We start from the raw sequence: 199,712 nt of genomic DNA, 5'->3' as shown, positions 1-199,712 counted from the left end.
TGAATAGCCCCGTGTTTTTTAGACGCCTTTGTTGTTCAGTTTCTGCTGCCGTTCGAATTCGATTGGCGACAGCATGCCGTTATGCGCGTGCTTGCGTTTCGGGTTGTAGAACATTTCGATGTAGTCGAACACGTCCTGCCTTGCTTCTGCACGCGTTCGGTATGTTCTCCGTCTGATCCGTTCGCGCTTAAGCAGGTTGAAGAAGCTCTCGGCAACGGCGTTATCGTGGCAGTTACCTCTTCGGCTCATCGAATGCTCCAGTTTGTGGGCGCGTAAAAACACAGCCCATTCCATGCTGGTGAATTGGCTGCCCTGATCCGAATGAATCAGGACCTTGTCGCGGGGCTTTCGACGCCAAATCGCCATCAGGAGTGCCTGCAGAACCACATCTGTGGTCTGCCTGCTTTGCATCGACCAGCCAACGACCCTTCTGGAATAAAGGTCGATGACGACAGCCAGATACGCAAAGCCTTCATGGGTCCGGATATAGGTGATGTCTGTCACCCACACATTGTCTGCTGCGGCAACGTCAAACTGCCTGTCCAGTGTGTTGTCCACGATGATTGATGGCTTGCCACCGTACTTGCCGGGACGGCGCTTGTAGCCAATTTGCGCTTTGATTCCGGCCAGTCGGGTCAGACGGGCTACACGGTTCAGGCAGATGCTTTCACCTTGCTCAAGAAGGTCGTCATGCAGTTTCCGGTGTCCGTAAACCTTGCCGCTTTCCACCCACGCTTCTTGCAGCATCACAGTCTGGCGCTGATCCTCCATAGCCCTGCGGCTCAGCGGGGCCTTCAGCCACGCATAGAAACCACTCGGCTGGACCCGTAGACAGCGGCACATCGCCCGAACCGAAAACAATCCGCGGTGCTCTGCAACGAACGCGTATCTCACTTTGCATCCCTGGCGAAATACGCGGTCACCTTTTTTAGGATATCCCGCTCCTCCGTCACACGTAGCAGCTCGCGCTTCAACCGGCGGATCTCAGCGTCCTTCTCGCTGTCGTCTGACGCCGACTTCGCAAACTTGCGCTTCCAAGCATAGAGCGAATGCTTGCTCACACCCAACCGCTCCGAAACCTCCTTCACCGGATAGCCTCGTTCGGTGATCTGCGCGACAGCGTCACGCTTGAAATCGTCTGTGAAATTCCCTGTGCCCATCATGGCCTCCTTGCCTCAAAATTAGCGAAGAAAGCGTCCACAATACACGGGGCTATTCAAAGCCTGGCCTGACATGTTCTCCGCTCGTTTGCGAACCGTGAAACATGCCACTTACCGTGAATTCATGCTTCCTGAGCTCTACGGCTTTGCCGCATTCAGGGTCAGAGCATTTGCGAGTGCACTCATCTTTGTTTTGGCAGATTGCCGCTCGGTCAAATCCCCGAATAAATTGTTAAGGACGCCTTCAATATGCGCAAAGGCATCCTCTCGGTTCAATCCGCCGATCTGCAAGCCGCATCTCATCCAAATGCCGTCAATCAAAAGGCTCACGACATTCGCGCCGCGCTCTGCTTCGGCTGGGGTCATCCCAGTTTCTTTTAAAGCCGTGACCAAATTACTATGGAGCCGGCGATAGATCACGGTCTGCAGCCTCTGAAACTGCGGATTGTGAGGGACTTCGGCACACATGGAAATCCAGCCGTGAGCCACTTCGGGACGAAATGTCGTCGGCGAAAAATTGGCTTCGAGAATGCCATAAAACTTTTCCCATGGGGTCGAGGCGAGGTTCATGAGGGCGACCGCCTCTTTTCTAAGCGTGGCATTCGCTTGCCGCAGTGCGGTTTCAATCAGGATTTGTTTGTTGGAAAAATAATGTAGCACGCTGGCCTTCGAAGCCCCCGTGTGATCGGCAACGCGTTGTAAAGTCGTGCCTTTCATCCCGTGAATGGATAGAACTTCGAAGGCCGCAGTTGCAAATTCAACGCGCCTGATATCCGCAATGCTCTTTCGGCCCATGAACGTACCTCCCGAAGCAGAGGTAGAATTTATTGACTCGCGGGTCAATGTATCCGTAGGGTCCACATATTGACCACGCGGTCAGTCTATTGGTTTAAGAGGGAAGCAGATGATGAAATCGACAATCCTTGGTGGAACCGCAACCGCCGTGCTTGTGCTTTGTGCCCAACAGGCCGCGGCAAGTTGTGAAACTGTTCGAATGGCAGAACCAGGATGGTCTGATTTGGCGCTGACGACAGGCGTTGCCAGCACCGTGCTTGAAGGGTTGGGTTACACCGCGGAGACCAGTGTCTTGGGCATTCCGGTGATCTATGAATCCATGCTGCGCAGCGACTTGGATGTTTTCCTAGGGTATTGGGATCCGGCAATGGAGACCTATTATCAGGCATACCGCGACACTGGCGAGATCGAGACAATCCACCGAAATCTAGAGGGCGCAAAGTTCACCTTTGCTGTGCCGAAATACGTATATGAGGCGGGCGTGACAGAATTTTCGGATCTCGCAGAACACGCCGAGGAATTTGACAGCCGTTTGTACGGGATCGAGCCCGGATCCAATGACATCATGCTGGATGTCGTGGCTACAGACGCCTTTGGTCTTGGTGATTGGAAGGTTGTCGAAAGCTCTGAACAGGGAATGTTGGCGCAGGTGAAACGGAGCGCGCGAAAGGAAGACTGGATCGTTTTTCTGGCGTGGGCTCCACACCCGATGAATACGGAGTTAGAGATCGAATACCTGAGTGGTGGGGATGATTTTTACGGTCCGAACTATGGCGGCGCGACAGTGCATACACAGGTGCGCAAAGGTTATCTGGATGAATGTCCCAATGTCGGAAAGCTGCTGACCCAGATGACGTTCGATGTGGCCATGGAAAGTGAGGGCATGGGCTATATCCTAGAGGACGGCGAGGATCCAAATGATGCCGCTGCAAAGCTTCTGAAGGCGCACCCCGAGTATCTGGAGAACTGGCTTCAGGGTGTCACCACCAAGGATGACCGAGACGGTCTGTCTGCCGTACGGGCCCATCTTGGGCTCTGACATTCGGATCGACACGGTGCTTTTGCAAAGAACTATTGATGGCCCGTGCCCGATTTATGTCGAAGTGCGCGGGCGCGAAACGGCGCCCGCTATTGTCTTGCTGTTGGGCCTCGGAATGCAGCTGGACGAATGGCCAAGGCCGTTTCTGGACAAACTCGCGCGTCACTTTCGCGTCGTTTGTATCGAGAACCGAGATATGGGGCGCTCGGGCCGATGTGGCCCAGACAAGAATGCGCAGGATGCTGCTCTGGGCGGGCGTGCATCGCAGGTCGCGTATAGTCTGTTCGACATGCGTGACGACGTGATGAGCGTGACGCGCGAATTGAACCTTCCGCGCTTTGCTGTGGTGGGCTTTTCGATGGGCGGCATGATCGCGCAGCTTGTCGCCGCCGAGGCAGGGGATAGGCTAACCGCGTTTGCGCAGATCTGTAGCTCTGCGGGAGAGGCTGAAGCCCCCATTCCCGCCGCCACCATGAAACGGTTTGAACGCGTGGCGAAGGGCTTTGAGAGTGACGCCGAGCTAATAGCGCATCTTGCCGATGACCTTATCTGGTGCGCTGCGCCGTCGCCCGTAAGCCCTTCGGAAGCTGTGGACTTGGCAACGGCGATGCAAAAATCAGGGTTCACAACCGGCGGCTATGGTAGACAATTGTTTGCCATAACGTCTTCCGGTGACCGGACCGAGTATCTGCAAAAGATCACAGCCCCCTCGTTGGTGATCGGCGCGGAGCAGGATCGCTGTATTCTTCCAGAGAGCTCGCATCGTGCTCATGCGTTGATTGAGAGAGCAGAGCTGAAGATGTTCAGCCACACTGGCCACAGTCTTGAGGCGCACATCCTTGATGACCTCGAAATGTGGTTGTTGGGGGCCCTTGGCCGCTCGTCATGAGGTGAGCATAACGCGCGCCAACTCGCCAGCATCGCGTCAGCCAGCGCAACAGTATCTTCGTAGATATGGTAGTCCACCAGTTTGCCCAGCGCAAAACGTGTAATCAGGGCCCAGTCGCTCACAAAGGGTTTGCCGGTCGCTGGGACTTTGAGGCGAAACGTGTCCTCGAGACAGGCCTGAGCCTCGGTTTCGAACGTGTCGCTGATCTTAAATTCGCCTTGCTCGATCACAGCGCCAAAGACATTGAAAAATGCCTGTGCCCCCCAGGTCCGATATGTGTGCCAAAAATCGGGCTTTTTGGCGGAGGGTTCAGGCCTACTTACGACAAAGCGGGCATCATCGCCCACCATTGCCAAGGCTAGGTCCATCTCGCCCGCAAAGACGTGCCCAAGGAATTTTTCCGTAAATGTAACAGCGTTCGTTCTGTTCTCCTGTCAACGCCGATTGCTGTGCCTCTGAATATTGATGGTTAGAAAACGATCCGTAATATGTTGGAATCGAACACTATCCGTTAAGAAATCTCCCGATGAGCCCGTGCAATGAATTGGGGTGATCTGAAACCGTTTCTGGCGCTGTTCCGAGAGTGCAGCCTGTCAGGTGCCGCGTGGTCGTTGCGCGTCGAGCATGCCACGATCGCCCGCCGGATCGATCGGATAGAGGCCGCGCTCGGACTCAAGCTCTTTGATCGTTTGGCACGCGGGTGGCGTCCAACCTACGAAGCGTTGGCCCCTGTCGAGAAAGCTGAAGTCGCAGATGGGACCGTTCCTTGCGAGCCATCCCGAAATCCAACTCGAGGTTGATGCAAATTCAAATCGCGCGGATCTGCAGCGGGCAGAGGCAGATCAGGCTGTCCGCATTGGGCCGGTCGAGGGGCAGGGGATCGCGCTGTTTCCGGACTTTTACGCCCGAGGATTGCCGCCTGTCGGGAATGCAGTCCTGTCGCGACTTTTGTATTTGGCCTTGCACGAAGACAAAACGCGCGTCTCGCGCGTGCGGCCGAATTCGTTGCGGAAGTGTTGACCAAGACGTTTCGATCAGAGCGAAGAGCCTTCCTTCTGAGCGGACAAAGAAATGGCGGTTCCAAATGCCGTTTGACCAAGTGGCGTCAAACCTCTCAGGCCATAGGGATTACGTGGCCATCATTGAACACCTGAACCATCGCGTCGCGCAGGCGTGCAACGTCTTCATCGACCGAAGCTCCCATGTCGCAATGGAACGAAGGCAAAACCACCAGTCTGACACAGCCACTTTTTGGCATAAATTGCCCCCGAGGCAGCAATCTGTCGGACCCCAAGATAACAATCGGCCGAATGCTGCGTCCCGTGGCGCGCGCCGCCAAGACCGCACCTGCTTTAAATTCACCCAGTGAGGCAGTTTGGGTCCGTGTGCCTTCTGGAAACAGGACCACCGATCGCCGCGAAGTCATCTGTTGAACCGCTTCTCGGAGTGTCTCCATGGCGCGTTTCCCGCTCTTTCGGTCGATCTCTACCAAACCCGCACCGATAAAGCCGGTTCGGAGCAACGGGGCGTCAAACAGCTCTTTCTTCGCGGCAAAGGTAAACCACTTCTGATCTGGCGTCGTGTCCATCAGGGTAAACCCGTCTAGATGGCTGCGATGATTAATCACAATAATGCTGTTGGTATCGGTACTCAGGGTGCGCCGATCCGCCTCTGACATCCTTGCGCGGATACTCAGAAGCCACAAAAGCCGCGAGCATGCCCGCTTTACAAGGCGCCAATACCATCCAGTGAAGCCTTTGCGTTTCGCGCAAAACAGCGGCGCGAAAGCGATGATAACAAAGTAAATCGGCCCCAACAGGATCAGGACCGTTCTTTTGGCGAACCTGATAGCAAAGGGGTCCACCGCCGCCTGCGCCGCGTCGCGAGTCTGCATAGTCTCTTCTCCCATTGCCGTCCATTCATGGATTGTCCGCCCCGAATGCCACGTGTTGCCACCACCGAGCCGACGAAGTTGTGAATGTTTTGTAAGGAAAGTTGCACCGCGAAACGAGTCCGTCTGTGAGAGTTAAATCGACGACGGGTTCATTTACCAACACTGCGGCCCCTGAAATCTACAGACGTTGAGATGACTGAACCGCAAAGCTTTGGTCAGAAGCCATTCTTTGATTTGTGGCTTTCGGGCTAAGGTGACACAACTTGCGAAGACATTCGGAGATACCCCATGCTGCCTTTTTTAACATTAATACTCCTCTGTCAGCTTGCGGGTGAGCTCGTCGTTGGCGCATTGGCCCTGCCTGTTCCCGGGCCTGTGCTGGGGATGGTGTTTCTTTTTCTCATCCTATTGATCCGCGGTCAGGTGCCAGCGCAACTGGAGCAGACGTCAAACGGGTTGCTGCGGTCGATGTCCCTACTATTCGTGCCAGCAGGAACCGGTGTGATCTTGCACCTCCAACTGCTTGGCGAGGCGTTGTTGCCGCTCGGGCTCGCATTGGTGATCAGCACTTTGGCGACCATCATCGTCACGGGCTTGCTCATGCACTGGCTTGGTCGGAAAGCATCTGATGGATAATTTACAAGAGACTTGGGTCTATCTCAGCGCGACACCTTTGTTTCACCTGACGTTGACTCTCATCGCGTTTCAGGCCGCCAATTGGGTCTTCGAGAAAGCAGGACGCAATCCACTGCTCAATCCGGTTCTTGGTGCCGTCCTTTTGGTCGTTGCTGTCTTGATCATGACGGGCACCGATTATGGGACCTATTTCGAAGGTGCACAGTTTGTGCATTTCCTTCTTGGTCCAGCGACCGTGGCGTTGGCCGTGCCGCTCTATCGTCAATGGCACCACGTGCGCCGCTCCGCCTTGGCGATCACCGTCAGCTTGATCGCTGGGTCGCTCACGGCCGTTCTGACCGCGATTGCGGTGACTTGGGTGCTGGGGGGCTCTGGCGAAGTGCTGGCCTCTGTTGCGCCCAAATCGGTCACGGCCCCGGTCGCAATGGCCATCGCCAAAGAGCTTGGCGGCTTGCCCTCTTTGACAGCGGTTCTAGTGATCGTGACAGGCATCTTCGGAGCGATGTTCGGCTCGGCCGTCCTCAATCTGGTGGGGGTGAAGGACTGGCAAGCCCGCGGTTTGGCCATCGGCACTGCAAGCCACGGCATAGGCACTGCGCGCGCCCTGCAGGTCAATGAAACTGCTGGAGCTTTCGCGGGTCTTGCGATGGGTCTGAACGCGTTGGCGACGGCGCTGCTGCTTCCCATCATTTGGACCGTTCTGTCGAGGCTCTTTGGGATTTAACTTCTACGCCGTGCCTCTTTGGGATTCCGCGCTCCGTCGGAATACCCGGTTTAAGGGCGCGTCACATCAGGTCGCGCCCATCGCGCCAATTATCGATGCGGGCAGGGCTAGTCGGGGCGACTGTGCTGCCAATCCGTCCTTGATACTGCGGCTTTTCCGCGGCTAGATTTGAGGTACCGACTGAGTGGCAACTAGGGTTCCGGGCGATCAGCCGCAGGACCGAGCGTTGCAGAGACCGGGGTGTTCCTGGCTGCACCCAAGGGATAAAAGCCCAGGGGAGGAGACGTCGAGATCAACCGCGCACTTGCCGCGCATAAGGAGGTCTCAATGACGCTTGGCTCAGTCTTTCTTGTTGTTCTTGCATCTCTCATCCATGCCAGTTGGAACTTGCTGGCCAAACGGGCCGCATCGGTTGGGGCGGTTTTCGTGTTTGCCTAAAATCTGGTGGCCTGAGTTGCTTATGCGCCGTGGGTGATCTGGCTGCTCGCGCAGGGAAACATTACTTGGACACAGACAGGTATCGGCTTCATTGTTCTGAGCGGGCTGCTCCATCTGACCTATAGCCTGTGTTTGCAGCGAGGCTATCAGGTGGCCGACCTGTCCGTGGTCTATCCCGTGGCGCGCGGGACTGGGCCGATGTTGTCGAGCATCGGCGCTTTCGTCATCTTGGGCGAAACGCCCACCGGAATGGGTCTGATCGGCCTTTTGCTGGTTGTGACAGGTATCGTGCTCATCGCCACAGAGGGCAGGCTGTCCGCATTCTCGCGCCCCAGCGGCCTTGTCGGGGTGCGGTGGGGGACGACGATCGGAGGCCTGATCGCCAGCTACACGGTGGTTGACGCCTACGCGGTCAAGACGCTTGGCATTGCGCCAGTGGTGCTGGAGTGGTTCTCGAACCTTTTGCGGTTCTTCCTGCTGTTGCCGCTGGTACTGGCCAATCCACGCCACGCCATCGAGTCGATGCGTGGCTACTGGTGGACCGCGCGCGGCGTGGGCTTGTTGTCGCCGCTATCTTATATCCTCGTGCTTGCGGCGCTGACGGGCGGGGCGCCACTAAGTATCGTGGCCACAATGCGAGAGATGTCGATGATGGTGGGCGCCCTCATGGGGATGCTCATCCTGCGCGAGGCGGTTGGCCCGTGGCGCTTGGTTGGATGCGGTGTGCTTATCGCGGGCTTGGTCTTGCTCTCAGCGTCATAGCGCGGTGACCGGCGACACGGGTCCGCTTCCTAGCGTCCACCGACAGCAAGCACAGCCCCGCTACGTAGCATGCTACTGCTGCGGGCGCTCTGCCCATCCGGCAAAAATGCGTTCCAACAAGACCACGAAGTAATAAAGGATGATCCCGAGCACAGCGAGTGCGATCAGCACGGCGAACATAAGCGGATAGTTCGAGTTCGTCTGACCCGAAAGAAACAACGCCCCCAATCCACGCCCATGAGGCGAGATAATCTCGACCAGATTGGTGCCGATGAACGCGAGTGTGACAGAGACTTTGAGCGCGCCGAAGAACTCGGGCAACGTCTTGGGCAAGGCGATCTTGCGAAAGATCGTAAACCGGCTCGCGCCGAGAGAGCGCAGGATATCGCGGTACTCAGGTTCCAGCGTCGACAGCCCGATGCCAACCGACACGGCGATTGGAAAGAAGGAAATCAGAAACGCCATCAACACTGTATTGAAGTTGTGCTGACCTATGAACAACAGCGCGAGGACGGGCACCAGTGTTGCTTTGGGGATCGCGTTAAACCCCACCAAAATGGGATAGAGCGCGTCGCGGGCAATTCGAGAAAACCCCATGATCATCCCCAGAAGCGTGCCAAACAGGACTGCCAAGGCGAGGCCTGCCACCGTCCGCCAAAGCGTTTGCCAGCTGCCGATCAGGAACAGTTCCCAGAATTTGCTATAGGCGGCAGGCAGGTCAGATGGCGAGGCCATCACATAGTCGGGCCAATTGTTTGCCCACACCAGAAATTCCCACAGAGCCACAAACAGTATGACGGCGGCAAAGGGAACTGCAATCTTTTGAAAGGTCTGCATCAGTGGCCTGCTACGTCGGCGTTGCGCCCTTGGGCGATCTTGATTTGCTCGCGCAATGTCGCGAGCATGTCGGAACACTCGGACGTGTACAGCCCGTCGAGTTTCCGCTGTCCATCCTGACCCGGGTACTGAACATCCAAAACAAATTGGGTTGTCGCGGGACGGCCGGACAGAACAAAAACCTGATCCCCGAGATACACGCTTTCGCGCAGATCGTGGGTGATCAGCACGGCAGTAAAGGGTTCTTTTGCACGCAATTCGTGCATCGTCTGCCACAGGTCTTCGCGCGTGAAAGCGTCCAAGGCTCCGAACGGTTCGTCCATGATCAGAACCTCGGGCTTGTGCACAATGGACCGGCACAGCGATGCGCGTTGCCGCATCCCGCCTGACAACTCTGATGGACGTTTCGCCTCAAAACCTGACAGACCGACCAGCGCGAGGAGTTCTTCGGCTCTTGCGATTTTCTGGGCGCGTGGCATCGACGGCGCGACGATTTCGAGCGGCAGGATCACGTTGTCCAAAATGGAGCGCCATTCCAGCAGAACAGGGTTCTGGAACGCCATCCCTACAGTTTTGCGCGGGGACTTCACGAGATTGCCGTGAAGCCAGACCTCGCCCTGATCCGGCTTCATCAGTCCGGCCACAAGCCGTGTCAGGGTCGATTTTCCGCATCCCGAAGGACCTACAACGGCGGCGAATTCCCCTTCTGGCACTGACAAATTCAGATTGCTCAGGACAGGTAGCAAGCCTTTGGGCGTTTTGTAGGCGTGGGTCACGCCCTTGATGTCGATCAGATTGGTCATGCATATGCTTGACTGCCGGCAGGGGGCCGCCGGCAGTCGATACCTTTACTGGAGCATCCGCAGGTCTGCGGCGGGCAGGTAGCTGCCATCAAAGTACGTAGAGATTGCGGGCTCTGTGCTGAACTCGTAGACCGATTTGGTCTGTTCAATAGCCGTGGTCATCCGCTCTTCATCAATGCCGCCAATGCCGTTTTCCTGCACGTAATCGGTCAGAACATTGGCGTCGATCGCCATTTGCAGGCGCTCTGTTTCCAGATCGGCGTCTGCTGCCGGATTCCGTTCGATCAGGGCTTCGATGGCTGTGGCGGGGTCCGCGATGGCACCTTTCCAACCCGCTGCGATTGCGGTCAGGAAACCAGTGACGACTTCGGGGTTTTCACTAGCGTAGTCGGTGTTGACGATGATCGCGTTGCCATAAAGCGCCACGCCATAGTCGGCCATCAACAGTACGCTCTGATCCTCCATCGGCACGCCAAGGCGTTTGAGGTTCAAAGTCGACGAGAACGAGAAGCCCGTGACCGAAGCAACCTTGCCTTCGGCGAGCATGGGTTCGCGGGTCGGGAAGCCCACAGGCTCTACCGTGATCGCGTCCATGTCGAGATCGTTCTCGGCGGCAAAAATCGGGAACTGTGCCCAAGCGCCATCCGGCGGCGGTGCGCCTAGAACTTTGCCTTCCAGATCTTTGGGCGTTTCGACACCCAGTGACTTGCGCCCAACAACAGCGAAGGGCGGTTTGTCATAGATCATCATGACGGCCTTGACCGGTGCCTCCGGGTTTTGGTCAAGGAAGCGCGTCAGGCTGTTGATATCGGCAAACCCAAACGGGAATGCGCCGGTCGCAACTTTCGGGATCGCATCCAAGGAACCCTGACCTTCCGTAATCGTCACGTTCAGGTCCGCATCCGCGAAAATGCCTGCGTCGATTGCGTGGAAGTAAGGCGCGGAGGGACCTTCGAACTTCCAGTCAAGCGCGAACGGCACATCCGTTTCGGCTAGGGCAACGCTGGAAGTCGCTGCGACGGCGACTGAGGCAGCGAAAGCTGCAGAGATGAAGCGATTGAACAAGATTTCCTCCTGAGAATTACACAACAGGACTGTTCATCACGTATTGCTGAGTGGGAATTCTTAGCGAGGCTTTGGCACTGAAAGAACCGGTTTACGTGGCGCTGTGCTATGGAATTGATCATATGGTCTAAAAAATGTGCGGTGTGGCGCCGAGTGCATGAGGAGGCTCGGCAGAACGATCATTCTTCCACGGTCGCACAGAAAGGAAACGCCTCGTTTTTCGGCACGGCCCACGCGCAATGCGCCAATCGTTCTCGCAGAGTTAGACACTTGGCGGCAATGCTGCATTCTGGACGCGAGTCGACGCGTTGATGGCGTTTTATAGGAATGTATTTGGCGTCGTCTTAGGCAGCATTTAGCAAACGGGTAGCGACATGATTTCAGTCCTTGGAAGCGTTTGGGCACTTCTTCTCGGCACGCTTCTCATCATGCTCGGCAACGGGATGCAATTTACACTGATCGGCCTGCGTGGGGATATTGAAGGGTTCTCTGCGGGGACACTCGCGATCATCACGTCTGGATATTATATCGGGTTTCTTTCAGGCGCGCGGGTCACACCCATTCTTATTCGTAGGGTGGGCCATGTTCGCGTTTTTGCCGCGCTCGGGAGCTTCATGTCCGCAGGTTTGATTGCCCTTCCATTGGCCGCAGAGCCTTGGGCCTGGACACCACTGCGCCTGGTTATCGGTTTTTGCATGGCTGGGGTCTATGTGTCCGCCGAAAGCTGGCTGAATCACGCGGCAACCAACGAGTCCCGAGGAAAGATCCTCTCAGCCTATATGATTGCTCAGACGATAGGGATCATTGGCGCGCAGTGGCTGCTCACTTTGGGCGATGCGGCCACGTCGGTGCTGTTCATTGTCGCCTCAATCCTTGTTTCGATCTCTTTTGCCCCGATCCTGTTATCCGTCACGCCGACGCCTGCCGTCACTGTGACGCAACCGATGTCTTTGAAGCGCCTGTTCAAGGCTGCGCCATTGGGCACTGCTGGGACCTTCTTTCTGGGTAGCATTTACGCGACGCAATCGGGGATGGCTGCGGTGTTTGGGACTCAAATCGGCATGTCCGCACCGCAAATCGCGCTCTTTGTCGCGATGCTGTTCGCAGGGGCGCTGTTCTTGCAGTTTCCGATCGGCTGGCTGTCCGACATCATGGATCGCCGAAAACTTATTTTTGGGTCAGCCTTGCTTGGGGCCTTTGGCTGCGTACTGGGCTTGGTTTCGGAGATGCGTTCAGAGTTGCTGCTGGTTGCTGCATTTGTCGCGGGCGGTGTAACGACGCCCCTATATTCGCTGTTCCTTGCGTACACGAATGACGACCTATCCCCGGATGAAATGCCCGCCGCATCAGGTGGTTTGGTGTTCATCTTTGGTGTCGGAGCAATCGGGGGCCCGCTGCTGTCTGGTTGGGCTATGCAGCTCATCGGTCCCAATGGCTTTTGGCTCGTGCTCACCGCGACCTTTGCCATGATCGCTGCCTACGCTCTATACCGTATGACACAGCGTGCCTCGACGCCGGTGGAAGAGACCGAGGCCTACTTGAACATCATTCCCACTGCGTCTCCGGTTGCCATCGAAGCTGCCACAGCTTGGTCTGTCGAAAATGTCGAGGAGAAGCAGGCTGACGCTTGACGCGATGTCTTCGTGGCGGCGTCATTGGGTGGTCTGCGTTTTTACGCGGCTGAGGGGTGGGGCAGCCATTCATTGATCTCAGGGGCGGCACGGCCTTGATGCCTGGGCATGCGGCTGCAGGCGGACAGAGATCGTGTGCGATTTTTGTCGGTGGCGAGAAGGGCACCGCGTTGCCATCAGTTGCCGAAGGTGAATGTGCGCCGAAGGCTGTCCCGCACGAAGCCGCCTAATTGCTGAAAGCCAACTTTAACCAAGTCGCGAGCCAATTGCCCTCGGTTCTCTCGGCAAACCCAGCAGCGTGGATGAACAAAGCCTTCCGGCTGCCCGAGCGGTCTCAGAGCAAAATCGACCAATATCGAGAGCGCGCCGAGATGTAAGGCGCGCTCTTCATGGATCGTTTTGGCGGGATCAGACGTTCCCCTTGGCCATTTCGGACGCGATGTGGTCCGCCTGACGGATCGCCAGTGCGACGATGGTCAGGGTCGGGTTCTCTGCCGCGCCCGTCGTGAATTGCGAGCCGTCCGAGATGAACAGGTTCGAAATGTCGTGGGTCTGGCCCCAACGGTTTACAACGCCATCCCGTGCATTCGCCGACATCCGGTTTGTGCCCAGGTTATGGGTCGACGGATAGGGCGGCGTCGGGAAGACGCGGGTTGCCCCGACGGCCTCGTACATTGCCATCCCCTGCTTGTAGGCGTGGGCCCGCATGGCCTTGTCGTTGGCGTGGTCGCTGAAGTGGACGTTCGCCACGGGCAAGCCGTGCTGGTCCGTCACGTCGTGGTTCAGGGTCACGCGGTTGGTCTCTTGGGGCATGTCTTCGCCGACGATCCACATGCCAGCCATGTTTTCATAGCCATCCAGAGCGGTCGTGAACTCGCGCCCCCATGCGCCCGGATCCAAGAATGCCGCCATGAACGGGATGCCAAGGCTCAGCGTCTCCAGCTCGTACCCGCCAACAAACCCGCGCGAGGGGTCGTGGCGCGCTTCGTCCTGAACGATGCCGGCCATGGTCGTGCCGCGCCACATGCGCACGGGCTTGTCAAAGACCGCATAGACCGAACCGGTCATGTGCCGCATATAGTTGCGCCCCACTTGGCCCGAGCTGTTCGCCAGACCATCTGGGAACATCGACGAGGCCGAGTTCAGCAGCAAACGCGGGGATTCAAACGAGTTACCGGCAAGGCAGACAATCCGCGCCTTCTGCATCTGCAGATTGCCGTCAGCGTCAAAGTACTCGACGCCAGTGACCTTGCCCGCTTCGTTGTGGAGGATGCGGGCAACGTGGGCACGTTCGCGCACCTCAAGGTTGCCGGTCGCTTCGCCTGCAGGGACCTCGGTGTAAGCGGTGGACCACTTGGCGCCCCACTTACAGCCTTGGAAGCAGAAGCCGGTCTGCTGGCAGGGAATGCGGTCGCCATCGTCGCGGGTCTGGATCGCCATGCGGCCGGTGTGGACCTTTTCGTAGCCCAAGGCTTTGGCGCCCGCTTCGAAGACTTTGTAGTTGTTGTTGCCGGGCAAGCCGGGGCGGTTGCCTGTGCGGGTCACGCCCATCTTTTCTTCGGCTTTGGCGTACCACGGGTCCATCTCGGCCGCGTCAATCGGCCAGTCCAAGAGGTTCGCGCCCTGCACCGCGCCATAGTTGGTCGCAGCCTTCCACTCGTGCTCTTGGAACCGCAGCGACGCGCCAGCCCAGTGGGTGGTGGTGCCGCCAACCGCTTTGACGATCCACGCGGGCAGACCGCTGAAATCCTTCGCCACACGCCAGTCGCCCGACGTGGTGCGCGGGTCCGTCCAAGCCAGTTGGCCAAAGCTTTCCCATTCATCGTTGATGTAATCGTCAGGCAGATAGCGTCCGCCTGCCTCGAGTGCGACGACCTTGATGCCCTTCTGGGCCAGTTCGTTCGCCAATGTGCCGCCACCGGCGCCAGTGCCGATGATGACGACCACGCTGTCGTCATTCAGATCAAAAGGTGCAGCCATAGTTATTCTCCTCCCCTATGGCCTTAAAGCCAGTTGATGTCGTCAAAGCCGCGGTCGATGTAACCACCCTGAGAGAAGCTCTCTCCTTCGTAGCCAAAGATCGGCCACACGGCTTTCTGGTTATAAAGACCGGTCACAAGCCCGCCGCGGATCTGTTGGAAGAACGCGCTTTCCTCCATCCCGCGCAGGATATCCACGCGGTCGCGTTCCCAACCGGCGTCGAGGTAAGAGCCAAAGCCCTTGCCCTGAGCGGCGGCATCCAATGCAGCCAAACCTGCGGTGATTGCAGGGGCGATATCGGCGTTGTCGTAGCCTTTGACTGCGGCGACGTAATTCTCATCGGGGATGCGGTCGTGGGGATAGATATCCCGCGCCATCTGCACCAGCGTCGCGAAAGCCCGCGCGTCCAGATGGGTGGTCTCGTAGGCCCATGCCGCGTTCGGGGCCGCGACAAAGCCGGAGCCCACCACGAATGCCGTCCCCGCCGCGGTCGCCCGCGACAAGAGTTGGCGACGAGTCAGCCCCTGCGGGCGCTCTGTACGTTCCATTCTAATCTCCTCCCTTAGAATGCGTGATGTCAGATGTGCGTCACTGGAAGCGGCCCGATCGTTCGAGCACTTCGATCTGGTAACCGTCCGGATCAGCGACAAAGAAAAACCGCCCCACCAGTTCACCGGCAGGCGCAAATTCAACGAGTTTGCGGGGATTGAGGCCCTCGGCCTCGAAACGGGCGTGTTCGGCAGTCAGATCAGCGACCGACACAGCAAGGTGACCGTAGCCGTCCCCCAGATCGTAGGGTTCGGTGCGGCCCTTGTTGATGGTGAGTTCGACCTCGAACCCGGTTTCGTCATTGCTCATGTAGACAAGCGTGAAATCGGGGAAGTCCAAGCGGTCGGCGACAGATAGACCGAATGCCTTGGAGTAGAACGCGACGGATCGGTCCTCGTCGAGGACGCGGATCATGCTGTGGATGGCTTTGGCCAAGGACACATCTCCTGAATTGGTATCTTTATTTGACCAATTCAGAATGCGCGAATCTGAAACTGCGTGGGTAGTAGCAGTGTACTACACGCCAGATTGGGCGAAATTCAGCCTCTAAACCTTATTCCGCGGCAACGGCCAGGGTTTGCTCTTGATGAGCTGTTGCGCTGCTTTGACCCATAAAAATGAGGCAAGCTGTGCGAAGTAACGAGGTGAAGTTCACGGGCTCTCCGCGTGCCTCCAGCACCTCGGAGTGCAGGCGCGAGATAAACGCGGGCGTCGAAACGCCGTCCGCCTTGGCGATTTGGTCCAGAATGTCCCAAAAGGCGTTCTCGAGCCGGATGCTCGTGCTCTGGCCATTCAAGCGCAAGCGGCGTGTGGTTGATGTGTAGCGAGCTGGGTCTTGTCCTGCAAAAACCTGGCACATGATGCAATCTCCTTCTATCGCAGATATCCACGGTACTCCATTCCGCGCCGATCCGTCTACAAGAGGGCGTTTGCGCCAAGGCGTCGCTGGATGCTTGGAGAATAACGGGCGCAGCCCCGCCCAATTTAGGGCAGGAGCAATATTGCGCGAAGGCTGGTCCTGATTTCGCGCGCCTCAGATCGGCGTTGGGCGCCCGGTGATGTAGACTTGGGTTGCGCCGCCTGTGGCTGGGCCTCTTTGCGCCTTAGGGCACATCAATGTAGTCGGCAGAGACGTATCCGGTGATACGGGGTGCATCGGCCAGCGAGACGCGGCACCAGAGTTGGCCGATCTCAGTCACGCAGTCACGGCTGTTCAGCACTGTGCCGTCTGGCAGGCCAAGCACCACGCGAAAGCCCAAGCCAGGTCCTGCGCGCAGCTTGAGAAGTTCGTCAGGACCCGCGCCCCGGACAACGGTGCGATCATAGGTAACGCCCCCACAACTGGCGAGAAGCGTCAGGGCGAGAAGAACGGTAAATTTGCGTGAAACCATGCTCGGACCTCTTTTGTTTTCTTTCTGACTACCCGATCTGCCGTGACTTCGCTACCGCAGCAAACGGGTAGGGCACAGGTCCAAGGGGTTTTACATCCAGCGATCCAGCAGTCTGTACCAGATGGTCGCTCCGACGATCCCAGCACGGTGTGTGAATTTTGGCGGCAGGTCTGGGGCGGGCCCGACAGGCACCGGCAGCGTGCTGGTCAAACGGTCGGCCGCAATCGCTTCTCCCATCAATAGGCCAAAGGCTGTGCCCATCGCGACACCGCGCCCCGAGTAGCCGTGCGCTGTCCAAAGGCCAGGTTCCGGCTGGTCAATGCGTGGCATGAAGTCCCGCGTTAGCCCGATCCGGCCGCCCCACCTATGGGTGATCTTTGCACCTTTGAGCGCTGGATAGAGCGCGACCATCGCCTTTTCGACATGGGCGAAGTCGCCGTCTGTCTTGGGCCCGTCCACCTTGCCACGGGTGCCAAAGACGATCCGGTTGTCTGGAGTTTTGTTCCAGTAGAGCAGGATCCTGCGACTGTCCGATGCACAAGGGCCCTCGGGCAACAGGCTGTCTGCGATGGACGGCGGCAATGAAGCGGTTGCAACGATCTGTGAATGGGTGCTGACCATGCGGTCGGACATGCGCGGCTCTAGTTTGTCCGTCCACGCATCGGTGGCGATCACGACAGTTCTGGCTTTGATTTTGCCCGCAGGGGTCTGCAGGTACCAGTGCCCGCCACTGTAGGTTTTGTGCGTCACGCGGGTCTGGCCATACACCCGCACCCCAAGGGATTGCGCCGCCCGCGCCAAGCCTCGGGCATAGGAGAAGGGCTGCAGAACCCCGCACTCTCGGTCGATCAGCCCGCCGATATAGGCGTCAGAGCCCACAGCTTTAGCGGTCTCTTCTCGGTCCAAGAGTTCGACGCCGGTGACGCCATCTTTGACCCATGAGGCATGACGATCCTGTACACTGCGCAGGCCCGCCGCGTTATGGGCTGGCAAAACCCAGCCCGTCTTGCGCAGTTGGCAGTCGATTCCGAAACGTTCGATCAAGCCATAGAGCATCTCTGCATTGCGGGTGCCGAACTCGAACATCGCATCGCCTGTTTCGCCAAAATGTTCGGAGAGGGCCGTGCGGCCCATTTTGAACCCGCGAATGACAGCCCCCGAATTGCGCCCTGATCCGCCCCAACCAGGTCCTCCGCCATCGATCAAGACCACGTCACGCCCCGCATCCGCCAAAGATATGGCGCAGCACAGGCCAGTGAACCCTTCGCCGACGATCGCGATCTCGGCAGAGGTGTCTTCGTCCAAAGGAACCGAAACATCCGGTTCGGACGCGGTCTCCATCCAGAGCGACGGGAAACGGTGAATGCAGTCCTTGTCGATATCCATATCAAAGGCCTTTGGGGAAAATGTCAGGAAAGGCCGGGCCCTGTAGACTGGTCATGCAGGCGCACGGTCGTGTCGTAGTGGTAGTCAAGTTCGGCCTTTGCCGTGTTCGCATCGCCCCGTTTCAGGGCGTGTAGAATCCGCAGGTGGTCCTCATAGGCCGCAGAGGGGCCGTTGTCCTTGCCGATCTCGTCCGACCGGATCAGGCGCACGCGGTCCAGCAGCTTGCCCAGTTCCTGCACCAGAGTGGGGTTGCGGCCCATGCGTGCCAGCGCAAGGTGGAATTCGGCGTCACTGGCCGAGAAAAGCGCGCGATCTTCAGCCTCTACCAGTTCTTTTTGATGCTCCAAGAGACGGGCCAGCGCTTCGAAATCCTCTGGCTCTCCATGTGCGATCGCCAGATCGACGGATAAATGTTCCAGCGCTGCGCGCATGCGGTAGGTCACCTGCACGGCCTTGTAATCATAAAGACGCACGCGATAGCGCCGCCCATGACGTTCTAACAGGCCTTCATGCTCTAGTTGGCGCATCGCATCTCGGGCGGGCAAGCGGCTGGCCCCGAACCAAGAGGCGACCTCTTCTTCGCGCAAAATATCGCCCATGCGAAAGCGGTGGGACAGCAGGCGGTCTTTTAGTTGCGCATGGATATCCGCCGCACGAGTCGGGGTTTGGGTCGGTGCAGGCTGAGTGAGCGAATGATCGATCATATCTTGATTCGGTATACTGAGTTTGAGGTTTGGGCAAATTTAAATGCGAGTGGCGCCGCGAAGGGGCGAATTATCCCATTTCAGTATACCCAATGGGGTGATGTTTTGTGCATTGCCGCGTGGGTGTTGCTGAATGCATATGCAACAGCCAGATTAGATGATCCTCATATTCGCCATTATTTTGAATAGCCTGACGCATGCTCAAAGCTGGCGTGCAGAGGGCATGTTCAAGCGTAACGCTGATCCCGCCGCCCTTTGATGAATGGGGTCGGCCATCCAGCAGGGTATACTGAAATAACATTCACCAAGATTGCACTCACCGCAGCCGCTCTGGCGTTCGGCGCCCTACCGGCCATGGCCGAAACGCTCAAGGTGGGGTCTACCCCGACCGGCGTGCCTTTTACTTTTCTGGACGTGTCCAGCGGCGAGATCACAGGCATGATGGTCGATGTGGTCAAGGCGATCGGCGATAAGGCGGGGTTCGAGGCCGACGTGCAGTCCACCGACTGGGTGTCCTTGCTGCCTGCGCTGCAATCGGGCCGGATCGATATCATCTCGGCTGCGATGTCGATCACCGAAAAGCGTAAAGAGGTCGTCGATTTCTCGGACCCGATCTTCCCATATGGCGAGGGGCTGGTGGTTCGTGCCGATGATGACACCATGTACACTGCCGGTCTGACAGAGACGGCGGGCAAGACCATTGGTGTCCAGCAGGGCACCAAATATTTGACCGATCTTGAAACGCTCGAAGGGATTGGGGACATCAAGGTCTATGAGAACATCGCCGACATTATGAAAGAGGTCGAACTGGGCCGCATTGATGTGGGCTTTGCCGACCAGCCGATCATGGCCTACCAGATCGGGCAGGGGAAATTCCCTGAGCTCAAGATGGCCGAAGGCTACGAGCAGCAGTTCGTCGCGCCCTTGGGTCTGGCCATCGCCAAAGAGCAGCCTGAACTCCTAGAGCGGATCAACACTGGCTTGGCCGAACTCAAGGAGAGCGGAGAGCTGGATGCCTTGATCGCCAAGTGGAATCTGGATTGATCGCTGGACACCCCAGACCATGATGAATTTTTTGACGGATGCGCAGGCTTACCTGCCCATCCTCCTCCGCGGGGCGGCGACAACGGTTGGCATCGCGTTCTGCGCGTTGGTGATCGCGACGCTCTTTGGCCTCGTGCTGGCGCTGATGCGGTATTCGGGCAATCCGATCCTGTCGTGGACCTCGCGCAGCTTTGTGAACGTGGTGCGCGGCATCCCGATCCTTGTCCAGTTGTTCTACATCTACTTTGTCTTGCCCGACTGGGGCATCGACCTGACCGCATTTCAGGCTGGGGCCATCGGCCTCGGTCTCGCCTACTCCTGCTATATGGCGGAAAACTTCCGCGCGGGCCTAGAGGCCGTAGAGGATGGCCAGATCGAGGCGGCACAGTCGATTGGCATGGGCTGGGGAATGACCATGCGTCGCGTGATCCTACCCCAAGCCTTCCGCACGGTGCTGCCGCCCTATGGCAATACAATGATCATGTTGCTCAAGGATACCTCGCAGGCCTCTGTCATCACCGTGGCCGAGATGACGTTTCAGGCGAAAATGCTGGCAGCGTCCACGTTTGAAAACCTGACCGTCTACACGCTGGTGGCAGGGCTCTATCTGACATTGTCGGTGCCGCTGTTCATTCTGGCATCCTGGCTTGAACGGAGGTTCGGCAAGAAATGATCGACATCCAAGGATTACACAAAAGCTATGGTGATCTTGAGGTCCTGAAGGGCATCGACCTGACCGTAAAAAAGGGCGAGGTCGTCTGCCTGATCGGCGCGTCGGGATCCGGAAAATCAACGCTGCTGCGCTGTGTCAACGGGCTGGAAGTTTACCAAGGCGGGGCGATCCGCGTGGATGACAGATTGGTCGAGGCAGAGCGCAAGTCCATCCGCGACATCCGCACGCGCGTGACCATGGTGTTCCAACGGTTCAACCTGTTTCCGCACCGCACAGCGCTCGAAAATGTCACAGAAGGTCCGATCTACGTCAAAGGCGAACCTCGTGCCGAGGCCGAAGCTTATGGCCGAGAGCTTTTGGCGCGTATCGGATTGGCGGACAAGGCTGATGCCTATCCTGACCGTCTGTCCGGCGGACAACAACAGCGCGTCGCCATTGCGCGCGCGCTGGCCATGCGACCCGAGGCGATCCTGTTTGACGAGCCCACTTCGGCTCTTGATCCGGAATTGGTAGGCGAGGTGTTGGCCGCCATGCGCCAACTTGCCGAAGAGGGGATGACCATGCTGGTCGTAACCCATGAGATGGGCTTTGCCCGAGAGGTGGCAGATCGGGTGCTGTTCATGCACGGCGGCCTGATCTTGGAAGAAGGCCCCGCAGCCGAGGTTCTCGGCAGTCCGCAACATGAACGCACGCGTGACTTTTTAGGGCGCATTTTGGAACACGGCTAACCTGTTCACGCATCGCGATATTATTGGGCCGCATCGCCGCAAAGGCTTGCGGCCCTTTGCGGCGATGCGGGCTGCAGGGTTGGCCTAATCTAATGATGCACTAGAACGGGAATTAGATAGACCAGCTTTCGATAAGCAGGCTGTCATGGTAGTCCGAACCTCCTGAAAGTGTGTATTTTGCGGGTCACTGTGGCGCGGCGGCTGCATTCGGTTTCATCAGTGCTCTGTTCCCCATTCCGGCGCAGTGCCGGGTCAATGACTTGTCACGATGGAAGAGCGCATGAACTTCGGCAAACTCAAAGCACGTCTGATACAGGGCTTGGCCCTGATCGCAGCGGCGCTTGCGATGGGCGAGTTGCTGGTGATGATGCCGCACAGCGCGCTCGATATTTTGGTGTGTTTTGTCACTATTGCTCTCTTGGTCGCTCAGGCTTTCTGGAAGCCGCAAGAGCATGTGACCAAGAGGCTTGCCGTGCTGCACGCCGCTGCCGCGCTGAACCTTTTGGCCGCGATCTTAATGCTGCTCAGCAAGGACATCGCAGATCTCGAAGACTTCCGCGCCCATTCCATTGTTTTCCCGCTCACGGCGTATTTGCTTTGGTTCTCGCGCCACATGACCACCAAATTCACACGAGTGAGCTTTGCCTTCGGGCTTGGGGTTGCATCCTTGGTGTCTGTGAGCGCCTTTGCCTTGATCAGCATCGTCTTTCATTTCATCGCGCCGCCATCAGGGGTCTTGCAGGTAAGAACCGACGCGATGCCGCTCTTTTCGGCGCTCTTGGTGCTGATCGTCGCGGGAAATGGGTATCTGGATCGGCTGCGCTACCCAGAGGACACCACCCGCAGGACCCTTTTGATCTTGCTGGCTGTGGCCTTGATCACCAGCGCGGGGGCACTGACCGCGCGGCGCGTGTTTATGGACACGATGCTAGACGTAGAAGCCTCTCGCGCCCGCACACTGGCCGAGATTTCCGCGCATCGGATCGAAAACGAACTGGCCAATCTGGCCGAAGCCTTGGACCGGATGGCCGATCGCATCGCTGTGGGCGCCTATCCAGACATTGCAGCATGGCAGAGTGATGCGGACAACTATGTTACTGGCTTCGATAGCCTTTCTGGCATTGGCTGGATGGACGAAAATTTCCGATTTATGCAAGCCTCTCCGGCGGCCCTGCTGCCGATGGTCAAAGAGGTCGGACTGGATTTCAGTCCAGTGCGCAAAGAAACCTTGTTGCAAGCTGCCGAGACCCAAGAGGTCACTGTGTCCGCCCCCTTTGAATTTGGTCTGACGAAGGCGCAAGTCGCTATGGTCGCGCCCATCGTCAGGGATGGGCAGACTATCGGACTTCTGGGGAATGCCCTGAATCTAGAAGCCCTGTTTTCTGAGATTTCCAGAGAGGTGGGAGACACGTTTGCCTATTCCGTCACAGAGGGCGAGCAGTTGGTTTTCGCCAAGGGCAACGCGCAAGACTTCCACGTTCAAAGCACCATTCGTGCAATCAGCCGCGATTGGACACTGTCAGTGCCGATTTCGGGTGAGGCGTTGATTGAAGCCTACGTCTGGGGGCAGCGATTTGCCTTTACGCGTATTCTAGCATTCATCGTGATCGTTTTCGCGGTGGAGCGGGCACGACTGGCACAAAGCAAAAACCAGAAACTACAGGCGCGGAATTCGGATTTGGTCGCGGCGCAGACAATCATGGAATCCCAAGAAGCCGAGATTTCGCTGATGCGCTCGTCCTTGGCCCATGATCTGAAGTCGCCGATCCGAAATGTGCGAACTGTCACCAAGATGTGGGACCAGTTGAAAGAGGCCAAGGGTCTGACCGATCAGGATCTGAAGGACCGCATTCTGGACAACCTGACTCGCCTCGAGAAGCTGAGCCTGTCGTTCACGGACTTCCTCTCGGCCCGTGTGGCCTTGGTCCAGAAAGAGCCGATGGCCCTGACCGATTTCCTGCATGACGTGGAACGGCGGTTTGCGGATCGATGCCGGATTAACGTGCAGACAGATGGTCCGATGGTGATCGAAACCGACCGTCTGCTTTTGGCCCGTGTGTTCGACAATCTGGTCGAGAACGCGATCAATGCGTCCGAAGATGGCAATGTGCAGATCACAGTCTCGGTAACAGAAGCTGCCGGTCTTTACAGCATCCACTTCCGCGACAATGGGCGGGGCATCCCCGCAGCGCTTCGAGAGCGGATATTCAAACCTTTTGACACAGGCGATGGCAAGCGGCGTCCGGACTCTTCGGGGTTGGGTCTGACCATTGTGCGCCGCTTGATCGGTAATCTGGATGGGACAGTTACGTGCGTCGATCCGGGCGGACAGGGCGGTGCGGTCTTTGTTATCGAATTGCCCAAGGCCTGAGGCGCGTCACGCTCTGTGCAGCAGGCGGTCCGCTATTACCGCCGCAGAGGTCCGGTTGTCCACGCCCATCTTGTAGAAAATCTGCTCTAGATGCTTGTTCACCGTGCGGGCGCTCAGGCTAAGTATTTCTGCGATGTCCTTGTTCGTTTTGCCCTGACTGAGCCAAAGCAGCACTTCGGCCTCGCGTTCCGTCAGACCATGCGCTTGCATCAATGGCGCGACGGGCGAGGAGCCCTGAGCTTCGTGCACCTCGATCAGCGTTTGGTCATTGGCGGTGCCTACGTACTTCAGGACCAAGGGGCCCAGGTGCAGGGGAGCCGAGTGAGAGAGCGCCGTATGGCCCAATGAGAGAAGCCATTTCCTGAACACATCTGGCGGGGTGTCGGCCAGCAGGTGTCGGGCCTCTTCGTTTGTGTCGGCCAGCCCCAGTGACTTTGGCGTGCCCCAACTGAACCGCCCCGATTTGTCAAAGGCCAGCAGCGATTGCCCTGTCTGATCCAGCGCGCGCCGTGCCGACGAAATAGCCCGAGCATTCAGCACATGCGTGATGATGCGGGCGATCAACTCATCCAGAACCACAGGCTTGGTGATGTAGTCGACCCCGCCCGATTGTAGCCCCTTGAGGATGTATTCCGGATCGGTCAGCCCCGTCATGAAGATCACAGGCGCATCCGTCGATCCCGGACTGGATTTCAGGGCGCGGCAGGTTTCGAACCCGTCCATCTCTGGCATTTGGGCATCCAGCAGGATCACGTCGGGCTGCACACGGTGGGTCAGCGCGATCCCTTCGGCGCCACTGCGCGCCACCAAAACCGTCATGCCGTTCGCCTCGAGCGCTTCGGAAATCACCCCTAGGGTTTCGGGGGCGTCGTCGATCACCAAGGCGATGGCGCGGGTTCCAAAAGCGTTGGCCTGAGCGGTTTTAAGCGTCATGAGACAGCGCCTCCTCTGCGCATTGAGCGATCCCCGCCATGTCAAATTCGGACATCATCTGACGGAGCTTGCGAGCGGTACGGTCCGTTCCGCCATCCAGATCGTCGATGATGCGTCGCAAGGGGGCGGCGTGCCCCAAATGGGCCAGATCGCGAATGCGTTCGTAGGTTTCCGTTGGAATTGCGGCAGGGGGCGGGTCAGCCGTGACGGGTGCGGTATCGTTGAGCAAGGGCACGCGCAGCAGCTCTGCAATGCGCAGCAGCAAGTCCTCGAGCGAGTAGGGTTTAACGATGAACGCGTCAAATAGACCCTCGCGCTGTACCTGACGTCGCGCCTCTAGGGCATGGGCGCTGACCATCAGGATCGGGGTCGACCGGAATTTCGGATCGTCCCGCAGCTTTTGGGCGAGGCTCCAGCCATCCATTTCTGGCATGTCGATATCTAGAATAAACAGATCGGGCACCACGTCCTCTAGGCTGGCCAGCGCGGTTACGGGACTGGGCTGGCATTGGATCAAGAAGCCCATCGGTTTGAGCAGTGTTTCCAACAGGGCAAGGTGATCCAGATCGTCATCCACCGCCAGAATGGCTTTGCGGGGACCGACGTAGCCGGTTGCGTGAACGCGTGGTGTGTCTGGGACATCAGGAAGATGAGAGATGACCGAGGGCTGGACCGATGGCAGCATCAAGCGCAGTGTGAAACGGCTGCCAACGCCGACTTCGCTCTCGACTTTGATCTCGCCGCCCAGAATTTCGACCAAGAGGCGCGTGATCGTCAGCCCCAGACCGGAGCCGCCCGCGCCCGCGCGCGATAGCCTCTCAAAGGGTTTCCAGATGCGGTGGATTTGGTCTTCGGGGATGCCGATGCCCGTGTCAGAAACGGTAATCGTGGCGACCTCGTTGCGGTAGGCGACTTCTAGGTCCACACGGCCCTGATCGGTGTAACGAAAGGCGTTCGAGAGTAGGTTTATGATGATCTGACGCAGACGCTTTTCATCGCAGTCGACCCATGTGGGGATGTTGCCACGGGTTGTGATGCGGAAATCCAGCGCCTTGGCCTTGGCTTGCCCTTCGAAGATCGAGGTCACCTGCGCCATGAAAGACCGCAAGTTGATCCGGTCGCGAGAGATTTCCAGACGGCCTGCCTCGATCTTGGAGATATCCAGCAGGTTTTCAATCAGCCCCGCCAGATGTTCAGAGCTGCGGCGGATGGATTTGGCCGCATCGCGGCGACGGACTGGGAGGGAGCTGTCGCCCTCTAGAATTTGCGCATAGCCATAGATGGCGTTTAGCGGCGTGCGCAACTCATGGCTGATCCCGGCCATGTAGCGAGTCTTGGCCAGATTGGCGGCCTCTGCCTTTTCCATCGCGCGCTGGAGTTCGGCGTCCGTGCGCTCGTGGGCGCGAATTTCACGCAGCAGGCGTTGGGTTTGCAAGTCTGCCTCGTCCCGCGCTTTGTGCTGGCTTTCGCGTGCTAGAATGAGCGTCCACGTGATAATTCCGATACAAACCAGCACTGAACAAAAGATCAGCGTCATGATCGCATCTAGATCGGGACTGGCCGCATGAGAGCGTATGATCAGCAGCAGCCCGCCAAAGACCGCAGCCGGGACCGATGCGGCAAATAGGAACAATGACAGCCGGGAGGTCAGGGCGCGAAATAGGTGGTCCGGCAAGATTGATTGCATGGTGCCGCTGACCATGGTGTCCAGCCGCCCGTGGGGTTTGCACGTATCACGGCACGAACTGTCCAACGTGCAGCAGAGCGAACAGATCGGTCCCGCGTAGAACGGGCAGTCAGTCATATCTTCGGGGTCAAAGCTGTATTCACAGACGCAGCAGGTTTGTTCGTGGGCCGAGTGTGCCTCTGGTACGGGGCGCGCGATGTAGTACTTGCCGCGGGTGAGGGCGGCCAGCACGGGCGAGCTGATAAGTGCCGTGACCAAGGCGATGCCGGCAGAATAAGCCTCTGCCATCAGGCCTATCATGCCGCTATGGGCGAGGATCGATAGCACCACCGCTGTCAGCATGGCCCCGACGCCCACGGGGTTGATGTCGTAGAGATGCGCGCGGCGGAACTCGATCCCTTTGGGGCTGAGGCCGAGGGGCTTGTTGATCACAAGATCGGCGGTGATCGCCCCGATCCAAGCGACGGCCACGTGGGAATAGAGGCCTAGAATATGCCCGATGGCGGCAAAGACCCCGAGCTCCATCAGCATGACTGCAATGGCGACGTTGAACACCAGCCAGATCACCCGACCCGGGTGTGAATGGCTGAGACGAGAAAAGAAATTCGACCACGCGATCGAGCCCGCATACGCATTGGTCACGTTGATTTTTAGCTGGCTGAGAATAACGAACAGGCCGGTCGCGCCCACGGCCAACCATTCCCAGCGGAAGGCCAGATCGAACAGAACAAAGTACATGTGGGTGGGGTCGGTGGCGGCCTCGACGGTTTCGCCCTGGAGGATTGCGTAGGTGGTCAGGAACGAGCCCGCCAGCATCTTGGCCACGCCTATGATGGACCAACCGGGGCCTGCGGTCAGTAGGGTGGCCCACCATTGGATGCGGCTCTTGCGGTCCTTGGGTTCTGGCAGGAACCGAAGGAAATCCACCTGTTCACCGATTTGCGCCGACAGAGAGAACACAATCGCCGAGGCAAAGCCGACAGACAGCCAGTTCAGCCCAGAAGCGTCGGGATCGATGCCAAAGCTGGTCCAGTAGGACCAATCTACCCCTTGGGACAGCAGGATCACAAAAGGCAGGATGTGCAGTCCGATCCACAGCGGTTGGGTCCATGTCTGAAATGCCGAAATCTTGGAAAAGCCGTTCAGCACCAGCGGAATGACGATCAACGCTGACACCAAATAGCCCAAGGAGACTGGAAGTCCGAAGCAAAATTCCAGCGCAAAGGCGAGGATCGAAGCTTCGAGGGCAAAAAAGATAAAGGTGAAGCTAGCGTAGATCAGGGATGTGATTGTTGACCCAATGTAACCAAAGCCCGCGCCGCGGGTGAGCAGGTCAATGTCCACCCCGTAGCGGGCTGCGTAGTAGCAGATGGGCAGGCCTGTCAGAAACAGCAGAAGCCCCACCAAGAAGATCGCTGCAAGTGCAGCATCGAACCCATAGGTGAGTGTTATGGTGCCCCCGATTGCCTCGAGCGCGAGGAACGAAATCGAGCCGATCGCTGTGTTCGCGATCCGGTCAGAGCCCCAACGCCGCGCCCGCCGTGCGGTGTAGCGCAGGGCGAAATCTTCCATGGTCTCATTGGCGACCCACCGGTTGTAGCTTCTGCGGCCTCCGGTGGCGCTGTATGGCAAGTGCATGAAAATGCGCCTCTTTCACTCTGTACTCAACAGTGGCGCAGGACACATCCTCGATGCTCTGCATTCAAACGAATTGCCCCAGTGTTACTGGGTGCAAAAAGATGAATTACAAACTTGCGTTTTTGTCCCACGCTCCCTTGGGAGATCAGCATAGGGGGAAAAACGCGCACTCATATACGTTATTTGACGTATACTGCGGCGCAGAAAACTTTGTCAGCCTTGTGGGCAAGAGCGGATCGAAACCCTGCTCAAGAATTAAGCCAACAAGGAGGGCACTGTGACCAAATCCACCAAAAACTCCCCGAATATGAACGTCAGCCGCCGCGCAATCTTAGCCGGTGGCGCCGCTTTGTCGGCCTCATTGTTTCTGCCCAAGAACTTAAAAGCGCAGGATTATCCGACCGATGCGGTCAATACGACCGGACTGGCCGTCACCGATGACACCGTGACTGTGGGCATCCTGCACTCGGTCACCGGCACCATGGCGATCTCGGAAACCGGTTCGGTGCAGGCGGAAAAGCTGGCGATCGACCAGATCAACGCGCAAGGCGGCGTTCTGGGTCGCAAGATCGAATACATTCAAGAAGATGGCGCATCCGATTGGCCGACCTTTGCGGAAAAGGCCAAGAAGCTCTTGGTGAACGACAACGTCGCTTCGGTCATGGGCTGCTGGACCTCGGCCAGCCGTAAGGCAGTTCTGCCCGTGTTCGAACAGTACAACGGCATGCTCTACTACCCCACCTTCTACGAAGGCCTAGAGCAGTCGCCCAACGTGATTTACACCGGTCAGGAAGCCACCCAGCAGATCATCGCAGGCATCGATTGGGTGACCAAAGAGAAGGGCGCAAAGAGCTTCTACCTGCTCGGCTCGGACTACATCTGGCCGCGCACCTCGAACAAGATCGCCCGCAAGCACATTGAAAAGCTGGGCCTTAAGGTCGTCGGCGAAGAGTATTATCCGCTGGGCCACACCCAGTTCAACTCGGTCATCAACAAGATCAAACTGAAGAAGCCCGACGTGATCTACGCGATCGTTGTGGGTGGTTCGAACGTGGCCTTTTACAAACAGCTCAAGGCTGCGGGCATCGATATGACCAAGGAAAGCCCCGTTCTGCTGACCATTTCGGTCACCGAGGACGAAATCCGCGGCATCGGCGGCGAGAACATCGAAGGCGCCTATGCCTGCATGAAGTACTTCCAGTCGCTGGAGAACGAGAACAACCAAGAATTCGTGGCCGCATTCAAAGAGATGTGGGGTGACGACATGGTAATCGGTGACGTGACGCAGGCGGCCTACCTTGGCCCGTGGCTGTGGAAAGCAGCGGTCGAAAAAGCGGGCAGCTTTGATGTGGACAAGGTCCGCGAAGCGTCGCCCGGCATTGAGCTGACATCGGCGCCCGAAGGCTACGTCAAAGTCCACCCAAACCATCACCTCTGGTCCAAGACCCGCGTCGGCAAGGCGATGGCGAATGGCCAGTACGAAGTGGTGTTCGAGACCGATGATCTGGTCGAGCCCGATCCCTTCCCCGAGGGCTACCAGTAAGGGCCTCGCTCCCTGGGGCTCCCGATCCTGAAACGGGGTTGCTGGTTGCACGAACCCCGAACTGCCCGTGCCTTTGGCACCCCGCCAGCAATGGCACGGGCTCTTTTCCCTTGGGTCTCGACTGGAAGGAACCTTGATGTTTGCTGACTACACAATGGGGGAGCTAACCGCGATCTTTGCCATGCAGGGGTTTGCGGGTCTGATCCTCTTTTCCGTTTTCGTCCTAATGGCGCTGGGGCTGGCGATTATTTTCGGCCAGATGGGCGTGATCAATATGGCCCATGGCGAGTTTATGATCCTTGGGGCCTATGTGACCTATTTGGTCTCGAACCTGTTCTCCACCTACATCCCCTTTGCCTTTTCCATTTATTTCTTTGTTGCCATGGCACTGGCCTTTGTGGTCACGGGCGCGCTGGGGATGTTCATTGAATGGGCGATGATCCGGCACCTGTACAAGCGCCCGCTGGATACGCTGCTGGCCACCTGGGGTCTAAGCCTGATCCTGCAGCAGATTTATCGCAGCGTCTTTGGCGCGCGCGAAGTCGGCGTCACGATCCCCGACTGGATGATGGGATCGCTGCCTCTGACAGACATGATCGAAGTGCCTATCAACGGGATGTTCGTCATGGTGCTGGCCGTCAGTATTTCCATCGCGATCTACGTCCTGATGTTCCGGTCCACATGGGGCAAGCAAGTCCGTGCGATCAACCAGAACCGCATCATGGCGGGCGCGGTTGGTATCAACACCGAATGGACCGACCGTCTGACCTTTGGCATCGGTTGCGGTGTGGCGGGCGTCGCGGGCTCTGCCTTTACCATGATCGGGTCCACCGGTCCGACTGCGGGTCAGCTTTACATCGTCGACACCTTTCTTGTGGTCGTCTTTGGCGGCGCGGGCAGTCTGCTGGGCACCATCGCCAGTGCGTTTAGCATCTCTCAGGCGCAATCCATCCTTGAATTCTTCCTCTCGGGCTCAATGGCCAAGGTTCTCACGCTGCTGACCGTGGTCGGCATCCTGATGCTGCGTCCGCAGGGTCTCTTTGCCCTGAAGCTGCGGAAATAAGGAGAGCCCCATGTCATCCAACAGCAAAACAGCTTTCATCACACCCAAAGAAGCCATCGCCTTTGCGATCCTCGCGGCCCTGATCTTTGTGGTCCTACCCATGGCGCTGGACACCTTCCGCCTGAACCTGTTCGGCAAGTATCTGACCTATGCCTTTGTTGCGGTCGGTCTGGTCCTGTGCTGGGGCGCGGGCGGCATTCTAAGCTTGGGGCAGGGCGTGTTCTTTGGCCTTGGCGGGTACTGCATGGCCATGTTCCTCAAGCTCGAGGCGTCGACCCCAGAAAACACCGCGATCCAGTCCACACCCGGCATCCCCGATTTTATGGACTGGAACCAGATCACGGCCCTGCCGTGGTGGTGGGAGCCGTTCCACTCGTTCGGCCTGACCCTGATCGCCATCATCGCTGTGCCTGTCGTTTTCGCCTTTATCATCGCCTTTGCCATGTTCCGGCGTCGTGTGGGCGGGGTCTATTTCGCGATCATCACCCAAGCGATTGCGGCAATCCTGACCATCCTGATCATCGGGCAGCAGGGCTTTACCGGTGGCGTGAATGGCATCACCGACCTGCGTACCCTGAACGGCTGGGACATCCGCACGGACGAAGCCAAAAACATCCTCTACTTCGTCAACGGCATCCTTCTGTTCGCCTGTCTCTTCGCCGCCCACTACGTCCGCAAATCCAAACTGGGCCGTCTGCTGATCGCGATGCGCGACCAAGAGGACCGCGTGCGCTTCTCGGGCTACGACGTGGCCAGCTTCAAGATTTCTGTCTTCTGTCTTGGCGCGGCCTTTGCGGCCATCGGCGGGGCCATGTTCACCCTGCAGGTCGGCTTCATGTCGCCCACGCTGGTCGGGATCGTTCCCTCGATCGAGATGGTGATCTTCTGTGCGGTCGGCGGGCGTCTGTCGATCATCGGGGCGGTCTACGGCACCCTTCTGGTGAACTTTGCCAAAACCACCTTCTCGGAAAGCTTCCCCGAAGTCTGGCTCTTGGGCCTTGGGGCGCTGTTCATCGCGGTCGTCATGGCCTTCCCCCGCGGTTTGGCAGGCATCTGGGCCGATTGGGTCGCGCCCCGTATCGACGGGCTGTTCAGCCGCCAGAGCAGCAGCTCTGCCGCCCCGAAAACCCCTGCGGAATGAGGTGACATCATGGTCCAGAACAACCCCAACTTTGTCCTGATGGTCGAGGATCTGACGGTCTCTTTCGATGGCTTCAAGGCGGTCAATGAACTCAGCTTCTACGTCGAGCCCAACGAATGCCGCGTGATTATCGGCCCTAACGGGGCGGGCAAGACTACCGTGCTCGACCTGATCTGCGGGCGGACCAAAGCCACCGGCGGGTCGGTCAACTTCAAGGGGCACGAGCTCTTGAACATGCGCGAGGATCAGATCGTCCACGCCGGTGTTGGCCGCAAATTCCAGACCCCGTCGGTGTACGAAGACTTGACCGTCTTCGAGAACCTCGAACTCAGCTATCCCAAGGGGTACAACGTCTTTGGCGCGCTGTTTTTCCGCCGCGACGACGCGGTGAAGGCCCGCATTCAAGAGATCGCGGAGATGATTTTCTTGCAGGACCTCTTGGAAGAGAAGGCAGCGTTCCTGAGCCACGGGCAAAAACAATGGCTCGAGATCGGGATGCTGCTGATCCAGGACCCTGAGCTCTTGATGCTGGACGAACCCGTAGCGGGCATGTCCGTGGCAGAGCGCAAGAAAACGGCAGAGCTACTCAATCGCATCATCGCCGACCGATCGGTCATCGTGATCGAGCACGACATGGGTTTCGTCGCCGATATCGCCACCCGCGTCACGGTTCTGCATCAGGGCAAAGTCTTGTCCGAAGGCTCCATGGAGCGGGTGCAGAACGATCCCAAAGTCATCGAAGTCTACCTCGGCCACTAAAGGAGCACCTCTATGCTGAACCTGACAAACCTGCGTGCGGCCTATGGGGAATCCGAGGTGCTGCACGGTCTGAACCTGAACGTCAAACCCGGCGAGATTGTCGCCATCATGGGCCGGAACGGGATGGGCAAGACCACCCTGATGAAAACGATGATGGGGATCGTGCCGACCTCGAACGGGTCGGTCACTGTGGGCGGCACGGATGTGACCGCGATGAAGTCCCACAAGCGCGTCGCCAACGGCATCGCCTATGTCCCGCAAGGGCGCATGATCTTTTCGGCGATGACCGTGCAGGAGAACGTGGAAACAGGCCTGACCGTCACTGGCAAAAAGTCTGTGCCAACGGACATTTACGAGCTGTTCCCCGTGCTCTTGGAAATGAAGGGCCGGCGCGGGGGGAACCTGTCCGGCGGGCAGCAACAGCAGCTCGCGATTGCTCGCGCGCTGGCCTCTGACCCCAAGGTGCTGCTGCTGGACGAGCCGACCGAAGGCATCCAGCCCTCCATCATCCGCGAAATGGCCCGCACCCTGCGCCGCATCCGCGACGAGAGGAACTTGTCGATCATCGTCTCTGAACAGGTGCTGAGCTTCGCCCTCGACGTGGCGGACCGCGTGATGGTGATCGAAAACGGCCAATTCGTCCACGACAGCCCCCGCGACGGCATCGACGCGGACCGAGTGTCGAAATTCCTGTCCGTCTAAAAAATTTCAAGCAAGGAGGTAATACCCATGGCTGACACGCTCATTTCCGTTGATCTTAGCGAAAGCCCGCACACCAACGAGAACGTGCACAACCGTTGGCATCCGGACATTCCGATCAACGTCTGGGTCGAGCCCGGCGATGATTTCAAGATCGAGACCTATGACTGGACCGGCGGCCAAATCAAGAACAACGACGACGCTGCCGACGTCCGTGATGTGGAGCTAGAGCAGGTCCACTATCTGTCCGGCCCCATCGGGGTCAAAGGCGCAGAACCGGGCGACCTGCTGGTGGTCGAAATTCTGGATATCGGCGCCAAAGAGGAGATGAACTGGGGCTTTAACGGCTTCTTTTCCAAACAGAACGGCGGCGGCTTTCTGACCGAGCATTTCCCCGAAGCGCAAAAATCGATCTGGGATTTCCATGGCATGTTCACGTCTTCGCGCCACGTGCCTGGTGTGAACTATGCCGGTCTGATCCACCCCGGCCTGATCGGCTGTCTTCCTGACCGCAAAATGCTGGACATGTGGAACAGCCGCGAAAAGGCCCTGTTTGACACCAATCCAGAGCGTACGCCGCCTTTGGCTGCTCTGCCAAACACCCAGTCCGCCCATATGGGCGCAATGAAGGGCGAGGAACGTGACAAGGCTGCAGCCGAGGGCGCTCGCACCGTGCCGCCGCGGGAACATGGTGGTAACTGCGATATCAAGGACCTGAGCCGCGGCTGTAAGATCTATTTCCCCGTCTATGTCGATGGCGCGGGTCTTTCGATGGGCGATCTGCACTTCAGCCAAGGCGACGGCGAGATCACCTTTTGTGGTGCAATCGAGATGGCGGGCTGGCTGCATCTGAAGGTGTCACTGATCAAAGAGGGCGTCAGCAAATACGGCGTGAAAAACCCGATCTTCAAACCATCGCCCATCGCGCCGAAATACGATGATTATCTGATTTTCGAAGGCATCTCTGTCGATGAGGCGGGCACCCAGCATTATCTGGACGTCCACGTCGCCTACCGTCAGGCCTGTCTAAACGCGATCGAGTACCTAAAGAAGTTCGGATACACAGGCGCGCAGGCCTATGCGATCCTCGGGACCGCGCCCGTCCAAGGACATATTTCGGGCGTGGTGGATATTCCGAACGCCTGTGCAACTCTATGGCTCCCGACGGACATCTTTGATTTCGATGTCAAACTGGGGCCCGACGGGCCGACCAAGTATCTCGACGGATCGATCGACATTCCGTTGGCGCCGGATCTCTGACCACCACTCCAAAGCCAAGGTTGCTGCGCCTCGCGCGCAGCAGCCACCAACCGTCCCGAAAGGAATTCAGATGCCCTATTATGATTACCTCTGCGAAGATTGCGGTCCCTTTACCAGCCATGCGCCGATGTCTGCGTTCGATCAGCCCTGCAGCTGCCCCACATGCGCGGCAGACGCGCCGCGCGTTCTTTTCACAGCGCCCAAGATTGCTGGCATGGACAAAGGCCGCCGTACCGCATTCGAAACCAACGAACGCGCGCAGCACGAACCCAAGCGCAGCGGTCATGGGGCTGGATGCTCGTGTTGTTCTGGATCATCCAAAAAGTCGTCCGGTACGCTCTACCGGCCTGATGGGTCCAAGAGTTTTCCGGCCAAGCGGCCTTGGATGATCTCGCACTGACGCGGTGGGCCACTTCACGATCCCGAGATGACGGGGGCGAGCAGCGCGTTTCGGGCTTAGAAAACAGGCCCCTGCCAAGGACGCGATATAAAATGTGAAAAAGTGCTGGAACTATCCGCTCTGCGACACGTTCGACCGTAACATACTGTGCAGACAAGGTTTTTGTCCTCACCGTTTGATTTGGTTTGAACTCTGTTCAAAGGCACTTTTCATGTCGATTACACAAAATTCCTACCGCTTCGGGGCCGTGCTGACGGTCGCCGGCGGACTGGCTGGGGCTGCGATCGCGCTCTATGCCTATCTCACCCCTTTGACTGGTATTAATGGCTCGGCTGGCGCGCTGCTGGTTATTGTCTCGTCGTTGCTCGTGGCCGGAGCGGGGCTGATCATTGCTCTCATCGCCTCGCGATTTGGCCGGAATGTTCTGCGTGTTCTGACCGGTTTGGGTATTCTTGGTACCGCGCTAGCGGCGGGCTTCTTGCACCAGCCGATGTTGATCCTTGCTATGGTCGTCGCGGCCATCGGTCTGATCTTGGACTGCATGCGTCCCGCGCGCCGCGCAAGCCTGATGGAAGGAGCTTTGCTGTGATCCGTTTCACCTTGCTCCTGACAAGCGCGCTGGTTGCGGGCGTTGCTGCACAAGCGCAAACCGAGCGCACTGCCCCGCTGGTGCCCGAAACCGCCACATGGGACGGCTTCCATGGACAGCTGAATGCGCAGAAATATTCGCCTCTGTCGCAGATTACGGCGGACAATGTGGATCAGTTGGAAAAGGTTTGGGAGGTGCACACCGGCGACCTCTCCGACGGCACCGGCGATCTGGCTGCGACCGTTTGGTCTGCGACGCCGGTTTTCGCCAATGATACTCTGTATATCGGTACGCCCTTTTACCGCATTCTGGCGCTTGATCCTGCAACGGGCGAGGAAAAGTGGAGCTTTGACACCAAATCCACGCTAGAGCCGCTGACCCAGCCTGCCATCAAGAACCGCGGTGTGGCCTATTGGGAGGCCGATGAACCCGCCGAAGGCGAGGCCTGCCAGAAGATCGTATACCTTGGCACGATGGACGCGCGCCTCTTTGCTGTTGATGCAGACACGGGCGAGCCCTGCGCCGATTTCGGCGAGGATGGCGTGTTCGACACCAACCAGTACAACACCGTCAACGCGCGCTTCCCGACCTCACTGTTGCAGCCCCCGACCGTGGTGGGCAACCACGTGGTGCTCGGCTGGGCCGGATCGGACTGGGATTGGGCCGAAGCTCCTCCGGGGGCGGTCTTTTCGCTGGACCCTCAGACCGGTGAGTTGCAGTGGACTTTTGAAACACTGCCCGAGGATATTCGCCAGCAGACCGGCACAGCGAACGTCTGGACGGCCATGTCTGCAGACGAAGGGGCAGGGCTGGTCTATCTGCCGGTCGCATCGCCCTCGCCAAATTATTGGGGCGGCAATCGGACCGAAGAGATCCCCTATGCCACATCGACCACCGCGCTTGATTTAGAGACCGGAGAGGTTGTCTGGTCGCGCCAGTGGGTGCACCACGATATCTGGGACTATGACATCAACTCTGCCCCGACATTGATGGACATTACCGTTGATGGCGAAGACATCCCCGCATTGATCCAAGCGACCAAGCAGGGCTTTCTCTTTGTCGTGAACCGCCTCACTGGCGAAGATGTCTGGCCCATCGAAGAGCGCCCCGTGCCCGGTGGGGACGGCACGATTGAGGGCGAGGTTTACGCCGAAACCCAGCCCTTCCCGACCAAGCCTGCGCCCCTTCTGGACCAGTCGCACAAACCGGACGTCTGGTGGATCGCGGACGCGGTTAGCCTAGGGGGCTGTTCCAAGCTGTGGGACGATCTGTGGTACGAGGGCATGTATACCCCGCCGACGCTCAACGGCAGCGGTGTGTTCACCTATCCCGACAGCTCGGGCGGCGTGCAGTGGGGCGGTGTGGCGTTTGACCCCGAAAGCCAGACGGCCATCGTGAACTTCTCGCACATTGTTCAATACATCCAGCTTTACACCCGCGAGGATTACGAGCAGCAGACCGAAGGGGCCACCAACGGCGAAGGCGGCTTTCACCCACAGACCGGCGCGCCCTATGGGATGTCTTTGAAAACAGCGTTGAACTGGGCCGGAATGCCCTGCTGGGAACCGCCTTATGGCGAGATTGCCGCCATCGACATGGGCACCGGCGACATCAAATGGCGTAGGCCCATCGGGTCCTCGCAGCGCTATGGGTTCTACATGCCCGAAAGCATGGGCTCGCCCACCATCGGCGGTCCGGCTGTGACGGCGGGCGGCGTGATCTTTATCGGGGCAACCATGGACGCCAAAGTCCGCGCCTATGACGAGGCCACTGGCGAAGAGCTGTGGGAAGACATCGTCGAGGCCCCCGCCGTATCGATCCCCGCAGTGTATGAGTACGAAGGGCGCCAGTACGTTGCCTTTGTCGCGGGCGGAAACACGATTCTAAAGGATCAGGTCGGCGACCAGATCGCGGTGTATGCCCTGCCTGAGTAACGCGCGTCTGATGCAGGCGACAGGCCCTTGCCCGCGACGTAGGGCAGGGGCTTCTTCGTTTGATCAGGCTTTGAAGTAGAATTTCGGCGTTCCGAACATGCTTTTCAGGCTGCGCGTGACCGGGGTTTTCTTTTCTTGACGCTTCAAGAAGAATTCGATGTCCGGAGGTTTCGGCAGCCCGACCTGCGGCAGTTTGGCGTCCAATTCCTCGGAGCTTTGGGCGTTGACCACATAGGACTCCAGATCAGCGGCTGAGATGGGTGTGTCGCCCTGCCGGATCAGGCCCACCAACAATACGCGTTCTGCGTCGGAATAGGCGGCATAGTCCGCGTGTTGATTGCGTAGGATCAGGTCAGCCATCATCGCACGGTTGGCTGTGTCCACCAACATGCTGCGCAGGCTGAGCCCCGTGAAATTGGACCAGGCGGTCTTGAGAACAAACCCCATGGCTCCCTTGGAGGACAGCTTGTCGATCTCGACTTTCCCCAGCTTCTTCAAGCGTGTGTCCAGCTGAGCAACCATTGCGTCAAATCCTGCCCCTGCCATCTGCGGCCATTCATGTAGGTGGATCTCGGGGGTCAGGTCGCTGTCCGGCCCCGGATCAATGATGCGGACAGATTCAGTCGCGCTGCTATCCGACATGCTCAAGACGGCATTTTCTGGGTTCAGAACAAAGTGGCGTTTCAGAAACCATTGGCAGTTGCGCTGACCCAGAACGAAGTCGTGCTTGCGGAAACTTTCGTCCAAAAAGCCGCCGAATCCACCGAGCAATCCGCAAGAAATCGCGCCTGCACCAATGCCGTCGGTCCTGCCGTCCGAGCCGCGCCGCGGCGTGATCATGAACCGCGAATGGACCTCGGGGTCTTGGGCTTGCACAAGTTCAGCAGGTTTGAAGCGCGCTTGACCGACCAGCGTCTTTTGTAGTCGTTTTCCAACGGCGGCGATCCCCAGCATCTTGAGCAGGCGCGGGGGGTCCAACACGCTAAAGGTATCGCCCTCGGGGAAGGGATCGACCATCAGAACCGCGCGGTGCGCCTCTTTGGCCGTGCGGGGGTTCGGGTCCAGTTGTAGCGCGCCGCTCGCGTCAGGCCCGCCCTTGCGGATCGCGTAACGGGCATAGGCAAAGGGTTCGTTGTCCACAGCGCCGCCATCCAGCGCAACATAGGGTGCACGCGTCTCGACCGCATTTAGGCCGAAATAGGGGCGGGCCGTGTATCGCGCGTCCAGATCGTAGGGCAGGGCGCCGCCTTGGCTGGTGCGATCAGGGCCGCCAAGCCCACCCATTTCCCAAGGGGTTGTGTCGATGACGCGCGGCGCGAGCGCCATTGGAAACGCCCCTGTGGCAAGGCTCGACACCGTGAGCTTTGTCCAACCGCCGCCATTCGCGCTGTCCAGTGGCAAGGGCGACGTGGCATTGCGCGGGTTCAGTCTGATCCCTGTATCGCGCCAAGACACGAGCCACGGCGAGGGCAGCTGCGGGCCTGACCCCAAGCCTTCGACGCAGAAGTGCCGGACAATGCCGTGCTGCGACATCTTGAAGGGCGCGTTGCCGCCAAAGGTCACCTCGTAGACAGTGGGATTGATCGCTGTCGTGGTCAGAAAGAGTTCGAGTTCTGAAGATAGAAAATCATAGCCGGCATCAGATGTGGTCCACGCCGGAATCCCGCCCACTGCGGCCTTGGCTACATCATCCAGATGGTGACCGTTCAGAGCAGAAATCGCTCCAGCGGCGTCTAGGCCTGCCGCCTCTTGGTCCAGCGTTTTGCGATCGGTCTCGTCCAGATCCTCCATGGCAAGTAGGCCGGTTTTCGACCCTTCGTCCCACATTTTGATGTCTTGAACCCATGCTTTGTAGATGCGGTCCAGAACCAGTTTTGTTTCGCCGCCAGGATACGGTAGGGGTTGTGGCGTGTCCCAGTCCGGCGCGCCATTGCGGCCGACAGCCAACAGGTTTGTCGCAATCAGTCCTGCGCAAATGCCGCCAGCAGAGGCGCCCGAGATCGCTTTGACCATCACTTTGTGTTTGGGGCCGCCGGGCGTACCGACTCGTTTGTTGTGGGCATGCATCGCGCGCATCAGGTAGTCTACGACGCCTGCCGTATAGGCACCGGCAGAGATTGCACCCGCCATGGTAAGCCCGATGACAAAAACAGGCGTGCCCTCCGCGTCGCGGTCAAAATCGCTTTCCATCAGAAAAGTCCTTAAAAATATGGCGGATCAATAGTCGGATGGTGCGGAATTAATCGCCTGTTGGGAAGGATTATTCTGGAATTTGATTGTTGCGCTTTCATGCGGCAGCGCTGCACTTCCTCCACAGAAGAGGCGAGATTGATCGACCAAATAGGCTGGCCTGCGACTCAGCTTTGAGGCGAAACCCACCAGCAAAGGCCCTGTGCTACACTGCATCCTGTAAGTTTTTTCATTTCGCTGCGTTGTCGCTATACCCCTGATCTTGCGTCGCTTTGTGCATGCGGCCATGCGGCGTTATCGCTATCTTGTGCACGAAAAATCTATACATGTTAAATTTTGTATACAAATTTGGTTGTGCTGCGTTACCTTCTTCGGTGTCGGCGGGGCGAGTGGAGGAGACTGGCCCCTTTGGCAAGCAAAGGGAGGAAATCATATGACCAAAGTTACGACACGGCGCGCCGCGCTGCGCACATTGGCGGGCGCAGGGGCTGCGACGCTGGCTGCACCCCATATCGCAGGCGCGCAGGCCAAAGGCACCAACTGGAAGATCCAGACCAGCTGGCCGGGCGGCGCGGGCCTTCAGATTTTCAAGGACTGGTGCGCCACCATCGAGGAAAAGACAGGTGGGGAGCTGTCCTTTACCCCCTTCGGCGCGAATGACGTTGTCGGCGACTTCCAACTCTATGACGCGGTAAAGAATGGCGTGCTCGAGGCGGTGAACCCCTTTACCATCTACGCGCAGGGCATCATTCCGGCGGCGACCTTCTTGACCTCGATCCCACTGGGATTGCGCAATCCCCACGAATTTGACGTTTTCTACTACGGCCTTGGCGGCATCGACATCGCGCGCGAACTCTATGCTGCGCAGGGACTTCACTTTGTCGGCCCCGTCCACCATGGCCCGAACATCATCCACTCCAAAGTGCCGATCCGTTCGATCGATGACTTCGCGGGCCGCAAGATGCGTCTGCCCGGGGGCATGGTCGCGGAAATCTTTACCGCGATTGGGGCCGAGACCACGGTTCTGCCCGGCTCTGAAATCTTCCCCGCACTGGAAAAGGGCACCATCGACGTGGCCGACTACGTGGGCCCCGCGGTAAACTACGCGCTCGGGTTCAGCCAAGTCACCGACTACATCGTCATGGGCCCTCCGGGCTTTATGTCGCTGTACCAGCCCGTGGACATCATGGATATCACCGTGGGCAAGGCCGCGTGGGATGCGCTGTCGCCCCAGATGCAGCAGTTCGTCGAAATGGAAACCCACGTCTACTCCGACATGCACCACGCCGCGATCCAGAAGGCGGACCAAGAGGCTTGGGGCAAGTTCGAGGCCGATGGAACCGAAGTCACCCGCCTCAGCCAGGACGACGTGGAACTGATGACCGAGGTCGCCGTGCCGATCTGGTACGACTACGCCAACCGCGACCCGATGGCGGCCAAGGTGTTCAAAATCCAGCTGGACTACATGATGTCCGGTTCGCTGGGCTACGTAGACCCGGCGTTGACGCAGGGGCTCGAACTGAAGCTCTGATCGCGGAACAGCGCCCGACTTGCCGCCCGGAGATCATCCGGGCGGCCTTTTGTCTGTCTCAATAAACGAGGAACGCCATGCCGGGGCTCAGCTTTACGCTGCCGCATTGGTTGTACTGGATCGGCCTGATCGGCTTTCCGATCATCGCGATGATTTTGTCGCGCCGTCCCCAGCCAACACAGAAACGTTTTACCTTGCCGCTTGGTTACATGATCGCTGTTACGGGCGGTATTCTTGGCTTGCATCGGTTCTATCTCAAAAGCCTGTGGGGACTGGTGTACCTGCCAGTCTTTCTCTTCATTCTCTACGCAAATGCTCAGACCCACGACGCGCGGACCATTCTCTCGGGTTTCGAAAACGAGTTGCGCGTTGCGCAGCGGGTTCTGGACCGCGAAGAAGGTCGCGTTACCGAAGCCAGAGAGGGGCTGGCAGAATTGCAGGCTGCCGTTGCGGCCGCTGAAGAAGGCTCTTTCGCCAAAAAGTCGGCAGAGCGCCGTTTGACCCGCGCAGAAGACACAATTTACAAGGGCGAAGAGCGCCTCGAAGAAGCACGCGCGACACTGGAAACTATGACACCCGAGCGTGATGCCGCAGCGGCCACGCGGCAATCATGGGACAACTCTGCGGGCTACGCGTTCTATTTGCTGCTCGCTCTTTTGGCGGTGGATTTGGTGCTGTTGCCGGGACTGGTGCGCCGCGCCAATGCGCAACTGCCCCCCGAAGAGGAAATCTCGGAAGCAGAGCGCGCCTTGGCCGCTGCCGAGGCCGAGGATGCCCCCAAGCAGGACAAGGACTACGCCGAAAACTGGATCGACCGCCTTTCGCTTTTTTGCGGAGAGTTCGTCGCCTATTGGGCTGTGATCGCGGTCTTTGTGTACTACTACGAAGTGATCGCACGCTACGTCTTTGGCTCGCCCACAAACTGGGCTCACGAGGCGATGTACCTGATGTTTGGTATGCAATACCTGATCGCAGGCTCCTACGCGATGCTGACCGAAAGCCACGTGCGCGTGGACATCTTCTACGCACCGATGTCCAAGCCAAAGAAGGCGTGGGTCGATCTGCTGACCTCGATCTTTTTCTTCATCTTTGCAGGCACGTTGCTGGTCACCAGCTGGATTTTCGCGATGGACGCGATTGCCGTGCCTTCGGGCAACGCGGTGGTGTCGGATTGGGCACGCGGCCAAGTCGGCTTTGGCGAGATGGTGTCAGGCTTTGGCCTGAACCAGTGGACCGATCCGAACATCCGCTGGGGCGAAATCAGCTTCAACGAATGGGAAGTCCCGCTCTGGCCGATGAAGTGGGTCATGGTGATGGGCGGCCTGCTGTTGGTGCTGCAAGGCGTGTCGAAACTGTCGAAAGACATCCGTGAAGTCGCGCGGGGGAACTGAGCTATGGGTATCGAAATCGAGATTGCGTGGCTCACGCTGATCATGTTCGGCAGCCTGTTGGCGCTGCTGATGGCGGGTCTGCCGCTGGCCTTTGTCACGGGCGGTCTGGCTTGTGTGTTTCTGTTCATCCTCGGGGATGCGCGGGCGCTGAATATCGTGCCCTCGCGGATTTTTCCGTTGATGACGAACTATCAGCTCTCGGCCATTCCGCTGTTTATCTTCATGGCGGCCATGCTCGAAAGGGCAGGGATCATCAACGACATGTTCGATGTGATCTACAAGGTCATGGGCGGGCTCAAGGGTGGCCTTGCGGCGGCGACGATCATCGCATCGACCATTCTGGCCGCGATGGTCGGCGTGATCGGCGCGGCGGTTGTGACCATGGGCATCATCGCCCTGCCAGCCATGCTGAAGCGCCACTATGACCCCAAAATCGCTATGGGCTCTATCATGGCGGGGGGCACCTTGGGCATCCTGATCCCGCCGTCGATCCTTGCCATCATTTACGCAGTGGTGGCCGAGCAATCGGTGGGCGAGCTGTTCATCGGCGCCGTCATTCCCGGCCTACTGCTGTCGGGGATGTACATGATGTACGTGGTCGTCCGCAGCTACATTAACCCTGCTCTTGGTCCGGCCATTCCGGTAGACGAGCGCGTGAGCAATGCCGAGAAACTGCGTCTGGTTGGCAAGATGGCCGCACCCATCACGTTGGTGGTGGTCGTGCTGGGGATCATCTTTTCTGGCGTGGCAACTCCGGTCGAGGCTGCGGGGATCGGCACTTTTGGCGCATTCATTGTGGCGGCGATCCATCGCAAGCTGGACTGGCCCACCGTACGCGAAGCTTGTGTGACCACGCTCAAGGCATCTGCCATGGTCATCTGGATCATGTTTGGCGCGACCATCTTTGTGGGACTGTATGTGCTCGAAGGGGGACAGCAGTTCGTGCAAGAGTCATTGGCGGCCACAGGTTTGGGGCCGTGGGGCATTCTGATCCTGATGCAGATCCTGCTGGTGATCTTGGGTATGTTCCTTGATTGGGTGGGCATTCTACTGCTCTGTGTTCCGATCTTTGTGCCTATCATCAAGGCGCTCGGCGCGCAGGCCTTTGGTCTGGAAACGCCCGAGGATCTGGTGCTGTGGTTCGGGGTGCTTTACCTCGTGAACATGCAGATGTCGTTCCTGTCGCCGCCCTTTGGCTACGCATTGTTCTATCTGCGGGGCGTTGCACCGCCCGAGATTCCAATGAGTGATATCTTCAAGTCGGCACTTCCGTTCCTGTTCTTGCAGATCGTGGGCTTGGTGCTCTGTATGGTCTTTCCGCAGATTGTCACGTGGCTGCCACGGTTGGTCTACGGCTAACTGACAGACCCAACAGTATTAGCGAGCGGGGTGCCGAAAGGTGCCCCGCTTTTATATTTCTGCCTCTGCGCCCAACTCGGCGCGAAGCCACTCTAGATAGCCGCTGATCGCGGTCTCATCCCGCTTGCAATAAGACCACTTCATGTGGCGCTGCACGGTGATGAAACCGGCTTGCTTCAGGATGTCGAGATGACGGCTGGCCGTGGGTTGCGAGACGCCCAATGCTTCGGCGATCAAGGTCATGCATACGCCGAACTCCGCAGGGTCCGCCGACCACTGGTCGCCGAAATGGTCTGCCGGACGGGCCAGCAGGTGCAAAATCTTGAGCCGCTGTTCGCTCGCCATTGCTTTGATTTGTGTTGATCGCTCCATGACGGCTATCATATAGTTAATTAGCTAAATGACAATGCGAGTCGTACGATGCTTGATCTGCCCAACACATCCATTATCGAAGGCAACGCTATTCGGTGGGGTCAAATAGGGGCGGGCCCGCCCTTGGTCGCGATCCACGGCACGCCGTTCTCGTCGCAGGTCTGGCGGCGGATTGTGCCGCATCTTTGTGATCGGCGGACGGTCTATTATTTCGACCTCGCGGGTTATGGGCAGTCAGAAATGCGGGCGGATCAGGATGTCTCGTTAGGAGTGCAGAACAGGATTCTGGCAGGTCTGCTGCAGGAGTGGGGGCTAGAGCGGCCCGACATCCTTGCCCATGATTTTGGCGGCGCGACTGCCTTGCGTGGCTATTATTTGGACGGTTTGCGCTATGCGTCCCTGACCATTTTCGACGCAGTGGCCTTGGCGCCGTGGGGCTCGCCCTTTGTCCAGCATGTGCGCCACCACGAGGCCGCGTTTGCGGGGATGCCAGCCTACATGCACGACGCAATGCTGCGGGCGTATCTGCAAACGGCCGCGCACAAGCTTCTGTCCGAAGAGGCATTGCAGATCTACGCCGCCCCTTGGACGGGACCTGTGGGGCAGCCCGCGTTTTACCGCCAGATTGCCCAGATGGATCAACGCTTTACTGACGAAGTCGAAGGTCTTTATGACCGCATGGACTGCCCTGTGACCGTTCTGTGGGGGGCCGAGGATGGGTGGATCCCGATGGCCAAGGGCCAAGAGCTGGCCAGCCGTCTCACCGCCCGCCCGATGACCCCGATCCCAAACGCAGGGCATTTGGTCCAAGAGGACGCCCCAGAGGCCATTGTCGCTGCGGTTTTGCGTACGATTGCCTAGTTGGCGGGCGGGCGAGTTAATTTCTTTGTGATTTGACCAATCGCGGGTCGATGCCGGACGCTTTCACCATGCATCGACATTTCGCCTTTCTATCCGCCGCGTGGCTGGCGCTGCCTGCACAGGCACAAACCATAGAGGTCGACCTAGAGCTGGTTCTCATGGTCGATGTGTCCCGCTCGATGACCCAGAACGAGTTGGAAATCCAGCGGCAGGGATATGCGGCTGCGCTTCGGTCTGCTGGCGTGTATGCGGCGGTGCGCTCGGGTCTTTTGCAGAAGGTGGCGATCAGCTACGTCGAATGGGCTGGATCGCAAAACGTGATCATCGACTGGACGGTGATTGAGAGCCAAGAGGATCTGAACGGTTTTGCCGACACGCTGCTAAATTCCTTTACGATTGGGCAGCGCCGGACCTCGATCTCGGAGGCGTTGTCGTTCGGTGCAGAGTTCATCCAGTCCAATTCATACGAGGGCATGCGCAAAGTCATCGATATCTCTGGCGATGGGCCAAACAATCAAGGCCGTCCGGTCGCCCCAACTCGTGATGCCGTGGTTGCCGAAGGGATCGTAATCAATGGCCTACCGCTCATGACCAAAGAGGGCATGGGCACCCAATGGCATCTCGACAATCTGGATTATTACTACGAAACCTGCGTGATCGGCGGGCCTGGTTCCTTTGTGATCCCCGTCCTGAATTGGGAGGATTTCGCCGAAGCGGTGCGCCGCAAACTGGTGCTGGAAATCGCGTCCTTGCCCATGACCGAGAATGTGCAACCAATCCAGTACGCCTTGCGTGATCCGTCCGATTGCCTTGTCGGCGAAAAGATCTGGGAGCAGCGTAGAATGGATTGGGCACAGCCCTGATCACACCCAGCCAGTCGCGAGCCTTGTCTCCCACCAGCCATGGTCGTTGTCATGCGCCATCGCAATCATGCGGGCCGGATCGTAGGGCACCGAGCGAAAGGTCACGTCCCAACCTTGGCTTGTCTGTTCCGCAATGGCGTAAGAGGCGTTCGGCGAGCCTGTCTGCATTTCGTGATAATACGGCGCGTCGTCCTTATAGGCCGGACAGCCGACGCTGCCGGGGTTCAGTATTGTGCGCCCGTCCGGCAGACGAACGCAGCGCGGTATGTGAGTGTGCGCGCACAGGAACAGGCTTACCTTGATCCCTGCGGCATGAGGTTCGATCTCCGGCAAAGTGGCAGGCCTAACAGACCCGTCAGGGGACACATGCTCGAGCCAATAGGTCAAATCGTCTTTGGGGGTCGCATGGCACAAGAAGATATCCCCAAGCGTCCGTGTCGCGGGCAAGCCACGCAGCCAGTCGACGTGGTGATCCAAGAGTTGGGCAGAGGAAATGCGTTCTAGCGTGTCCATCTCTTCTGCCGGCGTTTCGATCAGCCAGCGGTCGTGGTTCCCGCGGATCGACGGGAAATCACGGGCCAGCAGCAGTTCAGCGGTCCCAGCGGCATCCATCGGTCCGCTGAAGTGGTCGCCAAGGTTGACCGCCTGCGTGATCTCTTGCCGATCCATGTCGCTCAAAACCGCCCTCAACGCGTCTGAATTTCCGTGGATATCGGCGATGACAGCAAGTTTCACATGGGCCTCCTGTGCGCTTGGGACTGCCGGACATGCTAACAGCCCCGCACCAACGGGCCGCGATTATTTGTATCGGCCGCCGCGCTGTAGCACCTCAATCTCGTAACCGTCGGGGTCTTGCACAAAGAAGAAGCGCGCGATCACTTCGCCACCGGGTGCGAAATCGACCAGCTTGCGGGGGGACAGGCCTTCGGCTTCGAAACGGGCGTGCTCTGCGGCAGCATCTTCGACTGACACAGCAAAGTGGCCGTAGCCGTTGCCCAGATCGTAGGGCTCGCTCTGGCTTTTGTTGACGGTCAGTTCCAGTTCGAAGTCGGACTCGGGATTGCTCAGGTAGACCAGCGTGAAGTCGGCGAAGTCCAGACGGTCAGCCACGGTCAGGCCAAACGCTTTTTCATAGAAGGCAACCGAGCGTTCTTCGTTCAGTACGCGGATCATCGAATGGATGGCTTTGGCCATGGGGCGGGTCCTTTGTTTTGGGTCGTGTTGCGCGCACCCTACGCAGACACGCGCCCAAGGGCCACCCGTGCCTCTACGCTCGGGCTATTTCTTTTCTTCGCGATTTCAATAGGCTGCCCTGTGCAGGACGCAATATGATCAAATTGCATGACAAGCGGCGGGCGTCTGTTAGGGTTGCAGCTTGCAAGGGGGGGCTCATGCCATGACCGCACTCACTGAAAAGTCCGTCGATACCACCGCCGCGGGGATCGCCCTGATGACGATCGGCGTGGCCAGTCTGTGTGTCAGTGATGCCATGGCCAAGACGTTGACCCAGTACTATGCACCGATCCAGATCATGTTCTTGCGCAATCTGATTGCGCTGCCCTTTGCCATCCTTATCGCGTGGCGCATGGGCGGTGCAGGAGCCTTGTGGTCGCGCACGCCCATGGCGCATCTTTTACGCGGCATCCTATGGATCGGAGCGACGGTCCTGTTCTTTACCAGCATCCGGTATCTGGGGCTGGCCGAGGCGACGGCGCTCATCTTTGTCGCCCCACTTTTCATCACAGCGATCTCGGCTGTGTTCCTCAAGGAGCAAGTGGGCTGGCGGCGATGGTCTGCCGTGCTGGTCGGTTTTGCGGGCGTTCTGGTGATTGTACGGCCGGGCACGGCGGCGTTCGAACTGGTCATGCTGTTGCCCGTTGCCACCGCCTTTGTCTACGCCCTGCTGATGTTGAGCGCCCGTTTCGTCGACAGCGCCGAGAGTGTGTGGACCCTGCTGCTGTATCTCACTGGTGCTGGGGTGGTGTTGAGTGCGGGGATCGTGCCGTTCTTTTGGCAAGCCGTGCGGGCCGAGGATCTGTGGCTCTTTGCAGGCATCGCGCTGTTCGGCACAGCTGGAATGACCCTGATGACACAGGCGTTCCGGCTGGCCCCAGCGGCAGTGGTGGCACCGCTCGATTATACAGCACTGGTCTGGGCCACGGGCCTGGGCTGGCTGTTCTGGAACGAGGTGCCGGACAGCGTAACCTTTGTCGGGGCGGGGATCATTATCCTGAGCGGTGTCTTTACCATCTTGCGGGAACGGAAGTCGGACAGCGACTAAACGCTTGGCGCGCAAGCCTGCTATTTCATGACTTGCGCTAAGCGGGCCCTGTGCGTGTAGGATGGCCTGAAGCCCCCGCCCGAGGTCTGGCATGCTGTATGTTCTACGCAATCGCACCTATTTGCATCTGTTCCTTTCGCAGGTAGTCACCCTGCTTGGCACGGGTCTGGCGACGGTCGCCTTGGGGCTCTTGGCCTATGATTTGGCGGGGGGCGGGGCCGCAATGGTTCTGGGCACCGTTTTCACAATCAAGATGATCGCCTATGTCGGAATAGCCCCTGTCGCTGGGGCCTTTGTCGGGACGTGGGATCGCAAAAAACTGTTGGTGGGTCTGAGCCTGATCAGAGCGTTGACCGCCGCGTGCCTGCCTTTTGTCACCGAGGTGTGGCAGATTTACGGCCTGATCTTTGTCATGCAATCGGCCTCGGCTGCTTATACGCCGACGTTCCAAGCCACGATCCCCGATGTTCTGCCGGACGAGGCGCAGTACACGCGCGCACTGTCGTTGTCGCGACTGGCCCATGATCTTGAGAATATTGCGAGCCCGACCATCGCCGCGCTGCTGTTGATGGTGGTTTCGTCGAACGGGCTGTTCTGGGGGACGGCGGCTGGTTTTCTGGGCGCGGCGGTGCTGGTGCTGACGACCGCTTTGCCCGACGCTACGGCGACGCCACAGCGCAGCGTTTACGAGCGCACCACGCGCGGTATCAGGATGTATTTGCAGACCCCTCGGTTACGGGGGCTGTTGGCCTTGAATTTAACGGCTGCTGCGGCAGGCGCGATGGTTCTGATCAATTCGGTGGTTTTGGTGCGCGGCGTGCTAGGTTTAGATGAACAGGCGCTGGCGTGGACGATGTTCGCTTATGGGGCAGGGTCCATGCTCGCAGCTTTGGCGTTGCCACGTGTGCTGGACCGCATGGCAGACCGTCCAGTGATGCTGCTGGGGGCTGGGCTAATGATCGCTGCGCTCTTGGCACTTGCTGCGGTTATCGTGATATCGGAGCTGAGCTGGGCCGCGCTTCTTGGCGGCTGGCTGCTAAGCGGTTTGGGCTGGGCCTGCCTTCAGACGCCATCGGGCCGATTGCTGCGCCGGTCGGCGGGATCGGCGGATCGGCCCGCGCTATTTGCGGCGCAGTTTGCGTTGTCCCATGCCTGCTGGTTGATCTGCTACCCCTTGGCGGGCTGGTTGATGTCGGGGTTTGGGGCGGTGACGGCCTTGGTCGGGCTCGCGAGCGTTGCAATCATCGGCGTCGCTTTGGCGCTACGTTTATGGCCTGCCGTGCCGAAGTCTGCGGTGGAGGATAGGCTTTAGGGCGCGTCTTACTCCACCGGTCGCCCGAATAGCACGATCAGCCCCGCCAACACTGTTGCTACACCATACATCCCGGTGCGGACAGTTTTTCGCTGCCGTATAGAGTGGACCGTCGCGATCGCACTTTGCAGAGCGTAATAGGCGGCAAAGGCCCGCGACGCGTAGCTGATGATCTGAAAGACATTCGTCGTCCACGTCAGTACCAGACCAATGCCCACCAGAACCGCATAGCCTTGGCGGGGCGAAATCCGGCCATCAGTCAACTCTTCGACCAAACCGCCAGAGCCGCTGGTATCTGCGACGGCTGCGCTTAGTTGCGCGCTGAGGGCCGCCGCCACTAGCAGAAGCGGCAGGATCGGTGCGACAATCTCCATCGCGTCGATGATCGCCGTTTCGTCCGAAGGCATCGCCATCGCGGGCAGGGCGTAGGTCAGAAGCGCGATGTACACCATGTAGATCATAGTCGAACTGGCCTGCGCGATCTTCATCGAGCGGGTGCAGACCCGCCAGTCGTAGACATGGGTCAGGTAGCGCGAGGTCTCGAACCCTTGGACCGTGACGATCAGGCCAAAACCCAGCGTGATTGCGCCCCAAAGCCCCAACGTTGGCGGGGGTGCTGACAAAGCGCCTGCTTTGGCCTGCTCGCCGAAATATAGCGCAAGCCCGCAGAGCAGACCCATGATGATCGCCAGTTTGATGCCCACAGAGATCTGCTCGAGCCGCTCCATTGCGGCGAACCCTCGGGTCCATCCGACCAGCAGGATCAGGACGAACAGCGCACTCGCCAAGAGGCGCGCATGGTAGGCGTCGTCCACCGTAGTCAGACTGACGCCAAAGGAGCCAAAGAGATTGATGTAATAGGCAACCGAGATCACGTAGGCAAAGGCCAACATCCAAGAGGCGAGCGTCTCTAGTCGCCGCTCGGTTCCGCCACGCGTGCGGGCTGCAAGGCTGGCCATGTTGTACCTGATCGCCCCGCCAAAGAGATAGGCCGCCGCGCAGAGCCCCAGCATGATCAGTGGGGCGTAGGCGCCGTAATTCTCCTTGAGGATCGGTCCCAGCACCAGAAATCCACTACCGATGATCGAGGCAAGCGGCGTGATGGTCGCCCGCCAAAGCGGTGCGTTGGCCACGCGCGGGTGCATCAGCACCGCCGCCGTTGCAACCGTGGTCAGAAGGATCAGAAAGTTCTGCATCGGGGACTCGTCCATAAGGCCTACTGGCCAATCGTTCCAAGGGGATAGCCCCGTGCGCCAAGTTCATGCAAGACCGCGACACGCCCACTGCGCGGGACGCAAAGCCGCAGGGCGGGCAGGAAAAGTTCCCTTTTTCAGAGGCACTTGGTGCACATCCCGTGTGCGGCGTTTGCGCCCCTAAGCGTGATTGAAAGCCTCGTGTCTGTCCACACATACCATCTCAAAGAGCCCAAGGCCGCACGGATAGGAGACTGAGTAATGGCGCAGGACAGACCTTTGACCGAAGGGCCGATCGCCAGCCGACTTCTGCTCTTTGCGCTGCCGACTTTGGGCAGTTCTGTCCTGCAATCTGCCAACGGTTCCATTGACAGCGCGTGGGTCGGCAACCTGCTGGGAGAGGCGGCCTTGGCCGCGACCACGAACGGCAACCTGATCATGTTTTTGCTGACCAGCTTTGTTTTTGGCTTTGGAATGGCGGCCACGATCCTTGTGGGGCAGGCCGTGGGGGCTGGCAATACGGACCGAGCGCGCCGCGTGGTCGGGACGGCCGTGGGCAGCTTTCTGCCCTTGGTCACGCTTGTGGCGGTGGCAGGCTATTTCCTCGCGCCACATCTATTGGATTTGCTGGGCACGGCTCAGGACATTCGGGACTTGGCGCGGGCGTATCTGCAGCTGACCTTTGTCGCGGTGCCCGCGCTCTTGATCCAGACGATGCTGATGATGACCCTGCGCGGGGAGGGCGACGCAACCACGCCTCTGCGCTTCATGATCATAGCGGTGTCGTTGGGGGCCATGCTGAACCCTGTGTTCATCCTGGGCCTCGGGCCGTTGCCTGCCCTTGGGATTGCGGGCTCGGCCTTGTCGACGGCTGTCGCCAATTACCTGACATTGGCGGCGATGCTGGCGTATATCTACGCGCGCGACTTACCCCTGCGGCTACGAGGCAAGGAATTGGCGTATCTGCGCCCTGATCCGGAGATCCTGCGCCTGGTGGTGCAAAAGGGGCTGCCGATTGGCTTGCAAATGATCGTCGTGACCACGGCCGCGCTGACTGTGCTGCGTCTGATCAATGCCGAGGGCGTGGACAGCACCGCGGCCTATGGCGCGACCCAGCAAATCTGGACCTATGTGCAGATGCCGGCCATGGCTTTGGGCGGCGCAGTATCGGCGATGGCGGCTCAAAATATTGGCGCGGGCAAGATGGAGCGTGTCGCCCGCATCACCCGTGCCGGAATAGGTTTCAACTTTGCGCTTACCGGTGGACTTGTGGTGCTGTTGCTTTTGGCGGATCGCTTGGCGTTGGGCGTGTTTCTGACCGGTTCCGAGGGCGCGATGGACCTTGCTGAACACATCCTACGTGTGGCGACTTGGGGCTTTGTGGCATTTGGCGTTAGTCAGGTGCTATTCGGCACAGTCCGTGCGGCGGGGCAGGTGATTGTACCGCTGCTGATCCTGACGGTGTCCCTCTACCCAGTGCGACTGGGCCTGATCTATGCGCTTCAGCCGACCTACGGCGCGGACGCAATCTGGATCAGCTTCCCCGCCGCTTTCGTGGCGACCATGCTGATGGCTATCGTGTACTACATCTTTGGCAACTGGCGCGGGCAGCGCATCGACGAAAGCGGCCTGTCCAGTCCTGCGGATGGCACGGATCCGCGCTGCGCCATCCCTGCCCATGGCGCGCGGGGCTAAGGCTTCGACCAACGTCTCTCTGGCCCGGTCCGCCCGCTTGGTCGAGACTGGCAGAAAGCGCCAAGGATGAGACACCCGAATGCCTGCCAAGACCCATCACTCAAAGATATCGCTCATGATGGGCGGGCGCGTCTGGGCGCTGGTCAGTTTGGCGCTTGTTTTCTTTCTCCTCGCCCATCCGGCCTTTGCCCATGCGGTCGCACAGGGTGACAAAGGTTACATTCAGGAAATTTCTGGCCCACATATTGTGCCGTTCGTCTATTTGGGCGCCAAGCACATGGTAACCGGATACGATCACATCCTGTTTCTGCTTGGGGTGATCTTCTTTCTCTACGGGATGAAGGAGATTGGCCTCTATGTGACACTCTTTGCCGTCGGTCATTCGTCGACCATGCTGCTGGGGGTGTGGTTCGATTTCGGCCTCAACAGCTATATCATTGACGTGATTATAGGATTTTCGGTGGTGTACAAGGCGCTGGACAATCTGGGCGCGTTTCAGAGGTGGTTCGGGGTGCAGCCGGATACGCGGATTGCGACCCTGATATTTGGCTTGCTGCACGGATTTGGTCTGGCGTCGAAAATTCTGGACTACGACATCGCCCCAGAGGGACTGTGGGTGAACTTGCTGTCCTTCAATGTCGGGGTCGAGATCGGGCAGCTCTTGGCCTTGGCGGCTATTTTGGCTGTGATGACGCGCTGGCGGCGCAGGCCCGCCTTTGTGCGGCAGGCGTATGCGGTCAATGTCCTGATGATGACTGCGGGCTTTGCCCTGATGGGCTATCAAATCGCTGGCTACGTGCTGGCCTGAAGCGACGGAGTACGCGATGCCTTCTTCGAAATCCCAAGCCCATATTCGCGGGGTCGAGGCCAGTGGCGGCGGTCTGGTTGGTGCGACTGTGGGCGCTGCGCTGGTGGCGGGCGCGCTGCTGGTTTTGGTGTGGCTGCCCGCAGAATATGGGGTCGACCTGACAGGTTTTGGCCGCAAGATCGGTCTGACCGAGATGGGCGAGATCAAACAGCAATTGGCAGACGAGGCAGAAGCCGAAGCGGCCGGGGACCCACAGGTACTGGCGCGGCTCGCCGAGATTGAAAGCCAGTTGGCGGCCTTGAATGCAAAGCTTGCGGCTGGGGCTGCGCCGATGTCCAAGGTCCCCGAAGCGTCCGCGCCAGAGGCGTGGCGGGATACATGGACCTACACCCTGCAACCGGATCAAGGCATCGAGGCCAAGATGGAAATGTTCAAGGGGCAGACCGCGCAGTTCGAATGGCGCGCAGAGGGCGGTTCCCTGAATTACGATATGCACGGGGACGGCGCTGGCGGTGAAATCAGCTACGACAAGAACCGGAACAAGACGGCGCGCTCGGGCGCGTTAACCGCCGCGTTCGAGGGCATGCATGGCTGGTATTGGCGCAACCGATCTGACGTGCCCGTGACCCTGACGCTGAACCTGAGTGGCGACTACGAATACCTTGCCACGCCGTGATTCAGGCGGTGGCGCGAACGGTCTGTACCACGTGGTTGCGGACCCATTTGTGCATGGCTGACTCGTGGGTGCGGGCGGTCCAAACCATCTGTATTGCGACCGGAGCTTCGACTGGACAAGGGGTGAGAAACAGACCTTCGCCCAAGTGACGCGACAGACGTGCGCCCACGGTCACGGCGAGTTCGGTGCCGGAAATCAGGTTGCGGATGCCCGCGGGGCTCGGCGTCCTCATGGCGATCGACAGAGCGTGCCCCTGCGCCTCAAGCACCTGCATATACCGCGATTTCCAATTGCCGCCGTACGTGATGTAGACATGCTCTAGCGCGAGATATTGCTCTAGGCTGAGTGGTCCTTTGGCCGCCGGATTGGCTGGGTCCATCATGCAGACGTAGGGGTCCTCGTAGAGCGTGCGGCTATAGAACGCCGCCCCAAGCTGTACAAAAGGCCCGATCAGCAGGTCTGCCTCCATCCGCATCAGCTTGTCATGACCTAGATAGGACGCATCTACGATCTCGATCTTGATGTTCGGCGCCTCGGCGCGCATGGCGTGGACAAGATGGGGAATGATCAGCGCCCGTTCATAGTAGTTGCAGGCGATGGTGATCGTGTCCGTGCTGCTGGACGAATTAAACGCACCTGCTGCGGTGATCCCCGCAAATTGGGCCAGCAGATCCCCCGCCGCTATCACGACTTCCTCGCAACGCGGCGTGGGGATCAACTGACGCCCTTCGCGTACGAACAGGGGGTCGTCGAATACCCCCCGCAGTTTTTCGATCGTGTAGCTGACCACCGACTGGTTGAGGTCCAGCTCTTCTGCCGCGCGGGTAAAAGATCCAAGGTGGTAGACACGGACCAGCACCTCGAGCGCACGGAAGTCCGTGGCCATGATATCGACGGGTTTGCGCATGTCCCCTCCTTGCATACGCAGGTGAATCGGAATTTCAGATGCAGCTTATCTAATCAATCGCATTGATTGATAGGCCCATTATTTGGTTCAGTAGATCAACTACAGCTTTGGGAGGAGACCTGTAGATGCTGGATGTTCCCTTGAACGAGGCGGTCACCTTGGCCGACCTCACACGCGACCCTTACCCGATCTACAAGCGGATGCGTGCTGAAACGCCCGTCGTGCGGATGGCGCAGACAGGCCGCATTCTGGTCACCCGCGCCGAACACACCAAGTGGATCAAGGAAAACCCCGAGACTTTCAGCTCGGACGATCCGACCACTCCGATGAAGCCCGCGTTTCAAGCTCACACCCTGATGCGCAAGGACGGGGCAGAGCATCGGGCCGAACGGATGGCTATGCAGCCTGCCTTTTCGCCCAAGGTGATCCGGTCAGACTGGGCGGACCTGTATGCTCGCTTGGCCGACGAATACGTCTCGCGTTTGCCGCGAGGTGAGACGGTGGACCTGTTTGCCGACCTTTGCGCGCCCGTCGCGGCCCGCATTCTGGCCCACATGCTGGGACTGGAGGAGGCGACAGACGAAGAGATGATCCGCTGGTCGCAGGCACTGATCGATGGGGCCGGAAATTTTGGCTACGAGCCCAAGCTGTTCGAAATCTCGGATCAGGCCAATGCCGAGATGAACGCCCTGTTCGAGCGTATCATCCCGCGCCACAAGTCCGAGCCGAACAACTCTGCATTCTCGGTGATGCTGAACGCCCGCAATCCGATCCCGCTGAGCCAGATGTACGCCAACGTGAAAATCGCCATCGGGGGCGGGATCAACGAGCCCCGCGATGCTTTGGCGACGATAGTGTACGGCCTGCTGACCAACCCTGACCAGTTCGAGGAAGTGAAGCGGCAGGAATGCTGGGACGATGCCTTTGAAGAGGGGGTGCGCTGGGTGGCGCCCATTCAGGTCTCTGGTCGCCGCGTGACACAGGATGTCGAGATCGGGGACGTCGCTGTCGCCAAAGACGAGCGCGTTCTGACCATTCAAGCCTCGGCCAACCGTGACGAGGCGATTTACGGCGACACAGGCGAGGACTTCAACGTTTTCCGCGAAAAGCACCCGCATCAGTCTTTTGGCAGTGGGCCGCACCATTGCGCGGGCGCGCAGGTGGCGCGCCGGACCTTGGGGCAGATCATGTTGCCGCTTCTGTTTGACCGCTTTCCGAACATGACGCTCGAGGACCCGTCCAAAGTGGTCTGGAGCGGGTTCGGGTTCCGCGGTCCGCTGAACCTGCCGGTCACACTGAACTAAGCGGGCCAGCACACCATTCTTTGAGGGAGGAATTCATGGCGAAGATTACGTTCGTCCAGCCGGATGGCGCGAGCCAGACTGTCGAGGCCCGCGAGGGCGACAGCATCATGCAAACTGCACTAGCCCACAGCATTGACGGCATTTTCGCTGAATGCGGCGGCGCGATGATGTGCGCGACGTGCCACTGCTATATCGACGACGACCGTACAGGCTCTGCGTCCGAGGGCGAGCAAGATATGCTGGAGTGCGCCGAGGACGAGGTCCGCGACACATCGCGACTGAGTTGCCAGATCACTGTCACAGAGGGGCTGGACGGCTTGATCGTTCATCTGCCGGTTCCGGTCGAATGATCGGCCAGATTGTTATCGTTGGCGCGGGGCAAGGCGGATTTCAGGCCGCAGCCTCTTTGCGGCAAGAGGGTTATGACGGGCGGATCATCCTGATCGGCGAAGAACCAGAGGCGCCCTATCAACGGCCGCCCTTGTCCAAAGCCTATATGAAGACCGGAGACGCAGGCCAATTGGCCCTGCGTCCTGCGGCGTTTTACGACACAAATGCCATTGAGTTGCGCAAGGGCACACGGGTCGATGCGATTGATCGTCGGGCACAGCGCATCCAGATCGCCGACGAGGATCTGGCCTATGATCATCTGATCCTCGCGACAGGGACGCGCAACATGCGCCCACCCATCAGCGGTCTGGAGCATACCCGCGATCTGCGGACTTTGGCGGACGCAGCCGCGCTGAGGGATGCTTTGGCGCGAGCAGAGAGGATCGGCGTCATCGGCGGCGGGTTCATCGGTCTGGAATTTGCGGCTGTTGCCCGAGCGGCAGGGCACCATGTCACTGTCGCAGAGGCTGGCGCACGGCTGATGGGCCGCGCAGTGTCATCCCAGATGTCAGACCGCTTTGCCCAGAAACACCGGGACATGGGGACCGACATTCGCCTCGCCAGTCCTGTGGCAGCTGTCACGCCGGACGGGATGACCTTGGCGGACGGCACGCAGATTTCCGCAGATTTCGTTTTGCTGGCTGCTGGCGTCGTCCCGAACGTTGAACTAGCGCTGGACGCGGGGCTGGACGTGGATAACGGGATCGTCGTTGGGAGCACGCTGTTGACCAGCGACCCATCAATCTCGGCCTTGGGCGACTGCGCCTGTTTCCCCGATCCCGCGACAGGGCGGCTTGTCCGCCTCGAGAGCGTTCAGGCCGCAACAGACCACGCCCGATTGATCGCCAAGCGCCTCGTGACAGGGGACCAGAGCGCGTATCGGGCCGTCCCTTGGTTCTGGTCGGACCAATCCGATTGGAAATTGCAGATTGCGGGGCTTGCCGAAGCGACCGATGCAGCCGAAACTCTGCCTGATGGCACCGTGCTGCGCCTGAAGGGAGATCAGGTGACAGCGGTTGAGACCGTCAACAACGCCAGAGCGCATATGAGGACGCGCAAGGCGATGGGGCAGGGGAGCATCCTGACCAAGGAGGATTTTGTTTCGGCGCAGGTCTGACCAGCGCCGACGCAGAAGGGTTTATGCCCATAACAATGGGCCGGCAGGGAGAGCCGGACCAACACGGAGGAGAACTATGACCATGAACATGACACGCCGGACTGCCTTGGCCAGCTTGGGCGCTTCACTCGCCGCCCCCGCTTTTGTGCGCCGCGCCAATGCTGCAGAAGTGACGCTCAAGCTGCACTGCATGCTGCCCGCGCCCGCACCGATGAACTCGGTATTCTTTGCCCAGTGGATCAACGATATCGAAACCGCGTCCGAAGGCGGGATCAAGATTGACCTCTATCCATCGATGCAGCTGGGTGGCAAACCCCCGCAGCTGGCCGATCAGGTCCGTCAGGGCATCTGCGACATCACCTGGACGCTGCCCGTTTACACGCCCGACCGCTTCCCCGTCGCGGAAACGCTGGCGCTGCCCTATATGGTCACTAACGCCGAAAAGACTTCGGTCGTGATGCACAAGCTGATGGATGAGTTCGGTCAGGACGAGTATCGCGGCACCAAGACTCTAGCCTTCCACACCCATGATGGCGGCAAGATCCACACCCGCGAGGGTCTGATCCAGACCGCTGATGACCTGAAGGGCCTGAAGCTCCGCGCCCCGAACCAAGCGACCGGTAAAATGCTGGAAAACATGGGAGCAGAGACTGTGTTCTTCCCCGTGACCGACATGGTTGTGGGCCTGTCCAACGGCGTGATCGACGGTTGCTGTCTGCCCTACGAGGTTGTGCCTGCCTTCAAGCTGCAAGAACTGACCAAGTACACCTCGGCGCCGGCGCCTGCGGGCCGTGGCCTTTATGCCAACACTTTCTCGCTGTTGATGAACGAACGCGCCTACGAGGGCATGCCCGACGATCTGCGCAAGGTGATTGACGACCACTCCGGCATTGGCTTGTCCGAGCGTATCGGCAAGCAGTTCGACGCATTCGAAGCCAAAGGCAAAGAGGTCGTCGTCAACAACGGCAACACCATCGGCGAAATCGCAGCCGAAGAGATCGAGAGCTGGCGCGAACTGGCCGCACCGGTCCACGACGAATGGGTGCAGAAGCTGAACGATCGCGGTCTGGATGGCGCGGCCATTCTGGCGCGCGCAAACGAGCTGCTGGACGAAGGACAGTCTGCCTGATCTTTGTCTTAGTGCATGAGCAAGGGGGCGCTTCGGTGCCCTCTTGTTTCATGGCGCAACGAAACGAAGGGATCTTGCGCCCTTGCTGGACAGAGCACCATCCATCAAAAGTGCTTTAAAAATATTGCTTTCGATGGACGTTTTGGATTATATCCTGTCCCCACGATGTAAATAGGCTCTCAAAAGCGCCAGTAAAACAGGCAAATGCGACTTTTTTGCAGGAAGTTACAGGGGGTTAACTAGTCCTTTGTCGGACTCCGCCTATTTGAATGGTATGTTTGTTGCTTCAGACGAGCAGGTAAAAATGAACAATAAGAAAGGCCAAGATTTGAATAACGGCATCGCCGCACTCCTCAAGAGCTCTTTTAACGACTACGTCCTTCCGATGATGCAGCGGCCAAGCCAGCTGCAAACAGCAGCGCTGTGCTACCGCGAGGCCGAGGGTGAGAAGCAAGTCCTGCTGATCACCAGCCGCGGCACGGGGCGTTGGGTGATCCCAAAGGGGTGGACGATGCGCGGGCTCAATGCAGGGCAGGCAGCCGTGGTCGAAGCATGGGAAGAGGCGGGCGTGCGCCCTCACGCCGAACCTGACGAACCGCTCGGGTCTTTTAACTACAAGAAAATCAAAGGCAGCGGACTGCCTGTCGATGTCGAAGTTCTGGTCTATCCGGTGCGCGTCACTAAGCTGGAAGACGACTTCCCTGAGGCGACGCAGCGCAAGCGCGCTTGGGTCCGCCCCCGCGATGCGGCAAACATGGTCGATGAACCCGGTCTTCAGGAAATCCTGCGCGATTTCTAATTAATTGGGATAGGTCCGCAGGGCCATTGTTGTAAAACTGTCATAATTCCCCTAACGCCCTCTGGAACCAAGGAGGGCAAAATGTCGAACAACGATATTGATCCGCGCCATCTAGAGACGCTGGATCGCGATCTGGGGCGTCTAACGACGCTGGAACAAGCCACCGGCTACGTGAGCCGCCCATTGATCGGCCTTGGCGCCAGTCTTTTGTTTGTCGTCTTCGCTGCGATTGTTGCTGCCGTCCTGTTTGGCGGCGCGGACCACTCTCTGGTCGTGGTCATTGCTGCGGCCTTTGGCGCGTACATGGCGTTGAACATCGGCGCGAACGACGTTGCGAACAACATGGGCCCCGCCGTTGGTGCAAATGCATTGACCATGGGTGGCGCCATCGCCATCGCTGTTGTCTTTGAAAGCGCGGGTGCGCTGATCGCGGGCGGGGACGTCGTCTCGACGATTGCCAAAGGCATCATCGCCCCCGAAAGCATGGGAACCTCTGGCTCTTTCGTCACTGCGATGATGGCGGCGCTGCTGGCTTCGGCGCTTTGGGTGAACCTTGCCACATGGATCGGCGCACCCGTTTCGACGACACACTCTGTTGTCGGCGGCGTGATGGGCGCTGGCATCACAGCCGCAGGCTTTGCGGCGGTCAGCTGGGGCAAAATGGGCGCGATTGCGGCCTCTTGGGTGATCTCACCGCTGCTGGGTGGCGTGATTGCTGCAGCCTTTCTGTGGTTCATCAAGTCGAACATCATCTACCGCGAAGACAAAATCGCGTCGGCCCGTCGTTGGGTACCGGTGCTGGTCGGGATCATGGGCGGTGCCTTTGCCACTTATCTGTCGGTCAAAGGCGTGAAAAAGATCATCAAGATCGATTTCAGCGACGCCCTTCTGATCGGTCTGGCCTCTGCGATTGTGATTTGGCTGGTGATGATCCCGATCATCCGTAAACAGTCCGAAGGTCTTGAGAACCGGAACAAATCCCTGAAGAAACTGTTCGGCATTCCGCTGATCGTCTCGGCGGCACTGCTCAGCTTTGCCCATGGTGCGAACGACGTGGCGAACGCGGTTGGCCCCTTGGCGGCCATCGTGCAGGCGACGGAAACCGGTGATTTCACCCATGCCTTCGGCATCCCGACCTGGGTTATGGTCATTGGCGCGCTGGGGATTTCGTTCGGCCTGTTTCTGTTTGGCCCCAAACTGATCAAAATGGTCGGCAACCAAATCACCAAACTGAACCCGATGCGCGCTTACTGTGTGGCGCTGTCCGCAGCGATCACCGTGATCGTGGCCAGCTGGCTGGGTCTGCCCGTCAGCTCGACCCACATTGCTGTGGGCGGCGTGTTTGGCGTGGGCTTCTTCCGCGAGTGGGATGCGGCCCGCCGGATGCGCGCGGCCAAAGCCGTGGTTGGCAACCCCGAGATCGCCCCAGAAGAGCGCCGCCGCCGCAAACTGGTGCGCCGCTCGCACTTCATGACCATCATCGCCGCGTGGGTGATCACTGTGCCCGCAGCAGCGCTGCTGTCGGCTGGCATCTACATGGCCATCAACGGCGTGGTGGGCGCGGGCTTCTAAGCTCTGCCATCAGGTTAACACGACATGTCACCGTCCTTGGGTCGCCCAAGGGCGGTGATTGTTTTTTGGGCGACTTGGCGTGCGCAACACCGTCTTGCTGGTCCGGCGGAGCAGAAGTCTTTGACAGCGCTGCTTTCAAAATGAACCACTTGGTCAAAACTCAATCACAAAGACCAACTGGGAGCCCAATCGTGTTCAAATCGTCGTTCCAGACCCCGTCGCGCCGGTCGTTTCTGAAATCCTCGATCGCGGGGGCCGCTGTCGCTGTGGCGCTGCCCGCCGGAGCCTTTGCCCAAGACGGCAAAGTTCTGAAAGTCGCAGGTATCTACACGGTGCCCGTCGAACAGCAGTGGGTCAGCCGCATCCACATTGCGGCCACCGCCGCCCAAGAGGCTGGCGACATCGAATATACTTACTCGGAAAACACCGCGAACACCGACTATCCCCGCGTGATGCGGGAATACGCCGAACAGGGCTACGACCTAATTGTCGGCGAGATTTTCGGGGTAGAGGCCGAAGCGCGCGAAGTGGCCGCGGACTATCCCGACGTGGCTTTCCTGATGGGCTCGTCGTTCAAAGAGGACCCAGCCGTTCCGAACCTGTCTGTCTTTGATAACTACATTCAGGACGCATCCTATCTGTCTGGCATCATTGCGGGCGCTATGTCCGAAAACGGTAAGATCGGCATGGTCGGCGGCTTCCCCATCCCCGAGGTGAACCGCCTTATGCATGCTTTCATGGCGGGCGCCAAAGAGATGAAGCCTGACATGGAGTTTCAAGTGTCCTTCATCGGCAGCTGGTTCGATCCGCCCAAAGCCAAAGAGACCGCCTATGCCATGATCGAGAACGGCGCGGACTTGCTTTATGCAGAGCGTTTCGGCGTGTCCGATGCCGCGGCGGAGAAGGGTATTCTTGCCATCGGCAACGTCATCGACACGCAGCCCGACTATCCTGAAACAGTTGTTGCCTCGGCCATTTGGCACTTTGAGCCGACCCTGAACGCTGCCATCGCCAAGGTCAAAGACGGCACCTTCACCGCCGAGGACTACGGCATCTACTCGTTCATGAAAGAGGGCGGTTGCTCACTCGCCCCTTACGGCACCTTCGAAGGTAAAATCCCCCAAGAGGCGCTGGATCTGGTGGCCGAGCGCGAAGCCGCGATCAAGTCCGGCGAATACGTGGTCGAGATCAACGACGAAGAGCCGAAATCCTCGTAAATGACCGCACTGAGAATGGGCGCGGAACGGGGTGATCCCGTTCTGCGCATGCAAGGCATCACCAAGCGGTTCGGCTCTGTCACCGCGAATGAAGACATCAGCTTTTCCTTGCACAAAGGAGAGGTCATCGCGCTGCTGGGTGAAAACGGGGCGGGTAAGACCACGTTGATGAACATCCTTTTCGGCCAGTATTCGGCGGACGAAGGGATGGTCGAGGCGTTTGGGAAACCTTTGCCCGCAGGCGCTCCTCGTGCCGCTTTGGACGCAGGCGTGGGGATGGTGCACCAGCACTTCACGCTGGCCGATAATCTGACCGTTTGGGAGAACATCGCCCTTGGCACGCAAGGACTGGGGGCATTCAGCCTGCGGCCCGCGCGGGTCAAAGACAAAATCCGCGATCTGTCCGCGCGATTTCATCTGACGGTAGATCCCGACGCCCGCGTCGGCGCGCTGACCGTTGGTGAACGGCAGAGGGTCGAAATCCTCAAGGCACTGTACCGCGAAGCAAAGGTGCTGATTTTAGACGAGCCGACCGCCGTTCTGACGCCCCAAGAAACCGAGGCCCTGTTCGCGACCCTGCGAGAGGCGATCAGCATGGGGCTGTCCATCGTCTTTATCTCCCACAAGCTGCACGAAGTCATGGCGATTGCCCACCGTGTGTTGGTCCTGCGCCACGGGCGTCTGGTAGCCGAGCGCGAGATTGGTGGCACCAACGCCGAAGAGCTGGCCAGCATCATGGTCGGCGGCGAAGTCCGAGCACCCGAAGTGCCAGCCTTGCCCGCAGGTCCCGCGCTGCTGACCTTGACTGGGGCCTGCGCCGGAATGCTGCAGGATGTGGACCTGACCCTGAATGCGGGCCAGATCACTGGCATCGCGGGGGTATCTGGTAACGGGCAGGGGGCTTTGTCGGACCTGATCAGTGGCGTTCTGACCCTTCAGTCCGGCGAGATGCAGATCGCAGGCCAAACACCGGCGCAATGGGACGCGCGCACGGCCATCGCCCACGGTGTCGGCCGTATCCCCGAAGATCGGCACAAGACCGGCACAATCGCTGATTTTGACCTGACCGAGAACGCAATCCTAGAGACCTACCAGACTGATTTCGCTCGCGCCGGATGGATGGACTGGACCAAAGCGCGTCGCCACACTGAACACTTGATCCAGACCTACGATGTCCGCTCTCCGGGACCCGAGACCCGCATCCGGCTCTTGTCTGGAGGCAACATGCAGAAGCTTATCTTGGGCCGCGTGCTAGAGGAAAACCCGCAGATCATTGTGGCGAACCAGCCTGTACGGGGCCTTGATATCGGGGCGGTGAACTATGTCCATGCGCGGCTCGCCGCTGCGCGCGAAAGCGGTTCGGCCATCCTGCTGATCTCCGAAGATCTGGACGAGATCATGAAGCTGTCGGACAAAATCCATGTGATCTCCGAAGGGCGGCTGAGCCCTGCGTTCCAACGCGGCGCTCTGACGGTTGCCGAACTGGGGAAATGGATGGCAGGACAAGGGTTTGCCCATGCGTCTTGAAGCGATTTCTCAGCCAAGTGTCAGCCGCCGGATCTTTCCGCCAATGCTGGCCATTGTGGCGTCTTTTGTTATCGCCGCGCTATTAGCGCAGATCGCCGGTGGCAACCCGTTTGCGGTCTTCGGCCTGATCTTCAAAGGGGCTTTGGGTTCCCAATTTGCGCTGCTTGAAACCCTGAACCGCGCGACGCCGCTGATTTTCACAGGCCTCGCCGTCGCCGTCGCCTTCCGCGCCAAGCTGTGGAACATCGGGGCCGAAGCGCAGCTTTATGCGGGGGCAGTGATCACCGTGGTTTTGGGGACTGGCGCCTTGGCGTGGCCAGCGCCGATCTTGTTGCCTACACTTGCAATTGGCGCAGCGCTTGCGGGCGCCATCGTGCTGCTGATCCCGGCTATGCTGAAGACCCGTTTCGGCGTGGACGAAGTCGTCACGACGTTGCTGTTCAATTTCATCTTTCTGTTGTTTGTCTCCTACCTGCTCGAAGGTCCGCTCAAGGACCCGATGGGCATGGGATGGCCCAAGTCCGCCCGCCTGATCCCCGAGGCCCGTTTGCCCCGCATCGTCGAGGGCCTGCGCCTTCACTGGGGGTTTGCGCTGGCTTTGATCTGCGCGGTGGCGGTCTGGGTGATTGACCGCAAAACGACCTTGGGGTTCGAGATGCGCGCTGTTGGCCAAAACCCCGAAGCGGCGCGCTTTGCGGGCATACCGGTCACCAAAGTCATCCTGAAAACGGCGCTGTTGTCTGGCGGTTTGGCGGCGTTGGGCGGCTTTTCCGAAGTCGCAGGGCTCAAGGGGTCGCTGACGCTCGATCTGTCTCCGGGATTTGGGTACACCGGCATCGTGGTCGCAATGCTGGCGCTGCTGAACCCGCTCGGGGTCGTGGCGGCTGCGCTTTTCGTGGCGATCATTTTCGTCGGCGCAGACAGCATGAGCCGCGCTATCGGTGTGCCGACCTATCTGGCTGACATCATGCTGGCCTCGGCGCTGCTGCTCATGGTTCTGGCGATCCTGTTCACCAAATTCCGCGTCAGGAGGGACTGATGGAGCTGCTTGATATCCTGCTCTCAGCGTCCTTTTGGGCGGCGGCGATCCGTATCGCCAGCCCACTGATCTTTGCGACAATCGGCGAGCTGATTTGCGAGCGGGCAGGCGTGTTGAACCTCGGGATCGAGGGGATCATGGTCGCGGGTGCCTTTGCCGGCTGGATTTCTGTCTGGGCCGGTCTGCCCCTGTGGGGCGGGGTTGCGGTCGCGATGTTCGTTGGGATGGCGTTTGGGTTGCTGCATTCTGTGCTGTCCGTGCCGTTCGGGCTGTCCCAACACGTGGTCGGCGTGGGGATCACGCTCTTGGCGACGTCGGTGACATTCTACACCTACCGCGTTGTTCTGCCCGAAGTCTCTTCGCCCCCGAAAATTGAAGCGTTCCAGCCGCTTGAAATCCCGCTCTTGTCGGACATCCCCCTGTTGGGGCAGGCGCTCTTTTCTCAGACGCCGCTGACCTATGCAGCGTTCGTCGTGGCGGCCCTGACGGCGTTTGTGCTGTTCCGCACGCCCCTTGGGCTGGCTGTGCGCGCCGCGGGCGAGAATCCATCTGCCGTCGCGGCCCAAGGTCTATCCGTCACCGCCATCCGCATGGGCGCAGTGGTTGTCGGCAGTGGCTTGATGGCCGTCGGCGGGGCGTTCCTGACCATGTCCGCGTTCGACAGCTTCTTTTTCGATATGGTCGGCGGACGCGGCTGGATCTGTATCGCGCTGGTGGTTTTCGGGGCATGGCGGCCGGGCAAAGCTTTGCTCGGCGCGATCCTGTTTGCCGCATTCGATGCGCTACAAATCCGAGTGCAGCAGACCAGCCTCGGCACGGTCATTCCCTACCAGATTTTCTTGATGATGCCCTATGTGCTGTCCATTCTGGCGCTGGTTCTGATGTCGCGCAGCGCACAGGTGCCCGCCGCCTTGATGGTCCCATTTAATAAAGGAACACGATGATGTTCGATCTCTTGGTTAAAGGCGGGACACTGCCCGACGGCTCTGTCATGGATATTGCGATCAATGGCGACCGGATTGCCGATATCGCCCCTGTGATTGAGGGCGAGGCCGCCGAGGTCATCGATGCCAGCGGTGATCTGGTCTCGGCGCCGTTCTGTGATCCCCATTTCCATTTGGACGCAACGCTCAGCTACGGGCTGCCGCGAGTGAACGCCTCTGGCACGCTTCTAGAGGGCATTTCCCTTTGGGGCGAGCTGCGGGATATCGCGACGGTGGACGAAATGGTCGAGCGGGCGCTGACTTATTGCGATTGGGCGGCGTCGATGGGGCTGCTTGCCATTCGCAGCCATGTGGACACGACGCCCGATCACCTGAACACCGCCACCGCTATGTTGGAAGTGCGCGAAAAGGTCAAAGACTACATTGATCTGCAACTGGTCGCCTTTCCGCAGGATGGCCTTTACCGCGCGCCGAACGGGCGCGAGAACCTGATCCGCGCGCTGGATATGGGGATCGAGATTGTCGGCGGCATTCCCCATTTCGAGCGGACGATGCAGGCGGGCGCGGACAGCCTGACCGACCTGTGCCAGATCGCAGCGGACCGGGGCTTGCGCGTGGATATCCATTGCGATGAAACCGACGACCCGCTTAGCCGCCATATCGAGACATTGGCCTTTGAAACCCAGCGTTTGGGCCTGCAGGGCCGGGTTGCCGGATCGCACCTGACTTCGATGCATTCGATGGACAATTACTATGTGTCGAAACTGCTGCCGTTGATTGCGGAGGCAGAGATTGCTGCGATCCCGAACCCCTTGATCAACATCGTACTGCAAGGGCGTCATGACACCTATCCCAAACGCCGTGGCCTGACGCGGGTCAAGGAGATGCAAGCCGCGGGGATCACTGTGGGATGGGGTCAGGACTGCGTGCTGGACCCTTGGTATTCGCTGGGGACGGCTGACATGCTGGATGTTGCTTTTATGGGAATGCACGTGGCGCAGATGACCCATCCGGCCGAGATGGCGCGCTGCTTTACCATGGTCACCGAAACGAACGCGCAGATCATGGGGCTCTCTGATTTCGGTCTGCGCAAGGGCGCGCTGGCCTCGTTGGTGGTGCTGGATGCAGCAGGGCCGGTGGATGCGCTGCGCTTGCGCCCTGCGCGGTTGGCGGTGGTGTCCAAAGGCAAAGTCATCTCGCGTAGTCCGCGTGGAGACGCAACATTGTCTTTGCCGGGTCGGGGGGCGAGCGTGCGCCGCCGAGCACCGCGCCACGCCTGATCAGGGTGCCGGTGCAGAGGCGGACCAGAGCCTACCGACGCCGTTGGCCTGCTCCAGCAGACCGGCCTGCGCAGCCATATGCCAAGCCAAGGTTTGGTTGGAGCTTAGCACAGGAAGCGCCAGTTCAGTCTCCAGCTTAGGGATGATGTCCAGCGTTCTAAGATTGGTGCAGGACAAGAAAATGCCGTCGATCTCGCCCTCTTGGGCGAGGGCTCGCGCTGCGTCGCAGATGGATGCGGGCGCGATGCGCGCGACGTTGGCCTCTTGCTCTTCGCCAAATGATAGGGTGGCGGGAACAGAGATGTCCCGCCCTTCAAACGCCTCTTTCACCGGCCCCGCAACGGTGTCGATGTACGGCGACACCAGCCCCAATCGACGGATGCCCAAGGTTTGGATTGCGGCGAGCGTTGCGGTCAACGGGTTACTGACATGGTGGGTCGAGACTGCGCCAGACACCAGCTCTGCCACGCGGCCTTCGCCAATCAATGTTGTGCCAGAGGTGCAGCCATAGCCGACGCTCTCGAAATGCGCGGTTGCGGGAAACAGCGCCGCGGCCAAGGGCAGCGCAGCCTCCATCGCGTGGATCGTATCGGGGTTCAGAGCGGTATCTGACGGAATACGCGTCACGTGGAGCCGCGCGACATCTGGCGGGAAAATCCGGCGCATGTCTTCTTCTAGCGTTTCGTCTGCGGCCAAAACGATCAAACCCAGTTTGGGCAATGTGCTGGGGGCCAGCGTGTAGGGAAAGGCCTGCATCCTAGATCTCCGGCAGAGTGCGCGGGGCGCGAGGAGACAGCAGGACCGCGCCTGCGTCGGTCAGATGTATGTTTTCTTCGTGCACAATGTAGGTGCCGTCCGAGACTTGCGCGCCTGGTTCGAGAGTCAGGACCATGCCCGCCCGCAACGGTGTGGTGTCGAGCGGGGTGAAGGACGGCCATTCCGTCAACGTGATCCCAAGGCCATGACCCAGACGTCCCCCGCCTGGGGTAACGCCTTGGGCGGTCAATCCCTGTGCAAAGAGCGCGTGGACATCGCAGGCCAGCATGCCAGGGCGCAAGCGGGTCAGGACATCTTCGGTCGTGCGCCAGAGGGCGTCCTGCACGCGGCGCGCGGCATCGGACGCTCTCCTGACAGCGTAGTTTCGATCAAAATCGCAGAAGTAGCCGTCGCGCACAGCACCCGTGTCCAGCATCAGAACATCACCCGCGGCGAGGGGCGTGGGCGGCGCAGGCGAGATTACGTCGCCGTAGCCGTCCGGACCTGCACCGCCCGCCACGTAGCTGACCCAATCGGCGCCCTCTTGCAGGAGCGCGATTTGAAAGTCGCGGAACACAGCGTCCAACGGGCGACCCACATGGGCAAACTCGGGCACGCGATCATAGGCGCGGCCTGCGATTGCGCAGATCTCTTGGATTTTGACGACTTCGGCGGCGGACTTGATCTCTCTGACCCGCTGGACGGTTGCTGTCCCATCCGCGAAACGGCGGGGCGCAATGCGGCCGGACACACGGTCATAGTCGGAGAGCGGCATCCGCAGATGCGTTTCCAGCCCCATCGGCACGCCGATCCGTGCATCAACGGCCGTCAGGTCACACAAGGTCTGGGCCAGCAGGCTCACGCCATCATCCTCGGGGTGGGGCGCATCCCACGTGATGATGTTCTGCAGCCATGTCCGCCCCATCAGGTCTGCTCCGATCGCCGGAATGACGGCCACGGGGTCGCCTTCTGCAGGTACGATGATGAACCACGGCCGCGCGGGGCTCTCCCAGAAACGGGTCAAGAAACCGGTGACGTAGAACACGTCCGCTGGTGTGGTCAGGAGCAGCGCATCCAACCCATCCTGCGCCATGCGGGTCTGCAGGTTCTGGACACGCGTGCGATACTCGGCAGCTGGAAAGATCATGGACCTTTCAGTCATCGGCAGGCCCTTCGCTAAGGATCGCGAGCACGCGCGCGTCAGGGCCGATTTCCAACCCAGCCAGCAAAGCGGCCAGACCTGCGCCGCCAGACGGAGATGTCGCGACCCCCATCGCTGCCAGAGCCGTGATTCCTTGCGCGGCCTCGTCCTCGGTGATGGTGGCAAAGGTATCGGCATCGCGCGACAGGCCATTTAGCGCGATCATTGACGGGGTTTTGCAATCGAGCCGCCCCATGGCGGACACGGGCCCCGAGGTGTCGACGACTCTGCCGTTCTTGACGCTCTCGACCAAAGCAGGGGCGGCGTCGGGCTCGACCACGATGATGTGCGGCAGCTCCGCCCATTTGGCCCGTAACAGGGCAGCGGCGGCAGCAGCCAAGCCCCCCACGCCTGCTTGCAGCAGAATGTGTGTCGGCGGGGCGGGCATTTGCGCCACGGTCTCTTCGGCCAGCATCAGGTAGCCTTCCATCACGCGGTAGGGCAGGTCCATGTAGCCAGGCCAAGAACTGTCGGACAGAAGGGTCCAGCCGTTCTCTTTGGCAGCATGTGCGGCAGCGGTCATGCTGGCTTCGTAATCGTCGCCTTCAATCACCACGCGCGCGCCCTTGTCCTTCAATCGCCCTGCAAATGCGGCGGGTACGGTTTTTGACAGATACACCACTGCCTGCGCGCCAAAAAGCGCGGCACCTGCGGCCACAGACAGCCCGTGATTGCCCGCGCTGGCCGTGACGTACGTGCGACCCGAGAGTGCGGTAGCAATGTCCCTACCGGCGGCAGCGGCCTCTCGGGCGATGGCGTGGGCGGCCCCCAGTGCCTTGAAACTTCCCAGACCCATGCGCTCGCGCTCGTCCTTGGCGTAGACCTCGGCAACGCCAGCGGCTTTGGCGATTGCGGGCAAGGACAAGAGCGGCGTTTCGGCGTGGGCAGGGCACCGACGCAGCAAGGCCGCAACGCCGCTCGCGTCATCGCAGGGCATCGGCGCGTCCAGAGCGAGCCCCGTGCCGCGGTATGGATTGGCGAAAGTGATGGGCATGCTCGGACCTCCGGGACTTGGTTTTGACCTCAGACTATCGGAAATGGCGCTCATGTCGCCGGATCAATTCGGGTGCCTTGGGCCGATTTTCGGCGTGATTTATCGGGTTTGGTCCGAAATAGGGATCACGCTGCGAATTGGGCTTCGTCAGTGGCCGATATTCAGACATCCTGCAGCTATGGACAGATTCGACGCACACATCCTGAATGCCCTGCAAACCAATGCCCGCCTAACCGCCGAGGCGCTGTCAGAAACTGTGGGCCTGTCACCGGATGCCTGCCGGAAACGTCTGGCCAAACTTCGCGCTTCTGGCGTGATAGAGGCAGAAATCGCGGTTCTATCGCCAGAGGCTGTCGGACGGGGCCTTTTGCTGATTGTCGAGGTGTCTCTGCAAAACGAGCGGATGGCCGATATCGACCGCTTCAAAGAGCTGATGCAAGCCGCACCAGAGGTCATGCAGTGCTACTACGTCACTGGGGCCGAGGATTTCGTGCTGATCCTGTCCGCCAAAGACATGGCGGATTACGAGGCGTTTACACGGCAGTATTTCTTTGCCAACGAGAATGTGCTGAAATTTCGGACAAGTGCTGTGATGGACCGCGTGAAAACGGGCTTTGCCCTGCCGGTCGAGGGCGATTGACCGCGCCCACGGCGTTGTGAACCGACGTTTGTGGACAGGCGCGCCGGGGCAGGCAACCTAAGCGTCATGATACACCGACGTTTTTTCATGATTTCCGCCGCTGCGGCTGTGGCAGCCCCGTCTTTGATCCGCGCGCAATCTGGGGGGCTGGATGCTGCGATCTCTGGGCTGTCCCAGTTGCATTCCCTTCAGGTCCAGCAGGGGGACGAGGTGATTTATGCCGCCGCTCCGCGCGGGCCGGGGCTGGACCGCGCGGCCAACATCAAATCCTGTTCCAAGAGCATTGTGGCGTTGCTATTGGGCTCTGCCATTGATCAAGGGGACATTCCGTCCGTCAACGCCACATTGGGGCAGGTGGCTCCAAGTATTTTGCCAGCAAACGCCACCGACGGTGCGGATGAGATCACGATGGAGGATCTGGTTACCCTGCGTGCGGGGCTGGAACGGACGTCCGGCGGCAATTACGGGGCGTGGGTCAGTTCACGAAACTGGCTCGCCGACGCTCTGAGCCGACCGATGGTCGCAGAGCCAGGCGGGCGCATGCTGTATTCAACCGGATCGACCCACATTCTGGGCGCCGCTTTGGCCGAAGCAACGGGGCAGAGTTTGCTGTCCTTGGCGCGTGACCGGCTTGGACGTCCGATGGGGATCGAGATACCGCCGTGGACCCGCGATCCACAAGGTTACTACATGGGCGGAAACGAGATGGCCTTGCGCCCGCGTGATATGCTGAAAATCGCAGCGATGGTGCGGGATCGCGGCATGTACGACGGCACCCAGGTGATTTCTGAACGCTGGATCGCGGAGTCGGTAAAGCCGCGCGCCCGTTCGCCGTGGTCGGGCTTGGCCTATGGATACGGGTGGTTCTTGTCTGACTCCGGCTACATCCTTGGCCGCGGATACGGCGGCCAGATCATCGCGGCCCATCCCGAGCGGGACTTGGCAGTCGCAATCACATCGGACCCCATGCAGCCCGCGCGATCGGGGGGCTATTTCGGCGATTTGATGCAGCTGCTCGAAGGTCCGGTTCTATCTGTCAGCTAAAATAGTGGCCCGAGGGGATACCTCGGGCCGCTGTTTGACTTGGCTTAGCTCTTCACCAGCATTTTGCGTGGCAGGTCACAAAAGACTTCGGGCGCGCCGTCGGTGATGGCGATGGACTCTGTGGTCTCGTAGCCCCAAGTCTCCATCCAAAGGCCCGTCATGAAATGGAAAGTCATCCCAGGCTGCAACTCGGTCATGTCTCCGCGGCGCAGGGACATGGTGCGCTCGCCCCAATCCGGCGGGTAGCTCAGACCGATGGAGTAGCCACAGCGGTTGTCCTTGACGATCCCGCGCTTCTCCAAAGACTTGAAGAATGCGTCCGCGATGTCGTGACAAGTATTGCCTGCCCGCGCAGCCTCTAGGCCGGCGTCCATGCCCTCGAGCACGGCCTTTTCCGCTTCGATGATCTCTTGCGGCGGTTTACCAAGGAAGATCGTCCGCGATAGGGGCACGTGGTAGCGCTGATAGCAGCCCGCGATTTCAAAGAACGTGCCTTCGTTCTCTTTCATGGGCAGATCGTCCCACGTCAGGTGCGGGGCGGCGGCGTCAGGGCCCGATGGCAGCAGCGGCACAATTGCGGGATAGTCGCCGCCATGGCCGTACCATTCGTCATAGCGCAGGCCTGCATCGTAGATTTCCGCCACGAGATCACACTTGCGCACGCCGACCTCAATCTTGTCGGCAATGCGATGGTGCATCCGCTCGACGATGCGGGCGGCTTGGCGCATGTATTCCAGCTCTTTCTCGGATTTGACCGCCCGCTCCCAGTTGATGAAGCCGGTCGAGTCCTTGAATTTCGCGTTGGGAAGGCCGTTTTGCAGACGCTCGAAGGCGCGGGCCGAGAACCAGTAGTTGTCCATCTCGACGCCGATGGTGCCCTTGTCCCAGCCCATATCGGTCAGGCGGTCGCACAGGTATTCCATCGGGTGGATTTCCGTCGACTGCACGTAATGGTCTGGATAGCCGATGACGTTGTCGCGGCTAACCCAGACCGTGCGATAGGCGCCCTGGGCGTCCTGAGAGCGGCCAAACCAGACCGGATCACCCGTGGGCCCGATAACAACGCACTGGTGCACATAGAAGGACCAGCCCCCATAGCCAGACACCCAAGACATGTTCGAAGGGTCGCTGATAATCAGCATATCGAGCCCTTGCTTTTCCATCTTGGCGCGGATTTTGACCAGCCGCGCGCGGTACTCTTCGGTGGTGTACCGCTCTGGTGTTCGTTGCAGTTTGTTCATGTAGGCCTTTCGTTCAAGTCGTGCCGACCTGCGTTTTGGCAGAGCCAAAAACAGGGCGGGGCATCGCGCCAGAGGTGTCCCAAGGTGGCCTTGCCTGATCGGGTCAGGCGGTCGGGCTTGGTCTCGGTCGGGACCAAATCGGCCCGCCGGTCATGCGATAGCGCGATCCTGTCAATCTCATGAACGCTCGGCAAGTGGGAGAGATGAAAATTCTGGGCCCGCCCATACGGAAGGACAGATTATGTCTTGGATTGACAAATCCTTGCGCCTCGCGGAACAACCTGTGCATGGATCGCACCCGCCTTGATGACCGTGATATCGCCATTCTAGCCACCCTCAGCCGAGAGGGCCGGATCGCCAAAACCGAATTGGCGGCGCGGGTGAACCTGTCGCCGACGCCATGCTGGGAACGGATGAAGCGTCTGGAAAAGGCGGGCCTGATCCGTGGCTACCGCGCCGAAATCGACCTAGAGGCGTTGGGCCCACACGTGCAGGTCTTTGTCACGGTCGAGCTCGAAAGCCACAAGGCAGAGAGTTTTCAACTGTTCGAACGCACTGTGGGCCGGATGGACGCAGTGACGGGCTGTTGGGCGATCGGTGGCGGCTATGACTACCTGATGCAGCTGGTCACGACAGATGTCGCCACTTTCCAAGAGCTTATGGACGGTCTGCTGGAAAGCCGCGCGGGTGTGCGCCGCTACTACAGCTATATCGTGACCAAGCCCATCAAGGCCGATCCGCCAGCTATGGGACTCTTGCGCGGGGACTAGAGATTTCCTCTGGCCAAGGCCGCGGGAAAAGAGAACCTCTCTGCCGTTTTCACTTAGAACAGCGAAAACCTCTCTCTGGGGCGGTCTAGGGTGGTGGTGAAAGGAGACCACAGCCATGACCGAGATGTCGAAGCGTTTGACGCCATGGATTACTGACGCGGCCCTCCTGCGCGGGAACGGAGATTTCGCAGGGCAGGGGCGGCTGGCCGTCCGCGACCCCGCCACAGGTGATCTTGTGGCGCAGGTCGCTCTAAGCGACGCCACTGGGGCCCGTGCTGCCGTGGATGCCGCCGATGAGGCTTTTGGCGATTGGGCGGGGATGCTGCCGCAAGATCGCGCCACCTTGCTGCACCGTTGGCACGACCTGATCCTCGATGCCAAAGAGGATTTGGCCCAGATCATGGTCGCCGAGCAGGGCAAACCGATCAGCGAAGCGCGGGGCGAGATTGACTACGCTGCTAGCTTTGTCCGGTTCTATGCCGAAGAGGCCCTGCGCCCGAATATCGAGGGCGTCACCAGCCATCTGCCCGACGCAGAGATGGAGCTGTGGCGCGAACCCGTGGGCGTGGCCGCGCTGATTACGCCGTGGAACTTCCCCAGCGCGATGATCACCCGCAAAGCCGCCGCCGCTTTGGCTGCGGGCTGCACGGTCATCATCCACCCCTCTGCCGAAACGCCGCTGTCCGCGTTAGCTCTGGCGGAACTGGCCCGCCGCGCAGGCTTCCCCGTTGGGGTCATGAGCACTGTAGTGGGCGACGCCGCGACCATAGTGGGTGAGTGGACCGCCGACGCACGGGTGCGGGCGCTGTCTTTTACTGGGTCAACCGAAGTCGGCAAACTGCTCTATCGCCAGTCCGCAGATACGGTGAAACGTCTGGTGCTGGAATTGGGCGGCCACGCGCCGTTCATCGTCTTTGATGACGCTGATCTGGACCGCGCGGTCACTGAAGCTGTCAAAGCCAAGTTCGCGACCTCTGGTCAGGATTGCCTAGGGGCCAACCGCATATACGTGCAGCGCGAGGTTTACGCAGAGTTTTGCGCACGTTTCACCCAAGCGGTCCAAGCCCTGACCATGGGCAGCGGGCAGAACGACCCCGATATCGGACCGTTAATCAACGAAAAGGCGATCCAGAAGCAGGTCGAGCAAGTCACCGATGCACTTGCCAACGGTGCCAAAGTGCTGACCGGCGGCGCTGTGGACGAGAGCCTTGGCCCGCTGTTTTTCCAGCCGACGGTGCTGGCCGATGTGCCCGACACCGCAGCGATCATGAGCGAAGAGAACTTCGGCCCCGTGGCGCCGGTCACCGCCTTTGACACTGAAGAAGAGGTGATCCAGCGCGCCAATGCCACGGAATACGGGCTGGTCGCTTATGTGCACAGTCTTGACCCGCGCCGCATCTACCGCCTGACCCGCGCCCTGCAATTTGGCATGGTGGCGGTCAACCGGACCAAGGTGACGGGCGCGCCGATCCCTTTTGGCGGGGTCAAACAATCCGGTCTGGGGCGCGAAGGTGCGCGCCAAGGCCTCGAAGCATTCACTGACATTAAATACGTCTGCCGCGATTGGGGCTGACAGGAGAGGACCTATGCTAAGAAACGATATGCTCGAACAGTGGGATCGCGAAAACTTCTTCCATCCCTCGACCCATCTGGGCCAGTTTGCCCGAGGCGAGGCGCCCCAGCGCGTGATCAAAACTGCAACCGGCTGCCATATCGAGGACCGTGACGGCACCAAACTGCTGGACGCTTTTGCGGGCCTGTACTGCGTGAACGTGGGCTATGGTCGCACGGATATCGCTGATGCGATTGCCGATCAGGCGCGCGAATTGGCCTATTACCACTCGTATGTGGGCCACGGGACCGAAGCCAGCATCACTCTGGCCAAAATGGTTCTGGACCGCGCGCCCGACCACATGTCCAAGGTGTACTTCGGCATGTCCGGCTCTGATGCGAACGAGACCAACATCAAGCTGGTCTGGTACTACAACAACATCCTTGGCCGCCCCGAGAAGAAGAAGATCATCTCGCGTTGGCGCGGCTACCACGGGTCGGGTCTGATGACTGGCTCGCTGACGGGTCTGGAACTGTTCCACAAGAAGTTCGACCTGCCGCTGACCCAAGTCATCCACACCGAGGCGCCGTATTACTATCGACGCAACGATGTTTCGATGACCGAAGAGCAGTTCGTGGCCCATTGCGCTGCCGAACTGGAGGCGCTGATCGAGCGCGAGGGCGCGGACACCATCGCGGCCTTTATCGGCGAGCCTGTTCTGGGCACCGGCGGCATCGTGCCCCCGCCCGCAGGCTATTGGGAGGCGATCCAGCCGATCCTGCAAAAGCATGACATCCTGCTGATCGCGGATGAGGTCGTCACCGGTTTTGGCCGTTTGGGCAGCATGTTCGGCTCGCTTCACTACGATCTGAAGCCTGACCTGATCACCATCGCCAAGGGTCTGACCTCGGCCTACGCGCCGCTGTCTGGTTCGATCGTCAGCGACAAGATGTGGAAAGTGCTGGAGCAGGGCACCGACGAAAACGGCCCCATCGGCCACGGCTGGACCTACTCGGCGCACCCCATTGGCGCAGCGGCGGGTGTCGCCAACCTAAAGCTGATCGACGAGCTGAACCTTGTGCAGGCGGCAGGTGAGAATGGCGCTTACTTCCAGGCGGCTCTGCGGAATGCTCTGTCCGAGCATGCAAATGTCGGCGAAATCCGCGGCGAGGGCATGATGGCCGCGATCGAGTTCGTCGCAGACCGCGACAGCCGCACCTTCTTTGATGCATCAGAGAAAGTCGGGCCCGGCGTTGCTGCAGCGCTGCTGGAGCAGGGCGTGATCGGCCGCGCGATGCCGCAGGGCGATATCCTTGGCTTTGCGCCGCCGTTCTGCCTGGCACAGGCCGAGGCGGACGAGGTGGCCGAGAAGACCGCTAAAGCCGTCGCAAAGGTTCTGGGATAACGTCCCACCGGTGGTAACAAAAGAAGCGCGGTCTCAATCGGGGCCGCGCTTCTTTTGCGTCAGGGCAGGGATCAGGCCGTTGCTTTGGCCAGACCCTGATCCAGATCGGCGATAATGTCCTCGACCTCTTCGATCCCGATCGAGATGCGGACCACATTCGGGGCCGCGCCCGCTTTGATCTGTTGCTCTTCTTCCAGCTGGCGGTGGGTGGTCGATGCCGGATGGATGATCAGGCTGCGCGTATCCCCAAGGTTCGCCACGTGGCTGAACAGGTTCAGGCTATCCACCAGCTTGACGCAGGCGTCATAGCCGCCTTTGACCGCCACGGTGAACAGTGCGCCTGCGCCTTTGGGCACGATCCGCTGCGCCTTTTCATACGAGGGCGAGGACGGCAGGCCAGCAAAGGTCACGCCTTCGACGCGAGGATCTTTTTCCAGCCATTCTGCCACGGCCTTGGCGTTTTCGATGTGGCGCTGCATCCGCAGACCCAGCGTTTCGATGCCCATCAGCGTGTAGTGCGCGCCCTGCGGGTTCATAGTCATGCCCAGATCGCGCAGACCCACGGCAATCGAGTGGAATGTGAACGCCATCGGCCCCAGCGCCTCGTGGAACTTCAGGCCGTGGTAGGCAGGCTCGGGCGCGGAGAGCGAGGGGAATTTGTCCGATGCGGACCAGTCGAATTTTCCTGAGTCCACGACCACGCCGCCGGTCACTGTGCCGTTGCCGGTCATGTATTTGGTGGCCGAGTGCACCACCAACGTCGCGCCATGGTCGATGGGGCGGCAGAGGTAGGGTGTCGCTGTGGTGTTGTCGACGATCAGGGGAATGCCAGCCTCGTCCGCGATTTTCGCCATCGCGTCCAGATCGGTCACATACCCGCCGGGGTTTGCGATGGTCTCGCAGAACAGGGCGCGGGTGTCTTCGTTGATGGCCGCCTTGATGGCATCCAGATCGTTGGTGTCCACGAAAGTGGCCGACCAGCCAAAGCGTTTGATCGTCTGGCTGAACTGGGTGATCGTGCCGCCGTACAGGCGCGAGGACGCGACCACATTGCAGCCCGGACCCATCAGCGGAAACAGTGCCATAATCTGTGCAGCATGCCCCGACGAGCAGCAAATCGCACCTGCGCCGCCCTCGAGCGCTGCGACGCGGTTGGCCAGCGCCGACACGGTCGGGTTGGTCAGGCGCGAGTAGATGTAGCCGACTTCTTCTAGGTTGAAGAGACGCGCTGCGTGCTCTGCGTCGCGAAAGACATAGGATGTGGATTGGTAGATGGGAACTTGGCGTGCGCCGGTGGCCGGATCAGGCTCTGTGCCCGCGTGGACGGCGAGAGTGCCGAATCCCAAAGATTGCTCGCTCATGATGACTCCTCCTCATTTCACGCGGAGCCTAGAACAATGAGAGGAGGACCATCAATGGGATTTCATAGGTATCGGTGGTGCCCCTAGAAATTCCGGGGGCAGCCAGCTTAGTCGGCTTGTGCCGTGCGCAGCAGATCCGTGATCCGGCGAACAGTCGCGCGGCGGTTGCGCTCTTCGGCCTCTAGGGTTTCGACCTTCAGATACTCTTCGCCATACCCTTGGACCACGAGGTTCTCTGGCGGTACCTCAAAGTATTCAGTCAATGCCAGAGCCAGCGACTCCGCTCGGCGGTCCGACAGCGCCAAGTTAAACGCGCCATTGCCGACCGCGTCCGTATGCCCTTCGACAAGGAAAATCTCGCGCGGGTTTTCGGCAATACGGTCACGGATCGCGGTGCCCAATTCAGAGAGGGCTTCGGCCTGCTCGGGACGGATTGCTGCCGACCCGCTGGCAAAGGTTACATTCTCGACCGCAACCGAAGGGGCCAGTGCACGCACCTGCGAAATCTGGCGGATCTGACTGAGGCTAAAGCTGCGATCGGTTTGCGCCTGTTGGGCAAGAGCCGCCCGCAGGGCGTCCTGATCATCCGTGGTAATGCTATCGTTCACATCGGCTTCGGGCAGCTCGGTCACCTCGACGGGCGCGGTTTCGCGGCTGTCGTCGACCAGCACATAGCGGTCACCGTTTGGCTCGACCCGCTCTCGGCGGACGATACGCTTTTGGCTGTCGTAAATGGTGATGATCTGCGTCCCGTCCTCGCGGGTCGATATGGTGCGGCTGGAGCCGTCGTCGTAGGTCTGCGTACGAACCGTGGTGCCGGGCTGACGGAGCAGGGCGCCATCATCCTTGATCACGCGGTAGCTGCCGTCGGGTTGTTCCAGCACAACGCGGTCGCCTGAATTCGATGCCACTTGGCTGCCGTTCTTCAGGATCGACCCGACGGCCAGCGCGGCAAGGCCAGCCAGTGCGGCTTTCTCGAAGTTGGTCATGCCCTCTTCATCAGCCTCGTCATCATCGTTGTTGGCATCTTGGCTGACGCGTGTGTTGAAGTCTTCGTCCGAGCTGCGGGCCGTGACCTGAGTGATGGTCTCTTCGGTCGCTTCGGCGTCCATGTCAGCGTTGTCCGCATCGGCCAAGGCCGCTGCAGTCGACGCGCCGCCCTCTTCTTCGGTGGCGAGCGATTGCTCTAGCGCCGCTTCTGCTTCAGCTTGCTTCTGGGCTCTGCGGGCCTGACGCTCTTCTTTGGTCAGTTTGTTCTTTTTCTTGGCTTTCTTTTCAGCCTTGGCTGCCTTTTGGGCGTCAGCCTCGGCCTGGGCGGCTTTGGGTGCGGGGTCAGCTTCTGCTTCTGCTGTTGACGCGTTGGCTTCCGCTACGCCCTGCGCATCGGCTTCCGCAGCTGCTTCTGGCGCGTTTTCCGCTGTTTCGGGCGCGACCTCTGTCTGCGTTTCGGCTTCGACCGAAGCAGTAGACTCAGCCTCGTTTTCGGCCCTCACGTCTGCGTTGGCCTCAGCCTCAACTTCGGCGGCCTGAGTTGGTTCGGTCTGCTCTTCAGCCTCGGCTTCTGCAGCTTGTTCCGGATCACCGTTTTGCAGCGCCTCGAATTGTGAGGTCAGCAAATCGGTGTAACATTGTCCTTCGTCGCCGGTCTCTGCGATGCAGGCTTCGACCTGTTCGCGAATGTCGTCGGGGACATCGTTCAAATCCAAAGCCTCTTGCTGGGCAATGCCGTGCTGGGGGATCGACATGCTGAGCGCCAGAACAAGCGCCGTCGAATTCTTAAAGGTTTTCAAAATACGTCTCCCTAACCAATTGCGGCGTCGCCGCGCGTTGGGGCCTCAACCCTTTCAACGGGCCGAGGTTCCTCAGGGCTCGGAATGCGTGTGGTGTGTTTTGCCCGTTTTGCGTGCAGAAATCGGGGGTATCTGAGCGTCCGCTTGCGCGCGGCTCGGCAGATTGTCCTGTAAGTTCAGATCACTAGAGGTGCACTGGCAATTGTCCGCCGCCTCGCAACTTTGCGTCTGGCGACCGTTGCAATAAAAGACTGAGATTTGTCGTGCTGTTTCAGCGCGTCTGCCGCAATTCGGATATAACCTGTTCTTCCACGTCAGCGCGATATCGCGAGCAATTCAGCTAACGCGGCTGTGATTAGACAGGGGCCGTGAAAGGCAGTTTGGCTGCGGTGCCGATCACATCCAATCCCGCGATTCCGGTTAGCAGGCCTTCTGTTCTCTTTGTCTGAGAGTTTTCATGAGACCCATCCTTCTTGGCTCCTTATTCGCGGTCGCCCTAGGCTCCAGCGCGGCGGCAGAACTGTGTGACTACCGCCCAAGCGCGCTTGTCGGTGCAGGGGCCTCTGTGGCCAAACAGCACTCTGGAGCGGCACTGCAAACGGCTGGCTCTGCGGCCAAGGCTGCGGGCTTTTATACCCTAACTCAAGTTGTCTCCGGCGGCACAGTCACGGCGGCTGGCGCCGCCGGAGCGGGGGCTGCAGCGACAGGCACGACGGGTGTCTTGGGCAGCATGGGCGGCGTTGCGGCGGTCTTGACCGCGCCAGCGACAATCATCGGTGCTGCGATCGTGGGCGGGGGCAGTCTGATTTACGAGGGCTACTGCTATTATGCCGTGGATGATCGTCGCACATCACCCGAAGAGGTGCTGCCCGTGTTGCAGAACTTGTCGGAGAATGCGGATCCGGATTTTCTGCGCGTGGTCGACCTGACCGTTGCAGCAGAGCAGATGGATGCCTCCGTCACTCCCGAGGATCTGGAAACAGGCGAAACGCATCTGCTGAAGCTGGCCAAAAGTTGGAACACCCATGGCCGCCCGATGACATGGACCAGTTATCGGGTCTCGCGCCTGTATATCGTGAATGGTCAGCTGCGGTACAAGGACTTTGGGCGCGACACGCGGATCGGGGATCTGGGCTTTGTGATCCCGCAGCCAGAGGACGCGCCTGCCACATTGCCAGAGACCCCTAGAGAGCCGGCGCATGCTAATCCCGCAACATCGGACTAGCATAAACTGGCTCGTGGAACGGAGCGAAAGTGGTTCGGTTTTCGCGGCGCATATGCTCTAACCCGCCATATGAACCAAGCTGTATGGCGGGAACGCCTTGTCCTCTATGCGCTTCTGACCTCGCTGACCGCGCTCAGCATCGATGCGTTGCTTCCCGCGCTGCGGCTGATCGAGGCAGAGCTTCCCCCGACCGCAATGCTTGATCAGCATCATGTCGTGTCTTTGTTTATCTTTGGCATGGTCTTTGGCGAGCTTTGCTTGGGGCCGATTTCCGACGCGATGGGTCGCAAGCCCGCGCTTGTCGGGGGGCTGGTGCTGTATGGCTGCGGAACGCTGATATGCCTGTGGGCCGGATCGCTGGAATGGCTGATCCTTGGCCGTATCCTCCAAGGAGCAGGGGTTTCTGGCCCCAAAATCGCGACGCGTGCAATGATCCGTGACCAGTATCAAGGCGATGCCATGGCGCGGGTTATGTCGTTTCTGTTCACGCTTTTCATCCTCGTGCCTATGGTCGCCCCTGCTGTCGGGCAATGGATCGCGGGCAGCTTTGGCTGGCGGATGATCTTTGGCGGATACCTTGTCACCGCTCTGCTGCTTGGCGGCTGGCTGGCGCTGCGCCACCCCGAAACCCTGACGCCCGAGCGCCGTGTACCGCTGTCGGTACGGCGATTGGGGCGCAATGCGTTCCGGATTTTGGGCTGTGCCCGAGTGAGCCTGTTGATCGTCGCGACGGGATTGGTCTTTGGCGCGCAACTCACGTTCCTGAGCCTTGCCGCTGATGTCTTCGCGGATGTCTATGGGATCACCCATGGTTTCCCCTACCTCTTCGCGGGACTGGCTGCGGGCATCGGCCTTGCGTCTTTTCTGAATGGCAGACTGGTCCAGCGATTTGGCTCCGATGCGATGGCCCGTGCGGGGTTCATCGGGCTAACCCTGTCTGGGGCCACCATGACGAGTGCGGCTCTGGTTTCGCAGGGCCACCCGCCACTTTGGCTCTTCCTGAGTGCCGGCTTTGCGGCGTTCTTTGCCATCGGCATCCTGTTCGGCAACTTGAACGCCATGGCGATGTTGGATTTGGGGCAGGTCGCGGGGCTGGGGGCATCGCTGATCGCCTCGCTCTCCAGTCTCGTGGCCACGGGCGTCGCCCTCGCGGCTTCGGCGTTTTACGCTGGCACGGTCACACCCATGGGCAGTGCGATCCTGTGTACCGGAGCTGCCGCCTTGCTGCTGTCAGAAATCGCGGCGCGTCGTCCCCGCCGCGCTCCGGTCCCCGCACAGTAGAACTAGCGCATTTTTCCGTTGATCCGGCGCGGGATAGAGTATTCGTTAAGGGCAAATTCGAGCCTTGAAAGGAATTAGAAATGGAACGTCGCTCCCTAGGTCATACCGGCAAAATGGTGTCCAGCATTGGCCTAGGCGGCATGAGCTTTTCCGATTTCTACGGCCCAACCGACCAGGCGGAGTCCTTCGAGGTGATGGAACTGGCGCTAGAGCTTGGCATCAACCACATCGACACCTCGAACATCTACGGAATGGGGCGGTCCGAGACGGTGATCGGCCAGTTTCTCAAGGCCAACGGCGGCGACAGCCCTTTTGTCATTGCGACCAAGGCGGGCATCACCAGCAATCCCGACACGGGCGAGCGCTGCTTTGATAACTCAGAGCAGCACTTGCGCACCCAACTCGAAGGCAGCCTCAAAAGATTGGGACTTGAACAGGTAGATCTCTTCTACGTGCACCGCCGCCAACACAGCATCCCGATCGAAGAGGTCACCGAGACACTCGTTGCGCTGAAGAAAGAGGGCAAGATCGGAGGCTTCGGTTTCTCGGAAATTGCACCTTACTCCTTGCGAGACGCTGCTGCGGTGCATCCCGTTGATGCGGTTCAGAACGAATATTCGCTTTCGACGCGGCTGCCAGAGATGGGAATGAATCAGGAATGCGCGCGGATGGGGACGTCGATGGTCGCGTTTTCGCCGGTTGGTCGTGGGCTGCTCACTGACACCCCGCCCGATGCGGCGCGTGCTGCGGGCAACCCATTCCTTGGGGTGAATCCGCGCTTCACAGGCGAAAACCTGAACCGCAATCTTGAACGCGCGGCCGCCTTTGCCAAGCTCGCGGCGGAAATGGGCGTCAGTACGGCTGGCCTCGCCAACGGCTGGGTCTTGGCCCAAGGACCTCAAATCCTGTCCATCCCGGGCACCCGCTCGACAGGCCACCTGCGCCAACTGGTCGAAGGCGCGCATTTGCAGCTGACCGACAGCGATTTCGCCCGCATAGAAGAGGTCCTGCCCGTTGGTTGGGCCGCAGGCGATCGCTACTCCGAAGCGCAGAACCTCGGGCCAGAGCGCTACTGCTGACCGCACGGCTCCTCGCGTCACGGCTTCTTTTTGCCCAAAATACGCATGTCGGGTGCGTGCCCGGGGCGAGGCCCCACATGCCTCGCCCCGGGCACGCAGGTCAGGCGCCCCGAGGGCGCTTTGCCGGTCCCAATCCAGCGCGCATGACTGTTGCTAAATTCGTGTTCCGAAAGTTAGGTAGCAGAGCCGAGAGTTTACTCTGGTCCAAACCATGGGGCGTCGCCCACAGGTACCGCATCTCTAGAAGTTCCCGCGCCATTTCCCAGACTGGCGCGGCCAATCGCATCTGCCACCAGCCGAATTCCTTGATCCGTAGCGGGCGCCCGAGGGCCTCTGATAGGGTGTCGGCGAGTTCCGTGACCGTGAAATTTGCACCACCAAGGCCGACGTCTGTCCAAACAGGCAACGTGGATCGCTTTTCGGCCAGCCCGACCGCACATCGCGCCCAATCAGGCAGATAGGCATAGGCATGTAGCGTGTCTGGCGGACCAAGAGAGGTGACGACACCGCGGCCCAGTCCGCGCAAGTGCACGTGGCTCATCAGATCGGTATCGCCAGCGGTCCCAGAGATGAAGTCACCAGCCCGTAGAAGGATCGTCTGCACACCTGATGCCGCATAGGTTTGCTCCATCTCTTCGCGGATGCGGCCCTTGCGACTGACAGGGCGATGAGGTGTGGTTTCCGACCAGAGGCCGGGCGTGTCGCCGAACACATAGACGTTGCCCGGGACGATCACACTGGCGCCCGACGATCGGGCTGCATCCAGCACTTGTGCAGTGATCTGCGGGATCAGTTTTGCCCAATTGTGATAGTTCGGCGGGTTCAGCCCGTTCACGATGACCTGCGCGCCCTCTGCTTGGCGGACCATGTCTCCGGCGCGCCGCTGATATGGGCGCACTGTCCATCCCGCTGCGCCGAACGCCGCTGCCGCGTGGCGCCCGATTTTGCCTGAGGCCCCTAGTATTAGCACTGTCTCGTTCATCATCTTCTCCCGAGTGCGTCGATGAGTAGGAGCTTTGGACATTCTACTGTGAATGGGAATTGAATGAATTTGGGTATATGATATCCAATTATGAATGGATGTTTCACTCGACGACTTGGATTGGACCCTGCTGAAAGTCTTTGCCCGCGTAGCGCAAGCGGGCTCCTTGTCCGGTGCGGCACGGGCGATGGGGTCGTCGCAGCCAACGGTGGGCCGACAGGTGCATGCATTGGAGCAGGCGCTGGGGGTCGAGCTGTTCTATCGCCAGCCCCGGGGGCTGGCCCTGACCGAAGCAGGGCGGACTTTGCTGCCCCACGCAAAACGGATGGAGGACGCCGCCACGCAAATGCGGCTCGCCGCTGCAGGGGCGGAGCCTAGCTTGTCGGGCACGGTTCGCATCACGGCGTCTGTGGCAATCTCTCACTATGTGTTGCCCGCAGTCTTGGCGGATGTGCGGCGCAGTGCGCCGCATTTGCATATCGATCTCGTGCCCTCGGACCGGACGGAAAACCTGCTTTTCCGCGAGGCCGATATTGCCTTGCGCATGTATCGCCCGCGTCAGTTGGACATGATCACGCGCCATCTGGGGGATATCCCGATCGGAGCCTTTGCCGCGCGTCGCTATTTGGACCAAAGAGGGAGGCCCACCAGCCTAAGGGATCTGCGCGCTCACGACATGATCGGTTACGATCGCAGCGACCTGCTGTTGCGCGGCATGCGCGCCTTGGGGCTGGAGGCGACGCGGGACAGCTTTGCTCTGCGGACAGACAATCAATCGGTGTATTGGGAGATGGTGCGCGCAGGCTGCGGGATCGGGTTTGGGCAAGTATCATTGGGTGCGGCGGACCCGACGCTGGAACAAGTGCTCCCAGACCTGCCCGCGCCAGCTTTGCCTGTTTGGCTGACTGCACCAGAGGTGTTGCGTCACACGCCCAAGGTCGACCACGTTTGGCGCGCGCTCGAGCAAGCTATGTTGGCCCATATCGCGGGCCCGCCCACGGCGCCTTGAGGCGTCAATCAACGGGTTAGTGTGCCACGCCAAAGATATTCACGTCCTCGCCACACGATTGTTTACCCTAGGTTAGCTTTTCTCAGAGGGGCAACGGTCTCAGCCCCATACGGGAGGGCGAAGAGATGGCAGAGGGTTCAATCGACGACATGGTCTACCAGTTGCGTCACGGCTACTGGGAATGGCGGGGGGGATTAGACGACCACTGGCGCAAATTCAACTTTGACGACGAAGGCTGGGCCTCGAAAGACGGCAAGCTCAAGGTTCATTTTGACGAAGATGATCCGATTTCCCGCGATATGAAGGACCTTGTGAAAGAGGCGTTTCGCTATGTTGCAGACATTTTGGACATCAAAGTCTCTTTCAAGGTTGCAGACGGAGATGACGGAGACGTCAACATTCACCGCGTTGATGACTGGGATTCGTTCTTTGGCGGGACAGAATATGCCGCGGCCTCTGCGGATCTGGGTTTGAGCCTTATTCTCACTGATCGCGACCACTACCAGTACTATCCAGACATCAGCTTCGATAATTCGAAATTTAATTTCGACAACCCTGGTGACGTGATTGATCACAGGACGACGTTTATCCACGAACTCAGCCATCTGCTCGGACTTGGGCATTTGGGAGATTATAACGGGGGCTCGCAGACCGAGAGCGATCTGGTGTTTGACAACGACAGCCGTGGCTATTCACTGATGTCCTATGTGGCACCGAATGAGTACGAGACGGGGCGCTTCCACTTTAACGGCAAGCCGTGGACCTATCGCGAGGTGGATCTGGTTGCGCTGGACGTGCATTACGGCCGCGAGCTCAGCATGGAAGAGCGCGCCACCCAGTGGGGCTTTGACGGGACCGTTTCGCATGATTTCATCAACGAGAATTTTGATATCGTAGAACAAAACCATGCCGCGGGTGGAAGCTATGCGCCGGCTCTGACAATCATCGATACGGGCGGCAAGGATACTCTGAATCTGCGCTCGTCTTTGATTGATTTGGCCGTGCGTTTGGATCTGACGCCGGGGTCGTATTCCGACATTCTGACGGGCAAGGATAATCTGTTTATCCATAGCAGTTCGGTCATCGAAAATGTCTACAGCGATGACGCCAAGGACCATATCACTGGCAATAATGCCAAGAACGAGGTTTTTGCGGGCGGTGGAAACGATACCGTCACGGGTGGCGCGGGCCGCGACACTCTGCGGGGCGAAGACGGTGACGATAGCCTAGAGGGGGAGGGCGGTAACGACACACTGCTCGGCGGCGCGGGTCAGGACACCCTGATTGGCGGTGGCGGCAAAGACCATCTTTATGGCGGAGACGACGCTGATGAGTTGCGCGGAAATTCGGGCAAAGACACGCTAGATGGGGCGGACGGCTTCGACACCCTGTACGGTGATGCGGGGCGCGACTACCTGTATCTTGGGGATGGCGGCGTGTTCGCGGGTGGTATCCACAACGACACCTTCGCGGTCAACGAGGTTGGCGCCTTCACTTATGAAGTCATGGGAGAGGGCGGCAATCGCGACACTCTGAGCTTCGTCACGAGCGGCGCTTTCGGGTTCGGGCTGGATTTGGAAAACGGTCTGCTCGAAGATTTGGGAACGGGGACGAGCTCCGCGATCACCTTGACCGGAATAGAGCGTATCTTGGGATCGCGCGTGGATGACACGCTGTTTATTGCATCGGTTTCCGGCAATGATCTGGATTACGTCGATGCTCGCGGCGGGAGTGACCTAGTCTATGTCCGCACGAACGAGACCAGGGTCACTGGCGGGGATCAGGACGATACGCTTTGGGTGCAGGCGGACGGCGCTGGGGTGTTGGGCGGACGGCACAACGATCAGGTCTATATCGACGGGGTTCACGCTGTTGCCGACGGTGAACGCGGGCAAGATACGCTGACGTTTCAGGCGGATACCTACACAATGGTCGCCGTGGACGCCCATCATGCGCTTTATGGGTACGACGTCTCTTTGACCGCGCTGAGCGAAGAGGAGTCCGGTGCGTTTTCGCGGTTCGAGCGGATCGAGGTCGAAAGTACACTCCAGCTCAACTTCTATGGATCACGCCGCGGCGACCTTGTGGCGGGCGGGGATCAGGATGACTCTTTGCAGGGGGTTCGTGGGAATGACACGTTCTATGGCGGCGACGGGGCTGATACGCTTGAGGGCGGCACGGGAAACGACAGCCTCTTTGGTGACGCAGGCAAAGATACCTTAATCGGCGGGGCAGGGTCGGACACCTTGTTCGGCGGAGAGGGGGCCGACCGCATTGAAACCGGCGATGGCAACGATTGCGCCGAGGGCGGCACGGGCAATGACACGGTCATCTGCGGCGATGGCTTTGAACAGATCCTTGGCCAAGAGGGGGATGACCTATTCCTGGTCGAGGTTGGCGAAAAGCAGATCAACGGCGGACAGGACGAAGACACCCTAGAGTTTATCGGCAAGTCTGACCGGATCGTCGACTTGGGCCAACAGAAATATCAGGACGACTTTGGCCTGACGGTCGACTTCGTCAACATCGAGAATGTCATCACCAAAGAGGGTGACGATAGCATTACCGGAGACGCATCAGACAACCACTTCTGGTCGACCGGTGGCATGGACACCCTGAACGGTGGAGGCGGCGACGACACACTCGAAGGTGGGGCAGCGACGGATTTGGCCGCATTCATTTCTGGCGCTGCGGTTGCTGTGGACCTGTCTGCAGGGACCGCCGAAGGCGAGGGCTCTGATGTCCTGAGCGGGATCGAAAACATCACCACCGCGGGGGGTAATGACACGATCATTGGCGACGCTTCGGACAGTACTTTCCTTGCTTATGGCGGCGATGACAGTCTCTCTGGAGGTGGCGGCCGCGACCACATGTTCGGCGGGGCAGGCAATGATACCGTGCTCGCTGGCGACGGCGTGGACCATGTCTATGGCGAAGAGGGGTATGATACCCTTGGCTTTGACAGCAGCCTGAGCGGAGTCCGATTCAGCTTGGCCAATGTGGGGTCACAAGACACCGACGTTGGCTCTATCACCGCATCAGGGTTCGAGGCGTTGCGGGGCACCAATGGGGCTGACCACCTGACGGGCGATGCCGGGGATAACATCCTGTCCGGCGCAAACGGCAAAGATACCCTGATTGGCGGCAGCGGCAGCGACACCATCGATGGAGGCGCGGATGCAGATATCTTTGTCATGCGCGAGGGCGATGGGGACGACAGCTATGTTGGTGGCGCGGGGTTGGATTGGCTTGACTTCTCTTCCGGAGGCGCGGGTGTCACGTTCCGCTTGGCGCGAGGCAACGACGATCTGGGCACTTATGGCATGGATACCTGGAGCGGGGTCGAAAACGTCGTCGGCACCAAGTTCAACGACAGTCTCGTGGGCGATGCAGCGGGCAACGCTCTGTGGGGCCTCTTGGGCAACGATACGCTGGAAGGCGGCTTTGGAAATGACACCTTAGAGGGCGAAGATGGCGAGGATCAGCTGGTTGGCGGGGCAGACAACGACGTTCTGACGGGTGGCGAAAATGCCGATACCTTTCAGTTCAAGGTTGGGCACGGCCAAGATTTGATCACCGATTTCGACGGAGAGGAAGGAGACAAAATCGTGATCGCTGGTGCACAGGCTTATGAGTTCACGATCATCGATGGCCGCCTCAGCTTGCGGTATGGGGAGACGGACTGGATCAGTTTCAAGAATATCGAGGATCCAGATCAGATCGAACCCTTCGTGGAAATCCTGTAAAACGACGAAGGCCTGACAAAATGTCAGGCCTTTTAGCTTTTGTCGTTATGCGGCTGCTTCGGCGCGCCAGTTTGACATATCGATCATCTCGCGGGCGGTGGGTCCATAGGCGGCCTCGGCACATTCGCGGGTCTCTATCCCTTTGAATTCGGGGAAAACCCTGAGCAAGCTTTCCATCGCCTCGGGGCAGAGCGCGCGCAGCGCTTGCGGGCCGGGATACATGCTCTCGGTCGCGATGCCCTCGGAATAGATCAGTTCGTGCTTTTCGAACATGATGTGGTGGTAGGTGACACGCTTGCGGCCATGGGCGATGCGGACACCTGCCACGTTCATCTTGACCAACTGGATCGCCCGCGCGAGCAAGTCCTCTTCGGGCAAAAGGAAGGCATGCTGACGGGATACGACCAAGTCACGCTCTGCGCCAAAGACACGGGCGCTGACCACGATGGGGCGCAGCTTGGGGTTCTCGATCAGGGCCGCTTCGTCATAGTGCGATGTGCCGATCCACTTGATTGGCTGCGGGCCGCCATCCACCGTTTCGACCAGATCGCCGACCTGCAGCTCTTCGATCGGGCGGTCGCCATCGGGGGTGCGGATGCGGGTGCCGGTGGTAAAGCAAACCACGCCAGTGGTGTCCGTGGTAAAGTCGCTGGTGGACGCGCCCTGAAACACGATCCCGTCGCCGGGCTGAAACTGAGTGTTGTTCGAGTAATCCGCCGCGTTCGACTGGTTGAGAATGCCGTCATCCAAGAAGTCGGCACGCAGCTCGTTCATCGCGTCGTAGTAGGACGACAGATCGATGAAGTCGTTGTTTGTGCTGATCCCGTCGGTGATCGAACCGGTGTTGCCAAAGCCAAAGTCGGCAATGGTATCCATGCCTTCGCCAACGACGTAGTAGAAGGTGTCGTCGCCGTCGCCACCGATCATGCTGTCGTTGCCGAGACCGCCATAAAGGCCGTCGTTGCCCGCCCCCCCGATCAGGGTGTCGTTGCCCGCCTCTCCAATGAGCCAGTCATTGCCGTTCTCGCCGGCAAGATAGTCGTCACCGTCGCCGCCCCAAAGCGTATCGTTATCGTCGCCGCCGAGCAGGGTGTCGTTGCCGCCGTCGCCTGCGAGCAGGTCACTACCGGCCTCGCCAGCAATGGTGTCATTGCCGTCTCCGCCTCGAAGCTCATCGTTACCGTCACCGCCAAGGATCGAGTCGTCGCCGCCTTCGCCAAAAATTAGGTCATCGCCGCCCTCGCCATGGATGGTTTCAGAGACGGAGCCGGAATAGACGGTATCGTTGCCTTCGCCGGCATAGATCAGGTTAAAACCGTTGAGCTGGACCCCATCTTGGTCATCGATCAGGTCGTCGCCTGCGCCACCGTAAATCGTGTCGTTGCCATAACCATAGAAAATGGTGTCGTTGCCGTCGCCGCCGTAGATGACGTCATCGCCGTCGCCTGCTTCGATCAAGTCGCTGCCGCCGCCTCCGTCGACGGTGTCGTTGCCAGCGCCACTGATGATGACGTCAGAGTCGTGAGTGATCACGTCGCCATCCGCGTCGACATAGCCGACGCCCATGCTATCCGCGCCAGCCGTGCCATCTACGGGGCCAGCAAAACTCTGGTTTTCGCGGTACGCATGCATATCGCCGCCGTTGTCACCAGTATATCTGGTCACGGAGTTCAGGCTCAGCGATTGAATGGGCTTGTCTGTCAGCGCCTGCTGATCAGGATTGTCAGAGGTTTCTGGCGCGATAAAGGTGTGGCCAGTGGTGTCTTGGAAGACATAGGCAGTGATGGTGGCGGTCGTGCCATCGATATAGGTCAGCGTAATGCTGTATTCCGCGACGGCGTCAAAATTGTAAGGACCAGTTCCGTTGATCCTGAACCGGTCATAACCACCACCGTTGTCGACATCGTATGTGTCGTTGGCATCTTCGGTTAGGCGGTCAGCCGTCAGCTCGTAGGTATGGTCATACGCGGGGTCATTGCTGTCGTAATACGTCCCGAGGATGGCACCTGCGTTTTCGGCGGTTTCGTCACCTTGGACGCTGTCGATCAGGGCCAATTGGCCTAGGTACAGAACCTGGAACGTGGAAGAAACTGCCATGACACTCTCGCGGTTTACTCGATAACGGGCTGCTCCCGGTAATCTAGGGTCTGATTGAGGCAGGATTAAGTTATAATTACGTATATTATCCGCAATCGTTCCGCGCCGATCAAAGGATTACAACGTCTTTATCTTTGGTATTTAACATTAGTTTTTATTATGCGCGCTTGGATGTATCCGATGGTGTGTAAGTTTATTTTTAGGTTGATTTCTGTTTCTCGATAATGCCAATAACGGGTTTTGCCACAATTTCGCCCTCTTTCATGTTTTTGGGGAATCAGTGAGAATACACGCTTAAGTTGTGTATATTTTCCGGTTTTCCGAGGGGGAGTCCCGATGGTAGTGACGCTCGATATCCAGCAGCCCCAGCCCTATGATCTGGTTACAGATACAATCCTGATCGCGGGCATGGCTGCCGCGTTTGAGGGGACGATGACAGTGCGCCTGAGCGATGGACACGACGAGTTTTCGACCCATATTCAGGTCGGCTCCATGGGCTTGCGGCAGTTCCAAGGGGCGGTGACAGTCCCGCCCGATACAGCCTTTACCCTGAGCCGTGTGTTTCTGACCCTTGCTGATGACACGGGCAATGAAAACGGACCCAAGGTTACGATTCCGATCCTCTATGGCCCGCTTATCCTACCGGGTTATACGGGGTGGCAGCCCTATACAGTACAGCCCGGAGATACGCTGATCGGGGTGGCGCAGCGCATGTACGGCACGCCCGATTATGGCCCGATCTTCGCCGCCAATCAGGATATTCTCGACAATGCGAACGAGATTTATTCGGGCCAAGTCTTGCGGATTCCCCGTAACGACATTTGACCGCAGGGGCATGGGACTAAAGCGGCTGGTAACGGGACAGGCTTTTCGGTATAGGGCGGCCATCTCCTTTGATTTGGCCAACCCGTCCTCGTTGCGATCGTACCGGCGTTTTTCCGGTTTTCACGCGGTGGGGGCGATCAGCACGAGACTCTTGCTATGACCGACCGCCGTTCCGAACTCTTGATGCCCGCAGGATCGCTGGAGCGTCTGAAGGTCGCCGTCCTATATGGCGCTGACGCGGTCTATCTGGGCACGCCGGACATGTCCCTGCGGACCAAATCCAAATTTTCTTTGGAAGAGATCAAAGAAGGCGTCGCTTTTGCCCACCAGCACGGCGTGCGGGTGTATCTGACGCTGAACCTGTTTACCCACAACAAAGACATTCCCAAGCTAGCCGAGTATGTGGAAACGCTGAAAGACATCCAGCCCGATGGCGTGATCATCGCAGATCCGGGTGTGTTTCATTACGTCCGCAAACACGCGCCGGGCATCAACCTGCATATCTCGACCCAAGCGAACGTGTGTTCGTCCCTGACTGTGGATTTCTGGAAGGATCAGGGCGCCGAACTGGTAGTTCTGGCCCGCGAGGTGACCTTTGCCGAGATGGCAGAGATCCGCGAGAAGTGCCCAGACATCCGGCTGGAAAGCTTCGTTCACGGGGCGATGTGCATGACCTATTCGGGGCGCTGCCTGCTGTCGAACTTCATGGCAGAGCGGGGCGCGAACCAAGGGAACTGCGCCAACTCGTGCCGTTGGCAGTACAAGGTGCACCTGCGCCTCAAGGACGGCACCATCAAGGAACTGGAACTGGACGAGCACAACAGCAAGCTCTTCGAATGGGTGCTGGAAGAGGGCGCGCGTCCGGGCGAGCTGATGCCCATCGAAGAGGATATTCGCGGCTCGTACATCCTGAATTCCAAAGACATGTGCCTGATGCCCAAGCTGAACGATCTGCTGCGCATCGGCGTGGATAGCCTGAAGGTCGAAGGCCGGAACAAGAGCCCCTATTACGTGGCCACCGTGGCCCGAGCCTATCGCCGTGCCATCGACGACTACTATCGCGATCCCGAAGGCTGGCGGCCAGACGCGTACATGCGCGACCTAGAGGGCGCAGGCAGCCGCGGCTACACCATCGCCTTCCACGAGGGGCGCTTGCAGAATTACGCCCACAACTACGAACACACCAAGGCCATGGCCCCTTGGGAATACGCTGGCATCGTGCGCGAGGCCCGTGAGGATGGCTTGGTCCTAGAGGTCCGCAGCCGTCTGGACGCGGGCGATGTGATGGAATTCCTGCCGCCCGACAGCCGCGCTGAACCTGTACTGCTGCGGCTTTATGAATACACCACGATCAAGAGCCCCGAGAAGCCGGTCGAGAGTGTCTTTGGCAGCCGTCAGGACGTGATTTTCATCCCTTACAGCGCGTTCGACCACGAAGATCCCGAAACCGTCCGCCGGAACTTCCCCGCGTTTACCATCGTCCGCAAGGAGTCGATTCTGCTGGACGAAGACTGGCGCCGCCTGAAGCTGGACAAGACCGCGCAGCGCATCGAACTAGGCGAAACCGCCCGCGAAGGGGCGTACAAGTCTCAGGTCGGCAAACTGCAAGAAGCCATTGGTTCTGACACCATGGAGAAACGCGCCCGTACCTCGCGCAAGGGTGTCGAAGGCTGCTGCGGGCGTGGGTGCAATGGCTGCCTGATATTCTGGAATGACCCCGAGTACGCCAAGGCCCGCGAACTGCTAAAGCAGAAAAAGCACGGTGAAATGCTGGATCGCGACATGCGGGAGCCCTTGGCCTAAGGGCGCCTCTTAGATCGTGTGCAGATAGAGGTCGAAGTCCACATTGCTGATCGTCCGCGCCACGCGGGCGTATTCGGCGGCTTTGACCTCGGTAAAGGTGCGATGCATATCGGCGCCTAGGGCGGTTTTCAGGAACTCAGAGGCCTTGGCCGCGTCAATCGCCTCGCGCCAGTCGCGAGGGATATTCGCGCGGTCTTCGGTCTCGTAGGCGTTGCCTTTGGTCTGCGGGCCGGGATCGATCTGGTTGTCCAGCCCGTGCAGGATGCCCGCCAGAACGGTCGCCCCCACCAAATAGGGATTGGCGTCCACGCCTGCGGGACGATGCTCGATCCGGCGGGATTTCAGATCACCCTCGGGCACGCGCAGGGCCACGGATCGGTTGTTTACGCCCCAAGCAGTGTTCACGGGCGCATAGCTCTGGTTGGCAAAGCGGCGCCACGAATTCAGGTGCGGGGCAAAAACCAGCATGGACTCGCCCATGGTTTGCCGCAGCCCGCCAAGAGCATGAAGCAGCGTGTCGGTCCAACCCGCGCCAGCCTCTTCGGCAAAGATATTACGACCGGCTTCATCCTGCAGCGAGACGTGGAAATGCATCCCCGATCCGGGATGCTCCTCGATCGGTTTGGCCATGAAACACGCCGTGACCCCATGTGCTCGGGCTTGCTGCCTGACGATCCGTTTCAGGCGCACCAGATCATCGGCGGCCTGCATGATGTCTTTGCGGTAGTTCAGGGTCAGTTCGTACTGACCGGGCGCGAATTCAGAGATCACGGTTTCCGCATTGATCCCCGCCTTTTCAGCGCCCGCATAGATGTCGTTGAACAGGGGCAACATGCCTTGCAGGTGGTCCACGGAATAGACGTCTGTGCGGTAAGTCGGAGCGCGGCCGTCCAGCACATCGCTGGCGGGCTTTACCCGGCCATAGGCGTCCCGTTCGGTTGCTAGCAAAAAGAATTCCAGCTCGAATGCGCCCGCCGGTTTCAGACCGCGCGCGGCAAAGGCATCGACCTGCCGCTGCATCGCGTGGCGCGGGTCCGATCCCATCGGACGGCCATCAAGTTCGTACATCGACAGCAGCACCTCGGCGCGGGAGGGCTGGCTGTTGTGCAGCAGCTTCAGCGATCCGGGGATGGGCCAGGCGCGCAAGTCACCGTCGCCGTGATCCCAGCATAGGCCCGTTTCGTGCACGTCCTCGCTGCAGATATCCAGACCAAGGATCGAGATCGGGATATGCCGACCCGATTTGTACAGAGCCAGCAGTTCGTGCCGCCGGATGATCTTGCCGCGTCCGATCCCGTTGGAGTCGTGCAGCACGATATCGACCGCTTCGACCTCTGGGTGAGCGTCCAGGAAATCTTCGGCTTCAGTCAGGGTCGCGCCGGAAGGGCAGGGCTGGGTCATGAGAGGTCCCGCTTGATCAATGGAATACAGCGCACATTTGCCCGCTACGGGATTTGATCAAATAGAAAACGGGACCGATTGAAAAGCGCGAAATGCGGGGCCGTCAGCGATCAGAGAAAATGGTGACGTAGTAGTAAGGCCGCGCCGATCCAACGCCAATTTTTTCGAACTTCCGGTCCAAAATGTTGTTCCGGTGCAGGCGCGAATTCATCCAATCCGCCACCGTGTAACTTGGGTCCTGCCGACCGTAAGAGATGTTTTCCCCATGTTTGCTGTCATCGTAGCCCGCGGCAGCCATACGCTGTTCGTAGGTCAGGCCGCCCGGTACATCGTGGCTGAAAAAGTCGTTCCGAACCATGAGTTCCGCATGTTCCCGGGCAATCTCTGATAGGTGCAGATCTGGAGCCAGGGCGGCGCGCCCGACCTTGGCCCGCTCTGCGTTAATCAAGGCAATGATTTGGGCGTCATTGCTGGCAGAAGCGACGGGCGCCGCGACTTCAGGCGCGGTTTCGCTTGGCAATGGCGGGGTTGCGACACAGGCAGAGAGCGAGATTGCGGCCAAAGCGCAGAGGGCAAAGCGAAACATAGAGACACCTTCGGGACGGAGCAGACCGCGCCACTATACACGGCCTGCTCGCCCTTGGGGTGTAAAGCCTGCGCGTCCGGCAGCTTTCTGCCTGTTAGGCCGGGATGCCCGCGTGGCCCCCGTCGATTTGTTCAGCCGATGGCGCAGGACCGCGCTTGACCGCATGAACGACCAGAGCCCAGACCGGCGCACCGCGATCTTCGCGCAGCACAGCGCGGGTAATGCGGCTGTCGAAGCCTGCCTGATCTAGCAGATCCTGTAGGGCGTGTGCACTGTGCGCGTAGCGGCAAGTGTCGCGCAGAACGTAAGCCTCTGGGCCGGTATGCTCTTCGACGGTAAAGACGAACTGGCCGCCACTTTCCAAAGCCAGAGCCACCCAGCCGATGATCTTCTCTAGCGCTCCGAGATAGATAAAGACATCTGCAGCGGTGATCACCTGCCAACGCTCTCGGGGCGGGGACAGGCGGTTCAGGTCGCGTTTGCCCAGATGCTCGTAAATGCCCTTGGCCTCGGCGGCGCGCAGCATCTCGGTGGAAATATCCCAGCCTGTGAGTGTGGTGCAGAGGGGGCGCAGCGCTTCGCCCATCAGACCGGTGCCACATCCCAAATCCAGGGCGGCGCCAATGGGGGCCTGAAGCTGCTCGGCCATCAGTTGTGGGGCGCAATAGGCCAACCCCTCGACCAGCGCGGTCTCGAACCGCGGCGCGTATTGATCAAACAAGGCTTCGACAAAGGCAGGTGGCATAGCATCCGTCATTGATCGCTCGCGCAGCATATCCAGACGCAAGCTGGCCCCAAGCCGGTCGGTTGGATCAGTGGCAAGCGCAGCTTCGAACGCTTGATCTGCGTCGGGCAGGTCAAATTTTGCCCGAATGTCACCGAGCCGGTACCATCCGGCCGTCCATGTGGGGGCCAACTCTAAAGCCTGCGCATAGAGATCGGCAGCGGCCGCAGGGTCACCGGGCAAGAGCGCTTCGGCATAATCGGCACGGCGATCAGCAATCAGATCGCCAGAAGACATCAAAACGGGAATCATCGAAGGTTCGGAAATAGTACGGAGCACAGCGTCCGCGATCGCGCATTTACGCCTGATTTTTCCCGCGTCAAGCTGGCATAACGGACAGCGGCCCGGGCGGCTGCCCAATCCGCAGCGGCATAATCTGTCGGAGCGCGCAGGTATTCGGTAGAAAACGCCTCTGGAACCGCGCCATATTGGCAAAGCCCATCAACGGGTGGCCACCGACGGCCCCCGTGACACGAACCAAAAGACGGATACGAAGATCAATGATGCCCGCAACGGACTCGCGTCCCGCCAGCCCCGTGACCCCCTCGGCAGAGCGTCAGGCGGCCTTCATGGCTGGGGCACCTTTGCCCGAAGAGGCTGAGCTGGTGCTCGACACGTTCTCTGCGGTGGTCGAACCGGTGGATCGGTCGCGCGTCGGGCTGCTGCACGAGCTGTCAGTCGGCGTGTTCTGGCCCCATCGCCCCCGCGATCTGGAGCTTTTTGTCGATCTGGGCCAAGGTTATATCGCACTGGACGCGATCGGACGCCCGTTGGGCTCTTCGATGTATTTCCCTGTCGCAGATAATTTCGCGATGCTTGGAATGATGGTCACCACACCGCGATTACAATCGCTTGGGGCGGGGCGCCGCTTGCTTCAACACATCATGCAGGACTGTGCAGGACGCGATCTGCGGCTTAGTGCGACGCGTTCGGGCTATCGGCTCTATGTGGCGGCGGGGTTTGACCCTGTTGGTCTGATTTGGCAGCACCAAGGGATCGCCCGCCCGTTCCGCGCGCCAGAGCCGTTTTCTGGCCTGACCATTCGCCCATTGGAACCAGAGGATCACGCCGCGCTAATGGCGCTGGACGCCCACGCCTACGGCGCAACGCGGACCAAAGTGATCGATGCCCTGCTGGCCGTTTCCAGCGGCGTCGTGGCCGAGCGGGGCGGCGCTGTTTGCGGCTACGCGCTCCGCCGGAGCTTTGGCAAGGGCGAGTTGATCGGGCCTGTCGTCGCCGAAGATGACGCGACTGCCATGCGACTTGTTGCGCCTTTGATCCAAGCCTGCGAGGGCAAGTTCACCCGCATGGACACCCCGCAACAAAGCGAGCCGTTCAAAGCGTTTCTTGCGGCGGCGGGGCTCGGTGTGTTCGACACCGTGACAGAGATGTATCTGGGCCGCCAGCGCCGCGCCGAAGAGGGGCCGCTGACCTACGGGCTCGCGGCGCATTCGCTGGGGTAGCTGAAAAAGGGGCCATAGCGGCCCCTTACGTTTCAGCTCAAGCGGTCTTTCAGCCCGAAATACATACCAACCAGAGGCAGGAACCACGGCTTACCGCTGTGCATCGGGATTTTGGGCCAGTCCATGCCCGCCAGCGGGTTGGTGTCCGTCCGCCCCATCGCCAGATCGGCCAGAGATTGACCCAGTAGGGTCGACATCTGCGCCCCGTGGCCGGAATAGCCCATGCCAAAGATCATGCCGTCGGCTTCGCCAGCGCGGGGATAGCGGTCTTGGGTCATGCCGACGAGGCCGCCCCAGCAGTAATCAATCCGGATGTCCTTGAGATGCGGGAACAGGCGCTCCATGCTGGCGCGTAGGATTTCGCCCGACTTGGCATCCGATTGCTGGTCCGACGTCGCCGAGAAGCGTGCCCGCCCGCCAAAGATCAGCCGGTTGTCCGGCGACAGGCGGAAGTAGTTCCCGATATTCATCGAGGTCACATAGGTGCGGTTCCCGGGCACGGTCTGCGCGATCTCTTGCGCGGTCAGGGGACGGGTGGCGATGATAAACGACCCGACCGAGATGATGCGGCGGCGGAAATAGCCCAAGGGCGATCCCTGCACCCGCCCGCCATAGGCCCCCGTGGCGGCGATCACGCGGTCAGCCTCGATGGTGCCCTTGGGTGTGCTCAGTCGCCATCCGGTCGCGGTTTTGTCCCGCGCGGTGACCGGCGCGTTCTCCCAAATATGCGCGCCGTGACGGGCCGCAGCCGTTCCCAGACCCTGCACATATTTGCCCATATGCATCATCGCGGACTTCTCGTAGAGCATTCCGCCGTAAAAGGCTTCGCCGCCCACTTCGCCTGCCAGATCGGATTTCGACAGCCAGCGGGTGTCGGGATCGACCTCGCGGTGGATCAGCTCGAAATTGGCCTTCAGCCCATCCAAGTGCGAGGGCTTTGAGGCCAGCTTCAGCTTGCCAGAGCGCCGGAAATCGCAGTCGATCGCTTCTTCGCGGATCACATCCTCGATCATGTCGATGGAGCGGTCATAGGCATGGTACAGCCTGTGCGCCTGTTCGGCCCCCAGATGCGCCTTGGCCTCGGCATATCCGTGGGCGACCCCGTTGTTCAGGTGCCCACCATTCCGCCCCGAGCCGCCAGCGCCCACATGGTCGGCTTCCAGAACAGCGACGCTGACCCCTTCGCGGGCCAGCTTGCGGGCGGCACTCAGGCCAGTGAAGCCTGCGCCGATGATCGCCACATCGACCTTGCCTTCGACGGGGCCCTGCATCGCGGCGGCAAAGGGCGCCGCCGTGTCATGCCAATAGGACATGTATTTCATAGCGGCCTCCGCTCACAGGCCCACAACGGCGGGCAGTTCGGATATATCCTTGATCTCGGTGTAGCCATAATAGGAGTTCGCGGGCTCGTGGCCGCGGTTCACCCAGACCTTGTTCTTGATACCCATGTCGTGGGCGGTCATCAGATCGTAGCGAAAGCTGGAAGAGACGTGCAGAATATCCTCTGGTCCGCAGCCCAGTTGATCCAGCATGTATTCGAACGCCTTCATTTGCGGCTTGTAGGCACCAGCGCTTTCGGCCGTAAATACATGCGCAATCGGAGCACCGAGTTTCGCAATATTATGCGGGATCTGCGCATTCATCGAGTTGGTCAGTGCCACCAGCGGAATTTCTGGCGCGATCTTGGCGAGACCGGCGGGCACATCCGCATGAGGGCCCCAAGTCGGCACGCGGTTATAGATATCCTCTGCCACAGCAGGATCAAAGGCGATGCCGTTCCGTTTGCAGGTCCGCTCCAGCGCGTTGTGCACGATCTCGGCATAGGGTTTCCACGCGCCGAGCACCTCGTCGAGACGGTAAGCCGAGAAATCGGCGATGAATGTGTCCATCTGCGCAGGCGTCAGCATCGCGCTGTAATGATCGCGTGCTGCGCCGGCCATATCGAACAGGATCATAGTGCCGTGGCAGTCAAAGGTGATGAATTTGGGGCGGAAGGTCATGTCAGCGGTCCTTGGACGTTCTCTGGATGCTGTCAGTCTGGCGCGGGCGGCTAGGCACAGTGCGCCGCGTTTGCCCGTTTCGCGGCATGAAATTCCGTATCCCCGAGGGTCGACGGCACGGGATGCCGCCAAGGGGCGATGTTCGGTGACTGGCGCGGGGGCGGGCAGGGCACGTTGGTGGCAGACCAATGGAATGGACCTGACATGACCAAACTCTTGCCCGTAAACACCGCGCCGACCTTTGACCCCGTGCACGCGACGGCGGCGCCCGACCGCCTGATCGACGGCAATCCCGCCTATCAAACATGGGAGCTGGATGCCGCCATCGCCGAAGCCTCTAAGTGGGGTAAAATCCGCACTGGCATCTGGGAGTCGACACCCGGCAAGACCATCTCGATGAAGGGCGAAACCTTTGAATTCTGTCACATTCTGTCCGGAAAGTGTGTGATCACCGAGGATGGTGGCGCGGCGCATACCTTTAACGCGGGTGACAGCTTTATCATGAAGCCCGGCTTTGTCGGAACATGGGAAACGCTGGAAACCCTGCGCAAAATCTTTGTGATCGCGTCCTGAGCCATGGCGGATCGGTACACCCCCGAGCAGATGCTGGAACGCCTGGTTGGTTTCCCGACGGTCGTAGGGCAGGGCAACGGCGCGCTGATGGAGTTTGTCAGCGACTACCTGACCGGCCACGGCATCCCGCATCATCTGCTGCAAGGCCCCGAGGGCGACCGGTATAATCTGCTGGCCACCATCGGCGATCCTGCGGTGCCGGGGTACATTCTGTCGGGCCACGTGGATGTGGTCCCTGCGGGCGAACCCGAATGGCTAGCCGATCCGTTCACCCTGCGCCGCGACGGCGATCGCCTGATCGGGCGCGGGGCCTGCGATATGAAGGGCTACGTCGCTGCCGTTTTGGCGATGGCCCCCGATCTGGCCGCGATGCCCCTGACCGCGCCCATCCACATCGCCCTGTCCTATGACGAAGAGGCAGGGTGCAAAGGCGTGCCGCACCTGATTGCCGCACTGCCAGACCTGATCGCTCCGCCCTTGGGCTGCTTTGTCGGCGAGCCGTCGGGCATGACCCCCGTTCTGGCGCACAAAGGCAAAGCCGCCCTGCGCCTGACGGCCAAAGGGATCTCCGGCCACAGCTCCCGCCCTGATCTGGGGGCGAACGCGATCCATGCCCTGCTGCCGGTTTTGCTGGCGGCGGCAACACAGGCAGACGTGCTGAAATCCGGCGACACGGACGAGCGGTTTGCGCCGCCCTATTCATCCCTGCAAATCGGCACGGTGGCGGGCGGCCAAGCCGTCAACATCATTCCCGACCACGTCACGGCTCAGATCGAGGCCCGCGCCATCGCTGGTGTCGATCCCGAGGCATTGCTGGCGCCGATCCTTGCGGCCTGCGGGCCGTCTGTTGGCGCCGAAATCATATCCTCCTATCCCGCCTTGACCTTGGCGTCAGATGCGCCCTTGGCCCAGATCGCGGAACAAATTTCGGGGAATTTCCCAATCGGCGCAGTGAGTTATGGCACCGAAGCAGGCCTTTTCCAGAAAGCGGGCATCCCCTCTGTGATCTGCGGGCCGGGCGACATTTCCCGCGCGCACAAGCCCGAGGAATACCTCACGACCCAAGAACTGCATGCCGCAGCGCAAATGGTACTGGCATTGGGCCGATACCTGTCCGATTAACCCCTCGGGCTGACAGCATTTTCTGCGGCGGAGTAGGGCCCTGCCAGTCCAAACTGCCGCGCTGCCACAGCATCAAACGGATCATGCCGCGGGCGTTCTCCTAATCTGGCCATGAACAGAATGGACCCGATGACGATGGACACCCTGAACACCCCTTCGCCGCAGCAGATCACCTTGGCCCCCTTTGGCCCCGAGCATATCGCGGGGGCCCTACGCCTGTCCCAGCAGGCCGGCTGGCCCCACCGCTTCGAGGATTGGGCCCTGACCCTGACCACCGCCCAAGGGGTTGTGGCGCTGGATGGGGACCAAATCGTCGGCACCGCCTTGTGTTCCGACTTTGGCGACGTGGCGACCCTGAACATGATCATCGTGGACGAGGCCTGCCGTGGCCGCGGCCTTGGTCGCCGCCTGATGGACGCGATTATGGCGCTTGGGCAGGGGAAAACCCTGCGGCTGGTGGCGACCAAAGACGGCCTGCCGCTCTATGAAAAGCTGGGGTTCGTCGCCCACGGCCAGATCCACCAGTACCAAGGCATTGCGCAGGCCCACGCCCCCGAACAGACCGTCAAAAAGGGCAAGGCCGACCTGCACGACCTGACCAAAATCGACCAAACGGCCTCTGGCATGTCGCGCTATCAACTGCTGGAGGAAATCGCCAGCACCGGCACTGTCCTGACCACCGCTGGCGGCTTTGCCATGCTGCGCGACTTCGGACGGGGCATGGTCGTTGGCCCCGTGGTAGCCGAGGATGCCATCGCCGCTCGCGCCCTGATCGACGCCGCCGCAACCCAAGCCAAAGGCAAATTCCTGCGGATCGACCTGACCTCGGACGCCCTTGGCGGGCACATGGAAACGCTCGGCCTGACCCATGTGGGCGGCGGCACGGCCATGCAGATGCCCGCCCACGTGCCTCATCCCACCCCTTTCAAAACCTTCGCCCTCGTGTCTCAGGCACTCGGCTAATTCCGGAGCAAAATTATGCTGACCAATTCCCTTGTCGAGCTGGACCGCCAGCACCTGATCCACCCTGTGTCTTCCTTTCAAGGTCACGAAGCACGCGGCGTCCGCGTCCTGACCTCGGCCAAAGGCGCACGCGTCACCGATGCCGAAGGGCGCGAGTTGATCGACGGTTTCGCGGGCCTGTGGTGTGTGAACGCGGGCTACGGCCAAGAATCCGTGATCGAGGCCGCGACGGGCCAAATGCGCCGCTTGCCCTATGCCACGGGGTACTTTGACCTGGGGGCCGAGGCGCCGATCAAACTGGCCGCTGCGCTGGCCGAACGGGCGCCAGGTGATCTGAACCATGTCTACTTTACCCTTGGCGGGTCGGACGCAGTGGACAGCACCATCCGCTTTGTCCGCTACTACTGGCATGCCAAAGGCCAGCCCGAGCGCGACCAGTTCATCTCGGTCGAGAACGGCTATCACGGCTCGTCTTCGTTGGGGGCCGGTCTGACTGCGCTGAGCGCGTTTCATGACGGCTTTGGCTTGCCCTATCCGTGGCAGCATAAAATTTCGTCGCACTATGTGTATCGCAACCCCGTTGGCACCGATCCGCAGGCGATCATCGACGCCTCGGTCGCGGAATTACGGGCCAAGATCGAAGCCATCGGGGCGGACAAAGTCGCAGCCTTCTACGTAGAACCGATCCAAGGCTCGGGCGGCGTTCTGGTCCCGCCCAAGGGCTGGATCAAAGCCATGCGCGACGTCTGCACCGAATATGGCGTGCTGTTCATCGCCGACGAGGTGATCACCGGTTTCGGCCGCACCGGCCCGCTGTTTGCCTGCGCCGAAGAGGGCATCGTCCCCGACCTGATGACCACCGCCAAGGGCCTGACCTCTGGCTATGTGCCGATGGGCGCGGTGTTCATGTCGGACCACGTCTACCAGACCCTCAGCGACGGGGCAGGAGCCAAGGCGATCGGCCACGGCTTCACCTACTCTGGCCACCCTGTCTCGGCTGCTGTGGGGCTAGAGGTTCTGGCGCTGTACGAAGGCGGCCTATTGGAGAATGGCGAGAAGATGGGCGCGCGTCTGATGGCCGGCCTGAACGGCCTGATGGATCACCCACTGGTCGGTGATGTGCGCGGCCGCGGGATGCTGGCCGCTGTGGAGCTGGTCACCGACAAAGAAGCCAAGACACCGCTGCCCGCCAGCGTCCAGCCTGCCACGCGTCTCTTTGACCGCGCATGGGAGCATGGGCTGATCGTGCGCTCGTTCGCCCAAGGCATCTTCGGCTATGCGCCGCCGCTCTGCTGCAGCGAAGAGGAAATCGATATGATCATCGAACGTACCCGCAAAGTGCTGGACCTGACCCTAGAAGATCCCGAAGTCCGCGAGGCACTGCGCTAATGGCGCTGCTTTACATCTCTTTGCCAGACCGCGCCGCGGTTTGGCAGCCCATCTTCGACGCTGCGGGCGTACCGATGATTATCGGCGAAGAGGCTGTCACCGACCCCGCCGAAGTCATTTATATCGCCTGTTGGCAGCCCCCCGCCGACCTGAGCATTTATCCCAACCTAAAGGCTGTGATCTGCGTGGCGGCTGGCGTGGATCACATGCCCCCGATGCCAGAGGGCGTTGTGCTGACGCGGACCATCGCGAGCAGCATCGCCCCCATGGTGCGCGATTGGGTGGTCATGGCAACGCTCATGCTGCACCGCCAGATGCCCGCCTACATAGAGCAAGCGAAGACGGGAATATGGAAATCCCAGGGCATCCAATCCAGTCAGAGCCGCCGAGTGGGGATCATGGGCATGGGGCGGATTGGTGCCTTGACTGCGCAGACGCTGTCGAGCCTCGGGTTTGATGTCGCGGGTTGGAGCCGCTCGGGGACCCCTGTGGACGGTATTGAGGTGTACGGCGCAGTGGATCTGCCTGCTTTCTTGCAGCGCACCGATTTGCTGGTCTGCCTGCTGCCCCTGACCAAGGAAACGCGCGGTATTCTAGGACAGGATGTGTTCAATCAACTGCCCCAAGGCGCAATGCTGGCTCACGCGGGGCGGGGCAGCCAACTGGATATGAAAGCGCTGAAATTGGCGCTCGACTCCGGTCAAATCCATAGCGTGATGATGGATGTGACCAATCCAGAACCCTTGCCCGCTGACCATTGGGCTTGGACTGATCCGCGCGTGATTATCACCCCCCACGTGGGCTCTGTCACCGATTATGCCGAGGGTGCAGAACACGCGCTCAACGTGATCCGCGCGCTTCGCTCGGGCGAGGATATCCCTGGTTTGGTGGACCAATCGCGGGGCTACTAAGACGCCTTTTCGGGCCGCGGTGCGAAATGCCGCGTCCTGCGCCAGTTCAGCAGAATATGCCGCCACCCCACACATTTTAAGCGTTTTGCCTGCGGGGTTTGGGGCCAAGTTGACTGTAACAGGGAAACGACAGATCGCCCTATCGGTCAACAAAACAAGGGACGCGCGCAGGAAACACAGCCGCAACGCGCCCCTCAGACAGACAGAACCTTCTGCTGTTTGCCCCACGTTTCTCAGCATCTTATCCGGCGCCCTTGGGCGCACTCGACAACATAAGGACCGCCGAAAATGGCAACCACAACTGCCGTGAAACCTCTGACCGCTTTCAGCTACCTGACCTTTGACGTGGTCGGCACCCTGATCGACTTCGAAGGCGCGATCAAAGACGCCCTTGCCAGCATAGCCGAAAAAGAAGGCGTCGACATTGACGGAGAGGCCGCGCTGGCCGTTTACCGCGACGCCCGATACGAGCCCGGTGCGGGCCTGTTCCCCGACGACCTTGGCCGCTGCTATGGCCGGATCGCCGAAACCTTCGGTCTGCCCGACACCCCCGAGTACCGTCAGTTCATGGTCGATAGCGTGGGCGATGCTAAACCGTTCCCCGACAGCGCCGCCGCCATGGCCAAGCTGAAGCAGCACTACAAGCTGGTCGCAATGACCAACGCGCAGCGCTGGGCCTTTGACAAATACGCCGAGAAGCTGGGGCAGCCTTTCTATGCCGGTTTCACCACCGATGACACCAAAACCGAGAAGCCTGATCCGGCCTATTTCCACCACGTCTTTGCGTGGGTCGAAACCGATGGCGGCTCCAAATCCGACATCCTGCACACCGCGCAAAGCCAGTACCACGACATCGGCATCTCTCGCGAACTGGGCATGACCAACGCATGGATCCAGCGCCGCCACGCGCAGAACGGTTACGGCGGCACCATCGAGCCCAAAGAATTCACCGAACCCGATTACCACTTCCACTCACTTATGGAACTGGCCGAGGCCGCAGAAACCGTCTTCGGCAAATAAGATCAACGGCTTATGCGGCGACAAGATCGCAAGGCCGTCTTCCTCTCCAACAGAACAACAGGGAATACAAACATGACCAAGAACACACCAAACAACTGGTCCAGACGCGACGACGCACTGGTCGAAGGGATGATCCGCCGCGGTGCCTCGCGCCGTGAACTGCTCAAGATGCTAATGGCGTCGGGCGTTGGCATGGCCGTTGGTGGCTCGCTGCTGACCCGCGCGACCCAAGCGGTTGCCGCGACCCCCGTCTTTGGCGGCAGCATCAAGGCGGCTGGCTGGTCGTCCTCGACCGCGGATACCCTTGATCCGGCCAAGGCGTCGCTCTCGACCGACTACGTGCGCTGCTGTTCCTTCTACAACCGCCTGACCTTCCTTGCCGAAGGCGGCGTGACCGAGATGGAACTGGCCGAGAGCCTCTCGACCGACGACGCGCAGACTTGGGAAATCAAGTTGAAGTCCGGAGTTGAATTCCACGATGGCTCGACCCTGACCGCCGATGACGTTGTGTTCTCTTTGAAACGCCATTTGGACGAAGCGGTTGGGTCCAAAGTGAACTCGATCGCCAAGCAGATGACCGAGATCACCAAGCTGGACGACACCACTGTCAAGGTCGTGCTGGCCGCGCCCAACGCCGACCTGCCCACCATTCTGGCGCTGCACCACTTCATGATCATTAAGGACGGCACCACCGATTTCACCACCGCCAACGGCACCGGTCCCTTCATCTGCGAGGTGTTCGAACCCGGCGTACGCTCGGTTGCGGTGAAAAACCCCAATTACTTCAAGGGCAACACGGTCTATCTGGACAGCTACGAATACTTTGCGATCCCCGACAACAACGCTCGCGTGAACGCGCTCTTGTCCGGTGATATTCAGGTGGCGGCTGCCGTGAACGCACGTTCGCTGCGGATGCTCGAAGGTCAGCCTTCGGTTGCGACCTCGATCACCACCTCGGGCAACTACACCAACCTGAACATCCGCAAGGATCTGGACCCCGGCATGAAAGAGGGCTTCATCGAAGGCATGAAGTACCTGATCAACCGCGAAGCCATCCAGAAATCGGTGTTCCGCGGTCTGGCCGAAATCGGCAACGACCAGCCCGTGTCGGCCGCGAACAAGTACCACAACCCCAACATCGCGCCCAAAGCCTATGACCCCGAGCAGGCAAAGTTCTACTTTGAAAAGGCCGGCCTGATGGGCACCGAGGTTCCGATCGTGGCGTCCGATGCGGCGACCTCTTCGGTGGATATGGCGATGATCGTCCAGCAGGCAGGCGCCGAGATCGGTATGAACCTCAAGGTCGATCGCGTGCCCTCTGATGGCTACTGGTCGAACTACTGGCTGAAGGCGCCCGTGCACTTCGGCAACATCAACCCGCGCCCCACACCGGACATCCTGTTCTCGCTGCTCTACACCTCGGACGCCCCTTGGAACGAGAGCCAGTACAAGTCGGACAAGTTCGACTCCATGCTGGTCGAAGCGCGCGGCGCACTGGACGAAGACAAGCGGACCTCGATCTACTGGGACATGCAGGAGATGGTCGCAAACGAGGCAGGCACCATCATTCCCGCCTACATTTCGAACGTCGATGCGATCTCTTCGAACCTCAAGGGTCTGGCTCCGAACCCCCTGGGCGGCCAGATGGGCTATGCCTTTGCCGAGTACGTCTGGCTCGACGGTGCCGCCTAAGGCCAACCTTCGGCCCGTGCCATCCGGCGCGGGCCTTTCCCTGAATTCCCAATTGGCTGAGGTGTCCGTTTGCCCAAATCGCTCTTGCCATGGATCCTTGTTTCCCAGCGGCTTGGCATTGCCTTGCTGACGCTGGTCATTGTGTCCTTTGCCGTCTTTTTCGCCACCGAGTTGCTGCCCGGTGACGTCGCCGAAATCCTGCTGGGGCAGGCCGCCACCCCCGAAGCGGTGGCCGGTTTGCGCACCGCGATGGGACTGGACGAGCCCGCCATGCACCGCTTTGCCGGCTGGCTGGTCGGTCTGGCGGGGGGCGACATGGGCACATCCTACGTGAACAAGATGGCAGTCAGCGATCTGATGGGCGGACGTTTGGTCAATTCCCTGCGTCTGGCGGCTGTGACGACCTTGGTGTCCGTGCCGATTGCGCTGGCCCTCGGGATCGGCGCTGCCATGTGGAAGGGTTCGATGTTCGATCGCGTGGTGTCTGTCGCGACGATCTCGGTCATTTCGGTGCCTGAATTCATGGTTGCGACGCTGGCCGTGCTGATCTTCGCCGTCTGGCTTGGCTGGCTGCCCGCGCTGGCCTATGGCGCGAATGTCGACAGTTGGGGTGCGATGCTGCGGGCCTATGCGATGCCGGTGATCACCCTGTCCTTTGTGGTGTCCGCGCAGATGATCCGCATGACCCGCGCCGCGGTGATCGAGACGATCAACACCCCCTATGTCGAGATGGCCCTGCTAAAGGGCGCCTCGCGCCGCCGCATGGTTCTGGGTCACGCGCTGCCCAACGCTTTGGGTCCGATCGCCAACGCAGTCGCCCTGTCGCTCAGCTATCTGGTTGGCGGTGTGATCATCGTCGAGACGATCTTCAACTACCCCGGCGTCGCCAAGCTGATGGTCGATGCGGTCGCCACACGCGATCTGCCCCTGATCCAGTCCTGCGCCATGATCTTTTGCGTCAGCTACCTGTCGCTGATCACGCTGGCAGACCTGATTGCCATCCTGTCCAACCCGAGGCTTCGTCGATGATGATTGAACGATCCAATGCATTCGTGATCCCGACCCCGAAGCGTCTGGGCTACTCCTTTAACTGGGTGGGCCGCGTTGGTCTGGCTGTGATCCTGTTCTGGGCCGTCGTCGCGATTGTCGGTCCGTGGATTGCCCCGCACCCCCCCGGAGAGATCGTGGATTGGGACTATTTCGGCCCCGTCACCGCAGATTTCTGGATGGGCACCGACTATCTGGGCCGCGACATTTTTAGCCGTATCCTGATGGGCGCACGTTACACAGTTGGTATTGCGCTGGCCTCGGTCGTGCTCGCCTGCGCGGGTGGCGTGATCCTTGGCATGGTGGCGGCTGTGATCGGCGGTTGGTTCGATATGATCCTGTCGCGCCTCTTGGACGCGTTCAACGGCATCCCGTCTTTGCTATTCGGTCTGGTGGTCGTGGCGGCGGTCGGCTCCTCAATCCCCGTTCTGATCATGACTTTGGCGGCGATCTATCTGCCCGGCTCTTACCGCTTTGCCCGCGCTTTGGCCGTGAACGTGAACGCCACCGACTACGTCACCGTCGCCCGCGCACGGGGCGAGAGCACGCCCTACCTGATCACCCGCGAAATCTTTCCGAATATCCTTGGCCCCGTGCTCGCCGACCTTGGCCTGCGGTTTGTGTTCATCGTGCTGGTTCTGTCTGGTCTGTCCTTCCTCGGTCTCGGGGTGCAGCCGCCGAATGCGGACTGGGGTGCCTTGGTCCGTGAAAACATCGAAGGCCTGTCTCTTGGTGCGCCAGCGGTGATCTTTCCGTCGATCGCCATCGCGACCCTGACCATTTCGGTGAACATGTTCATCGACAACTTGCCCACCAAAATTCGGGATCGGAGCGAATGATGACCCAGCCTCTTGTCACCGTTAACGACCTGCGCATCGGCGCGGTCACTGACGCAGGCCGCAAGGTCGAGATCATCCGCGGCGTGTCCTTTGACATCGCCCCCGGCGAAATCGTCGCCCTGATCGGGGAGTCCGGCAGCGGGAAAACCACCATTGCGCTGTCCCTGATGGGCTACACCCGCTCGGGCTGCTCGATCACCGGCGGGCAGATCACCTTGGACGGCACGGACGTCACCGCGCTGCCCGAGCGCAAACGCGCGGCCCTGCGCGGGACCGAAGTCAGCTATGTGCCGCAGTCGGCAGCGGCTGCGTTTAACCCGTCCAAGCGGATCATGGATCAGGTGATCGAAATCACCGCCATCCATGAACTGATGCCCAAAGCCGAGGCCGAGGCCAAAGCGGTCGAACTCTTCCGCGCTTTGGCCTTGCCGGACCCCGAAAACATCGGACACCGCTATCCGCACCAAGTCTCTGGCGGCCAGTTGCAGCGCTTGTCGGCTGCGATGGCGTTGATTGGCGGGCCGAAGCTCGTGATCTTTGACGAGCCTACAACCGCGCTGGACGTCACCACCCAGATCGAGGTGTTGCGGGCCTTTAAATCCGTGATGCAGCAGGGCGGAATGGCCGGTGTCTATGTTAGCCACGATCTGGCCGTCGTGGCCCAGATTGCCGACCGGATCATCGTGCTGAAGGGCGGGGAAATTCAGGAAACCGGCTCCACCGAGCAAATCCTGACCCACCCCGCGCATCCCTACACACGCCAGCTTCTGGCTGCGTTTGAACCCGTGCCCCACGAGCCCTTCGAACCAGAAGCCAAGGCGGTCCCCAAACCGATCCTAGAGGTCATCCACCTGCACGCAGGCTATGGCGCGCTCCGCAAGGGCGAGCCGGAAATCAAAATCCTCAAGGACGTGAATTTCACTCTGGAACGGGGCCGCAACTTGGGCGTCATCGGGGAGTCCGGCAGCGGCAAATCCACGCTCGCCCGCGCAATCGCCGGTATCCTGCCGCCTTACCAAGGCGGCATCCTACTGGACGGCCAAGAGCTGCGCGGCGACCTGAAACGCCGTAGCAAAGAGCAGTTGCGCAAGGCCCAAATCGTGTTCCAGTTGGCCGATACGGCCCTGAATCCCGCCCATTCTGTTGAGCAGATCCTTGGTCGACCGCTGGCCTTCTACCACGGTCTCAAAGGCGCCGCCCGTGAGGCGCGGGTCAAAGAACTGCTCGACATGGTGCGCTTGCCCGCGAACCTGCGGCACCGCTTGCCCGGGGAACTGTCGGGTGGTCAAAAACAGCGCATCAACCTTGCCCGCGCACTGGCGGCAGAGCCTGAATTGATCCTGTGCGACGAGATTACCTCGGCTCTCGACACCGTGGTCGCGGCGGCCATTCTGGACCTGCTCAAGGAACTCCAGCGCGAACTCAGTCTCAGCTACATGTTCATCAGCCACGATCTGTCCACCGTTGAGGCGATCTGTGACGACGTGCTGGTGATGCTAAAAGGTGAAGTGGTCGAGGCCTTGCCCGCCACCCGCATGTCCGCCGAGGCGCAGCACCCGTATTCGCGGCTGCTCATTTCCTCGATCCCGCAGCTGGACACCGGTTGGCTGGCAGGGCTGGAGCAAGACCCCAATCTGGTTGCCCAATTCGCCAACCGCTAAACGTGACGCCCCGCAGGTAGGGGCGTTATCCCACCCGATCTCCGAACAGACGCGTCAGGGGGATCTGGTTTTTCACAAACGGCGTCTTCATCACGACAAAGCTGAAGTATTTGTCGATCCCGACACCGCGGTCGATCAGTGCTTCGATGATGTTCTGATAGTCGGTGATCGACGCGCAGACAAATTTCGCCAGATAGTCGTAACCGCCGGACACCAGATGGCATTCCACGCAGCTATCGACCTTTTCCAGCGCTTCCTGAAAGCGGGCAAAGTCGATTTGGCGGTGGTTTTTCAGGGTAAACTCGGTGAACACCGTCAGCGTATCCCCCAGCTTGGCCACGTCGATCTGCGCGGTGTAACCGGTGATATATCCCGCTTGTTGCAGCTTTTTCACCCGCATCAGGCAGGGCGAGGGCGACAGCGCCACCAGTTCCGCCAGCTCGACATTCGTAATGCGCCCGTTGCGCTGCAACTCGGCGAGAATCTTTACGTCGATCCGATCGAGCTTCAGCTGGCTACTCATAACAGGGTCCTTCGGGGTCTTTACTATGGGTCACTATTGGGCGAGTCCGCGGGCAGGGGCAAGGGTTTGACATTCGACAGTAAATGCCGCTGGACCTGTGCAATCCGGCACATCCGGCTGCACGGTGCGGGCTAGGGTCAGGCAACAGACCGGAGAGACGACCCATGCCCGCCCCCTTGATGCAGATCGACACCCCCGACACCTTGCCTGACAGCGCCGACGTCGTCGTGATCGGCGCGGGCATTGTTGGCGTCAGCGCGGCCTACTGGTTGGCGCGCGGGGGAATGAAGGTCGTGCTGTTGGAAAAGGGCCGCATCGGGGCCGAGCAATCCAGCCGCAACTGGGGCTGGTGCCGCCAACAAAACAGGGACGCCCGCGAATTGCCCCTGTCCACCCGCAGCTTGGCCTTGTGGGAGGATATGACCGCCGACATTGGTCAGGACATGGGCTTTCGCCGCTGCGGGCTGCTCTATCTGTCGAACAATCAGGCCGAGATTGACGGCTGGGACCGCTGGGGCCAGTTCGCGCGGGGGCAGGGTGTGGACACCCGAATGTTGACCGCGGATCAGGCATCGGAGCGCGGCGCAGCCACGGGGAAGCGCTGGCTCGGGGGTGTCTGGTCGCCCACCGATGGCATCGCGGACCCGTCCCGCGCGGCCCCGATCATTGCCAAGGGCGTGATGCAGCATCAGGGCGTTGTGCTGCAAAATTGTGCGGCTCGCGGGATTGATGTGCAGAATGGAAACGTTTGCGCTGTCATCACCGAGCGCGGGGTGATCAAGACGCGGCAGGTGGTTATGGCAGGCGGCGCTTGGGCGGCCAGTTTCCTGCACCAGTCGGGGCTGTTCCTCCCTCAGGCGGCGGTGCGCAGCTCGATCTTGTCTGTCCAGCCAGGGGCCGAAGGGTTGCCCGATGCGCTGCACACGAACGAGGTTTCGGTGACCCGCCGCGGGGATGGGGGCCATACGCTGGCCATCTCGGGCCGCGCCAATCTGGACCCGACGCCGGGGGCCTTGTTGGGGGCCAAACACTTCTTGCCGATGTTCGCGAAACGCTGGCGCGCGCTGCGGCCGGGCGGGGTGCAGGCTTGGCAAGCGGGGCATGAGACTCGTCAGAGATGGGCGCTGGACCGTGAAACCCCGATGGAGCGGATGCGCATCTTGGACCCGACGCCTTCCGCGTCTTTGGTCAACCTGACCCTGACCCGCGCCCGCGATCTGCTGCCCGAACTGAAGAAAGTCGCCGTGCAGGCCACTTGGGCCGGTTACATCGACAGCACGCCCGATGGCGTGCCGGTGATCGACAGCGATATCGGGATCGGCGGGCTGACCTTGGCGGCGGGGTTGTCGGGGCATGGGTTCGGTATCGGACCAGGCGTGGGGCATCTGGTGGCCGACATGCTGCTGGACCGCACCCCGATCACCGAGACCGCGCAGTACAAACTGTCCCGCTTCCAAGGCACCCAATGGGGCAAGGTGGCCGAGTTCTGATGCCATCACGCGAACCGCGATATGCTGAACGGCTCCAGCGGCGTTTCACACGCGCCGGTGGTGATCAGTTCGGCCATCGCATCGCCCACGCCGGGCCCCAGCTGGAACCCGTGCCCGCAAAAGCCAAACGCATGGAACAGCCCCTGAGTGGTGCCCGAAGCGCCCACCACGGGCAGCCCATCGGCCACGTACCCTTCGCAGCCCGACCACTGGCGGATCACAGCCACATCGCGCAGGGTGGGGCACATCTGCACCAACTGCCGCAGCTGCTCTGGCAGGACATCGAAATGGGCCTTGGCATAGCCATCCGGCCCCACATCGGATCGGGGAACCCCGCCACCGAACACGATATTCCCCCGCTGGACCTGCCGGAAATAGGCTCCGTGATGCTGCGCCCATACGCCGATCACGGGCAGGATGCGGTGGGGCAGGGGCTCGGTCACGCCCATCTGGGGGCCGTGCATGGTCAGGGGAACGGTTTCCCTGAAATCCGCGGCGATCTGGCGACCCCAAGCGCCCGCGCAGTTCAGGACGGCCTCCGCGTGATAGGTGCCTTTGGAGGTCTCGACCGTGAAGCAAGCCTCGGTCCTCTGAATGCTGGTGATTGTCGTGTGATCCATGATCTCGGCCCCATCCCGCGACGCCGCACTGGCGAACGCTGGTGCGGCCAGCCGAGGGTTCGCGGACCCGTCATTCGGGGAAAACGACGCCCCGATCGCCGTCGGTCCCAGCATCGGATAGCGGCGGTGCAGATCAGTGGCGGACAGCTCCTCCAACGCCAGCCCCCACGGCACGGCATCCTGCGTGAACCGGCGCATGTCGGCCAAACTCGCCTCGTCAAAGATCATGCGCAGATGGCCCGTCGCGCGGAATTCGACGTCGCGCCCCAGCAGGGCTTCGGCTTGATGCCACAAGGCCAGCGACCGATGGGCCAGGGGCAGTTGCGGCAAGTAGCGCCCCGACCGCCGAATGTTGCCGAACGACGCCACCGTCGCCCCCGCGCCGATATACCCGCTCTCGATCAGGCGCACCCGTGCCCCGCGCCGCGTCAAAAAGAACGCCGCCGCGCTGCCCATCAGCCCGCCCCCGATCACGATCACATCCATTCCGGCCCCCTTTTGCGTTTCGCCCATCTCAGCCTGACCACAGGGCAGGGGTCAAAGACGGGAAACAGGGTCGGCCATAAGCCGCTCTTATAGGAGGCCGCGATGCGCGCCAGACAGCTCGAGGTTTTCACTGCCGTCATGCGGGCAGGCACTGTGACGGGGGCGGCGCGGCTCTTAAACATTTCTCAGCCCGCGCTGTCCCAAGTGCTGATGCATTGCGAGGATGAGTTGGGCTTCCCCCTGTTCGACCGCGAAAAGGGGCGTTTGCGCCCAACCCCCGAAGCACTGGAGCTATACCCCGAGGCCGAGCGCCTGTTCGCTAGCCTCGAAGGTTTGCGCCGCAAGACGCAGGATTTGCGGCTGGGGCGGGCGGGTTTGGTGCGAATTGCTTCGTCGGCACCCCCCGCGATGTCCCTGCTGCCGCAGGTGATGGCGGCGTTTCGGGCGCGTCACCCCGATATCCTGCTGCGCTCTCATGTGGCGCCTATTGCCACCCTGATCTCGATGCTTCGGGCGGGGGATGCGGCGCTGGCGCTGGCTTTGGATGATCGGCTCGCCCCCGATATCGACGTCGAAATCCTGCGGCAGGTGGGGTTCTGTTGTCTGCTCCCCGAAGGGCATCCCTTGGCCGACAAACCCGCGCTGACCTTCGCTGATCTGGAGGCCGAGCACGTCATCTCCTACCGCGCCGCGACCCGCCCCCATGACGAACTGGACCAAGCCGCCAGAGCGCAGGGCCTGCGCTTCGCCCCTCAGCTGGAGATTGACGTGTCCATCTCGGCCGTGGGGTTCGTACAGGCCGGATTGGGCGTGGCCGTGGTTGATGACCTGCTGCCGTGGGGGCAGTTTTCGGGGGTGGTCACGCGGCCTCTGACAGGGGCGCCCGACATGCCGCTGGCCCTGCTGACATTGGCGGGCAAAGCCTTGTCCCGCGCCGAATCCCTTATGGCGGACCAGATCCGCGCCGCCATTCCATAAGCCTGCCTTATGGGCTGCCGCGCCATGCGTCTTGGACGGGCGGGCCGCTTTCTGGTGGCATCAAGGCCAACGGAATGACCCAACCAAAAGGCACATCAAATGGACGGCAGCACCCCGATCCCCGCCGACGCGGACTGGAAAATCGGTGTCGATATCGGCGGCACTTTCATGGATTTCTGCGCGCTGGAAACGCGCTCGGGGCGGATTGCCTCGCTCAAGGTGCTAACCACGCCCGATGATCCGGGTGCCGAACTGCTGACCGGCCTGCGGCTGCTTGCAGAACGAGAGGGGCTGGCCCCCGAAACCGTCACCCGCTTTGTTCACGGGACGACCGTCGGGATCAACACGATCATCCAGCGCAAAGGGGCCGATCTGGCGCTAATCACCAACGCGGGCTTCGAGGACGTGATCGAACTGGCCCGCCTGCGGATGCCCGACATGTATTCGCTGTTTTGCCACCGGCCCGACCCCTTGATCCCCCGCGAACGCATCTTTGGCGTGCCTGTGCGGATGCGGGCGGGCGGTCAGGAGACGGTACCCTTGGATCGTGCGGCATTGACGGATGCCGTGGCGGCGGCCCAAAAAGCCGGTGCTGAAGGGATCATCATCGCCTTCCTGCACAGCTGGTCCGACCCCGCCCAAGAGGCGCAGGCCAAAGCGTTGATCGAAGAAATGGCCCCCGATCTCTTCGTCTTTACCTCGTCCGAGGTCTGGCCCGTGATCCGCGAATACGAGCGCACATCGACCGCGATCCTGAACGGCTATGTGCACCCGCGGGTGTCGGGCTACCTGACCGCGCTGCAAGACCGTCTGGCGGGACAGGGCGTGCCTGCGCGGCCCATGCTGACCAAGTCGAACGGGGGCCTTATGACCGCTGGTGAGGGGCGCCGTGACTGCGTGTCGATGCTGTTGTCCGGCACGGCTTCGGGGGTGATCGGGGCGTCTTGGTTGGCCCGGCAAGCAGGTGCGGACCGTGTTCTGACGCTGGATATTGGGGGCACTTCGGCGGATTTCGCGCTGATCATCGATGGAGAGGTCCGTTTCGGCACTGACGAGTTGATCGGAGAGTTCCCGCTGCACATTCCGTCCGTCTCGGTCAGTTCGATCGGAATTGGCGGCGGGTCGATTGCATCGGTGGACGACCAAGGTGTCCTACGTGTGGGTCCTGAATCGGCGGGGTCTTTGCCCGGTCCTGCGTGCTATGGCCTAGGTGGCGACCGCGCCACCGTCACCGACGCGATGGCCGTATGTGGGTGGCTGGGACATTCCCAGATGGCCTACGGACAGCTTCAGATGGACTTGGATTTGGCCCGCCAAGTGGTTGGAGCATTGGCCGCGCAACTGGGCCGCGGTCTGGAAGAAACCGCCCAAGCCATCCTCGATATCGCAATTTCCGAAATGTTCGTCGAGGTCGAGAAACTGTCCTCTCGCGCGGGGGTGGACCTGCGGGACTTTGCTCTGATGCCATTTGGCGGGGGCGGACCCATGCTGGGGGCCTTTCTGGCCCGGGAACTGGGGATGCGCAGCGTGATTGCGCCGCGCAGGCCGGGGGTGGTGTCCGCTTTGGGCGGGCTTGTGGCGGACCTGCGCGGGGATTTCATCCGCACGATCTTTGCCGATCTGGAGGCGCTGGCGGGCGCACTTCTGACTGACGCCTACGACGATTTGGCCAGCGAAGGGCAGGCGTGGCTTCTGGCCCAAGGGCACGAAGGGGCGGGCGACCTGTGCCTCTCTGCGGATATGCGTTACGCGGGCCAAAGCTATGAGATCGAGGTGGCCATCGACACGGGCTGGCTGAACGATGCCCAGCAAATTGCGCAGGCGTTCCACGAAACCCATCGCCGGATTTACGACTTTGACGACCCCGCAGGCCGGATCGAAGTGGTGAACCTGCGCCTCTCGGCCATCGGCGCGGCGCCGAAGCCCGAAATCCCAGTTCAAGCGGCTGATAGCGCGACCGCCGAACCCACCCGTCTTGTCCCCGTTTATCTAGATGGCTGGCAGGAGGTGCCTTTGTTCGACCGCGCCACCCTTGGCGCGGGGGGCACGTTCACAGGCCCCGCCATTGTGGCGCAAGAGGACACGACCTTTGCCATCCCCAGCGGCACCACGGCCCAAGTGGACGCCCACCTGAATATTCACCTGACCTATGCGGAGTGAGCCGATGTTCGACAAAATGACCCTTTCGGTGCTGGCCAACCATGCCCGCGCGGCGGCCGAGAACATGGCCCACACCCTGCACCGCACCGCCCATTCCGCATTCGTCAAAGAAACCCAGGACTTTACCGTCATGCTCATGGACCGCGCGGGCGATACCTTTGCCGTGCCGATGGAGCTGGGGGCCACGTGGTATCCGGGGCTGACCTATGGCCGCGCAATCGAGATGGTTGAGGATTACCGTCCCGGCGATGTGGCGTTTACCAACGATCCCTATTCGGGGCACGTCGCGACCCACGCGCCGGACACCCACCTGTGGAAACCAGTCTTTGCGGACGGAGAGATCGTCGCGTGGACCGGCGGGCATATCCACAACACGGACATGGGTGGCGCGGTGCCGGCGTCCTTGTCCCGTTCGCTGACCGAAATCCACCAAGAGGGCATCCGCTTTCCTCCGATGAAGCTGGTCCGCGAAGGCGTCTTTGACGAGCAAATCCTGCGGATTATGGAGACGAACGTCCGCAAGCCCACGCTGAACATCGGGGACATCAAGGCGCTCGTCGGCGCCCTGAACACCGGTGAGCGCAAGGTGCAGGCGATGATCCAGCGCTTTGGCAAATCGGGGTTCGTGAACGGCGTGGCTGCCCTGATGGATCAGGCCGAGGCGCAGGCCCGTGCCGTGCTGGCCCAGATCCCAGACGGTGACTACGTGTTCGCGGACTATGCCGATGAGGACAGCGATCAAGCCAACCCGTGCCGCCTGAAACTGACCCTGAAAATCAGAGAGGACAGCGCGGTTCTGGATTTCACCGGTTCCGATCCACAACTGGCGTCGTCCTTGAACGTGCCAAGTGGCGGCGATCCGCGCCACACCATGCTGCTGGTCGGGGTGTATTACGTGCTCTACTCCCTGAACCCGCGGATTTTGCTGAACACTGGGCTCACGCGCCCCTTCACCTGCATCGCGCCCGAAGGGACCGTGTTGAACCCCGTCGCCCCGGCGGCCGTCGGAATGCGGTCACTGACATGTGCGCGGTTGCGGTCGGTGATCTTTGGCGCGTTCTCTCAGGCCATTCCCGACCGGATGCCCGCCGCACCTGCGGGCAACAACTGCATTGTCAATGTCATGACCCGCGACGAGCGCTCGCAAAAATCCGTCATCGCCGCCGTAAACCCCGTGGTCGGCGGAGGAGGCGGCATGCCTCATCGTGATGGCACCAACGGCTCGGGCGCCGACGCGGCCTATCTGAAAAATACGCCCATCGAGATCACCGAGACCGAAGTTCCCGTGGAATTCGTCCGCTACGGGCTGGCGCAGGACAGCGGCGGGGCAGGCTATTGGCGTGGCGGTTTGGCGACCGAGATGGCCTTTCGCGTCTTTGCCCCAGACACGCGGATCACGGCACGGAACCGCGACCGGTCATTCTTTCGCCCTTGGGGGGTGATGGGGGCAAGGCGGCGGACCTGTCCGACATGGTCGTGAACGCAGGGACCAAGGCCGAGCGCCGTTTGGGCGCCGTGGACACCGCCACTCTGGAGCCGGGGGATGTGCTGACCGTGCGCTCGGCGGGCGGAGCAGGGCGCGGGTGCCCCTTGGATCGGCAGGCCGAACGGGTCGCGCGTGATGTGGCAGGGGGCTATGTCTCCGAAGCGGCTGCGCGGGATGAGTATGGCGTCGTGCTGGTGGATGGCGCGGTGGATGTGACGGCGACAGAGGCTTTGCGGGCATCGATGCCCCGCCACACAGAGCATTTCCATTACGGTCCAGAGAGGTCAACGTACGAGCAGCAGTGGACCGATGAGGCCTATGATCTGCTGACGGATATTCTGGCTGATCTGCCCATTCACTGGCGCTTCTTTGTGAAAACAGAGGTCTTCAAACGCATGGAAGGGCGGTCTGGCGCTGCGGGCGTGGCTGCGGCCTTTGAAGAAGTGTGCGTGCGGTTCCCTGAAGTTCCCCGTCCCGATGCACATGCAAGAGCCGCAGAATGACCGGCGGCCGCGTACACAGATTGGCAGAAAGGGACCGCGCCCTTGTCGCCTTTCATCTGGACGGTGCGCCTGTCAGCGCGTTGTCCGGTGATACAGTGCTAACGGCGATCCTGAGTCTGCGTCCCATCCTGCGGCAGGCGGAATTCGGACCCGAGGGGCGTGCCGGCTTTTGTCTGATGGGGGCCTGTCAGGACTGCTGGATCTGGCAGGAGTGCGGTCCCCGTTTGCGTGCCTGTTTCACCGAAATCCGCAGCGGGATGCGGCTACGCACCGTAGCGCCGCGGCCGTGGGACAGGCCATGACGCGGGTGCTGATCGTCGGTGCGGGCCCTGCGGGAATGCGCGCGGCAGAGACGCTGGCCACGGCTGGTATTACCCCCGTCGTCGTGGACGAGGGCGCTCGGGCCGGCGGGCAGATTTACCGCCGCCCGCCGCGTGGATTCTCAAGACGCCCCGAGGCGCTGTACGGCTCTGAAGCGTCCAATGCCATCGCGCTGCACCAGTGCTTCGACGCGTTGGTGACGCAGAATAGGGTAGAGTATCGCGCGCAGACTTCCGTCTTGGGGCTGCGGGATGGGACGGCGCACCTGTCAGGACCTGCGGGGTACGAGCAGATTGGTTTTGAGCGGCTCATTCTGGCAACGGGCGCGATGGACCGCGTTGTGCCCATTGCTGGCTGGCAAACAGGCGGGGTCTATACGCTGGGGGCCATGCAGATCGCGCTCAAGGCGCAGGGCGTCGCTCTGGGGCGGCAGATTGTGCTGCTGGGAACGGGGCCTTTGCTGACTTTGCTGGCCGTGCAGTTGGTGCAGTCTGGGGCGGATGTGCGCGCGGTTCTCGATACTTCTGACATGTGCGGGCAAGTGCGCGGAGGCGTGGCGATGGCTGCGGTGCGGCCTTGGGTCACTTTGCGCGGGCTCGGACTGCGCCGCCAATTGGGGCGCCGCTATCACGCGGGGATCACTCCGCTGCGGATCGAGACGGACGAGCAGGGCCCAACCGCCGTGCACTGGCGCGATGCCAAGGGGACCCAGCACGTGACGTCTTGCGATGCGGTCGGGATGGGCTGGCACCTGCGCGCCGAAACGCACCTTTCTGATCTGGCAGGCGCGCAATTTTACTGGGACGAAGATTTCGTACAGTGGCTGCCAGAGATCGACGGATTTGGCAGGGCGCGCGCAAACCTCTATTTAGCAGGGGACAGCGCCCGTTTGCTTGGGGCCGATGCGGCTGAAATCGCGGGGCGTTTAGCGGCCACAGCGTGTTTGCGTGATATGCACCTCGCTGCCCCTGATCCGATTGCAGATTTGCGCCGGATTGATCGGATGGAGCGGTTCGCGCGGGCCATGCAGCGCGCGTTCCCTTGGCCCGCCAATATGGTGCGTCAGACCGAAGATCACACGGTTCTGTGCCGATGCGAAGGCGTCACGGCGGGCGATCTGCGTCAAACCGCCGATTGGTCCGGCCCCGAAGCGAACCGTGCCAAATCGCTGGGGCGTGTCGGAATGGGACGGTGCCAAGGGCGCTACTGCCAACTGGCCGGGGCTGAGGTGATTGCGGCTCAGGCTGCCATGCGCACCGAAGATGTCGGTCGACTGCGGTCTCAAGCACCCGTGCGGCCCGTTCCCCTCAGCGCTCTGATCCAAGCCAGCTCTGACTGACGGCACAATCTTCTGCGCAGTGCCCCGTGCGCCGCAGTGGATTATGCCGCGTTGCCCAAGCATTCGGCAGCATTGCCCGCGCCCACCGCGGGATTTTCAACCTGACCCCTTGCGAAAGAACTTGCGATGACACTGGCCTTTGATCCTGCGACCCTGACCTTGCCCTGTGCCCACTATATCGGGGGCGCCTATGTGCCCGGCGCCGAGGGGATTGCGGTGAGCTTGCCCTCGACCGGAATGGCGGTGGGGGCGGTTCCGGTGGCGGACGCGGGCACCGTGGATCGGGCGGTTCAGGTGGCACGGGATGCATTGGCGTCCTCTGGCTGGGCCGGATGCACGCCCCGTGACCGGCTGAAAGCCTTGCATCGCTGGGCCGATCTGATCGAGGCCGAGGCCAGCACTCTGGCGGGGCTGGAGGCGATTTGTTCGTCGCGCCCCTATGCCCATGCGCTGACCGGCGATGTGACCGTGACGGCCGAGCAAATCCGGTTCTTCGCCGAATTCGCGGACAAGGAGGGCGGTTCGCTGGCCCCCACAAATGACAGCAGCTTTGGCTATATCGACGATGCGCCCTATGGGGTGATCGGGGCGATCACGCCTTGGAACTTCCCGATCTCGATGGCGGGGTGGAAGCTGGGGCCAGCCTTGGCCGCAGGGAATGCTGTGGTGCTGAAACCCTCCGAGATGACGCCTTATTCCACGATCTACATGGCTGAACTGGCCGTACGCGCGGGCATTCCGGCAGGGCTGATCAACGTGGTGATTGGCGATGGCCCGATCACGGGGAACGCGATTACAGGGCACGGGGGCATCGATAAGGTGTCCTTTACCGGATCGACCCGCGCAGGTGCCGCGATCATGGAGAATATCGCCCGCACCGGCATCAAACCCATGACCTTGGAGCTGGGGGGCAAGAGCCCGATGGTGGTGTTTGCCGACGCCGATCTGGATCTAGCGGTGGACTGTCTGGATCGTGGGATTACCCCCAATGCAGGCCAGTTCTGCGTGGCCGGATCGCGCATCATTGTCGCCCGCGAGATTGCCGATGAACTGGCCGCGCGGCTGGCCGAACGGTTCCGCGCCTATCGCCCTGCCGATACCTTTGCCGCCGATCCGGGGTTCTGCCCGATCATCTCGGACCGCCAGCTACAGCGGATCGACAGCATCGTGGAGGCGAGCGCGAAACAGGGCAGCGAAATCCTCTGTGGTGGGGACCAGTTCGACCATCCGGGCAGCTTCTATCAACCGACCCTGATCGCGGGTGTGGATGCCGCAAACCCTGCCGTGACCGAGGAAATCTTTGGCCCCGTCGCCACTTTCCAGACCTTCGAGACCGATGAAGAGGCGATGCAACTGGCCGAGCATCCGACCTATGGCCTCTGTGCGGGGCTCTTTACCCGCGATCTGTCCCGCGCCCTGCGCCTGTCGCGTAAACTCGAGGCAGGGACCGTTTGGATCAACCGCTATGGCCGCAGCCGCGACCACATTCTGCCCACCGGCGGGTGGAAAGCCTCTGGCCTCGGCAAGGACTTGGGCCGCGAGGCCTATCACGCGAACCGCCGCACGAAATCGGTGCTGATCGACCTCTGATCAGCCAAAGGAGACTATGAATGACCCCCTACAAGATCGCCCTGATACCCGGTGACGGCATCGGCGTGGATGTGACTGACGCCACCATGCAGGTGCTGGACGCTGCCGCCGCCAAGTTCGGTTTCGCGCTGGAGCCGACCACCTTTCCTTGGTCCTGCGAATACTATCTGGAGCACGGCGCGATGATGCCCGCCGACGGGATCGAAACCCTGAAGGGCTTTGACGCGATCTATCTGGGGGCGGTTGGATGGCCCGCGACGGTGCCTGATGCGGTGTCCTTGCACGGGCTGCTGCTGCCGATCCGAAAGGCGTTCAAACAATACGCCAACATCCGTCCCCATCGCCTGCTTGCCGGTGTCGAAGGCCCGTTGAAGGCCGAAGGGTTTGACATCCTCTGCATCCGTGAGAACACCGAAGGCGAGTACTCCGGCGCCGGTGGCCGCGTTCATCAGGGCCAAGGCAACGAGGTTGCCGTCGAGACCGCCATTTTCACCCGCGAAGGGGTGGAACGGATCATCCGCTTTGGCTTTGAACAGGCCATGATGCGCCGCAAGCATCTGACATCGGTCACCAAATCCAACGCGCAGAAATTCTCGATGGTGTTTTGGGACGAGGTGACCCGCGAAGTTGCCGCCGATTACCCCGAAGTCACCGTCAGCCACATGCATATCGACGCGATGGCGGCCAAGATGGTGATGGCCCCGCAGGACTTGGACGTGATCGTCGCGTCGAACCTCTTTGGCGATATCCTGACCGATCTGGGGGCGGCCATTCAGGGGGGCTTGGGCTTTGCGGCCTCAGCTAATATCAGCCCGGATCGCGCGCTGCCGTCGATGTTTGAACCCGTGCACGGATCGGCCCCCGATATCGCGGGGCAGGACATCGCGAACCCCATCGCAGCGATCTGGTCGGGGGCGATGATGCTGGACCATCTGGGGCAGGCCGAAGCCGCTGCCGCTGTTCTGAAAGCGATTGAGGCGGCCACGGGTCAGGGCATCGGCATCCGTCCCGGCCTGAATTCCACATCCGAAATCACCGCGGCGATCCTGTCCGCCTTGGAGGCCTGAGCCATGCAGTTGAACGATCCCGATCTTTTCCGTCAGGCCGCGTTGATCAACGGCGAATGGATAGCTCGCGATGATATGGCGGTGATCAACCCCGCCACCGCCGCGCCCATGGGTCACATGCCCGACTGCACGGCGGAGGAAACCTCTGCCGCCATCGCCGCCGCCGAAGAGGCGATGATTGCGTGGAAGGCCAAGAGCCATCTAGAGCGCGCCGACCTCCTGATGGCGTGGTACGATCTGATGCTGGAACACGCGGACGATCTGGCGATGATCCTGACTTGCGAGCAGGGCAAACCGCTGGCCGAGGCCAAGGGGGAAATCCTGTACGGTGCATCCTTTGTCCGCTGGTTCGCTGAAGAGGCCCGCCGCATCAACGGGCACATCATCCCGTCGCCCGTCTCGGGCAAGAAGATTTTCGCGATGAAAGAGCCCGTGGGAGTCTGCGCGATCATTACCCCTTGGAACTTCCCCAACGCGATGATCACCCGCAAGGTCGCGCCGGGTCTGGCCGCTGGCTGCACCATGGTTATCAAGCCGTCGGACTTCACTCCGTATTCGGCCTTGGCCTTGGGTGTCTTGGCGGAGCGGGCGGGCATCCCCAAAGGCGTCCTGAACATTCTGACTGGCCGCCCCGAGGTCATCGGTGCCACGCTGACGGCCAGCCCCGTGGTACGCAAACTGTCCTTCACCGGCTCGACCCGCGTAGGGGCGTTGCTGGCGGAACAGTGTGCGCCGACGCTCAAGAAGATGTCGCTGGAATTGGGCGGCAACGCGCCGTTCATCGTGTTTGACGACGCTGACTTGGACGCGGCGGTCGAAGGGGCGATGGCCTCCAAGTTCCGCAACGGCGGACAGACTTGCGTTTGCGCCAACCGCATTCTGGTGCAGTCGGGAATTCATGACGCGTTCGTGGCGGCCTTGGCGGCCAAGGTGGACGCTTTGAAGGTCGCCGCAGGCACCGAAGAGGGCGCGATGATCGGCCCGATGATCAACGCCGCCGCCATCGACAAGATCAACGCCCATGTGGCCGACGCCATGTCCAAAGGCGCGACCAAAGCCACCGCCGAGCGCGAGCTGGCCGCGGGGTTCGCGGACCCCGTGGTGCTGATCGGCGCGACCACTGACATGCGCTTGGCGTCCGAAGAAACCTTTGGCCCCGTTGCGCCGATCTTCAAGTTCGAGACTGAAGAAGAGGCGCTGGCCATCGCCAACGGCACGCCTTTCGGCCTGGCTGCGTATTTCTACACCACGGACATGGCGCGTGCCTTCCGCGTGGGCGAGGCGCTGCAGGCAGGGCTCGTGGGCCTGAACACCGGCGCGGTCAGCCATGCAGAGGCGCCGTTCGGGGGCGTGAAATCCTCGGGTCTTGGCCGCGAGGGCGCGCAAGAAGGAATCGAGGAATACCTCGAGACCAAAGCTTTCCACTTCGGCGGGATCTGAGCCGCGCCTATAGTAGACCTATGAGAAAGGGCCGCCCAAGCAATCGTGTGGCCCTGTTGGTGTTCACCTGAGTGGGCTTGGAGCATTAGGGCCAAGGGGAATTGGTGATGCTGACGCACTTCGGTTTCTAAGCCACGACGCAGGCACCCTTGTGCATTTCCAGATCACCTATCTTGGAGCCTTGCTGGCTAAGAACCAAGGGATTGATCAGCAGCTGGCTGCGGCAGAGAGCACGGTCACGAGCGGCTTTGTGATGGGGGCGGGGCACCGCTATGGCGTCTACCGTAACAAGATGCCCCAAGGGCAAGCCGTGGCGCTGACAAAACGCGGTTTGCCATCCGACAAGGCCAAGCCCGTGGGCGCATCTGTGCTTGGTCCGGTTGGTATGGCGGGGTATGCGTCACAGGCGAAGCGGATCACCTCGAGCCTTCTGAGGTATGACGGATCGGCTGCCTTAGTGCTAAACCGAAAAAATAAGGTTTGCAAAGAGTGACCGAGGAATTGATGGCCCTATGCCTGTCGACTGGACTGTTTAGGGCGGTTTAACGTTACCGATCGGCACCGACCTATGCATTCAGCCGTTTTGGTCGATTTTCAGTATCTTACCGCAAAAAGTTCGGGGAAAGGCCGTCTGAAACTGGTCGCGCCCAAGTGTTGGGCGCAGGCAAAGCCTACACGTGCGCTTTGGCCGCAGCCCCTCTGAATTAATTTGCAAATCGCGCTGTCCAGCGGGATCATCGCCGGATCCCGCGATTTTAGCCTGCCTGATCATGGAACAATAGGCTCGAGTGCGGCGCATATCTGCCGCAAGGTCAACTTTGTCCGGCCACTCAGAGTGCTGTAATGAATTCATGAGCTTGGCGTGCAAACGCTTGGCGCGTGCGGCATGCCAGAACCCATCCGAAACCACTGTCCGAATAGATGTAGCTGACCGAGAAATGGCCGCGCACGCTTGGACAGAGCCCTATTGCGTAGGGGAATTTTGACCAGCGCATTCGCATAGATCGACTGTCAAACGTCGGGATTGGCTGCAATTCTTCTTTCTCGCAGGGGGCGTTTTGTGTAAATCGGCGCACGGCTTGTTCGTAATTGCGAATATAGCCCATTAAAAAACGTGAACGAGCCGGACAATGAACGCAGAAAAAAACGACGCCGCGATCCGCACCGAGCGGGAATGGGTGCGAGTCCTTGCCAAGTATCGGGATCCCGTATTGGCGCGCAGCATTACTGAAATCGTGGTCACGCTGGTGCCCTTGTTTGCCCTGTGGGGCATCGGGATCTGGCTGTCGACAGTTTTGCCGATCCTAGCACTGCCGGTGGCGGCGGTCGCAGGGTTGTTTTTGGTCCGTGCGTTCATTCTGCAGCACGACTGCGGTCATGGCGCGTTGCTGCCCAATCGCAAGGTTCAGGACATGTTGGGCCGGATGATGGGCGTTCTGACGGTCACGCCCTACGCGGTCTGGCGCCAGACCCACGCGGTGCATCATTCGGCTGCCGGTCATTTGGACAAGCGCGGCATGGGCGATGTCACCACCCTGACCACCGAAGAATACCGCGCCCGCGGATTTTGGGGCCGTCTGGGCTATCGCGCCTATCGTCACCCGCTCTTTCTGTTCGGCATGGCTCCTGCGCTGCTGTTCCTGTTCCAGAACCGCGTCCCTCTGGGTCTGATGAACGAACGCCGCTATTGGCAGAGCGCTATGGGCACCAATCTCGCGATCCTTGGTCTGCTTGCGGTGTTCTGGCTGATCGGCGGATGGGCCGCGATCTTGCTGGTTTGGTTGCCGTCCGTTGTCGTCGGCGCGACGGTTGGCGTTTGGCTGTTTTACATCCAGCACCAGTTCGAAGAGACCTGCTGGGATGAGGGGACCGATTGGGACCTGCATCACGCGGCTCTGCACGGCAGCTCGCACTACATCATGCCCGGCTGGATGGCTTGGATGGTCGGCTATATCGGAATCCACCATGTGCACCACCTGTACAGCCGGATTCCGTTCTACCGTTTGCCCGAAGTTCTGCGTGATTTTCCCGCTCTGGGAGAGGCGCAGCAGCTGACCATCGGCGAAAGCTTTGCTTGCGCGCGCCGTCATCTGTGGGACGTGAAAACGCGCCGTCTGCTGACGTTCCGTGAATATGCAGCGATGCTGCGCAATGAAATGGCTGTTGCCTGAGCGCGGCTCAGAGCAACAGGTCCTCTTCGGTCAATGTATTGATCCGCGTGACGAGCACCGAGAAATCGGCTTGCCCGTCACCAGTCACATCCGCCTTTAGCAGCATGTGACGGCCCGAGTCCTCGGCCCACACCGAATGGGTTGCGGCACTGTCTGACCAGCTCAGGGTCTGGTTTCCGCTCTTGTTCCCGTTGGCATCTATTGCGCTCAGGTCGATCAGGTCCTCGCCCCTGTCGAACTGATAGAGCTTGTCGCGCTGGTTTTTGCGCGTGCCGCTGTCCGTGACCGAGGTAAAGACAAAGGTGTCCGCAGCCCCATCGCGCCCTGCATAGAGCAGGTCCCGGCCCGCGCCGCCGGTGATGGTGTCCGCACCTGCCGCCCCCTTCAGGACATTGTTGCTGTCTGATCCGGTTAGGCTGTCGTCGCCTTTGCCTGTGGCGACATTTTCGATCGAGACGAAGCGATCCCGCCCGTAGCCCGTGCTTTGGAACTGTGTGTGGGACAGGTCAACGGTCACGTCTCTGGCGCCTCTGAAGAGGGCGGTGTCCGTGCCCACCCCGCCAGCCAGGACATCCTTGCCACCGCCACCGATCAGGGTGTCGTCTCCTTCGAGCCCGAGCAGGGTGTCGCCCCTAAGTGCCCCGATCAGCCTGTCCCCGCCCGCAGTGCCGGACAGATCGTCTGCGTCACGGGTGCCGCGCACGGTCTCTCCGTCACTGCCCAAAGCGGCTGAGTTTTCCCAGATTGTGATCCCGCGTTCCAGCAGATCGGACATGTCGCGCCCAAGAACAACGAAGTACCCGTCATTTTTACTTAAGAAGGACCACTGCGCTTGTTCGCCGCCGTCGTGGGTGGTGTCGCTGGCATCCTCGTAAGTCGCTTGGGTCGCTCCCGTCAGATCGCTGACCACGATGCTGCCGCGATCCGCCTGATACAGCCACATGCCGTCCGCCGACCACTGAACCGTGCCGTAGCGCCCAGTATTTCCCACCAGATCGCCGGTCGCCGCGTCATAAATTCCGCCGGAAAAATCTGCAACATAGGCGCCATCAGGGGAGAAGACCGCATCCATCCATGCCTCTTTTCGCCACAGAACTTCTCCGTTGTGCAAATCAATGACAGAGACTTCTTTGGACTTGGTGCCCACGGCGATCTTGGTCCCGTCCGGCGACAGATCGATCCCGTTCACAAAGGGCCATCCGCCAATCTCGGCCTGCCAGATCACGCTGCCAGTCGCGCTGTCCAGCTTGTACAGGTAGTTGTCCCCAGCCCCGACGAGGACAGAGGCGTCATCCTCGCAGAAGACGATTTTGCGAACCTGACCTTGGATCGTCGTACTGTCCCAGAGACTATCGCCGGTGCGCGCGTTGAACATCGTCAGGTTGCCAAAGCTTCCCCCTGACAGAACGCGGGTCCCCGCGTCGTTCATGCCGATCTCGAGCCCTTCGAGCGCGCGGTTGCCAGATTGCCCATAGCTTGACCGCCACAGCTCGGTGCCGTCGGTCCCGTCCAGCACGACCAGATCGGCGGTGTAGCCGCTGGGGCCCGTGTGCGGGGTGGTCAGATAGGCGACCTTTCCACCATCCTCAGACATCGCGCCGCCCCATGCCTCCCATCCTGTTTGATGGGTCCAGAGAACGTCTCCGTCATAGGTCATCTTGACCAGCGTGCCGTTCTCTTTGTGGCCCGAAGTCTCTGCGTCCGAGCTGCCAGCCCAGTTCTCTTGTCCAGGAATGGCGACAAAGGTTCCTTCCATCTCGGAGGCAACGCCGCGCCAGAACCCCGTTTCTGTTTCAACTGTGGTCGCCACGGTGAAGATGTCAGCCTCGGCATCACTGGCGGTCAGCGTTTCTTGGATATGGCCCGCTAGGTCGCTGCCCGTGTAGACCGCGCTTTCGATCCCTTGGCCGGACACACGGACGAACCAGTCGTCCCGCTCTGGCACATCTACCGAGAACTGCAGTTCGCCCGCAGTGATCGTTGCCTCGACGCTGTACCACTGGCCATATTCTGTGCCGACCTCGACCATCACCTGCGACACCCCGTCGGGCAGGGTAAAGGTTCCGGACAGTGTCTGATCGCCAGAGGGCAGGGAGCTCGGGTCAGAATTCACAAAGGTGATCGGGACCGTCAACGACATCGTCGTGTCGTCCGACTGAAGTAGAGATAAGTCCCGCCACGCGTCCTGATCGGTACTGATGTAAAAGGTAAAGCTGTAGGTGGCGGTCTCGCCGACCTCTGGTGGGGTGTTGTCAAACCGTGTCTCGTAGACGCCGCTGAGCCAGTTCTGAACAATCAGGCTCTCGCCCGCGTCCAGCGTGATTGATCCGCCGTTGGGAAAGGTAGCAAAGCCTCCCGAATCCACAGGCAGGGGCCAGCCTTCTAACCCGTTGCCCTCTTCGTCCTGTACGGCGACTTGGTAGTAGAGAGTCGGGGTCGTGCCGGAGGCGGTATTCGTCAGGAGAAGTTGAGCATTCCGGTGGACCCCGTCGAGCACTGCATCAAATTCGTCTTGTGATAGATAGCTGAGGGTCAGCCCGTTCCAGTGCGTTGTCGTCATCCCCAGCGTCCTCTGACCTATTGAACAATCCTGACGAGAGTTTACGCCTCGCTCCCCACTGTGAAAGATATCAAACGGAGTGGGTCGGTGACCCATTTTGGCCCCCAAGGTCGGCACAAACGGGCCACGTGACGGCAGGGAAGCGTTTGGTCCTACTTTACAAATCCCGCGGATCGCGCAGTTTGATCATGAGAAGTCATTCCATACCGCAGCCGTTCTGTGCCATAGCAGCACAATTCCAAAGGGCAGGAGCACACGTGTCGGGTCAAACTCTTCAGGTTCTGCGCAGGGCATTTCCGATCCTGCTGGGGGCTGTGCTGTTTGCTATGGGCATTTACGCGCTGCTCCATTTGCTGCGTCCCGTGGATTCCGGAGCAATCCTGCAACAGATTAAAGCAACCCCTTGGACGGCGCTTTGGGGGGCCATTGGCGGCACGTTTGTCGCCTATGTCGCGCTGGCCTTTTATGACGTTTACGCCCTGCGTTATATCGGGAAATCCTTGTCCGGCGGGATCGTCGCCCTTGGTGGTTTTCTGGGATACGCCTTTGGCAATACGATTGGTGTCAGTGTCGTGTCGGGCGGTGCAGTCCGCTACCGGATCTATTCCGCCTATGGTTTGAATGCGTTCGAGGTCGCGGCTATCTCTGGCTATATCGGGCTTGCGCTTGGGACGGGGCTCACACTGGTCGGGTTGGCGGCGCTGGCGGTCCATCCCCACGCAGTGATTGGCTATCTGCCATATGGTCCTATGACTGTGCGTGTCGTCGCGGGCGGTCTCTTTGCTGTGTCCGTTGCGTTGATTGTCTGGATGTCCTTTGCCGACAGGCGATTGACTGTGATGGGCTATCAGCTGCGCATGCCGCCGCCGCGCGACTTGGGCGGGCAGGTGATCGTAGTGCTACTCGATATTGCCAGCGCCTCGTTTGCCTTGTGGATCCTGCTGCCTGCGGGCAAGCCGGATTTCGCAACTTTTGTCGCGATCTATTCGACGGCCATGATGGTCGGCGTCCTAAGTCACGTGCCCGGCGGGGTGGGGGTGTTCGAAACGGTTGTGATCGGCACGCTACCCGCCGACGTTCCTGTGGGGGATGCCGCCGCCGCGCTACTGCTGTTCCGCTTGATCTACTATCTCGTCCCCTTTGCAATTGGCTTTTTGATTGTAGCCTTGAACGAAGCGCGCGTGGCTGGCGGCTGGGTGGGCCGCTCGCTGTCCCGCCTGCCTGCGCCGATGCAGCCTGCGCTGTCGACCCTGCACGGGCTCGTGCCGTCGCTGACGGGGTTGGTGGCCTTTGGATACGGGATTTATCTGCTCGCGATTACCATGATCCCGTCCGTGCGGACCGACGCAATGGCCGAAGGCGATCTGATCTCCACACTGCTCCGCGAGGGCGGCACGCTCGCTTCTGCCGTGGCAGGGGTTACGCTCCTGATCATCGCGCACGGCCTCGCGCGGCGGGTGTCCTCGGCCTATTGGCTGGCGATTGTGACACTCTTGGGCGGCGCTGCGGGGGCATTGCTGGACGGCGGCAACTGGCCAAGTGCGCTCGTCCTCTCGCTTGGCGTCTTGGCGCTGTTGCCCCTGCACAAGTCCTTTGACCGCCACGGCCCGCTGACCCAAGGCGTCTTTGGCCCGCGTTGGTTCCTGATGATGACGGCGGTGGTCTGTGCCACGGCGGCTTTTGCCTACTATGTGAACCGCACGGTGCCCTATACCACCGATCTCTGGGTCGAATTTGCGCCGGATTCTGACACGCCTCGGGCGCTGCGATCTGGACTGGCGGCGTCGGCAATGCTGCTTTTCTTCTGTTTGTTCTTGGCTCTGCGCCCCACACAGCAGCGCAGCGGATCGGCACCAGATCCGATGGTGCGCGCGGCCGCCATCTTGCAGCAGACCCAAGACCCCGCAGGTTGGCTCGCCCTGACCGGAGACAAAAAGCTGCTCTTTTCCGAGCAGAACGATGCCTTTTTGATGTATGCGGTGTATCGCGGGCGCTGGGTGGCCTTTGGTGATCCGATTGGCAACCCAGAGCGGTTTGCAAGCCTTGGGGCGCAGTTCATTGATCAGGCGGCGCGGGCCAATGCCCGACCTGTGCTGTATGGCGTCAGTCAGGCGCATTTGCCGATCTGGACCGATCTGGGCTTTGGTATGAACCGGATCGGGGACGAGGCCATCGTGAACCTGAAGGGTCGCGGCACAACACCCCCGACTGACCTGACCTTCGAGGTCCTACATCCGCCGCACACCCACGTTTTCACAGAGCTCAAAGAGGTGTCTGATGCGTGGCTTCATGGTGCCTCTGGGCAGGACAAAAAATTCTCGGTCGGGCTGTTCGCACCCGAGTATCTGTCGAATTTCGAGATTGCGGTGCTGCGCCGCGCAGATCAGATCGTGGCGTTTGCCAACCTGCTGCCGGCCAATAACGGCCAGACCCAAGGCGTCGATTTGCTGCGATATCGCCCCGAAGAAGGGGCAGAGATCATCGGCACCCTGCTGTCACACTCTATGGCCTATGCAGCCGAGACGGGGGCGCAGTATTTCAGTTTGGGCATCGCGCCGCTTGCAGGTCTGTCGGACAAAACTGTGGGCCGGACATGGAACCAGTTTGGCCGCTTGATCTATCGTCACGGCGGCGCGTTCGACAGTTTCGAAGCGTTGCGCACTTTCAAGCAGGGGTTCGACCCCGAATGGCACCCGCGCTATGTCGCGCTGCCACCAAACGTCTCGCCTTTGGTGATCATGAGCGACATGGCATCCTTGGTGTCTGGGTTGCCTCGGCGTCAGCGGTTGCGCCAATCAAAGGCCTCGTGATCTGATTCTCGCGGGGGATCGTTTTCCTATTCTTTCAAAATGATCGCGTTTGGCGCACCGCTCTCAAGCGGCTCGAAACGCCTGATATCCCCCGAATGATATAGGAAAATTCCACGAAATCGGGCCCTAAACTTCAAGTCTATATCCGTTTTTGACGTAAAATCTAACATTCCGACGATTATCAACCTGCCTCTTTTTCGGTCATCTTTGGGTCAATCTCAAACGCACTAACGGAGCACGACGATGTCCTCGAACGACCTGTACAGCTTTACCTTCGACAACACTGGCGCCATCACAGCCGTTTTCGAAGTCTCTCATAATGGCACACTTGAGGCCGAGGAGATCGATTGGGACGAGACCTACAGCCTGCTGGATGGCTATGTGGTCAAGACCGAAACCGAAAACGGCCAGACCGAGTACGAGATCTACGAAGAGGACGCGACTACCGGCTACTGGCGCGAGGTCGCAGAAGGCTACGGCACCGTCGACAGCACCACATTGGCGCAGATCGTGGCGGCCGGCACGACGTCTTCCAGTTCTGACGACGACCACGACGGGTCGGACGACGATCACAGTGGCCTTTCGGGTGATTTGTACAGCTTTGTGCTGGATGCAACAGGCACCTCTGTGACTGCAGTTTACGAGGTCGAGGACGACGGCTCTCTTGAGCAGGAAACCATCGACGCGAACGAAACCTATACCGTCTCGGGCGACTACGTGGTCGAGGTTGAGACCTATTCCTATGGGACCGAATGGAGTGTCTATCAGTTGGATGCCACCACTGGCTACTACGCCGAGGTTGCCGAAGGCGAGGGCACACCTGACCTGACCGACATTGACGCACTTGTCGCGGCCTACGTGCCTGGTTCCTACACGCGCTACCACGACGACGACAGCTATGACGGGTCGGACGACCGCGACGACTTTGAGGGCAACTCGGACGACAACCGTTTCGTCGGAAACGGCGGCCACGACCGGATGCGCGGCAATGGCGGCAACGATGACATGGACGGTGGCCGTGGCAAAGACCGTCTCTTTGGCGGTTCGGGCGACGACACGATCTCTGGTGGAGAGGGCCGTGACATGATCAAAGGCGGCGCGGGCAATGACAGCCTTGCGGGCGAGGCTGGCAATGACCGCCTGTTCGGCAACGGTGGAAATGACACGCTGGACGGCGGCGATGGCAAAGACCGCCTCAAGGGCGGCTCCGGCAATGACGTCTTGGATGGCGGTGCGGATAACGACCGTCTGTTCGGGAACGCGGGTGATGACACTCTGACTGGCGGTGCGGGCGAAGATCGCTTTATCTTCAAAGACGCCGATGGCGCTGACACCATTACGGACTTCGAGATCGGCGTGGACCTGATCAAGATCGATACGGAACTGGAGGAAACTTTCGCGGATATCACGATCACAGACAGCGGTGCGGATGCGCTCGTGACCTACTCGGGGGGCAGCATCACGCTGACCGACGTTGACGCCACTCTGCTGACGGCGGACAGCTTCGACTTCTGATCGGGCCGCGATCCTGAAATCCAAAAGAGGCTCCTTCGGGGGCCTCTTGCGTTTTGTCGCATGGGGGTGCATGCCTCGGGCACTGTACCTTATTGAAAGACTCGGCAACTCAGCTGGCGCAGTTCAGGAGCGTACCCATGGGTCAAATTCGAAACGGTTTTCTGGCCTGCGTTCTGTCGGGGATGGCCGCGCTACCCGTCGGCGCGGCTGGGCCCTTGGATACAGTCGAGGTGCTGGGAGAAGCTCTGTTCTTTGACACCAACCTCTCTGCGAACCGGACACAGGCCTGCGCGACCTGCCACGATCCCGAGAGCGGGTTCGCCGATCCGCGCGGAATGGCATCCATCGGGGATGATGGGGCGTCATTCGGGGACCGAAACGCCCCCACGCTGACCTACGCCGCCCTGACGCCAGAGTTCGGGCGCAACAAGGATGGACGCTGGCATGGCGGCCAATTCTGGGAGGGACGCGCCGCGCGGCTTGAGGATCAGGCGGGCGGACCGCCCCTGAACCCGATCGAGATGGGCATGCCGGACAAAGCGTCTGTGGTGGACCGCCTGAAAGAGAACGAAAGCTATGTTGCGGCCTTTGGATCGCTGTACGGCGAAGGGACGCTGGATGATGCCGACGCTGGCTTTGCAGCCATGACCGCTGCACTCGCCGCATTTGAACGCACGGGGCAGTTTCAGACGTTTGACAGCAAGTACGACCGCTATCTGCGCGGCGAGGCAAAGCTTACATCCGAAGAGTTGTTGGGCGAGACGCTGTTCTTTTCCCAGCAGTTTACCAACTGCAACATGTGCCATCAGCTCAATGAACGGCCTGGGGCAGAGGGCGAGACCTTTACCAACTACCAGTTCTTTAACATTGGCGTGCCGCGGAATCCTGACCTTCGGGCGCTGAACGGGATCGGGATGGATGTCTTGGACGCGGGCTTGGGCGCGCACCCCAAACTGAAGGAAGACGGCCACCGCGGGAAGTTCAAAGTACCCACTCTGCGCAATGTCGCTGTGACGGCGCCTTACATGCACAACGGAGTGTTCGAGGACCTGCGCACGGTCGTTCTGTTTTACAATAAATACAACTCTGTGTCCGAGGCCCGTCAGATTAACCCAGAGACCGGACAGCCCTTTGGCCCGCCGCCCGTGCCGGAAACTTTGGCCGAGGTGGAGTTGACCGAAGGACCGGCTCTGAAGGATCGCGAGATCGACGCGATTGTTGCGTTCCTCAAAACTTTGACCGACGCGCGGTACGAGCATTTGCTGACCGACTAGGCGGAGCGCTTACGCATTTAGCGCGGCGATGTCGTCTGCATGCAGCGTGATGGCTTCGAGGCCCTTAGGCGTGACGATGTAACGCCCGCGTTCGGGCCGCTCAAACCAGCCATAGTGATCGGCCCGCAGGATATTGCCCGCTGTCGTCACCCCTGTGGCGAGGGCGATCTCGGCGGGTGGGCAAGGGTCTTTGCCTGCCATGTAGACCAGACAGCGCAAGGCATCTTGCCGATACGCTGTCATGCGTTTGGTGCCGGTTGTGCCGCCCTTGTTCGGATCGCCCACGCGGCGCTCGAATTCGCGCAGCAGACGGCCAAGCCGCTTGGTGTTTTTGCGCGGCGTATAATCTTCGGGGTCCAAATGAGCGGTGACGCTGGCTTTCTTCACGTCCACGGCCAGCAGCCCCAGCCCTAAACGGCGGCACAGACGCGTGATGTCTTTGTATCGTAGTTTCCACCCGCGATCGCTGGACACAGGCACTGCCAGATACACCGCGTCGCTCACAGTTTGACGCTCGACCCCCTGAAAGATCAGCGCGAGTGAAAAAGTCGTTTTCAGCTCCACGATCACAGGCGGCTCTTCGCCGCGCACGGCCATGACATCGCAGGCTCCTATCTCGGCTTTGACGGTGTAGCCTTGGCCTTCGAGATAGGTTTTGACGGGTTCATACAGGTCGGCTTCGCGCATGGGGCCGAGGTAACAGCGCATCCGTAGGATCGTCAACGTCGCACGCAAAAGACGCTGAGCGGATGCGCCAGCCTGTGATACCCTAGGGTTGTACATTGCCAGAGGGGATGCGCGATGCGCGGGACGCAGGTACTGATCGGCACGACCAAAGGGGCTTTCTTGTTGCATGGGGCGGTGGACCGCGATGGATGGACCGTCTCGGGCCCACATTGCGATGGGTGGCCCATTCATCATGTCATTGGCGATCCTGAAACAGGGCATCTGTGGGCCGGTGGCGGCGGCGATTGGTCCGGAACTGGTGTCTGGCGTTCAACCAATGGGGGCGAGACATGGACGCTGTCAAAGCTGACCAAAGGCATGATGGATGACTGGGCCGCGAACGATCCTGATTTCGCGCAGATGATCGGCTGGACTTCCGAGCCGACGCCCTTTGGCGAGGAATTTTCGCAAGTCTGGTCCATGGCGGTCGCGCACGGCGTTGTCTATGCGGGGACAAAGCCAGCGGGACTGTTGGCCAGCCATGATGGCGGTATCACTTGGCAGAAGGTGTCAGGGCTGACCGATCACCCATCACGTCCCGATTGGAATAGCGGGGCTGCGGGGCTCATTCTGCACAGCATCGTTCCAAGCCCAGACGACCCTCGGAAAATGTGGGTGGGCATCTCTGCCGCTGGGGTCTTTGCCACCGTAGATGGCGGCGCGAAATGGGAGCGGCGCAACCGGTTAGCCAACGCAGCGGCCTGCACCCATCACCACCATCCCGCGGCCCCTAAGGATGGCGAAACAGGCCACTGTGTACACAACATTGCTCATGGTGCGGGGCAGGGGGACCTGCTGTACCAACAGAACCACCACGGTGTCTGGCGCTCGGTTGATGGTGGCCGCAGTTGGGAGGATGTGACCGATGGCTTGCCCTCGACCTTTGGCTTTCCGATTGGGGCGCATCCCCGCGATCCGCAGACGGCATGGACGATCCCCTTGAACGGTGACACGCAGGGTCGGTTCCCGCCTGAGGCTGCCGCTGCTGTGTGGCGCACGCGCGATGGTGGGCAAAGCTGGCACGCCCTGCGCCAAGGGCTCCCACAGACCGCCTGTTTTTTTACGGTGTTGCGGCAGGCCATGGCGGTGGATCCTGCCAATCCGGCAGGGGTACATTTCGGCACCAACAGCGGATCGGTCTTTGCCAGCTTTGACGAAGGGGACAGCTGGCACGAGATAGCATGCCACCTGCCCACCATTCAATCTGTCGAGGTGCTGGGGCCCTAGGCTGGGGCCATCTCTTCTGCGACGACCTGCGCAACCGAGGGGCGTTCACTGCAGCGCGCCACCCAGTCGCGAATGCGGGCATTATCGGGCACCATATGCGGCATCCATTGGAACGGGCTGGCGCATAGCAAATCCGCCGCAGAATAGTGCGTACCAAGCAGATACGGTCCCTTCTGAAGCGCATGGTCGAGGCTGGCGATGACATCGTCAAAACTGCCATAGGCCCTGATCGACTCAGGCGTGGCCTGATCCAGCATGGTCATGATGAAAACCGGCTCCATCACCCCTTGGTAATAGGACAACCACGTGAGATAGGCTCCGCGTCCTGGTTCCCCTACTTTCGGCGCCAGTCCGGCGTCGGGGTATTTGTCCGTCAAATACAGCACGATGGCTCCACGTTCGCGCAAATGTTCGGCGCCGTCGACCAGATAGGGCACGCGGCCTTCGGGGTGGGGGTTCTTGGGGTCGGGCCCCCCCGATCCATCGGGGCGCCGCACGGTGACGGTCTGCACGTCGATCGTCGGGTCCAACTCGCGTACAAGTGCCAGAATGGACGAAGAGCGCGACATCGGAGCGTGGTAGAGCGTGGTCATGGGATTGTGTCCTTTCGGTTGTTATAGGACTGTTCTAATCTGGCCCTGCTGACAATTCCTGTCAGGAGGATGCCATGGCCCGTACAGCTCGTTTGATGCGTTTGATGGATGCGCTGCGCCGCACACGCGGGCCTGTCACTGCACAGCAATTGGCTCAGGAAACGGGTGTTTCTAACCGCCAGCTCTATCGCGACATTGCCACGCTGCGCGCGGGCGGCGCACTGATCGACGGCGCCGCGGGCTTGGGCTACACGCTGACGGAAGACAGCGCCCTGCCGCCCCAAAGCTTTAGCCGGCTCGAGATTGAGGCACTGGTGCTGGCGCTGTCTGGGTTGGACCAACTGGCCGACCCGGCGCTGACGCGGGCTGGGCAGGATGCGATGGCACGTATCATTGCCACTCTGCCCGACCGTCAGGCGCGGCAGGCCATGAATACCGCCTTGCGCAGCTTTCGCCGCCCTGATGACCGCCCGCCCGTGATCATCGACATGACCCTGCTGCGCGAGGCGATCTGGGAGGAGCACAGCGTCACCTTTCACTACACCGACCTAAAGGGGCGCGGCACCGATCGCGAAGTCTGGCCGCTGGCGCTGTCCTATGGCGAGGGCCATCTGATGCTACTGGGGCATTGCCGGACCCGTATGGATTTTAGGCTGTTTCACGTCCCCAAGATGCAAGATTTGGCGGCAGGCACCGAAAGCTTCCGCCCGAGGCGCGTCGCACTTGTCCGCGAATTTGCGCAGACGCGGGGCAAACTGCCCGAAGTTCGAAGCTGATCACATCCGTGTGTCCCAATGCTCGCAGGCTCGTACCCCGCGGCCCGCAGGCGTAAGCGTTTGGGCGTGGGCCCCGTCTGGTCTGCTCTGTTGGGGTGCCGCAGATGCACTTTGTCATATTCATCAATGGCGCCGTGCTCATCTTCTTTGGTGGGGCGATGGGGCTGGATGCGATCCTTTTTCAATCGACAAACCGGATCTTCTTGCTGGGTGGCCTTCTGACAGCCTTTGCGGGCAGCATGCTGACCATCGCGGCGCGCCAATCGCAGATGCAGATGGTGCGGCTGGATGCCTTTGTCATGACGTCGTCTGTGTGGATGACAGCGGCTGTCGCAGGCGGAGTGCCCCTATTCTTGTGGGGCATGACACCAGCGGACGCATTCTTTGAGGCGATGTCGGGGATCACCACCACAGGCTCTACCGTGATGAGCGGGCTCGACCAGACACCCCGTGGGATTATCTTCTGGAGGGCTTTGCTTCAGGCGGTCGGAGGCGTCGGCTTTGTCGTAACTGCGATTGCGGTGATGCCGGTGCTCAAGGTTGGTGGCATGCAGCTGTTTCGCACCGAAAGCTCTGACAAAGGTGACAAGGAGATGCGAAACGCGGCCATGTTCGCGGCGGCCACGTTACGGGTTTATCTGGCGCTGATCACGCTTTGCGCTGTGCTATATCTGGCGGGGGGCATGTCGCTGTTCGATGCGATCACCCATGCGATGACCACGCTGTCGACGGGGGGATACTCTGGCTATGACGCGTCTTTTGGCCATTTCCAGAGCCCATTTCTGCAGTGGACCTGCACCGGATTTATGTTGCTCGGGGCGTTGCCTTTTGCGTGGTATATCCGCGTGGTAAACCGGCGCGTGTTCCGCAACGATCAGGTCAGTGCAATGCTCTGGTGTTTGGGGATTGTCATCCTGATCCTGACGGCGCGGTTGATCACGATCACCCACCATGCCCCGCTCGAGGCGCTGCGGCTTGTGGCCTTCAACGTCGTTTCTGTGGTCACAACGACAGGCTATGCAACAGCGGACTATACCGGGTGGGGGCCGCTCTTTGTTACGGCGTTTTTCTTCCTGACAGCAGTCGGTGGGTGTACCGGATCGACCGCCGGAGGGGGCAAAGCGATGCGCTGGTTGCTGGCTTGGCGCGCCGTGCTGGCCAAGGTCAAGAACCTACAGGCCAAGCACCGCGTCACACGCATTAAGTTTCAGGGGCAAGCCTTTGAAGAAGATGTGTTAAATGGCGTTGTTGTCTTCTTGGTGTTCTATTTTGCGACGTTCCTTTTGTTGACCATCGTACTCGCGTTGTTGGGACTGGATTTGGAGACTGCAACAAGCGGCGCCCTGACCGCTTTGGCGAATGTGGGACCTGGGGTTGGGTCCCTCATCGGACCGGCTGGAAACTTCGCCGCGCTCAGTGATGCGGTGAAAACTGTTCTTGCGTTCGGAATGTATCTGGGACGGCTGGAGATGCTGACGGTTCTGGTCTTGTTCACTCCGGTGTTCTGGCGTGAATACGGGCTACACTCGCGCCCGCGCCAGTGACACCGCGCGTAGGTTTCCATTTACAGACCAAGACCCGCGGGCGTATCCTATGCGCGACTGTTGCATCCGTGCGGCAGTCAAGGTGCAAGCCCGCCGGCGAAGCACTGCGGGAGGAGAGGATCAATGACACCAACCGGATGGCGCAGCTTGTCAACATTGCGTCAATATCGGGATTGCGCGCATCAACCTTGCGCGCAGCCTGTGCCACATCCAAAGCTGCCGTAATACCGCTTATAAAACAGCAGGCCGCAGAGCTTGGCGAATATGGCAATTGCGCCAACGCCGCTGACTGGTGCGCATGCGAATCACATTGTCGGTCGCGTCCCAAGAGCGCATCGAAACCATTTCGCTAAACCGCTCGGGGCAAAGCGCTGGAGCACAGAACTTATCGTCGTGCTCGGATCGTTCCAGTGACGGAAGCGCGCAAATGGATGGCCGCTGACGGGGGTAGACAGCACCAGCGGCTGCCACCTAAACGCCGCTAAAGATACAGGGCGTGGCCATCCGGCTGCGTTTGAACTTATTTTACATAGGTCTCTATGACACAGATTTCCGCGCGCTCGAATGTCAAAGGGATCGCTCTTATGACGCTCGGGATGTTTAGCTTCGGCTCTGCTGATACGATCGCCAAATTCATGACTGGCGGATACCACCCCATGCAGATCGCAGGCATACGGCAATCCGGCCTGCTGATCGGTGTCCTGCTTTTTGTGCTGCTCACGCGTACCAATCCGCTGCGCACCAAGAAACCAAAGCTGCAGGTGTTTCGCGGGCTTTGCGCGACCGTGTCGGGCGTGTTGTTCGTCGTTGGTCTGCGTTACATCCCCTTGACCGACGCCAGTTCGATCGCCTTTGTCGCGCCGTTCTTTGTTACGATCCTAGGGGCTGTCTTTTTGGGGGAATACGTGGGTGTGCGCCGAATTGTGGCGATCACGATGGGATTTGTCGGCACTTTGGTGATTATCCGGCCGGGCTTTGACAGCTTTCATCCAGCCTACCTCATCGTCGTATTCTCGGCCTTCCTGTTTGCCACGCGGCAGGTGGTGTCGCGCTCTTTGGCTGGGGTAGACTCCACTGTGACCACGGTTGCCTTTACGGCGATTACCAGCGTGTGCCTCTTGGCGGTGGTGCAGCCCTTTGTGTGGAAGCCTGTCGCCCAAGAAGACATCCTGCTTTTCGCCATCTACGCGGCGTGCAGCGGATTTGGCGAGCTTTTGGTGATCAAGGCGCTCGAGATTTCCCAAGCGGTGGTTGTGGCGCCCTTGCAGTACACCATGATTTTTTGGACGACAGGCTATGGCTACCTGATCTTTGGCAACCTGCCGGATATGTTCACGATCATCGGCGCTGGCATCATTGTCGCCTCGGGGCTCTATACTTTGCGGCGCACCAAAGCGCGGGTGCCGCGTGTTGGACCGTTCTAGACTGAAAGCCTTGGTCGCCATTGTTCAGCGACCAAGGACATCGAGCGGGAAACGATCAGTGGGCTTTCTTGCCGAGTAGGCCCATGACAAAGCCGACCAGCGGGATCAAAACCGCGCCGACCGCCAAGCCGATCAAACCGTCAAGGAAAGCCGTCACGAACCATTCCAACGCACCTTGGAACTGCACGACCATCTGCGAGAGGCTGACCGCAATGTGGTGGATGAAATCATAGGGGCCATGGACGCCCAACTCGTGCAGACTGTGAACCAGAATAGAACCGCCCACCCAGATCATCGCTGCAGTGCCGACAACGATCAGAACGTCCATCAAGATGGGCATGGCGCGAACGATGAACCGGCCCACAGCGCGCGTTGCACCAAGCCGACCATTCTTTGCCAACGACAGACCGACATCGTCCGCTTTGACGATCAGAGCCACGGCGCCGTAGACGACGATCGTGATCAGCAGCGCGGCGACGGCCAGCACGGCTGCCTTCATGATCAGACTTTCCTCGGCTGGGACCGCAGACAGCACGATGGTCATGATCTCGGCCGATAGAATGAAATCCGTCTGGATCGCGCCTTTGACCTTGTCGTCTTCCATGGTCTTGCCGGCGACCTTTTCCTTGATCGCGTCGGCTTGATCATGGTGCTTGGGACTGATGGCGTGCCAGACTTTCTCTGTGCCCTCATACGCCAGATAGCAGCCGCCAATCATCAGCAGGGGGTAGACGAGCCACGGGGCAAAGATCGACAGCAGAAGCGCCGCAGGCAGCAAAAGCACCAGCTTGTTAAAGAGCGAACCCTTGGTGATTTTCCAGACGATGGGCAATTCGCGCTCTGGCTTGAAACCGTGCACGTATTTGGGGGTCACTGCGGCGTCGTCGATCACCGCACCTGCTGTCTTGGTCGAGGCTTTGACAGCCTGTCCCACCACATCATCCACCGAGGCAGAGGCCACTTTGGCAATAGCTGCCACATCATCCAGTAGGGCGATCAATCCGCTCATGAGGTTCTTCGAAGTCCTAAATCGTTATCTCTGGTGTATAGCCGAGCCGTCCGCAGCGGTCACGCCACCAGATTTGTCTGCGTCATGCTTTGCGCGTTCCGGCGCAGATAGCGGTGGGCTAGAGCGAGCTTGGTCTTGACCTGATCGGTTAGAATAAATGGATAGAGATCAGGCAGATCCAGCGCGCGGTTCACGTGGTTGATCGCGAGGGTCGCGTCTACAGCCATGCGGATGAGTGTGTCGGTATCACCAGAGGCATAGGCGTCAAACCCACTGTCAGGCCCGCCTTGGACATAGATGCCCGCCGCTTGGGCGCTGTCCAACAGATCGACCAGATGCAAGAGATGCGCCGTGGTTTCTGCCCAGTCTTCATGCGGGTGAGAGGTCGCGTAGCTGGTGATATGGGTTTGCCCTGCGGGGGCAGGGTTCTCGTAGTGGACTTTCAGTGCTTCGCCGTAGTCGGCGCGTTCGTCACCGAACAGGTCTCGGAACTCGGTCAGGAACTGCTGATCTTCGGACAGGCGCAGGAACAGGAAATGCGCCATCTCGTGGCGCATGTGGCCGACCATGGTTCGGTACAGCTCGCCCAAGGCTGCGCGGCGGCGCGCCAGAATGACAGGACTGGCCTCGGTGACGTTGATGGTGATCTCGCCATCCGCGTGGCCCATAATCACGTTTTCTTTGCCCTCTGTCGTCTTTTCGCCAAGCAATTGGAAGACGGGCCGAGCGCCAGAGTCGGAGGCATCGAACCAACCCCAGCGGCCCAAATTCGCCAGCATCCAGCGCTTGGCGGCCTCGGTCTGGGCCCACAGACTGACATTTTTCGGCAGTTCGATGTCCGGCACTGTTTCGGTCATCGCGCAGGACCGGCAGAATTTCCCATCAGTCGCAGCCCAGTTGCAGTTGATCTGTTCGCGGTTTGCACAGACCGGCGCGTTGGTGGTCATCACCTGCGCTTCGGGATCAAACACGAGCGTCTGCCCACAGGTGCAGGCGAGGTTGTCGAAATAGACGCGGCGGGAGCAGGCGGGGCAGTGGAAAATTTGCATGTCAAAACTCAGGGAGAGAAGGTGTATCCGGCTCAACCTATAGCAGGTCGCTCTGGTTCCGCATGCCCTTAGTTTTCGACAAGAGGATGAAGCCAGCCGACGCATCGCAAAAATGCGCCGGCTGTGTCGATTAGTTCAGCGCTTTGTCGGTGATCGCGTGGGTCCACGCGCCTTCGGGCTCTTTGGTGATCACGGGGTCAGAACCGCCGCCCATCAGAGTCTCGACGGTGCGGGTGTAATCCGCCTCGTCCAGAGCGCCGTTCGAACCTGCGGTCAGCTTTGCGACTTCGCCCATCATGCGGACCTGATGGTTCAGGGTCTGTGCGCCGGTTTCATCGTATTCCAGCACGATTTCGGCGGCCGCTTCGGGGTTCTCTTCGGCCCATTTCCAGCCCTTCATCGAGGCGGCGACGAAGCGCACCATTTTGTCCTCGAACGCGGGGTCGGCAAGGTTCTCTTCCAGCACATAAAGGCCGTCTTCCAGCGTCGCGACGCCTTCGTCCTCGTACTTGAAGGTGATCAGGTCATCCTCGGAGATGCCCGCATCAATGACCTGCCAATATTCGTTATAGGTCATGGTCGAGATACAAGCCGCCTGACCCTGCAGCAGAGGATCGACGTTGAAGCCTTGCTTCAGCACTTCGACGCCCGCTTCGCCGCCATCGGTGGGGATCTCCAGCTTCGACATCCACGACAGGAAGGGGTATTCGTTGCCAAAGAACCAGACGCCAAGGGTTTTGCCGGGGAAATCCTCGGGCGAGGCGACGCCGTTCTCTTTGAGACAGGTCAGCATCATGCCCGAAGATTTGAAGGGCTGCGCGATGTTCACAATGGGCGCGCCGTTTTCGCGGGCCGCCAGAGCCGAGGGCATCCAGTCGACCATCACGTCCGCGCCGCCACCCAGCAGCACCTGAACGGGGGCGATGTCGGGACCGCCTGCCTTGATTTCGACGTCCAGATCGGCCTCTTCGTAGTAGCCGTTTTCGAGCGCAACGTAGTAGCCTGCGAACTGGGCCTGCGTGACCCACTTCAGCTGCAGGGTGACATCATCGGCGGCAAACGCGCCGGTGGCCATTGCGGCCAGAGATACAGCACTGGTCAGTAGAGTTTTCATGTGAACAACCTCCGAGTTGTTGTGCCGGATTTCCGGCTATTTGTGACGGGATTACCCGCGTTGGGACGGATGCCAGAAAGTCACCCGTTGTTCGATGTAGGAGACAAGCCCATAGAGCGCGGAACCTGCAATCGCAGCTACTGTGATTTCGGCCCAGACCATGTCCAGATTCAAGCGCCCGACCTCGGTCGAGATGCGAAAGCCCATGCCCTTGATCGGAGAGCCGAAAAACTCGGCAACAATGGCCCCGATCAGCGCGAGGGTGGTCGCGATTTTTAGGCCGTTAAAGATAAAGGGCATGGCGGTGGGGATGCGCAGCTTAGCCAGCGTCTGGACATAAGACGCATTGTAGGTGCGCATTAGATCGCGCTGCATGTGGTCGCTGGCTTGCAGCCCCGCGACGGTGTTCACCAGCATGGGGAAGAACACCATGATCACGACAACGGCGGCTTTGGACTGCCAGTCAAAGCCGAACCACATCACAAGGATCGGCGCGACCCCGACGATGGGCAGGGCGGCGACGAAGTTCCCGATGGGCAGCAGGCCCCGCTGCAGGAAAGGCGAGCGGTCGATGATGATTGCAGTAATGAACGCCGCGCCGCAGCCGATGATATAGCCACTGAACGCGCCCTTGATGATGGTCTGAACGAAATCCTCCCACAGGGTCGGGATTTCGCTGGCGAAGGTCAGAGCGATGTCCGTGGGCGGTGGCAGGATTACGGGGCTGACCCCGAACAGGCGCACGGTCAGCTCCCACAGCAGCAGCAGGGTGATACCGAACAGGATCGGCACGAACCACGCGGTTTTGGTGCTGCGGGCAAGGCGGGTGTTCAGCCACCACAGGCCGATCCAGACCAAGAGGATGATTGCGATCTTCATGCGGCCATCCCCATTCTGCGCAGGGTGATCTTCTCGATCACGCCGACGATGATAACGAGGGACGCCGCCAGTAAGGCCGCCGCAAACAGGGCCGACCAGATTTGGACGGTTTGCCCGTAGTAAGACCCGCTCAGGAGGCGCGCACCGAGGCCGCGCGTCGCGCCAGAGGGCAGTTCGGCCACGATTGTCCCGACCAAGGACGCCGCCACGCCAACCTTGAGCGAGGCAAACAGGTAGGGCATCGACGAGGGCAGGCGCAGTTTCCAAAAGGTCTGGTTGTCAGACGCACTATAGGTCCGCATCAAGTCCAGTTGCATGGCGTCAGGGGCGCGCAGGCCTTTGACCATCCCGACCGCGACAGGAAAGAAGCTAAGGTAGGCCGCGATGATGGACTTCGGGATCAGCCCCGAGATACCCATGCTGTTCAGAACCACGATGATCATGGGCGCAATCGCGAGGATCGGGATGGTTTGCGAGGCAATCGCCCAAGGCATCACCCCCAGCTCCATCGCGCGGTTATGGGTGATGCCGATGGCCAGCAGAATGCCCGCCGTGGTGCCAATCGCGAAGCCCAGCAGCGTCGCCGACAGGGTGACCCAGCCGTGGAACACCAGACTGCGCTTTGATGTGATCTTTTTCTCGACAGTGGTGGCCCAGAGTTCTGCGGCCACCTGATGGGGCGCGGGCAGGACGGGGCGCTCTTGGTTCAGGGTGTCGCGGACAACTTCGCTGAAGGTGACCTCGGTGCCTGCGCGGTTCGCTTGGGCATAGGTCCACGCTGCGTTCATCTTGATCGCCGCGGCGTACCAGACTGCCACGATGACCAAGATCACGGTCAGGATGGGCAGGATATTCTTCATGCGTTGTGCCCCTCGCGCAGCCCTTCGCGGACGCGGTGGGCGATCTCGATGAACTCGGGCGTATCGCGGATTTCGAGAGGGCGTTCGCGGGGCAAGGGGCTCTCGATCACGTCGGTGATGCGGCCGGGGCGGGGGGACATGACGACGATCTTGGTCGACAGATAGACCGCCTCTGGGATCGAGTGGGTGACGAAGCAGATGGTTTTGCCGGTGCGGCCCCACAGCTTCAGGAGTTCTTCGTTCAGCTTGTCGCGGACGATTTCGTCCAGTGCGCCAAAGGGTTCGTCCATCAGCAGGATATCCGCGTCAAAGGCCAAGGCCCGCGCGATCGAGGCGCGCTGCTGCATCCCCCCAGACAGTTGCCACGGGAATTTCTTGCCAAAACCGGACAGGTCCACCAGATCGAGCACACGTTTGACCCGTTCGTTCATCTCGGCCTTGGGGTAGCCCATGATTTCCAAGGGCAGCTTGATGTTCTTCTCGATCGTGCGCCACGGATAAAGCCCTGCCGCCTGAAATACATAGCCATAGGATCGCGCCTTGCGGGCCTCATCCGCGGACAGCCCGTTGACGGTCAGTGAACCGCCAGTCGGGGTCTCCAGAGCCGCGATACAGCGCAGCAGAGTGGTCTTGCCGCAACCTGACGGGCCGATAAAGGACACGAAGTCCCCTTTGTCGATCTGCAGGTTCACGTCTTTGAGGGCGTGGACGGGTGCGTCTTTGGTCTGGAAGGTCAGGTCGACCCCCGACGCATCAATCACTGGCTTTTTCATAAGGTCTTCTTTGCTGGCAATTTTATTGGGGGCAGGCGCAGGGCCCGCCCCGAACGGGCTTTAAACGCCAGTGGCCGGAATTCCGCTGCGCTCGACGGGGCGGGGCGCGGTCAGTTCCTTCCACTTGGACAGGGCTTTGTTGACGGTCGCATTTGGATCGCGTGCAACGAATTCACCATGCCCTTCTTTCGCTTTCAAGTCGCCCTTGTCGACAGCAACATAGCCGCGGGTCAGCACGTAACGAGGCAGGGCCGAGACCTCGACGCCCTCGAACACGTTGTAATCAATGGCAGAAGCCTGTTTGTCCGCGCTGATGGATTTCTTCATCGACGGGTCCATGACCACGATATCTGCGTCTGATCCCACCAGAATAGCGCCCTTCTTTGGGTAACAATTCAGGATTTTCGCGATATTGGTCGAGGTGACGGCCACAAATTCGTTCATCGTGATGCGGCCGGTATCCACACCATACGTCCAAAGCACGGGCAGACGGTCTTCGAGCCCGCCTGTGCCGTTCGGGATCTTGGAGAAATCGCCCACGCCGTAGCGCTTCTGATCCGTGGTAAAGGCGCAGTGGTCGGTTGCCACACAGGACAACGTGCCCGACGCCAAACCGGCCCAAAGGCTGTCCTGATGCTGCTTGTTGCGGAAGGGCGGCGACATCACGCGGCGGGCGGCGTGGTCCCAGTCTTCGTTGAAGTACTCGCTTTCATCCAGAACAAGATGCTGGATCAGCGGTTCGCCCCACACGCGCTTGCCCTGCATCTTCGCGCGGCGAATGGCTTCGTGGGCCTCTTCGCAAGAGGTGTGGACCACATAGAGCGGTGCCCCCGCCATATCCGCGATCATAATGGCGCGATTGGTGGCCTCGCCTTCGACTTGTGTGGGACGAGAATAGGCGTGTCCCTCGGGGCCTGTGTTGCCCTCGGCCAGCAGCTTGGCGGTCAGCTCGGCAACCACATCGCCGTTTTCCGCATGGACGAGCGGTGTCGCCCCCAGCTCCGCGCAGCGGCTGAAGCTGGCGTAAAGCTCGTCATCGTTGACCATCAGCGCACCTTTGTAGGCGAGGAAGTGCTTGAAGGTGTTGATGCCCTTTTCGGTGACGGCCTTCATTTCGTCAAAGACCTGTTCGCTCCACCAAGTGATCGCCATGTGGTAGCTGTAATCACAAGAGGCCTGCGCCGACTTATTGTCCCAGACTTGCAATGCATCCAGCAGGCTCTGGCCGGGAGAGGGCAGGGCGAAATCGACAACCATCGTGGTGCCGCCCGCCAATGCTGCGCGGGTGCCGCTGGCGAAGTCGTCCGCCGAATAGGTGCCCATGAAGGGCATTTCCAGATGGGTGTGGGGGTCGATCCCGCCGGGCATGACGTAGCAGCCGGCTGCGTCCAGAACCTCGTCCCCGCTCAGGTCGGGGCCAATCTCGATGATCTTGCCCCTGTCGATTTTCACATCTGCCTTGTAGGTCAGATCGGCGGTGACAACGGTGCCGCCCTTGATGACTGTGGTCATTGGTATCTCCCTGTTCTGGATTGGGCGCGGGCTGATCCGTCCGCACCCATCCAGTGCAGAGAGGTCAGCCCAATTCGCCGGTAACGTATTGGGCGCGACCAAAGCCAAAGCTCCAGTCGGCCTGAGTGTTCTCGAAGATCGAGATCATAAGGTTTTTCGGATCGAGCCCGCAGACATCCTGTAATTTCGCCGCAAGTTTGTCGTAGAATGCCAGCTTGGCGTCCTGCGCGCGGGGCGAGGTGAAGACCTGCACCAGAATTTGCTCGGACGGGTCCCGTTCGAAGCCAAGGCCCGTGTCCTCGAGGATCATCTGGCCGGGCTTGTGCTCGGTCACGATCTGATAGCGGTCGCGCCGGGGCACACCAAAGACGTCGGCCACCACCTCGTGTGCCGAATCCAGCAGGGTGCGGGTGGCTTCGGGTGTACGGCCTTCCTGAACATAAAAGCGGATAAGAGGCATGATCGCTCCTTTCGGTCGAAAACTGGTCACTGTGCGCCGCGCGGGTTTGATGCGCGGCGCTTCCTGACCAGAGATAAGACTTCGGGGCTCTCATAAAACGCTCAATGTTGCAGTGTGGTCTTGCAGAATTTCCTGTACGAGTTGGCGTATCTCACTCTTGGATTTGCGCAGTTTCCAGTGCGGCGTGCAGCAGGACATCGGTTCCGGCGGCCGCCCATTCGGGGCTGATCTCCTCTGCCTCGTTGTGGGACAGGCCGTCCACGCAGGGGCACATGATCATCGCGGTTGGGGCGACATCGTTGATCCAGCAGGCGTCATGACCCGCACCGGACACGATGTCCATGTGGGAATACCCCAGCGTTTCTGCGGCGTTACGGATCGACGTGACCAACCCTTCGTCAAAGGCGGGCGGGTCAAACTGACCGACCACCTCGGTCTCTAGGCTGACGCCGATCTCTTCGCAAAGCTTCGGAGCCTTCTCGTAGAATTCCGCGAGCATGGTCTCGATAATCTCGGGCAGGTGCGACCGCAGATCGACGGTGAACACGACCTTGCCCGGGATGATGTTGCGCGAGTTTGGGTAAACGTCGATATGCCCAATCGCCCCGACGGCGTTGGGCTGGTGCTTCATGGCGATCTCGTGGACCAGTTCGGTGATCCGCGCCAATCCGCGCCCTGCATTCTTGCGCATGGGCATGGGGGTGGAGCCTGTGTGGCTTTCCTTGCCCGTCACGGTGCACTGGATCCAGCGCAGACCCTGACCGTGGGTGACGACGCCGATATCCTTGCCCTCGGCCTCCAGAATGGGGCCCTGTTCGATATGCAGCTCCAGCATGGCGTGCATTTTGCGGGCGCCAACGGGCTCGTCGCCCTTCCAGCCAATACGCTCCAACTCGTCGCCAAAGCGTTTGCCCTTGGCGTCCACACGGTCATAGGCCCAGTCCTGCGTGTGAATACCTGCGAACACGCCTGACGCCAGCATAGCAGGGGCAAAGCGTGTGCCTTCTTCGTTAGACCAGTTGGCGATGACGATCGGGTGCTTGGTCTTGATGTCCAGATCGTTCATGGTCCGGACCGCCTCTAGCGCGCCCAAAACCCCCAGAACGCCATCATATTTCCCGCCCGTGGGCTGGGTATCCAAGTGGCTGCCCATATAGACAGGCAGAGCGTCGGGATCGGTGCCCTCGCGGGTCATGAACATGTTGCCCATGGTATCGACGCCCATGGTCATGCCCTCGGCCTCGCACCACTTCTGGAACAGGGCGCGGCCCTCGGCATCCTCGTCAGTGAGGGTCTGGCGGTTGTTGCCCCCCGCAATTCCGGGGCCGATTTTGGCCATCTCCATCAGGCTGTCCCACAGCCGTTCTTTGTTGATCTTCAGGTTCTCTCCGGCGGCAACCATCGGTGGTATCCTTTTCGTTCTGTCGGCAGTCCCGTGTGGGGGCGGGAGGGGCGCCCAATCCGGCGCCCTGCGTCTGCCCTTAGTGGAATGGCGTCTTGACCATCTGGTCAAACCTTTTCGCAAAACCTACGCAAAAACATCGCGGAAGGGGTGGGGCGTAGGCCGGACGGCTCGGGTGTTTGCGTAAAAAATAGGCAAATGAAAAACCTGTATCCGGCCCGTTGAATTGCCCTGCAGGGTCACTCGGCCGCTGTGGCCGATGGGTTGTTTGGGTGCGTCGTCCAGTTGGCGTAGTCGCCCGACACAATCTTGCCCGTGCGTTCATCTACAGCGCCTGCGGGCAGAGTCTCCATCGTGATGCAGTTTTCGACGGGGCAAACGTTGACGCACAGATTGCAGGCCACGCATTCGTCGTCTTGCACCTCGAACACGCGGTCCTCGGACATGGTGATGGCTTGGTGGCTGGTGTCTTCGCACGCGGCATAACAGCGGCCACACTTGATGCAGTCGTCTTGGCTGATCCGCGCTTTAGTGACGTGGTTCAGGTTCAGGTACTGCCAGTCCGTGACGTTCGGAACTGCCGACCCGATAAAGTCCGAGGTGCTGGTATATCCTTTTTCGTCCATCCACTGGGACAGTCCGCTGATCATCTCCTGCACGACCTTGAAGCCATAGGTCATCGCTGCCGTACAAACCTGTACGTTACCAGCGCCCAAGACCATGAACTCGGCCGCGTCGCGCCACGTGGTCACGCCGCCAATGCCACTGATCGGAAGGCCGCGAGTCTCTGGGTTGCGCGCGATCTCTGCCACCATGTTCAGAGCAATCGGTTTGACCGCTGGGCCGCACATGCCGCCATGGGTGCCCTTGCCGTCAATGGTGGGTTCTGGCGCCATGCTGTCCAAGTCGACAGAGGTGATTGAATTGATCGTGTTGATCAGGGACACCGCATCTGCGCCGCCGCGTTTCGCTGCCTCGGCAGGGTAGAGCACATTGGTGATGTTCGGCGTCAGCTTCACGATCACCGGCAGGTCAGTGGCCTCTTTGCACCACCGGGCGACCATTTCGATGTATTCAGGCACCTGACCGACGGCAGAGCCCATCCCGCGCTCGGCCATCCCATGCGGGCAGCCAAAGTTGAGTTCGAACCCGTCACAGCCGGTCTCTGCTATGCGCGGCAGGATCTCTTTCCACGCGGCCTCTTCGCAAGGCACCATGACAGAGGCAATGAGCGCACGGTCGGGGTAGTCCTTTTTCACACGGGTCATTTCCTCGAGGTTCACCTCGAGCGGTCGGTCGGTGATCAGTTCCAAGTTGTTCAGGGCGAGCAGTCGGCGATCGGCCCCATGGATCGAACCATATCGGGGACCGTTTACGTTAACTACGGGCGGGCCTTCCATCCCGAGGGTCTTCCAGACCACGCCGCCCCAGCCCGCCTCAAAGGCGCGTCGGACGTTGTACTCTTTGTCAGTGGGCGGCGCAGAGGCCAGCCAGAACGGATTGGGTGAGGAAATGCCAAGGAAATTTGTCGTGAGATCGGCCATTATTTGCCTCCCATCAGAACGGTGTGGATGTTCATGGCGGCGTCGCGCCCTTCGGCAACGGCCGTAACGGTCAGGTCGTCTCCGCCGCTTGCACAGTCTCCGCCTGCCCACACACCGGGGGCCGAGGTGTGTCCGGCCGCATCAACCTTGATCTTGCCTTTCTCGAACTCCAAACCTCGGGGGGCAGCACTCAGGGTCTGTCCTATCGCGCGGAACAGCTGATCGGCGGGCAGGGTAAAGGTGTCATCGGTCAGCACCAGCTTGCCCTCTACACTCTCTGTGTAGGCCAACGTGACACCGGTCAGGCTGCCATTTCCAGTCACCCCGACTGGTGCGACGTTGTACAGAATACGCACGCCTTTGCTGGTTGCGAGCTTCTGTTCAAACGCCGAAGCGGCCATAGCCTCTTTGCCGCGGCGATAGGCAATGGTGACCTCCTCGGCGCCCAAGAGCTTGGCTTGAACGGCGGCATCCACGGCAGTCATGCCGCCGCCGATGACGACCACGCGGCGTCCTATGGGCATGGTGCTTAGGTCGCTGGACTGGCGCAATTCGGCAATGAAATCCACGGCATCCGCGACGCCAACTTTGGCGTCGTCCAGTCCCAAGGCATTCACCGCCCCCAGACCCATCCCTACAAAGACCGCATCATAGTCCTCTTGCAGGCCTTCCAGCGAAATGTGCTGACCCAGCTTTGCCTCATGACGAATTTCGATCCCGCCAATCTGCAGCAGCCAGTCGACTTCCTTTTGCGCAAAGTTTTCAACGGATTTGTAGCTGGCGATCCCGTATTCATTCAGGCCGCCAGACTTGGGGCGGGCCTCGTAGACCACAACCTGATGCCCCAGCATCGCGAGCCGGTGCGCACAGGCCAAGCCTGCGGGTCCTGCTCCGACAACAGCAACGGTGCGGCCTGTTGGTTTCGCGCGGTCAAAGGGATGGACGCCCTTGGCCATCACGGTATCGGTTGCGTAGCGCTGCAAGCGGCCAATCTCGACCGGCTGGCCCTCGGCTGTTTCGCGTACGCAGGCCTCTTCGCACAGGGTTTCTGTGGGGCAAACACGGGCGCACATCCCGCCAAGGATATTCTGCTCGAAAATGGTCTTTGCGGCGGCGTCCGGTGTCCCCGTCGCGATCTGCCGGATAAACAGCGGAATATCGATGCTGGTCGGGCAGGCGGTCATGCATGGTGCGTCATGACAGAAGTAGCAGCGATCCGCCGCCACATGGGCCTCGTGCGCATCGAGCGGGGCGTGCAAGTCACAGAAGTTTTCCTGGAGCACCGGGTCTGGCAGCCGGCCGGCCACAATCCCGTTTTCTCTGGGGCTGGTTGTCATTCTTTCCTCGTCTGTCGGTCTTTTGACCCGATACAACGAGAAATTTTACCATTCGGTCAAATATTATTTTGACCGAATGGTAAAATAAATGCAGCGCCGCACAGATTTTCAGCGTGCAGCGCGAGCTTTCTTCTGGCGCAAGGACTCCGGTGAGCGTCGCCATTAAAAACGCCAAAAGGGGGCAAACGCCCCCTCTAATCCCTTCAGATCATCCAGACTGATGTTGAAGCTCAGGCTTCGATCTCTACCGTTCCGATTGGATGCGAACAGCAGGCCAGAATATAGCCCTCTGCGATATCCTCTTCGGTGATGCCGCCGTTGTGGACCATGTGCACATCGCCAGAGACCTTCTTGGTCTTGCAGGTACCACACACGCCAAAGCTACAGCCCGATGGAATGTTGTGCCCCGCCTGACGGGCGACGGCCAGAACCGTGTCGGTCTCTTGGCATTTGACGCGTTCGCCGGATCCGACAAAGACGATTTCGGACTTCGCGTCCTCTTCGGGGACGGCGTCCTCGGGGACATCCTCGACTTCGGGCAGAGGCGCATGGAAGCTCTCTTGGAAGTAGCGCGACATGTCAAAGCCCAAACCGGCCAATGCCTCGCGAACAGAGGTCATGAAGGCCTCGGGGCCACAGCAATACACGTCCCGTTCCAGATAGTCGGGGGCCATCAGACCCAACATCAGCTGGTTGAAGCGGCCTTGGTAGCCGGTCCAAGGGCGATAGCGATCCGATCCGGACACAACCCATTTCAGGTCGATGCCGTTGGCACGGCTGGCCATATGCTCTAGCCGCTCGCGGAAGATGATGTCCGACGGGCGGCGCGCGCAGTTCACAAAGACGATGTCAGGGTCGCGCCCCAAGTCGTAGAGATAGGTGGTCATTGACATCATCGGAGTGATGCCTGTGCCCGCCGAGATGAACAGCAGCTTGCCGTCTGGCTTGCCCGCGTTGGTAAATGTTCCGCCGGGGCCGGTCGCTTTGACCTGTGTGCCCACGGTCAGATTGTCCAGCATCCAGCGGGTGCCGATGGAGTTGTCCTGCGCTTTGACCGTGACCGTGATCGACATGGGGCGCGAGGGCGAGGACGAGATGGTGTACGTCCGATAGAGCGGCCCCCCCGGTACCGGCAGCTCCAAGGTCAGGAACTGGCCCGGATCAAAGCGGAACAACGCGCCCGAGGGTGCTTGGAAGCAGAACGTGACCACATCGCGGGTCTCGGCCAAGACCGAGACGCACTCAAGGGGCTCTTTATCCGTCCAGAATGTCGGTTTGTCGGGAAGGGCCATAGATTACTCCGCTGCCAGTCGGGTGGGGGTCAGGGAACGCTCCAGCGTTTCGGCGTACCAATCGACGAACTGCGCCACGCCTGTCTCTTCGATCGGCGAGTAGGGACCGGGTTGGTAAACGGGCGAGTTGATGCCCTTTTGGTTGTTTTCAACCACAACGCGGTCTTCGTCGTTGGTGTGCTCCCAAACCTCGGTCAGACGCTTCAGGTCGTAATCAACACCTTCGACCGCATCTTTGTGCACCAGCCATGTGGTCGTGACTTGGGTCTCCGTGGGGCTGACAGGCGTCACGCGGAAGGTGATCGAGTGATCCGGCAGGAAGTGGTTCCACGTTGTGGGGTAGTGGAACTTCAGCAGCGTGCCCGCATCTTGCAGCGCGACGCGGCCCAGATTTTTGGCCACAGCGGGTTTGGTGTCCATGGTGTAGCTGACTGCGCCCTCTTGCAGGGGCTGGCGCGCCAGACGATACTGGCCATTGTCCGAGATTTTGAACTGCGACGGCGCTCCTGCGGCCTCGCAACGGTCATAGTGGGCTTGCAGACGCGGGGGAACGCTGCCGTCGGGCAAGATGCCTGCGACGTCGGGATCTAGCGGGAAGGACCGGCACAGAGAAGGGTGGTTGCCGCTGCAGTGATAGCACTCGCGGTTGTTTTCCCAGACCAGTTTCCAGTTGCCATTCTCAGTGATGCTCGACACGTGGGCGACTTTGGCGTCGGTCAGGTCGTGCACTTCCAGATAGGGGCGGGCAACAGCAGCGAATTCATCGAAATCAGGCGCTTCGTCTGCCAGACAGATATAGACCAGACCGCAGAGTTCGCGGCAGTGCACCGGCTTCAGCCCGTGCTGACTGGCGTCGAAATCTGCGCCCATGTCGCGGGCGTACAGCAGCTTGCCGTCCAGCTCGTAGGTCCACTGGTGATAGGGGCAGACCAACTTGGGCACGTGGCCCGAGGCAACCTTGCACAGAACAGAGCCGCGATGGCGGCAAGAGTTGTGCATAGCGCGGATCACGCCGTCCTGACCGCGGATGATGATGACGCTGTAGTCGCCGACGGTGTGCACCACATAGCTGCCACCTTTGGTCAGCTGCGCCGCAGGGATGGCAAACAGCCACTCGCGGTAAAAGATGTTCTGCATGTCCAGATCGAAAATCTCTGGTGCGGTGTAAAACGGGCGTTCGAGCGAATAACCGGAGCGGCGACGGGCCAGCAGGTCGGTGATGTTGAGAGAGCCGTCCATGGGAGGGGTCCTGTGTGCGGATAAACCTGTATTATGGAGTGACCGTTTTTCACATCCTGTCTCCAAGACAACGCCAATAATTCTCAGCTTGAGGTGAATTGAATTCATCTGTAGCTTTGTCAGGGCCCTGACAGGCATGCACATTCCCGTATTTTGGAACAGATGGTCTATGGCAAAACGCCCCTACGACATGCCCTCGATGACGTCTTTGGCCTGTTTTGAGTCGGCGGCGAGACATCAGAGCTTCAAATTGGCTGCAGCAGAGCTGAATGTGACCCCCGCCGCCGTGTCGCATCAGATAAAGGGACTGGAGCGGGATCTGGGGCGCCAACTGTTCCGAAGGCATCATCGCGGTGTCGAATTAAGTGAGAGTGGCGCTTATTTATTCATCGCGGTGCAGCGCGGGTTCGAGGGAATCTCTGACTCTGTCAGCCAGCTGCGCATTCGCGCCGAGCGGACCGATGTGGTGGTCCATGCCAGCACGGCCGTCAGCGCCCTGTGGTTGACCCCGCGGCTCGCGACGTTTTGGAAGCATCACCCTGAAACCATTGTATCGCAACACGTCAGTGACGAGCCTGTTGCCACCAGCAATTGTGACCTGAGCATCGAATATGGCCCCTTGCCAGAGGAGGTGCCCGACAGCATCCGCCCGCTGTTCAACGGCCAAATTCTAGCCCTAGGGAGCCCCGCATTCAAAGAGCAGAACCGAATCGAGACGCTCGAGGATCTGGCGCACGTTCCCCTTATCCATTTGACGGCCGAAGATAGGGATTGGACCAAGTGGTCCGACTGGTTCGATGCTTTGGGCACCGAATACGAAGAGGGAAGGGGGTTTTGGGTGAACAACTACGTGGTCGCACTTGGGGCCGCGCAAGATGACATGGGTGCGGTGCTGGGCTGGACAGAACTGTTGGGCGACCGGTTGACCACTGGCAAATTGGTGCCCCTCGTGCCCGAGGGAATCGCAACGCCCAAGGACTTCTACGTTCGGATACATCCTGATGCGCCGCCCTCGGCGAACCGGTTGGCAGATTGGCTTACACAACCCCTAGCCACTGAGCAGAGCGCCTTTGGATAGGTCCGCCTGCTGAAGCCCTAGAAAACAAAGGTGAAAAGGTGATTTTGCAGCGCAGCAAAATGCCAGGGAGCGTAAACATAATAAGACTTTAGCCCTATCGCCGAGAGTCGAGCCACTACGTCATGTGGTATAGGTTCGGCATCCCTTTGCCGTGGGGCTACTACGCGGACATTTGTAAGCAGTTTATTGTCGCTGAAACTGTGGCAGCAGGACCTGTATTCATGGGGGATACAGCGGCGCCACCTTTGATCAGGGACCGCCATGCGCTTCACCTTAAAGTCTAAACTCATCCTAACCTTCGGCGCGGTCTTTGCCATGTCTGCGGGTTCTTTGACGCTTGCTCTGAATGACTTTCAGCGCGTGAACTCGTCCTTCCAGGACATCATGGCGGATCAAGAAGTCGACTTGCGTGCAATCAATGCCATCGCCGAAGCCGAAGTCGGTATCCGCGCTAAAGTCGGCGAAGCGTTGGTTGGTCTGGACGGCACCGGTGAAGAGCGCATCGTCGCTCTGCGCGATGAGATCAAAGCTCTGTCAGACACCATGGTTGTGAACCTGCAAGAGTTGGCAGCAGACGCTGACGCCGAAGAAGAGGTTCTGTATGAAAACCTGCTGACCGCGCATAACGCGGCCATGGCCGTAAATGCTGAGACGATCGGCTATGAGCTTGCGGGCGACGGTATGGCGAACGTCACCTTCCACAATGCGGCCAAGGCAGCGACCGACGACGTCGTAGAAATTACCGAAGAGATCCGTGGTCACCTTCTTGGGCACATGGAAGAGTCAGTTGCGGCTTCTCAGGTGCTGTATGAGCGCGCACGCATCATCCTGCTGTCGGTCGGCGCTGCTAGCATTCTGGTCGGCACAATCTGCGCCTTCTTTATTATCACCTCGCTAACACGCGGTCTGCGCAAAGCTGTCGCGCAGGCTCGTAGCGTGGCCGAAGGCGACCTGCGCGCCATTGCGACTTTCAAGCGCAACGACGAAGTGGGCGATGTGCTGCATGCCCAGAACGACATGGTCCTGAAGCTGCGCAGTACTGTCGGCAATGTGGCCTCGGCTGCGCGTAACGTGGCTGCAGGCGCGAACCAGATGGCCTCTACCTCTGAATCGCTGGCGACCGACTCGACCACCCAGGCAGCGTCGACCGAGCGCGTGTCCAGCGCCGTCGAACAGATGTCCGGCAACATCGCCAGCACCTCTGAGAACGCCACCCTGACCGAAGAGATTGCCGTGAAGTCGGCCAATGACGCCTCCGAGTCCGGCCGAGTTGTTGCGGACGCGGTCAAAGCGATGCGCGACATTGCAGAGCGTATCAACGTGGTGCAGGAAATCGCCCGCCAGACCGACCTTTTGGCGCTGAACGCAGCGGTCGAAGCGGCGCGCGCCGGTGAGCATGGTCGCGGCTTCGCGGTTGTGGCTTCCGAAGTGCGTAAGCTGGCCGAGAACAGCCAGAAGGCAGCCTCCGAAATCTCGGCTCTGTCGGCCAACACCGTTCAGTCCGCCGCCGCCGCAGGCAAAATGCTCGAAGATCTGGTGCCTGACATTGGCAGGACTTCGGAGCTGGTGACCCAGATTTCGCAGGCTTCGCGTGAACTGGCGAACGGGTCGCAGAACATCGCAGGCTCTGTGCAGGAACTGGACCGCATCACCCAGTCGACCAGCTCGGCCTCCGAGGAGATGTCCTCGGCTGCGACCGAACTCTCCAGTCAGGCAGAGCAGCTTGCCGATACCATCTCGTTCTTCCGCACAGGCGAAGACGATGAAATCTCGGAAGGTGCCGCATGGATGCGCGCCAGTGACAAGGTGGCCGATGTCGCGCCGGTTGCTGACGTCCCCGCACCGACACTGACCCACGAGACCCACACGGATGCAGATTTCGTTGCAGATGACGGCACCGTGCACAAACCCGAAGGCAAAAAGAAAGAAACCTTCGAATTCAATCTCGGCTGATCCCGACCCCCACTTTATCGGGAGCAGTCAAGACAAGGCAGCGCAGGACCCCCATCCTGCGCTGCCTTTTTATTTTCAGAATGTCGGCGCAGGTTAGAGCGCCGAAACCTTGACCGCTGCGAACTTGAACTCCGGGATTTTGCCATAGGGATCAAGCGCAGGGTTGGTCAGCACGTTGGCCGCTGCCTCCACGTAGGCAAAGGGCACAAACACCATGTCGGGCGACACCGCGCGGTCCTCTCGGGCCAGCAGGGTGATGCTGCCACGGCGGGTTTCCAGCTTGACCTTGTCGCCGACCTGAACCCCCAGCTTGCGCAGGGTGGACGGGTGGAGCGAGCAGTTCGCCTCTGGCTCGATCGCGTCTAGAACGGTGCTGCGGCGGGTCATCGAGCCTGTGTGCCAATGCTCTAGCTGGCGGCCCGTGGTCATGATCATCGGGTAGTCGGCATCGGGGGCCTCGTCCGGCGGGATCACGTCGGCAGGCGTAAACTTCGCCCGCCCGCCCGCCCGCGGGAATTCGTCGCCGAAGACAATCGCTTGACCGGGGTCTTCGGGCGACAGGGACGGGTAGGTGACGGCGTTCTCGCCCTTCAGTCGGTCCCACGTGATGTTGTCGAGGCTGGGCATACCCTGCTTCATCTCTGCAAAGACCTGACTGGGGTGGGTGTAGGTCCAGTCCAGCCCCAGCTTCTGCGCCAGTGCCACGGTGATCGCCCAATCCTCGCGTGCCTCACCCGGAGGGGTGGCGGCCGCACGGCCCATCTGCACCTGACGGTTGGTGTTGGTGACCGTGCCGTTCTTTTCGTAGAATGCTGCGGCGGGCAGGACCACATCCGCATAGTTCGCCGTCTCGGTCAGGAAGATGTCCTGAACGACCAGACACTCCAGCTTGGTCAGCGCCTCTCGGGCGTGGGTGACGTCGGGGTCGGACATGGCAGGGTTCTCCCCCAGCACATACATTCCCTTGATCTCGCCCGCATGGACGCCATCGAGGATCTCGGTGACGGTCAGACCCTTTTGGTTGCTGAAGTCATCGGTGCCCCAGATTTTGTTGAAATGGCCGCGGATTTTGTCGTCGGTCACGTCCTGATAGTCGGGCAGGAACATGGGGATCAGGCCCGCGTCAGACGCGCCCTGAACGTTGTTCTGACCGCGCAGCGGGTGCAGACCAGCGCCTGGTTTACCCACGTTGCCGGTCATCAGGGCCAGCGAAATCAGGCAGCGCGAGTTGTCCGTGCCGTGGATGTGCTGCGACACGCCCATGCCCCAGAAGATCATGCCTGCTTCGGCCGATGCGAAATCGCGGGCCACGGCACGGATGGTCTCGGCATCAATGCCGCAGATCTCGGCCATCTTTTCGGGGGCAAAGCCAGCGAGGTGCTGCTTCTCGGCCTCCCAGTTTTCGGTGTGCTGATCGATGTAGGACTGGTCGTACAGACCTTCTTCGACGATCACGCACATGATCGCATTCAGCAAGGCCACGTCGGTGCCGGGGCGGAACTGGACCATGTGTTCGGCATGACGCTTCATGGCGGTGCCGCGAGGGTCCATGATGATCAGCTTGCCGCCACGCTTGGCGAACTGCTTGAAGTAGGTCGCGGCGACTGGGTGGTTCTCGGTCGGGTTCGAGCCGATGACGATCGCCACATCCGCATTCTCGATCTCGTTAAAGGTCGCGGTAACGGCGCCGCTGCCCACGTTCTCCATCAGCGCGGCCACGGAACTGGCGTGGCACAGACGGGTGCAGTGGTCGACGTTATTGTGGCCAAAGCCCTGACGGATCAGCTTCTGGAAGAGATAGGCCTCTTCGTTGGTGCATTTGGCGCTGCCGAACCCTGCGACAGCACGACCCCCGCTGCTATCGCGCAGCCCACCGAGGCCGTTCGCCGCGGCGTCCAGCGCCTCTTCCCACGTGGCCTCCCGGAAGTGGGTAAAGGGGTTCGCAGGGTCCACGGCCATCTCTTTGGGCGCGTTTTCTAGACGGATCAGCGGCTTGGTCAGGCGGTGGGGGTGGTGGATGTAGTCGTAGCCAAAGCGGCCTTTGACGCACAGGCGACCTTCGTTGGCGGGGCCGTTGATGCCCTCGACATACTTTACCTTGCCGTCCTTCAGCTTCAGGCTGACCTGACAGCCGACCCCGCAGAAGGGGCAGACGGACTGCACTTCGCTGTCAAAATCGGTGCTGTCGCCCTGCTGGTCGGCGTCCAGAACGGTCGAGGGCATGAGCGCGCCCGTTGGGCAGGCCTGAACGCATTCCCCGCAGGCCACACAAGAGCTGGCCCCCATGTCGTCGTCCAGATCGAACACGGGAAAGGCATCGTGCCCGCGTCCGCCCATGCCAATCACGTCGTTCACCTGCACTTCGCGGCAGGCCCGCACGCAGAGGCCGCACTGGATGCAGGCATCTAGGTTCACGCTCATGGCCACATGGCTGTCATCCAGCAAGGGGATACGGTCCACATCCAGCGTTGGGAAACGGCTCTCGGTGACGGCTTGGGCGTCGGCCATGTCCCACAGATGGCTGCCCGCGTCGTGGGCGGCCTCGCGCTCAGGCTGATCGGCGAGCAGCAGTTCCATGACCATGGCTCGGGACTTCACAGCGCGGTCGCTGTCAGTTTTGACAGACATGCCATTCGACGGATTCCGACAGCAAGACGCAGCCAAGGTCCGCTCGCCATCAATCTCGACCACACAGGCGCGGCAGTTGCCGTCGGGGCGGTAGCCGGTCTGGGGCTTGTGGCACAAGTGGGGGATCGTCTTGCCGTGGCGCTGCGCGACCTCCCAGATGGTTTCGCCATCCACGGCGGTGACTTGCTCGCCGTCGAGGGTAAAGGTGACCTGTTCGATGTTGTTGCCGTCCATGATCACACCTCCTCGCTGAAATGTTGCATCACTAGCTTGATGGGGTTGGGGGCCGCTTGGCCGAGGCCGCAGATCGACGCGTCGGTCATGACTTCGCACAGATCGGTCAGCAATTCGCGGTCCCATGTGTCGGCCTGCATCAGCTTCACGGCCTTTTCGCAGCCCACACGGCAGGGGGTACACTGCCCGCAGCTTTCGGATTCAAAGAACCGGAGCATGTTCAGGGCAGCATCGCGGGCGCTGTCCTGATCCGATAGAACGACCACAGCGGCGGACCCGATAAAGGTGCCGTGGGGTTGCAGTGTGTCGAAGTCGAGCGGCACGTCGTTCATATGCGCGGGCAGCAGACCGGACGAGGGGCCACCGGGCTGATAGGCTTTGAACTCGTGACCGTCGGCCATACCACCGGCGGCGGCGATGATGTCTAGAATGGTCGAGCCTGCGGGCAGCAGGTAGACGCCCGGATTGGCGACGCGGCCAGAGACTGAGTAGTTCCGCAGGCCGGTGCGTTCGTTGTGGACCACGGCGTTCATGACCTCGGGACCTTCGCGGCAGATCATTGCCACCCAGTGCAGGGTTTCGACGTTATGCACCAGAGTGGGGCGGTCAAAGATCCCGACCTGCGCCACGTACGGCGGACGCAGACGGGGAATGCCGCGCTTGCCCTCTATGCTCTCGATCATCGCGCTTTCTTCGCCACAGATATAGGCGCCTGCGCCGCGGCGCAGGTCGATATAGCCAGCCTCTACGATGCCGGCCTCTTCCAGCGCGGCGATCTCTTCGCGCAGCAACTTCAGCACGGCGGGGTATTCGTCGCGCATGTAGATGAAGCATTTATCCGCCTCGACCGCCCACGCGGCGATCAGCATCCCCTCAAGAAAGACATGCGGCTCGCGCTCCAGATGGTAGCGGTCTTTGAACGTGCCAGGCTCGCCCTCGTCCCCGTTCACAGCCAGATAACGGGGGCCTGCTTCGGCACGGACAAATCCCCACTTTTTGCCGGACGGAAAGCCAGCACCGCCTAGGCCGCGCAGACCGGCGGACAGCAGCATGTCCTGCACCTGTTCCCAATCGCCGCCGTCGCGGTACTGGGCCAGCTTGTCGTAGCCACCCCGGGCTTGGTAGGCGGTCAGGTCTTCGTATTCAGGCATGATGGGATGGAAGTCGCCGCCAGCGATCACGTCTTCGATCAGGGCAGGGGTGGCATTGTCCACATGGCGGTGGCCCAGTTCGACCACCGGTGCGGTGTCACAGCGGCCCATACAAGGTGCGCGCAGCACGCGGACCTTGGCGGGGTCCATGCCGGACTCCAGCGCGGCGATCAGAGCCTCTGATCCGGCCAGTTCGCAGGACAAGGAGTCGCACACGCGGATGGTCAAATCTGGGGGCGGGGTTTCGCCCTCTTTGACCAGATCGAAGTGCGCATAGAAGCTGGCCACCTCCCAAACCTCGGCCATGGACAGGCGCATCTCCTCGGCCAATGCGCGCAGATGGGGCGCGGACAGGTGGCCATAGCGGTCCTGAATCAGGTGTAGATGCTCGATCAGAAGGTCACGACGGCGGGGGCGGTCCCCCAAGAGATCCTTGACCTCGGTCCATGCTTGTTCATCCAGCGGACGTCCCTTGGTGTGGGCGCGTCCCTTCTTGCCGCTGCGGCCTGACGTCCACGGGACGTCTTTGTGATCCAGAGCCATCTAATTTGCCTTCCCGAAGCCGGTGGGTTTCCGACGCAAGTGCCCACAAATGGGGGCAGAAAATCAACTCACAATTTATTTGGAGTTTGCTTGCGCACACTATCATATCGGCGGCGATATAAAGATGGACACCGACATAAGTGGGCCCTAAATCGACACTCATGGAATGGAACGAAGAAATTGATGCGATCGGACTTTTGTGCCCGCTGCCTGTTTTGAAGGCACGCAAGCGCCTAAAGGGCATGGAGTCTGGTCAGGTTCTGCGTCTGGTTGCAACTGATCCGGCGGCCGTGATTGACGTCCCGCATTTCTGTTTCGAGAGCGGGAATGAACTGATCAGCCAATCGGACGAGGGCGAGAGCCAGATCTACCTGATCCGCAAGGCCTAACGCAGGCCGAGCATCGCATAGGGAATATATCTGACCGGCGTGCCGTGGGTGATTTCTGCGGCCTCATCGGGCAATTCCACCAGCCCATCCGCCCAAGAGAGTCCGCTTATCCGGCCCGACCCTTCGGATATGAAGACCTCTGCCATGCCTTGATCGTTCAGCCGGGCCCGCAGGTATTCGCGGCGGCCCGCCTTCTTGCGCTTTTCAAAAGCCGCGGGGACGGTAAAGCCAACGGGCTCTGCCCATCTGCTGCCCGCCATCAGGGACAGAGCGGGTCGGGCAAAGACCAGCGCACAGACCAGCGCCGCCACGGGGTTTCCGGGCAGGCCGAACACGGGCGTGCCGTCCCACATCGCCAGCGCCAAGGGGCGACCCGGTTTCAAGGCAATGCGCCAGCTGGACAGAGTGCCCTTGGTCCGTAGCAGATGCGAGACGTGATCCTCGTCCCCCGCAGACGCACCGCCAGAGGTCAGAATGACATCGACGTTCGCCCTGTCCAGAGTGCGTTCGATCAGTTTTGGGTCGTCCTTGCAGTGACCCAGATCGACGGGGGCGTATCCCCATCCGTTCAGAAGGCTCAGCAGCATCGGGCGATTTGCGTCGAAAATCTGGTGGGGTAGGGCATCCATATCGGGGCGGGCGATAATCTCGTCCCCTGTGGACAGAACGCCGACACGAAGGGGCTGATAGACTTGCACTTCAGCGATCCCGAGCGCCGTCAGCAGCGCGATATCCGGTGCGCGTAGAACATGGCCCGCACGGATGGCGGTTTGGCCCGATTCCACATCCTCGCCCGCTTTTCGCGTGTTGGCGCGGGGCTTGACCGGCCCGTCAAAGATCACAGAAGCCCCGTCGAGGACGCAGTCTTCCTCCAGCACCACCGTATCCACGCCATCGGGCAGGATGGCGCCTGTCAGGATGCGAACCGCTGCGCCATGTGGCACAGCGCCATCAAAGGGTTGACCGGCGGCAGCGCGGCCCTGAAGCAGCGGCAATTTTTGCGGGCCGTCACCCGTGGCCTCGTGCGCGAACCCGTAACCATCTACGGCGGAATTGGGGCGGGGCGGATTGGATCGGCGGGCCACAGCATCAGCGGCCAGAATGCGGCCCTGCGCTTTGTGGCTATTGATTGTCTCGACGCCCTTGATCGGATGGAGCGCCTGTTTCAGCTTGTCCAAGGCGGCGTCGACGGGCACCCAATTCACCCCTTGGGGCATGGCGAAACAGTCGTTCCGGAGGCGGGGTGGCAGGGTGGCAGAGGGCACCGCCGCGCGCAGGCTTAGTTCGTGGTTCAGGCCAAGGATGTGGCCCTCTTGGCTGGCCTCAACGTCGAACAAAGGGGGCAGCGTTCCGCCCGCATTCAGCACCCACAAGGCTTGCGCCAGTAGTTCGACCTGCGCCTGATCGGGTACCATATCGGGATGTCGGGACAGGTGCGCGCGGACCTCAGCGCTTAGGATCGAAGGGTAGACCTCGGCGATGGTCACGCGGCTGATCGGATCAAAAGGCCAGACGATCGCGCCCTGTCCGCGCAATCGGTGGACCATGGGCATTCCAGTCAGCGATTGCGCCCCGACCGCGCCTGCACCAGCCAGTTGCCAGCAGGATTTCGGGCTCAGTCCATTCGCTTGCGCAACCTCTTCGCAGGCGCGCCATTCGGGCAGAGCGCTGGCGGGCTTGGTGCGCGGCAAATGCGGTGTGTCCGCCTTTGCTCCATTGCCCCAAAAGGGACCGCCGCCCTCGAGCCGCTGGTTCAGTTCGGCCGCCACGTTCCGGTAATTGGACAGGTTTTTCGCCGTGTCTGTGTGGTTGGTCGCAAGATGGCGCCACAGTCCGGCAGCATCCACCCCCAATCGTTCCAACGCCGCACTAGGCAATGACAGCGAGAAATCCACGCCGATCAGCAGACGGTCGCTCTCGGCCATCAGCGCGTTCAGGCTCTCTTCAGCCTGCATCCGCGTGGGGATGTTTTCCGATCGCACGCCAGAGCCGTCCGCAATCGCCAGCCAGATGCTGTCCTTGCCGGTTTTCGGCGTTCCGGCGGCGGACCAGTCCAGAATGGCGATGCGGTCAAACATGGTTACAGCCCTGTTTCAGCGGCGATAAAGTCGGCGATTGCCGCGGTGTCGTTCAGGTCGAACTGGGGTTTGTCGATGTCTAACGGCGTGTCGGTCGCAATCGCGCGGATCGTGGTGCTGTCGGGGGCGAGCGGGGCTCGGCCCGTTTCGGCGCGGACGCACTCGACCTTTGGGTGGGCGTCGCGCTTGAAACCTTCGATCAGGATCAGGTCCACGGGGGACATGCGGGCCAAGAGTTCGTGGAGGGGCGGCTCGCCCTCGTCCCGCAGCTCGTGCATCAGGGCCCAGCGGTTGGGCGAGGCGAGCATGACTTCGGTTGCGCCGGCCTCTCGGTGGCGGAAACTGTCGCGGCCCGGTTGGTCCACATCAGTGGTGTGATGGGCGTGCTTGATGGTCGACACATGGTAGCCTCGGGCGGTGAATTCGGCCACAAGACGCTCCATCAATCCGGTTTTTCCAGAATTTTTCCAACCGGTTACGCCGTAAACTTTCACAATGCCTCCAAGAGGCGCTCGGCCTCGGTAATGTCGTCGGGGGTGTTGACGTTGAAAAAGGGATCAACCGGATCGGTGTCAAAGATGGCAAGTCCCGCGTCGTGCTGATCGGTCCACATCACGATCTTGCGGAGCCCGTTTTGCAGGGCGTTGCGCAGGTCATCTCGCAGGGCCACCGGCCAGAGGCCAAAGGTCGGCTGACGCCAGATTTTCTCGCCTTCGCGGGTGGCGGCAAGGGCGAGGCCGCTGGGGCCAGCGGCCTGTTGCAGCTGTTCGACCAGATCGGCGGGGAAGAAGGGCGTGTCGGCGGCGGCGGTCACGATCGCGTCGTGCCCCTGAGCGGCGGCCCAATCGAGGCCGGCCAGTACGCCCGCCAAGGGGCCGGGGTGGTCGGGCAGGGTGTCGGGTAACACCGGCAGACCATAGCCCGCGAACCGCTCGGGGGCGCCGTTGGCATTCAGGGCGATGGGGCCGGACTGGGGGCGCATGCGATCCAGCACGTGGTCCAGCAGGGGCTTGCCGCCGATGGTGCGCAGGCCTTTGTCGCCGCCGCCCATACGGGTCGCTTTCCCACCAGCAAGAATCACTGCGGGGGGCTTAGTCATGGTCTGCCCCTTTGCGGCGGTGCTTGCGGTCCTCGTCGCCCACCGACGATAGGTCGGCGTCGCGGATCAGGCGCTCTTCGCCCGACAGGCAGACAAAGCGTTGGCCGCGCATCCGGCCGATCACGGTCAGGCCCACTTGGCGGGCAATCTCAACCCCCCATGCGGTGAAACCGGAGCGCGAGGCCAGCACCGGAATGCCCATCATCGCGGTTTTGATCACCATTTCAGAGGTTAGACGGCCCGTGGTGTACAGAATCTTGTTATCTGGCGAGACGCCGTGCTGGAACATGTAGCCCGAGATTTTGTCGACAGCGTTGTGGCGGCCCACATCCTCCATATACACCAAGGGCTTGTCGGCGCAGCACAGAACCGTGCCGTGGATCGCGCCAGCCTCCAGATAGAGAGACGGGGTGGTGTTGATCTCTTTGGCCAGTGAGTACAGCCAAGAGGTGCGGACCGGGGTGGCAGGCAGGGTCAGCCCCTCGAGCCCCTCCATCATGTCGCCGAACACGGTGCCCACGGCGCAGCCAGAGGTGCGGGTCTTTTTCTTGACCTTCTCCTCGTAGCTGGTCTGGCGGGTGGTGCGGACCACGACCGTTTCGATATCTTCCTCGTAGTCGATACCGGTGACCTCGTCGTCGTCCCGCAGCATCCCCTGATTGCGCAGGAACCCCAGCGCCAAATATTCGGGGTAGTCCCCGATGGTCATGGCGGTCACGATTTCCTGACTGTTCAAGTAGATGGTCAGGGGGCGTTCCTCGACGACCGAGACGTCGACCTCAGCCCCTGTGTGATCGTGCCCCGTCACGCGCCGCGTCAGGCGCGGGTCCGATGGGTTCGGCAGTATGGGATCGTGGTCCATTGGGCGAGGTTCCGCAGCAAGTGGTTGCTTTTTTTGATTTCGGGGCATCATTTATGCCGCACCGAGGTTTTGCAAGGGGGAGGTCTGCATGCTGGGATATGTTGTCGGTCAAGGGCGCGGCGACGCGGATCGCTGTCTGGTCAAAGTGTCCGAGATGCTGCGCGAGGCAGGGGTCACCATGGCTGGCGCGGTGCAGTTCAATATCGAGACCGATCCCGCCTACAAATGCCAGATGGACCTGCATATTCTGACGGGTGCGGACGTTGTGCGGATTTCTCAGGACCTTGGGACCCTCTCGCAGGGGTGCCGTCTGGACCCCGAGGGGCTGGAGCGCGCAGTGGGCCTTGTGGCCAGTGCGCTAGAGGCCGAACCGCAGGTGATGATCCTGAATAAATTCGGAAAACAAGAGCTGGACGGCCGCGGATTTCGCCCCGTGATCGGAGAGGCTTTGGGTCGTGGCATCCCCGTCCTGACCGCCGTCGCTCCGGGCAATGTCGAGGGATTTCGCGCTTTTGCCGATGACTTCGGGCAGGAACTGCCCGCAGAGTCAGAGGCGGTCATGGATTGGGTGCGGACCCAGATCGACGGCTAAGGTGGACAAATTGTCCACCTGATTTTCCAGAAACCCCAATTTGTCCATTTAGCGCGTTTTTGCGGGATGTTACCCCGTCCTGACTTAACAGACACGGTGTGGCCCAAGATGAATTCGATCGGAGATGGATTGTGGCAAGCGGCGCGACTCGTTGCGACGTTCGACCCTGATCTGGTCGAGATTACGGCGCTGTCTTTGCGCGTCTCGTTGGGCGCGACAGTCATTGCGTCTTTGATTGGGCTGCCGCTGGGAGCGTGGCTTGCGGTGAACCGCTTTCCCGCCCGCCGCTTTGTGATCGCGATCCTGAATGCGCTCATGGGACTGCCGCCAGTGGTGGTGGGCCTGATGGTCTACGTGCTGTTCTCGCGCTCTGGGCCATTCGGTGTTCTCGGCCTGCTGTTCACGCCGACCGCGATGGTCATTGCGCAAGTCATTATCATCACGCCCATTATTGCCTCTGTCGCGCACCAGGCGATCCGCGAGCTTTGGGCGGATTATCATGACTTGCTCATCTCGCTTCAGGCGACGCGGTTGCAGCGGATCAAAACCCTGCTCTGGGACGGGCGCCGCGCTTTGATGACCGCGTCATTGGCTGGCTTCGGCCGCGCCATCGGAGAGGTCGGGGCGATCATGATCGTCGGCGGCAACATCGACCATGCCACACGGGTCCTGACCACTGCCATCGCGTTGGAGACCGGCAAAGGGGAGTTCGATATGGCGCTGGCCTTGGGCTTTGTGCTGATCGGGCTCGCGATCCTTGTGAATTTGGGGCTGCACTTTATCAGCCGTACAGAACGGGGGGCACGCTGGTGAGTGGCTGGGTGACCCTAACCGGCGTGTCTGTGCGCCGCCGTGGCCGGACTATTCTGGGGCCGCTGGATGCCTCTCTGAACGGGGGCGGTCTGTCGATCCTGATGGGGCCGAACGGGGCGGGCAAGACAACCTTGCTGCGCGCCCTGCATGGTCTAGAGCGTGTGAGTACCGGAGATATCCATTGGACCGATCCAAAGGATGCCGAGGGGCGGAACCAAGGTTTTGTGTTTCAGACGCCTGTGTTGATGCGCCGCTCTGTGCTGGACTGCATCGCGTACCCTTTGCAGCTCGATGGTGTGAAACGGGCAGCGGCCCGCGAACAGGCCCGCGCCCGTGCCAATGAAGTAGGGCTGAACGTCAATCTCGATCAGGCGGTGATGTTCCTGTCGGGCGGAGAGAAGCAAAAGATGGCTTTGGCCCGCGCGCTGATGCGCCGTCCGCGCATCCTGTTTCTGGACGAACCCTGCGCCAATCTGGATGGCCGTTCGGTCAAGGAAATCGAAGAGATCCTGCTGCGGATCAAAGCCAGCGGCACCCGCATTCTGATGTCCACCCACGATCTGGGTCAGGCACGGCGGCTCGCGGACAGTGTCCTGTTCCTGCATGCGGGCAAGTTGGTGGAACAAGCAACTGGGGACGACTTTTTTCGCGCCCCTCAAACGGCCGAAGCAAAGGCCTATCTTAAGGGAGAGATCCTACTATGACATTCAAAACAGTCGTTTTGGGGGCGGTTGCCGCTCTGATGACCTCGACCGCCGCAATGGCCGAAGAGATGAAAATGGCGGTGACCACGTCCTTTGCGAACTCTGGTCTCGCGGATGTTCTGCTGCCCGAGATCAAAGAAGATACCGGCATCGACGTGCAGCTCTTGATCGTTGGCACGGGTCAGGCGCTGGCTCTGGGCGCGGCAGGAGATGTGGACGCGGTACTGGTCCACTCCAAAGCGGCCGAGGAAAAGTGGTTGGCTGCGGGCAATGGCACCCACCGGACCGAGATCATGTATAATGACTTTGTCTTTGTCGGCCCGCAGGCGGACCCTGCCAAAGCTGGCGGGGCCGAGACCGCGACCGGCGCGCTTCAGGCGATTTCGGGCGCAGAAGCCACCTTTGTCAGCCGTGGCGATGACAGCGGTACGCACAAGATGGAACTGCGTCTGTGGAAGGCCGCGGACGTGACGCCCGAGGGCGACTGGTACAAAGCGGTGGGGCAAGGCATGGGCGCGGCGCTGAACACTGCATCAGGCATGAACGCCTACATCATGTCCGACCGCGCCAGCTGGCTGAAGTTCGCGAACAAAGGCGATCTGGGCATCGTCTTCGAGGGTGATCCGGTGCTGTTCAATCAGTACGCCTATCTGCCTGTGAACCCCGAGAAGCACCCGCACGTGAAAACTGACCTCGTCAACCAACTTGAGGCATGGTTGCTGAGCGATGAAGCGGCAGCGCTGATCAACGCCTACACCATCGAAGGCCAGCAACTGTTCGTTTATAACGCTGGCGAGTGATCTCTGATCAAATCCAAGAAACAAAGCAGCGCTCCTGTGGGCGCTGCTTTTTCATATCGAGTTCGCTGGTGCAGCGCTGCAATTGTCCGCCGCGCTGCACCAAATGATGGCAGCTCTCGGCCATCGCGGTATGTCCCATAATGATCAGCAAGAAACGGCGAGGCGGCAGAAATAGCAAAGACAAGGTACACCTAAGATTAGTCCTTGAACCCAACAGTTTTTGCCGAAGACCACACTTGTTGTGTCGATGCGAGTGGGGTGGAGACCAAGCAAGGTCTGCCGAGAAAATGGAAACGCGCCGAGCCAAGGAGCGGCTGGTTGAACCGCGTCCACTGGGGCTGAACCGACATTCTTGCTCCGCAAAGATCTGTGGGTTCAGACGTGGCGCTGGATTTCTCGATAGGAGGTCTGGGGGGATGCGCAGACAACCTTGCCTGCGCCGCCGTTAGTGGCTGTGCCCGTGGTCGTCATCCAAAGAGCCGTGGATCGCGAACTGCTCGAGCCCCGCATCACTGGGTTCGATGAACCGGAACTCTTCGCGTACGCCCGCATCGGTCAGGGAGCGTGCCACCGTCAGAACGATATTCGGGCTGTGATCGGCGCAAAGCTCTGCCATCTGGGCAAGCTCTTCTTGTGCGACGGGTAAGGCGGCCTCGACGCTGGGGGCGCCATACACCTGCACGAAATGCTGGGCCAAAGATTGGCAAAGGGCGTCGTATTCGGACGGCTCGATCTGGGTCACAGCGACAAAGGTGACACGGCCATACGTCTCGAGCCCCAACCAGCCGTTGGCAAAGGCTTGGCGGGCTTTGCCGACCAGATCGCCTTCGCTCCAGTTGGAGAACTCAAAGCCCCCCGAGATGCACCATTCTCCGGTACGGGCGGGCGAATGGAACACGTTGCGGTCGCTTTCATCAAAGTGGATCGCGCGGGCGAGGTGCATTTTCAAACCCTTTCGGCCAGTGTGGTCAGGGGGATCAGGCGGGTGTCTTCGCATGCTTTCAGGATCATCCCGAAGTTTTCATCAACGCCAAGGAAGCGACCGCCAATGCGTTCTCCGGGCAGGGTCACGGCGGTATCTTCGCCAAGCTGCCAGACCAGCCCGCGCCATTCGCGGTAGAGCGTGGCCAGACCGTTCGGGTGTTCAAGCTCGCCAAGCCAAAGGAGCGCGTGCTTGGACCATCCTTCGAGCAGGTCCATGGCATCAACCTCGCCCGCGCCTTCTTGGTCTAGGGCCGTCCAGTCTGGGGTTTCTCCAGGCTCTATCTCTGCCTTGTCAGGCAAGCGCAGTGTCAGTTCGAGAGAGACGATCATCCAGTCAGGAATGTCGTCGGCATTCAAAGTGCTGGAATAGAGTCGCATGCCGCCTGCGTGCCCGCCATTCAAACGGATGCCGCCCGCCCATTCCAGATGGACAGCGGTTTCCGGTGGGACCAACACGCCAAGGGCATTTTGCAGACCCACGCCGCAAGCGACCAGCGCGGACGCGGCATGGGAGAGAGGCGTTTCGGGGGCCAGCACCAACGCGGCCCGCATTCGGTCATCTGTCAATGACCAAACCAAAAGGCCCGCATCGGTGCCGCGCTGCGCCTCGGCGCTGGCAATGGTCAGAGGGTTGGCCGGACCTGCGGCCATCCCCTTGATCAGTGGCGGAAACTGAGGCGCGAGGCGGATCATGCGTTCCCGTCCGCAATCAGTTGCTTGGCAATGCCGCGGAAGACTTGGGCCTGCGGGCTGTCGGGCTGGCTGACCACAATCGGAGCGCCGCCATCAGAGGCCGTCCGGATGTCCAGATGCAGGGGCACTTCGGCCAGCAGGGGAACGCCCATCTTCTCGGCTTGCTTGGCAACGCCGCCATGACCAAAGATGTGCTCTTCGTGGCCGCAGTTCGAGCAGATGTGCGTACTCATATTCTCGATTAGGCCGTAGATCGGCGTGTTCAGCTTGTTGAACATGTCGATCCCCTTGCGGGCGTCGAGCAGCGCGATGTCTTGCGGGGTCGAGACGATGATCGCGCCGTTCAGGTGCGTCTTTTGCGCAAGGGTCATCTGCACGTCACCGGTGCCCGGCGGCAGATCGACGATCAGCACGTCCAAGGCCCCCCACTGCACTTGGAAAAGCATCTGTTGCAGCGCGCCCATCAGCATCGGCCCACGCCAGACGACGGCTTCGTCCTCTTGGGTCATCAGGCCCAAGGACATCATGGTGACGCCGTGGTTGCGTAGGGGCAGGATGGTTTTGTTATCGGGCGAGGCAGGGCGGCCCGTGACCCCCAGCATGCGCGGCTGGCTGGGACCATAGACGTCGGCATCCAAGAGCCCGACTTTGCGCCCTTCGGCGGCCAGAGCGGTGGCGATGTTGGCGGACACGGTGGATTTTCCCACGCCGCCCTTGCCCGAGGCGATGGCAATGATGCGCGCCACACCGGGCACGGGTTCGGGACCTGCGGGTTTGGGACGGGCGGTGCCCTTGAGTTCTGGCGGCTTTGGCGCGGCCGAGTGGGCGGTCATTGCGACCGACACCTTGTCAATTCCCAGCGATTTCAGTTTGTCCTCGGCTTCGGCCCGAGCTTTTTCCATTGGGTCTGCTTTGGCAGGGTCAATTTCCATGACAAAGCGCACGCCGTTATCGTCTACGGTCAGCGCGCGGACCAGACCTGCGGCCACCAGATCGTTGCCGGTGACCGGATCTTTGACGGTTTTCAGGGCGTTCAGAACGTCCTCGCGGGTCACGCTCATGCTTGCTTTCCTTTGATTTCGCCAGTGACAACGTGTTCAACACCCAGATCCTCGATGGTCATGACCACCTTGATCTGGCGTGCCTTTGACGGATCTACGCCCTCGGCACGCAGGGCTTCTTCGATGGCCTGCTGCGAGGTCACACCGACCTGCTTGAGAAATTTGCGGATCGACATGTTCAGATCGTCATCCATTGGCGTCTCCTGTTCGTTTCAATTTCCGTTGACCCAAGGGCGCGGCGGTCCATACTTGGTCCATGGAACGGACCACTGGAATACTGGCTGGCCTGATGCTTGCGGCGCTGATGGTGCGCCCCGCCATGGCCCAAGAGGTGCGGACCTTTGGTTTGCAAGCCGACACGGCGCTGCAGACCTCGGGTTTGCTTGACTATATCTTGCCGCGCTTCGCCCTCAAGACCGGAAGGCGCGTTGACCCCGACTTGGCCCCCGATGTGAGCTTGGGCGTAGGGCAGGGCGATCCGGTTTTTACGTACCAAGATGATCTTTACGGAGCGCAGGTCCTGAGCGAAAGCGACGCCGCGGCGCGTTTCTTGGACTGGCTGCGCTCTGACGTGGGCATCAAAACCGTACTGACTTATGCCGAACAAAGCGGGGAGCCCTTCGCAGAGGTCAGCAGAGAGGTCGAGGCTGATGTGATCTACTTTGAAGGGGATGCGAATGCGGGCCACGACGTTGCCGCAGCCCATTGCACGCGTTGCCACAAAGTGTCCCCCGAGGATCGAAGCACGATTGGCTCCACGCCGTCCTTCATGGCGCTGAAAGCGATCCCGGATTGGGCGGATCGGTTTGCGCAGTTCTACCTGCTGAACCCGCATCCGTCCTTTATTCAGATCGAGGATATGACCGCCCCCTTTGACCCGCGCAGGCCGCCGTCGCTCGTCCCGGTCGAGATTACCGTGGACGAGTTGAACGACCTGTTGGCCTATGTGCAGAGCGTCGCGCCTGCGGACCTTGGGGCAGAGGTAGCGCATCAGTGATCGCGGCGCTTGAGGTAGTCGTCAGTGGTGCGAACGCGTGGGCGCTCTGCCGAGGCAAAGGGATTTGACTCGTTGTGATACTGGGCCTGAATGCGGCAGGTGTCACACATCTGGATCAGACGACCCGCGCCATTGCCTTCGAACATGGAATGCTTGCCTTCGAGCTTTTGCATGATCTTTTCGACCGTGGATTTCACGCCAAAGGGCTTGTTGCACTCAATGCAGCAGAAGGGCTCTTCTTCGTTTAGGGTGACCAGCTTCATCGCATCGTCCGAAGGATTGAAGCGCGGGTCTAGCGTGATCGCCTGCTCGGGGCAAATTGTAGCGCAGATGCCGCATTGCAGGCAGGCATCCTCTTGGAAGCGCAGCTCGGGTTTGTCAGGGTTGTCCACCAGTGCGCCCGAAGGGCAGAGCGAAACGCAGGACAGGCACAGGGTACAGGCGTCCTTGTTCACGACGGTCGCGCCATAGGGCGCTCCGGCGGGCAAGGCGACCGGAGCATCGCCGTCCAATAGGGATTTCGCGGCCACGCGCGCGACTTGGCGGCGGTCACCCATCATCAACTTTGGCGCGACATCGAGGGGCGTGATTTCAGCATCATAGAGTGCACTGCTCAGGCCGTCTGGTGTTTCTGCATCAATCATAGAGAGACGATCCTCACCGCCCATGGCGTTCGCCAATGCGATCTCGCGCTCGATGGGATCACGCTCGGTACGAGGGCTTGGGAGGATCTGCACGCTTGCAAATCCGCTCACCAGCGCGGCCAGCATTTCCGCGTGTCCAAACTCGGCCAGTGCGGCAATCGAAAGGGGGATCACGTTAGCGGGCAGGCCACGGTCAAACCGCGCAGCGAGACTGATCATCTCGGCCCCGTGGGTATCATCATGGACCAGTAGGCGGGGCGCTTTGCCACCTGCCTTGGCATAGATCTCGGCCAAGGTGCGGACGCGGGTCAGGATGTGGCTGACAGGCGGGGCGTCGTACTTGATTGCTCCGGATGGGCACAGCGACGCACAGGCGCCGCATCCCGCGCACACCATCGGGTCCACGTCTACATGCTCGCCTGCAGGAAAGATTGCGCCAGTCGGGCAGATGTCCAAGCAGCGGGTGCAGCCCGTTTGCTCGGCGCGGGAGTGGGCGCACAGATGGGGCTCTAGCGACAAGTAGAGTGTTTTTTCAAAGGTGCCCACTAGATCGCGTGCCTGCGTGACGACCTCTGCCACCGCAGGTTGGCTGCCCGGATCAGCGCGCAGGTAGCCATCGCGTTTATGCGGCGCAGGGAAGAGCGACGTCTGACCGCTAAGGTCGACGATCACATCGCACTGAGTCTCAGCACCGTCGCGCGGCGCCGTCAGGGCAAAGCCGCCGCGACCCGATGGGTCGATCATCTGGAACTGATCAATCCGCAGCTTGAAGTCGCCAAAGCTGCCAGTCGCTTTGGCCAGTTTGCCCCGTACAACTTCATAGGCGCGTGTTAGCGGCAGTTCCGCATCATCGGTCAGCAGAACAGTCACGGCCAAGGTCTCGGAGAGCTTGTCCGCCGCAGGCAAGGCCACGGCGCCCGCGCCAATGATCAGACACATGCCCTCTGACGTCACATCAATGGTCTTGGTTGCGGGGGCGGGCAGTAGCGCCTCTGCCACCAGCGCGGCCATTTTGGGGCTGGCGTCTTTTTCATCATTCCAGCCCGCGCGGTCGCGAATGTCGACGAAAAGTGGCACCTCGGCTGACAATTCAGTTGCCAGTTCTTGGAACCTTTGGGCCTCTTGCTGACAGGCGATGATGGCATCGCCGGACGAAATGGCCTTGGCCGCGCTTTCAGTCTCCTTGGTGCAGAGTGCCGTATGGATCTTGGAACATGTCAGGCCAGTCGCGCCTTCGATACGTGACGGATCAATCTTCTGAGATACTGAACAATCGCACAAAATCAGTTGCTTAGTCATCATCCTCTCCCCGGGCTGATACTGGCTAGGTGGCGCGGCCTGTCGGCGCAGGGGGCAGCTAGGCATGTTTCCCCCGCAAACGTAAAGCGTGAAATGAAGTGATTCGCGCGGATTTCCACATCAAAATTCCCGACTAAAAAAGACGGAAAGGTAAATCTGGACAAATCGTCTAGGCTAAAATTTCGACCTTTCGGGAAAACTGGACATTTTGTCCCTAGCGCTATCTCGAAACTGAAAAGCGATGTGCCGAATGCGGTTTGGGTTGGACAGCATCGGACCAGCGAAGGCATCAAAGTAAGCAAGAGTGTGCGATGGTACACCGAGATGAAGGGGGGAACATATCCACGATGGCACTGATCACTGACACCATGCCTGTCGGCCTGATCATTCGTAAGCAGCCCGGCGTTACGCGCTGGGTCAAGTGGATATGGCAGCCTGTTGGGCTGATCCCTGGCGCTGGTGAGGCGGAGTGGCGCGAGTTGCGCCGTGACGGCGATACTGTGGAGTATCACGCAGCGACACTGAACCTGACCATTTATTCGTCCGACACAGATGCGTATCGCGCGACCCTGAACTCGCGTACGCCAAGCCTGTATGTCGTAATGAGCGATGCTGCGGATCCGGTGAATGGATGCCCTTGGACCGCCAAGTTGATCACAGTGAACGCGTTCGAGGGGCAAGGGTACAACGAAAGCGGCGAAGGCTTGGTGGAACTGGTCCCGATGCCTGTGCCGATGATCGCATGGCTGCGCGATTTCATTGAAAAGCATCACGTCGAAGAAGAGTTCATCAAACGCCGCCGCGATAAAAAGCGGATTGATCTGGTCGAGGACGGCAAGGGAGATATCCGCATCCGCCAGACCTCTGACGTGTTCCGTGCGCCTCGTAATTCGTCGGGGAGGGTGAACTGATGGTCCGTGATTTCTGGAGCCGCCGCCGCGCTGCCGTGCAGGCCGAAGCTGAGGCCGAGGTGCTGGAGAGCCAGCGCCTGACCGAAGCACAAGAGGCCGAAGAGCGCGCCAAGCGCGAAGCGGAAAAGACGGACGAAGAGTTGCTTGCTGAACTGGGTCTGCCAGATCCGGACAGCATGGAGCAGGGCGATGACTTCTCGGCATTTATGTCCAAGGCCGTCCCCCAGCGTTTGCGGACACGCGCACTGCGCAAACTGTGGGTGTCGAACCCGCTGCTCGCCAACTTGGATGGCATGGTCGACTACGCAGACGACTTTCGCGACTCTGCCGTTGTGATCCCTGACCTGAAGACCGCTTATCAGGTCGGCAAGGGCATGATGGCCCACGTTCAGAAGCTGGCTGCCGAGGCCGAAGCCTTGGCCGGTGCGCGTGAAATGCCCGAAGAGGTCGCCAACACCGACGAGGCGCCTGTCGAAGAGGCCGTGTCAGCGGACGCGTCCGAAAACGAGCAACCCGCAACACCCGCCGAGACGCCGAACACCACACCAGATGACACGCAAGATGATGACGCGCAGCCGATGCCGCGGCGTCACATGCGCTTTGTTTTTGCCGATAGCCACTGAGGACGCTCATGACGCAGGCCGCCGTACAAACCCCGCAGATCACACCCGAGGACAAGCTTCGGGCAGAACTGTATGACTTTCTCGCTGCATTGCTGGCGAACCCGCCGACCGAAGGGCTGCTGCGCAATACCGCGAAGCTGACCGGTGACGAGACCGATTTGGGGCAGGGTATCCAGACGCTGGCCACTCTGGCAGGCAAGACCAACGCAAAGGCCGCGGAGCGCGAGTTCAACACCCTGTTTATCGGCATCGGTCGCGGAGAGCTGCTGCCTTATGCCAGCTACTACATGACCGGTTTCTTGAACGAAAAGCCGCTGGCCAGTCTGCGCCGTGATATGGCTGAACAGCAGATCCGCCGTGCACCCAACGTGTACGAACCCGAGGACAATATCGCCAGCCTGATGGAGATGATGGCAGGTCTGATCGAAGGTCGCTTTGGCGCGCCCGCCAGCATTGGCCAGCAGCAGACCTTCTTTAACCGCCACATCGCGCCCTGGGCGTCGCCGTTCTTTGCGGACCTGGAAAAGGCTCAGAACTCGGTGCTCTACGCGCCGGTCGGGACCGTGGGCAAAGTGTTTATGCAAATTGAAACCGAGGCATTCCGGCTCGCCGGAAACTGAGCTTCGAGACCATCGCTTCGGGCCATGTGGGCCCGCGGCATCATCTGGCCCCACGGGGCCGCGAAACAGGAGGACACCAACGATGTCAGACACGCGCAAGGACCAAGGGTCCAGCCGTCGAGACTTTCTGAAACTGGCAGCGACCAGCGCGCCTGCTGCCGTGGCCGTCGTGGCAACGAGCGCAACCAGCGCAGAGGCCGCCACGGATGCCAAGCCCGCTTCGGGCATGAAAGATACGGCGCAGACCCGCGCCTACTATCAGACCGCCCGCTTCTAAGGACGGTCCGGCTTTAGGATTGGAAATACCTAGCACGAGCGACGGGCCATCGGCCCTAGCGAGCAAGGGGAGGCAAAAATGCTAAGAAAAAAGACGAACGGAGTCGCCCGCTCTACACAGCGCGCATCACTCCTGTCCGCAGTTGCGGAGAAATCCGTCGACCGCCGCGCATTCCTGCGTGGGTCCGGTCTGGCGATTGGCGGTCTGACCGCCTTGGGTGTCACCGGCGGCACCGTGACCAAAGCCGAAGCGCAAGAGAGCGTGGCGCGCGCGGTGGATACCGTGAAGTCCGTGTGTACCCACTGCTCGGTCGGTTGTACCGTCGTGGCAGAAGTGGACAACGGCGTCTGGATCGGTCAGGAGCCCGGTTACGACAGCCCGTTCAACCTGGGTTCGCACTGCGCCAAAGGTGCAGCGGTGCGCGAGCACGCCCACGGTGAACGCCGCCTGAAGTATCCCATGAAAAAGGTCAATGGCGAGTGGACCCGCATCTCTTGGGAGCAGGCGATCGACGAGATCGGCGACAAGATGATGTCGATCCGCGAAGAAAGCGGCCCCGACAGCGTCTACTGGCTGGGTTCGGCCAAGCACAACAACGAGCAGGCCTACCTGTTCCGCAAGTTTGCGGCCTACTGGGGCACAAACAACGTCGACCACCAGGCACGTATCTGTCACTCGACCACCGTTGCGGGTGTTGCGAACACATGGGGCTATGGCGCCATGACCAACAGCTACAACGACATCCATAACTCCAAGGCGATCTTTATCATCGGCGGCAATCCTGCCGAGGCGCACCCCGTCTCGCTGTTGCACGTGCTGAAGGCCAAAGAGGAAAACAACGCACCGCTGATCGTTTGCGATCCGCGTTTCACCCGGACTGCGGCCCACGCGGACGAATATGTGCGTTTCCGTCCCGGCACCGACGTTGCACTGGTCTGGGGCATCCTGTGGCACATCTTTGAGAACGGTTGGGAGGACAAAGAGTTCATCCGCACCCGTGTCTGGGGCATGGACCAGATCAAAGAAGAAGTCGCCAAGTGGAACCCCGAAGAGACCGAGCGTGTCACCGGCGCGCCCGGTGCGCAGCTGGAACGCGTGGCTCGGACGCTGGTCAACAGCCGTCCCGGCACCGTGATCTGGTGCATGGGTGGTACCCAGCACACCAACGGTAACAACAACACCCGCGCCTACTGCATTCTGCAGCTTGCCCTTGGCAACATGGGCGTCTCAGGTGGCGGCACCAACATCTTCCGCGGCCACGACAACGTGCAGGGCGCGACCGACCTTGGCGTTCTGTCGCACACGCTGCCGGGCTATTACGGCCTGTCTTCGGGCGCATGGGCGCACTGGGGCCGTGTCTGGGGCGAGGATATGGACTGGCTCAAGGGCCAATTCCAGTCCGAGACCGATGTCGACGGCAAAGAGGTCAACCTGATGGAGCGGACCGGTATTCCGGTGTCCCGCTGGATCGACGGTGTTCTCGAAGATGCTGAAAACATCGACCAGCCCGACAACGTGCGTGCCATGGTTTTGTGGGGCCACGCGCCCAACTCGCAGACTCGTATGACCGAGATGAAAACGGCGATGGAAAAGCTCGACATGCTTGTCGTGATCGATCCGTTCCCCACCGTTTCGGCTGTGCTGCATGACCGCACCGATGGCGTCTACCTGCTGCCCGCGACCACGCAGTTCGAAACCCGTGGCTCTGTGACGGCCTCGAACCGCTCGATCCAGTGGCGCGATCAGGTTGTGGACCCGCTGTTTGAATCGAAGCCGGACCACGTGATCATCGCGAAGTTTGCGAACAAGTTCGGCTTTGCCGACCGCCTGTTCCGCAACATCGAGATGGAAGACGCGGAAACGCCCAACATTGAAAGCATCACCCGCGAGTTCAACGCTGGTATGTGGACTGTTGGCTACACCGGCCAGTCGCCCGAGCGCATCAAGCTGCACATGGCGAACCAGCACACCTTTGACAAAACGACGCTCAAGGCTGTTGGTGGACCCGCAGACGGGGATTACTACGGTATGCCGTGGCCCTGCTGGGGCACCCCCGAGATGAAGCATCCTGGCTCGCCCAACCTCTATGACATCAACAAGCCTGTGGCGGATGGCGGCTTGCCCTTCCGTGCGCGCTATGGTGTCGAGCGGAACGGTGACAATCTCTTGGCCGAAGGGGTATCGAACCCCGGTGCGGACATTCAGGACGGTTATCCCGAGTTCACCATGCAGATGCTGATGGATCTGGGGTGGGATAGCGATCTGACCGATGAAGAGCGCGCGTCCATCGACGCTGTGGCTGGTCCGGGCACGAACTGGAAGACAGACCTATCGGGTGGTATCCAGCGCGTCGCGATCAAGCATGGTTGCGCACCCTATGGGAACGCCAAGGCCCGTGCTGTGGTCTGGACCTTCCCGGATCCGGTGCCGCTCCACCGCGAGCCGCTCTACACCAACCGCCGCGATCTGGTCGAAGACTATCCGACCTACGAAGACCGCAAGCTGTACCGTCTGCCGACCATGTATGCGTCGATCCAGAAGAACGACTTCAGCAATGATTATCCGATCATTCTGACCTCGGGCCGGCTGGTCGAATACGAAGGTGGCGGCGACGAGACACGTTCGAACCCGTGGCTGGCTGAACTTCAGCAGGAAATGTTTGTCGAAATGAACCCGCGCGACGCCAACAACCTTGGTGTGCGGGACGGCAGCATGGTCTGGGTCGAGGGCCCCGAGGGCGGCAAGGTCAAGGTGAAAGCCATGATCACTGAACGTGTGGGCAGTGGCGTGGCGTTCATGCCGTTCCACTTTGGCGGTCACTTCCAAGGCGAGGATCTGCGGGACAAATATCCCGATGGTGCAGACCCCTATGTTTTGGGTGAATCGACCAACACCGCGCAGACATACGGCTATGACTCGGTGACCCTCATGCAGGAAACCAAAGCCACCCTCTGCAAGATCAGCGCAGCCTAAGGAGACAAGGATATGGCAAGAGCAAAATTTCTCTGCGACGCCGAGCGCTGCATTGAGTGTAACGCCTGCGTCACCGCCTGTAAGAACGAGCACGAAGTGCCGTGGGGCATCAACCGCCGCCGTGTGATCACCATCAACGACGGCAAACCCGGCGAGCGGTCGATCTCGGTCGCTTGTATGCACTGCTCGGATGCGCCTTGTATGGCCGTCTGTCCGACGGACTGCTTCTACCAGACCGAAGATGGCGTGGTGTTGCACTCCAAGGACCTGTGCATCGGCTGCGGCTATTGCTTCTACGCGTGCCCCTTTGGCGCGCCGCAGTACCCGCAGGCAGGCAACTTCGGTACACGCGGCAAGATGGACAAGTGTACCTTCTGCGCAGGTGGCCCCGAGGCCGACAACTCGGTCGAGGAGTTCCAGAAGTACGGTCGCAACCGTATCGCAGAAGGCAAGCTGCCGATCTGTGCTGAAATGTGCTCGACCAAGGCGCTTCTGGCAGGGGACGGCGACATCGTATCGGCCATCTACCGCGAGCGTGTTGTGGCACGTGGTTTCGGTTCGGGCGCTTGGGGCTGGGGCACCGCCTACGAGCAGAAAGCGAACTGATCCTTCACGGTCCGCGCCCGTACAAGTCGGGCGCGGCATAGCAAACAAGGTGCCCGCGGACTATCCAAGTCTGCGGGCGCATTTCTCATATCAGGGACCTTCGGGAATGGCGCGCATTTCTACGAGATTTCTAACCCTGCTGGCGGCGGCATTCATCGCGCTGACCAGCGCGGCTTCGGCCCAGACCGTACCGGCAGAGGGGGAGCCCCGCGCCGAAACAGGCGGGGCCCAGACCCTAGAAGACATCCTGCGTCGGCAGGAAAACCAAAAGATGGACGACAGCTTCCGCAGTGAAGCCATCGGCAATCCAGATGCTGCTGCGCCCACCACTGGGCAGCTTGGCACTTTGGGCGGCGTGTCGGACGCAGAATTCTGGCGGGCCTACCGCTATAACGAATTGGACGAGCTTGGCGATGTCAGTGCCTCGGCCAAGGGGCCGTCGGGCGATACCTCGGTCACTCAGGTTGTCATTCAGGACACCGGCATGACCTGGCTCAACTTCCGTGCCGGACCGTTGAAAGACTACGGCGGCTACCTGCTCTTGGGGACTATCGCGATCCTCGCGGTGTTCTTCTTGTTCCGCGGTCGTATCATGATTGACGGCGAGAAGTCGGGCAAAACCATCACCCGCTTCAAAGGGATCGAGCGGTTCGCCCACTGGACCCTTGCGGGCAGCTTTGTGCTGTTGGCAATCACGGGGCTGGTGCAGTTGTTCGGCCGTTTCTTTATCATCCCGCTCATTGGACACGAGGCCTTTGCCCCCGTCGCGATTGGCGGCAAGTGGATCCACAACAACGTCTCTTGGGCGTTCATGCTGGGTCTGGTGATGGTCACCGTCATGTGGGTCAAACACAACATCCCCAACAAGCTGGACCTGAAATGGTTCGCGGTTGGCGGCGGTCTCTTTTCCAAGGGCGTGCACCCGCCCGCCAAGAAATTTAATGCCGGTCAGAAGATCATCTTCTGGGGCGTCATCTTCCTTGGTGTCTCGATCTCTGTGTCTGGTCTGTCGCTGCTGTTCCCGTTCGAATTGCCCATGTTCGCGGCCACCTTTGCCCATATGAACGATTTGGGCCTGCCGCAGCTGTTCGGAATGGAGGCTCTGCCCACCGATCTGGCGCCGCACACGGAAATGCAGCTGTCACAGACATGGCATGCGATCGTTGGCTTCCTGTTTATGGCGCTGATCATCGGTCACATCTATATCGGTTCGATCGGTATGGAAGGTGCGTTTGACGCCATGGGAAGCGGTCAGGTGGACGAACAATGGGCCAAGGAACACCATGGCCTGTGGTACGAAGAAGTCACCGGCAAGCCCGCCTACAAAGACGCCCATCCGGCGGAATAAGAGCAAGGAGCACACAGTATGAAAGCGATGTTCATTGCCTTTGTCGGGATTTTTGTGATCGCCATTGCGGCGGATCAGGTCCTGCACCGCGCCGGTTTCGCGATTGACGAGGTTACGTCCGCCCCGTCGGTTCGGTTAGACTAAGCCGAACAGGCAGAGCGGATAGAGATGACCAGCAATCTTCAACCCACCGTGCAGCCCCCCACCGAGGGGGCTGCGCAGTCTCATATCGACCGAGCGATCCGTCACGTCTCCATTCTGGTCGTGGACGACGAGCCCGGGATGCGGAACTATTTGACCCGCACGTTGGAACCCCGCTGCAAAAAAGTCATGGCCGCCGCCAGCGCAGAAGAGGCGAGCGCATTGCTGGATGCGCATCACTTCGATCTGGTGCTCTTGGACAACGTCATGCCAGGGCAGTCCGGTCTGGACTGGTTGGCCGAGCAGCGCCGCGTGGGCCTGTTCGCTGAAGCGATCCTGATGACCGCCTACGCCGATCTGGAAACGGCCATCCACGCGATGCGGGTGGGGGCCTCGGATTTCGTTCTGAAGCCGTTCCGGTCCAACCAAATCCTGAACGCGGTCAATCGTTGTATGGTGCAGAAATACCTGCGTCGTGAGAACTTCCTGCTTAAATACGAACTGCAGGCCGATAGTCTGGCCGCCCGTGGCCGTTTGATCGGCACCTCTCCGGGGATCGAAAGCGTGCGCAAGACGCTAGAACGCGTTGCACCTATGCCCACACCGGTCTTGTTCACGGGCGAAAGCGGCACAGGCAAGGAAATCTGCGCCCGCACGCTGCACGCCATGTCGGACCGCGCCAACGCGCCCTTTGTCCCGATCAACTGCGCCAGCATTTCACCGGATCGTCTGTCGCAGGACCTGTTCGGTGATCCGCACCAGCCCGGATCGGATGGCCTGTTGGTCCATGCGTCCGGCGGCACGATTTTCCTTGATGAAGTGGCCGAGCTTCCCCTGCCGATGCAGGGCGAACTTTTGCGTGTGCTAGAGGATGGCAGCCTGCGCCCCCACGGGTCAGAGCGCGAGATGCCCCTGAATTTGCGGTTTGTGTTTGCGACCAACGCCGATCTGGACAAGGCGATGGACGAAGGTCGCTTCCGCCGCGACCTGTATCACCGGATCAACGTGGTCAATATCCAGATGCCCCCCCTGCGCGAACGGGTCGGAGATATCCCAGAATTAGCGGAGCTATTTATGGGAAAATTCTCGCGTCAGCTGGGAGTAGAGCCGCTCGTGCTTACAGATCACGTACTTTTGAACATGGCCCGTTATGACTGGCAGGGCAACGTCCGAGAGCTGAAGAACTTGATCGAACGCTCTCTCATCCTTGGAGAATTTCCTCCGGAATTCGCAGGCAACACCGAAGACAGCGACAATGAGCCTGTTGAAAGCTTGCATGCGGTCGAACGTCGGCACATCCTGAGCGTGCTGGAAGCCTGTGGCGGCAACCGTGCCGAGGCGGCGCGGCGTCTTGGGGTCAGCCGCAAGACGATCGACCGTAAATGCAGCATGTGGAATGTCTGACAGACTCACGACTCCGGTAAGCCTACGTAATACAGTGCGCGCGCGCCTCTTGGTGATCGCGCTGTTGCCCATTCTGATCCTGTTGCCTTTGCTCTTGGTCACTGCGGTCAAAAGTTGGTCCGACCGATTGAATGAAGTGCTGATCGCCAAAGTGTCTGGTGAATTGACCGTGGCGCGTCAACATCTGGAAGGGCTGGTCGAAGATCGCAGCGCGGCCATTGACGCATTGGGGCGGTCGGCCCTATTTCGCGATCAAGCCCGTACGGATATGGCAGATTTTCTGGAACGTCAGCGGCGGCAAATGGGGCTCGATTTCCTGTACTACGTTACCCCGCGGGCCTACGTGATTATGGCGGGCGGCAGCGGCGGGGTGGCCGACCCGCGCAACTGGCCCGTGGTGAATGCGGCATTGAACGGGCGCAGCGGGGCGGCCATTGACGTATTTGCAGAGAGCGATCTTGCCTCCTTGTCCCCCGATCTTGCCGCGCGGGCCCGCATTGAACTATTGCCGACCCAAGGCGCTGTTCCTTCGGATCGCGCGGTTGAGTCCCGCGGGATGGTGGTGCACGCGGCGGCGCCCGCGCCGGGTGGGGCCTTGGTGGGCGGCGTTCTGTTGAACCGCAACCTTGGTTTCATCGACGATATCAACGATCTGGTCTACCCAGAGGGCAGCCTGACAGGGGGCACCGACGGCACGGCCACGCTGTTCTTGGACGACGTGCGGGTCAGTACGAATGTGCGCTTGTTCGAAGGGCAGCGCGCCCTTGGCACCCGCGTCTCTGCCGAAGTCCGCGACCGCGTCTTGCAGACGGGGGATGTCTGGACAGCCCGCGCCTTTGTGGTGAACGATTGGTATATCTCGGCCTATGAGCCGATCCGCGACAGCTTCAACCGGCGGATTGGCATGCTTTATGTTGGCTTCCTAGAAGAGCCCTTCCGCCAAGCCGAGCAGCGCACCCAGATGGTGATCTGGTTTAGCTTCTTGGCGGTCATCGCGGTCACGGTGCCCGTTCTGCTCTTTTTTGCGCGCTCGATCTTCGTACCCCTTGAACGGATGAACCATGCCATTGCCCGCGTCGAAGGCGGCGATTTGAGTGCGCGGTCCGAGATTTCGGGCAGGGATGACGAGATTGCGCGCTTGGCGGCCCACCTTGATAGTCTGCTTGACCAGATCCAAGAGCGGGACCGCCGTTTGCGCAACTGGGCCGAAGAGCTCGAGACCCGCGTGACCGAGCGGACTTCTGATCTGCAAGAGGTGAACCGGCAGCTCGAGATCACAACGCGGCAGCTGATCCTGTCCGAAAAGCTGGCCGCATTAGGCGAGATCACCGCTGGTGTTGCCCACGAGATCAACAACCCCCTAGCCGTGATCCAAGGCAATCTGGACGTCATTCAGGACCTAATGGGCGAGAGCGCACTGGAATACCGGACCGAATTTAAGCTGATCCAAGAGCAAATTCAGGCGATCAGCATTCTAGTGACCAAGCTGCTTAGTTTCTCGCGCCCCGAAGAATTCGACCTGCCCGAAGAGGGGCTCTGCCCGGATCGGGTGATCGAAGCAACGGTGCCCTTGGTGCAGCATACGCTGTCGAACACGAATGTTTCGCTTCATCTGGACCTATCGGCCAAAGGCGAGGTCGTGATGAATGAAACAGAACTGCAGCAGGTGATCGTGAATCTGATCACGAATGGCGTCCAAGCGATGCCTGACGGCGGCCAGATCACTGTGCGCAGCCACCGTGATGACGGGTGGGCACGCCCCATGGTGGTGATCGAAGTCTGCGATACCGGTTCGGGGATGGCGGAAGAGGTGCGGGCCAAGGTCTTTGACCCGTTCTTTTCGACCAAGGGGGCCAAGGGGACAGGTCTGGGGCTGTCGATCACGCGGGATATCCTGCGCCGCGCAGGCGGGTCAATCAGCGTGAGCAGCGAAGCAGGCAAAGGGGCGTGTTTCACGATCCGTCTTCCCGTGAAACAGCCGATGGTCTACTAATCCGGCAGGCCCAATTGCTCTTTGAGCGTTTGCATGACATCGGCCCCGCGGAAGGGCTTGCTGATACAGGCATTGAACCCCGCCGCGCGGTACTCGCGGATTTGGTCGGGCATCACGTTGGCTGAAATCGCAATGCAGGGCGGGCGCTTTTTGCCGGTCTTTCGGGCGATCGCATCAATTGCGCCTAGTGCAGTCAGGCCATCCATTTCAGGCATAGAGATATCCAGCAGCACGGCATCCCAGTCGGTGTCAGGGAAACGCTCTACCGCCTCACGCCCATCGGAAACCATGACAGCTTTGATCCCCGCGCGCTTGAGCAGACTGCCAAGGACCAGCCGATTCGTTCCGTTGTCGTCGGCGGCCAGAATATTGAGGCCCGCAAGCGCCTTGGACGGTTCCAGTTTCTCGATAACGGTTTCTTTGGCTGCTGCCTTGCGCGCTTTGACCTCGGAAGCGAGGGGCAGAGGCAGCGTGATCTTGACCAAGGTGCCTGCGCCCTTGCGGCTGGAGATATCCACGCGGCCATTCATCATGCTGACCAGTCGGCGTACGATAGACATACCCAGACCGGTGCCCCCATAGCGGCGGGTGATGGCACCGTCTGCTTGTTCGAAATCCTCAAAAATGCGGCTGATTTGTTCTTCGGTCATGCCGATGCCGGTGTCGATCACTGAGAAGACAACATCGCCAGAACTGGGGTTCGACATGCGCAGGGTCACACTGCCCGCGTCGGTGAACTTGATCGCGTTGCCTAGCAGGTTGTTCAGGATTTGCATCAAGCGCATAGGGTCACCCACGCGGCGGGGGCCATTCTGGTCTGCCTCGACGTTCAATTGCACATTCTTGGCTTCGGCAGACAGACGGTTCAGGCCCGACGCGCGTCGGATGATTTCGCAGGTGTCGAACTCCTCTGGCATAAGCGCGAGTTTGCCAGCCTCGATCTTGGACAGGTCGAGAATGTCATTGAGGATGTTCAAGAGCACGTCACCGGATTGCCGGATGGTCTCGACCATCTCTGCATGACGGGGAGAGGTGATCTCGTGCGACAGGACCTCTGCCATGCCCAGAATGCCATTCAAGGGCGTGCGGATTTCGTGGCTCATATTCGCGATGAACTGCGACTTCATCCGATTGGCGCTTTCGGCCTTGTGAACGGCGCGGCTCAGCTCTGCGTTGGTGCTGCGGATGTCGGTGATGTCCTTGAGCAGCAGGGTCCAGCCCATGCAATTGGCCGAGTCCCGCAGCGGCTTGTCGATGGGGATCACGCGCAATTCAAAGGCGCGGTCTGCGACCTCGAACACGGTGTTCTTGGGGAAGCTGGGATCAAAGGCGAGTGTGTTCAATTCGTCCCAGTCAGACAGCTTGGTGATGCCTGTATGCCCGCTGATCTCGAGCAAGCGCTCGAACGATGGGTTGGTGACCTTGAACGTTCCGCTCTCGTCAATGACGACCACGGGCTGTTCGGCGTCATAGAAGAGGTAGTTCTTTGCCACAGAAGCGACGTCGAACATGCTGTTGGTCATGATGATGCGCACCAGAAGCATCATCACAAACGAAAACAGAAACGGCGTCGGATCAAACCCAAAGAAAGACAGATCAAAAATCACATAGGCCACATTCCCGACGGTCGGAATGAGCGTAATTGTCAGCAGGTACAAAAAGTACCCACGGTACGCTTCACGAGCGCGCAGCACACCTTGGGCGACAATCAAAACCCCGCCAGCCATAAAGACATAGAGGTAAGCGACCGCCAGAAAGAACAGGGGCCCGTGCGCGTAGTCCAGAGCGGGGCCTTGGGCGGTCTCTATGACTTTTGTTTCTGGCAGATAGAAAAGTTCATGTTCGGAGTTTGTCGTCGCCATCAGCACGATCACCGTCGGTGCGACGATGAGCGAGGCAAGCCGTGGCAGGCTGATCGTGACCGTTCGCGCATGCGAATAGTCGAACAGAAAATAACACCAAGCCGTCGGCAGTAGCGCGATGAACAAATAGCTGAACTCGGCCCAGAACATTTTGCAGTTGGGAGCGGCGGCCAGCAGTTCCAACAGGACCAGCGTCAGCCACCCCATCGTCGCCAAGTAGCCGATCAAGAAAAAGGGCCGTCCGTGGAACTCGCGCTTGCGCAGGATCATCACACCGGCCGCACAGACTCCTGCCAACGTTCCCATAGCTAGATAGGCAGGGAGTTGGGGCGCGGTTAAATCAAAACATTGAGGCAAGTGCACAGCGGACGTCCCTTGGAAATTTGGCGCGGGCGCTGCGCCGTTCCATCAGAACTGCCAGAGAACACCACAATAAAGGAGGTGCCCTCTGGGCTAAACCACTGAGTAATTCGGGGAGGTTTCGCCTATGACCTCTCCTTTCGGGCAGGTCGGCGCAATCGGACTAGGCCCGAGGGGTTGTTTGCGCCGCGGTACCGAGCGTGTCGTAGGCCGGTTCTGGCGCGGGCGCGATCAGGCCTTGGGGCTTTTTCGGCTTGAGCGATATCGCTTCGGCGACCCACGCGATCAGGATCATGAATGCCACGCCTACCAGGGGCAGTGTCCATGTCAGCCATTCGGTGTGGTCCGTCGCGTTCAGGATCACTTGGCCCGTCAAAGACATCAGCGTCCCGGTCGAAAACACAAGCAAACCTTGGCGTCCCATCAGGGCCAGCGGTTTCGTCCAGTTCTGGGCACACAGGCGCACCACGATCCCAGCATGGGCCAGCACATAGGTCAGCGCCATGACGTGCAACATCCGAGGCAGCCCAACAAAGGTTTTGTCGTGCGCCACAAGGTGAAACGGTGCCCCCGCACGGCCTGCCATGAGCATTAACTGGTTCATGCCTTTGCCCAAGGGCGGGATCTTCATCCATGCCAGAACGAACAGCAAGAAGCAGATCGCCCCCCAAAAGAGCAGGGGTTTATAAGGGATGAATTGTTTGCCCTGCCGTTTACTCAGGCCAGTCATCAGGCCAGCAACGAACAGCACCTGCCACGCAAGCGGGTTAAAGAACCATCCGCCCGGATTGGGGAACGCAGGGATGTTCCAACGATAAAGTCCAGTCAGAAACCAGAAGGCCACAGACAGCGCCATCATCAGCGCAGGGCTGCGCAGACCTACGAGGATCGCGATGGGGGCGGTTATCAGGAGCACCGAATAGGCGGGCAGGATGTTCACATATCCGAGTTGGTGCCCAAGGGTGGGGATGCCCACTAGCGCCTCTGCCGTGTTGCCAAAGACGCGGGTCAAGTTGATCTTCGTGATCATCTCTGGGACGCCGAACCATAGTGCGCCCGCGCTGAAAATCGCGATAGCCCACGCGGTCAGCAAGATTTGCGTCATATACAGCGTCCACGCGCGCGACCACATCGGCTGGATCGCAGCCCACAAGCTGCCGGTTCTGCGCTGCGCCTGCATGAATCGGCCGGAGTAGGCCAGACCAGCCGCCATACCGGACAGCATAAAGAACGCCTCGGCCGCGTCGGAAAAGCCGAAGTTGCGGTTGGTGTAATCTTCGTAGGGATTGCCCGGCACATGGTTGATAAAAATCATGACCAAGGCGAGGCCGCGAAAAACATCAAGACGGGGATCGCGAGATTTTGAAGGGCCGGCGGTGTGGCTGGCTGATGCCTTGGGAAACGGCACCAGCTTGGCTTCAGGCTGTGACATGTTTGGAAAGTCCTTCGCTGGCAGACGCGTTCGGGACGTTCTCTGACTGCCAGCGGGCGTGAATACGATGATAAAGGTCCACCACAGGCGCAACACTGCGCTCTTCGGGGGTGATAAACAGGAAATGGGTCAGGGGCCGCGAGGTGATCGCGATCAGAATGGGCGCCAGCAACATGGGGACACAAACCGGCAGAAGCCACAAAGTTAAATCCGGTGCGATGTAGTGCACCACTGTCAATGCAATGGCGCCGGTGCCCGTGATCCACATGCCCGCGCCGATGCCTTGCCACAGGGTTAGTTTGCCTTCGCCGCGTTGGTTTGACGGCCAACCGCCATCCTTGCCCAGCAGTACCTGAATAACGGCACGGCTTTGGTACATCAGCATGATCGGCGCGAGGAACGAGGACAGGATAATCTCTGTCGCAACGGATAGAGCCGCGCGTAGGGTGCCGCCAAAGCCGTCGATCCGACCCTCGCGGGCGACCGAGGTTAGGATCAGGAACTTGGGCACGATCAGCAAACCGACGATCCCGAGGAACAGAGCGGTAATCTCTTTGGTCCGATCATCAGGGAACACAGGAAACAGCTGGTAAGGCTCTGGGAAGTAATCGGGCAGGGGCGCCATGATCGTCGCCAGAACCGAGGCCACCAGAAAGCAGGCCCAAATCAGCGAAACGATGTAGGCAAAGATACCCTGTACGAAAACAAAGCGGCTCCACGCTGCCAGACCGGGTGCAAATAGCAGGCGTGTGTGCTGCAGGTTGCCCTGACACCAGCGGCGGTCGCGGCGGGCATAGGATAAAATGTTTTCGGGGCCCTCTTCGTAAGAGCCACCCATCGTTTCATCGACCAGAACCTTCCACCCGTTGCGCGCCAAGAGGGCGGCTTCGACGTAGTCATGGCTCAGGATGTGGCCACCAAAGGGCGGTGGGCCGTTCAACTCGGGCAAAGCGCAGCTTTCGGCAAACGCGCGCACACGGATGATCGCATTGTGCCCCCAGAAGGGACCTGTCGATCCCTGCATCCGGGCAAGCCCGCGGCTGAAAATCGGGCTGTGGAAGCTGGCGGCGAACTGCATGGCGCGCCCGAAAAAGGAGTTGGCGTTCACGATTTTCGGCAGGGTTTGCAGCAGGCCAATGTCCGTGTCTGCCTGCATCCGAGCTACCATACGGCGGATCGTGGCGCCTTCCATCAGACTGTCCGCGTCTAGAATGACGGCCAACTCGTAGGCGCCACCGGATTTGCGAATGAAATCTTCGATATTTCCTGCTTTGCGGCCACGGTTGTCCGTGCGGCGTCGATAGAAGATGCGACCACGGCCCTGCGTTTCTTCGATCAGGCGCCGATAAACCTGTTCTTCGGCACGAGCGTTGAGCGGGTCACGGGTGTCCGACAGGATCGCGATGTCAGCGGGCAAGCCCGCTGCTTCGAGCGATCGGTCCATCGCCGCGATGCGGGCAAATGTGGAAACGGGGTCTTCGTTACAGATCGGGACCAGAACGACTGTAGGAGGCACCGGCTCTGTCAGATCGGGCGCTGGGACGGGCCGATGTCGTGCGGCAAGACCCAAGCAGGCTTGCGCCGCGCCCCACGCAAGCCAAGCTGTTGTGATCAGGATCAGGACGCCCCGCAGGATGTCCCAGATATCAACCCCGTCCTGAATGGTCGCATCGACCATCAGAACGGTGGCTGCCGTCGCAGAGACTGCGGCAAAAGCCAGTGTCGCGATGCGGTAAAATAGAGTGCGACGGTCTAGCGGCGGCAGGCGTCTCATTTTTAGGTTCGGAATCTAGAGATCAGGCCCACTGGCGGGGAACCAGAAGGCGGATCAAGTTAGAAAAGGTCAGGCGAGCATCTTCTCGGCGTTCAATGACCTGCTGGGGCATATCCAGAGGCGCCGAGGGCGGTGCTGCGAAATTATCCATAGCCTCGAGCTCGGGAGCGCGGGCGTGGGTAGTGCGGATCTGAATGGTCATTCCTTCATCCACTGATAAAGCCATGTTTCGGTCAGAGTCTGCTCGTAGCCTTCGACGGCTGCCTTGAGTTCGACAACAGAATCCGAGGTCGCTTTGACTTCGATCACGAGCCGCCAAATGTCCGTTCCGCTGATCTTGCTCAGAATGGCTTCGGCAACTTCGCCTCGGTTCACTGTTACTGTGGGTTCAACGTCCGCATCGCCAGGAAGTTCCGACAGCGTGCCGCCTTGGAAATCGACGACGAATTTCCGCGTATCGGCCTTTTCTTCAACACCCGCGACCCCACCTTCGCCGACGCGCGTCCGGATCACACGGGCGCGGGTGGCCGATCCATCGCCCTCGGGCGCGAAACCCCAGTGCATGCGATAGCTGAGTTCGATGGACTGTCCGGCCTCTGCCGGAGCTTCGGGGATCCAGAAAGCGACGATGTTGTCGTTCGTTTCCATATCAGACGGGATTTCCACCAAACGGACAGAGCCTTTGCCCCAGTCGCCTTTTGGTTCGATCATCAGCGAGGGGCGCTTTTCGTAATGCGCCTGCGCGTCAAGATAGCTGTCGAAATCACGGCTGCGTTGGACCAATCCAAAGGACTTGGGGTTTTCTGCACCAAGATAAGAGCTCGCCAGACGCATCGGGTTTTTGAGCGGACGATAGAATGTCTCGCCGCTTTGGGTGTTCAGGACCAACGCCTCGCTGTCATGCACGGCGGCGCGGAAATCATCAAAGTCGCCTTTGTCGTTGCCAGCAAACAGGAACATCGAGGTCAGCGGTGCAATGCCCAATTGTTCCACGTCGTTGCGCATAAAGAGGCGGGCGGTGACGTCGACGATGGTCGAGTCGCCAGGATTAACTACAAAGCGATAGGCCCCCGTGACCGAGCGGCTGGTGAGCGCCGCGCAGATGGTCACAGTGTCGGAGTAGGGCGTGGGGCGTTCCAGCCAGAATTCAGAAAAGCGGGGGAATTCTTCGGACCCCGACAGACCTGTATTCACAGCCAAGCCGCGGGCGCTTAGCCCGTAGACGTTGTCGCGGCCCAGAGCGCGAAAGTAGCTCGCGCCAAGGAACACGATCAGTTCGTCAAAAATATCGGCGCGGTTCATGGGCGCGTGGATGCGGAAACCAGCAACGCCGGGCATTTCGGCATTTTCGGGCACACCAAGGCTTTCGGGGTAGTAGAAGTCCTTGGTCGAGAAGGTCATCGGCCGCGACTCGCCGTTCACCACCTCGTTGATGTGCACAGGCTGTTTGAACAGCCAGCCCAGATGAAATGCGTGCATACGGAAGTGCTGGCCCTGATCCTGCCACCGAGCGCGTTCTGGCAAGAAGCGGATGCGTTGGTATGCGTCGTAGTTCAGGTCTGCCAGAAAGCCGCCGATTGTTTCCGGATCAGGGAGCGGGGCTTCGGCTGCTTTCTTCATCCGCTCGGACAACATGTCGAACGAGAACGGCTCTCCAAGCGCTTCCTGTGCTTTCGCATAGGTTGCGGATGTCAATGCGGGCGCTGCAGCAGAGCATGCGAGTCCGGCAAGAAAGGCACGCCGGTTGAACGCGGGGTATTCGAGACGTGGGGTAGTAAGCTGCTGCATCTTAAACAATAGCGACTCCAGCAAAAAACGTGATTGGTACCAATCCTCTTATTTTAATCACAGGCGCTGTTGCGCAAGAGGGAAAGTTATTGCTGCACGGCAGAAAATCGCTGATCGGCGGATTTGCACAAACTGGCGTCAGTCGGCGTCTTGCGTCCGTTTCTTAAGTCAATTCGCACGGCGAATCCGCAGGTTTATCCTTTTATCTCTATGGTTTATAAGGGGTTCTTGCACCGTTTTGGACCACTTTGAGACTCTTGCCCCCTTTGGACCGGCTACTACTGTTAGTGGTCCTGACATCCGTGCTGCACTGCAGATAGAGTTGGGTGTTACCTTGTTGCACTAAGTCAAATATTTGTGCGTGGGCAGAAGGAGATTGAAAAGGCACTTGGCAGACAAAATCGGACGAGTCGCATCGGCAGATCGCTGCCCAACCTGTGCGATTCCACGATCAGAATCGCTATCTCAGCGGGCGAGTTCACCGGATGCGCTCGTCATCTTCTGCGGGAATGGGCCGCGCTGTCTGGGTTCGACAAATGCCTGCTATGCAAAATTGTCGATAGTTCGTGCAAAATCCGACGGAAGATGAGGCCCCAGTTGAGCCCCGTAATAGCAGCTGTACAGGAGTTCTAGGCTCTGGCGCGCTTCTTCGGCGAAGCGAGGGCGGTCTCTGCCCGCCTGATTGCTTGCCGAAAGAAGGGCCCGCGTCGGCGTGCAAGAATAGCTTTTCCGAGCTTAATCACCAGAGAGTACCGGCGCGCTGCTTCGAGCCGTGCGATCAGCTCTTTGTGGTAGCGATTGTTGTCACGGCGTGCCCGCAAATACTTGTAGAACTTGGGCCGCGTCAGGGTGCCGCCTACGCAATCCAGTATCACTGGTTTCAGAATACCGATCTGCTGCCAGAGAGAGGCGATGCGGTGTCCGAAGTAACGGCATTGGAATTTTTGTACGTTCTCACCGGAAAAGAGAGCCGCGTGCATCGCGTCCAGATGTTGGGTCGGATCATAGAACACGTAAACCCTGTGCGCGGAGGCAATCATCTTGGGCGCAAAGCCGTAGCGCGACGAAAAATTGCGGTGCCATGCTTTTTTGTAGCGCGTCTCCCAAGAGGCGATGTCGCGATCAAGCGTGGCTTGGGGGGAAATGCAAATGACGGTCGCGTCGGGGCAGGCGGCGGAAAAGGCAGCCGCTGCATAGCCGCCCATAGAAGCACCATAGAAAATCACCTGATCAAACTGATCGAAGAACCTCTCGTCCCGAAGTCGATCAAAGAAATCAAAGACGGCCTCGTCGCGATACCACGTCCAGCCTTGGGCCATCATCCCGAGCATCGACCAGCCATTGGTTTCTACAAAATGGTGCCCCCAAGGCATCCGTGTATCGGCATGTTCAAACACATGGTCGAGATTTTCAAACGTAACAATCAGTGTTTCGCCGCGCTTAACAAACAGGGCAGAGTGCAACTCACCGATCTGCTCAAAGAATCCCTCTTTCTCGCCAATTTCGGCAAGGTTGGCTTTCCAGTCTTTTTGCGTCTGCTCGGCTTCGGGCATCAAAGTCTCTGAGTTTGACTTGCCAACAGGGGCGTCGCCACTTGGAAACTCGCAAAAGGGTACATCTGAACAGGCGTCGCCGCTTGATTGCGGCACTGTCGTTGCAACGTGTTCTGAGGCCAAAGGTATCGTCTGCGCGCTGTCCGAACAATTGATTTCTTTGGTCTGATCTGAGGGCAGGCGGAGAGGGGCGTGTTTCATTGGGGATCCAGAGCATGTACCGGTCGGTCTTAGATGCTCAGATATTAATCCCGCAATCGTGTCCAAATTGAGAACTATCTCAGGAGAAGAAGGGACAATCGCGTGGCAACTGTGATGCGCAACGTCCGTATATCACTATCAAATGGGAATTTAAGTGGAGGCGAGTACCCAGTTTTTCTTACTTCGAAAAATAGGGACATTTGAGGGCAAATGTCTGATATAGAAGGAGAAAATATGACAAAGTTGAAGTCTTCACAGAGCCATATGGGGACAAATAGGGACAAACGTGGACCCCGTTTTGTCGTACGGGATTGTACGTCGTACTCTTCAAACTTCTGGGTTAAATTGCCTTGGAAGTAGAGAACTCCTCTGTTTGTACTACGCCGTACTTCGTTTTGTACTACGCGTAGTACAAAACAAAAACAGTATAAAATCAGTATCTTACGTTAAAATAGTCGAGCCGACTGATTTCGTACTACGCCCGTACTACGCTTGTCGTTGTCCAGCGATGGCGCCGTAGTACGAGTGCTGCGATTTCTTGATCTAGCTAAGCTACCAGCTCAACCTCGCTCGGCTTCAAGCCGCGCAAGGCGTGGAGGCTATTGCCAGTCGCTCGGCGCGCCAAGGAAGGAGCAAGCATGAAGCTTTCCGCTCAAATCATCAAATCTGCTAAGCCGAAAAATAAACGCTACCGGCTGTCTGATGGCCGAGGGTTAACCATTTCAGCCGAGCCAAACGGTAGAAAAATCTGGCGTCTGGCGTATCGTGTTGGATCGAAGAATACCACAAAGACGCTTGGTGAGTTTCCCTTCATAGGACTTCGTGAGGCACGTCTTTTGGGGCAGGAGTTTCTACTGCATGTAAAAATGGGTGAGGAACCGAATTCTCTTTCGGTGCAGCCAGTTGAACAAGGCGAGAGCGTTGCTTACTCGCTACAGCGAGCAGACTTGTCCGAACTAAAGCCGGTTGTCGTTATACCGACGTTTTCAGAGGTCGCTGCAGAGTTCTTGAGGAAGCGGGAACTCGAAGGGATCAGGCCGCGCACCCGCCACAGGATTGAGAGACACATCGCGTCTGCGGCAAAGTTTGTTGGCAATACGCCAATCAATGAAGTCAGAGCCGCGGATGTCTTGAAGATATGCCGTGTTTGGGTCGAAGCGTGTAAGCTACCGTCGGCAGAACATCAGAGAACATTACTGAGCCAAGTTTTCAAGTTTGCAGCCGGTCTAGGTTATGTAGAAAATGACCCTGCTGCATTGGTGTCGTCGGCTATCCCCAAAGCGCCAAGAAAAAACCTGCCAGCGATAACCGACGTAGCGCGACTGGGATGGCTTATAAACCAGATTTATTCCTATCGAGGCAATACTATGGTGGCGAATGCGTTGCAATTCGCTCTACTCGTGTACCCGAGACCCGGTGAACTGCGGCAAATTCGTTGGTCGGAAATCGACCTCAAGGCTGGATTTTGGAATGCGCCAGCAGAGACGATGAAGATGAAGCGTCCTCTCTTGGTTCCGCTTTCCAGCCAAGTCGTTGAACTGTTGGAGACAATGATGCCCCTTCGTTCGCGCAATCCCTATGTCTTCCATTCTTTGAGAACACATTCTGGAATGCTCTCTGAGAACACGCCTTCAAAGGCGTTGAAGTCCATCGGTGTAACGCCTGCAGACACGTTCCGCATGGGTTTCGATCAACAGCGAGCACGATCTTAAATGAGCATGGCTGGAACTCAGACTGGATTGAGGTCTCGCTGGCACATGTGCCGTCTGGAGTGCGAGCAGTTTACAATCGTGCAAAGTATATTGAACAGAGGCGAGAAATGGCTCAATGGTACGCTGACTATCTGCATAGATTTTCAATGAATGACACCAAATAAATGCAGATTTCCTGCCCTAATCGACGTTCGGAAAATTTTTGTTTGGGAGATAAAATGGAATACCGCATTTCCTACGGTAGAATGGAAGATAAAGTTTTCTCTGAAAAGTCTCTGGCGTCAAAATTTGTATCTCGGGAAGCTGGCGTTTGGTCGGATTTTCTCGGGGTCTTTTCCGAACACTCCGATATGACAAACTTCCGATCTAGCAGGGGTAACTTTACGAGCGATCAACTGGCAAAAGTCTTTGAGCGGTTATCTGAGAAGCTTGATGACCCTCAAGCTTTCAATAGGATCACAGAACGGTACGGTGGAGGAATTCTGCCTCCACCGCCATCAGATACCTTGGAAGGCCAGCTTATTCTTGGCTTGTTCTCTGAAAATCGGGTGGGGGATGCCTTGTCAGTTTTTGCTTGGCACTTAGACGCACTGCTAGGCGTGTCCAAGAATATTAACAATAACCATCCCTTGATGGCTTATTTTACTCTAGGAGAGCGCCTCTATGTCGCTGCCTGTGCAGCGGCATCTTTACCGTTCGGCAAAGTTAATGCCAGTGCTTTGAGTGCATCAAAGCGGAAGCTAAAAGACCTTAAAGAGTCTTTTGAAGATAAAATCCGATCGGCTCAAACAAGAATCGAAGAATTTGATGAACGGGTTGCGGAGATCGAGGCAGACTTTGAAGAGGATTCTGGTGAAAAAGATAGGGGTTTCGAGGCTGCGGAAGTCGAGCGAGTAAAGAAATACGAAGAGTGGATTTCAAAGCATGAGGCTGACATTGCCCAAAGAGTGTCAAAAGCGAATAGGAGAGTTCAAGCCATAAAGCGGCTAAATGCGATTCACTTCAATCAACGGCAACGGGCCTTTGAGCGTAACGGCTCCATTGGGACCACCTGCCTGAATTGGGTCTGATGTCTTAAGCTATGTCATTATTGGCGTCGTTACCGACGTCGTTTGAGGCAGGGCTTAAGATGCGACAGGAAGTCATTATCGGGGTCGAACGTCGGCGCCGCTGGCGGGATGAAGAGAAGCTGGCCATCCTGGACGAAGTTGGCGTAAACGGCGCCACTGTTTCGGACGTTGCACGGGCGCATGATATAACCCGTCAGCACATCTACCAATGGCGA

At 60.0% G+C, this 199,712-nt stretch carries 174 protein-coding genes and 1 pseudogene; 106 read left to right on the top strand and 69 right to left on the bottom strand.

The genetic code is table 11. The features are described 5' to 3' along the window. Window positions 1-18 precede the first annotated feature (18 nt). Window positions 19-1,160, bottom strand: a protein-coding gene (locus tag N4A58_RS20845) for an IS3 family transposase (protein ID WP_293713359.1) whose coding sequence is annotated in 2 segments (ribosomal slippage) — window positions 19-923 and window positions 923-1,160 — 1,143 coding nt in all. Because the reading frame shifts where the segments join, the coding sequence is not laid out codon by codon here. A 138-nt stretch (window positions 1,161-1,298) separates the two neighbouring features. Then, entirely contained in the window at window positions 1,299-1,955 is a 657-nt protein-coding gene (gene betI, locus N4A58_RS20840) for a transcriptional regulator BetI (RefSeq protein WP_293713358.1), read from the bottom strand. A gap of 109 nt (window positions 1,956-2,064) precedes the next feature. Between betI and choX the strand changes: the two genes are divergently transcribed. The 3 genes from choX to N4A58_RS20825 all read left to right on the top strand — a co-directional run bounded on the left by choX (window position 2,065) and on the right by N4A58_RS20825 (window position 4,683). After that, a complete protein-coding gene (gene choX / locus N4A58_RS20835) occupies window positions 2,065-2,994 on the top strand; it encodes a choline ABC transporter substrate-binding protein (RefSeq protein WP_367177065.1) in 930 nt (309 codons plus the stop codon). Beyond that, the gene (locus N4A58_RS20830; protein ID WP_293713357.1) at window positions 2,948-3,883 is read left to right on the top strand and encodes an alpha/beta fold hydrolase; all 936 of its coding nucleotides are present in this window, start codon (window positions 2,948-2,950) and stop codon (window positions 3,881-3,883) included. The genes choX and N4A58_RS20830 overlap by 47 nt, the downstream gene beginning before the upstream one ends. 539 nt (window positions 3,884-4,422) lie before the next feature. After that, the gene (locus N4A58_RS20825) at window positions 4,423-4,683 is read left to right on the top strand and encodes a LysR family transcriptional regulator (protein ID WP_293713356.1); all 261 of its coding nucleotides are present in this window, start codon (window positions 4,423-4,425) and stop codon (window positions 4,681-4,683) included. A gap of 314 nt (window positions 4,684-4,997) precedes the next feature. Here the strand turns inward: N4A58_RS20825 and N4A58_RS20820 are convergent, their stop codons facing one another. Next, window positions 4,998-5,777, bottom strand: a complete 780-nt coding sequence (locus tag N4A58_RS20820) for a lysophospholipid acyltransferase family protein (protein ID WP_293713354.1) — start codon at window positions 5,775-5,777, stop codon at window positions 4,998-5,000. Between the two features lie 288 nt (window positions 5,778-6,065). Between N4A58_RS20820 and N4A58_RS20815 the strand changes: the two genes are divergently transcribed. From N4A58_RS20815 to N4A58_RS20805, 3 genes are all read left to right on the top strand, one after another. Then, window positions 6,066-6,413, top strand: coding sequence for a CidA/LrgA family protein (locus N4A58_RS20815; protein WP_293713352.1), 348 nt, complete (start codon window positions 6,066-6,068; stop codon window positions 6,411-6,413). Then, complete coding sequence (locus N4A58_RS20810) at window positions 6,406-7,137, top strand: LrgB family protein (RefSeq protein ID WP_293713350.1); 732 nt, start codon at window positions 6,406-6,408, stop codon at window positions 7,135-7,137. Before N4A58_RS20815 ends, N4A58_RS20810 begins: the two co-directional genes overlap by 8 nt. A gap of 471 nt (window positions 7,138-7,608) precedes the next feature. Beyond that, window positions 7,609-8,337 (top strand): multidrug DMT transporter permease, encoded by a 729-nt coding sequence (locus N4A58_RS20805; RefSeq protein ID WP_293713348.1) that lies wholly within the window; start codon window positions 7,609-7,611, stop codon window positions 8,335-8,337. A 72-nt stretch (window positions 8,338-8,409) separates the two neighbouring features. Here N4A58_RS20805 and N4A58_RS20800 read toward each other — a convergent pair whose 3' ends face one another. Genes N4A58_RS20800 through N4A58_RS20790 form a run of 3 tightly spaced genes read right to left on the bottom strand, consistent with a single transcriptional unit; the run spans window position 8,410 to window position 11,042 of the window. Then, a complete protein-coding gene (locus N4A58_RS20800; RefSeq protein WP_293713346.1) occupies window positions 8,410-9,174 on the bottom strand; it encodes an ABC transporter permease in 765 nt (254 codons plus the stop codon). Beyond that, window positions 9,174-9,977: an ABC transporter ATP-binding protein gene (locus N4A58_RS20795; RefSeq protein ID WP_293713344.1), complete on the bottom strand. Its 804-nt coding sequence runs from the start codon at window positions 9,975-9,977 to the stop codon at window positions 9,174-9,176. The genes N4A58_RS20800 and N4A58_RS20795 overlap by 1 nt, the downstream gene beginning before the upstream one ends. A gap of 45 nt (window positions 9,978-10,022) precedes the next feature. After that, window positions 10,023-11,042: an ABC transporter substrate-binding protein gene (locus N4A58_RS20790; RefSeq protein WP_293713342.1), complete on the bottom strand. Its 1,020-nt coding sequence runs from the start codon at window positions 11,040-11,042 to the stop codon at window positions 10,023-10,025. A 374-nt stretch (window positions 11,043-11,416) separates the two neighbouring features. Here N4A58_RS20790 and N4A58_RS20785 point away from each other — a divergent pair, with 374 nt between their 5' ends. Continuing rightward, window positions 11,417-12,673: an MFS transporter gene (locus N4A58_RS20785; RefSeq protein WP_293713340.1), complete on the top strand. Its 1,257-nt coding sequence runs from the start codon at window positions 11,417-11,419 to the stop codon at window positions 12,671-12,673. Between the two features lie 230 nt (window positions 12,674-12,903). Continuing rightward, window positions 12,904-13,050 (top strand): hypothetical protein, encoded by a 147-nt coding sequence (locus N4A58_RS20780; RefSeq protein WP_293713338.1) that lies wholly within the window; start codon window positions 12,904-12,906, stop codon window positions 13,048-13,050. Between the two features lie 31 nt (window positions 13,051-13,081). Here the strand turns inward: N4A58_RS20780 and N4A58_RS20775 are convergent, their stop codons facing one another. From N4A58_RS20775 to N4A58_RS20745, 7 genes are all read right to left on the bottom strand, one after another. Then, on the bottom strand, window positions 13,082-14,653 hold the full coding sequence (locus tag N4A58_RS20775) for a GMC family oxidoreductase (RefSeq protein ID WP_293713336.1): 1,572 nt from the start codon (window positions 14,651-14,653) through the stop codon (window positions 13,082-13,084). A 23-nt stretch (window positions 14,654-14,676) separates the two neighbouring features. Beyond that, window positions 14,677-15,201, bottom strand: a complete 525-nt coding sequence (locus tag N4A58_RS20770; protein WP_293713334.1) for a twin-arginine translocation signal domain-containing protein — start codon at window positions 15,199-15,201, stop codon at window positions 14,677-14,679. Window positions 15,202-15,241: 40 nt separating this feature from the next. Continuing rightward, entirely contained in the window at window positions 15,242-15,637 is a 396-nt protein-coding gene (locus tag N4A58_RS20765; RefSeq protein WP_293713332.1) for a VOC family protein, read from the bottom strand. A gap of 118 nt (window positions 15,638-15,755) precedes the next feature. Further along, window positions 15,756-16,061 carry a ribbon-helix-helix domain-containing protein gene (locus tag N4A58_RS20760; RefSeq protein WP_072705929.1) on the bottom strand — a complete coding sequence of 102 codons (306 nt, stop codon included), beginning with the start codon at window positions 16,059-16,061 and terminating at the stop codon, window positions 15,756-15,758. Between the two features lie 244 nt (window positions 16,062-16,305). Next, window positions 16,306-16,593 carry an SH3 domain-containing protein gene (locus N4A58_RS20755; RefSeq protein WP_293713329.1) on the bottom strand — a complete coding sequence of 96 codons (288 nt, stop codon included), beginning with the start codon at window positions 16,591-16,593 and terminating at the stop codon, window positions 16,306-16,308. Between the two features lie 90 nt (window positions 16,594-16,683). Continuing rightward, window positions 16,684-17,979 carry an FAD-binding oxidoreductase gene (locus tag N4A58_RS20750; protein ID WP_293713327.1) on the bottom strand — a complete coding sequence of 432 codons (1,296 nt, stop codon included), beginning with the start codon at window positions 17,977-17,979 and terminating at the stop codon, window positions 16,684-16,686. A gap of 23 nt (window positions 17,980-18,002) precedes the next feature. After that, entirely contained in the window at window positions 18,003-18,683 is a 681-nt protein-coding gene (locus tag N4A58_RS20745; protein WP_293713326.1) for a GntR family transcriptional regulator, read from the bottom strand. 258 nt (window positions 18,684-18,941) lie between these two features. Between N4A58_RS20745 and N4A58_RS20740 the strand changes: the two genes are divergently transcribed. The 4 genes from N4A58_RS20740 (at window position 18,942) to N4A58_RS20725 (ending at window position 23,499) form a co-directional block, all read left to right on the top strand. Then, window positions 18,942-19,727, top strand: a complete 786-nt coding sequence (locus N4A58_RS20740) for an ABC transporter substrate-binding protein (protein ID WP_293713324.1) — start codon at window positions 18,942-18,944, stop codon at window positions 19,725-19,727. Between the two features lie 19 nt (window positions 19,728-19,746). Continuing rightward, window positions 19,747-20,400, top strand: a complete 654-nt coding sequence (locus N4A58_RS20735; protein WP_293713322.1) for an amino acid ABC transporter permease — start codon at window positions 19,747-19,749, stop codon at window positions 20,398-20,400. After that, on the top strand, window positions 20,397-21,128 hold the full coding sequence (locus N4A58_RS20730) for an amino acid ABC transporter ATP-binding protein (protein WP_293713320.1): 732 nt from the start codon (window positions 20,397-20,399) through the stop codon (window positions 21,126-21,128). The genes N4A58_RS20735 and N4A58_RS20730 overlap by 4 nt, the downstream gene beginning before the upstream one ends. Window positions 21,129-21,408: 280 nt before the next feature. Further along, a complete protein-coding gene (locus tag N4A58_RS20725) occupies window positions 21,409-23,499 on the top strand; it encodes a HAMP domain-containing sensor histidine kinase (protein ID WP_293713318.1) in 2,091 nt (696 codons plus the stop codon). Between the two features lie 6 nt (window positions 23,500-23,505). On the opposite strand, the gene N4A58_RS20720 is transcribed toward N4A58_RS20725, so the two are convergent. Continuing rightward, window positions 23,506-24,432: a DNA-binding response regulator gene (locus N4A58_RS20720; protein WP_293713316.1), complete on the bottom strand. Its 927-nt coding sequence runs from the start codon at window positions 24,430-24,432 to the stop codon at window positions 23,506-23,508. Then, window positions 24,422-27,757, bottom strand: a complete 3,336-nt coding sequence (locus N4A58_RS20715) for an ATP-binding protein (protein WP_293713314.1) — start codon at window positions 27,755-27,757, stop codon at window positions 24,422-24,424. The genes N4A58_RS20720 and N4A58_RS20715 overlap by 11 nt, the downstream gene beginning before the upstream one ends. 277 nt (window positions 27,758-28,034) lie before the next feature. Between N4A58_RS20715 and urtA the strand changes: the two genes are divergently transcribed. The 9 genes from urtA (at window position 28,035) to N4A58_RS20670 (ending at window position 37,145) form a co-directional block, all read left to right on the top strand. Further along, complete coding sequence (gene urtA / locus N4A58_RS20710; RefSeq protein ID WP_293713312.1) at window positions 28,035-29,300, top strand: urea ABC transporter substrate-binding protein; 1,266 nt, start codon at window positions 28,035-28,037, stop codon at window positions 29,298-29,300. A 136-nt stretch (window positions 29,301-29,436) separates the two neighbouring features. Next, entirely contained in the window at window positions 29,437-30,363 is a 927-nt protein-coding gene (urtB, locus tag N4A58_RS20705) for an urea ABC transporter permease subunit UrtB (RefSeq protein WP_293713310.1), read from the top strand. A 10-nt stretch (window positions 30,364-30,373) separates the two neighbouring features. Continuing rightward, window positions 30,374-31,504, top strand: a complete 1,131-nt coding sequence (gene urtC, locus N4A58_RS20700) for an urea ABC transporter permease subunit UrtC (RefSeq protein WP_293713309.1) — start codon at window positions 30,374-30,376, stop codon at window positions 31,502-31,504. Window positions 31,505-31,513: 9 nt separating this feature from the next. Next, window positions 31,514-32,263: an urea ABC transporter ATP-binding protein UrtD gene (gene urtD / locus N4A58_RS20695; RefSeq protein ID WP_293713308.1), complete on the top strand. Its 750-nt coding sequence runs from the start codon at window positions 31,514-31,516 to the stop codon at window positions 32,261-32,263. A 12-nt stretch (window positions 32,264-32,275) separates the two neighbouring features. Next, window positions 32,276-32,965: an urea ABC transporter ATP-binding subunit UrtE gene (urtE, locus tag N4A58_RS20690; protein WP_293713307.1), complete on the top strand. Its 690-nt coding sequence runs from the start codon at window positions 32,276-32,278 to the stop codon at window positions 32,963-32,965. A 27-nt stretch (window positions 32,966-32,992) separates the two neighbouring features. Beyond that, window positions 32,993-34,222, top strand: a complete 1,230-nt coding sequence (fmdA, locus tag N4A58_RS20685) for a formamidase (protein WP_293713306.1) — start codon at window positions 32,993-32,995, stop codon at window positions 34,220-34,222. A gap of 70 nt (window positions 34,223-34,292) precedes the next feature. Beyond that, complete coding sequence (locus tag N4A58_RS20680; protein WP_293713305.1) at window positions 34,293-34,622, top strand: zinc ribbon domain-containing protein; 330 nt, start codon at window positions 34,293-34,295, stop codon at window positions 34,620-34,622. 211 nt (window positions 34,623-34,833) lie between these two features. Then, a complete protein-coding gene (locus tag N4A58_RS20675; protein WP_293713303.1) occupies window positions 34,834-35,211 on the top strand; it encodes a hypothetical protein in 378 nt (125 codons plus the stop codon). Continuing rightward, entirely contained in the window at window positions 35,208-37,145 is a 1,938-nt protein-coding gene (locus tag N4A58_RS20670; protein ID WP_293713302.1) for a pyrroloquinoline quinone-dependent dehydrogenase, read from the top strand. Before N4A58_RS20675 ends, N4A58_RS20670 begins: the two co-directional genes overlap by 4 nt. Window positions 37,146-37,208: 63 nt before the next feature. Here the strand turns inward: N4A58_RS20670 and N4A58_RS20665 are convergent, their stop codons facing one another. Beyond that, a complete protein-coding gene (locus N4A58_RS20665; RefSeq protein ID WP_293713300.1) occupies window positions 37,209-39,335 on the bottom strand; it encodes a hypothetical protein in 2,127 nt (708 codons plus the stop codon). A 433-nt stretch (window positions 39,336-39,768) separates the two neighbouring features. Between N4A58_RS20665 and dctP the strand changes: the two genes are divergently transcribed. From dctP to N4A58_RS20650, 3 genes are all read left to right on the top strand, one after another. Continuing rightward, window positions 39,769-40,866, top strand: a complete 1,098-nt coding sequence (gene dctP, locus N4A58_RS20660) for a TRAP transporter substrate-binding protein DctP (protein ID WP_293713298.1) — start codon at window positions 39,769-39,771, stop codon at window positions 40,864-40,866. 77 nt (window positions 40,867-40,943) lie between these two features. Then, window positions 40,944-42,257, top strand: a complete 1,314-nt coding sequence (locus tag N4A58_RS20655) for a TRAP transporter small permease subunit (RefSeq protein WP_293713296.1) — start codon at window positions 40,944-40,946, stop codon at window positions 42,255-42,257. Window positions 42,258-42,260: 3 nt separating this feature from the next. Beyond that, the gene (locus N4A58_RS20650) at window positions 42,261-43,616 is read left to right on the top strand and encodes a TRAP transporter large permease subunit (protein WP_072705950.1); all 1,356 of its coding nucleotides are present in this window, start codon (window positions 42,261-42,263) and stop codon (window positions 43,614-43,616) included. 51 nt (window positions 43,617-43,667) lie between these two features. On the opposite strand, the gene N4A58_RS20645 is transcribed toward N4A58_RS20650, so the two are convergent. Next, window positions 43,668-43,988: a helix-turn-helix transcriptional regulator gene (locus N4A58_RS20645; RefSeq protein WP_293713294.1), complete on the bottom strand. Its 321-nt coding sequence runs from the start codon at window positions 43,986-43,988 to the stop codon at window positions 43,668-43,670. A 48-nt stretch (window positions 43,989-44,036) separates the two neighbouring features. Between N4A58_RS20645 and N4A58_RS20640 the strand changes: the two genes are divergently transcribed. Together N4A58_RS20640 and N4A58_RS20635 are read left to right on the top strand one after the other, a co-directional pair. Further along, window positions 44,037-44,849 (top strand): alpha/beta hydrolase, encoded by an 813-nt coding sequence (locus N4A58_RS20640; RefSeq protein ID WP_293713292.1) that lies wholly within the window; start codon window positions 44,037-44,039, stop codon window positions 44,847-44,849. Between the two features lie 68 nt (window positions 44,850-44,917). After that, window positions 44,918-45,712: a DUF1194 domain-containing protein gene (locus N4A58_RS20635; RefSeq protein WP_293713272.1), complete on the top strand. Its 795-nt coding sequence runs from the start codon at window positions 44,918-44,920 to the stop codon at window positions 45,710-45,712. Here N4A58_RS20635 and N4A58_RS20630 read toward each other — a convergent pair whose 3' ends face one another. Next, window positions 45,713-46,447, bottom strand: a complete 735-nt coding sequence (locus N4A58_RS20630) for a metallophosphoesterase family protein (protein WP_293713270.1) — start codon at window positions 46,445-46,447, stop codon at window positions 45,713-45,715. A gap of 63 nt (window positions 46,448-46,510) precedes the next feature. Then, window positions 46,511-46,906, bottom strand: a complete 396-nt coding sequence (locus N4A58_RS20625) for a VOC family protein (RefSeq protein WP_293713268.1) — start codon at window positions 46,904-46,906, stop codon at window positions 46,511-46,513. Window positions 46,907-47,108: 202 nt separating this feature from the next. Here N4A58_RS20625 and N4A58_RS20620 point away from each other — a divergent pair, with 202 nt between their 5' ends. Continuing rightward, a complete protein-coding gene (locus N4A58_RS20620; RefSeq protein WP_293713266.1) occupies window positions 47,109-47,993 on the top strand; it encodes a DMT family transporter in 885 nt (294 codons plus the stop codon). 91 nt (window positions 47,994-48,084) lie between these two features. Beyond that, window positions 48,085-49,305, top strand: coding sequence for an MFS transporter (locus N4A58_RS20615; protein ID WP_293713264.1), 1,221 nt, complete (start codon window positions 48,085-48,087; stop codon window positions 49,303-49,305). 8 nt (window positions 49,306-49,313) lie between these two features. On the opposite strand, the gene N4A58_RS20610 is transcribed toward N4A58_RS20615, so the two are convergent. Beyond that, complete coding sequence (locus N4A58_RS20610; RefSeq protein ID WP_293713263.1) at window positions 49,314-50,501, bottom strand: hypothetical protein; 1,188 nt, start codon at window positions 50,499-50,501, stop codon at window positions 49,314-49,316. A 258-nt stretch (window positions 50,502-50,759) separates the two neighbouring features. Between N4A58_RS20610 and N4A58_RS20605 the strand changes: the two genes are divergently transcribed. From N4A58_RS20605 to N4A58_RS20595, 3 genes are all read left to right on the top strand, one after another. After that, window positions 50,760-52,193, top strand: a complete 1,434-nt coding sequence (locus tag N4A58_RS20605) for an MATE family efflux transporter (RefSeq protein WP_293713261.1) — start codon at window positions 50,760-50,762, stop codon at window positions 52,191-52,193. Window positions 52,194-52,272: 79 nt separating this feature from the next. Beyond that, a complete protein-coding gene (locus N4A58_RS20600) occupies window positions 52,273-53,001 on the top strand; it encodes a HupE/UreJ family protein (RefSeq protein ID WP_293713259.1) in 729 nt (242 codons plus the stop codon). 16 nt (window positions 53,002-53,017) lie between these two features. Then, the gene (locus tag N4A58_RS20595) at window positions 53,018-53,677 is read left to right on the top strand and encodes a transmembrane anchor protein (protein WP_293713257.1); all 660 of its coding nucleotides are present in this window, start codon (window positions 53,018-53,020) and stop codon (window positions 53,675-53,677) included. A gap of 1 nt (window position 53,678) precedes the next feature. On the opposite strand, the gene N4A58_RS20590 is transcribed toward N4A58_RS20595, so the two are convergent. Beyond that, window positions 53,679-54,584 carry a LysR family transcriptional regulator gene (locus N4A58_RS20590; protein WP_293713255.1) on the bottom strand — a complete coding sequence of 302 codons (906 nt, stop codon included), beginning with the start codon at window positions 54,582-54,584 and terminating at the stop codon, window positions 53,679-53,681. 125 nt (window positions 54,585-54,709) lie between these two features. Between N4A58_RS20590 and N4A58_RS20585 the strand changes: the two genes are divergently transcribed. The 11 genes from N4A58_RS20585 to N4A58_RS20535 all read left to right on the top strand — a co-directional run bounded on the left by N4A58_RS20585 (window position 54,710) and on the right by N4A58_RS20535 (window position 66,902). Next, complete coding sequence (locus N4A58_RS20585; protein ID WP_293713253.1) at window positions 54,710-55,888, top strand: cytochrome P450; 1,179 nt, start codon at window positions 54,710-54,712, stop codon at window positions 55,886-55,888. A 35-nt stretch (window positions 55,889-55,923) separates the two neighbouring features. Beyond that, window positions 55,924-56,238: a 2Fe-2S iron-sulfur cluster-binding protein gene (locus tag N4A58_RS20580; RefSeq protein ID WP_293713251.1), complete on the top strand. Its 315-nt coding sequence runs from the start codon at window positions 55,924-55,926 to the stop codon at window positions 56,236-56,238. Further along, entirely contained in the window at window positions 56,235-57,395 is a 1,161-nt protein-coding gene (locus N4A58_RS20575) for an FAD-dependent oxidoreductase (protein WP_293713249.1), read from the top strand. The genes N4A58_RS20580 and N4A58_RS20575 overlap by 4 nt, the downstream gene beginning before the upstream one ends. Window positions 57,396-57,471: 76 nt before the next feature. Next, window positions 57,472-58,524: a TRAP transporter substrate-binding protein gene (locus tag N4A58_RS20570; protein WP_293713247.1), complete on the top strand. Its 1,053-nt coding sequence runs from the start codon at window positions 57,472-57,474 to the stop codon at window positions 58,522-58,524. Window positions 58,525-58,828: 304 nt separating this feature from the next. Next, the gene (locus N4A58_RS20565; protein ID WP_293713246.1) at window positions 58,829-59,323 is read left to right on the top strand and encodes an NUDIX hydrolase; all 495 of its coding nucleotides are present in this window, start codon (window positions 58,829-58,831) and stop codon (window positions 59,321-59,323) included. 81 nt (window positions 59,324-59,404) lie between these two features. Then, window positions 59,405-60,895, top strand: coding sequence for an inorganic phosphate transporter (locus tag N4A58_RS20560; RefSeq protein ID WP_293713245.1), 1,491 nt, complete (start codon window positions 59,405-59,407; stop codon window positions 60,893-60,895). A 245-nt stretch (window positions 60,896-61,140) separates the two neighbouring features. Further along, complete coding sequence (locus tag N4A58_RS20555) at window positions 61,141-62,112, top strand: BMP family protein (protein ID WP_245780398.1); 972 nt, start codon at window positions 61,141-61,143, stop codon at window positions 62,110-62,112. Beyond that, the gene (locus tag N4A58_RS20550) at window positions 62,113-63,639 is read left to right on the top strand and encodes an ABC transporter ATP-binding protein (RefSeq protein WP_293713243.1); all 1,527 of its coding nucleotides are present in this window, start codon (window positions 62,113-62,115) and stop codon (window positions 63,637-63,639) included. After that, on the top strand, window positions 63,629-64,678 hold the full coding sequence (locus N4A58_RS20545; RefSeq protein WP_293713365.1) for an ABC transporter permease: 1,050 nt from the start codon (window positions 63,629-63,631) through the stop codon (window positions 64,676-64,678). Before N4A58_RS20550 ends, N4A58_RS20545 begins: the two co-directional genes overlap by 11 nt. Then, window positions 64,678-65,622 carry an ABC transporter permease gene (locus tag N4A58_RS20540; RefSeq protein WP_293713241.1) on the top strand — a complete coding sequence of 315 codons (945 nt, stop codon included), beginning with the start codon at window positions 64,678-64,680 and terminating at the stop codon, window positions 65,620-65,622. Before N4A58_RS20545 ends, N4A58_RS20540 begins: the two co-directional genes overlap by 1 nt. Further along, complete coding sequence (locus N4A58_RS20535) at window positions 65,622-66,902, top strand: amidohydrolase family protein (protein ID WP_293713239.1); 1,281 nt, start codon at window positions 65,622-65,624, stop codon at window positions 66,900-66,902. Before N4A58_RS20540 ends, N4A58_RS20535 begins: the two co-directional genes overlap by 1 nt. On the opposite strand, the gene N4A58_RS20530 is transcribed toward N4A58_RS20535, so the two are convergent. Genes N4A58_RS20530 through N4A58_RS20520 form a run of 3 tightly spaced genes read right to left on the bottom strand, consistent with a single transcriptional unit; the run spans window position 66,903 to window position 69,853 of the window. After that, the gene (locus N4A58_RS20530; RefSeq protein WP_293713237.1) at window positions 66,903-67,658 is read right to left on the bottom strand and encodes an Asp/Glu racemase; all 756 of its coding nucleotides are present in this window, start codon (window positions 67,656-67,658) and stop codon (window positions 66,903-66,905) included. Window position 67,659: 1 nt separating this feature from the next. Then, complete coding sequence (locus N4A58_RS20525; RefSeq protein WP_293713235.1) at window positions 67,660-68,820, bottom strand: Xaa-Pro peptidase family protein; 1,161 nt, start codon at window positions 68,818-68,820, stop codon at window positions 67,660-67,662. Then, entirely contained in the window at window positions 68,813-69,853 is a 1,041-nt protein-coding gene (locus tag N4A58_RS20520) for a pyridoxal-phosphate dependent enzyme (protein ID WP_293713233.1), read from the bottom strand. The genes N4A58_RS20525 and N4A58_RS20520 overlap by 8 nt, the downstream gene beginning before the upstream one ends. Before the next feature lie 178 nt (window positions 69,854-70,031). Here N4A58_RS20520 and N4A58_RS20515 point away from each other — a divergent pair, with 178 nt between their 5' ends. Together N4A58_RS20515 and N4A58_RS20510 are read left to right on the top strand one after the other, a co-directional pair. Continuing rightward, on the top strand, window positions 70,032-70,493 hold the full coding sequence (locus N4A58_RS20515) for an Lrp/AsnC family transcriptional regulator (RefSeq protein WP_293713231.1): 462 nt from the start codon (window positions 70,032-70,034) through the stop codon (window positions 70,491-70,493). A gap of 66 nt (window positions 70,494-70,559) precedes the next feature. Next, complete coding sequence (locus tag N4A58_RS20510) at window positions 70,560-71,537, top strand: serine hydrolase (RefSeq protein ID WP_293713229.1); 978 nt, start codon at window positions 70,560-70,562, stop codon at window positions 71,535-71,537. Between the two features lie 44 nt (window positions 71,538-71,581). Here N4A58_RS20510 and doeA read toward each other — a convergent pair whose 3' ends face one another. Beyond that, window positions 71,582-72,778: an ectoine hydrolase DoeA gene (gene doeA, locus N4A58_RS20505; protein WP_293713228.1), complete on the bottom strand. Its 1,197-nt coding sequence runs from the start codon at window positions 72,776-72,778 to the stop codon at window positions 71,582-71,584. Window positions 72,779-73,065: 287 nt separating this feature from the next. Here doeA and N4A58_RS20500 point away from each other — a divergent pair, with 287 nt between their 5' ends. From N4A58_RS20500 to N4A58_RS20490, 3 genes are all read left to right on the top strand, one after another. Continuing rightward, window positions 73,066-73,548 (top strand): Lrp/AsnC family transcriptional regulator, encoded by a 483-nt coding sequence (locus N4A58_RS20500; protein WP_293713226.1) that lies wholly within the window; start codon window positions 73,066-73,068, stop codon window positions 73,546-73,548. A gap of 115 nt (window positions 73,549-73,663) precedes the next feature. Next, window positions 73,664-75,121: an NAD-dependent succinate-semialdehyde dehydrogenase gene (locus N4A58_RS20495; protein ID WP_293713224.1), complete on the top strand. Its 1,458-nt coding sequence runs from the start codon at window positions 73,664-73,666 to the stop codon at window positions 75,119-75,121. 13 nt (window positions 75,122-75,134) lie between these two features. Beyond that, a complete protein-coding gene (locus N4A58_RS20490; RefSeq protein WP_293713222.1) occupies window positions 75,135-76,505 on the top strand; it encodes an aspartate aminotransferase family protein in 1,371 nt (456 codons plus the stop codon). A 71-nt stretch (window positions 76,506-76,576) separates the two neighbouring features. Here N4A58_RS20490 and N4A58_RS20485 read toward each other — a convergent pair whose 3' ends face one another. Then, window positions 76,577-77,866 (bottom strand): O-acetylhomoserine aminocarboxypropyltransferase/cysteine synthase family protein, encoded by a 1,290-nt coding sequence (locus tag N4A58_RS20485; protein ID WP_293713221.1) that lies wholly within the window; start codon window positions 77,864-77,866, stop codon window positions 76,577-76,579. Between the two features lie 107 nt (window positions 77,867-77,973). Continuing rightward, the gene (locus N4A58_RS20480) at window positions 77,974-79,656 is read right to left on the bottom strand and encodes an OmpA family protein (RefSeq protein ID WP_293713219.1); all 1,683 of its coding nucleotides are present in this window, start codon (window positions 79,654-79,656) and stop codon (window positions 77,974-77,976) included. 457 nt (window positions 79,657-80,113) lie between these two features. Here N4A58_RS20480 and N4A58_RS20475 point away from each other — a divergent pair, with 457 nt between their 5' ends. The 3 genes from N4A58_RS20475 to N4A58_RS20465 all read left to right on the top strand — a co-directional run bounded on the left by N4A58_RS20475 (window position 80,114) and on the right by N4A58_RS20465 (window position 83,241). Beyond that, window positions 80,114-80,881, top strand: a complete 768-nt coding sequence (locus N4A58_RS20475; RefSeq protein ID WP_293713218.1) for a hypothetical protein — start codon at window positions 80,114-80,116, stop codon at window positions 80,879-80,881. Window positions 80,882-80,950: 69 nt separating this feature from the next. Beyond that, on the top strand, window positions 80,951-82,162 hold the full coding sequence (locus N4A58_RS20470) for a multidrug effflux MFS transporter (RefSeq protein ID WP_293713216.1): 1,212 nt from the start codon (window positions 80,951-80,953) through the stop codon (window positions 82,160-82,162). Between the two features lie 80 nt (window positions 82,163-82,242). Next, a complete protein-coding gene (locus N4A58_RS20465) occupies window positions 82,243-83,241 on the top strand; it encodes an aldo/keto reductase (RefSeq protein WP_293713214.1) in 999 nt (332 codons plus the stop codon). A 100-nt stretch (window positions 83,242-83,341) separates the two neighbouring features. Here N4A58_RS20465 and N4A58_RS20460 read toward each other — a convergent pair whose 3' ends face one another. Further along, window positions 83,342-84,223, bottom strand: coding sequence for an epimerase (locus N4A58_RS20460; protein ID WP_293713212.1), 882 nt, complete (start codon window positions 84,221-84,223; stop codon window positions 83,342-83,344). A gap of 94 nt (window positions 84,224-84,317) precedes the next feature. On the opposite strand from N4A58_RS20460, the gene N4A58_RS20455 reads away from it, so the two are divergent. Then, a complete protein-coding gene (locus tag N4A58_RS20455) occupies window positions 84,318-85,232 on the top strand; it encodes a LysR family transcriptional regulator (RefSeq protein ID WP_293713210.1) in 915 nt (304 codons plus the stop codon). A 125-nt stretch (window positions 85,233-85,357) separates the two neighbouring features. Beyond that, window positions 85,358-88,978 (top strand): M10 family metallopeptidase C-terminal domain-containing protein, encoded by a 3,621-nt coding sequence (locus N4A58_RS20450; RefSeq protein ID WP_293713208.1) that lies wholly within the window; start codon window positions 85,358-85,360, stop codon window positions 88,976-88,978. Between the two features lie 45 nt (window positions 88,979-89,023). On the opposite strand, the gene N4A58_RS20445 is transcribed toward N4A58_RS20450, so the two are convergent. Next, window positions 89,024-91,075: a Hint domain-containing protein gene (locus N4A58_RS20445; protein WP_293713206.1), complete on the bottom strand. Its 2,052-nt coding sequence runs from the start codon at window positions 91,073-91,075 to the stop codon at window positions 89,024-89,026. A 336-nt stretch (window positions 91,076-91,411) separates the two neighbouring features. On the opposite strand from N4A58_RS20445, the gene N4A58_RS20440 reads away from it, so the two are divergent. Together N4A58_RS20440 and N4A58_RS20435 are read left to right on the top strand one after the other, a co-directional pair. Further along, window positions 91,412-91,900 (top strand): Gmad2 immunoglobulin-like domain-containing protein, encoded by a 489-nt coding sequence (locus N4A58_RS20440; RefSeq protein WP_293713204.1) that lies wholly within the window; start codon window positions 91,412-91,414, stop codon window positions 91,898-91,900. Between the two features lie 156 nt (window positions 91,901-92,056). Continuing rightward, entirely contained in the window at window positions 92,057-93,703 is a 1,647-nt protein-coding gene (locus tag N4A58_RS20435; RefSeq protein WP_293713202.1) for a U32 family peptidase, read from the top strand. Window positions 93,704-93,712: 9 nt separating this feature from the next. Here N4A58_RS20435 and N4A58_RS20430 read toward each other — a convergent pair whose 3' ends face one another. The 3 genes from N4A58_RS20430 to N4A58_RS20420 all read right to left on the bottom strand — a co-directional run bounded on the left by N4A58_RS20430 (window position 93,713) and on the right by N4A58_RS20420 (window position 96,726). Continuing rightward, a complete protein-coding gene (locus N4A58_RS20430) occupies window positions 93,713-95,104 on the bottom strand; it encodes a glutamine synthetase family protein (protein ID WP_293713200.1) in 1,392 nt (463 codons plus the stop codon). Window positions 95,105-95,207: 103 nt separating this feature from the next. After that, the gene (locus N4A58_RS20425) at window positions 95,208-95,690 is read right to left on the bottom strand and encodes a CAP domain-containing protein (RefSeq protein ID WP_293713198.1); all 483 of its coding nucleotides are present in this window, start codon (window positions 95,688-95,690) and stop codon (window positions 95,208-95,210) included. Window positions 95,691-95,784: 94 nt separating this feature from the next. After that, window positions 95,785-96,726, bottom strand: coding sequence for a methyltransferase domain-containing protein (locus tag N4A58_RS20420; protein ID WP_293713196.1), 942 nt, complete (start codon window positions 96,724-96,726; stop codon window positions 95,785-95,787). 251 nt (window positions 96,727-96,977) lie between these two features. Here N4A58_RS20420 and N4A58_RS20415 point away from each other — a divergent pair, with 251 nt between their 5' ends. Further along, window positions 96,978-97,937, top strand: coding sequence for a GNAT family N-acetyltransferase (locus N4A58_RS20415; RefSeq protein WP_293713194.1), 960 nt, complete (start codon window positions 96,978-96,980; stop codon window positions 97,935-97,937). Between the two features lie 32 nt (window positions 97,938-97,969). Here N4A58_RS20415 and N4A58_RS20410 read toward each other — a convergent pair whose 3' ends face one another. Together N4A58_RS20410 and N4A58_RS20405 are read right to left on the bottom strand one after the other, a co-directional pair. Beyond that, window positions 97,970-99,259 carry an FAD-binding oxidoreductase gene (locus N4A58_RS20410; RefSeq protein WP_293713192.1) on the bottom strand — a complete coding sequence of 430 codons (1,290 nt, stop codon included), beginning with the start codon at window positions 99,257-99,259 and terminating at the stop codon, window positions 97,970-97,972. Window positions 99,260-99,271: 12 nt separating this feature from the next. Beyond that, complete coding sequence (locus tag N4A58_RS20405; RefSeq protein ID WP_293713191.1) at window positions 99,272-99,937, bottom strand: haloacid dehalogenase type II; 666 nt, start codon at window positions 99,935-99,937, stop codon at window positions 99,272-99,274. A 204-nt stretch (window positions 99,938-100,141) separates the two neighbouring features. Between N4A58_RS20405 and N4A58_RS20400 the strand changes: the two genes are divergently transcribed. The 10 genes from N4A58_RS20400 to N4A58_RS20355 all read left to right on the top strand — a co-directional run bounded on the left by N4A58_RS20400 (window position 100,142) and on the right by N4A58_RS20355 (window position 111,154). Then, window positions 100,142-100,510, top strand: coding sequence for a cupin domain-containing protein (locus tag N4A58_RS20400; RefSeq protein ID WP_293713189.1), 369 nt, complete (start codon window positions 100,142-100,144; stop codon window positions 100,508-100,510). Window positions 100,511-100,513: 3 nt separating this feature from the next. Next, window positions 100,514-101,632, top strand: coding sequence for an acetylornithine deacetylase (argE, locus tag N4A58_RS20395; RefSeq protein ID WP_293713187.1), 1,119 nt, complete (start codon window positions 100,514-100,516; stop codon window positions 101,630-101,632). A gap of 129 nt (window positions 101,633-101,761) precedes the next feature. After that, a complete protein-coding gene (locus N4A58_RS20390) occupies window positions 101,762-102,595 on the top strand; it encodes a GNAT family N-acetyltransferase (RefSeq protein WP_293713185.1) in 834 nt (277 codons plus the stop codon). 15 nt (window positions 102,596-102,610) lie between these two features. Next, complete coding sequence (locus N4A58_RS20385; RefSeq protein WP_293713183.1) at window positions 102,611-103,984, top strand: aspartate aminotransferase family protein; 1,374 nt, start codon at window positions 102,611-102,613, stop codon at window positions 103,982-103,984. Continuing rightward, on the top strand, window positions 103,984-104,895 hold the full coding sequence (locus N4A58_RS20380; RefSeq protein ID WP_293713181.1) for a glyoxylate/hydroxypyruvate reductase A: 912 nt from the start codon (window positions 103,984-103,986) through the stop codon (window positions 104,893-104,895). Before N4A58_RS20385 ends, N4A58_RS20380 begins: the two co-directional genes overlap by 1 nt. Before the next feature lie 288 nt (window positions 104,896-105,183). Further along, window positions 105,184-105,915 (top strand): HAD-IA family hydrolase, encoded by a 732-nt coding sequence (locus tag N4A58_RS20375; RefSeq protein WP_293713179.1) that lies wholly within the window; start codon window positions 105,184-105,186, stop codon window positions 105,913-105,915. Between the two features lie 72 nt (window positions 105,916-105,987). Beyond that, window positions 105,988-107,607 carry an ABC transporter substrate-binding protein gene (locus N4A58_RS20370; protein WP_293713177.1) on the top strand — a complete coding sequence of 540 codons (1,620 nt, stop codon included), beginning with the start codon at window positions 105,988-105,990 and terminating at the stop codon, window positions 107,605-107,607. A 69-nt stretch (window positions 107,608-107,676) separates the two neighbouring features. Beyond that, the gene (locus N4A58_RS20365) at window positions 107,677-108,636 is read left to right on the top strand and encodes an ABC transporter permease (protein ID WP_293713175.1); all 960 of its coding nucleotides are present in this window, start codon (window positions 107,677-107,679) and stop codon (window positions 108,634-108,636) included. Then, window positions 108,633-109,493 (top strand): ABC transporter permease, encoded by an 861-nt coding sequence (locus N4A58_RS20360; RefSeq protein WP_293713173.1) that lies wholly within the window; start codon window positions 108,633-108,635, stop codon window positions 109,491-109,493. Before N4A58_RS20365 ends, N4A58_RS20360 begins: the two co-directional genes overlap by 4 nt. After that, window positions 109,493-111,154, top strand: a complete 1,662-nt coding sequence (locus N4A58_RS20355; RefSeq protein WP_293713171.1) for an ABC transporter ATP-binding protein — start codon at window positions 109,493-109,495, stop codon at window positions 111,152-111,154. The genes N4A58_RS20360 and N4A58_RS20355 overlap by 1 nt, the downstream gene beginning before the upstream one ends. Before the next feature lie 25 nt (window positions 111,155-111,179). Here the strand turns inward: N4A58_RS20355 and N4A58_RS20350 are convergent, their stop codons facing one another. Then, window positions 111,180-111,677 (bottom strand): Lrp/AsnC family transcriptional regulator, encoded by a 498-nt coding sequence (locus tag N4A58_RS20350; RefSeq protein WP_218157033.1) that lies wholly within the window; start codon window positions 111,675-111,677, stop codon window positions 111,180-111,182. Window positions 111,678-111,841: 164 nt separating this feature from the next. Between N4A58_RS20350 and N4A58_RS20345 the strand changes: the two genes are divergently transcribed. Further along, a complete protein-coding gene (locus tag N4A58_RS20345; RefSeq protein WP_293713168.1) occupies window positions 111,842-113,167 on the top strand; it encodes an FAD-binding oxidoreductase in 1,326 nt (441 codons plus the stop codon). 5 nt (window positions 113,168-113,172) lie between these two features. Here N4A58_RS20345 and N4A58_RS20340 read toward each other — a convergent pair whose 3' ends face one another. Beyond that, window positions 113,173-114,273, bottom strand: coding sequence for an FAD-binding oxidoreductase (locus tag N4A58_RS20340; RefSeq protein WP_293713166.1), 1,101 nt, complete (start codon window positions 114,271-114,273; stop codon window positions 113,173-113,175). A gap of 102 nt (window positions 114,274-114,375) precedes the next feature. Here N4A58_RS20340 and N4A58_RS20335 point away from each other — a divergent pair, with 102 nt between their 5' ends. The 11 genes from N4A58_RS20335 (at window position 114,376) to N4A58_RS20285 (ending at window position 127,328) form a co-directional block, all read left to right on the top strand. Beyond that, window positions 114,376-115,251, top strand: coding sequence for a LysR substrate-binding domain-containing protein (locus tag N4A58_RS20335; protein ID WP_293713164.1), 876 nt, complete (start codon window positions 114,376-114,378; stop codon window positions 115,249-115,251). 99 nt (window positions 115,252-115,350) lie between these two features. Continuing rightward, on the top strand, window positions 115,351-117,411 hold the full coding sequence (locus N4A58_RS20330) for a hydantoinase/oxoprolinase family protein (RefSeq protein WP_293713162.1): 2,061 nt from the start codon (window positions 115,351-115,353) through the stop codon (window positions 117,409-117,411). A 4-nt stretch (window positions 117,412-117,415) separates the two neighbouring features. Then, window positions 117,416-118,891 (top strand): hydantoinase B/oxoprolinase family protein, encoded by a 1,476-nt coding sequence (locus N4A58_RS20325; protein ID WP_293713161.1) that lies wholly within the window; start codon window positions 117,416-117,418, stop codon window positions 118,889-118,891. Then, the gene (locus tag N4A58_RS20320) at window positions 118,882-119,400 is read left to right on the top strand and encodes a hypothetical protein (RefSeq protein ID WP_293713159.1); all 519 of its coding nucleotides are present in this window, start codon (window positions 118,882-118,884) and stop codon (window positions 119,398-119,400) included. Before N4A58_RS20325 ends, N4A58_RS20320 begins: the two co-directional genes overlap by 10 nt. Then, complete coding sequence (locus N4A58_RS20315; protein WP_293713157.1) at window positions 119,397-119,702, top strand: (2Fe-2S)-binding protein; 306 nt, start codon at window positions 119,397-119,399, stop codon at window positions 119,700-119,702. Before N4A58_RS20320 ends, N4A58_RS20315 begins: the two co-directional genes overlap by 4 nt. Beyond that, the gene (locus N4A58_RS20310; protein ID WP_293713155.1) at window positions 119,699-121,060 is read left to right on the top strand and encodes an FAD/NAD(P)-binding oxidoreductase; all 1,362 of its coding nucleotides are present in this window, start codon (window positions 119,699-119,701) and stop codon (window positions 121,058-121,060) included. Before N4A58_RS20315 ends, N4A58_RS20310 begins: the two co-directional genes overlap by 4 nt. Window positions 121,061-121,186: 126 nt before the next feature. Then, complete coding sequence (locus tag N4A58_RS20305; RefSeq protein ID WP_293713153.1) at window positions 121,187-122,650, top strand: aldehyde dehydrogenase family protein; 1,464 nt, start codon at window positions 121,187-121,189, stop codon at window positions 122,648-122,650. Between the two features lie 20 nt (window positions 122,651-122,670). Beyond that, on the top strand, window positions 122,671-123,717 hold the full coding sequence (locus N4A58_RS20300) for a tartrate dehydrogenase (RefSeq protein ID WP_293713151.1): 1,047 nt from the start codon (window positions 122,671-122,673) through the stop codon (window positions 123,715-123,717). Between the two features lie 3 nt (window positions 123,718-123,720). Continuing rightward, entirely contained in the window at window positions 123,721-125,157 is a 1,437-nt protein-coding gene (locus N4A58_RS20295; RefSeq protein WP_293713149.1) for an NAD-dependent succinate-semialdehyde dehydrogenase, read from the top strand. 151 nt (window positions 125,158-125,308) lie between these two features. Beyond that, window positions 125,309-125,650, top strand: coding sequence for a hypothetical protein (locus N4A58_RS20290; RefSeq protein ID WP_293713147.1), 342 nt, complete (start codon window positions 125,309-125,311; stop codon window positions 125,648-125,650). 637 nt (window positions 125,651-126,287) lie between these two features. Then, entirely contained in the window at window positions 126,288-127,328 is a 1,041-nt protein-coding gene (locus tag N4A58_RS20285; protein WP_293713145.1) for a fatty acid desaturase, read from the top strand. Between the two features lie 7 nt (window positions 127,329-127,335). On the opposite strand, the gene N4A58_RS20280 is transcribed toward N4A58_RS20285, so the two are convergent. Then, window positions 127,336-129,888, bottom strand: a complete 2,553-nt coding sequence (locus N4A58_RS20280; protein WP_293713143.1) for a PQQ-binding-like beta-propeller repeat protein — start codon at window positions 129,886-129,888, stop codon at window positions 127,336-127,338. A 257-nt stretch (window positions 129,889-130,145) separates the two neighbouring features. Between N4A58_RS20280 and mprF the strand changes: the two genes are divergently transcribed. The 3 genes from mprF to N4A58_RS20265 all read left to right on the top strand — a co-directional run bounded on the left by mprF (window position 130,146) and on the right by N4A58_RS20265 (window position 135,487). Beyond that, complete coding sequence (mprF, locus tag N4A58_RS20275; RefSeq protein WP_293713141.1) at window positions 130,146-132,698, top strand: bifunctional lysylphosphatidylglycerol flippase/synthetase MprF; 2,553 nt, start codon at window positions 130,146-130,148, stop codon at window positions 132,696-132,698. A 243-nt stretch (window positions 132,699-132,941) separates the two neighbouring features. Further along, a complete protein-coding gene (locus N4A58_RS20270; protein WP_293713139.1) occupies window positions 132,942-134,213 on the top strand; it encodes a calcium-binding protein in 1,272 nt (423 codons plus the stop codon). A gap of 137 nt (window positions 134,214-134,350) precedes the next feature. Then, complete coding sequence (locus N4A58_RS20265) at window positions 134,351-135,487, top strand: cytochrome c peroxidase (RefSeq protein ID WP_293713137.1); 1,137 nt, start codon at window positions 134,351-134,353, stop codon at window positions 135,485-135,487. A 9-nt stretch (window positions 135,488-135,496) separates the two neighbouring features. Here N4A58_RS20265 and N4A58_RS20260 read toward each other — a convergent pair whose 3' ends face one another. Then, on the bottom strand, window positions 135,497-136,195 hold the full coding sequence (locus N4A58_RS20260) for a DUF2161 domain-containing phosphodiesterase (protein WP_293713135.1): 699 nt from the start codon (window positions 136,193-136,195) through the stop codon (window positions 135,497-135,499). Window positions 136,196-136,288: 93 nt separating this feature from the next. On the opposite strand from N4A58_RS20260, the gene N4A58_RS20255 reads away from it, so the two are divergent. After that, on the top strand, window positions 136,289-137,440 hold the full coding sequence (locus tag N4A58_RS20255) for a sialidase family protein (RefSeq protein ID WP_293713133.1): 1,152 nt from the start codon (window positions 136,289-136,291) through the stop codon (window positions 137,438-137,440). Here N4A58_RS20255 and N4A58_RS20250 read toward each other — a convergent pair. Next, on the bottom strand, window positions 137,437-138,033 hold the full coding sequence (locus N4A58_RS20250; protein WP_293713132.1) for a glutathione S-transferase family protein: 597 nt from the start codon (window positions 138,031-138,033) through the stop codon (window positions 137,437-137,439). The genes N4A58_RS20255 and N4A58_RS20250 overlap by 4 nt on opposite strands. A gap of 74 nt (window positions 138,034-138,107) precedes the next feature. Here N4A58_RS20250 and N4A58_RS20245 point away from each other — a divergent pair, with 74 nt between their 5' ends. The 4 genes and pseudogenes from N4A58_RS20245 (at window position 138,108) to N4A58_RS20230 (ending at window position 141,777) form a co-directional block, all read left to right on the top strand. After that, on the top strand, window positions 138,108-138,809 hold the full coding sequence (locus N4A58_RS20245) for a YafY family protein (RefSeq protein ID WP_293713131.1): 702 nt from the start codon (window positions 138,108-138,110) through the stop codon (window positions 138,807-138,809). A gap of 104 nt (window positions 138,810-138,913) precedes the next feature. Further along, window positions 138,914-140,353 (top strand): TrkH family potassium uptake protein, encoded by a 1,440-nt coding sequence (locus N4A58_RS20240; protein WP_293713129.1) that lies wholly within the window; start codon window positions 138,914-138,916, stop codon window positions 140,351-140,353. A gap of 146 nt (window positions 140,354-140,499) precedes the next feature. Next, window positions 140,500-140,634, top strand: a pseudogene (locus N4A58_RS20235) (3-oxoacyl-ACP reductase); the annotation flags it as partial. 258 nt (window positions 140,635-140,892) lie between these two features. Continuing rightward, window positions 140,893-141,777 (top strand): DMT family transporter, encoded by an 885-nt coding sequence (locus tag N4A58_RS20230; RefSeq protein ID WP_293713127.1) that lies wholly within the window; start codon window positions 140,893-140,895, stop codon window positions 141,775-141,777. 55 nt (window positions 141,778-141,832) lie between these two features. Here N4A58_RS20230 and N4A58_RS20225 read toward each other — a convergent pair whose 3' ends face one another. The 13 genes from N4A58_RS20225 to N4A58_RS20165 form a co-directional block, all read right to left on the bottom strand. After that, on the bottom strand, window positions 141,833-142,786 hold the full coding sequence (locus tag N4A58_RS20225) for a DUF808 domain-containing protein (RefSeq protein WP_293713125.1): 954 nt from the start codon (window positions 142,784-142,786) through the stop codon (window positions 141,833-141,835). Window positions 142,787-142,845: 59 nt separating this feature from the next. Further along, window positions 142,846-143,835: a putative zinc-binding metallopeptidase gene (locus N4A58_RS20220; protein WP_293713123.1), complete on the bottom strand. Its 990-nt coding sequence runs from the start codon at window positions 143,833-143,835 to the stop codon at window positions 142,846-142,848. Between the two features lie 130 nt (window positions 143,836-143,965). Then, a complete protein-coding gene (locus tag N4A58_RS20215) occupies window positions 143,966-144,949 on the bottom strand; it encodes an ABC transporter substrate-binding protein (protein WP_293713121.1) in 984 nt (327 codons plus the stop codon). A gap of 51 nt (window positions 144,950-145,000) precedes the next feature. Beyond that, window positions 145,001-145,828, bottom strand: coding sequence for an ABC transporter permease (locus tag N4A58_RS20210; RefSeq protein WP_293713120.1), 828 nt, complete (start codon window positions 145,826-145,828; stop codon window positions 145,001-145,003). After that, the gene (locus tag N4A58_RS20205; protein WP_293713118.1) at window positions 145,825-146,688 is read right to left on the bottom strand and encodes an ABC transporter permease; all 864 of its coding nucleotides are present in this window, start codon (window positions 146,686-146,688) and stop codon (window positions 145,825-145,827) included. The genes N4A58_RS20210 and N4A58_RS20205 overlap by 4 nt, the downstream gene beginning before the upstream one ends. Next, entirely contained in the window at window positions 146,685-147,461 is a 777-nt protein-coding gene (locus tag N4A58_RS20200) for an ABC transporter ATP-binding protein (protein ID WP_293713116.1), read from the bottom strand. Before N4A58_RS20200 ends, N4A58_RS20205 begins: the two co-directional genes overlap by 4 nt. Before the next feature lie 60 nt (window positions 147,462-147,521). Further along, window positions 147,522-148,973 carry a dihydropyrimidinase gene (hydA, locus tag N4A58_RS20195; protein ID WP_293713114.1) on the bottom strand — a complete coding sequence of 484 codons (1,452 nt, stop codon included), beginning with the start codon at window positions 148,971-148,973 and terminating at the stop codon, window positions 147,522-147,524. 64 nt (window positions 148,974-149,037) lie between these two features. Beyond that, window positions 149,038-149,433, bottom strand: a complete 396-nt coding sequence (locus N4A58_RS20190; protein WP_293713112.1) for a tautomerase family protein — start codon at window positions 149,431-149,433, stop codon at window positions 149,038-149,040. A gap of 151 nt (window positions 149,434-149,584) precedes the next feature. Beyond that, a complete protein-coding gene (locus tag N4A58_RS20185; protein WP_293713110.1) occupies window positions 149,585-150,835 on the bottom strand; it encodes a Zn-dependent hydrolase in 1,251 nt (416 codons plus the stop codon). Window positions 150,836-151,074: 239 nt separating this feature from the next. Next, window positions 151,075-152,379, bottom strand: a complete 1,305-nt coding sequence (gene preA / locus N4A58_RS20180) for an NAD-dependent dihydropyrimidine dehydrogenase subunit PreA (RefSeq protein ID WP_293713108.1) — start codon at window positions 152,377-152,379, stop codon at window positions 151,075-151,077. Next, a complete protein-coding gene (locus N4A58_RS20175; protein WP_293713106.1) occupies window positions 152,379-153,716 on the bottom strand; it encodes an NAD(P)-dependent oxidoreductase in 1,338 nt (445 codons plus the stop codon). The genes preA and N4A58_RS20175 overlap by 1 nt, the downstream gene beginning before the upstream one ends. 230 nt (window positions 153,717-153,946) lie before the next feature. After that, on the bottom strand, window positions 153,947-155,008 hold the full coding sequence (locus N4A58_RS20170) for a hybrid-cluster NAD(P)-dependent oxidoreductase (protein WP_072706039.1): 1,062 nt from the start codon (window positions 155,006-155,008) through the stop codon (window positions 153,947-153,949). A gap of 3 nt (window positions 155,009-155,011) precedes the next feature. Next, window positions 155,012-156,247: an aromatic ring-hydroxylating dioxygenase subunit alpha gene (locus N4A58_RS20165; protein WP_072706040.1), complete on the bottom strand. Its 1,236-nt coding sequence runs from the start codon at window positions 156,245-156,247 to the stop codon at window positions 155,012-155,014. Window positions 156,248-156,416: 169 nt separating this feature from the next. On the opposite strand from N4A58_RS20165, the gene N4A58_RS20160 reads away from it, so the two are divergent. Next, window positions 156,417-157,325, top strand: a complete 909-nt coding sequence (locus tag N4A58_RS20160; RefSeq protein WP_293713103.1) for a LysR family transcriptional regulator — start codon at window positions 156,417-156,419, stop codon at window positions 157,323-157,325. A gap of 261 nt (window positions 157,326-157,586) precedes the next feature. Continuing rightward, window positions 157,587-159,278, top strand: coding sequence for a methyl-accepting chemotaxis protein (locus N4A58_RS20155; protein ID WP_293713101.1), 1,692 nt, complete (start codon window positions 157,587-157,589; stop codon window positions 159,276-159,278). Window positions 159,279-159,371: 93 nt separating this feature from the next. On the opposite strand, the gene fdhF is transcribed toward N4A58_RS20155, so the two are convergent. Further along, the gene (fdhF, locus tag N4A58_RS20150; protein WP_293713099.1) at window positions 159,372-162,140 is read right to left on the bottom strand and encodes a formate dehydrogenase subunit alpha; all 2,769 of its coding nucleotides are present in this window, start codon (window positions 162,138-162,140) and stop codon (window positions 159,372-159,374) included. Window positions 162,141-162,142: 2 nt separating this feature from the next. After that, complete coding sequence (locus N4A58_RS20145; protein ID WP_293713097.1) at window positions 162,143-163,834, bottom strand: NAD(P)H-dependent oxidoreductase subunit E; 1,692 nt, start codon at window positions 163,832-163,834, stop codon at window positions 162,143-162,145. Between the two features lie 161 nt (window positions 163,835-163,995). Here N4A58_RS20145 and N4A58_RS20140 point away from each other — a divergent pair, with 161 nt between their 5' ends. After that, on the top strand, window positions 163,996-164,223 hold the full coding sequence (locus N4A58_RS20140) for a sulfurtransferase TusA family protein (RefSeq protein WP_072706045.1): 228 nt from the start codon (window positions 163,996-163,998) through the stop codon (window positions 164,221-164,223). Here N4A58_RS20140 and N4A58_RS20135 read toward each other — a convergent pair. Genes N4A58_RS20135 through N4A58_RS20120 form a run of 4 tightly spaced genes read right to left on the bottom strand, consistent with a single transcriptional unit; the run spans window position 164,220 to window position 168,262 of the window. Next, on the bottom strand, window positions 164,220-166,301 hold the full coding sequence (locus tag N4A58_RS20135; protein WP_293713094.1) for a molybdopterin-binding protein: 2,082 nt from the start codon (window positions 166,299-166,301) through the stop codon (window positions 164,220-164,222). The genes N4A58_RS20140 and N4A58_RS20135 overlap by 4 nt on opposite strands. Window positions 166,302-166,303: 2 nt before the next feature. Then, entirely contained in the window at window positions 166,304-166,795 is a 492-nt protein-coding gene (gene mobB, locus N4A58_RS20130) for a molybdopterin-guanine dinucleotide biosynthesis protein B (RefSeq protein WP_293713092.1), read from the bottom strand. Then, the gene (gene mobA, locus N4A58_RS20125) at window positions 166,792-167,400 is read right to left on the bottom strand and encodes a molybdenum cofactor guanylyltransferase MobA (RefSeq protein ID WP_293713090.1); all 609 of its coding nucleotides are present in this window, start codon (window positions 167,398-167,400) and stop codon (window positions 166,792-166,794) included. The genes mobB and mobA overlap by 4 nt, the downstream gene beginning before the upstream one ends. Beyond that, a complete protein-coding gene (locus N4A58_RS20120; RefSeq protein ID WP_293713088.1) occupies window positions 167,393-168,262 on the bottom strand; it encodes a formate dehydrogenase accessory sulfurtransferase FdhD in 870 nt (289 codons plus the stop codon). Before N4A58_RS20120 ends, mobA begins: the two co-directional genes overlap by 8 nt. An 88-nt stretch (window positions 168,263-168,350) precedes the next feature. On the opposite strand from N4A58_RS20120, the gene N4A58_RS20115 reads away from it, so the two are divergent. The 4 genes from N4A58_RS20115 (at window position 168,351) to N4A58_RS20100 (ending at window position 171,171) form a co-directional block, all read left to right on the top strand. Then, window positions 168,351-168,854 carry a DUF2478 domain-containing protein gene (locus N4A58_RS20115; RefSeq protein ID WP_293713086.1) on the top strand — a complete coding sequence of 168 codons (504 nt, stop codon included), beginning with the start codon at window positions 168,351-168,353 and terminating at the stop codon, window positions 168,852-168,854. Between the two features lie 108 nt (window positions 168,855-168,962). Further along, the gene (locus N4A58_RS20110; RefSeq protein WP_293713084.1) at window positions 168,963-169,667 is read left to right on the top strand and encodes an ABC transporter permease; all 705 of its coding nucleotides are present in this window, start codon (window positions 168,963-168,965) and stop codon (window positions 169,665-169,667) included. Further along, on the top strand, window positions 169,664-170,371 hold the full coding sequence (locus tag N4A58_RS20105; RefSeq protein WP_367177063.1) for an ATP-binding cassette domain-containing protein: 708 nt from the start codon (window positions 169,664-169,666) through the stop codon (window positions 170,369-170,371). Before N4A58_RS20110 ends, N4A58_RS20105 begins: the two co-directional genes overlap by 4 nt. Continuing rightward, window positions 170,368-171,171: a substrate-binding domain-containing protein gene (locus N4A58_RS20100; RefSeq protein ID WP_293713082.1), complete on the top strand. Its 804-nt coding sequence runs from the start codon at window positions 170,368-170,370 to the stop codon at window positions 171,169-171,171. Before N4A58_RS20105 ends, N4A58_RS20100 begins: the two co-directional genes overlap by 4 nt. 445 nt (window positions 171,172-171,616) lie before the next feature. On the opposite strand, the gene N4A58_RS20095 is transcribed toward N4A58_RS20100, so the two are convergent. Genes N4A58_RS20095 through N4A58_RS20080 form a run of 4 tightly spaced genes read right to left on the bottom strand, consistent with a single transcriptional unit; the run spans window position 171,617 to window position 174,103 of the window. Next, a complete protein-coding gene (locus tag N4A58_RS20095) occupies window positions 171,617-172,114 on the bottom strand; it encodes a DUF6505 family protein (RefSeq protein WP_293713080.1) in 498 nt (165 codons plus the stop codon). A gap of 2 nt (window positions 172,115-172,116) precedes the next feature. After that, on the bottom strand, window positions 172,117-172,848 hold the full coding sequence (locus N4A58_RS20090; RefSeq protein WP_293713078.1) for a biotin/lipoate--protein ligase family protein: 732 nt from the start codon (window positions 172,846-172,848) through the stop codon (window positions 172,117-172,119). Continuing rightward, window positions 172,845-173,909, bottom strand: a complete 1,065-nt coding sequence (apbC, locus tag N4A58_RS20085) for an iron-sulfur cluster carrier protein ApbC (protein WP_293713076.1) — start codon at window positions 173,907-173,909, stop codon at window positions 172,845-172,847. The genes N4A58_RS20090 and apbC overlap by 4 nt, the downstream gene beginning before the upstream one ends. Next, the gene (locus N4A58_RS20080; RefSeq protein ID WP_072706058.1) at window positions 173,906-174,103 is read right to left on the bottom strand and encodes a DUF6494 family protein; all 198 of its coding nucleotides are present in this window, start codon (window positions 174,101-174,103) and stop codon (window positions 173,906-173,908) included. The genes apbC and N4A58_RS20080 overlap by 4 nt, the downstream gene beginning before the upstream one ends. 62 nt (window positions 174,104-174,165) lie before the next feature. On the opposite strand from N4A58_RS20080, the gene N4A58_RS20075 reads away from it, so the two are divergent. Further along, complete coding sequence (locus N4A58_RS20075; RefSeq protein WP_293713074.1) at window positions 174,166-174,906, top strand: c-type cytochrome; 741 nt, start codon at window positions 174,166-174,168, stop codon at window positions 174,904-174,906. Here the strand turns inward: N4A58_RS20075 and N4A58_RS20070 are convergent. Then, on the bottom strand, window positions 174,900-176,849 hold the full coding sequence (locus tag N4A58_RS20070; protein ID WP_293713072.1) for a 4Fe-4S binding protein: 1,950 nt from the start codon (window positions 176,847-176,849) through the stop codon (window positions 174,900-174,902). The genes N4A58_RS20075 and N4A58_RS20070 overlap by 7 nt on opposite strands. Before the next feature lie 347 nt (window positions 176,850-177,196). On the opposite strand from N4A58_RS20070, the gene N4A58_RS20065 reads away from it, so the two are divergent. From N4A58_RS20065 to N4A58_RS20020, 10 genes are all read left to right on the top strand, one after another. Then, complete coding sequence (locus N4A58_RS20065) at window positions 177,197-177,760, top strand: DUF3305 domain-containing protein (protein WP_293713070.1); 564 nt, start codon at window positions 177,197-177,199, stop codon at window positions 177,758-177,760. Continuing rightward, complete coding sequence (locus N4A58_RS20060; protein ID WP_293713068.1) at window positions 177,760-178,383, top strand: DUF3306 domain-containing protein; 624 nt, start codon at window positions 177,760-177,762, stop codon at window positions 178,381-178,383. Before N4A58_RS20065 ends, N4A58_RS20060 begins: the two co-directional genes overlap by 1 nt. Window positions 178,384-178,391: 8 nt before the next feature. Next, window positions 178,392-179,003: a molecular chaperone gene (locus tag N4A58_RS20055; protein WP_293713066.1), complete on the top strand. Its 612-nt coding sequence runs from the start codon at window positions 178,392-178,394 to the stop codon at window positions 179,001-179,003. A gap of 82 nt (window positions 179,004-179,085) precedes the next feature. Further along, a complete protein-coding gene (locus tag N4A58_RS20050; RefSeq protein WP_072706063.1) occupies window positions 179,086-179,280 on the top strand; it encodes a twin-arginine translocation signal domain-containing protein in 195 nt (64 codons plus the stop codon). A gap of 78 nt (window positions 179,281-179,358) precedes the next feature. Further along, complete coding sequence (locus N4A58_RS20045) at window positions 179,359-182,253, top strand: formate dehydrogenase subunit alpha (RefSeq protein ID WP_293713063.1); 2,895 nt, start codon at window positions 179,359-179,361, stop codon at window positions 182,251-182,253. 12 nt (window positions 182,254-182,265) lie between these two features. Then, a complete protein-coding gene (gene fdh3B / locus N4A58_RS20040) occupies window positions 182,266-182,859 on the top strand; it encodes a formate dehydrogenase FDH3 subunit beta (protein ID WP_293713061.1) in 594 nt (197 codons plus the stop codon). 106 nt (window positions 182,860-182,965) lie between these two features. Next, window positions 182,966-184,207 (top strand): formate dehydrogenase subunit gamma, encoded by a 1,242-nt coding sequence (locus N4A58_RS20035; RefSeq protein ID WP_293713059.1) that lies wholly within the window; start codon window positions 182,966-182,968, stop codon window positions 184,205-184,207. A gap of 18 nt (window positions 184,208-184,225) precedes the next feature. After that, window positions 184,226-184,351 (top strand): hypothetical protein, encoded by a 126-nt coding sequence (locus tag N4A58_RS20030; protein ID WP_293713057.1) that lies wholly within the window; start codon window positions 184,226-184,228, stop codon window positions 184,349-184,351. A 24-nt stretch (window positions 184,352-184,375) separates the two neighbouring features. Further along, window positions 184,376-185,752 (top strand): sigma-54 dependent transcriptional regulator, encoded by a 1,377-nt coding sequence (locus N4A58_RS20025; RefSeq protein WP_293713055.1) that lies wholly within the window; start codon window positions 184,376-184,378, stop codon window positions 185,750-185,752. Continuing rightward, entirely contained in the window at window positions 185,745-187,745 is a 2,001-nt protein-coding gene (locus tag N4A58_RS20020; protein WP_293713053.1) for a cache domain-containing protein, read from the top strand. The genes N4A58_RS20025 and N4A58_RS20020 overlap by 8 nt, the downstream gene beginning before the upstream one ends. Here N4A58_RS20020 and N4A58_RS20015 read toward each other — a convergent pair. From N4A58_RS20015 to N4A58_RS19990, 6 genes are all read right to left on the bottom strand, one after another. Continuing rightward, window positions 187,742-189,913 (bottom strand): histidine kinase N-terminal 7TM domain-containing protein, encoded by a 2,172-nt coding sequence (locus tag N4A58_RS20015; RefSeq protein WP_293713361.1) that lies wholly within the window; start codon window positions 189,911-189,913, stop codon window positions 187,742-187,744. The genes N4A58_RS20020 and N4A58_RS20015 overlap by 4 nt on opposite strands. Window positions 189,914-190,130: 217 nt before the next feature. Then, window positions 190,131-191,399, bottom strand: coding sequence for an OpgC family protein (locus tag N4A58_RS20010; protein WP_293713051.1), 1,269 nt, complete (start codon window positions 191,397-191,399; stop codon window positions 190,131-190,133). Beyond that, on the bottom strand, window positions 191,386-193,173 hold the full coding sequence (mdoH, locus tag N4A58_RS20005) for a glucans biosynthesis glucosyltransferase MdoH (RefSeq protein ID WP_072706069.1): 1,788 nt from the start codon (window positions 193,171-193,173) through the stop codon (window positions 191,386-191,388). Before mdoH ends, N4A58_RS20010 begins: the two co-directional genes overlap by 14 nt. Before the next feature lie 22 nt (window positions 193,174-193,195). After that, window positions 193,196-193,375: a hypothetical protein gene (locus N4A58_RS20000; protein WP_293713048.1), complete on the bottom strand. Its 180-nt coding sequence runs from the start codon at window positions 193,373-193,375 to the stop codon at window positions 193,196-193,198. Continuing rightward, window positions 193,372-194,961: a glucan biosynthesis protein gene (locus N4A58_RS19995; RefSeq protein ID WP_293713046.1), complete on the bottom strand. Its 1,590-nt coding sequence runs from the start codon at window positions 194,959-194,961 to the stop codon at window positions 193,372-193,374. The genes N4A58_RS20000 and N4A58_RS19995 overlap by 4 nt, the downstream gene beginning before the upstream one ends. A gap of 629 nt (window positions 194,962-195,590) precedes the next feature. Continuing rightward, window positions 195,591-196,781, bottom strand: coding sequence for a phosphoadenosine phosphosulfate reductase (locus tag N4A58_RS19990; protein WP_293713044.1), 1,191 nt, complete (start codon window positions 196,779-196,781; stop codon window positions 195,591-195,593). Between the two features lie 572 nt (window positions 196,782-197,353). Between N4A58_RS19990 and N4A58_RS19985 the strand changes: the two genes are divergently transcribed. From N4A58_RS19985 to N4A58_RS20965, 3 genes are all read left to right on the top strand, one after another. Next, window positions 197,354-198,427, top strand: coding sequence for an integrase arm-type DNA-binding domain-containing protein (locus N4A58_RS19985; RefSeq protein WP_293713042.1), 1,074 nt, complete (start codon window positions 197,354-197,356; stop codon window positions 198,425-198,427). 218 nt (window positions 198,428-198,645) lie between these two features. Further along, window positions 198,646-199,497, top strand: a complete 852-nt coding sequence (locus tag N4A58_RS19980) for a hypothetical protein (RefSeq protein ID WP_293713041.1) — start codon at window positions 198,646-198,648, stop codon at window positions 199,495-199,497. Between the two features lie 11 nt (window positions 199,498-199,508). Then, on the top strand, window positions 199,509-199,712 hold a 204-nt coding region (locus N4A58_RS20965), incomplete at its 3' end, for a transposase (protein WP_367177061.1).

Origin of the sequence: Donghicola sp. (assembly GCF_025210255.1) — a bacterium.
Taxonomy (GTDB): domain Bacteria; phylum Pseudomonadota; class Alphaproteobacteria; order Rhodobacterales; family Rhodobacteraceae; genus Donghicola; species Donghicola eburneus.
The sequence above is the reverse complement of the archived record's forward strand: the minus strand, read 5'-3'. Positions and strand labels throughout refer to the sequence as shown.

Coding starts and splice junctions, on each gene's coding strand:
- dctP (WP_293713298.1), top strand. CDS start 39,769: ATGACCAAAGTTACGACACGGCGCGCCGCGCTGCGCACATTGGCGGGC.
- N4A58_RS20600 (WP_293713259.1), top strand. CDS start 52,273: ATGCCTGCCAAGACCCATCACTCAAAGATATCGCTCATGATGGGCGGG.
- N4A58_RS20420 (WP_293713196.1), bottom strand. CDS start 96,726: ATGATTCCCGTTTTGATGTCTTCTGGCGATCTGATTGCTGATCGCCGT.
- fdh3B (WP_293713061.1), top strand. CDS start 182,266: ATGGCAAGAGCAAAATTTCTCTGCGACGCCGAGCGCTGCATTGAGTGT.
- N4A58_RS20675 (WP_293713303.1), top strand. CDS start 34,834: ATGTCGATTACACAAAATTCCTACCGCTTCGGGGCCGTGCTGACGGTC.
- N4A58_RS20000 (WP_293713048.1), bottom strand. CDS start 193,375: ATGACCATTCAGATCCGCACTACCCACGCCCGCGCTCCCGAGCTCGAG.
- N4A58_RS20610 (WP_293713263.1), bottom strand. CDS start 50,501: ATGCAGAACTTTCTGATCCTTCTGACCACGGTTGCAACGGCGGCGGTG.
- N4A58_RS20755 (WP_293713329.1), bottom strand. CDS start 16,593: ATGGTTTCACGCAAATTTACCGTTCTTCTCGCCCTGACGCTTCTCGCC.
- N4A58_RS20465 (WP_293713214.1), top strand. CDS start 82,243: ATGGAACGTCGCTCCCTAGGTCATACCGGCAAAATGGTGTCCAGCATT.
- N4A58_RS20620 (WP_293713266.1), top strand. CDS start 47,109: ATGACCGCACTCACTGAAAAGTCCGTCGATACCACCGCCGCGGGGATC.
- N4A58_RS20260 (WP_293713135.1), bottom strand. CDS start 136,195: ATGCGCTGTTACCTCGGCCCCATGCGCGAAGCCGACCTGTATGAACCC.
- N4A58_RS20625 (WP_293713268.1), bottom strand. CDS start 46,906: ATGGCCAAAGCCATCCATTCGATGATCCGCGTACTGAACGAAGAACGC.
- urtC (WP_293713309.1), top strand. CDS start 30,374: ATGTCATCCAACAGCAAAACAGCTTTCATCACACCCAAAGAAGCCATC.
- urtB (WP_293713310.1), top strand. CDS start 29,437: ATGTTTGCTGACTACACAATGGGGGAGCTAACCGCGATCTTTGCCATG.
- N4A58_RS20635 (WP_293713272.1), top strand. CDS start 44,918: ATGCATCGACATTTCGCCTTTCTATCCGCCGCGTGGCTGGCGCTGCCT.
- N4A58_RS20575 (WP_293713249.1), top strand. CDS start 56,235: ATGATCGGCCAGATTGTTATCGTTGGCGCGGGGCAAGGCGGATTTCAG.
- N4A58_RS20510 (WP_293713229.1), top strand. CDS start 70,560: ATGATACACCGACGTTTTTTCATGATTTCCGCCGCTGCGGCTGTGGCA.
- mobA (WP_293713090.1), bottom strand. CDS start 167,400: ATGACTAAGCCCCCCGCAGTGATTCTTGCTGGTGGGAAAGCGACCCGT.
- N4A58_RS20580 (WP_293713251.1), top strand. CDS start 55,924: ATGGCGAAGATTACGTTCGTCCAGCCGGATGGCGCGAGCCAGACTGTC.
- N4A58_RS20795 (WP_293713344.1), bottom strand. CDS start 9,977: ATGACCAATCTGATCGACATCAAGGGCGTGACCCACGCCTACAAAACG.
- N4A58_RS20725 (WP_293713318.1), top strand. CDS start 21,409: ATGAACTTCGGCAAACTCAAAGCACGTCTGATACAGGGCTTGGCCCTG.
- doeA (WP_293713228.1), bottom strand. CDS start 72,778: ATGAACAAACTGCAACGAACACCAGAGCGGTACACCACCGAAGAGTAC.
- N4A58_RS20175 (WP_293713106.1), bottom strand. CDS start 153,716: ATGACAACCAGCCCCAGAGAAAACGGGATTGTGGCCGGCCGGCTGCCA.
- N4A58_RS20375 (WP_293713179.1), top strand. CDS start 105,184: ATGGCAACCACAACTGCCGTGAAACCTCTGACCGCTTTCAGCTACCTG.
- N4A58_RS20495 (WP_293713224.1), top strand. CDS start 73,664: ATGACCGAGATGTCGAAGCGTTTGACGCCATGGATTACTGACGCGGCC.
- N4A58_RS20255 (WP_293713133.1), top strand. CDS start 136,289: ATGCGCGGGACGCAGGTACTGATCGGCACGACCAAAGGGGCTTTCTTG.
- N4A58_RS20400 (WP_293713189.1), top strand. CDS start 100,142: ATGACCAAACTCTTGCCCGTAAACACCGCGCCGACCTTTGACCCCGTG.
- N4A58_RS20715 (WP_293713314.1), bottom strand. CDS start 27,757: ATGCACTTGCCATACAGCGCCACCGGAGGCCGCAGAAGCTACAACCGG.
- N4A58_RS20545 (WP_293713365.1), top strand. CDS start 63,629: ATGCGTCTTGAAGCGATTTCTCAGCCAAGTGTCAGCCGCCGGATCTTT.
- N4A58_RS20470 (WP_293713216.1), top strand. CDS start 80,951: ATGAACCAAGCTGTATGGCGGGAACGCCTTGTCCTCTATGCGCTTCTG.
- N4A58_RS20655 (WP_293713296.1), top strand. CDS start 40,944: ATGCCGGGGCTCAGCTTTACGCTGCCGCATTGGTTGTACTGGATCGGC.
- N4A58_RS20135 (WP_293713094.1), bottom strand. CDS start 166,301: ATGTTTGACCGCATCGCCATTCTGGACTGGTCCGCCGCCGGAACGCCG.
- N4A58_RS20165 (WP_072706040.1), bottom strand. CDS start 156,247: ATGGACGGCTCTCTCAACATCACCGACCTGCTGGCCCGTCGCCGCTCC.
- N4A58_RS20405 (WP_293713191.1), bottom strand. CDS start 99,937: ATGACCTTCCGCCCCAAATTCATCACCTTTGACTGCCACGGCACTATG.
- argE (WP_293713187.1), top strand. CDS start 100,514: ATGGCGGATCGGTACACCCCCGAGCAGATGCTGGAACGCCTGGTTGGT.
- N4A58_RS20515 (WP_293713231.1), top strand. CDS start 70,032: ATGGACAGATTCGACGCACACATCCTGAATGCCCTGCAAACCAATGCC.
- N4A58_RS20225 (WP_293713125.1), bottom strand. CDS start 142,786: ATGAGCGGATTGATCGCCCTACTGGATGATGTGGCAGCTATTGCCAAA.
- N4A58_RS20155 (WP_293713101.1), top strand. CDS start 157,587: ATGCGCTTCACCTTAAAGTCTAAACTCATCCTAACCTTCGGCGCGGTC.
- N4A58_RS19980 (WP_293713041.1), top strand. CDS start 198,646: ATGGAATACCGCATTTCCTACGGTAGAATGGAAGATAAAGTTTTCTCT.
- N4A58_RS20380 (WP_293713181.1), top strand. CDS start 103,984: ATGGCGCTGCTTTACATCTCTTTGCCAGACCGCGCCGCGGTTTGGCAG.
- N4A58_RS19995 (WP_293713046.1), bottom strand. CDS start 194,961: ATGCAGCAGCTTACTACCCCACGTCTCGAATACCCCGCGTTCAACCGG.
- N4A58_RS20075 (WP_293713074.1), top strand. CDS start 174,166: ATGGAACGGACCACTGGAATACTGGCTGGCCTGATGCTTGCGGCGCTG.
- N4A58_RS20615 (WP_293713264.1), top strand. CDS start 48,085: ATGCTGTATGTTCTACGCAATCGCACCTATTTGCATCTGTTCCTTTCG.
- N4A58_RS20360 (WP_293713173.1), top strand. CDS start 108,633: ATGATGATTGAACGATCCAATGCATTCGTGATCCCGACCCCGAAGCGT.
- N4A58_RS20045 (WP_293713063.1), top strand. CDS start 179,359: ATGCTAAGAAAAAAGACGAACGGAGTCGCCCGCTCTACACAGCGCGCA.
- N4A58_RS20485 (WP_293713221.1), bottom strand. CDS start 77,866: ATGAGCGAGCAATCTTTGGGATTCGGCACTCTCGCCGTCCACGCGGGC.
- N4A58_RS20115 (WP_293713086.1), top strand. CDS start 168,351: ATGCTGGGATATGTTGTCGGTCAAGGGCGCGGCGACGCGGATCGCTGT.
- N4A58_RS20540 (WP_293713241.1), top strand. CDS start 64,678: ATGGAGCTGCTTGATATCCTGCTCTCAGCGTCCTTTTGGGCGGCGGCG.
- N4A58_RS20450 (WP_293713208.1), top strand. CDS start 85,358: ATGGCAGAGGGTTCAATCGACGACATGGTCTACCAGTTGCGTCACGGC.
- N4A58_RS20730 (WP_293713320.1), top strand. CDS start 20,397: ATGATCGACATCCAAGGATTACACAAAAGCTATGGTGATCTTGAGGTC.
- N4A58_RS20060 (WP_293713068.1), top strand. CDS start 177,760: ATGGTCCGTGATTTCTGGAGCCGCCGCCGCGCTGCCGTGCAGGCCGAA.
- N4A58_RS20830 (WP_293713357.1), top strand. CDS start 2,948: ATGACCGAGACGGTCTGTCTGCCGTACGGGCCCATCTTGGGCTCTGAC.
- N4A58_RS20815 (WP_293713352.1), top strand. CDS start 6,066: ATGCTGCCTTTTTTAACATTAATACTCCTCTGTCAGCTTGCGGGTGAG.
- N4A58_RS20055 (WP_293713066.1), top strand. CDS start 178,392: ATGACGCAGGCCGCCGTACAAACCCCGCAGATCACACCCGAGGACAAG.
- N4A58_RS20785 (WP_293713340.1), top strand. CDS start 11,417: ATGATTTCAGTCCTTGGAAGCGTTTGGGCACTTCTTCTCGGCACGCTT.
- N4A58_RS20200 (WP_293713116.1), bottom strand. CDS start 147,461: ATGAAAAAGCCAGTGATTGATGCGTCGGGGGTCGACCTGACCTTCCAG.
- fdhF (WP_293713099.1), bottom strand. CDS start 162,140: ATGGACGGCAACAACATCGAACAGGTCACCTTTACCCTCGACGGCGAG.
- N4A58_RS20425 (WP_293713198.1), bottom strand. CDS start 95,690: ATGTTTCGCTTTGCCCTCTGCGCTTTGGCCGCAATCTCGCTCTCTGCC.
- N4A58_RS20680 (WP_293713305.1), top strand. CDS start 34,293: ATGCCCTATTATGATTACCTCTGCGAAGATTGCGGTCCCTTTACCAGC.
- N4A58_RS20570 (WP_293713247.1), top strand. CDS start 57,472: ATGACCATGAACATGACACGCCGGACTGCCTTGGCCAGCTTGGGCGCT.
- N4A58_RS20585 (WP_293713253.1), top strand. CDS start 54,710: ATGCTGGATGTTCCCTTGAACGAGGCGGTCACCTTGGCCGACCTCACA.
- N4A58_RS20110 (WP_293713084.1), top strand. CDS start 168,963: ATGAATTCGATCGGAGATGGATTGTGGCAAGCGGCGCGACTCGTTGCG.
- N4A58_RS20800 (WP_293713346.1), bottom strand. CDS start 9,174: ATGCAGACCTTTCAAAAGATTGCAGTTCCCTTTGCCGCCGTCATACTG.
- N4A58_RS20250 (WP_293713132.1), bottom strand. CDS start 138,033: ATGACCACGCTCTACCACGCTCCGATGTCGCGCTCTTCGTCCATTCTG.
- N4A58_RS20440 (WP_293713204.1), top strand. CDS start 91,412: ATGGTAGTGACGCTCGATATCCAGCAGCCCCAGCCCTATGATCTGGTT.
- N4A58_RS20120 (WP_293713088.1), bottom strand. CDS start 168,262: ATGGACCACGATCCCATACTGCCGAACCCATCGGACCCGCGCCTGACG.
- N4A58_RS20205 (WP_293713118.1), bottom strand. CDS start 146,688: ATGAAGAATATCCTGCCCATCCTGACCGTGATCTTGGTCATCGTGGCA.
- N4A58_RS20095 (WP_293713080.1), bottom strand. CDS start 172,114: ATGCACCTCGCCCGCGCGATCCACTTTGATGAAAGCGACCGCAACGTG.
- N4A58_RS20810 (WP_293713350.1), top strand. CDS start 6,406: ATGGATAATTTACAAGAGACTTGGGTCTATCTCAGCGCGACACCTTTG.
- N4A58_RS20775 (WP_293713336.1), bottom strand. CDS start 14,653: ATGGCTGCACCTTTTGATCTGAATGACGACAGCGTGGTCGTCATCATC.
- N4A58_RS20270 (WP_293713139.1), top strand. CDS start 132,942: ATGTCCTCGAACGACCTGTACAGCTTTACCTTCGACAACACTGGCGCC.
- N4A58_RS20185 (WP_293713110.1), bottom strand. CDS start 150,835: ATGGTTGCCGCCGGAGAGAACCTGAAGATCAACAAAGAACGGCTGTGG.
- N4A58_RS20320 (WP_293713159.1), top strand. CDS start 118,882: ATGGTCGTGAACGCAGGGACCAAGGCCGAGCGCCGTTTGGGCGCCGTG.
- N4A58_RS20500 (WP_293713226.1), top strand. CDS start 73,066: ATGGATCGCACCCGCCTTGATGACCGTGATATCGCCATTCTAGCCACC.
- N4A58_RS20340 (WP_293713166.1), bottom strand. CDS start 114,273: ATGGATGTGATCGTGATCGGGGGCGGGCTGATGGGCAGCGCGGCGGCG.
- N4A58_RS20560 (WP_293713245.1), top strand. CDS start 59,405: ATGTCGAACAACGATATTGATCCGCGCCATCTAGAGACGCTGGATCGC.
- N4A58_RS20330 (WP_293713162.1), top strand. CDS start 115,351: ATGGACGGCAGCACCCCGATCCCCGCCGACGCGGACTGGAAAATCGGT.
- N4A58_RS20325 (WP_293713161.1), top strand. CDS start 117,416: ATGTTCGACAAAATGACCCTTTCGGTGCTGGCCAACCATGCCCGCGCG.
- N4A58_RS20385 (WP_293713183.1), top strand. CDS start 102,611: ATGCTGACCAATTCCCTTGTCGAGCTGGACCGCCAGCACCTGATCCAC.
- mdoH (WP_072706069.1), bottom strand. CDS start 193,173: ATGAGACGCCTGCCGCCGCTAGACCGTCGCACTCTATTTTACCGCATC.
- choX (WP_367177065.1), top strand. CDS start 2,065: ATGATGAAATCGACAATCCTTGGTGGAACCGCAACCGCCGTGCTTGTG.
- N4A58_RS20050 (WP_072706063.1), top strand. CDS start 179,086: ATGTCAGACACGCGCAAGGACCAAGGGTCCAGCCGTCGAGACTTTCTG.
- N4A58_RS20305 (WP_293713153.1), top strand. CDS start 121,187: ATGACACTGGCCTTTGATCCTGCGACCCTGACCTTGCCCTGTGCCCAC.
- N4A58_RS20020 (WP_293713053.1), top strand. CDS start 185,745: ATGTCTGACAGACTCACGACTCCGGTAAGCCTACGTAATACAGTGCGC.
- N4A58_RS20565 (WP_293713246.1), top strand. CDS start 58,829: ATGAACAATAAGAAAGGCCAAGATTTGAATAACGGCATCGCCGCACTC.
- N4A58_RS20240 (WP_293713129.1), top strand. CDS start 138,914: ATGCACTTTGTCATATTCATCAATGGCGCCGTGCTCATCTTCTTTGGT.
- N4A58_RS20090 (WP_293713078.1), bottom strand. CDS start 172,848: ATGATCCGCCTCGCGCCTCAGTTTCCGCCACTGATCAAGGGGATGGCC.
- N4A58_RS20245 (WP_293713131.1), top strand. CDS start 138,108: ATGGCCCGTACAGCTCGTTTGATGCGTTTGATGGATGCGCTGCGCCGC.
- N4A58_RS20595 (WP_293713257.1), top strand. CDS start 53,018: ATGCCTTCTTCGAAATCCCAAGCCCATATTCGCGGGGTCGAGGCCAGT.
- N4A58_RS20030 (WP_293713057.1), top strand. CDS start 184,226: ATGAAAGCGATGTTCATTGCCTTTGTCGGGATTTTTGTGATCGCCATT.
- N4A58_RS20820 (WP_293713354.1), bottom strand. CDS start 5,777: ATGCAGACTCGCGACGCGGCGCAGGCGGCGGTGGACCCCTTTGCTATC.
- hydA (WP_293713114.1), bottom strand. CDS start 148,973: ATGACCACAGTCATCAAGGGCGGCACCGTTGTCACCGCCGATCTGACC.
- N4A58_RS20070 (WP_293713072.1), bottom strand. CDS start 176,849: ATGACTAAGCAACTGATTTTGTGCGATTGTTCAGTATCTCAGAAGATT.
- N4A58_RS19985 (WP_293713042.1), top strand. CDS start 197,354: ATGAAGCTTTCCGCTCAAATCATCAAATCTGCTAAGCCGAAAAATAAA.
- N4A58_RS20280 (WP_293713143.1), bottom strand. CDS start 129,888: ATGACGACAACGCACTGGAACGGGCTGACCCTCAGCTATCTATCACAA.
- N4A58_RS20345 (WP_293713168.1), top strand. CDS start 111,842: ATGCCCGCCCCCTTGATGCAGATCGACACCCCCGACACCTTGCCTGAC.
- N4A58_RS20640 (WP_293713292.1), top strand. CDS start 44,037: ATGCTTGATCTGCCCAACACATCCATTATCGAAGGCAACGCTATTCGG.
- N4A58_RS20490 (WP_293713222.1), top strand. CDS start 75,135: ATGCTAAGAAACGATATGCTCGAACAGTGGGATCGCGAAAACTTCTTC.
- N4A58_RS20530 (WP_293713237.1), bottom strand. CDS start 67,658: ATGCAGGCCTTTCCCTACACGCTGGCCCCCAGCACATTGCCCAAACTG.
- N4A58_RS20140 (WP_072706045.1), top strand. CDS start 163,996: ATGGAATGGAACGAAGAAATTGATGCGATCGGACTTTTGTGCCCGCTG.
- fmdA (WP_293713306.1), top strand. CDS start 32,993: ATGGCTGACACGCTCATTTCCGTTGATCTTAGCGAAAGCCCGCACACC.
- N4A58_RS20770 (WP_293713334.1), bottom strand. CDS start 15,201: ATGGAACGTACAGAGCGCCCGCAGGGGCTGACTCGTCGCCAACTCTTG.
- N4A58_RS20370 (WP_293713177.1), top strand. CDS start 105,988: ATGACCAAGAACACACCAAACAACTGGTCCAGACGCGACGACGCACTG.
- N4A58_RS20475 (WP_293713218.1), top strand. CDS start 80,114: ATGAGACCCATCCTTCTTGGCTCCTTATTCGCGGTCGCCCTAGGCTCC.
- N4A58_RS20355 (WP_293713171.1), top strand. CDS start 109,493: ATGACCCAGCCTCTTGTCACCGTTAACGACCTGCGCATCGGCGCGGTC.
- N4A58_RS20220 (WP_293713123.1), bottom strand. CDS start 143,835: ATGCAAATTTTCCACTGCCCCGCCTGCTCCCGCCGCGTCTATTTCGAC.
- N4A58_RS20335 (WP_293713164.1), top strand. CDS start 114,376: ATGCGCGCCAGACAGCTCGAGGTTTTCACTGCCGTCATGCGGGCAGGC.
- N4A58_RS20190 (WP_293713112.1), bottom strand. CDS start 149,433: ATGCCTCTTATCCGCTTTTATGTTCAGGAAGGCCGTACACCCGAAGCC.
- N4A58_RS20230 (WP_293713127.1), top strand. CDS start 140,893: ATGACACAGATTTCCGCGCGCTCGAATGTCAAAGGGATCGCTCTTATG.
- N4A58_RS20720 (WP_293713316.1), bottom strand. CDS start 24,432: ATGACGCTTAAAACCGCTCAGGCCAACGCTTTTGGAACCCGCGCCATC.
- N4A58_RS20745 (WP_293713326.1), bottom strand. CDS start 18,683: ATGATCGATCATTCGCTCACTCAGCCTGCACCGACCCAAACCCCGACT.
- N4A58_RS20390 (WP_293713185.1), top strand. CDS start 101,762: ATGACGATGGACACCCTGAACACCCCTTCGCCGCAGCAGATCACCTTG.
- N4A58_RS20145 (WP_293713097.1), bottom strand. CDS start 163,834: ATGGCTCTGGATCACAAAGACGTCCCGTGGACGTCAGGCCGCAGCGGC.
- N4A58_RS20265 (WP_293713137.1), top strand. CDS start 134,351: ATGGGTCAAATTCGAAACGGTTTTCTGGCCTGCGTTCTGTCGGGGATG.
- N4A58_RS20520 (WP_293713233.1), bottom strand. CDS start 69,853: ATGCCCATCACTTTCGCCAATCCATACCGCGGCACGGGGCTCGCTCTG.
- N4A58_RS20295 (WP_293713149.1), top strand. CDS start 123,721: ATGCAGTTGAACGATCCCGATCTTTTCCGTCAGGCCGCGTTGATCAAC.
- N4A58_RS20080 (WP_072706058.1), bottom strand. CDS start 174,103: ATGGATGACGATCTGAACATGTCGATCCGCAAATTTCTCAAGCAGGTC.
- N4A58_RS20645 (WP_293713294.1), bottom strand. CDS start 43,988: ATGGAGCGATCAACACAAATCAAAGCAATGGCGAGCGAACAGCGGCTC.
- N4A58_RS20435 (WP_293713202.1), top strand. CDS start 92,057: ATGACCGACCGCCGTTCCGAACTCTTGATGCCCGCAGGATCGCTGGAG.
- N4A58_RS20525 (WP_293713235.1), bottom strand. CDS start 68,820: ATGACTGAAAGGTCCATGATCTTTCCAGCTGCCGAGTATCGCACGCGT.
- N4A58_RS20430 (WP_293713200.1), bottom strand. CDS start 95,104: ATGACCCAGCCCTGCCCTTCCGGCGCGACCCTGACTGAAGCCGAAGAT.
- N4A58_RS20760 (WP_072705929.1), bottom strand. CDS start 16,061: ATGTGCCAGGTTTTTGCAGGACAAGACCCAGCTCGCTACACATCAACC.
- N4A58_RS20650 (WP_072705950.1), top strand. CDS start 42,261: ATGGGTATCGAAATCGAGATTGCGTGGCTCACGCTGATCATGTTCGGC.
- N4A58_RS20460 (WP_293713212.1), bottom strand. CDS start 84,223: ATGAACGAGACAGTGCTAATACTAGGGGCCTCAGGCAAAATCGGGCGC.
- urtD (WP_293713308.1), top strand. CDS start 31,514: ATGGTCCAGAACAACCCCAACTTTGTCCTGATGGTCGAGGATCTGACG.
- N4A58_RS20025 (WP_293713055.1), top strand. CDS start 184,376: ATGACCAGCAATCTTCAACCCACCGTGCAGCCCCCCACCGAGGGGGCT.
- N4A58_RS20015 (WP_293713361.1), bottom strand. CDS start 189,913: ATGGGAACGTTGGCAGGAGTCTGTGCGGCCGGTGTGATGATCCTGCGC.
- N4A58_RS20285 (WP_293713145.1), top strand. CDS start 126,288: ATGAACGCAGAAAAAAACGACGCCGCGATCCGCACCGAGCGGGAATGG.
- N4A58_RS20215 (WP_293713121.1), bottom strand. CDS start 144,949: ATGAAAACTCTACTGACCAGTGCTGTATCTCTGGCCGCAATGGCCACC.
- N4A58_RS20010 (WP_293713051.1), bottom strand. CDS start 191,399: ATGTCACAGCCTGAAGCCAAGCTGGTGCCGTTTCCCAAGGCATCAGCC.
- N4A58_RS20160 (WP_293713103.1), top strand. CDS start 156,417: ATGGCAAAACGCCCCTACGACATGCCCTCGATGACGTCTTTGGCCTGT.
- N4A58_RS20590 (WP_293713255.1), bottom strand. CDS start 54,584: ATGCGCAAACCCGTCGATATCATGGCCACGGACTTCCGTGCGCTCGAG.
- N4A58_RS20665 (WP_293713300.1), bottom strand. CDS start 39,335: ATGGAAAGCGATTTTGACCGCGACGCGGAGGGCACGCCTGTTTTTGTC.
- N4A58_RS20300 (WP_293713151.1), top strand. CDS start 122,671: ATGACCCCCTACAAGATCGCCCTGATACCCGGTGACGGCATCGGCGTG.
- N4A58_RS20350 (WP_218157033.1), bottom strand. CDS start 111,677: ATGAGTAGCCAGCTGAAGCTCGATCGGATCGACGTAAAGATTCTCGCC.
- N4A58_RS20535 (WP_293713239.1), top strand. CDS start 65,622: ATGTTCGATCTCTTGGTTAAAGGCGGGACACTGCCCGACGGCTCTGTC.
- N4A58_RS20455 (WP_293713210.1), top strand. CDS start 84,318: ATGGATGTTTCACTCGACGACTTGGATTGGACCCTGCTGAAAGTCTTT.
- N4A58_RS20415 (WP_293713194.1), top strand. CDS start 96,978: ATGCCCGCAACGGACTCGCGTCCCGCCAGCCCCGTGACCCCCTCGGCA.
- N4A58_RS20550 (WP_293713243.1), top strand. CDS start 62,113: ATGACCGCACTGAGAATGGGCGCGGAACGGGGTGATCCCGTTCTGCGC.
- apbC (WP_293713076.1), bottom strand. CDS start 173,909: ATGAGCGTGACCCGCGAGGACGTTCTGAACGCCCTGAAAACCGTCAAA.
- N4A58_RS20035 (WP_293713059.1), top strand. CDS start 182,966: ATGGCGCGCATTTCTACGAGATTTCTAACCCTGCTGGCGGCGGCATTC.
- N4A58_RS20065 (WP_293713070.1), top strand. CDS start 177,197: ATGGCACTGATCACTGACACCATGCCTGTCGGCCTGATCATTCGTAAG.
- N4A58_RS20735 (WP_293713322.1), top strand. CDS start 19,747: ATGATGAATTTTTTGACGGATGCGCAGGCTTACCTGCCCATCCTCCTC.
- N4A58_RS20445 (WP_293713206.1), bottom strand. CDS start 91,075: ATGGCAGTTTCTTCCACGTTCCAGGTTCTGTACCTAGGCCAATTGGCC.
- betI (WP_293713358.1), bottom strand. CDS start 1,955: ATGGGCCGAAAGAGCATTGCGGATATCAGGCGCGTTGAATTTGCAACT.
- urtE (WP_293713307.1), top strand. CDS start 32,276: ATGCTGAACCTGACAAACCTGCGTGCGGCCTATGGGGAATCCGAGGTG.
- N4A58_RS20605 (WP_293713261.1), top strand. CDS start 50,760: ATGGCGCAGGACAGACCTTTGACCGAAGGGCCGATCGCCAGCCGACTT.
- N4A58_RS20410 (WP_293713192.1), bottom strand. CDS start 99,259: ATGAAATACATGTCCTATTGGCATGACACGGCGGCGCCCTTTGCCGCC.
- N4A58_RS20740 (WP_293713324.1), top strand. CDS start 18,942: ATGAATGGGGTCGGCCATCCAGCAGGGTATACTGAAATAACATTCACC.
- N4A58_RS20310 (WP_293713155.1), top strand. CDS start 119,699: ATGACGCGGGTGCTGATCGTCGGTGCGGGCCCTGCGGGAATGCGCGCG.
- N4A58_RS20100 (WP_293713082.1), top strand. CDS start 170,368: ATGACATTCAAAACAGTCGTTTTGGGGGCGGTTGCCGCTCTGATGACC.
- preA (WP_293713108.1), bottom strand. CDS start 152,379: ATGGCCGATCTCACGACAAATTTCCTTGGCATTTCCTCACCCAATCCG.
- N4A58_RS20825 (WP_293713356.1), top strand. CDS start 4,423: ATGAATTGGGGTGATCTGAAACCGTTTCTGGCGCTGTTCCGAGAGTGC.
- N4A58_RS20750 (WP_293713327.1), bottom strand. CDS start 17,979: ATGGATATCGACAAGGACTGCATTCACCGTTTCCCGTCGCTCTGGATG.
- N4A58_RS20170 (WP_072706039.1), bottom strand. CDS start 155,008: ATGGCCCTTCCCGACAAACCGACATTCTGGACGGATAAAGAGCCCCTT.
- N4A58_RS20315 (WP_293713157.1), top strand. CDS start 119,397: ATGACCGGCGGCCGCGTACACAGATTGGCAGAAAGGGACCGCGCCCTT.
- N4A58_RS20210 (WP_293713120.1), bottom strand. CDS start 145,828: ATGAAGATCGCAATCATCCTCTTGGTCTGGATCGGCCTGTGGTGGCTG.